We start from the raw sequence: 228,351 nt of genomic DNA, 5'->3' as shown, positions 1-228,351 counted from the left end.
GGCGTTTCCATGCCGTGCTGGTCGACCGCGAGCGCCATCTGCTGGATGCCTGCCGCTATGTCGACCTCAACCCGGTGCGCCTGCGCCTGGCGCGTGGCGCGGCGGATTGGGCTGGCTCGAGCTTCCGCGCCCTGGCCGCCATGGAAGCCGCGCCCGAATGGCTGGACGTCGATGGCCTGCACAGCCATCTGCTGGGGCGCCCGGCGACGACGCCGGCCCAGCATCGCCTGGCCGGCGAACGCTATGCCCGCCTGGTCGCCTCCGAGCCTGGCTTGCAGCTGTGGCCCGGGCGTCTGCGTGAACAGATCTTCCTCGGCGACGCCGACTTCGCCGCGCGCATGCGGGCCGCCGCCGTTGCGCCCCGTCGCGTGGCCCGCACGGGCTTTGGCGAGTGGCTGAAGCGCGCCGGCGGCATCCGTGAGCAGGCGCTGTGGCTGGCCCATGCCGAGGGCGGCGTCGCGATGACGGATCTGGCGGGCCAGCTCGGCCTGTCCGTATCGCGCATCAGCCGACTCATCGCTGCCGCCGAGCGAGCCGTCTGATGCTCAGACGCCGGGCATTGCTGCTGGCCGGCCTGCCGGTTCCCGCATGGGCGCAGGCCTATGCCGGCCCGCTGTTCGATGCTCATCTGCACTACAACGACGACGCCCAGGCGCTGCATCCACCGGCCGATGTACTGGGCCGCATGGCCCGCGCGGGCGTGCGCGGTGCGTTGGTCAACAGCCGGCCCAACGACGGCACGCTGCGTCTCGTCTCTGAGCCGGGGCCGCAATGGGTGCCCTTCATCCGCCTGTACCGCGACCGGGCCGACTACACCGGCTGGTTCGCCGACGACAGCATTCGGCTGATGGTGCTGGAACTGCTGAAGCGCGGCAGCCCGGCCGGGCCCTTCCGCGGCCTGGGTGAGTTCCATCTCTACGACAGCGCCAATGCCGATGGGCCGACCGCCATCGCACTGATGAAGCTGGCGCGCGAGCGCGGCCTGACCGTGCTGGCTCACGTGGACGATGTGGCGGTCGACAAGCTGCTTGGCCACGCGCCCGGCATGTCGCTGATCTGGGCCCACACTGGCATTTCCGGCGAGCCCTTGCCGCGCGTGAAGGAGCTGCTAGCCAAGCACGCGGGTCTGCGCGGCGAGCTGTCCTACCGGCCGGGCATCACGTTTGACGGCAAGCTTGGCGACGACTGGCGCGCACTGATGACACAGCACCCGGGGCGCTTCCTGATCGGCTCCGACACCTGGGTCCCCCAGCGTCTGCAGCACTACGAGGGCCTGTTCGCCGAGTACCGCGGCTGGCTCGGGCAGTTGCCGTCTGAGGTGGCTCAGCGCATCGCCTGGCGCAACGCGGCCGAGTTGTTCGCCCTCCAAGCTGCTTGAACGGCGCAAGGCCGCCATGACTTCTGACAGCCCCCGTCGTGGCAGCGGAGGGCGCTAAGCTGGCGGCCCTGCCAATCGGCATCACTTCGGGAGACGCCCATGCGCCGCTTCGTCCTGACCGCCTTGCTGCTGGCCAGCTCCGCCTGGGCCGCCGACATGAGCCCACCGCCGGAGATCAAGCCTGCCGCGGCCGATCCACTGGCCACGCCACGCCGCCTCATCGCGGCCAAGGACTGGGCAGGCGCCCTGGCCGCGTTGCGCACCGAGCCCCAGGCCGGCAATGCCGACTGGCACAACCTGATGGGCTATACGCTGCGCAAGCAGGCCACGCCGCAGTTCACCGAGGCCGAGGCCCAGTACCTGCAGGCACTGCGCATCGACCCCAACCACCGCGGCGCCAACGAATACCTGGGCGAGCTCTATGTGATGAAGGGCGAGCTGCCCAAGGCGCATGAGCGCCTGGCCGTGCTGGAGAAGCTCTGCCCGGCCGGTTGCGAGCAGCGCGAGCACCTGCAGCGTGCCATCGCGGCGGCCAAGTAACAGCTTGCAGCCCGCGCCAGAGCCAGGTGGCCACCCCCTAGGATGCGCGCCATGCTGAAGTTCCTTCTCCAACGCCCCTGGCTCGCCGCCCTCGTGGGCGTGCCGTTGGCGATCCTGCTGCTGGGTGCCATCGTGGCGGCGCTGATCTGGGCGCAGCTGCCGGCCCTTGATGCGCTGACCGACTACCAGCCCCACCAGCCGCTGCGCGTGCTCAGCGAGGACGGCCAGCTGCTGGGCGAGTTCGGCGCCGAGCGGCGGCGCTTCGTGCCGCTGAAGGACATCCCAAAAGCCCTGCAGGACGCGTTGCTGGCCGTCGAAGACAGCGACTTCTACGTGCACTCCGGCATCGACTACAGCGGCATCGGCCGCGCCATGCTGCACAACATCCTGCACCCGACGCGGCTGCAGGGCGCGTCCACCATCACGCAGCAGCTGGCCCGCAACATCTTCCTGAGCAACCGGCAGACCTTTGCGCGCAAGGCCCAGGAGGGACTGCTGGCCATCAAGATCGAGAGAAACCTGAGCAAGGATCAGATCCTCGAGATCTACATGAACCAGATCTCGCTGGGCAACAAGGCCTATGGCTTTGGCGCCGCGGCCGAGCGCTATTTCGGCAAGCCGCTGGACAAGCTCAACACCGGCGAGATTGCCGTGCTCGTCGGCCTGCCCAAGGACCCCAACCGCCTCAACCCGGTTCTCTACCCTGAGCGCACCAAGCGTCGCCAGGCTGTCGTGCTGGGACGCCTCGTGGCGGTGGGCCAGATCACGCAGGCCCAGGCCGACACCGCGCGCGAGAAGCCGCTGGACGTGCGCCGGCCCAAGCGCCTCTCCGGCGTCGCCGACCATGCCGCCGAGCAGGTGCGTGCCGAGATGGTGACGCGCTTTGGCGAGGAGGCCTACACGCGCGGCCTGACCGTCTACACGACGCTGCGCTATGCCGAGCAGGCGGCTGCGCAAGAGGCGCTGCGCCATGCGCTGTTCGAGCTGGAGCGCCGCCAGCCTTTCCGCGGCCCCGAGGCGACCGTCGAGCTGCCTGAAGGCGAAGACTTCGACGATGCCCTGGAGGCCGCCTTCGACGCCCACGCCGACCTCGGCGAGCTGCGCACCGCCGTGCTGCTCAAGGTCGACAAGAGCGCGGCCGAGCTGGTGATGGCCGACGGCGAGAAGATCAGCTTGAAGGGCCAGGCGCTGCGCCCGCTGCAGAGCCTCAAGCGCGGTGCCGTGCTGCGGGTGATGGAGTCCGGCAAGCAGTGGCAGCTCAGCCAGACACCGCAGGCCGAAGGCGCCGTCGTCACGCTGGACCCGGCCACCGGCGCCATCCGCGCCCTGGTGGGCGGCTTCGACTTCGCCCGCAACCAGTTCAACTCCGCCACCCAGGCCTGGCGCCAGCCGGGCTCGGCCTTCAAGCCCTTCATCTACTCGGCCATCATCGACCAGGGGGCCTGGGCCGGCACCCTGGTCAGCGACCAGCCCGTCGAGGTTGGCGACTGGTCACCGCGCAACTACGACGGCCAGTACGAGGAGGCGCTGACGCTGCGCCAGGGCCTGGCCCGCTCCAAGAACATGGTCACCATCCACCTGGTGCAGGCCCTGGGCCCGCAGCGCGCTCGCGCCTGGGCGGCGCGCTTCGGCCTGGACGAGGACAAGCAGCCGCTGAACCTGACCATCGCCCTGGGCACCGGCTCCGTGACGCCGCTGCAGATGGCCCAGGGTTACGCCGCCTTCGCCAACGCCGGCCAGCTGCCGACGGCCTGGCTCATCGACCGCGTGCAGGACGCGCAAGGCGCCGTGCTGTGGAAGGCCGAGCCGCCAAAGATGAGGACGGCTGTCAGCCCGCGCAATGCCTTCATGACCTCGCAACTGCTCGCCGCCGTCGCGCGCGAAGGCACGGGCGCGCGGGCCAGCAGCCTGCTCGGCCGCTGGGACCTCTATGGCAAGACCGGCACGACCAATGACGCCGTCGACGCCTGGTTCTGCGGTTTCCAGGCCACGCGGGCCGGTGCCGTCTGGATCGGCTATCCCCAGCCCAAGTCCCTGGGTGAGCGCGAAACCGGTGGTGGACTGGCCCTGCCGGTCTGGGTCGCGACCATGGCCGTGGCCTTGAAGGGCCAACCCAGCACCCAGCTGGCACCGCCGGACGAGGGCCTGGTGCAGCAGGACGGCAACTGGTTCTACTCGGAGTTCGCCGGCGACATGGCGATCGCGCGCATCGGCCTGCCACCGGCCCCGCCGCGCGTCGATGAGGCTGCGTCCGAGCCCGCGCCGTCGGCGCCGCCGATCAACCAGTAGCGACCAGCGGCCTCATTGCCCGGCCGGCGGCTCCCAGAGCTCGACCTTGTTGCCATCGGGGTCCATGACCCAGCCGAACTTGCCGTACTCCGAGTCCTGCGGTTCGCCGACGACGTTGCAGCCTTCCACGCGCAGGGCCGCGAGCAGGCCGTGCAGGTCGGCGACGCGGAAATTGATCATGAAAGCCGCGGTGCTCGGCGCAAAGTAGCCGGTGTCGGCCTTGAAGGGGCACCAGTTGGTGCCACCCGCGCCGCCCGGGTTGTCGGGCGTCGTCCAGGGGAAGGTGACGCCGCCCCAGGCCTCGACGGGCAGGCCGAGGTGCTTGCCGTACCACTCGGCCAGGGCCTTGGGGTCGGGCGATTTGAAGAAGATGCCGCCGATGCCGATCACGCGTTTCATGCGAGCTCCTGAAGTGGCACGATTTCAGCACGCGATGGGGTGCTTGCGCATCAGCCCTGATACGGCCCCTTGACCTCGCCCCAACCCCATTTGGGCATGGTCGCGTCGGCGTCCACCGTCACGCCAGGTTGTGAATTGAGAACAGCCAGACGCGAGCCCCATTCAAGGTAGCCCACCAGCGCGGAGCGGAACTCGGGGTCATCGGGCATGCCGAGCTGATCGGCCGTGTCCAGCAGCAGTGCGACCCAGGCGCGGCGCTGTTCCTGGCTCAGATGGCGGTCGAGATGCTGGCGCACCATGTGCGGATGGCCGCCATGCTCGGCCGAATAGGTGGCCGGCCCGCCCAGCACCTCGGCGAGGAAGGCGGCCACATGAGCCGGATGCTCGCCGTTCATGTGGGCAAAGACGGGCGCGAGCAATGCGTCGTCCTTGACCCGCTGATAGAAGCGCTCGGTCAGCCGTTGCAGCGCGGGCAGGCCGCCCAGCCAGTCGTAAAGGGTGGGGATCGCGGGATCGCTCATGGGGGTGAGGGCAGTGTGGATGCGCTGGACGTGGGGTTGGCCGTGACCTTCACAAGTCGGTGTTTGCCCGCGGTCAGCCACAGCGCAAACGCCAGCTCGCCCACCAGGACCGGCAGCATGACGGCCGGGAACAGCTGCCTGGCGAACGCCGGTGCCAGCAGCAGCGCGAAGCTGTTGAGCAGATAGGCCAGGCCCGCCAGCAGCAGCAACCAGCCCAGCAGTCTTGGCACCACGCTGCTGCGGGCGATCAAGGCGCCGCGGATGACGCAGGCGAAGCCGAAGAAGATCAAGCCGATGCCGAAGCCCTGGCTGTGCAGTTGCACGGCCAGCATCGCCAACGCCTCGCGCTGGCCCGGCGGGAAGGCGGCCACGGTGGCGGGCCCCGTCAGCAGGTCCAGTGCCGCGAGCAGTTGCACACGGTTGGCGACGAGCACGGCCGTCTGCACTAGGTTCAGGCCGGTCGCGGTCAATGCCAGCGGCTCGTTGATGGGCCGCAGCAGCCGCCACAGCATGACGATGACCGGCAGATCAAGCACCTGCATCAGCAGGTCTGCGCCCAGGCCCAGGCGCCACAACTGCGGGTGGGCGGCGATGCGCTCGGCCGTCGCGGCGGCATCGCCGGCAACGACGAGGCTGCCGCGCACGAAGGCTTCGCTCCACAGCCCGAGCGCAATGATGGCGAGGTAGCAAAGCCCGGAGATGCGCAGTTCGCGCGAGCTCACGCTGATCATGCCGGCCTCACGGCATGCCAGGCCCAGCGGGCCGTGCCGCGCACCAGCCAAGACAGGCCGGCGATGATGCCGCCGACCAGCGTTGGCAGCACGGCGCCAAACGTCCAGCTCATGCCGAGCGCGAAGCCGAACAAGCTTTCCGGGCGATGGGCCGGCAGCAGCACCGCAAGCAGCAGCAGGCCGAAGAAGATCGCCTCGGTCAGCGCCTGGAGCTGGAGGCTGAAGGCCAGCGACAGTGCTGCGCCGGTCAGCAGGGGCAGCGCGAAACCCAGCGCGATTGGCGCCCAGTCCTGCATCGTTGCCGGGCGGCGCGGCAATCGACCAGCCGCCCAGGCGGCCAGGGCCGGCAACAGCAGCAAGCCCCAGGCGTTGGACAGGCCCGGCAGATCGGGACGCTGCAGCAGATGGTGACTGACGATGCCGCCATGAAGGGCCTCCCAGCCAAGATGCAGGATTTCGGCGAGGCCGGCGAGGGCGGCGAGCGCCAGGCGCGGTGGGGTGATGTAACGCATCCGCCGGAGTGTGGCCGAGGAGATGCGTGGCGGCGGCACGGGCTGCGACCGGCGGCAGGGGCGGGGCGGTCAGCTGCAATGCCGGCCGACAGTCGGCAGGGTGATTAACGGAAGCAACGCCGGGTAACAGCTGTCGGGCTCACCCGGCTCTAGAGTCGAGGCCTTTACCACGACCGAAGTCCCAGCCCATGCGCCATCGCCTTTTGAGCGTTTCCGTTCCGACTCTGCTGGCCTTGCTGCTCGCGGGCTGTGCCGCGGTGCGCGACGGGCGTGAGGCACGCGGGCGGGACGGGCGTGACGCGCACATGGCTCAGGCGCCGTCGGTAGCGGGCGTGGCGGAGGAGAGCTTCGGCAAGCCGGCCTGGGGACGCAAGGGCGAGTTCTCGCTGAGCGGCCAGCGCGTGCGCTACGAGCGCGGCGCCGAGCGGCTGGCCTTGTTCGAGCCTTTGCCCGCCAGTCTGCGCACGCCGCTGAACTTCAGCTGGCAGGGGCCGGGGGGCGAAAGCTCGACTGTCTGCGAGGCCTGGACATCGGAGTCCAGCGCCAATGGCCGCCTGACGGACAGCAAGCCCTGGGTGCTGAGCTGCCGCTGGGGCAGCGCGCCAGCCGCCATGCTGCAGATCGGCGAAGGCCAGATGCGCCGCGGCAAGCTCAGCCGCGAAGGTGCCTACCGCCGCGGCGAGCTGACGGTGGGGCTGCGCTCAGTGCATCTCCACGAAGGCAGCGCGCAGCCGCAAACAGTGGCCACGGGCTACGAGATGCTGCACCAGGGCACCGTCGTCGGCAGCCTGGACCTGAGCGGCAGCCAGCCGCGGCTGCGCCGCCCCGACCCGGCCACGCCGCTGGGGCGGGCCGTCACGGAGGCGGCCCTGGCCCTTGCGCTCGCCTGGGAGCCGAGCTGACGGGGTCAACGCCTGGTGCGGCGCGTCATCGACAGCGCGAGAAAGCCGGCCAGCACCAGTGGCAGGCTTCCCGGCAAGGGYAGCTTCTGTTGGACGATGAAACCGTTGAACCACATGGTGTTGACGGAGTCGGTGAGCACGAAGTTGATGTCGGCCCCGAGGGTCTGGCCGGGGTTGAACGAGCCCAGGGCGAAGGCCGCGAGGCTGTCGCCGGCACCCACGCCGAACACCGGGTTCAGCGCCGCGAAGCTGATGTCGGTGTCGGTGAGCTTGATGAAGCGGTCCTCGTTGTCGGCCTCGGCCGTGAGATTGCCCTGGCGGAACAGGCCGCCGGCGTTGTCCCATTGCATTGCGTTTGCGTCGACCGGCTGGCCGTTGACCCATTGCGACGTCGCGATGAAGAACAGCGGGCCTGTCGCGAAGGCGTTGTTGTTGGTCCAGTCGAGCGGCGTGACCCAGCGTGACGTGCCATTGYCGAGATTGGTGATGAAGGGGCCGCCGGTCTGGTTGGTACCGATGGAACCGATCACCTCGTAGGGCGCGGCCAGCAGCAGCGTGGGGGCGAACAGCAGCGCAGCGAGCCAGAGCCGTGCGCGGTGGAGGAGGGAGATCATGGCAATCCTTTCCTGGAGGCGGGGCGAACGGACGTTGCGCCGCGGCCGGATCGGGGTCAATCCGTGCCGCGCCAGCTTCCACCCCTTTAAGGGGGAAGGCGGCTGCCGATTGGGGAAGTCAGCCGTCCATGCCTGGCAGCTTGCAGGCTGCCAGTCCTTCGTCAGGCGTCGCGCAGTGCGCAGGCACTACGCTCGGTCCTGACTCAGCTTCAGCGTCGGCACGCGGCGGCGCAGTGTCTGCGCCTTGACGATGCTGGAGCTGGTCTGGGCGCAATCGGCCAGCCTGTCCAGGGCCTGGTCGAGGTGTCCGATGTCGCGCAGCGCCAGGCGCAGCACGAAGCAGTCGTCGCCGGTGACCTTGTCGCACTCCAGCGCCTCGGGCATGTCCTCGATGCGCTGCTGCACCTGGGCCAGCGCACCGGGCATGGGTCGCACGCGCACGATGGCCTGCAGCGTGAAGCCCAGGGCCAGTGGGTCGATGTCGATGGTGAAGGCGCGGATCACGCCGCGTTCGCGCAGGCGCGCCAGCCGCTCCGAGGTGGCGGGCGGCGACAGCCCAATCGCCTCGGCCAGGTCCTTCAGCGGCGCACGGGCGTCGGCGGCCAGGGCGGCCAGCAGCAGGCGGTCGATGTCGTCGATCATGATTAGGTTCGAATGGATAAGTGCCGTCGTTGATTCTGCCGAAGCATCAGATTGCCGTCTTTAATGCATATATCGGCCGGGCTGACCTTGAAACAATGGCATTCCTCGTCATTGCAAGGAAGCACCGTGTCTCCCACCACCCGTGGCGCCCTCGAGATGGGCAGTGCGATGAGCCTGCTGGGCTCGATCGGTTACTTCGTGCTGCTGTCCGGCCTGGCGCCGCTGGACGTCGTGTTCTGGCGCTGCGGCTTCGGGTTGCTGACGTTGGCGCTGATCTGCACGGTGCTGGGTCTGTGGCGCCGGCCGAGCGCGCGGGAGCTCGGGCTGGCCGTGCTGGGGGGCGTGGCCATCGTGCTGAACTGGGTGCTGCTGTTCGGCGCCTACGGCCGGGCCTCGGTGGCCGTGGCCACGGCGGTCTACAACCTGCAGCCCTTTTTGCTGATGGGCCTGGGCGTGGTGTTCTTCGGCGAGCGGCTCAGCCTGGCGCGGCTGGCCTGGGTGGCCCTGGCCTTTGTGGGCATGGTGCTCATCGTGCAGGCACGGCCGAGCGCCGGCTATGTCGGCGGCAACTTCGGGCTGGGCGTGGCGATGGCCCTGGGTGCCGCGGCGCTGTGGGCGGTGGCGGCCGTTGTCGCCAAGCGCTTGAGCGGCATGTCCGCCCCGCTGATCGCTCTGATCCAGGTCGCCGTGGGCCTGCTGATGCTGGCGCCCTTTGCCGACTTCGGCCATTTGCCGCAGACGGCACTGGGCTGGATGCCGCTGGTGGTGCTGGGCGTCGTGCACACCGGGCTGATGTACGCGCTGATGTATGCCGGCGTGCAGCGCCTGCCGACGGCCCTGCAGGGCGGCCTGTCATTCCTCTACCCGGTGGTCGCCATCCTCGTGGACTGGCTGGCCCTGGGGCACGAACTGGCGCCGCTGCAGTGGCTGGGCGCGGCGGCCATCCTGCTGGGGGCCGCGGGATTGTTCGTTGGGCCTGTTAGCCCTGCGGCGATGGGTCGCGTTGTGGCCAGAAGGGCCGCAGGCACGACAGCAAACCGCAAGCTGGGTTGATACCCAGCGAGGATTTGCAACACAGCATGCGGCCCTTCTGGCCACAACCCTTCGGGAAGGCCCGCCGCAAGKGGCCACTCGTTGTTGCAGCCCTGGCCCGCACATGAGTGCGGGCTGCACGCTGCGTCTAGATTGGCCCCTTGCGGCGGGCCTTCGCGGCCCATCGCCGCAGGGCTAACAGGCCCTACTTCTCGGCCAGCGCCTTCAGGTTCGCCAGCCCCGCGTCGAAATCCGGCCCGACCATCTTGTCCATGAACAGGCCCATCCAGCGGTAGACCGGGTTGCTGCCCATGTCGCCGTCCATCGACCACGTCACCTGGGTGGCACCGCCGTTGGTCTCGAGGCGGAAATCGCCGGTCGAGGTGGTGCCGAAGTCGGGGAAATAGAGCTCATAGCCCAGGCGCTTGGGCGCCTCGGCCGTCGTGAAGGTCATGCGACCATCGCCCTGGCTCTTGCTCTTCCAGGCCCAGACGGCGCCGGCGCCCGAGGCGGGGCCGCTGTATTCGATGGCCATGGCCGGATCGCGCTGGTTCCAGGCGCTCCAGGCTTTCCAGCTGCGCGGATCGGCAACGAGGGCGTAGATCTTGTCCGGCGCGGCGTTGATCTTCACCGTACGCGAGAGCGTGTACTTCGGCGACAGCATCAGCCCGCCGCCCACGCACAACACCAGCAGCGCGACGATGGCGATCAGCAGGACCTTGAGCACTTTCATCGGGAGTCTCCCGGGGTGTTGACGTGGCCGCACTGTGGGCGCCCCGCACTGGTCACACAATCCGCACAACTCCTTCCTACAAGCTCATGACGAACTCCGCCGACCTCGCCTCCGTGTACGCCGAACAAGGCTATCTCGTCATCCCCGGCTTCAAGACGGCCGCCGACATCGCCGCGCTGCGCCAGCGCGCCCTTGACATCGTCGATGCCTTCGATCCCGGCGAGCAGCGCCCCGTCTTCACCACCGAAGAGCAGCAGCGCCATGTCGACGATTACTTTCTCGACAGCGGCGACCAGATGCGCTGCTTCTTCGAGGAGGAGGCCTTCGATGCCGAGGGCCGGCTGCGCGTCGACAAGGCCCTTGCCATCAACAAGATCGGTCATGCGATGCACGACCTCGACCCGGTCTTCAGCGCCTTTTCCAAAGGCCAGGCGCTGCGCGGCGTGGCGGCCGAGCTCGGGCTGAAGCAGCCGCAGGTCTGGCAGAGCATGTTCATCTTCAAGCAGCCCGGCATCGGCGGTGAGGTGCGCTGGCACCAGGATGCCAGCTTCTTCGAGAGCGACCCCATCACGGTGACCACCTTCTGGTTCGCGCTGGAGGATGCGACGCTGCACAACGGCTGCCTGTGGACCGAGCCCGGCGGCCACAAGGGCGAGCGCGGCGTGCTGCGCGAGCGCTTTGTGCGCGAGGGCCGCAAGGCCTGGATGGAGCAGATCGACGCGACGCCCTGGCCCGCGGCGGACTCCCGGCAAGCCATTCCGCTGGAGGTCGAGGCGGGCTCGCTGGTCGTCTTCCATGGCCTGTTGCCGCATTACTCGGCGGCCAACCGCTCCGATAAATCGCGCCATGCCTACACGCTGCATGTGACGGACGCGGCCAGCCGCTATTCACCGCGCAACTGGCTGCAGCGTGACGGCACGTTGCCGGTGCGGGGTTTTTAAGCCGCGCCCTCACAGCGGTCACAAGTACATACACCCCAAGCCCTTTGTCCTACAAGGCGAAGGAGCTTGCACCGGCATGGCGTGCCGCCAGGTCACCTCACAGTCGGCTCCATCGCAAACGTCGACAACGACGACCGGAGGCCGACATGAAATTCCCGAAATCGATGCACGCCGAGGGCTGGGCCAACCACCTGGAGGAGACCAAGCCCGAGCATCTGCCCGACGCGCTGAAGGCCGGTGGCTCCGCGCCTCTGCACGCCGCCAAGGTCCCCCCCGTCGGCGCGGCGCGATTCAAGCCGACCGGCGTTGGGGCCAAGGTGTCGGCGACGACGCCGCTTCATGCCGAAACGCCGCGTGTCGAGCCGGTTCACGCCCGACCCCAGCCCGCCACCGCATCGCTGCAGCGTGACCGGCAGATGAACTGGATGATCCCCGCCGGTGCCGGCGCCGCCCTCATCGCCGCTGTGGCCATCTGGGCCATGAACCGGCCGAGCGAGGCACCTGTCGCGCCGCCCGCCATCGTGGTTGGCAGCGCCGAGCCACAGACCGAAGTTGCCGCCGCCACCCCGGCGCCGGAGACACCGGCCGCGTCACAGGCAGAGGACAGCACGACGACCACCGTCGCTGCTGCGCCAGCGCCTGCTGAGCCTGCAGCGACCACTCGTCTGGGCCCGCCGGTGACGACGACCCGGCCGGCCGCTGACGCCCCCGCTGTGGTGGCTCAGGCGCCGGCGCCCGCGGCGCGACCCGACATGGTGTTGCGCGGCGCGCCGACCAGCCCGGCTGCAACCCTGCCGCCACCGACGACCGTGGCCGCCGCGCCAGCGAACGCCCAGCCGCTTAGCGTACCGCCTGGCTCGGCGCCCATCGTGATGCCGCCCACCGCGGCCGGCCCGGCCACGGCGACGACGCCCCAAACCATGCCGCCCGCTACGCCGCCACTGGCCTCGGCAACGCCTGCTGTGCCTGACACGGTCGCCGGCTCGATGGCGCCTGGCACGTCGCCTCAAGCCCAGGCTCAAGCGCAGCCGCAACCTCCGCAGCAGCTCCTGCCGACAGCCGAGGACAGCGGCATCACGGCCAAGGTGCGCATAGCTCTCTCCGCCGATTCAACGCTGGCCGCTGTGCCCATCGTTGTCAGCACCGACCATGGCGTCGTGAAGCTGGAAGGCCAGGCACCCGACACCCAGACCCGTGAGCGGGCCACTGTCGTCGCGTCCTCAACGGGTGGCGTGAAGGCCGTCGACAACCGCTTGACGGTGCCGCCGGCAGCGGTGGTGAGCCAGGCGCCGACAAGCCAGCAATAAGCGATCCGCGCCAATGACAAAGGCGCCCTTCGGGGCGCCTTTTGCGTTTGCGTTGTGGGGCTGGGTTCAGTGGCAGTGCTGGCTGCGGGCGGGCGCCAGTTCGGCATCAATCAGCGCTTCCTCGGTCAACTCGCGGGCGGCCTCGAGCTGCTGGCAGAGTTCGCTGATGCCGTCGTCCCGGCCGCCAGTGACTGCTGGCAGCGGCGCCGCGGCAATCTCGGTGGGCAGGTCAGCCAGGGCGCCGATGAGCTGGAACAGCAGTTCCAGGCTGGCTTCACCGTCCTGCGGCAGGTCGCGCGCGGCACCCAGGCTGCGGGCCAGATACCAGCAGGCTTCGGCCGCGTTGTCGCAGGCCTGGGCCTTGAGTTCAAGGGCGCGATTCCGAGCTTCAGCCTCATCGCGTTCACGATAGGCCTGGGCGATCTCATAGGCACCCAGATCCGCCGGGACGGCATCGTCAAGCGAGAGCGCGGCAAAGTCGAGTTCGTGGGCCATGGGTACTGCGGTGTTCGTGAGACAGGGCCATCCTAACGGCGGGCCGGCCCGGCAAGTGCCCCCTCACCTCGAGCGGCGTGAAGCAATCGCCGGAACTAAGTCACTATTCAACGCTTCTTCGTGGGACGGGTCCAGCCAGTCAATGCAACTTGTTTGCCGCGGGCGACAGCGAGGTCACCGGGAGTAACGTCCTTGGTGATGGTGGAACCACCGCCAATGGTGGCGCCATTGCCGATCTTGATGGGCGCCACCAGCACGCAGTTGGAGCCGACATGAACGTCATCGCCGATCGTTGTGCGGTGCTTGTTGGCGCCGTCGTAGTTGGCCGTGATCGAACCCGCGCCATAGTTGACACGCTCGCCCACGGTGGCGTCGCCCAGATAGGCCAGGTGGTTGGCCTTGGCGCCCTTGGCCAGCGTCGAGTTCTTGACCTCGACGAAGTTGCCGATGTGCACCTCGGCGCCCAGTTGTGCGCCGGGCCGCAGGCGGGCGAAGGGGCCGATCAGCGCACCCTCGCCAACGCTGGCGCCCGCTGCTTCACCGTCGATGTGGGTGAACTCGTGGATGCGTGCGCCGGCGGCGATGGTCACGTTGCGGATCACGCAGTTGGCGCCAACGCGCACGCCATCGCCCAGGCTCACCTCGCCCTCGAAGACGCAGTTCACGTCGATCTCGACGTCCTGGCCGTGCGTCAGCGTGCCGCGCAGGTCGAAGCGGGCCGGGTCGGCCAGGCGCACGCCGGCGCGCATCAGGCCTTCCGCCTGGCGGACCTGGAAGGCGCGTTCGAGCTGGGAGAGCTGCACGGGGTCGTTGACGCCCAGCACCTCGATCTCGCTGTGGGCCTTGATGCCCAGCACGGGCAGGCCCTCGGCGACGGCCATCGCGACGATGTCGGTCAGGTAGTACTCGCCCTGGGCATTGTTGTTGGTCAGCTGGCCGACCCAGCGCTTGAGCGCTGCAGTGGGCGCGGCCATCATGCCGCTGTAGCCCTCGTGGACGAGGCGCTGCTCAGGCGTGGCGTCCTTGTGCTCGACGATGGCGAGCACGCCGCCGTCATCGGGGTCGCGGATGATGCGGCCGTAGCCGGTGGGATCGGCGAGGTCGACCGTCAGCAGCACCAGGGCGTGGCCGGCGCAGGCGTCGATGAGAGCCTTGGCCGTGGTGGTTTCGATCAGGGGCACGTCGCCGTTCAGGATCAGCGTGGTGCCTTCACCCAACAGCGCCGGCACGACCTGCTGGATGGCGTGGCCGGTGCCGAGCTGGGGCATCTGGCGCACGAAGGAGATGCCGTCAGCCGAGACGGCCGCCTCGACCTGGTCGGCGCCATGCCCGGTGATGACGATGCGCGCGCTGGCGGCCAGGGGCTCGCAGCTCTTCAGCACATGAGCCAGCAATGAGCGGCCGGCGAGCTTGTGCAACACCTTGGGCGTTGCGGACTTCATGCGGGTGCCCTTGCCCGCCGCCATGATCACGATGTTGAGCGCCATGCCTGCCTTGCGACTACGTTTGAACGAAGCCGCGATTATGGGCAGGCGGGGCGCTGTTCCCTGCTGTCCTCGCCGCTAGCGGACGGCTTGCACGGAGACGCGATGCGATTTCGGGTTGACCTTGGGGAACTCGGCCATGGCCGCGTCGAACAGCGGCGTCAGCAGGGCGTCGCTGCCCATGGTCACGCCCTCGTTGCTGGCATGGGTCTCGAACAGGGCCTCGCCGCTGGCGCGGTCACGCATCAGCAGGGCCACGGCGCGGTCGTAGCGGCGATCGAAGAACGGATCGTGACGCCAGCCAAAGCCGCTCCAGCCTGGCACATAGCCATAGCGCGGCGAAATGAGGCGGCCGCGCCAGCGCCACCACAGCGGGTCATCCCAGGGCACGGGGTCGTAGGCGGTGACGCGGGCGCCCAGCGTGACGAGCACGTCAGCGCTCTTCGCATCGGCGGCAGGCCTGAAGCCGGCCTTTTCCAACGCGGCCTTGGCGGCGTCTTCCAGCGTGGCCTGGCGCTTGGCGGCTTCCTCGCTCTGCTGCTGCGAGGGCAGGCGGTCGAAGGCATAGCTGCCGGGCTTGCGGTCGGCCGGCCAATTGCCATAACTGGAGACGTCAGCGGAGACCGTGTACGGGCCGGCGCAGCCGGTGAAGGCAGCGACCGAGGCAGCGGCAAGGGTGGCGAGGATCAGGCGGCGGTTCATGACGGCACCTCCATCAACGAGATGCCGTCATTCTGACCCGCTCAGATTGCCCGCGTGTAAATCAGCGTTGCAGCGTGATGACTGAAGCCTGCGCGGGTGTCGCGCAGCTTTCATCGTCGTCGAAGGCGATGTCGCCGTCGGGCTCGGCCCGGCCCGTGGCCTTCATGGTCTCGAACGGGAAGAGCTTCTTGTCCATCATGTGCGAGGGCACGACGTTGCCCATGGCCGTGAAGATGTTGTCGATACGGCCGGGGTAGCGCTTTTCCCACTCGTTGATCATGGCCTTGACCTGCACGCGCTGCAGGTTGTCCTGGCTTCCGCACAGGTTGCACGGAATGATGGGGAACTCGCGGTGTTCGGCCCAGCGCACGAGGTCGGGCTCCTTCACATAGGCCAGCGGGCGGATGACGACGTTCTTGCCGTCGTCGCTGACCAGCTTGGCCGGCATGCCCTTCATGCGGCTGCCGAAGAACATGTTCAGGAACAGCGTCGTGACCATGTCGTCGCGGTGATGGCCCAGCGCGATCTTGGTGGCGCCCAGTTCGCCGGCCACGCGGTACAGGATGCCGCGGCGCAGGCGCGAGCACAGGCTGCACGTCGTCTTGCCCACGGGGATGAGCTTCTTGACGATGGAATAGGTGTCCTGGTTCTCGATGTGGAAGTCCACGCCGCGCGAACGCAGGTAGTTGGGCAGCACCTCCTCGGGGAAGCCGGGCTGCTTCTGGTCGAGGTTGACGGCGACGAGGCTGAACTTGATCGGCGCGCGCTGCTGCAGGTTGAGCAGGATGTCCAGCATGGCGTAGCTGTCCTTGCCGCCCGACAGGCAGACCATGACCTTGTCGCCGTCTTCGATCATGTTGAAGTCGGTGACGGCCTGGCCGACCTGGCGGTGCAGGCGCTTGGACAGCTTGTTGATCTCAAACGCGGCCTTCTTGTCGGCAGCGGCTTGTTCGGCGAAATCGAGGACGTCAGCGGTGCCCGGCCGCCCGAAACCGCTGACAGCCCCCTCGGGGGGCAGCTCGCCGTGCGAGCGTGGGGGCAAATCAAGTTCGGACATGTTGTTCACCATGCACCCAGTTCGGTGCTGATTGCGACTTCGCAGTCGGGAAAGATTTCGAGCTTGGTCAGTTTCAGGCGCACGCCGACGACGCCGGGCAGGCTCATCAGGCGGTTGCAGAGCTTGCCGAGCAGGGCCTCGACGAGGTCGGTGTGCTCGGCGGTGCATTCGTCGATGATGGCCGTGCGCACGCGGCGGTAGTCCAGCACATGGCCGATGTCCGCGTCGCGCGCGACGACAGGCATGGCACCGAGGTTGACCTCGGCATCAACCTGGATGGGCTGGGGCCCGGTGCGTTCGAAATCGAGCACGCCGAGGTTGGCGCGAAAACGCAGGCCCTGCAGATGGATGACCTGGCGGTTGTTATAGCGCTGCGGCGCGGCGGCGACCTGCGGGCGCAGCGCCAGTTCGATCTGCTTGGCCGCCTGCACGCCATCGGCCAGCGCCGTCTGCACGCAGGGATGCCAGCGACGGCTGGCGTCACCGGCGACGAAGGCGCGTTGGCGCGAGGCCTCGTCCAACAGCGCAAAGGCGGAAGGCTCGGGCTCGAAGCCCAGCAGTGCGGCGACAAAGTCGAAACGTTCGGCGCCGACGGTGACGCCGCGGTCGTCCGGCAGCAGGGCCTCGGGCAGTGGCGTGGCCAGTTGCACCGTGATGCGGGGGTGGGCGGTCGCCCGCTCGGCCAGGTGGATCTGGGCGCGCCAGCTGCCGCGCGACCAGACAGTCACCTCATGGCCGCGCTCGGCCAGGAAAAGGGCGTTCTCTGCGGCGTTGTCGCCAGCGCCCAGCAGCAGCACGCGCCCCGGCGGCAGGGCCTCGCGGCGGGCGGTCAATTGGGAGGCGTCCAGTACGCGCTCATGCGGCACGGCGAAGTAGCGCGCCGGGCGCAACAAGCGCAGGCCGGTGGCGACGAGCAGGGCGCGGGCCTGCACATGCTCGCCGGTGGCCAGTTGCAGGGTCCAGCCTGCGGGCGTGTGGCGGGCGGACTCGGCCCGGGTGCCCAGGCGCAGCGTCATGCCCGGCGTGGCCTGGGCCTGGGCGGCGTAGTGCTCGCCCAAAGCAGCCAGGCGGGCGGCGGGCTCGCCCAGCACCCAGTCCTGGGCGAAGTTCAGGCCGGCCAGCGCGGCGCACAGGCGGGATTCGCGCTCGACGAGCAGGGCCGTCATGCCCATCTGGCCCAGCCAGGACGCGGCGCTGCAGCCGGCGGGGCCGCCGCCGAGGATGGCGACGTCGATGGAGGTGGGGTTGGGCATGGGGTGGTTCGGGCAGAACCACGAATTATCCCAGTCGCGCCTTTTTCGTGTTCAGGCGTTTGAAGAGGCGCCACCCCAGCAGCGCGGCAAGGATCACGCCGTAGACGGCCGGCTCGGCGAAGTTGTGCTTGCCGGCGCGCATCCAGATGAAGTGCAGCAGCGCGATGACGGAGATGGCGTAGATCGTCTTGTGCACCGCCTGCCAGCGCTTGGCGCCGAGGGCCTTGATGGCCTTGTTGAAGCTCGTTGCCGCCAGCGGCGCCATCAGCAGCCAGGCGGTGAAGCCCATCAGGATGAAGGGCCGCTTGGCGATGTCGCGGGCGATGTCGGAGAAATCCAGCCCCATGTCCAGCCAGCCATAGGCCAGCAGGTGCAGTGAGGCGTAGCTGAAGGTGAACACGCCCAGCGTGCGCCGAAAGCGCACCAGTGCGGCCAGGCCCGTCAGCTCGCGCAACGGCGTGATGGCCAGCGTCAGCCACAGGCCGCGCAACGTCCAGTCGCCCAGGCCGCGGATGATGGCTTCGGCCGGGTTGGCACCGAGCCGGTTGGCTACGGCGCCGAAGACCAGCCACGCCAGCGGCGTAAGGCACAGCAGGAAAAGCGCCGGTTTGGCGCCGCGGCTGAGCAGCGCCGCCGTCAACGCACGCCGCATCAGAAATTGCGCTTCAGATCCATGCCCGCATAGAGCTGGCCCACTTGCGCTTCATAGCCGTTGAACATCAAGGACGGCCGCTTCTTGGCGAACAGGCCGTCTTCGCCAATGCGGCGCTCGCTGAGCTGGCTCCAGCGCGGATGGGCCACGGTGGGATTCACGTTGGAATAGAAGCCGTATTCCTGGGGTGCGCTCTCTTCCCAGCTGCTGCGCGGCTGCTTCTCGACGAAGCGGATCTTGACGATGCTCTTGGCCGATTTGAAGCCGTACTTCCAGGGCAGCACGATGCGCACCGGCGCGCCATTCTGGTTGGGCAGCACCTCGCCATACATGCCGAAGGTCAGCAGCGCCAGCGGGTGCATGGCTTCATCCATGCGCAGGCCTTCGAGGTAGGGCCAGTCCAGCACCGACGAGCGCAGCCCGGGCATCTGCGCGCGATCGGCCAGCGTCGTGAATTCGACGAACTTCGCCTTGCCGGTGGGCTCTGCTTTCTTGATGAGCTCTGACAGCGAGTAGCCCACCCACGGGATCACCATGCTCCAGCCTTCGACGCAGCGCAGCCGGTAGATGCGCTCTTCCATGGCGCTGAGCTTGAGCAGCGCGTCGAGGTCGTAGCGGCCGGGCTTGGCGCATTCGCCTTCGACGCTGACCGTCCATGGCCGGGGCTTGAGCGTGTGGGCGCGCTCGGCGGGGTCGGCCTTGTCGGTGCCGAATTCGTAGAAGTTGTTGTACGAGGTTGCATCGGCGTAGCTGGTGACTTTCTCCATCACCATCGCACCGGCCACGGCCGAGCGGGCGCCCGGCAGCTTGGGCAGCTTGCCGCCACCTGGCGCGGCCTGGGCCTGGGCCAGAGCCAGCGGTGACGCGGTTGCCAGGCCAAGGCCGGCCAGGGCCGTGCGGCGGTTCAGGTAGACCCGGCGGGGCGTGATCTCGCTGGACAGGGGCTCGTGAAGGGCGGTCGTTCGGATCAGCATGAGGGGCTCTCGGGTCTGTGGGCTGAGGCTGGGTCGGGCCAGGACGGGCGCAACTTACACCGACCGCGTTCTACTTGCTTGAGCGCATGGCGGCACGTGCAGACCTTGGGCCAGACAATTGCCGGTCTCGCCATCTAGCGCGCGGATCCCGTGGGTACGTCCACGGGAACCTCCAGGATGAACGACGCACCTTGCCCAGGGCCATCGCTATGGACGCTCAAGCTGCCGCCCATCTCCTGTGCGGCCAGAACGCAGCTGTGCAAACCAAAGCCATGCCCGTTCTTGCGCGTGGTGAAACCATGAGAGAAAACGCGGGTCAGATTCTCCGGCGCGATGCCTTCGCCGTTGTCCGTCACCGTGATGCGCAGCACAGGCCCTTCCATCAAAACAGCACCGAGCGTAATGAAGGCGCGTTTGTCCGCGGTCGCGCTCAACGCTTGTTTGGCGTTGCTGATCAAGTTCACCAGTACCTGCAACACGCGATGCCGATCCAGTAAGAGAGCGGGCAAGGTCGGGTAGTTTTTTACAACATCCACTTTGTGACGCGTCAGCGCAACCGTGTGCATGCGCAGCGCGTCGTCCAGCAGTTCGTCCACCTTGGCGGATTCGACAACACGCGGCGTGCCTGCATATGACTGCTGGGTTGCGATGACCTGTTTGATATGTTCCACGCTGCCGCACAGCGCGCCCAGTTCAGTCGTTATGGCTTCGTGCTCACCCTCGAGTGTTCGAGCCAGTTCACGCAAATAGGTGGGCAGCAGCTTGCCTTTGCTGTCCTGCGTCAGGAACTGCCCCAAATCCTCGGTATGCGCATCCATCAAAGCCACGGAGCGGGCGAGTCCCTTGAGCTTGGATGCCCGCAACTGGGCGCCAATCAAGTCGGCCGATACGTTGACGCTGTTGAGAACGTTGCCCACGTTGTGCAAAACGTTGGTTGCGATCTCTGCCATGCCGGCGAGGCGTGCCGCAGTCAGCAGTTGGGCCTGCACCTCTTCAATTTTTCGCTCGGCTTCCTTCAGTTCGGATATGTTTTTTGACGTTCCGAAGGTCCCGATCAGTTGACCATGCCGGTCTCTCCAGGGGCTTTTGGTGGTGAGATACCAAACAACGCGCCCATCGGGATGGACGGTTTTCTCGCTCTTTTCGACGATGGGTTTTCCGGTCCGGAGGATTTCTTCTTCATCATGGCTGAATTCACTCGCCCTGTCCTGGCCGTAAAGGTCTGCATCGGTTTTGCCGATCACATATTTTTCAAACTCATCCACGTTGGCCAAATGCGGCGGGAGTGCGTCTTCATCCGTGCCGGGATGTACTGCGCGGTAGCGGCTGATCGATAGTCGCAGCAGGTTATGCAGCTCTGAACGGCTTATTTTGACGAAGCGTGATTTCAAATCCTTGAAGAAGATGGAATCAGGCGAATTCTCCATCAGCGTGCTCAGCAAATCGTGGTGATATGCCAGCGCTGCTTCCGACTGCTTCAGCGCAGTAATGTCCTTGGAGATGCCGAAGGTGCCGATGATGACTCCTGCACTGTTGCGCAGCGGCATTTTGGTACTCAGCGTCCAGGACTCGGCGCGGCCATCCTTCCAGGTTTCCTTCTCCGCTTTGCCAATCATCGGTTGGCCTGTGCGCAGTATTTCCTGTTCATCCTCATAGGCGGGGCGCGCATGCTCTTCGGAAAAAAAATCGAAATCTGTCTTGCCTACCAATGCCGCCGGCGACGCGGCCCCGAATTGCAACGCCTGGGCTTTGCTGCATTTGAGAAAACGGGACTGCATATCTTTGAAATAAATATGATCGGGTGAGTTGTCCAGGAGTGTGCGCAGCAAATCTTGCTCATTGATCTGGGACGCATCCACTGGGCTCTCTGCCGCTGTCGTCTCTGCCGACGAGTTCACGCCTTGATGCGCCTCGGCAAACTGTTGCAAATGCCACTTCTCTGTCAGGGAATGTGACAGCTGGATGACTTCGACGCGGTCAAGAGGCATTTGAAGCGTCAGCCACCTGCTATTCGTTGCTCCCATGGCTTCGAATAACGAGTCAGAAGAAGAATCGAGCCGCTCCGCGCAAAGCACGATCTGAACGCTGGGATCAATTGCCCAAATTTGAGGGGCTATTTCGACCGCTGTCCATGCCTTCGTTTGAGAGGCGCCTATGAATACCAAGGTATAAGGTTGTGAGGCCAGCAGGGACTGCTGCATAAGGGCAAGGCTGTCGGGGGTGTCGCGGGCGCAGTCCAGTTCGAATTTCCCTTGCGCATGGGCATCTTCGACCAACATGTTGCGAAAGGCGCCGTGAGTGTCGGGATTGCTGTCCACGACGAGAATACGGCCCTTGTTTGGGGCAGGCCATGTTTTCATGATGGGTTGCCTTGCATGAAGTGGCTTCAGATATCGGACACTGGCACTTCGGCTTGCGTTTTTGTCTGTCGCACGGGCAGCGTGACGCGAAACGTGGTGCCTTGACCCACGACACTTTCCACGTCGATGCGGCCGTGGTGTTTCTGCACGATGCCGTAGGACACCGATAGCCCGAGCCCCGTGCCTTTGCCAACGGGCTTGGTGGTGAAGAAGGGCTCGAAAATATGCTTGAGCGTGTCGGGTGGTATGCCAGTGCCCGTGTCGGCCACCTCCATCCACACGTGCGCCCCTTCGGCTCCCGTTCGAATGGCGATGCGGCCACGTTTTTCACCAATGGCGTGAGTCGCATTGACCACAAGGTTCATCACCACCTGATTGATCTGTGAAGGCAGGCATTCAATATTGGGAATGGCGCCATATTCCTTGACCAGATCGGCCTTGTACTTGATYTCGCTGGCGACGATGTTCAGCGTCGAATCGATGCCCTGGTGCAGATCGGCTGATTCCCAGTCTTGCGACGAATCAATGCGGGAAAAGTCCTTCAGATCCTGGACGATCTGGCGCACCCGCACAATGCCTTGCTTGGATTCTCGTATGAGCACTGGAATGTCTTCTTTCAAGAAGTCCAACTCCACACGTTCACGCAGTGCGCGCAGATTTGCAATCACCTCGGGTGCCGTGATGCTGGTTTCTGCGTGTTCATAGGCGGCAATCAGCTCGAATAGTTTTCCGATATATCCATCCAAGGTGCCATGGTTGGAGAAGATATAGCCGATCGGATTGTTTATCTCATGCGCGACACCTGCCGCAAGCTGACCGATGGAGGCCAGCTTTTCTGATTGGATCAATTGCCCTTCCAGATGCTTGCGCTCCCTTATCTCGTTCTGTAAAAATTCGTTGACGGTGAGCAGTTCACTGGTGCGTTCCCGTACCGCGTCTTCCAAAAGGGTGCGGTGCGCCGCCGCATCCTGCATCATTTGCCATTTGGTGGTGAGCGCCGTGGCCAGTTGGAAGACCTCGATGGAATCAAAGGGTTTTTTGAGGATCAGCAGACGGTCGGACACGTCCAGGCGCGCCAAGATATCGGCCCACGAACCGTCGGCATATGCCGTGCAAATAACGACCTGCAAACGTGGGTCGCGCTGCCATAGATGTTCAATGGTTTGCACACCATCCCAGCCGGGCGGCATGCGCATATCCACGAAGGCCATGGCATAGGGCCTGTTTTCGTGGAGGGCGGCCTCTAATCTTGAAAGCCCCTCCTGCCCCTGATAGGCAGAATCGAGTTCAAAGGCGATTTGGGGGAGCGCGCTGTCCTCTTCGCCAAACAAAGCTGCTTCCACGGCGCTGAGTTGCGCGTGTTCCGGCGCTTGCGGCATGAGGATCTTTCGAAAATCCTCGTGGATTGCAGGCATGTCATCCACCAACAGGATGCGACGGTTTTGCGGGGTCTTCATCGCTGGCCCTCCGGATTGGGGACTGATTTTTCAGAATAATTAGAGCAGATTTCCGTAAGGGTATGTCGCGAATGAGATACTGGCTGTGCGCCCGTCTTATGGGAGTGGATTGAAATTTCTGACCGATTGGGCCCATTAGGACGCAGGGCTTCGCTCCTCCGCTCATTACTGGCTGCTGCATCCAGTGCGCAGTGCGCACTTGGCAGCGGCCCGAAGTGGCGGTCATGGTGGGCCCATGTGCGGCCCGGTGTTCGGAAGCGGGACTTGCCGGGTTGGGCTCACTTGAAGTCCCGACTCTCCGTCGGCAACCGGCCCAGCAGCGGGTTGAGGTTGGTGAAGCCCTGCGCCAGCAGGTGGCGCACATCGCCGTCGCCGCGCTGCCAGACGCCTTCCACGGCCAGCAGCCGTGCGCCGAGGATGGTGCTGCGGTGCTCTTCATAGACCTTGGGCCAGACGATGACCTGCACGTTGCCGGTCTCGTCCTCCAGCGTGACGAACAGGGTGCCCTTGGCCGTCTGCGGCTTCTGCCGCCCGGTGACGATGCCGCAGGCCTTGGCGCGGCGGCCGCTCTTGACGGCGTCGAGCTGCTGGGCGCTGAGCAGCCCTTGCTTGGACAGGCGTGGGCGCAGCAGGGCCAGCGGGTGGCGGCGTAGCGTCAGGCCCGTGGCGGCGTAGTCCCACAGCACCTCCTCGCCCTCGGCGGCGGCGGGCAGTTCGAGGTCGTCCTCGGGCAGCAGGCTGCCCTGCAGCAGCTCCGGCATGGCATGCAGGGCCGAGGCCTGCCAGACCTGCTGGCGGCGATGGCCGGCCAGCGACGTCAGTGCATCGGCGGCGGCGAGCTGTTGCATGTCTTGCTGCGTCAGGCGGGCTCGGAAGGCCAGGTCCTGCGGGTGGGCGAATTCGCCGTCGCGAGCGCGAGCCTGCTCGATGCGCTCGGCCGCCTCGTCGCCCAGGCCGCCGACGAGGCGCAGGCCCAGCCGCACGGCGGGTTGGTGCTCGCTCGGTCGGGGCTCCAGCGTGCTGTCCTTGTTGCTGTGGTTCACGTCGATGGCGCGCACCTCGACCTCATGCCGGCGCGCGTCCTGAATGAGCTGGCTGGGCGTGTAGAAGCCCAGCGGTTGCGAGTTCAGCAGCGCGCACAGGAAGGCTGCGGGCTCGTGGCATTTGAGCCAGGAGCTGACATAGGTCAGCAGCGCGAAGCTGGCGGCATGGGACTCGGGGAAGCCGTAGGAGGAGAAGCCCTTGATCTGGCTGAAGATGCGCTCGGCAAACGCGTCCTCATAACCTCGTTCTCGCATGCCCTTGACGACCTTGTCGTAGTACTTCTCCAGCACGCCGGGGCGCTTCCACGCGGCCATGGCACGGCGCAGCTGGTCAGCCTCCCCGGYGCTGAAGCCCGCGGCAATCATGGCCACCTGCATGACCTGCTCCTGGAAGATGGGCACACCACGGGTACGCCACAGGGCTTCCTTCAGCGCCTCGCTGGGGTACTCCACCTGGTCTGCCGGCAATGCGCGGTTCTTCAGATAGGGGTGCACCATGCCGCCCTCGATCGGCCCGGGGCGGACGATGGCGACTTCCACGACCAGGTCGTAGTAGTCGCGCGGCTTCAGCCGCGGCAGCATCGACATCTGGGCTCGCGATTCGATCTGGAACACACCGATGGTGTCGGCCTTGCAGATCATGTCGTAGGTGGCGGTGTCGTTGTCGGGGATGGTCAGGTCGATGGCCGTGCCGCGCATCGGGTTGACGAGATCGAAGCAACGCCGGATGGCGCTGAGCATGCCCAAGGCCAGCACGTCGACCTTCATCATCTTCAGCTCGTCGATGTCGTCCTTGTCCCACTCGATGACGCTGCGGTCCTTCATCGTCGCGTTCTCGATGGGAACGAGACGCTCGAGCGAGCCTTGCGTCAGCACGAAGCCGCCCACGTGCTGGGAGAGGTGGCGGGGCAGCCCGTTGAGCTGGCGGCCCAGAGTGATGAGTTGCTGAAGCCGGGGATCGTCGTCCGGCAAGCCAAGCTGCTGCAGCAGCTCGAGGCGGTGTTCTTCGGGCAGCACCTGGGTGGACCAGCCGCTGTGGTCATTGCTCATCACTTCGAGCTGCGCCTCGCTGAAGCCCAGCGCCTTGCCGACATCCCGGATCGCGCTTTTGGGCCGGTAGCAGATGACGACGGCCGTCAGTGCGGCACGGTCGCGGCCGTATTTCTTGTAGAGGTGCTGGATGACCTCCTCGCGGCGCTCATGCTCGAAGTCGACGTCGATGTCCGGCGGTTCGTTGCGCTCGCGGCTGATGAAGCGCTCGAACAGCAGCGTGCTGCGGTCGGGGTCCACCGATGTGACGTGCAGGCAGTAGCAGACCACGCTGTTGGCGGCCGAGCCGCGACCCTGGCAGAGGATGCCGATGCTGCGCGCGAAGTCGACCACATCGGCAACGGTCAGGAAGTAGTGTTCGTACGCCAGCTCCTCGATCAGTTCCAGTTCGTCCTCGATGCGGCGCTTGAATTTGTCGGGCACACCGCCCTTGGCTTCTGGCCAGCGCTTGTAAGCACCGGCATAGGTCAGATCGCGCAGGTGCTGGCGCGGCGTGCGACCGGCAGGCACGACCTCGCTGGGGTAGCGGTAGCTGATCTCGTTGAGGCTGAACGTGCAGCGAGCCGCCACCTGCGTCGTCTCTCGCATCAACGCTTGCGGATAGATCTGCGAGATCCGGTAGCGGCTGCGCAGATGGCGCTCGGCGTTGGGCTGCAGGTCGAAACCGCACTCGGCCACCGTGCGGCCCAGGCACGTGGCCGTCATCACGTCCTGCAGCGCCTTGCGCGAGCGCACGTGGAAGTGCACGTCACCGGCTGCAACCAGCGGCAGCGCCGTCTCCTCGGACAGCGCCTGCAGCCGCTGCAGCCACAGCGCATCGCTGGCCTCGCGCAGCAGCTCGACGGCGATCCAGGCGCGGCCGGCGAAATGGCGCAGCACCCAATGCGCCGCCGGCGCCAGCTCGGCATCTGGGGCCTCGCGCGGCAGCACGAGCAGGGCCAGGCAGTCGGACAGTTTCTCGGGTGAGATCTGGCGCCAGTGCAGCGTGTACTCGCCTTTGACCGGGCTGGCACGCCGCAGCCGGGTGATGAACTGGCTGAGATTGCCGTAGCCGTTGAGGTTCTGCGCCAGCAGCACGAGCTTGAAGCGCGGCGTGCCGGTGTCGTCGCGCACAAGGAACTCGCTGCCGATCAGCAACTGCATCAGCTGCGGTTGCGCAATGTCGTCTTCGGTCTGGCCCGCCTCGCGTGCAACCTCTTTCAGGGCGTGGTGCGCTGCCTCGCGCATCTCCCGCAATTGCTTGTGCGCGCGCACGACGCCCGCCAGCGAGCATTCGTCGGTGATGGCCAGCGCTTCGTAGCCCAGGTCGCAGGCACGCTCCACCAGTTCGGCCGGCTCGGACGCGCCACGCAGGAAGCTGAAGGCCGACAGGCAGTGCAGCTCGGCATACCGCGGCACGTCGGTGCGCGAGCCGGGCTGGGCCCGTTGCCACCCATCGGCGGCGCGGCGCAGGTCGGCTTCCGAGGCGATTCCCTGCTCGCGCAGCATCGCCAGCCGCTCGTCGCGGTCCGACATCGGCGGCGTCATGCGAAGACCCCATGCAGGAACCATCCCGATGTGGCCGTTGCCGCGTCCGGCAGGCGCTCGTGATAGACCCACAGCAACCCGCGCGCGGCGCTGCGGTAGACGAAGTAGTCGCGCGTCTGCAGGCCGCCGCGGCCCTCCCACCACCCGGCCTCGATGCGGTGCGGGCCGCTGATTCGCGCCAGCGGCCCGGCGTACAGCGGTTGTTCCTGCGCATCGCAGCGCAGTGGCTGTGGTGGCTCGACGAGCCAGGTCGGCTGCGGCCCTGGTGGAGAGCGCACAGCTACGGAAGGCGGTGCTGGCCAAGGTTGCCAGCGCTGCATTTCGGCCAGCCGATGGTCTTCGCGCAGCCGGCCTTCGCGCACATGGTCGGCGCCCAGGCGCACCGACAACCGCTCCAGCAGCGCATTCGTCGTCGTGCGCTCCTGCGGATCGGCGGGGCCGGGCAACAGGCTGCTGCTGCCTTCCTCCAGCGGCAGCACGGTATCGGCGCTGAGGCGGATTTCGCCGGCTGGCGCGGCCAGTGTCATGCGGCCCAGGTGTTCGGACAGCAGCCTTGTAAGCCGCCTCAGATCGCGCGTCGTGTCCGCCGTGGCCACGGTCAGCTCGCCGCTGTCGGCCACGTCGCGGGGGCGCATCGCGTCGTGCTGCCAGGCCAGTCGCAGCGCACGCACACCGGCATGGCGGGCGGCGAGGAAGGCGCAGAGCTGGCGCAGCAGGGTTTCAGCAAAGTGCAGCAGCACGGGCGCGTGCTCGACGCGGTAGGGCAGCTCCAGCCGGGCGTCGAAGCGATCGGGCAGGGTCAGCCAGCTGTGCATCTCGGGCAGGTCGCCATAGGCCTGGTCCAGCGCCGTCAGCAGCGCCGGGCCAAAGCGCTTGGCCAGTGCCGGGCGAGGCAGCCGGCGCAGCTCGCCCAGGCGCGTGCAGCCCAGGCGGGCCAGCATGGCGTGATGGGCTTGGGCGGCGCTCAGTGCCGATAACGGCAGCGCGTCCAGGCGCTCGCTCAGGCGGCCAGGATTGATGTCGCTGCAACGCGCCAGTGCCAAGGCGCCCAGCGCTGTCGGCGCCCAGGCCATGTCGCCCAGGGCCAAGCCGGCTTGTGTTGCCTGCGTCTGCAGCCGCTGCCGCAACGCCCGTGCGCCGCGGAACAGCCGCAGGCTGGCCGACACCTCGGCCACCACCGCTTCCTCCAGCCGCGCAACGCGCGGCGTGAAGCTCAGCGCCAGCCAGCCGAGGGCGTCAACATCGCCAATATGACCTGTTGACCCCCAGGGCAGGGCTGCGCCCTGCCCGCCCCCCGAGGGGGTCAAGGCAACTTGGGGCGGCCCGGCGTTGCCTTGGGCATCAGGCCTGCAGCACAGGGCGAGCCAGCGCATGAGGGCGCTCCATCGGAGGGCTGGCCGGAGCCGGCGCGGGCTCCGGCATGGGGGCAGGCAGGGGCTTGCGCTTGGCGGCAGTCAGCAGCGGTTCCACCGCGCCGGGCACGGCGGGCAGTTCAAGCCAGCCCTCGTGCGCGGGCCCGCGGCGCTTGAGCAGGTGCACGGCCAGGTCCCAGCCCTCGCCCGGCTGCACGATCAGGCGCAGCGGCGCGGCCGAGGACTGCTGCTGCACGCGCTCCGGCCGCATCAGGAAGGCCGGCGCATCGGAACTCAGCGCATTGACCTGCAGGCGCCGGATCTGCTCCGGCCGCGCCTCGGGCAGCCAGGCCAGCACGGCCACGCGCGACTTGATGGCCTGCTCGGCGGCCCAGAGCGCTTGAGCCGGCGTGCTGGCCTCCACCCAGATCAGTGCCGAGGGTGGCAGGCCCAGGGCCTGCAGGCCCGGCAGATGGGGCGTGTGGGGCGGGTTGATGAGCAGCAGCGAACGCAGCGCCGACGTGACCACGCGTCCGCGACGGCCGGGAGCGGCCGCCGGCAGGGCCTGGGCCGCCCACCAGCCGCTCAGCGCCGGCGCCAGCAGCCGCCACTCCAGCACGCCGGGCTGCGGCGTCAGCAGCTCGGTGACGGCTCGCAGCGGCCAGCCGCCGCCGGGCAGCTCGGCGTCCAGCGCCGCAAAGCCACTGGCCAGCGTCGGGTCGGCGGCGGTGCTCAGGCTGCTGCCGCGCCACAGCCGCCCCTGCAGCCGGGCGTCGTCCAGCGGCAGGGGGACGAGCGGGGGCCGCAAGGCAGCGCAAGGGACGCAGGAGGCGAGAGAAGCGGACAACATGGCCAGGAAACAGGCAGGTCGGGGGAAGAATCCGGAGCTTGAATGAGATCACAAGACTGTATGTGCATCCAGTATTTTTTGGCAATCGACCCCACCTTGGCGCTAGCATTTCACGGCGTTCCTGGAGAACCGCCATGCAACTCGCCCCGCTGATCTGCGTCCATGACGTGTCCGCCAGCAGCCGCTGGTATCAGCGCTTGCTGGAGTGCCACAGCGGCCACGGCGGCGACGAATACGAACGCCTGAACGCGCCCGACGGCCATTTGCTGCTGCAGTTGCACCGCTGGGAGGTCGATCACGATCATGGGCCTCTTGGCGACGTCGAGTTGCGCCCCTATGGCAACGGCGTGCTGCTGTGGTTCGAGCTGGCTGACTTCGACGCCGCCGTGGAGCGGGCGACAGCGCTGGATGTCGACGTCGTCAGGCCGAAGCGCTGGAGCCAGAACGGCAACTGGGAGTTCTGGCTGCGCGACCCCGATGGCTATGCCGTGGTGTTGACGAGCCCACTGCCCTGAGCGAATCAGGCGAAGCCGTCGCCATCGAAGTTGACCTCGTCCTCGTCACGGGCCAGCGTCGGGGTGCTGCCCTTGGGCCGCATCGCTTCCAGCTGTTCCCTCAGCTTGGCCACTTGGTCCAGCCAATAGTTGGGCGTGCCAAACCAGGGGAAGGCGAGAGGGAAGGCCGGGTCGCCCCAGCGGCGAGCCAGCCAGGCGCTGTGGTGGATCATGCGCATTGTTCGCAACGGTTCGATCAGGCGCAGTTCGCGATCATCGAATTCGGCGATCTGCTCGTAGCCATCGAGCACGGCGTTGAGCAGGCTGCGTGCAGCATCGGGCTCGCCGGGCAACAGCATCCACAGGTCCTGCACCACCGGGCCATTGACGGCGTCGTCGAGGTCGACGAAGTGCGGCCCGCGGTCAGGCGTCCAGAGGATGTTGCCGGGATGGCAGTCGCCATGCAGGCGTGTCAACTGCAAGTCGGGCAGGCTGTCAAAGGCGGCCTGGATGGCATCAATGCAGCGGCGTGCGGCCTCGTCCCAGGCGGGTGCGATCTCGGGCGGGATGGCGTCGTTGCCCATCAGCCAATCGCGTGCGGCCTGGGCGGGCGCGGCGCTGGCCCAGGCCAGGCGTTCGGCAAAGGGCTTTTGGCGGCCGACGCCGTGCAGGCGAGCCAGTAGCCGGCCGATCCAGCGCAGCACTTCGGGGTCTTCCAGCTCCGGCCCGCGCCCACCCTGGCGCGGCGTGACGGCCAGGCGCTGGCCCTGATAGTGGAAAAGGGTGGAACCGCCCTCCAGCGTCCACGGCGCCGCGACGGGCACCTCGGCGGCGGCGAGCTCGGTGGCGAAATCGTGTTCTTCCAGGATCTGCGCATCGCTCCAGCGCGCCGGGCGGTAGAACTTGGCGACAGCCGCGCCGCCGTCCTCCAGGTGCAGCATCAGCACGCGGTTCTCGAAGGAGTTGAGCTGCAGCAGCCGGCCGTCGGCACGCAGGCCGGCGGCGTCCAGGGCGTCGAGCATGAACTCCGGCGTCAGGTCGCCGAAACTGAGATCAGGGGTCGCGTCATGCATCCGGCGAGTGTCGCCGGTTGCAATCAACTCCGACGGGGACGCTGGGTGGCGTAGCGCGGCGCATCGACGACGACGCCGACGATGTCGTCCATCATGGCCTCCTCGTCGGCGTCATCGAGCACCGGCAGATTGCGCGGGTTGTAGCGCGCCGGGTCGAGGTTGCGTGAGGACAGACGGCGCTGTGGATGCGGCGCGGCGGGCTGGGCCGGCATGCGCGGATGGCGGTCGCGCTCTCGGTCCCCATAGCCGTCATTGCCGCCACTGAAGACGCCAGCGTCCTGCCACAGCGGCAGAGGCTGGGAGAACTGCCCCCAGTCGCTGCCGAATTCGTCCTCGCTGCTGCCCATGCGGCGGCGCGGCGGCGTCGATGTGGCTGCCGGTGCGGGGAGCGGGCCGCGTGAATTGCTGCTCTGGGGCACCAAAAGCTGCAGCTCGGCGACGCTGGGCAGCTGGTCCATCGCGCAGCGCAAATAACGCACGCGGCAGGCGGAGAGCACGGCATGCTTGATCTGCAGGCTGCGCGGCGTAACGCCGCGCTCGCCCTCGAGGTCGATGGCGGCCAGCACGCGACCATTGGGGCTGCAGACCGCGAAGGTCACATGCGAGGCGCCGAGCAGGTCGAACCAGTAGCGCACTTCCTTGGCCTCGGTCGGCTGGCAAAACCGCACCAGCGGCAGCTTGGACAGCACGACGTGGTGGGGCAGGGCCTCGCGCAGCAGCCGGAAGACACGGCGCTCGTCGGTCGTGAATACAGGCCGCGCCGTGAGTGACCACTCCGCCGGCAAGCCTTTATTGGCGTACGCAGGTCGGCGCAGCGCCCAGATCAGGCTGATGGCCAGACCCAGGACGCAAACAGCCAGCGCGGCGATCCAATAAATGGCGTACGGCATACCCTGAAGGGATTTCGGCGGATGACGCCGACCTTGTTTTCTCGCGGCGCAATGGTCGGGCAATGTAGCGCAACGTCCCTAAAAGGAATTACTCGCTAGTCCCGATTCCCCCGGGCCTGAGGGGGAGCATGCCTGGGAAAACGGCCGTTAGCCCGTCATTTATTCCTTGGCGGCGCGGCCGGGAGATTCGAAATGGGCTTTGACCTCGGCAACGCTGTCGACAAATCCACTCAGCACTTGAGCCTGGCGCTTGAACTGGAAATCCAGCTCGCCCAGATGCCGCTCCAGTGCCTGCTCGACCTGGGAGCTGAATGATTCGGGTGGCAGGCGCAGATAGGCCGCGGATTCGCTGCCGTCGCGCTCGACGATGGCGCCAGCCGCTGCCGCAATGCGCAGCATGGGACGGTTTTCGCTCAGTGCGTGGATGAACAGGGTGTCGATACCCCGGTTGCGGGCATGCAAGCCCGCGGCGTCGAAAAGCCGCCGTCCCAGGCCCCGGCCGCGCGACTGCGGCAGCACGGAGACGCCGAACTCGGCCATCGTGCGGCTGGGCTCATCCGGCATCGGTTGCCCATAGGCCAGATGGGCCAGGGCGATCAGGTGCAGGCGGCGGTTGAAGATGCCCAGCACCTCGTCGCGGGCAAAGTCGATGCTGAGGGCGTATTTGCGAATCTGCTCGTCCGAAGCCGGGTACCCGAAGCGCAAGTAACGGTCCTGCGGCTCCAGCGCCAGCAGGTGGTCAATGATGCGATGGCGGTGGCGGCGCGCGAGTGAGCGAATTGGCACCCAGGTGGAAAGGAGCTCCAATGCAGCCCGGGCCTTGGCCAGCGGGCCTGCCGGTTCGGCCGGTTCGGCCGGGGCGGCTGCCGGCGCAATCGGGTCGAGGCCGAAGGCCGACAGCTCATGGCCCTCGCCCGCCGCGGCTTCGGCGAGGGGAGGAGAGGCGGCGGACGGGGGCTTGGGCATGGCGGGCACTGCAAAGGTATGGCAAGGTTAACGCCTCGGTCCTTTTCAAACCATCGGCCGCACTGCTACACTCGTGGGCTTTTCCGTCAAAAGGCTGCGGGAAAGAGCCGTGTTGAGAGGCTGTGCATCAGACACAAGCACCGAGACCGGTCGAAGTTCAGCCATCTATTGCCGGTTTCAGCAGTTTGAAGCCGGCGCAGCGAAAGCAACTCATGAAGACCTTCAGCGCCAAGCCGGCCGAGGTGACGCACGAGTGGTTTGTGATTGACGCCACCGACAAGGTGCTCGGACGTGTTGCCAGCGAAGTGGCACTCCGTTTGCGCGGCAAGCACAAGGCCATTTACACGCCTCACGTGGATACCGGTGATTTCATCGTCATCGTCAATGCCGAAAAGCTCCGTGTCACGGGCAACAAGGCCACCGACAAGGTGTACTACCGTCACAGCGGCTTCCCCGGCGGCATCTACGCCACGAAGTTCAAGGACATGCAAGCCAAGCACCCCGGCCGCGCGCTGGAAAAGGCCGTCAAGGGCATGCTGCCCAAGGGCCCGCTCGGTTACGCCATGGTCAAGAAGCTGAAGGTCTACGCAGGCCCGACGCACCCGCATACCGCCCAGCAGCCCAAGGCTCTCGAGATCTAAGGAACGGCCATGATCGGAAACTGGAATTACGGTACGGGCCGTCGCAAGTCGTCGGTCGCTCGCGTCTTCATGAAGAAGGGCACGGGCCAGATCATCGTCAATGGCAAGGCCATCGACGCTTACTTTGGTCGTCAGACGTCCATCATGATCGCCAAGCAGCCCCTGCTGCTGACGAACAATGGTGAAGCCTTCGACATCAAGGTGAACGTGCACGGTGGTGGCGAATCGGGTCAAGCCGGCGCCCTGCGCCTGGGCATCACCCGCGCGCTGATCGACTACGACGCAGCCCTGAAGCCCGAACTGAGCCGCGCCGGCTTCGTCACGCGTGACGCGCGTGAAGTCGAGCGTAAGAAGGTCGGYCTGCACGGCGCCCGTCGCAGGAAGCAGTTCAGCAAGCGTTAATTTCTGCGCTTGGACACAAAAGGCCGCTTCGAGCGGCCTTTTGTTTTTGCGCGGACAATCCCCATATTCGTCTCTGGACAGATTCACAGGAGCCTCGCCATGAGCGCCGTGCTTGATACCCCCGTCACCGACATTCCCGTGCCCCTGGTGTTCACCGACAGCGCCGCCGACAAGGTGCGCGACTTGGTGGCCGAGGAAGGCAACCCGGACCTGAAGCTGCGCGTTTTCGTGCAGGGTGGTGGTTGCTCCGGCTTCCAGTACGGCTTCACCTTCGACGAGGCCGTCAACGACGACGACACGCAGATGCAGAAGAATGGCGTCACGCTGCTGATCGACTCGATGAGCCTGCAATACCTGATGGGTGCCGAGATCGACTACAAGGAAGACCTGCAGGGCGCCCAGTTCGTCATCAAGAACCCGAACGCCACGACGACCTGCGGCTGCGGCTCCTCCTTCTCGGTCTGAGCCTTCGCTCAACCCTCGCTGACAAGCCGCCTCCGGGCGGCTTTTTCATTGCCGACCCATGGCACCTCCCTTGCCGTCTCCCGACATGGATCAGGAACGCAAGCAGCGCATGCTGCTGTGGCTGGTGGCCCTCGGCTTCTTCATGCAGACGCTGGACGCCACCATCGTCAACACGGCGCTGCCGGCAATGGCGCGCAGCCTGGGCGAAAGCCCGCTGCGCATGCAGTCCGTCGTCGTCGCCTATTCGCTGACGATGGCCATGCTGATCCCGGCCACGGGCTGGGTGGCGGACCGCTTCGGCACGCGCCGCATCTACGTCGGCGCAATCGTCCTCTTCGTGATCGGCTCGGTGCTGTGCGCGTTGGCGCCCAGCCTGGACGCCCTGGTCGCCGCGCGTGTCGTGCAAGGCGCTGGTGGCGCGCTGCTGCTGCCGGTCGGACGCCTGGTCGTGCTGCGCACCTTCCCGCGCGAGCGCTTCCTGCAGGCGATGAGCTTCGTTGCCATTCCCGGCTTGGTCGGCCCGCTGATCGGCCCAACGCTGGGCGGCTGGCTGGTGCAGGCGGCGTCCTGGCACTGGATCTTTCTGATCAACCTGCCGGTCGGCCTCATCGGCGCCTTGGCCACGTTGCGCTACATGCCAGCACCTGCGCCGGTCGCGGTCGGGCGCTTTGATCTGACGGGCTATCTGCTGCTGGCCTTCGGCATGGCCGCGGTCTCGCTGGCGCTGGACGGCCTGTCGGGCCTGGGCTTGCGCCAGGCTTCGGTACTGATGTTGATGATCTTCGGGCTGGCCAGCCTGACGACCTACTGGCTGCATGCCCTGCGCCGGCCCGACCCGCTGTTTTCGCCCCGGCTGTTTCGCATCGGTGCGCTGCGCATCGGCCTGCTCGGCAATCTGTTCTCGCGCCTGGGCAGCTCCTGCATGCCCTTCCTGATCCCGCTGCTGCTGCAGGTGACCATGGGCTATTCGCCCGCCCAGGCCGGCATGATGATGTTGCCCGTGGCCCTGGCCAGCATGTCGATGAAGCGCGTGACGACACCGCTCATCCGGCGCCACGGCTACCGGCGTGTGCTGGTCGTCAACACCTTGCTGGTCGGGCTGACGATGGCGAGCTTCGGCTTCGCCACCCCTGGGCAGCCGCTGGTGGTGACTGTCGTGCAGCTGGCACTCTTTGGCGCCGTCAACTCGATGCAGTTCACCGCGATGAACACGCTGACGCTGAAGGATCTCGAGCCCGACAACGCGAGCAGCGGCAACAGCCTGCTGTCCATGGTGCAGATGCTGGCCATGGGCATGGGTGTGGCCGCGGCGGGCGCGGTGCTGGCGGCCTTCACAGCGCACTTCGGCATGGACGGTGTGCAGACGCTGCAGGCCTTTCGCGCCACCTTTGTCTGCATGGCCCTGATCACGATGGCCTCGGCTGGCATCTTCGGCCAGCTCGAATCGGGCGACAGCCACGTGGCGCTGGCGATCAAGCAGCAGGACCCGCCCGAACCGGGCTGAGCCCGCGCTGTCAGGCGGGGTAGAGCGCCCCCAGCAGGCGCGTGCCTGCTGCGCCTGTGACGGCGGGCAGATTGCCCGGCCGGCGCTGGACAAAGCACCGGGCCAGCCAGGCGAAGGCCGCCGCTTCGACCTGGTCGACCGGCAGGCCGTGCGCGGCGCTGGTCTGCACGACCACGCCGGGCAGCAGCGCCGCCAGGCGGCCCATCAGCACGCCGTTCAAGGCGCCACCGCCGCAGGCGGTCAAAGTACTAGCCTGCGGCATGGTGGTGTGCAGGGCGTCGGCCACGCAACGGGCGCTGAGCTCCAGCAGCGTCGCCTGCACATCTTCCGGCGCGAGACCCGGCGCCAGCTTCGCGTCCAGCCAACGCAGATGAAAAAGATCCCGCCCCGTGCTCTTGGGCGGCGGCAACGCGAACCAGGGTTCGGCCAGCAGCGCTTCAAGCAGTTCGGGCAGCACGCGGCCTGTCGCGGCCCAGGCGCCGTCGGCGTCATAGGCCAGGCTGCGGTGGCGGGCGATCCAGCCATCCATCAGGCAGTTGGCCGGGCCGCAGTCGAAGCCGCCGGTGCGGCCGTCGGCATGCAGCAGGCTGAGGTTGCTGATGCCGCCGAGATTGAGCACTGCCACGTCCGCCTGCGCTGCACCGAAGACGGCGCGGTGGAAGGCCGGCACCAGGGGTGCGCCCTGGCCGCCCGCGGCCACATCGCGGCTGCGCAGGTCGCAGATGACGTCAATGCCGGCCTGCTCGGCCAGCAGGGCGCCGTTCAGCAGTTGCGTCGTGTAGCCGTCGAAGCCGTCCGGGCGGTGGCGCACCGTCTGGCCATGAGCGCCCAGCGCCGCAATCTGCTTGCGTGGAACGCCCGTGGCTTCAAGCAACTGCGAGACGACGTCGGCATAGGCACGGGCTACCGCATTGGCAGCCAAGGCGGCGCGATGCAGCTCGTTACCGCCAGGTGCGTTCAGTGCCAACAACTCGTCGCGCAGCGCGTGGGAGAAGGGGGCATGCACATGGCCGGTGACGGCCAGCGCATCGGCGTCGAAGAGGACGCCATCAATGCCGTCGAGCGAGGTGCCCGACATCAGCCCGATGTAGAGCTGACGGAGCTCAGTCGGCGGCTGAGACGCCATCCATGGTCTCGGCCACGGCCAGTTGGGTCTTGACGCTGGCGACGGTCTGCAGGAACTGCGACTTGGCGTAGTTCGGCAGCGTGATCGCCTCGGAGGCGCGAGCGATGGTGCGTGGGTCCATGTGGCGGCCGCCGACGCGAAACTCGAAGTGCAGGTGCGGGCCGGTGGCCMWGCCGGTCGAGCCGACGGCACCGAGCTTCATGCCCTGTTCGATGCGCTGGCCCTTCTTGACGTCAATGCGGCTCAGGTGAGCGTAGACCGTGCTGCGGTCGCCGGCGTGGCGCACGTGCACGACATTGCCAAAGCCGTTCTGCCAGCCGGCCATTTCGACCGTGCCATCGCCCACCGACCGCACGGCCGTGCCGGTCGGCGCACCGTAGTCGACACCGTTGTGCTGGCGCCAAGTCTGCATGATGGGATGGAAGCGCATCGCGAAGCCGCTGGTGATGCGCGAGAACTCCATCGGGCTGGCCAGGAAGGCGCGACGCTTGCTCGTACCGTCAAAGCCGAAGAAGCTGCTCTTGCCGGTGGCGTTGTCCTTGAAATAGACGGCCGAATAGGTGCGGCCGTTGTTCGTGAACTCGCCAGCCAGCAGGCGGCCGACGCCGCCGTCCCACGGGACCGGCTCGCCGTCGGCGGTCAGCGTCTCGTAGACGATGCTGAAGCGGTCGCCCTTGCGCAGCTCGCGGTGGAAGTCGATGTCGCCCGAGAACATGTCGGCCATCTGCGAAGCGATGGCGTCGGGGATGTTGGCGTCGTCGGTAGCGGCGAACAGCGAGGTGCGGATGGTGCCGCTGCCCAAGGCCACCTGGGTCTGCAGCGGTGCCGTTTCGGTGCGGGCGGTGAAGCGGGCGCCGACGCGCTCGATCGTCAACCGGGTGAAATGACTTGCTTGCTGCTCGACCTTTTCGGCCGGGAAGCGCATAACGATCTTCTGCACCTGGCCGGAGGCGTCGGCTGTCAGGTGGACCATCTTGCCGGCGCGGCCCTGCAGCACGCGCCGGCCCAGCGGGTCGGTGCGCAGGAAGGCCGCGGCGGCCGGATCGAAGGCGCCGGCACGCTTGAGCAGGCTGTCAGGGGTATCGCTGGAGCGGGTGGCTTCGGCGCGGGTCAGGCCGACGGCGTGCGTGGCCAGCTCCTCGAGCTGACTCTCCACATCGGGCGTGGCCAGGGTCTCGACCAACGTGCGCTTGGGCAGCTCGGCGGCGTCAGGGGCCAGCGGCGCGATGCCGAAGGCGGTCACGGCGAAGCAACTCAGCAGGCCGACGACGGTGGCCGTCAGCGCACGCGGATGCCGGGCGGCAAAGGCCTCGGCATGCTGCAGGCTGGCTTGGACTTGCTTCAGGCGGTTCTTAACAGTCACTCTCGCTGTCACTCTCGGTATTCCCGGGGTTGTCGCTGGGGCAATCCCGGCCGAGCCGGTTCAGCGCTGAGGCCGCTCGTGGGCGGCCCTTAAAATCCCTGGATTGGTTGTGTTGAAACAACACCCCCAAACGAAGGGTGAATTCTAACGGCTTTGTCCTACCTGGCATGCCGGTTAACCCCGATGGATCAATAACTTAACGTTTCGCCCGGTTTGCTGCCGGGCGCCGATGCGCCATGTCCGACGCTCCGCAATTCCCCATCACCGATGCTGTCCTCGAAGCCCTGGCCGTCACGCGCCGCGGCGTGGACGAGCTGCTGCCGGAGGCCGAGTGGACGAAGAAGCTGGCCCGCTCCGCCGCCACGGGCGTGCCGCTGCGCATCAAGCTGGGCCTGGACCCGACGGCGCCCGACATCCACGTCGGTCACACAGTTGTCTTGAACAAGATGCGCCAATTGCAGGACCTGGGTCACCAAGTCATCTTCCTGATCGGCGACTTCACCTCGCTGATTGGCGATCCGTCCGGCCGCAACGCCACCCGCCCGCCGCTGACCAAGGAACAGATCCAGGCCAACGCCGAGACCTACTACGCCCAGGCCAGGCTGGTGCTGGACCCGGCGCGCACCGAGATTCGCTACAACTCCGAGTGGAGCGAGCCGCTGGGCGCGGCCGGCATGATCCAGCTGGCGAGCAAGTACACGGTCGCCCGCATGATGGAGCGCGACGACTTCACCAAGCGCTTCGCGGCCCAGACGCCGATCTCGGTGCACGAGTTCCTCTACCCGCTGATGCAGGGCTACGACTCGGTGGCGCTGAAGAGCGACCTGGAGCTGGGTGGCACCGACCAGAAGTTCAACCTGCTGATGGGCCGCCACCTGCAGCAGGAATACGGCCAGGAGCCGCAGTGCATCCTGACCATGCCGCTGCTGGAGGGCCTGGACGGCGTCGAGAAGATGTCCAAGTCAAAGAACAACTACATCGGCATCACGGAGGCGCCGAACACGATGTTCGCCAAGATTCTGTCGATCAGCGACGTACAGATGTGGAAGTGGTTCGAGCTGCTGTCCTTCAAGTCCCTGGCCGAGATCGCCGCGCTGAAGGCCGAGGTCGAGGATGGCCGCAACCCGAAGGACGCCAAGGTCATGCTGGCCAAGGAGATCACGGCGCGCTTCCACAGCGCGGCGGCGGCGGACGCGGCCGAAGCCGACTTCAACAATCGCGCCCGCGGTGGCATTCCTGACGAGATTCCTGAAGTTCAGTTGAGCGGCGCGCCCATGGGCATCGCCCAGGTGTTGAAGGGGGCCGGCCTTGTCGCATCGACAGGCGAAGGCCTGCGCATGGTCGAGCAGGGCGGCGTGCGCCGGGCCGGCGAAGTCATCGCCGACAAGGGGCTGAAGCTTGACGCCGGCGAGCATGTGCTGCAGGTGGGCAAGCGCAAGTTCGCGCGGGTCCTGCTGAGCTAGGGGGCGGGCGAGCCGCCCGTTCGCCGCCGCTCGCTGGCGATTCCCGACGCGTCCTGTCCGTTCGTCGCAAGCCGTTCGCCGGGCTGCGATGGCATCTGCACAGTCCGGGGCATCGCAACCCCAACGACTGCCGCAAATGAATGCCTCCCTCCCCGTCTGGCCCTTCGCCGTCCTGGCTGTCCTGGTGATCCTGGGCTATCGCCAATCGCGTGACCGTGTTGTCCGGCCCGGCACGCTGGCCAAGGTGGCTCTCGCCATGCTGGCGCTGTCGCTGTACGGCGTCACGGCGGCGTTCGGCGCGAGCCTCGTTCCGGTGCTGGCTTGGGCGCTGGCCTTTGCCGCGGTCGTCTTTCTCGGCGGCCCGCTGTTTGCACCGCGCGGCCTGGCAAGGGAAGGCGCCGCCGTGCGCATGCCCGGCAGCTGGGTGCCGCTGGGCCTGATGCTCGGCATCTTCATGACCAAGTTCGGCCTGGGCTTCGCCAACGGCATGGGCGCCCATGTGCTGCAGGAGCTCTGGTTCATCGCCGCGGTGAGCGCGATCCTGGGCCTGTTCAGCGGTGCCTTCGCGGCCCGGGCCACGGCGGTGCATCGCTTCGTCCGCGCCGCTTGATCTCTCAAGCCCATGAAAAAGGGAGGCCGCGGCCTCCCTTTGCTTTCACGGCTTGACCGGCCGCAGATACGGTCCCGGCTTCACCACCTGGACCGGCTGCTCGGCAATCCGGCGCTTCAGCTCGGCCAGCGCCGCATCCAGCTGCGCGTCCTGGCCCATCGCCGTCGCCCGCGGCGGGTTGTCGACCTCGATGTCCGGCGTCACGCCGATGCCCTCGATCAGGAAGCGGCCCTCGGCGTCGATCTGCCCCGTCTCGGCGGCCCGCATGATGCCGTTGTCGATCAGGCGGTTCTGGTCCGACAGCCACGCGCCCGCCCCCGAGCTGCGCTTGCCAATGACGGGGCCCAGCTTGAGGCGCTTGAAGCCCTCGGCGAAGGTCTCGCCGTCGCTGTAGGTGTCCTCGTTCATCAGCACCACCGTGTGGCCGCGGTACACGTTCTGCATATTGGCGTAGACCGGTGCGCCGCCTGGCGAGCGCGGTTGCCAGAAGGCCCAGGCGCGGCGCAGCAGCTTTTCCAGGATCCAGCTGTCGATGTTGCCGCCATTGTTGTAGCGCACGTCGATGATGAGGCCGTCGCGGTCGCTGGCGGCGTAGAACTCGCGCACGAAATCGGCGATGTCGGCCGCGCCCATCGCGCGCAGATGCACGTAGCCGATGCGGCCCTGGGCCGACTGCTCCACGGCGCGGGCGCGGCTGACGCGCCAGTCGTTGTAGCGCAGCTGGTTTTCGCGCGTCTGCGCCACCGGCGTGACGATGCGCTGCACCGTCTTGCCGCTGGCCTGTTTCACCTCCAGCAGCACCTGGCGGCCGGCCTGGCCGCGCAGCAGCTCCAGGATGTGCGGCGCGCTGGCGCTGGGGCGGCCATTGACGGTCGTGATGACGTCACCCACTTGCAGGTTGAGACCGGGCGCGGCCAGCGGCGGTGCCTCGGATGGCAACTCCTGCTCATGCGCATAGATCGCATCGATGCGCCAGCCCTCCGGTGCGCGTGAGAAGCGCCCACCGAGGCCCGCGAGGCCAGGCTCGTCGGGCGCGAGCCGCGTGTCGCCGGCGCCGATCTGGCTGTGYAGGGCGCCCAGTTCGCTGACCATCTGCGCCATCAGCTCGGCGAGCTCGAAGCGGTCGGTCACGCGATCCACCAGCGGCTCGTACTTGGCGCGCACGGCCACCCAGTCGACGCCGTGCATGGCCTTGTCGTAGAAGTGGTCGCGGTGCATGCGCCAGGCGTCGGCAAACATCTGCTTCCACTCGGCGCGCGGTTGCGTGGCGATCTGCCAGTCGGTCCAGCGCACTTGCAGCTTGGCGAGTTCAGCCGGCAGCTTGGGCGCCGCGTCGACGACGAGGATTTCCGGCGCCGCACCCGCGGGCTGGTTGCGCACCAGCATCAGCTTCTTGCCGTCGGCGCTGATGTCGTAGTTGCGCACGTCGCTGGCCAGGATCTCGGCCGAGCCGCCCTGGTTGTCGATGCCAACCGACTTGAGCTGGCTTTTTCCGTCCAGATCACGATCCAGGAACCACAGGCGCTTGCCATCCGCGCGCAGCGCGCGGTAGCTGCCGGCGGTCACGGGCAGCTCGTGGAGGCGCTCGGCCAGGCCTTCGAAAACGATGGCGGGCTTGCCCTTCTTCTCGGCGGCTGGCTTCTTGTCGTCCTTTGGATCAGGCTTGCGCTCGGTCGGCTCCTTGTCGGTGGCCTTCTTGTCCTCGGCGCGCTGCTCGTCGGCCTTCTTCTCGGTGACCGACTCCAGCTCGTCCTTGGCCGCGAACGGCGAGCGCAGGCCCGGCTGCAGGGCCAGCGCGTAGAGCTTGGCGCGAAAGCCGAAGAACGGCCCGGTGTTGCGGTCGCCCCATGTGCTGCCATTGCCCGTCGTCGCGAAGTTGCGGTTGGACGCGAAGTACAGCCATTGCCCGTCCGGGCTGAAGGTGGCGCTGTCGCTGTCGTAGCGGTCACTGGTCAGCGTGTGGGTGCGGCCATCGGCCGTGCTGTAGAGCTGCAGCTGGCTGCGGTCGGCATGGCGCAGCGACAGCGTCCAGGCCAGGGCCTGGCCATCGGGACTCCAGCCCTGCAGCTGCGGCGCGTCGCCAAGGGCGCTGCGAGCGATCTCGCGTGTTGTCTTGGCCTTCAGGTCGGTCAGCCAGATGCCGCCTTCCTTGTCGGTATGCGCCAGCCAGCGGCCGTCGGGCGAAGGGAGCAGGTCGCGGCGCTGCGTCGTTGCGCCGCTGGTGATGCGTTCGGGTTGACCCGTGCCATTGGCCGCGAAGCGCCAGATCTCGGTCTCGCCGCTGAAGTCGCAGACGGCAAAGACGCTCTTGCTGTCGCTGCTGAATTCACCCTTCTTGCAGCTGCCGTCGGCCGGCTGCGGCAGCTCAGCGCGGCGCAGCTGCTGCACGCCCTGCGTCGCGAGGTGACCGCGCGCGGCCAGCAGCACGCGCTCGCCATTGGGAGCGAAGGATGTGTCGGTCAGGAAGTCCTGCGGCTTCTTGATCCAGCGCTCGCGCTGCTGGTCGAAGTCGCCGCCCAGGCTGATGTCGAGCTTCTTCGCGCCCGCGCTCTGCGCGAGGTCGACGAGGTAGAGGTCCGCGCCCACCGCATAGACGACACGGCTGCCGTCGATGGATGCGTGGCGGATGTCCCAGCCCTTGTGCGTGGTGTGCTGGCGCATGTCACCGCCTTGGGCATTGACCGACCAGATGTTGACCGTGCCTTCGCGGTCCGACAGGAAGGCGACGCGCTCCGCGCCACTGACGCGGTAGGGCAGGGGACGGCGATCGTTGTTGCCCTCGGCGATCAGCGGTTTTGCTTCGGCCTTGTCCGTCAAGTCCAGCGCCCACAGCCGCGCGATGGCGCCGCCGCGGTACTGTCGGGCGTTGTCGCTGCGCAGGCCGCTGCGCGTGAAATAGAGCGTCTTGCCATCGGCGCTCAGCGCGGCGTCGCTGGCCTGGCCGACGGGCAGCTGGCGGCGCTGGCCAGTCTTCACGTCGATGGCGAAGAGCTGACTGCCGGGACGGGCGTCCAAGCCGGTGTAGAGGACTTCGCCGGCGGCCGTGAAGCCCCAGACGCGCATGCCGCCGCCTTCCCAGGTCAGGCGCTTCGGCGGGCCGCCGGCCACCGGCATCAGGTAGATCTCGGTGCCGCCGTCGTACTGCGCCGTGAAGGCCAGCCATTGCCCATCGGGCGACACGGCGGGCTGGGTCTCCTGGCCGCTGTGCGTGGTCAGCCGCTGGGCTTCGCCGCCCTGCGTGCCGACGCGCCAGAGGTCGCCCTCGGCGACGAGATAGACGGCATCGCCACCCAGTGTGGGCTGGCGATAGAAGCCGCTGGTGCCGGCCCAGGCGCTCGTGGCGCACAGGACCGCAGCGAGCGCGGCGAGACGGAAGCGGGGCATGGGGCTCTCCTGATGAGGGTCGCCATTGTGTTGTTAGGGGAATGGAGGGCGATTCGTCACATCGGGTGAATCCGTAGAGCCTCTGAGCGCGTAACAGCGCTCAGATGCCAAGACGGCATTGCCATACAGGATGCCCCCGATGAAAGCTCGTCTCACCCGCAGCGCCGTGGGCGCAGCGCTGCTCTGCCTGGCCGTTGGCGCCCAGGCTTCCAGCCACCGCGAAGCGCCCTTCATCACGACCGTGCCCAAGGTCGACGCGACGGACTTCTACATGTTCAACAGCTACGAGACCGGCCGYGCCGGCTACGTGACGCTGATCGCCAACTACCAGCCGCTGCAGGACGGCTATGGCGGCCCGAACTATTTCTCGATGGACCCCAACGCGCTCTACGAGATCCACGTCGACAACGTTGGCGATGCCAAGGGACACCTGACCTTCCAGTTCCGCTTCAAGAACACGCTGTCCAACAGCGGTGCCGGCACGTCTTTAAGCGTCGGCGGCAAGATGGTCGGCATCCCGTTGATCCAGTCGGGCGCGGTGGCCAACGTCAAGGACGCCAACCTGCAGGTCAACGAGAGCTACACGCTGACCGTGGTGCGCGGCGACCGCCGCAGCGGCACGGCCCAGGCGGTGGTCCATGCCACCAGCGGTGCGGCCAGCTTCGACAAGCCGGTCGACAACATCGGCAAGAAGACCATCGCCGACTATGCGAGCTATGCGGCCAAGCATGTCTACCCCATCACCATCCCCGGCTGCAGCACGCCGGCCAAGGTCTTCGTCGGCCAGCGCCAGGACCCGTTTGCCGTCAACCTCGGCACCATCTTCGACCTGGTCAACGCGCCGGTCTCCGTCATCACCGACCCGTCGCTGATCAATGCCGCGCCCAACACCATCGACGACAAGAACGTCACCACGCTGGCGCTGGAGGTGCACAAGGACTGCCTGAAATCCGCGACCGACGATGTCATCGGCGGCTGGACCACGGCCAGCCTGCGCCAGGGCCGCCTGCTCGATCCCAAGCCGGGCTCGGGCCATCAGGCCAGCGAGAAGGCCGGCGGCGCCTGGGTGCAGGTCTCGCGCCTGGGCATGCCCCTGGTGAATGAAGTCGTTATCGGCCTCAAGGACAAGGACAAGTTCAACTCCTCCAAGCCCAAGGACGACGGCCAGTTCGCCGACTACGTGACCAACCCGACGCTGCCAGCCTTGCTGGAGATCGCGCTGGCCCTGCCCAACACCGCGCCGACCAACTTCCCGCGCAACGACCTGGTCACCACCTTCCTGACCGGCATCAAGGGTGTCAACCAGCAGAAGACGGTCACGGCCTCCGAGATGCTGCGCCTCAATACGGCAATAGCTGCCGTGCCCTTCGCTCAACAAAACCGTTTGGGCATCGTCGGCAACATCCTCGCCGCAGGCAACGACAACGCCGGCTACCCGAACGGCCGCCGTCCCAAGGACGACGTCGTCGACATCTCGTTGGTGGCCGTCATGGGCGGCCTGTGCGTGGCCAACGGCGACACCGACAAGCTCGGCTTCGGCGCGGCCTGCAAGCCCAGCGTGGTGCCCCTGGGTGCCACGACTTTCAAGCTGCATGACGCGGTCGATCAGGCCGTCGTGCCCTTGCTGAGCGGCTTCCCCTACCTCAACACGCCTGTCTCGGGCACCAAGTGAAAGGGGCCGCCATGTTGACCCGCAAGACTGCCGCGGTCGCCGCCGGCGCCGTGCTCGTGCTGGCCGCCTGCGGCGGCAGTGACAGCGACACTGAAATCATCAGCCCGCCGCCCCCACCGCCGCCGGCCCCCACCGCGGTGCCCGACAGCGCCGTGGCCTCGTCCGCCGCCCTGGTGAGCTACCTGAAGGCGCAGAAGACCGATGACGAGACCACGGAGGCGCTGACGCTGCCGACGGTGGCGGTGTCGGTCAGCGAAACCGAAGAGCCCGTGAGCCTGTGAAGCACCTGCTCGCGCTGCTGCTGGCAATCCCGCTGGCGGTCTTGGCCGAACCTTTCGTCCCGAAGGACGACGCCGAGATCGTGCAGCGCCTGCCTTACCGCATCGACGCGGCCGAGCGCCAGCGCCGTGCGGCCTTGGCGCGCGACCCAGCACAGCTGCAGCTCGCCGTAGCCACTGCACGTGCGGCGCTGCAGCGCGCCCGCGTGCATGGCGACCCGCGCGAGCTCGGCGCGGCACAGGCCGCGCTGGCGCCGTGGTGGCGCCAGGCCGATGCACCCGCCGATGCCGTGCTGCTGCGCGCCCGCGTTCTGCAGGCGCGGCACGAGTTCGAGCCTGCCCTGGCCGAGCTGCACCGCCTGTTGGCGCGCGAAGATCTCGCGCCGGAGCATCGCGCCCAGGCCCTGCTCGACGCGGCCGCGTTGCATCAGCTGCGCGCCGAACTAACCGAGGCTCGCGCCTTGTGCGAACAGCTTCAACCCCTGGCCGCACTGCCGGCAACTGCCTGTCTGGCCGAGCTGGCCAGCCTGTCGGGACAGGGCCAAGCGGCGGCACAAACGCTGGCCCAGCTCAGCCCGGGCCGGTCCATCGCGCCCTGGCTTGCACTGATGCGTGCCGAGCTGGCGGAACGCCTCGGCAACGAAGCCACCGCGCCTGCCCTTTACCGTGCCGCGCTGGCCGGCGAGGACGAGGTCTACACGCGCGCCGCGCTGGCCGACTGGCTGCTGGCCCGGCAGCGCGCGGCCGAGGCCCTCGTGCTGGTCGAACGCAGCCCCGATGCCGAGGCCGATGCATTGCTGTTGCGCCAGGTCATCGCCTTGCGCCAGCTCGGCCGCGATGCGTCGGCGCCGACGGCCCTGATGCGCGAGCGCCTTGCCGCCGCCGACCGCCGCGAATCGGGCAAGCATGCGCGCGAGCAGGCCCGCTTTGCCCTCGATGTCGAGCAGCAGCCACGCGAAGCCCTGCGCCTGGCTCAGCTGAACTGGGCGATGCAACGCGAGCCTGTTGATGCGGTGCTGCTGCTGCGCGCTGCCCTCGCCGCTGGGCGCGATGGCGATGCGACGCGTGAGGAACTGGCGCGCGTGCTGCGCGGCAAGGGCTGGCAGGATGCACGCCTTGCCGCTCTTGATCGGCGTTTTGACCGGAGCTTCGCGCCGTGATCCGTTGTTTGTTGTGGCTGGCGCTGCTGCTGTGCGGTGTGGCCCAGGCCCACCAGGCCAGCGAGGCCTATCTCGTCTACCGCGTCGAAGGTGCGGCGGTCGAACAGCGCCTGGACATCGCCTTGCGCGACCTGGACCGCGACCTGGCGCTGGACGCCGATGGCGACGGCAACTTGAGCTGGGGCGAGGTGCGCCGGCGCTGGCCCGACATCGAAGCGCTGGCCATGGCCGGCCTGCGCTTCACCGCCGATGGCGCGGCCTGCACGCCGCAGGACCGTCCCAAGCCCCAGCTCGATCAGCACAGCGACGGCATGCACGCCGTGCTCATCAGCCACTGGCTCTGCCGCGCCGCCGTGCATGAGCTCGACATCGACTACAGCCTCTTTGCCAGCACCGACACCGCCCACCGTGGCCTGGCCCGCCTCGTCGGCGCGGCGGGCGAGCCGCTGGTGCTGACGCCCGGCGCCGGCCCACAACGTCTGGCGCTGGACAGCCGCGGCTTCGGTGGCTTCGTCGTCGAGGGCATGGCCCATATCGCCAGCGGGCTGGACCATGTGCTTTTCCTCGTCACGCTGCTGCTCGTCGCCGTCTGGCGGCGCGAGGGCAAGGGCTGGGCGCCCCGTGCCAGCGGCCGCGCCGCGCTGGCCGAGACGCTCAAGCTTGTCACCGCCTTCACTCTGGCCCACTCCATCACCCTGGCGCTGGCGGCCAGCGGCGCCATCGACCCGCCGACCACCGTCGTCGAATCGCTGATCGCGCTGACCGTGCTGCTCGCCGCGCTCGACAACCTGCGGCCCTTTGTGCCTGGGCCGCGCTGGAGCATGGTCGGCCTCTTCGGCCTCGTGCACGGCGTCGGCTTTGCCGGGCCGCTGAAGGACCTGGGCCTGCGCGGCAGCGAACTGGTGCTGCCGCTGCTGGGCTTCAACCTCGGCGTCGAGCTGGGACAGCTTGCCGTCGTCGCGCTGCTGCTGCCACTGGCCCTGATGCTGCGCTCGGCGACCATCTACCGGCGCTGGATCGTGCCCGGTGGATCCAGCGCTGTCGCCGCGCTGGCCCTGCTCTGGTGTGTCGAGCGCAGCTTCGGGCTCAGCCTGCTGCCTTGAGCGGCCGCAGGCGGCTGYGCAGCAACGCCAGGTCGAAGCGGTAGAACACCGCCTGTATGCCGCGGCCCGATGCGCAAGTCGACAGCGCATCGTCGCCTTCGTGCATCCCGTCAGCCGTATCCCGCGCACCCAGGCAAGCCAGCCCGGGCGGCAGCTGGGCCAACAGCATCTGGGCCATGATGAGGCTGTCGGCATCGCCGACGAGGGCTTGGAGCGGGATGTCGACACTGCCGGCGGCGTCGTCCAGGTGCGTGGTCAGTGCCTGCTCCAGCCGCGCGCTGACGCCCAGCATGGCAGGCTCGGTGGCAAAGGCCATCGCGTCGGTGTCCAGCAGTGCGCTGATCAGGACGGCCATACAGCCTCCTGGCGCAGGTCGCTGCGCAGCGGTGTGATGCGGTAGCTGTAGCCCGGGCGCATCAGCAACTGCGGGAAGGCGCAGCGGCTGAAGCCATCGCCCACGACGTCGCCGGAGCGGTCGTGCAGCATCTCCCAGTAGAAGCCGAAGACCTGTGGCGGCTGGCGCCGCAGACGCGGCAGGCCGCAAGCCGGGCGGCTCGCATGAGGAATCCACAGATTTGGCACGGCATGCTCCCCGGGGCACACACAAGCGGCCCCTACATGCACAGACGCGCAAATCCGCGCGATCCGGTCACGCCGGCATGCACAAGCTAGGGGGAGGAGGTCAGCCTGCGGCGATGCCGGCGGTCACGTGACCCGCGGGCACGTGGGCGGCCGCACTCGTGACATGGCCGACCTGATCGTCGAAGAAGAAGTCGGGCTCGAACTCGCGCAGGAATTCCCCCTTGGCCAGGCCGCCGAGAAACATGGCCTCGTCGACCTCGATCTGCCAGTCCATCAGCGTGCGGATGGCGCGCTCGTGAGCCGGTGCGCTGCGCGCAGTGACGAGGGCCGTGCGTACCTTCATGCCGTTGGCGTGTGAATGCTGCAGCCGGTGCAGCGCCTCCAGCATCGGCTTGAAGGGCCCGGCCTGTAGCGGCAGGTGGGCGCGCTGCAGTTCATGCTCGCGAAAGGCCGCCAGGCCATCGCGCTGGAACACCTGCTCCGCTTCGTCGGAGAACAGCACCGCGTCGCCGTCGAAGGCAATGCGCAATTCCTTGGGATGCGCTGCCGAGGCCCGCGCCGCCAGCGGCATCACGCGCGCTGCGGCCACGCCGGCGCCGAGGGCTTGGCGCACATCGGCCTCGTTGGTGGACAAAAAGAGCTGGGCCGACAGCGGCTTCAGGTAGCGCCACGGCGAGGCGCCACGCGTGAACACGCCGCGCTCGATGGGCAGGCCGTAGTGCTTGGCCGAGCGGAACACACGCATGCCCGAGATCGGGTCGTTGCGCGACAGCACGACGACCTCCACCTGGGGCGTACCGCCGGCGTTGAAGGCCAGCAGTTTCTCCACCAGCGAGAAGGCCACGCCGGGCGGCGCCGGTTCGTCCAGGCGCTGCTGCTGCAGGGCCATGTAGGCATGGTCGTCGCCGGCCTCGAAGACCTCGTTCTCGGCCTCGAAATCGAAGAGTGCGCGTGAGGAGATCGCGACGACGAGTTGACCGGAGAGAGTGGCTGGCATGGCGATCGATGATAGGGCTCGACGCCCCTGTCCCGTCTTCCTAGACTCGCCGCGTTTTCAACTCGAAAGACCAGCCCATGCGCGCTGCCGCCTTTGCCCTGCTGCCCATCCTCGCCGCCTGCGCCAGCGCGCCGAAGCCGCCCCAGGTACCCGCTGCGCTGCAGCCGCCGGCCGGCCAGGCGCTGCACCTGGAAGCGCTGGCCAGCGGCGTGCAGATCTACGAATGCCAGGCCAAGGCCGACGGCAGCGGCACGGCCTGGGTCTTCAAGGCCCCCGAGGCCACGTTGCGCGATCGCGCGGGCCAGTCGCTGGGCAAGCACTACGCCGGCCCGACCTGGGAGGGCCTGGATGGCAGCACGGTCGTCGGCGAGATCAAGGCCCGTGACCCGGGCCCGGACGCGAAAGCCATCCCCTGGCTGCTGCTCGCGGCCAAGAGCAACGGCGGCAGCGGCGTCTTCAGCACGACGAAGAGCATCCAGCGCGTCACGACGGTCGGTGGCGTCGCGCCCGCCGAGGCCTGCACGGCGGCCGGCCAGGTCGTGCGCGTCACCTACACGGCGACCTACTACTTCTACCGCTAGATCACGGCCAGCGCGGTGGCGAGGTCGCGCCGCAGGTCGTCCGTGGCCTCGATGCCTACGGACAGGCGCACCAGCGAGTCCGTGATGCCCAGCCGCGCCCGCGTCTCGGGCGGAATGGAGGCGTGGGTCATCAAGGCGGGCAGCGAGATCAGGCTCTCGACGCCACCCAGGCTCTCGGCCAGCGTGAACAGCTCTACGCGCTGCAGAAAGCGGCGCGCACCGGCCAGGTCGGCCTTCAGCGCGACGCTGATCATGCCGCCGCCGCCGCGCATCTGGCGCTTGGCCAGGGCGTGCTGCGGGTGGCTTTCCAGGCCGGGGTAGAGCACGCGCTCGACCTGGGGCTGCGCGGCCAGCCAGGTGGCCAATTCGGCGGCGCTGGCGTTGTGCCTCTCCATGCGCAATGCCAGCGTCTTGAGGCCACGCAGCGCGAGGAAGCTGTCGAAGGGCCCGGCCACCGAGCCGACGGCGTTGTGCAGGAACTCGAGCTTCTCGCGCAGCTCGGCCTGGCGCGGCTCTCCACCCACGACCGCAATGCCGCCGATGACGTCGCTGTGGCCGTTGAGGTATTTGGTCGCCGAGTGCACCACGAGGTCGAAGCCCAGTTCCAGCGGGCGCTGGGCCCAGGGGCTGGCGAAGGTGTTGTCCGCCACGGCCAGCGCGCCGTGCTCGCGGGCGACGCGGGCTATGGCTGCCAGGTCGCTCAGGCGCAGCAGCGGGTTGCTGGGCGTCTCGATCCAGATCAGCTTCGTGTCGGGCTGCAGCGCGGCGCGCACGGCCTCGGTGTCGCGGCTGTCCACATAGGTCACGCGCAGGCCGGCGCTGTGCTTGCGCACCCGCTCGAACAGGCGATAGCTGCCGCCGTAGAGGTCGTCACCGGCGACGATATGGGCGCCAGCGGGCAGGGTGTCGAGCACCGTGGCCATGGCCGCCAGCCCGGATGCGAAGGCATAGGCCTGGGCGCCGCCTTCGAGGTCGGCGACGGCGCGCTCCCAGGCCTGGCGGGTCGGGTTGTGGGTGCGGCCGTACTCATAGCCGGTGTGCTCGCCGGGGCCGTGCTGGCGGTAGGTGGAGCTGACCGAGATGGGCGGCATGACGGCGCCGGTCACGGCGTCCGGCTCCTGGCCGGCATGGATGACGCGGGTGTTGAAGTCGAGTTGATCGCTCATCGCGCGATCTCCTTGCGCAGATGGTTGATGAGGTCGAAGCGGGTGACGAGGCCGTGGAAGCCGGCGTCGTCCGCAATGACGGCCACGAGGCCGCGGCGCAACTGCTCGTTCAGTTCGGTGAGCGACGCGCTGGGCGCCAGCGTGATGACGTCGGTATTCATCGCGCTCTGCACCAGGGCGCCAAACGCGGCCGGGTCGGCATGTAGCCGGGCCAGCAGGTCGGACTCGTCCAGCAGCCCGACGAGGCGGTCGCCGTCGAGCACCGGCAATTGCGACACATCGGCCTGGCGCATGCGCGAGAAGGCGGTCTGCAGCGTGTCGTCCGGCCCGACCGACACGACGCCGCCGCTGGTCACCGGGCGCGAGATCAGGTCGCGCAGGTCGCCCAGGCGCGGGCGCGTCAGCAGGCCCTGGTCGAACATCCAATGGTCGTTGTAGACCTTGGACAGGTAGCGCGTGCCGGTGTCGCAGACGAAGGTGACGACGCGCTTCGGCGTAGTCTGCTCGCGGCAGTAGCGCAGCGCCGCCGCCAGCAGCGTGCCGGTTGACGAGCCGGCCAGGATGCCCTCGGCGCGGTAGAGCTCGCGCGCGGTGGCGAAGCTGTCGGTGTCGCTGATGCTGTAGGCCGTGCGTACCGGCCTGAGGTCGGCGATGGGCGGGATGAAGTCCTCGCCGATGCCTTCCACCGCCCACGAGCCGGCGTCACCGAATTTGCCGGTGTCGATGTAGTCCTTCAGGATGGAGCCGACCGGATCGGCCAGCACCATCTCGATGCCGGGGCGCACGCGCTGGAAGAAACGACCGAGGCCGGTGATGGTGCCGCCCGAGCCGACGCCGCAGACGATGGCGTCGACGTCGTGGCCCATCTGCTGCCAGATCTCGGGCGCCGTCGTCGTCTCGTGGGCCAGCGGGTTGGCGGGGTTGTTGAACTGGTCGGCATACCAGGCGCCGGGGATTTCGCGCACCAGGCGGGCGGCCACGTCCTGGTAGTAGGCCGGGTGGCCCTTGCCGACGTCGGAGCGTGTCAGGTGCACGCGGGCACCGAGAGCCTTGAGTTGCAGCACTTTCTCGGCGGACATCTTGTCGGGCACCACCAGCGCCACCTGGTAGCCCTTGGCACGCGCCACCAGGGCCAGGCCCAGGCCGGTATTGCCGGCGGTGGCTTCCACCACCGTGCCACCGGGTTTGAGCAAGCCCTCGCGCTCGGCCGTCTCGATCATGGCCAGGCCGATGCGGTCCTTGATGGAGCCGCCGGGGTTCTGGGATTCGAGCTTGAGGAAGAGCTGGCAGGGGCCGGTGTCCAGGCGCAGCACCGGCAACAGCGGCGTGTTGCCGATGAGGTCCAGCACGGCGGGCCGGGCCTCGAGCGGGAGTCGAGCGTTCATGACGAGTCGGGCCGCGGGTCGGGCGCGGCCAATTTGGGCTAGACCTCGCAGGATACGAAGGGAGGCTTCGCGCGCAATCCCGTTTTTCGCATGAGCTTGCGCGGTTTTCGACCGCGCCCCGCCGCACAAGCAAATGCGAAAAGCATCGTTCACGGCGGCTTATGTGATTCCTAGCATGCGACCACTTGTTCTCCAGGAATCCAGATGACTCTCTCCCGCCGCGTAATCACCCAGGCCTTGGTCGCTGCCGGCCTCTTTGCAGTGCAGGTCGCCCACGCCGACCAGCTCGACGACATCAAGAAGAAGGGCGAGCTCGTGGTCGGCGTGCTCGGCACCGACGAGCCCAACAGCTTCATCGACCCCAAGACGCGCGAAATCATTGGCTACGAGGTCGATCTGGCCCGCGCCATCGCCACCCGGCTGGGCGTCAAGCTGCAGATCAAGCAGCTCGCCGTCGCTGCGCGCATCCCCGAGCTACAGCAAGGCCATGTCGACCTGCTGGCTGCCTCCCTCACGCACAACAAGGAGCGCGAGGCCGTCATCGACTTCTCGCTGACCACCTTCGTCACCGGCCAGAAGGTCCTCGTCAAAGCCGACAGCGGTATCCAGAACGTAGCCGCGCTCGCCGGCAAGAAGGTCGTCACCATCAAAGGCGGCACGCAGGAGCCCAATATTCGCAAGGCCGTACCTCAGGTCGACGTCGTCACCTTCGACACCGGCCCGCAGGCCTTCCAGGCGCTGCAGCAGGGCAAGGGCGTGGCCTTTGTCAACGATGAGGTCTCGCTGCTGGATCAGCACGCCAAGCTCGGCGCGGCGTCGGCGCAGTACCGCATCCTGGAACAGAACATCAGCGTCGAGCCCCTGGCCATCGGCATTCGCAAGGGCGAGAAGCGCCTGAAGGCCGAGGTCGATGCGGCGCTGAGCGGCCTGGAGAAGGGTGGCGAAGCCGACAAGCTGTTCGTCAAGTGGTATGGCCCGGACACGCGTCTGAAGTTCCCCAAGCGCACCTTCAAGATCGACAGCGACAAGGTCGAAAGCTGATTCGTCGGTCTGTCTGATTGCAGCCGCCGCCTCACGAGGGCCGGCGGCTGCCTCGTTTCTGGTGAGCCCCCCAATGCCCGTCCTTTCCTTTGCCCCGCTGCTGCAGGGCGACTACCTCACCTGGCTGCTGCAAGGCCTGCGCCTGTCGCTGCTGCTGACCGGCCTGACGCTGCTGACCGCGCTGCCTTTGGCTGTCTTCATCGCGTTGCTGCGCCTGTCACCGTGGCGCGCGTTGCGCGTCATCGGAGAAGGCTATGTCGAGGCCGTGCGCTGCGTGCCGCTGCTGGTGCACATGCTGTTCTGGTACTTTGGCGCGCCGGAGCTGCTGCCCGCCGGCATCAAGGAAAAGGTCTACGCCGGCAATATCGAGGTCTTCAGCGCCTGGGCCGCGCTGACGCTGTACACGGCCGCCTACATGAGCGAGGACATCCGCTCCGGGGTGCGTGCCGTGCCCGGCGCCCAGCTGGATGCGGCCATGGCCCTGGGCTTCAGCTTCCTCGCCGGCATGCGCCTGGTCGTGCTGCCGCAGGCCCTGCGCATCACGCTGCCACCGCTGCTGTCACAGACGCTCAACCTCTGGAAGAACACCAGCATCGCCACCGTCATCGGCGCGGCCGAGCTGATGACGCAGGCCCAGCGCGTCGAGTCGGCGAGCTTTCGCGGCTTCGAGACCTTTGCCCTCGTCACGGTGGCCTATCTGTCGGTGTCACTGGTGCTGACGGGGCTGGCGCAATGGGCGCAGCACGTGGTGTCGCCTCAGGGGGCACGGCGATGAGTGAACTCGTCGATACCTACTGGCTCTACTTCCTCGTCGGCCAGTACCCGCACGGCCCGCTCGGTGGCCTGGCGTTGACGGTGATCCTGGCCACGCTGGGCCTGGTGCTCGCGCTGCCGCTGGGCGTGCTGCTGGGCCTGGCCCGCTTCAGCCCGAATCGCTGGCTGCGCCTGCCGGTGACCGGCTGGGTCTGGGGGGTGCGTGGCACGCCGCTGCTGATGGTGGTGTTCTGGGCCTATTTCTTCCTGCCCACGGTGACCGGCCACAAGACCGACCAGTTCAGCACCATGCTGGTCGCGCTGATCGTCTTTGACGCTGCTTACCTTGCCGAGATCGTGCATGCCGGCCTGCAGGCCTTGCCACGCGGCCAGCTGCAGGCGTCGATGTCACTGGGCATGACGCGCGGCCAGGCGCTGCGTTCGGTGCTGCTGCCCCAGGCCTTGCGCCACATGCTGCCCTCGCTGATCAACCAGTTCGTCGCAACCATCAAGGAGACGTCGCTGGGCACCATCATCGGCCTCTCCGAGCTGTCCTTCATCGCCAACCAGATCAACGCCCAGGTGCTGGTCAAGCCGGTGGAAATCTACCTGACGCTGGCGGGTTGCTACTTCGTCATGTGCTTCGGGTTGACGCGCATCGCCAAGCTCGCCGAACGACGCCTCGCGGCCGTGTAGTGCCTTACCCAGCGACCGTCGTGGAACCGGCTTTGCCGGGCCACCAGCGGTTGCCAAGGCCAGAGGCCTTGTCCTTCGCCAGGCACAAACAGTCCTCAGGACTGTTTGTGTCCGGGCTCAGCCCCCTTGAGGGGGCCGCAGCTTCGCTGCGGTAGGGGGTGGTCTATTTCACCCAGGTGTTCAGCTGGATGATAGGCAGCAGTACCGCCAGCACGATCAGCAGCACCACCGCGCCCATCGCCACGATGAGCAGCGGTTCGAGCAGCGTGGCAGCAGCCATCGAGCGGCGCTGCACCTCGACGCCCAACTGGCGCGCCGCGCGGCCCAGCATCTCGGGCAGTTGGCCGGTCTGCTCGCCCAGGCGGGCGAACATCGCCAGGATGCCAGGGAAGCGCTTCTTGCCGGCCAGGGCCGAGCCGAGCGGCGCGCCTTCGCGAACCTGCACGAGGGCGTCCAGCGCATCGGCCTGCATGGCGCGGTTGGACAGGGTCTCGGCCGCCGCCTGCAGCGCCTTCAGGATGGGCACGCCGGCACCGGCCAGCATGGCCAGCGTGCCGGCAAAGCGAGCGGCGTTGTAGCCGCGCGCCAGTCGCCCGACCAGGGGCAGGCCGAGGATGCCCGCGTCGAAGCGCAGCCGGAAGGCCGGCGCCTTCAACGCGAAGCGCAGCGCCACGCCGCCGGCGACGAGGACGGCGAGCATGGCCCAGCCCCAGCTGCGCACGAAGTCGCTGACGGCGAGCATCGCGACCGTCAACGCGGGCAGGGCGCGCTTGGAACTGGTGAACACGGTCGCGATCTGCGGCACCACGTAGGTGACGAGGAAGATGACGATCAGCACCGAGATGAAGGAGACGATAGCCGGGTAGGCCATGGCGCCGATGAGCTTGGCCTTCAGGTCCTGGCGCTCCTCGAGGTCGTCGGCGAGCTTCTCCAGCACCTGGCCCAGCGCGCCGCTCTGTTCGCCGGCAGCCACGACGCCGCGATAGACCTCGTCGAACTCACGAGGTGCCAGGCCCAGCGCCCGCGCGAAGGTCGAGCCGGCATTGACCTCGGCTTTCAGTTGCGAGATCAGCTCGCGCTGCTTGGTGTCTTCACTCTCATCGGCCAGGGCCGTCAGCGCACGCTCGATGGGCAGGCTGGAGCCGACCAGGCCGGCGAGCTGGCGCGTCCAGACGGCCAGTGCCGTCGTGCTGAAGACGCGGCGGGTGAAGCGGCTGCCTTCCTGGGTGCCGTGCTGCTGCACCATCTCGATCGACAGTGGCGTCAGGCCTTGTGCGCGCACCATGGCACGCGCCGCACGCGGGTTGTCGGCCTCGATCAGGCCGCTGCTCTGGCGGCCGGCATCGGTGAGGGCTTCGTATTTGTAGGCCGGCACGTTGGGTCAGCCTATTCGCGCGTCACGCGCAGCACTTCTTCGAGCGACGTCACACCGGCGTCGATCAACCTTTCACCGTCCTCGCGCATGGAGCGCAGGCCGTTGGCCTCGGCGGCGGCCTGCAGCTGGCTCTCCGGCGCTCGGTTGTGGATGAGGCTGCGCACGGCTTCGTCGGCCACCATCAGCTCATACACGCCTGTGCGGCCCTTGTAGCCCGTGTGGCCGCAGGCATCGCAACCGACGGGGTGCCAGCGGCCATGGTCGTCCTGGCGCTTGCAGACGGGGCACAGGCGCCGCACCAGGCGCTGGGCCAGCACGCCGAGCAGCGAGCTGCTCAGCAGGAAGGGCTCGACACCCATGTCGGTCAGGCGCGTGACGGCGCTGGGCGCGTCGTTCGTGTGCAGCGTGGCCAGCACCAAGTGGCCGGTCAGCGAGGCCTGGATGGCGATCTGCGCGGTCTCGTAGTCGCGGATTTCGCCGATCATGATGACGTCCGGGTCCTGGCGCAGGATGGCGCGCAGGGCCTTGGCGAAGGTCAGGTCGATCTTGCTGTTGACCTGGGTCTGGCCGATGCCGGGCAGCTCGTACTCGATCGGGTCCTCGACGGTCAGCACATTGGTCGTGCTGGTGTCGACGGTCTGCAGCGAGGCGTACAGCGAGGTCGTCTTGCCCGAGCCGGTCGGGCCGGTGACCAGCACGATGCCGTGGGGCTGCTGCACCAACTTCTTGAAGGCGGTCAGCACGTTGCCGTCCATGCCCAGGCCCTCGAGCGTGAACTTGGATTCGCTCTTGTCCAGCAGGCGCAGCACCGCGCGTTCGCCGTGCGCCGAGGGCAGGGTGGACACGCGCACGTCGATGGCGCGGCCGCCGATGCGCAGCGAGATGCGGCCGTCCTGCGGCAGGCGCTTCTCGGCGATGTCGAGCTCGGCCATGATCTTCAGCCGCGAGATCAGCGCGGCGTGCAGGCCACGGTTGGGCTGCACCACTTCGCGCAGCGTGCCGTCGACGCGAAAGCGCACCGACGAGGCGCGCTCATAGGGTTCGATGTGGATGTCGCTCGCGCCGTCCTTGGCCGCCTGGGTCAGCAGGGCGTTCAGCATGCGGATGATGGGCGCGTCGTTGGCCGCTTCGAGCAGGTCTTCCACGGCCGGCAGGTCCTGCATCATGCGCGACAGGTCCACCGCGCTCTCGACCTCGCCGACGACGACGGCTGCGCTCGATTCACTGCCGGCATAGGCGGCGTTGATGCGCTCGGCCAGCGACGTGACGGCTTCGGATTCGAGCCGGTCCACCGCGTACTGGCGCTGCACCTCGGACAGCGTGGCCCAGCCGACCTCGGGCGGTGCCCACAGCGTCAGCGTGCTGCCGTCGTCCTCCAGCAGCACGGTGTTGGCCTTGGCGAAGGCGTAGGGCAGGGGGTGGCGGGTGGCGGCCATGGATCGATCGCTTACTGTGGCGATTACTGCGGCGATTGCTGCTGCTGCGGCGGCTGCAGTGACGGCTGCGGCAGCGCCTTGTTCGGCGGCGAAGTCTTGGGCTCGGGCAGCACCGGCGCGCCGGTGTCGGGCAGAACCAGGCTCTTCTGCGGCTGACTGCTCTGCTGCACGCCGCGGATGCTTTCGTAGCGGTCCAGCGTCAGCTGGTTGGCGCTGTCGGCGTTGCGCATGACGACGGGGCGCAGGAAGACCATCAGGTTGGTCTTTACGCGCTTGCGGTTCTTGCTGCTGAAGAGGTTGCCGATCAGCGGGATCTTGGACAGCCCGGGCACGCCGTCGTCGCCGTCGGTGTACTCATCCTTCAGCAGGCCGCCGAGCACGATGATGTCGCCGTCATCGACGACGACGCTGGTCTCGATGGCGCTCTTGTCCAGCGTCGGGCCGGTGGTGCTGTTGGAGCCGGGCACCACGGAGGAGTTCTCCTGGTAGACCACCATGCGCACGGTGCCGCCTTCGCCGATCTGGCTCTTGATCTTCAGCGTCAGACCCACGTCCTTGCGGTCCACCGTCGTGAAGGGGTTGACGGTGCCGCCAGTCGACCCGCCGCTGCTGGCGTAGGAGCCGGTCACGAAGGGCACGTTCTGGCCGATGACGATGCGGGCCTCCTCGTTGTCCAGCGCCACGAGGTTGGGCGTGGACAGCACGTTGGCGCCGCTCTGGCTTTCGAAGAAATTGGCCACCGCGCCGAGCGTGTAGAAGTCGCCGACCTTTCTCAGGATGCCGATGTTCAGGCCGGTGGGCGCCGAGCCCGAGCCCAGGGCCGAGGCCACGCCGCTGCGACCGCCGGCGACAGCCACGGTGCCGTTGATGATGTTGGACAGGCCTGAGCCGAAGTTGGTGCCCGCGCCGGTGATGGTGTTGTCGCCCTTGCTGCCGAACAGGTTCTGCCACTGCACGCCGAACTGGGCCGCCTTGGTGTTGTCGATCTTGACGATCAGCGACTCGACGTAGATCTGGGCGCGGCGCGAATCGAGCTGCTCGATAACGGCGCGCACCTGCCGGTACAGCGGCTCGGCAGCCGTGATGATCAGTGAGTTGGTCGACGGGTCGGCCTGCACGAAGCCGCCGGTGGAAGGGCCGGCTGACTGCGTCAGCGGCGTCGTCGCGGCGGTCGAGCTCATGCCGCCGGTGTTGCTGTTGGCGGCGTTGCCGCCGGTCAGCGAGGGCGAGGCGCCAGTCAGCGAGCCGCTGCCACTGAGGCTGGACGTGCCGGAGGAACTGCCGCCACTGCTGCTGCTCGACGAGGCAGCGCCGAAAGCCGCACGCAGCACGGTGGCCAGCTTGGTGGCGTCGGCGTTCTTCAGGTAGACGACGCGGATGTTGTTGCCGCCGCCATCGCCGCTGGGCTGGTCGAGCTTGTCGACCATCGAACGCACCGCGGCCAGGCGCGCCGGGTTGCTGGCGCGCAGGATGAGGCCGTTGGAGCGCGGGTCGACGAGCACGTTGACGGCGCTGCTGCTCTGGCCGGGCACGGCCCCGCCGACGGCCGCACCGCCATCGGCCAGGCGCTGCACCAGCGGTGCCAGGTCGGCCGCGACGGCATTCTTCAGCGGCACGATCTCAATGTCGCTGGTGCCCGGCGTGTCCATCGCCGCGATGATCTTGGCGATGCGCTGCAGGTTGTCGGCGTAGTCGGTGATGATCAGGCTGTTATTGCCCGGGTTGGCATTGATGGTGTTGTTGGGGCTGATCAGCGGGCGCAGCACGGCGACGAGGTTGTTCGCGTTCTCGTGCTGGATGCGGAAGATCTGCGTCAGGATCTGGTCGCCACGCACTGCGCTGGTCTCGACGGCCACCGAGCCGGCCTGCAGCTTGGCGTCGGGCTCGGGCAGTACCTTCAAGAGGCCGGCCGTCTCGACGACGGTGAAGCCCAGGCCGCGCAGCGCTGCGAGGTAGTTGAGGTAAGCCTCGCGCACCGACACCGGCTGCTCGCTGTAGACCGTGATCGTGCCCTTGACGCGCGGGTCGATGATGATCTGGCGGTCCAGCATGACGCCGATGGCGCGGGTGACGGCCTCGATGTCGGCGTTGACGAAGTTCAGTGTGACCGGCGAGCTGGCGCGTACGGCGGGGCCTTTGCCCGAGCCTGGCCGGCCGCGCTGCACTGTGGCGCTGTCGGGCTGGGCGAACGCGCTGCCTGCGGACGTCAGCAGCACGGAGAGCGCGGTAGCCGAAGCGACGGCGGTGCGTTGGAAATTCATGATCATCCGATCGTCAGGACGGAGCGGGCCCCTTGGCGGCGCCCGATGATGTTCAGCAGATTGTTCAGTGCTTCCTCGCGGCCCGGCGCGGCGCCGGCCTCACCAGTGAAGCGGCTCTTGCCACCGCTGTTCAGTGTGCCGACGCCCGAAAGCTGCAGTGCGCCCTCCAGCGTGGACAGGCGCAGCGTGCTGACGCCGGGATTGGCCGTGTCGGCCGTCACGGTGAAACGGTAGCTGCCCAGTGGCGCAACCGTGGACACGCGCGAGGACAGGTTGAGCAGGTCCAGCTGCAGCTCGCCGAACTGGCGCCAGCGGCCCTGCACCGATTCGAGCCTCAGCTCGCGGGCCGACAGGCGCAGCGAGCCACCCAGCTGCAGCGTGTTCCACGGCGTGCCCAGGCCCGCCAGCAGGCCGGCGGGCAGGCGGGCCAGCCAGTCGGCCTGGTTGTCGACGCTGATCTCCATGCGGCCCAGGCCCGGCTTGACGCCCAGCAGCAGGTCGCCGTTGATGCAGCAGTCCTGGCGCGCCGCGAGCTGCAGGCCCAGGCCTTTGACGGCCATGCGCCAGTACAGCCGGCCGGGCAGGGCCGAGGCATCACGGCTGCCGGTGCCACCGGTCAGCACCAGCACGCCCGAGCCATTCCAGACGCTGCCGCGCGTGTCGACGATGAGCAGGTGGTCGTTGCTGGCCGAGGCCAGCGCGCGTGCCAGCCAGCTCGCCGGCGCAAAGACGATGAGCGCGGCGAGGATGCCGATCAGGGCGCCGCCCACGGCCCAGCGCCGGGGCGTGCGGTGGCGCACCGCACGGCCGCCATAGCTGCCGCTGCCCAGCACCGAGTCCGACATTTGCTGCGTCGTGTGGCCGCTGCGCTTCTTGAACAAGGCCATCAGGCGCCTCCCAGGCTCAGCACCAGCGTGCCGGCATAGCCCTTGGGGCCGCGCGTCAGCTGAGCTTCGACGGGCCGGGCCCGCGCTGCCGAGCGCACCTCGCCCAGCCAGCCCTGCAGCAGCTCGGGTGCGACGCCGGTGAGCGTGACGACGGCGCGGTCGCCCGTGAGGTTCAGGCGGGCTGCGGCGCCCAGGTGTTCGACGGAGGCCTTCAATGCGGCCTGGGCCTGGTCGGGCGGCACCGGCGGCGCCGCGCGCAGCGCCTGGGCCTCCTGGGCCTGGGCCTGCATCTGCTGCAGTTGCAGCTCCAGCCGGTCCAGTTCGGTGGGCGCTGTCTTCAGCGTTCGCAGGGCCGGCGCGAGCAGCACGCTCCAGGCCAGCAGCAGGCCGAGCAGCAGGCCGATGGCACCCACGGCTAAGCGTTCGCGTTCGCCCAGGGCTTGCCAGTGCGCGAGCGCCTGGGCCTTGGCCTGGCCGAGTTGGGCGGAGAGGCCGTCGCCGGCGCTGGAATTGAAGCGGGCCATCAGGGGCGTCCTTGCGCGTTGGTGCGGCTGATGGTCAGCTTGCCCTCGCTGGCGTCCAGCTGCCAGCCTTCGCTGCGCAGCTGATTGCGGAAATTGTCGATCTGGGGCTGGGCCCAGCCCTGTGCCGACACCGTGAGGCGGCCGGGCTCGAAGGCCAGCGCATCAGTCGGCGGGCGGTCGGCCGGCCAGGCCATGGCAGCGGCCGCGAGCAGGGCTTCGAGGTCCTGCTCGCCGACGCTGCCGGCGCTGGCGCGCAGCAGGTCGAGCTGCTTTTGCATCTGCACCGGCGCGTCGAGGATGGCACGCACCTGCGGGAAAGCGCCGGTCAGCGTTGTCGTGACCGCCTCGCGTCGCGCCGCCACCTCGCGATGCTGGTGCCAGGCCCACAGGTTGAGGCCCAGCAGCTGAACGATGGCCAGGCCGGCCAGGCCGTAGCGCACGGGCTGCCAGGGCTTGCGCATCAGCCCGCGGCTGAGAAGGCGCAGGGCGCGCACGCCACGGGCGCGGGGCGCGAGGTCGAACTGGCGGAAATCCCAGGCGTTGTCGACGACGGCCAGCCCCCGCTGCGTCGGCGTCTGCACGGTGACCGTCGTGCCCAGCCAGCGCTCGGCCACTGTCGCCACAGCTGGCGTGGCCGTCCACTGCGCGGCATGCACGAGGCCAGGCGGGAAGAGCTGGCGCGCCAGGCCGCCTTCCAGCGGCAGGGTGGCGACGCCGTCGACATGGCTCCAGCGCAGGGCGACGCCGGCGCCATTGGCTTCAAAGAAATGGCCGCGCGGCAATTCGTCGGGCCAGGACAGCGGTGCGACGCGATCGATGAAGATATGGGCCGCTTCGAGCTGGGCCAGATGCTCGGCCAGCCAGGGGCGCGACGTGACGGCGATCCAGGCCGTGTCGCCGCCCAGGGCGTCGGGCTCGACCGCAAAGTGCAGGGTGTCGGGCTCGTCGAGCAGGGCCTCCTCAAGCTTGCCGGCCAGGGCAGCGCGCATCTGGCGGCCGGCGCGCGGCAGTTCGACGCGGCGCCAGGCCACATCGGACTCGTTGACGACGGCGATGACGCTGTCCGCCGCCGGCAAGCCACCCGGCGCGGCACGGCCCTCGGCGGTGATCTGGCGGCCATCCGGCGTCAGTGCGTAGTCGTACTCGCGCACCGCGTTGGCGCGCGGCAGCTCGGCCGCGGCGGACGCGGCTTTGCCCAGGGCGCGCAGGCGCGTCCGTGGGGGCAGGAACAGCAGCAGGGTGCTCATTGGGAGATCAGGGGCGGCGCATTCTAGGAGGGGCGGCTGCCTTCCCGGCCCGGGCGCCAAGCCGCCGGTGAAAGTCTGTAGCCGGGTTCGAGTTCAAGGAATCACTGATCCAGCAGCTGGTTGATGCGCTCGCGGGCGAGGACGTCCATGCTCAGGTTGTTGCGAAAGATCAGCGAGCGCTGTTCGAGCTGACGCTCGTCAAGGCGCAGCCGGCCGGTGACGATGAAGTAGGACGAATCCACCGACGCCCGGTTGCCGCTGAGGTCGACAGCGGCGGGCAGGAAATTCTTGGCGTCGTCGACGTTCTGTAGCGGCTGGGCCTTGCGGCCCTGCACCAGGCGCTCGGCCGAGGCGAGGTCGACGCCTTCGAACAGCGCTGCGATGACTTCGCGCGGCGCGGTGTTCAAGTTGACCGGCGTGGGCTTGGGCAGCAGCACCACATAGGGCTGCAGGCGCTTGAGGGTGTCGGCGTCCAGGCCCAGCCAGGCGAGCTGGTCCAGGCCGGCCGGCTGCAGGGGGCCGGACTCGCTGATGGCCGCATCGCTCGCAGGCACGCCGGGCCCGCTGGCGGCGCTGGCCGGCGCCGGGAAAGCGCTCCGCAGGCCGGTGACGATGACGGCAGCCGCGCCGGGCGCCGCGTTGACCTGGCTGCACAGCCGCTCCAGCACGCGCTGCTCCAACTCCGGCACCTTTGCACCGCCAAGCAGTGCGCGCAGGTTGTAGCGGCTCTGCGCGTCCTCGATGGTGCCGGACAGGAAGGCCTCGGGGCCGTCGTCGTCGCTGGCCGCCGTTCGGTCGGCAGCCAGGAAGGTGGACAGCCGCGCCTCGGCCAGCGGCACGGCCCAGGGCTCGCCGAGGTGGTCGATCTTCTTCCGCTGCTGGCTGTTGCCTCGGGCGTCCTCTTTCAGGATCAGGCGGGCCCAGTCCAGCGCGCCCTGCAGGATCCAGGCGCTCTGCGCGCGGGCGCGGTCGGCGGCTTCGATCTGCACTGCGCGGTACTGCTGCCAGACCATGCCGGCGGCGAGGCTGGCAATCAGCGTGACGATGATCATGGCCGTCAGCAAGGCGGCGCCGCTCTGACGAGTCTTCATCGAACGGTCACCTCCAGCTCGCGCGTCAGCGTGCCAGTCAGGCCGCTGCCCTCGGCGAACTGCATGGCCACGCGCAGGCCGGCGGGCGGCTGGGTCGGCGTCTTGGGGTTGACGGGGCCGGCGTTGTCGTTGCCGTTGCCGCCGGTGGACTGGCAGTTGCTCCAGGCATTGCCCCAGTAGCAATAGAACTGCCAGCCGGCCACGCCGTCGAATGCGCGTAGGGCCGGGTTGCGCTGGTCCAGTTGCTGCAGGCCGCGCTGGCGCTGGTCTTCGAGGTCCTGCACGGTACGCTGCGCCGGGCTTTCCCATCGCCATAGGCTGCCTTCGCGCAGGGTCCAGACGACGACCTGCAAACCGGTCGGTGCCTGGCGGGTCAGCACGAGGTTGCCGCCGTCGAAAGCGATGGGTTGCACGGTGCTGTGGCTGTCCTGCAAGGCGTGCAGGTCGACCTCCCACTGCGCCAGCACGGTCTGCAGCCGGGCGGTCTGGGCCAGGTGGGCCTGGGCGATCTCGCGGCTTCTCACGAGGGCGTCGATGCCGCGCCAAGCCATGGCCGCCATCGTCGCCATGACGACCAGGGCGACGAGCACCTCGACGAGGGTGAAGCCGCGCACCTTCATCAGAACTTGCCCATGATGGTGCTCAGGCTGAGCACGGGGCGGCCCTGGTCGTCGGTGACGTCGGCGTCGACGCGGCGGAACAGTGGGTTGGGCGTCGGGCTGACCCTGAGCTTGCCGCCATAGCTGCGGCCGAGCTGCTCGCAGCTGAAGGGCGATTCGCCGATGTCGGGAAACTGCTGCGTCAAGCGCAATTCGGTCAACAGGTTCTCGGCACACCATTGGCCCGCGCTGACCTGGGCCAGGCGCTCGGCGTTGTTGGTCAGCGCCCCGGCAGCCTTGATGCCGGCGCCCAGCGCAATGGCGACGATGACCAGGGCGACGAGGACCTCGATCAACGTGAAGCCGCGCTGGTCATGCACGGGATTCATTGCGGCGTGACGATGTCGAAGGCGGCCAGGCCGTCGGTGGCCAGCACGAGTTGCTGGCTGCCGAGCTGCAGGCGCAGGCGCTGGGCGGGGATGACGGGTTCGGGGCCGAGCCTCAGGCCAGGGTTGGTGGCGGTCGCGTTCTCGATCAGCACGGCCACCGGCTCGCCGAGCCAGCGCGTCGGCAGCTGGATGGTGCGGGGCAGGCCTTCGAAGCGGAAGTCGTCACCGGTCTTGATGCCCTTGGGGATCCAGCGCACGTCCAGGCCCGACGCGCGGCTCTCGGCACGCGCCGTCTCCAGCAGTGCGGCCAGGCGCTGGGCTTCGCGCTGCAGCTGCAGCTCGGCGGGGTCGCGCAGCGCCAGCGTGATCGTGGCGCTGGTGATCGCGATCAGTGCGACGACGACCAGCAGCTCGATGAGCGTGAAGCCCCTGGACTTACTGCCAGGAACCGATGTCCGCGTCACGGCCCTCGCCGCCGGCGCGGCCGTCGGCGCCAAAGCTATAGATATCAACCTCGCCCTTCACGCCGGGATTGGCGTACTGGTAGGGGTGGCCCCAGGGGTCGTTGGGCAGCTTCTCCAGATAGGGCTTCCAGTTCGGCGGCGGGTTGCCGGCCGTGGGCTTGTGCACGAGGGCGTCCAGGCCCTGCTCCGAGCTCGGATAGCGCTGGTTGTCCAGCTTGTAGATCTTGAGCGCCTGCATCAGGTTGTTGACGTCGGTGCGGGCGGCGGTGACGCGAGCGTCTTCGGCGCGGTCCAGCACGTTGGGCACGACGAGGGCCGCGAGCACGCCGATGATGACGAGCACGACCAACAGTTCGATCAGCGTGAAGCCGCGGGCAACGGAGCCGGTGAGGGAGGAGCGACGCATGTCTGGGGGCGTGGAAGCGCTGAGCTGCGGTGAGCGGGCCATCATAATGGGCCATGCTTGCTCGAACGATGGCGTTTACGGTGTGGCTGCTGCTCGGCGGCTCGGTGGCTTACTGGAGCCTGCAACTGCTCGCACGGCCGCTGGCCATGCCGGCTTCGGTGCTGCCGGCCGGTGAGGGGCGTGGCGGCGCGGTCGACCTGAGCCGGCTGCTCGGCGTGACGGCGCCCGAGGCCGTGCCCGAGCCCGAGGTCGCGGTATCGACGCGGCTGCGCCTGCTGGGTGTTGTCGCGCCCAGGAACGCGAAGGCGGCCGAGGCCGGCGAGGGCGTCGCGCTGATCGAGGTGGACGGCGTGGCGCGCACGGTGCGCGTCGGCGCAGTGGTCGACGGCGAGTTGCGCCTGCTGCGCGTGGACGTGCGCAGCGCCAGCCTGGGCCGCATCGGCCAGGCGCCCAGCCAGGTCTTGCAGATCAGCCCGCCGGCCGCTGCGGCCACGGGCGCGCTGCCGCCGGCAGCGCCATCTCCGGTGGTACTGGGCGGCAATCCGAACGGCAGTCCGAGTGGCAATCCCAATAATGCCGCGCCCCATGCACAGGGCCTGCCGCTGCGCGGCAATGTGCCGCCGCCCGTGCCGGCCACCATGCCTTCGGTCTATGGCGCGGCGCCGGCAAATCAGGCCTCGCCACCGACGCGCGAGGAGCAGCAGCGCTGAGCCAGCTTAGCCGGCGCTAGGCGCCCAGCGTCGGGACGTGGGCGCTGGGGTCGGGGCGGGCCGCGACGCGGGCTTCGGCGACCTCGTGCAGATCGGTCAGCAGAGCGGCGGCGGCGCGGATCATCGGCCAGGCCAGGGCCGCGCCGGTGCCGTCGGCGCTGTCCATGCCCAGTTCAAGCAAGGCGGAGGCATGGAACAGGGCCAGCGCTTCATCCAGGCCGCGGTGCACATGGCTGCGGCAGAACACCGCGTAGTCGGTCACCGGCGCGCAGATCAGCGACGCGAGCTTGAGGGCCGCGCAGGCGGCGATGCCGTCCACGATGATGAGGCTGCGCTTGCTGGCCGCGACGAGCATGGCGCCAACCATGACGGCGATCTCGTGGCCACCGAAGGCCGCGATGATGTCCATGGGGTCCTTGGCGTCGCGATGGCGGGCCAGGGCGCCTTGCAGCACGTCGAGCAGATGGACGAGATCGTCCTGGCGCATGGTCGGGCCAGAGACGATGAAGTCGCGCACCGGTTGGTCGGACAGCCGCGCCAGCACCAGGGCGGCGCATTCGGGCGAGCCCTGGCCCATGGAGGCGCAGGCCAGCACATTGCCGGGCAGGTTGTCGGCGATCTCCATGCCGACGCGCACGCCGGCGTGGGCCTGCTCGACGCTCATCGCATGCGCGGTGCGCGCGTTGCGCGTGCCATGGGCGACCTTGCGCGCCAGCAGCCGGGCGTGAGGGGGCAGGTTCTCGGCGACGCCGCAGTCGACGACGGTCAGGTGCAGGCCCTGCAGCCGGGCAAAGACTGACACCGGCAACTGGGCATGCAGGGCCATCTGCACCTGGTCCCTGGTGGCGCGGCCCCATTGGGCGCCGACGCCGTCGACGACGATGCCGTGATCGGAAGCGAAAAGACCGAGCACCGGGTCGCGAAAGCGCGGCGTCAGGCTGTTCTGCACGAGCCCGAGGCGGACGGCCAGTGGTTCCAGTTCGCCGAGGCCGCCAGCGATGGCCGAGCGTCGATCGACGCGGTCACGCAGGGCTTTTTCCAGCTCGGGATTGGCGGTGGGGGAGATCAGCGACTGTTGGGCAACGGTCATGGCGCAGGCGTTGTCAGACCCCGCATTTCAACTCAACCGAGGAACAAGCGATAGACCGGATTGGAGGTTTCGTCTTCGAAGGGGTAGTTCAAGCCGTTGAGGAACTCTCGCAAAGCTGCCGCATCGCCCCTGGGAACCTGGATGCCGACCAGGATGCGGCCGTAGTCGGCGCCCTGGTTGCGGTAGTGGAAAAGGCTGATGTTCCAGTCGGGGTGCATGCTGGACAGGAAGCGCGTCAGCGCGCCCGGCCGTTCTGGAAAGACGAAGCGATAGAGGCGCTCGTCGCGTGCCAGTTCGCTGCGCCCACCCACCATGTGGCGGATGTGCTGCTTCGCGAGTTCGTCGTTGGTCAGGTCCAGCGTCTCGAAGCCGGCCTTGCTGAAGGTGCGGGCCAGCTTGGCAGCGTCGTCGGGCTTGGAGATGGCGATGCCGACGAAGATATGGGCGACGTCCGCGCCTGCGATGCGGTAGTTGAACTCGGTGACGCTGCGCGGTCCGAGCAGTTCGCAGAAGCGCTTGAAGCTGCCGCGCGCCTCGGGGATGGTGACGGCAAACAACGCCTCGCGGTGCTCGCCGACCTCGGCCCGCTCGGCGACGAAGCGCAGGCGGTCGAAGTTCATGTTGGCGCCGCAGGTGATGGCGACCAGCGTTTCGCCCTTGGCGCCAGTCGTCGCGGCGTATTGCTTGACGGCGGCGACGCTCATCGCCCCTGAGGGCTCAAGGATGGAACGCGTGTCCTCGAAGACATCCTTGATGGCCGCGCAGACGGCGTCGGTGTCGACGACGATGTAGTCGTCAACCAGCTCGCGGGCGATGCGGAAGGTTTCCTCGCCCACCAGCTTGACGGCGGTACCGTCGGCGAACAGGCCGACGTCACTGAGCGTCACGCGCTTGCCGGCCTTCACCGAGCGCAGCATGGCGTCAGAGTCGGTGGTCTGCACGCCGATGATCTTGATCTCCGGACGCAGCGCTTTGACGTAGGCAGCAACGCCGGAGATGAGGCCGCCGCCGCCGATGGCGACGAAGATCGCGTCGATGGGGCCGGGATGCTGGCGCAGCAGCTCCATGGCGATGGTGCCCTGGCCGGCGATGACGTCGGGGTCGTCAAAGGGGTGGACGAAGGTCAGGCCTTGCGCACTCTCCAGTTCCTTGGCGTGACCATAGGCGTCGGTGAAGCTCTCGCCGAACAGCACGACTTCGCCGCCGTGGCCGCGCACCGCCTCGACCTTGACCTGGGGCGTGGTCACCGGCATCACGATGACGGCGCGGCAGCCGAGCTTTTTCGCCGACAGCGCCACGCCCTGGGCGTGGTTGCCTGCCGAAGCACAGATGACGCCGGCCGCGCGTTGCTCGGCCGACAGATGCGCCATCTTGTTATAGGCGCCGCGCAGCTTGAAGCTGAAGACGTCCTGCTCGTCCTCGCGTTTGAGCCAGACCTTGTTGGACAGGCGCTTGGATAGCTTGGCGGCGGCGTGGAGATGGGTCTCGCGGGCGACTTCGTAGACCCGGGCGTTCAGGATTCGCTGCAGATAGCTGCTGCCGGGCGGCAGCATCGCGGGCACCTGAGATGACGTGCTGGACGGCGCCTTGGCGGGGGGCTGGCGTCGGCGCGAGGGAGAGGTCCCTGCGGCACCCTTCGCGCTGCGCGCTGTCCCGCCGGGCGGGAGTTGAGCCCCTACGGGCGGCCGGGCGGGGCTCATCGTCTCTCCATGATGTCTTGTTGCGGCGCCGCATGATAGGGGAGACCCTCATGGGGCGCCGCTTGCCTGCCTTCGGCGAAAAAAAACCCGAGCTTTTGCAAGCTCGGGTTGAATCCACCATGGAGGCGGTGGAGGAGACAATCGGTGCGAAAACGTTTTCGCTTGAGTGGCAGTTTAACGCCGAGTTATGCTGCGCTGCAATATTTTTCGTGAACGAATTGGAGCTTTGACTCTAGATGACCATGGAATGCACCGTCAGTTGGCTGGGTCCTGAGGGCCCGAGTGGCATGAGCTTCGTGGCCGAGACCGGCAGCGGTCATGTGCTGAGCATGGACGGCGCGCCGGACGGTGGCGGGCGCAACCTGGCGCCGCGGCCCATGGAAACCGTGCTGGCGGGCACGGGCGGCTGCACGGCCTATGACGTGGTGCTCATCCTCAAACGCGGCCGCCATGATGTGCGTGGCTGCAAGGTGACGCTGAAGGCCGAGCGCGCCACCAGCGATCCCAAGGTCTTCACAGCCATCCACTTTCACTTCATCGTCAGCGGCAAGGGGCTGAAGCCTGAGATCGTCGAGCGCGCAGTGGCGCTGTCGCACGAGAAATACTGTTCGGCGACAGCCATGCTGGCCAAGACCTCGGCCATCAGTACCTCTTTCGAGGTCACTGAAGTTTGAGCCAGGTCTGATCAGATGTGGTGAGCCACGGTCGTCATGACCTTGGCTGCCGCGCGCATCAGCTCCGCAATGGGCGCGGGCAATGGCCGCGCGCCGGCGGCAACGGCCGCGTCGGCATGCTCGGCTTCCTCGCGCCGCATTTGGTCGACGATGGCGCGGGATGGCGCGTCGGCCTCAGGCAGGCGTTGAAGATGCGAGGCCAAGTGGGCTTCGACCTGGCGCTCCGTTTCGACGACGAAGCCAAGGCTCCATTGATCGCCGGCCAGCCCAGCCAGGCTGCCCCAGGCGAAGGCACCGGCCCACCAGAGCGGCGCGAGGTGGCTGGTATGGCCATCCAGTTCGGCGATCCGGTCGGCCGTCCAGGCGAGGTGATCCAGTTCTTCCTGGGCGGCTTGTTCGAAGTGCCGCCGCAGCTGCTCGTTGCGGCTGAACAGCGCCTGTGACTGGTAAAGCGCCTGGGCGCAGATTTCACCGACGTGATTGACGCGCATCAGCGCTGCCGCGTGCTGCTGGTCTGCCGCAGCCAACTCGACCGGCGACTGGGCCGCCGACGGCGACTGGCGGGTGGCGCGGGTGGGCACGAACACGGTGCGAAGCCCGGCGTCGAGCGCGCTGATCAACCTGTCCCGAAAGTCCAGATCACGACGATGTGAATTGCTTGCTCGAGGTTGCATTCAGTTAAGCAATGTTTCGATGAAGAAATGGTGAATCTGGGGCGGCGTTGTGGATCGGCAACGACAACACATAATTTCATATCCGTGAATTCCCCAGCATCTCAAACCTGTAGTGGAATACGCGCACTTCCTCATAGGAGGTAAGTCGCTGTGGCCTGTTCGCTCGGCGACTCGGATGAATACCTAGGAGTATCGAATGAAGAAAGCTCTGATTGCCTTGGCCGTCCTCGGTCTGACCGGCGGCGCTGCCGTCGCGCAATCGTCCGTCACTCTGTTTGGCGTCATTGATGCCGACCTGAAGTACGTCAAGACCGGCGGTCTCACGGTGAAGAAGTTGGACTCCAGCGGTCTGAACACCAGCCGTTTCGGCGTGCGTGGCACCGAAGATCTGGGCGGCGGCCTGAAGGCTGGCTTCTGGCTGGAATCCCAAGTCGATACCGACACCGGTGTCGCTGGTGGCGGTAGCGCCTTCTGGGGTCGCCGCGCCACGGTCAGCCTGAGCGGCGACTTCGGTGAAGTGCGCCTCGGCCGCAACAAGACCGTCTCGCGCCTGCACGTCGAAGACTTCGACCCGACCGCATTCACCGGCCTGGGCAGCGTCAGCGTGCTGTACAGCAACCTGGGCAGCGGCAACGGCACGTCTTTCGGCCGTGCTGACAACCTCGCCTCGTATTCCCTGCCGGCCAATCTCGGCGGCTTCTACGGCGGTGTGGACATCTCGGCTGGTGAAGGCGTGGACACGAACAAGGGCCAGTCCGTTCGTCTGGGCTATAAGCAGGGTCCCCTGCACGTGTCGGGCGCCTATGCCAGCACGTCCAACGCGGGTGACAGCAGCAAGTTCAAGCTGGCCTCGGTCGGTGCGGCTTACGACTTCGGTGTGGTTCGCCCGTCGCTGTCGTACACGCAAACCAAGTACCTCGGCCGCGAGCAGAAGATCTGGACCGCGTCCGTCACGGCTCCGCTGGGTCAGGGTCAGCTGTGGGCTGGTTATACAAACGCCGAGGCCAATGGCGCCGCCGAGACGGCAGCTGCGGGCTACACCGCTATCGGCGATGCAAAGCTGTTCGCGGCTGGCTACATCTACAACCTGTCCAAGCGCACCGCCCTGTACACGACGTTCTCGCAACTGAAGAACAGCGGCGCTGCACGTTTCGCCGTCGGCGGCGCTCCTGCAGCGACCTCCAACGGCCTGAAGTCCACCGGCTACGACGTCGGCGTTCGTCACAGCTTCTGATGTCGAGCGGCCTCTCGGCCGCAGCGAAATCAGCCAAGCCGCCTTCGGGCGGCTTTTCTTTTGTCCCATGCGGGACAGGGGAATTGCTGTGGGAAATCAACAACAGAGCTCGCGTTATGGCAGGGCGCATCACTGAGAATCAAAAAGTTCACTTTTCTTCGCAGGAGACAACCTTGATGAAAAAAGCCACTCTGGCAGTTGCCGCTCTGGCCGCTTGCACCTCTTCCGCTTGGGCCCAGTCCACCGTGACCCTGTACGGCATCGTGGACGCTGCCGCGCGTTACACCACCAACGTCAATCCTGGAGCTGCACCAAAGCAGTTGATCCCTGGCGGCATGTCGCAAAGCCGTCTGGGCGTGAATGTCGTGGAAGACATGGGCGGCGGTCTCAAGGCTCTGGTGAACATGGAGCATCGCCTCAGTTCGGATACCGGCGCTGCCGCCTCTACTTCCGATTTCTGGCGTCAAGCCTGGGTTGGCCTGCAGTCCAGTGACCTGGGCCAGATCCGCCTCGGTCGTCAATACAACATCCTGTTCGACGTCTACACGTCGACCTTCGCATCCTTCCGCTACTCGCCGTATATCGAGGCGTACAAGCCCGAAATCGGCATGTCCATGGCCGCGCGTCAGGACAACATGGTCAAGTACCTGGCCCAGTTTGGCAGCTTCTATGCCGAAGTCCAGGTGAGCGCCGGTGAAGGTCAATCGGGCGCTGCCGCGGCTTTCCCGAACAAGACCGTCGGCGGCTTGGTTCGCTACAACGACGGTAAGTTCGGCGCGGGCGCCGCATATCTGCAGGCGACCGAGCAGACCGGCAAGAAGATCAAGGCGACCGTCCTCGGCGGCTCGTACACGAATGGCCCGCTCTACCTGCATGCGTCGTGGGGCGAGAACAAGTTCGAAAACCCCTTCACGCTGTTGAGCCTGAGCAGCCCCGCAGCTTTCGCGGCCTCGACCGCCGCCGGCGGCCCGGCCAATATCGCCCTGGCGACGCGTACAGCCTATACCGGCGGTATCTTGGGCGCGAACATCTTCAATGGCGATGCGGCTGACATCAAGAAGCGCACCATGATCATGTTCGGCGCGACCTATCAGTTGACGCCTCAGCTGAACATCGGCGCGAATGCCTGGCTGACCGAACAAACGCACTACGGCACGGTCCAGAACCTGGGCCCGTTCAGTGCGGCCTTTGCAGCGGCGCCTGGCGGTTTCTCGACGAACGCCAACACCAAGTCCAAGGCTAACTTCTTCGCCGTCGTCCTCGACTACGCGTTCTCCAAGCGCACCGACGCCTATCTGGAAATGGACTACACCAAGCTCAAGGGCGAGGTGCTGTTCCTGAACGGCGCTGGCAAGCGTGGCGGCGCGATGGTCGGTCTGCGTCACCGCTTCTGATGCCGATGCGGGGCTTCGGCCTCGCGAGGCGTCTCGACGGGCCGCGAAAGCGGCCCGTTTTCATTGGCGGTTCAGGCTCGCGGAGCTAGGGCTTTCCCGGGAAGCCCCGGCCCCCGCACTTCGCCATGATCCCGCCTTCGCGCCGCGCAAAGACGCGCTCGCTTCAAAGTCTTCATGCTGGTCTTCATCCTTCGCCGCCTTGTCCAGGCTCTCGTCGTCATGCTGACGGTCGCCTTCATCGCCTTCATGCTGTTTCAGTACGTGGGCGACCCGGTCACGAATCTGCTGGGCCAGGATGCGACCGAGGAGCAGCGCATCGCCTTGCGCAAGGATCTGGGCCTGGATCAGCCCTTTCCCGTGCAATTCGCGCGCTTCGCGGTCAACGCGGCCCAGGGCGAATTCGGCATCAGCCTGCGCCAGGGCCGCAAGGTTTCAAGCCTCATCGTCGAACGCTTCCCGGCGACGCTGGAGCTCGCTCTCGTCGCCGGCCTGATTGCGCTCGGCCTGGGCATTCCGCTGGGCGTCTATGCGGCGCTGCGCCGCGGCAAGGCAAGCGCGCAACTGCTGATGACGGGCACGCTGTTCGGTGTCAGCCTGCCCAATTTCGTCATCGGCATCGTGCTGATCTGGATCTTCGCGGTCGAACTCAAATGGCTGCCGAGCTTCGGCCGCGGCGAAGTCGTTGCCCTGGGAGCGTGGACCTCGGGCCTGCTGACGCGCGACGGCCTGCTGCACCTCGTCTTGCCGGCCTTCACGCTGTCGGCCTTCCAGCTGACGCTGATCATGCGGCTCGTGCGCGCCGAGATGCTGGAGGTGCTGCGCACCGACTACATCCGCTTTGCCCGCGCTCGCGGCCTGACGGACCGCAGCGTCTACTTCGGCCATGCACTGAAGAACACGCTGGTGCCCGTCATCACGATCACCGGCCTGCAACTCGGCTCATTGATTGCCTTTGCCATCATCACCGAGCAGGTCTTCCAGTGGCCCGGCATGGGCCTGCTCTTCATCCAGGCCGTGCAGTTCGCCGACATCCCCGTGATGGCCGCCTATCTCTGCCTGATCTCGCTGATCTTCGTCGTCATCAATCTGGGCGTTGACCTCCTCTATTTCGCCGTCGATCCGCGCCTGCGCGTTGAGGGCAAAGCACATTGACCATGGCAGTCGACGCCAATCCCAACTCCACCCCGTCGGCATCCGCGCTGCGCGGCTTCTTCGACGGCGACGTCTGGCATTCCTTTCGGAACTCGCCGGTCGCGATGCTGGCCGCCGCCATTGCGCTGGTCTGCCTTGTCTGCGCGCTGTTTGCGGAGCTTGTGGCGCCGCACAACCCTTTCGACCTGGCGACGCTGGAACTGATGGACTCGCTCAAGCCGCCGGCCTGGGTCGATGGCGGCGAAGCCAGGTACCGGCTCGGCACGGACGGCCAGGGCCGCGACATCCTGTCCGCGCTGATGTACGGCGCGCGCATCTCGCTGCTCGTCGGCATCGCCTCGGTGCTGCTGTCCATCCTGATCGGCGTCAGCCTGGGCCTGCTGGCGGGCTTCGTTGGCGGCCGCACGGACGCCTTCATCATGCGCATCTGCGATGTGATGCTGTCCTTCCCGTCCATCCTCGTCGCGCTGATGATCAGCGGCGTCGGCCGCAGCCTCTTCCCGCACGCGCCCGACATGCTGGCCTTCGTCGTCCTCGTGCTGGCGATTGCGCTGACGGGCTGGGTGCAGTACGCACGCACCGTGCGCGGCTCGACGCTGGTGGAGCGCAACAAGGAGTACGTGCAGGCCGCCCGCGTCATCGGCGTCGGCTCGCTGCGCATCATGCGCCGCCATGTGCTGCCCAATGTGCTCGGGCCGGTGCTGGTGTTGGCCACCATCCAGGTCGCCTCGGCCATCATCACCGAAGCGACCTTGTCCTTTCTCGGCGTCGGCGTGCCGGCGACCAGCCCGTCCCTGGGCACGCTGATCCGCAACGGCAATGACTACCTGTTCTCGGGCGAATGGTGGATCACCGCCTGGCCCAGCCTGACGCTGGTGCTGATCACGCTCAGCGTGAACCTGCTGGGCGACTGGCTGCGCGACGCGCTCAAMCCCCGTCTGCGATGACTGTCCCTTTGCTTGAAGTCAGCCACCTGCGGGTGGAGTTCCCGACCCGCCGCGGCACGTTGTTGGCGCTGGACGACATCTCTTTCTCGATCGCTCCCGGTGAGATCCTTGGCGTCGTCGGCGAATCCGGCGCCGGCAAGTCGCTGACCGGTGYGGCCATCATTGGCCTGCTGGACCCGCCGGGCCGCATCGCCGCCGGCGAGATCAGGCTCGCGGGCCGGCGCATCGACAACCTGCCTTACGAGCAGATGCGCCGTATCCGCGGCAAGGAGATCGGCGCTGTCTTCCAGGATCCGCTGACGTCGCTGAATCCGCTCTACACAGTTGGCCGGCAACTCACCGAGACGATCACGACCCACCTGGATTTGAGCGCCGCCCAGGCCCGGGCCCGCGCCGTCGAACTGCTGGCGTCCACCGGCATTCCGGCGCCCGAGGCTCGGGTCGATCACTTCCCGCACCAGTTTTCCGGCGGCATGCGCCAGCGTGTCGTCATCGCGCTGGCCCTGGCGGCCAACCCCAAGCTCATCGTCGCCGACGAGCCGACCACGGCGCTGGACGTCTCAATCCAGGCGCAGATCATTGCGCTGCTGAGGAAGGTCTGCCGCGAGCAGGGCGCGGCCGTCATGCTGGTCACCCACGACATGGGTGTCATCGCCGAAACCTGCGACCGCGTCGCCGTCATGTACGCCGGCCGCATCGCCGAGATCGGCCCGGTGGCCGACGTCATCCACCACCCGGCCCACCCCTATACCGTCGGGCTGATGGGGTCCATCCCGGCGATGGACGAGGATCGCGAACGCCTGCTGCAGATCGATGGCTCGATGCCGCGCCTCACTGCGATCCCGCCGGGATGCGCCTTCAACCCGCGCTGCCCTCGCGTTGTCGAGCGTTGCCGTGCCGAGCGGCCCGAACTGGTCCAGGTTGGCGCGACGACTGCGGCATGCTGGCGGCCTGTCGCCGTGGAGGTGCCGCGATGAGCACGCCCCTCGTCGAGGTACGGGACCTTGCCAAGATCTTTGACGTTTCACCCCCCTGGCTGAACCGCGTCGTCGAGCGCAAGCCCAGGGCTTTTGTGCATGCGGTGGACGGTGTCTCCTTCAGCATCGAGCGCGGCAAGACGCTGGCTCTCGTCGGCGAGAGTGGCTGCGGCAAGAGCACGGTCGCACGCCTGCTGGTTGGGCTGTACGCGACGACGCGCGGCGCGGTCAGCTTCGACGGCGAGGACATCGCCAAGACGCTGGCCGGTGCCGGCGCCCTGAAGCTGCGCCGGCGCATGCAGATGATCTTCCAGGATCCCTATGCGTCGTTGAACCCGCGCTGGAAGGTGCTGGATATCGTCGCCGAGCCACTGCGCGAGCACGGCCTGATCCCAAGCGACGCGGAGGCCAGGCAGCGCGTCGGTGAGCTGCTCAGCTCGGTCGGCTTGAATCCGGCCGATGCCGAGAAATTCCCGCACCAGTTCTCCGGCGGCCAGCGTCAGCGCATCTCCATCGCCCGTGCGCTCGCGACGCAACCCGAATTCCTTGTCTGCGATGAGCCGACGTCGGCGCTGGACGTGTCTGTGCAGGCTCAGGTCCTCAACATCATGAAGGATCTTCAGCGCGAACGCGGCCTGACCTACCTCTTCATCTCGCACAACCTGGCCGTCGTGCGCCATGTGGCCGACCAGGTCGGCGTCATGTATCTCGGCCGCCTCGTCGAAGTGGCCGACAAGGCCGAGCTGTTCGCGCGGCCGCGCCATCCCTACACGCGCATGCTGCTGGACGCGATCCCCGACATCCACATGAGCGGCCGCGCCCGCACGCCGGTGCAGGGCGAGGTGCCCAACCCGCTGAATCCGCCGAGCGGCTGCAGTTTCCACCCACGCTGCCCGCTGGCCAATGTGCGCTGCAAGACCGAGCGGCCGGCGCTGCTGGAGATCAAGGGCGTGCGCGTGGCCTGCCACGCGGTGGAAGAAGGCCGGGACTAGCGCGCAGGGCCAGACGCCGGAGCAGAGGCCGCGCCGGCCGGCTTGGGCAGCGTCAGCGGCCCCTTCTGCCCACAACCCATGAGGGCGGTAAGGGTGATCAGCAGGACACCTAAACTGGCGGCAGTCTTCTTCATCCGCCCAGTTTATGCCCCTGTCCGACGCCGATTACCACGCCAAGGCCCACGCCCTGCTCGCTCGCATCGAGGAGCAGATCGATGCCTGGCTCGAGGCCGACGTGGTGGACATCGACACCCATCGCACCGGTGGCCTGCTGGAGCTGAGCATGCCCGGAGGCAGCAAGATCGTGCTGAACACCCAGCCCCCGCTGCAGGAGATCTGGCTTGCGGCGCGCTCGGGCGGCTATCACTTCAAGTGGGACGGCTCGCAATGGGTGGACCGCGAAGACCAGGAATTCCTCGCGCGCCTGTCGCGCTGCGCAAGCGAGCAGGCAGGCCAGGCGCTGGCGTTCAGCACCTGAGCCGCTATCTCTTGAAGAGGTCCAGGATGGACTTCTTCTCGTCCTCGGTCGCCGCGCCAGGTACCGCCGCGGGTTCGCTGGACAGTTCACGCACGCCGTTGCCGGTTGTGTATTCCTCGTAGAACCACTCGCCATTGACGTTGACGATGCCTTCCGGCGGCGTGATTTCGTCGACGGGCTTGTTCTTCAGCGCAAAGCCCATGTACTCGATCCAGACCGGCAGGCTCAAGCCTCCGCCCGTCTCGCGGTCGCCGAGCTTGCGCGGCTGGTCATAGCCAATCCAGACGATGGCGACGAGATCCTTCTGGTAGCCGGCGAACCAGGCATCCATCGAATCATTGGTCGTGCCGGTCTTGCCATAGATGTCGGGACGCTTCAGCGTCGCCTGGGCGCGGGCTGCGGTGCCGCTGCGCGTGACCTCCTGCAGCAGGCTGCTCATCAGGAAGGCGTTGCGTGGCTCGATGGCGCGGGTGTCGTCGGTCAGCGTGACGGGCAGGGCTTCGTAGAGCAACCGGCCCTTGTTGTCGGTGATCCTGGCGATGAGCTGCGGGCTGACGCGATAGCCGCCGTTGGCGAACACCGCATAGCCCTGGGCCATCTGCATGGGCGTCACCGAGCCGGCGCCCAGGGCCATGGTCAGATAGGCGGGGTGCTTCTCGGCCTCGAAGCCGAAGCGCGTGATCCAGTCCTGCGCGTAGCGCACGCCGATGGAGTGCAGCACGCGAATGGAGACCATGTTCTTGGATTTGGCCAGCGCCGTGCGCAGCGGCATCGGGCCTTCGAACTTGCCGTCGTAGTTCTTGGGCTCCCAGGGCTGGCTGCCGGTCGTGCCGGCGTCGAAGAACAGCGGCGCATCGTTGACGATGGTGGCCGGCGTGAAGCCCTTCTCCAGCGCCGCCGAGTAGATGAAGGGCTTGAAGCTCGAACCCGGTTGACGCCAGGCCTGGGTCACATGGTTGAACTTGTTCTTGTTGTAGTCGAAGCCGCCGACCATGGCGTGCACCTGGCCGGTCTTCGGGTCCAGGGACACGAAGGCGCCCTCGACCTCGGGCAGTTGGGTGACGGTCCACTCGCCGCCGTCCTTCTGCTTGGCGCCCTTGACGACGCGGATGACGGCGCCTCGGCGGATGCGGGTCTTGGGATTGCCCTTGTCGGACAGGCCGGAGGTGGCAGGCTTGAGACCTTCGCCGATGATGGCGATCACGTCGCCGCTTTGCAGCACCGCCGTCACCTTCTTGGGATCGGCCTCCAGCACGACGGCGGCAAGCAGCTCGTCATTGGCAGGGTGGTCGGCCAGCACCAGCGCGATGCGCGCGTCCAGTTCCTTGGCGTCGCTCGGCAGATCGGCATAGGCCTCGGGGCCGCGGTAGACCTGGCGCTTCTCGTAGTCGAGGATGCCACGGCGCAGCGCGCGGTAGGCCGTGTTCTGCTCGGCGCTGTTCAGCGTCAGATAGACGTTCAGCCCCCGCGAATAGGCTTCGTCGCCATACTGGCTGAAGATCAGCTGGCGCGCCGCCTCGGCGACGAACTCGGCATGCGATACCGACTCCTGCACCGGGCGGATGCGCAGCTTCTCGGCCTTGGCTTCGTCCCGCTGCTCCTCGGTGATGTAGCCCGTCTCATACATCCGCTCGATGATGTATTGCTGACGGATGTTCGCGCGGCGCGGGTTGTTGATGGGGTTGTAGGCCGACGGCGCCTTGGGCAGGCCGGCCAGCATCGCAGCCTCGGCGATGCTGAGCTTGTCCAACGTCTTGCCGAAGTAGATCTCGCTGGCTGCCGCGAAGCCATGCGCGCGGTGGCCCAGGAAGATCTGGTTCATGTAGATCTCGAGGATCTTTTCCTTGGACAGCGCCGACTCGATCTTCAGCGCCAGCAGAATCTCGTAGATCTTGCGCGTGAAGGTCTTTTCCGTGGACAGGTAGAAGTTGCGCGCCACCTGCATCGTGATGGTTGACGCGCCCTGGCTGCGCGACTCGCCCACGTTGGCCAAGCCCGCGCGGATGATGCCCAGGTAGTCGACGCCGCCATGCTGATAGAAGCGTGCGTCCTCGATGGCCAGCACGGCCTCCTGCATGACCTTGGGAATCTCGCGGATTGGCAGGTAGTTGCGGCGCTCCTCGCCAAACTCGCCCAGCAGCACACCGTCAGTGGACAGCACGCGCATGGGCAGCTTGGGTCGATAGTCCGTCAGACCACTGATGTCGGGCAGGTTGGGATAGGCCAGGGCCAGACCCAAGGCCAGCAGCAGGCACACGGCCGCGATGCCGCCTGCCACGACGCCCAGAGCCCACAAGGCCCAGCGACCGAGGCGGGAGCTCAGGCCGGAGAGGGGACGGGAGGTGGGTGTGCCGGCGGGCGAAGGACTGGGTGCAGCAGAGCGGGGCTTGTCGATCATGAGCCGGCAGGGCGCACCCGCGGGCGCGTTGGGAGGAGGCGGCGGATTATAGGAAGCGCCGCCTCGGCATCCTTGTATACCCGCGCACGCATCAAACCGTGTGCCAAACGACCGCTTCACATGTGTTTTTCAGTAGCTTGCAAGTTGGTTGAATCGTGTATGTTTAGCAACGTGGCGTTACCAGCTCGCGCCGAATTTCCGTTCGGCGTCAACGGCTTTGCTGCTAGCATTCAAGTAACTTATTAATAGTCCGATACGTAACTCGCGTGTCGGGAACAAAGGGCATGGGAATACTTGACGCACTTTTGGGTCGCAAGCACCCCCCCCTGATTGGCCTGGATATCAGTTCATCCAGCGTCAAGCTGGTGGAGCTGAGCCAGACCAAGAGCGGTGAATTCGTGCTCGAGCGTTTTGCCAGCGAGCCCTTCGAGAAGGGCTGGATTGCTGACGGCCAGATCGAGAAGTTCGACGAGGTAGCCGACGCGGTCCGCCGTGTCGTTGCGCGCAGCGGCAGCAGGACCCGCGACGCCGCCCTGGCCATGCCGCAGTCGGCCGTCATCACCAAGAAGATCATGTTGCCCGCCGGCTTGCGCGAGGAAGAACTCGAATTGCAGGTCGAGGCCGAGGCCAACCAGTACATCCCGTTCTCGCTGGACGAGGTCAGCCTGGACTTCTGCGTCATCGGCCCCAGCCCCACGTCGGTGGGTGATGTCGAGGTGCTGATCGCCGCCTCGCGCAAGGATCGCGTGCAGGACCGCCAGGGCCTAGCTGAAGCGGCAGGCCTGCGTCCCGTGGTGCTGGACATTGAGTCCCACGCCTCGCGCATGGCCATGGGCCGCCTCATTGCCGCCTTGCCCAACGAAGGCAAAGACGCGCTCGTGGCGCTGTTCGAGATCGGCGCCGACACCACCAGCCTCAAGGTGCTGCGCGACGACGAGCTGCTCTACGACCGGGACCAGTCTTTTGGCGGATCCCAGCTGACACAGCTCATCTCAAGGCAGTACGGTTTCTCCTTCGAAGAGGCCGAGCAGAAGAAGCTCGCCAACGAACTGCCCGAGGATTACGAGAGCAGCGTGCTCAACCCCTTCGTCGACAGCCTGTCTCAGGAAATCGGTCGGGCGCTGCAGTATTTCTTCACCAGCACGCCGCATCACAAGGTGCACTACGTGATGCTGGCCGGCGGCACGGCCACTCTGCCCGGTCTGAAGGAGCGAGTGACGGACCTGACGGGCTTCGCCTGCATGGTGGTCAATCCCTTCGAGAACATGGCCATGGGCTCGGCCGTGCGCGAGCCCAAGCTGCGTCGTGAGGCGCCGTCCTATCTGACCGCCTGCGGCCTCGCGATGCGGAGGTTCTTCCAGTGATCCTGATCAACCTGCTGCCTTACCGCGAAGAGCGGCGCAAGCGGCGCAAGGCTGCCTTCTTCGCCGGCCTGGGCTTTGCTGGCCTGGTGGGCGCCGGCCTTATCGTGGCGGCCTATCTGATGCTGCAGTTCCTGACTGCGGAACAACAGTCGCACAACCAGTACATTCAGGGGCAGATCACGCTGCTCGAAGCCCAGATCAAGGACATCGCCGACCTGAAGGCCGAGATCGAGTCGTTGAAGGCGCGCCAGCGCGCCGTCGAGGACCTGCAGACCGATCGCAACACGCCGGTGCAACTGCTCAATGATCTGGCCCGGCTCGCGCCCGAAGGCATCTATCTGACGGCCATCAAGCAGGACGCTAAGCTCGTCACCATCAGCGGCATTGCCCAGACGAACGAGCGCGTGTCCGAGTTCCTGCGCAATGTGTCGCGCAGCTCGGAATGGCTGGAGAAGCCCGATCTCATCGAAGTCAAGCTGGCCAATGTCACGACCAACACGCGTGATCAGCGGCGCCTGCTGGACTTCTCGATGAAGGTCTCGATCAAGACCCCGCCGCGCGAGGCTGCGCCGGGTGCCGCAGCGCCGAAGAAGAGCTGATCGTCCATGGCCACCTCCACATCCAAGTTCGACCTGAACGCCTGGTTCGCCGATGTTGCGAGCCAGTTCCAGGGCCTCAATCCCAAGGAGCCCGGCCAGTGGCCGCTGCTGCCCAAGCTCGCAGCCTCGCTGGTCGTGATGCTGGCCGTTGCCATCGCCGGCTATGTCTTCGTGCTGTCCGACGTACAGGCGGGCCTGGAGGCAGAGCGCGACCGTGAACCGCAGCTGCGCCAGGACTATCACAACAAGCTGGGCCAGGCCGTCAACCTGCCCGAACTGCGCAAGCAGAAGAGCCAGGTCGAGGAATACGTGACCCAGCTTGAGAAGCAGTTGCCCGGCAAGGCGGAAATCGATTCCCTGCTGTCCGACATCAGCAGCGCCGGCGTCGGGCGCGGCCTGCAGTTTGAGCTGTTCCGGCCCGGCCAGGTGCTGATCAAGGACTACTACGCCGAGTTGCCGATCGCGGTCAAGGTGTCGGGCCGCTATCACGACATCGGCGCCTTCGCGGCCGACGTGTCGAATCTGTCGCGCATCGTCACCTTGCACAACCTCGCGGTCGTCGCGCCCAGCGGCCCGCGCGACGCGAACGGCCCCCTCAGCATGGAGGCCACGGCGCGCACCTATCGCTACCTGGACGCCACTGAAGTCGCCGAGCAGAAGAAGGCCGCGACCAAGACGGCGGGAGGCAAGAAATGAAGCGCCTGCTGATGCCCCTCGCCGTGCTGCTGCCGCTGGCCGGTTGCGGCAGCGACATGGATGAGCTGCGCCAATGGATGGAGCAGGAGCGCAAGGAAGCCAAGACCACCGTCACGCCGCTGCTGCCACCCAAGAAATTCCTGCCCCAGCCGTATGAGTCGGCGGCCGGCGTGGATCCCTACAGCCCGCAGAAGCTCAGCGTCGCGATCAAGCAGGAAGCCGCTCAGCCGAATTCCCTGCTGACGGCCGAGATCAGCCGTCGCAAGGAGCCGCTGGAAGCCTATCCGCTGGACGGCATGGCCATGGTGGGCAGCCTGACGCGCGACAACCGTCGCTATGCGCTGTTGCGCGTCGACAACCTGTTGTATCAAGTCAAGGCCGGGGACTACCTCGGCCAGAACTTCGGCCGCATCACCAAGATCAGCGAGACCGAGATCACGTTGCGAGAAGTCGTCCAGGACGCTGCGGGCGAGTGGATCGAGCGCACCAGTACCCTCCAGCTACAGGAGAAGGGACGATGAACAAGACACCGCAGGAGAATAAGTCGATGGGCCGTGGCTGGTTGGTGGGATTCGCACTCACGTTGCTGGCCGCGCCGGCGGCTTGGGCACAGACGCAGATACGCTCGATCAACACCAGCCAGCAGGCGGGTGTGGAGGTCGTGCGGATCGAACTGAGCGAGCCCTTGCCGGCCCTGCCGACCGGCTTCACGATCCAGGCGCCGCCGCGCATCGCCATCGATCTGCCGGGCGTCACGAACGGCATCGGTCGCAACCAGATCGAGATCAACCAGGGAAATCTGCGCTCGGCCAATGTGGCACAGGCGGGTGAACGCTCCCGCATCGTGCTGAACCTGCGTCATGCCTCGGGCTACACGGCCAAGCTAGAGGGCAGCGCCCTGGTCATCGTGCTCGACCCGACGCCTGCGCAACCTTTGCCCCAGGCCCAGGCTGCCGGCGAACCGGTCCATTTCGCACAAAGCCTGAACGCCGCACCCCAGCCGCTGCGCGACATCGACTTCCGTCGCGGCGCGGACGATGCGGGCCGTGTCATCGTCAACCTGCCCAGCAACCAGGTCGGCGTCGACATCCAGCAGCAGGGCCACAGCCTGGTGGTCGAGTTCCTGCGTTCCAGCCTGCCGGAGAACCTGCGTCGCAAGATCGACGTGGTCGATTTCGGCACCCCTGTGCAAACCATCACCACGAGCCAGATCGGTGATCGGGTGCGCATGCTGGTCGAACCCAAGGGCAACTGGGAACACAGCGCCTACCAGAGCGATAACCAGTTCGTCCTGGAGGTCAGGCCGCAGAAGATCGATCCGAACAAACTGACCCAGGGGCCCGGCTACGCGGGTGACAAGCTGTCGCTGAACTTCCAGAACATCGAAGTCCGGGCACTGCTGCAGGTCATTGCCGACTTCACCAACTTCAACGTCGTCACCAGCGACACCGTGACCGGCAGTGTCACGCTGCGCCTGAAGGACGTGCCCTGGGATCAGGCGCTGGACATCATCATGCAGGCCAAGGGCCTGGGCCTGAGGAAGTCCGGCAACGTGTTGTGGATCGCGCCCAAGGAAGAGCTCGCCACCAAGGAGAGGCTGGACCTTGAAGCCAAGGCCGCCATCGCTCAGCTCGAACCGCTGCGAACCCAGTCCTTCCAGCTGAACTATGTGAAGGCCGAGGACCTTGCCAAGGGCTTGACGGGTCAGAGCATCACGTCTGGCAGTGGCGGCTCCGGCGGCAGCAGTGGCAGTGGCAGTGGTACCCGCATCCTTTCGACGCGCGGCAGTGTCATCTTCGAGCCTCGCACCAACCAGCTCTTCGTCTCGGACGTCCCGAGCAAGCTCGAAGAGATCCAGGCCATGATCGCCAAGATCGACATCCCGGTGCGCCAGGTGTTGATCGAGGCGCGCATCGTCGAAGCCAACGACAAGTTCGGGCGCTCGCTGGGCGTCAAGCTCGGCGCCAACGACCTGCGCGGGCAGCAGGGGGGCATACCGGGCTATAGCGTCGGTGGCGGCAACTACGTAACCATTGGCGGCAACTACAACGGCATCGGCTCGCAGACCAACCAAGGGGTCACGGCCAATTACAACAACACCCAGTTCGTCAACCTGCCGGCGAACGTGTCTTCTGACGCATTCAGCGGTGGCACGGCGACCCAGGTCGCGCTGTCTCTGTTCAGTGCCACCGCCAACCGCTTCCTGAACCTTGAGTTGTCGGCGCTTGAATCTGACGGCAAGGGCAAGGTCGTGTCCAGCCCGCGCGTCATCACGGCCGACCAGGTCAAGGCCCTCATCGAGCAGGGCGAGGAGCTGCCCTATCAGGTGGCCACCGCGAGCGGCGCCACCTCGGTGCAGTTCCGCAAGGCCAACCTCAAGCTGGAGGTCACGCCGCAGATCACGCCTGAAGGCAGCGTCATCCTGAACGTGGACGTCAACAAGGACAGCCGCGGTACGTTGACGCCCCAGGGTTATGCGATCAATACCAAGCATGTTCAGACACAGGTGCTGGTCGAAAACGGCGGTACGGTCGTCATCGGCGGCATCTACACCCAGGACGAAGGCGAGACCGTCAACAAGGTACCGCTACTGGGCGATGTGCCTTTCCTGGGCAACCTGTTCAAGAACAAGACCCGAACGACCTCCAAGACCGAGCTGTTGATCTTCCTGACGCCCAAGGTCGTCAGTGAGCGGTCGACGGTGCGCTGAGGATTCACMGAATTGACGATGTGTCAGCTGCGCTGGCTACACACGGGAGTGAGCAGAGATGTTGAAGTTTGATGTTTGGAGCCGGACTGCGGTTCGCGCGTTGTTGGGTGGTGTGATCGCCGCCGCCCTCACGGCCTGTGGCGGTGGTGGTGGTAGCGCGGGCACGCCGGTCTTCGATCCCCCGGCATCCACCCCGTCGGGCGCGGCGAGCGCCGTGGCGGCCGACCTCGTCGTCGTGCTGAACAAGTCCACGTTGACGAACGCGGGGTCCGACTCCATCACGGCGACGGTGACGTCCATCGACACCAACCGCGCCGCGGTTGGTAACGTGCCGGTCACGGTTTCCGTCAATGCCAATGCAGTGGTATCGACAAGTAACGCGACAGCGACCAACGCCAGCGGCCAGCTGACGGCCACGATCACCCAGGGCTCGGACACATCAGTTCGCCCCGTGACCCTGACCGTGAGCTCGGGCACTATTACGCGAGCGGTGACCTTCAATGTCGTCCAGCAGTCTTCGACCAACAATCCTCAGGCCAATGACCTGACGCTGACGCTGAGCGCGAGCAATATCAATAACTCGGGCAGCGCAACGATCACCGCCACGGCTACGGCAGTGGACGGCAATAGAAACGCTTTGCTGGGCATTCCCGTGCAGCTGTCGGTGACAGACCCCAGCGCCTTCCTCATCGCGCCCTCCAGCACTACAAATGCCAGTGGACAGGTGACGGGTACGGTCAACATCGGTCAGGATCGCTCGAATCGCACCATCACAGTCGTTGCGACAAGCGGCAACTTGACGCGCACCGCTGCGTTCCAGGTCATTGGGGCAAACTTCTCGCAAGCCAGCCCGGTGCCGGCCGTTGCGACGGTGGGCGCTGCCGGTACCGTCCAGTACACGCTGTCTGACGTGAACAGCAATCCGATGCCGGGCGTGACTATCAATGTCAGCGGCAACGGCGTGACCAGTGCCACGGGGACGACGGACTTGAATGGCGCCTATACGTTCACTTACACCACACCCAACGCCCCGGGGACCAATCTGGCGATCAAGGCGGTAGCGGGCGGGCGCGAGTCTCTCGTGACGATTCCCATCGCGGGCGGCAGCACGACGGTGCCAGTGGCTGGCTCCACGCCTGTCGCGACGGCACTGAATCTGTCTGCCGATGTCGTCACAGTCAACACGTCCACCACCAACAACCAGGTGACCGTCAGTGCCATCTTCCGCGATGGCAGCAACGCGCCCATCTCCAACGTCCGCGTGTTGTTCGCAGCAGCGGGCGACAATGGGACCGGCAAGATCGGCTCTGGGACAAACTCCGTTCTGTCGGATGCTTCGGGTACCGCCTCGACGACCTATGCCCCTGGCGCCGTCAGCAGCCCGACGAACGGCGTGACTATTCAAGCCTGCTGGAAAGTCAGCGACTTCGCGCCCGGCGCCACGGCTGGCAGTTGCGTGGCTGCGGGCGGCCAGTTGCTGACCACGACGCTGACCATCGTGTCGAATCCGGTGTCGATCTCGATCGGCACGGACAACACGGTCGGTGAGGGTGGCGCCGGTCTGACCTATGTGAAAAAGTACGTCGTGCTCGTTGTGGATTCAGCTGGCAATCCCAAGGCCGATGTTCAGATCACGCCGTCGTTGGATCTTGGAAGCTATTCGAAGGGGCTTTGGGAATACAACACCGCGAAGAGGCGCTGGGAGCTGACACCTCAAGGTGACTACGCGGCCGTCATTGATGCCGGGGATTACGTCAAGGGCGCGCTCAACGCCATTTGTCCCAACGAGGATTTGAATCGGAACGGTGTCGTCGACGGCGGCGAGGACGTGAATGGCAACAAGCAGTTGGATCCCCGCAAGTCCGATGTCGCAATCACGCTGGTGGGCGCTACCAAGACGGATGCAAACGGCGTCGCTGTGCTTCAGCTCGAGTACCCGAAGAGTCTGGGTACCTGGGTCGACTACAAGATCACGGTCACTGCTGCGGGTGTTCTCAGCCCGCCTGCTTACTACCCGATTGGTGTGCCGGTGTCCCTGCCGTCCAAGTCGTACTCCGCACTTGTGGCTCAGGGTGTCGCTCAGGGCCAGACCTACGCGGCAAGCGTCGTTGACTACCTGTACACCTACACACAACTGCCGGTTTCTGCAGCAGACCTTACCAGCGAAACGCCGCCAGCGTTCGCGGTCAGCCCTTATGGCACCAGCAGCAGCTGCGCCAGCCCGAAGTGATGTGATTGCCCTCGTGGGCATGCCCGGCGGTGGCAAGTCCACCGTCGGCAAACAACTGGCACGCCAAATTGGCGTGCCTTTTGTCGATTCGGACCATGAAATCGAGCAGCGCATCGGCGGCAGCATCAAGCTGTTCTTCGAGCGCCATGGTGAGGACGCTTTTCGGGACCTTGAGACCGAGGTCATCGCCGAGCTGATCGCACGTCCCGGCGACCGCGTGCTGGCCACCGGCGGCGGCGCGGTGCTGAGAGAGCGCAATCGCGAACTGCTGCATGGCGGTACGACGGTGCTCTACCTTCGCGCCACGCCCGAGGACCTGTTCCGGCGTCTGCGCCATGACACGACGCGGCCGCTGCTACAGGTGCGCGACCCGCTGGCCAAGCTGCGCGAACTCCACCACCAGCGCGACCCGCTCTACCGCCGCTGCGCGCACTATGTGCTGGAAAGCGCGCGACCTTCGGTGCATGCCCTCGTCAACATGGCGCTGATGCAGCTGGAGCTGGCGGGCCTGCTGGACCCGACTCGCGTCGCGGCCACCGTGGGGGCCGAACCGCTTTGACGGCGCCTTGACGGGAGGCGGAGGGCCGCTTGCGAGGTGCCTCTTACACTTGGCTGCATGCCTGCCACCGATACCGTCCGCATTCAGCTCCCTGACGACCGCAACTACGAGATCCGCATCGGTTCAGGCCTGCTGGACGCGCCTGCCAGCTGGCAGCAACTGCCCAAGGCAGCGACGGCTGTCATTGTCAGCAACGAGACCGTGGCGCCGCTGTACGCCGCTCGCCTGCGTGAACGCCTGCTGGCGGTCTACGGTCGCGTCGATCTGGTCGTATTGTCGGATGGCGAGCAACACAAGGATTGGGACAGCCTGAACCGCATCTGCGACCACCTGCTCGGCCAGGCCCTGGACCGCAAGACCGTGTTGTTCGCGCTGGGCGGCGGCGTTATCGGTGACATGACCGGTTTCGCGGCGGCCATCTACATGCGCGGCGTGCCCTTCGTACAGGTGCCCACCACTTTGCTGGCTCAGGTCGACTCGTCGGTGGGCGGCAAGACGGCGATCAACCATCCGTTGGGCAAGAACATGCTCGGCGCCTTCTACCAGCCCGCGCGCGTCATCGCCGACCTGGACACCCTGGACAGCCTGCCGGACCGCGAATTGCGCGCTGGCCTGGCCGAGGTGATCAAGTACGGCCCGATCGCTGACGCCGGTTTCCTGTGCTGGATCGAGGACAACCTCGACGCGATGCTGGCGCGTGACAAGGCCGTGCTCGGCTATGCGGTGCGGCGCAGTTGCGAGATCAAGGCCGACGTGGTGGGCCAGGACGAGCGCGAGCAGGGCCTGCGCGCCATCCTGAACTTCGGCCACACCATCGGCCATGCCATCGAAGCGGGCCTCGGCTATGGTGCGTGGCTGCATGGCGAAGCCGTCGCCTGCGGCATGGTGCTGGCGGCCGACCTGTCGCAGCGCATGGGGCTGATGCCGGCCGGCTTCGTCGAGCGCCTGCGCAGCCTGATCGAGAGGGCGGGGCTGCCGGTGCAACCACCCAAGCTGGGCGCCGAACGCTATCTGTCGCTGATGCGCGTGGACAAGAAGGCCGAGGCGGGTGAGATCCGCTTCGTCCTCATCGAGGCGCTCGGCCGAGCCGGCCTGCACTCGGTGCCAGACGCACGCATCTTGGAAACACTGGCAGCGTACGGAGCGGCCTGAGATGTCGACGCCGCGTCCGGCCTACGCCGCTGACCCGGCGCGCAGCCGCGGCCGCCGCCTGCCCGAGCCAGCCGCACCCACGCGCAGCGAATTTCAGCGCGACCGCGACCGCATCATCCACAGCACGGCGTTTCGCCGCCTCGTCTACAAGACCCAGGTCTTCCTCAACCACGAGGGCGATCTGTTCCGCACGCGGCTGACACATTCTCTGGAAGTGGCCCAGCTCGGCCGGTCCATCGCACGCAGCCTGGGCCTGGACGAAGACCTGGTCGAGGCCGTGGCCCTGGCCCATGACCTCGGTCACACGCCGTTCGGCCATGCGGGCCAGGACGTGCTGGACGAGTGCATGCGCGCCCATGGCGGCTTCGAGCACAACCTGCAATCACTGCGTGTCGTCGATCAACTGGAGCAGCGCTATCCGGATTTCGACGGCCTCAACCTGTGCTTCGAGACGCGCGAGGGCATCCTCAAGCACTGCTCGCGACGGCATGCCGAACTCATCGAGGCCGTTGAACCTGACGGCATCGCGACCCGCTTCCTGCATGGCGGCCAGCCCAGCCTGGAGGCCCAGCTCTGCAATCTGGCCGACGAGGTGGCCTACAACGCGCACGACGTTGACGATGGCGTGCGCTCGGGCCTGATCGAGCTGGAGCAACTGCTGGATGTCGAGCTGGTGCGGGAGCATTGGCGGGCGTCGCTGGATGCGCATCCGGGCCTGGCCGGCAAGCGCCTGCTGTTCGAGACCATCCGCCGCATGCTGTCGGCTCAGGTCTACGACATCATCGACGCCACGCGTGCGGCGCTGGACGAAGCGGCACCCAGCGACGTCGATGCTGTGCGCCGGGCTGAAAAGCCCTTGCTGCGCTTCAGCCCGGAGATGCGCATCAAGAGCACGGCGCTCAAGCGCTTCCTCTTCGCCAACCTCTACCGCCACCCGCAGGTGCAATCCACGCGCAGCCGCGCCGAGCAGGTGCTGCGCGACCTCTTTGCGGCCTATTCGTCCGATGCGACGCAGATGCCGGCGGACTTCGCCGAGCGCGCCGATCGTGAACGAGCCTGTGCTGACTACATTGCCGGCATGACCGACCGGTTCGCCATTCGCGAGCATCAGCGGTTGACGGGCAAGACGCTTTTCTGACGTCACTCCACAAAATGGGGTCGGAGTTGATTATTCTGACTGCTCCTGCCGAGGCCGTTGTGCCGACAAGGATGCATTCATGGCCCGTCTACCTCGATTGATCCTGCCGGGTCAGCCTCACCACGTCATCCTGCGCGGCAACAACCGCCAGGCCATCTTCTTCAGCGATCACGACCGCCAGCAGATGCTGGTCACATTGACCGAGGTCGCGGCTCAGTATGGGGTGGCCGTCCATGCCTACGTGCTGATGGACAACCACCTTCACCTGCTGCTGACGCCGCCCGCTGCGGACGCTCTCAGTCGCATGATGCAAGCGCTCGGCCGCCGCTACGTGGCCTGGTTCAACACCCGTCATCAGCGCAGCGGCACGCTCTGGGAAGGTCGGTTCAGGGCGGGCTTGGTCGAGGGCGAACGGCATCTGCTGGCCTGCATCCGCTACATCGAATTGAATCCGGTGCGTGCAGGGCTGTGCCAGGACGCGGCGCAATGGCCCTGGTCCAGCGCCGCTCACCACCTCGGCCTGAACCGCAGCGCGCTGGTCACGGAGCATGAACTGTATTGGTCACTGGGCAACACACCCTTCGAGCGCGAGCATGCCTATCGCGAGTTGATGGACCAGGGTGTCACCCTGCAGGAGCAAGCGCAGTTCACTGAGGCCGTGTTGCGGGGGCGGCCAGTGGGCGGCGCAACATTCCTGAAGGCGCTGGGCGACACCCACCCGAAAGTCGCACTCAAACGGCCGCGCGGACGGCCGCGCAAAACGCCACTGGCATCGTCGGAAACCAAGCCAACCGGAGTGGCGTGACTATGGCCCCATTTATTTAACTTCACCACGTCGATGGGGAATTAATTGACTCTGACCCTAATTTAATCAAGTTGCCGCAAATGCTGCACTGCATTACGCTCCCGCCCTGTTGTGTTCCAGGAGGGCGCCATGAGCCACGCCGCGCAGATTCAAGCCGAGATCCAAGACCTAGCCGAGCACGGGCTCTACCGGCCGGGCAATGAGAAAGACGCCTGCGGCCTCGGGTTCGTGGCACACATCAAAGGCCACAAGGCGCACCACATCGTCCAGCAGGGCCTGAAGATCCTCGAGAACCTGGACCACCGCGGTGCAGTGGGTGCCGACAAGCTGATGGGCGACGGTGCCGGCATCCTGATCCAGATCCCGGACGAGTACTACCGCGCCGAGATGGCCAAGCAGGGCATCAACCTGCCGCCGCCCGGCGAGTACGGCGTCGGCATGATCTTCCTGCCCAAGGAAGCTGCCTCCCGCCTGGCCTGCGAACAGGAATTGGCCCGTGCCATCAAGGCCGAAGGCCAGGTGCTGATCGGCTGGCGCGACGTGCCGGTGGACCGTGACATGCCCATGTCGCCCACGGTGCGCGAGAAGGAGCCGGTGATCCGCCAGATCTTCATCGGCCGTGGCACTGACATCATCGTCCCCGACGCGCTGGAGCGGAAGCTCTACGTCATCCGCAAGACGGCCTCCAGCGCCATCCAGGCGCTCAAGCTCACGCACAGCCGCGAGTACTACGTGCCCAGCATGAGTTGCCGCACGGTCATCTACAAGGGCCTGCTGCTGGCCGACCAGGTCGGCAAGTACTACCTGGACCTGGCCGACCCGCGCGTCGTGTCCGCTATAGCCCTGGTGCACCAGCGCTTCTCCACCAACACCTTCCCCGAGTGGCCGCTGGCCCACCCCTACCGCATGGTCTGCCACAACGGCGAGATCAACACGGTCAAGGGCAACTTCAACTGGATGCGCGCCCGCGAAGGCGTCATGAAGTCGCCCGTGCTGGGCGACGACCTGAAGAAGCTCTATCCCATCAGCTTCGAGCACCAGTCCGACACGGCCACCTTCGACAACGCCATCGAGCTGCTGACGATGAGCGGCTACCCGCTCGCCCATGCCGCCATGATGATGATCCCGGAAGCGTGGGAGCAGCACGAGGGCATGGACGAACGCCGCCGTGCCTTCTACGAATACCACGCCGCCATGATGGAGCCGTGGGACGGCCCCGCCGCGATGGCCTTCACCGACGGCCGCCAGGTCTGTGCCGCGCTGGACAGAAACGGTCTGCGGCCTGCTCGTTATTGCATCACCGACGACGACCTCGTCGTCATGGCCTCCGAGTCCGGCGTGCTGCCCATCCCCGAGGCCAAGATCGTCAAGAAGTGGCGCCTGCAGCCCGGCAAGATGTTCCTCATCGACCTGGAGCAGGGCCGCATCGTCGACGACGAGGAACTGAAGAACCAGTTCGCCAACGCACGCCCCTACCGCCAGTGGATCGAGAACGTTCGCGTCAAGCTGGACGACATCGCCGTGCCCGACACGGCCCGCCCCGGCTTCACGACGACGTTGCTGGACCGCCAGCAGGCCTTCGGCACCACGCAGGAAGACATCAAGTTCCTGCTCGCCCCCATGGCCGCCAATGGCGAGGAGGGCATCGGCTCCATGGGCAACGACTCGCCGCTCGCGGTGCTGTCGGGCAAGAACAAGCCGCTCTACAACTACTTCAAGCAGCTCTTCGCCCAGGTCACGAACCCGCCGATCGACCCGATCCGCGAGAACATCGTGATGTCGCTGAACAGCTTCATCGGCCCCAAGCCGAACCTGCTGGACATCAACGCCATCAACCCGCCGATGCGCCTGGAAGTCAGCCAGCCCATCCTGGACTTCGACGACATGGCGCGCCTGCGCGGCATCGAGAAGCCCACCAACGGCAAGTTCAAGCCCAGTGAGCTGGACATCACCTACCCGCGTGACTGGGGCCGCGCCGGCGTGGAAGCGCAGCTCGCCTCGCTGTGCGCTTCGGCGGTTGACGCCATCAAGACCGGTCACAACATCCTCATCATCACGGACCGCCATCTGAGCCAGGACCGCATCGCGATTCCCGCGCTGCTGGCCCTGTCCGCCGTCCACCACCACCTGGTGCGTGAAGGCCTGCGCACGACGGCCGGCCTGGTCGTCGAGACCGGCACCGCCCGCGAGGTGCACCACTTCGCCGTGCTGGCCGGCTATGGCGCCGAAGCCGTCCACCCCTACCTCGCGCTGGAAACGCTCGAGGCCATGAAGGACGAGCTGCCGCCCAAGCTGACCGCCGAGCAGGCCCGCTACAACTACATCAAGGCCGTCGGCAAGGGTCTGTCCAAGATCATGTCCAAGATGGGCATCTCGACCTACATGTCCTACTGCGGCGCGCAGATCTTCGAGGCCATCGGCCTGAAGCCGGACTTCGTCGAGAAGTACTTCCGCGGCACCGCCACGCAGGTGGGCGGCATCGGCGTGTTCGAGGTGGCCGAGGAGGCCATCCGCATGCATGAGGCGGCCTTCAGCGACGACCCGCTGCTGGACAGCATGCTGGAGACCGGCGGCGAATACGCCTGGCGCACCCGTGGCGAAGAGCATATGTGGACGCCCGACGCCATCGCCAAGCTGCAGCACGCGGCGCGCTCGGGCAAGTTCGAGACCTACAAGGACTACGCTCAGCTCATCAACGATCAGAGCAAGCGCCACATGACGCTGCGCGGCCTGTTCGAGTTCAAGTTCGACCCGACCAAGGCCGTGCCGCTGGAAGAGGTCGAGTCGGCTGCCGACATCGTCAAGCGCTTCGCCACCGGTGCCATGTCGCTGGGCTCCATCTCCACCGAGGCCCACGCCACGCTGGCCGTGGCGATGAACCGCATCGGCGGCAAGAGCAACACGGGTGAGGGCGGCGAAGACCCGGCCCGCTACCGCAACGAGCTCAAGGGCATCAAGATCACCGCTGGTACCAAGATCAGTGACGTGATCGACGGCAAGGTCATCGCCGTCGACTACGAGCTGAAGGAAAACGACAGCCTGCGCTCCAAGATCAAGCAGGTGGCCTCGGGCCGCTTCGGCGTGACGACCGAGTACCTGGTCAGCGCCGACCAGATCCAGATCAAGATGGCCCAGGGCGCCAAGCCCGGCGAGGGCGGCCAGCTGCCCGGCGGCAAGGTGTCCGAGTACATCGGCATGCTGCGCCACTCGGTGCCGGGCGTGGGCCTCATCAGCCCGCCGCCCCACCACGACATCTATTCCATCGAGGACCTGGCCCAGCTCATCCACGACCTGAAGAACGTCAACCCCAAGGCGGACGTGTCGGTCAAGCTGGTGTCCGAAGTGGGCGTGGGCACGGTGGCCACGGGCGTGGCCAAGTGCAAGGCCGACCACATCGTCATCGCCGGCCATGACGGCGGCACGGGCGCGTCGCCATGGAGCTCCATCAAGCACTGCGGCACGCCGTGGGAGCTGGGCCTGGCCGAGGCGCAGCAGACCCTGGTGCTGAACCGCCTGCGCGGCCGCGTGCGCGTGCAGGCCGACGGCCAGATGAAGACCGGCCGCGACGTTGTCATCGGTGCGCTGCTGGGCGCCGACGAGTTCGGCTTCGCCACCGCACCGCTGGTGGCCGAGGGCTGCATCATGATGCGCAAGTGCCACCTGAACACCTGCCCTGTGGGTGTGGCCACGCAGGACCCGGTGCTGCGCAAGAAGTTCACCGGCCGCCCCGAGCACGTCGTCAACTACTTCTTCTTCGTTGCCGAGGAAGCGCGCCAGATCATGGCCCAGCTGGGCGTGCGCAAGTTCGACGAACTGATTGGTCGCAGTGATTGGCTGGACACCAAGAAGGCCGTCTCGCACTGGAAGGCCAAGGGCCTGGACTTCGCCCGCATCTTCCACCGCCCCAACGTCCCGGCCGACGTGGCCCGCATCCACAACGATGTGCAGGACCATGGCCTGGAGCGCGCACTGGACGTCAAGCTGATCGAGAAGTGCCTGCCCGCCTTCGAGAAGGGCGAGAAGGTGCAGTTCATGCAGGAGGTCAGCAACGTGCGCCGCTCGGTGGGTGCACGCCTGTCCGGCGAGCTGATCCGCCGCAAGCCCGAGGGCCTGCCCGACCACACCATCTTCATCCAGATGGAAGGCACCGGCGGCCAGAGCTTCGGCGCCTTCCTGGCGCATGGCATCACCTTCTACCTGATCGGTGACGCCAACGACTACACCGGCAAGGGCATGTCGGGCGGCCGCATCGTCGTGCGCCCCAGCATCGACTTCCGCGGCGACGCGACCAAGAACATCATCGTCGGCAACACCGCGCTGTATGGCGCGACGCGCGGCGAGGCCTTCTTCCGTGGCGTCGCCGGCGAGCGCTTCGCGGTGCGCCTGTCGGGCGCCACGGCCGTCGTCGAGGGCACGGGCGACCATGGCTGCGAGTACATGACCGGCGGCACCGTGGCTGTGCTCGGCAAGACCGGCCGCAACTTCGCAGCCGGCATGAGCGGCGGCATCGCCTACGTGTTTGATGAGGACGGCCACTTCGCCAAGCGCTGCAACACCAGCATGGTGTCGCTGGAGAAGCTCGCTACGGCGCAGGAGCAGGAAGCCAGCGTCGACAAGGCCATCTGGCACCGCACCAAGGGTGTCGACGGCGTGGACCGCGAGGCCCAGACCGACGAGGCCATCCTGAAGAAGCTGCTGGAAGACCACCACCGCTGGACCGGCAGCCAGCGCGCCCGCGACATCCTCGACCACTGGGCCGAGTCGCGCGGCAAGTTCATCAAGGTGTTCCCGAACGAATACCGCCGCGCGCTGGGCGAGATCAACGCCGCCAAGGAAGCCGCACAAACCATCGCTCAGGCCAAGGCGCCTGAAGCCGTCACCGCCAAGGCCTGAGGAGAGGGAGCATGGGAAAAGTCACCGGCTTCATGGAATACGAGCGTCTGGAAGAGGGCTACGAGCCCGCGCCCGCCCGCGTCAAGAACTACAAGGAATTCGTCATCGGCCTGAACGTCGAGCAGGCCAAGCAGCAGGGCGCGCGCTGCATGGACTGCGGCACGCCGTTCTGCAACAGCGGCTGCCCGGTCAACAACGTCATCCCGGACTTCAACGACCTGGTCTACAAGGGCCGGCCGGAGGACTGGAAGAACGCCATCGTCGTGCTGCACAGCACCAACAACTTCCCCGAGTTCACCGGCCGCATCTGCCCCGCGCCCTGCGAGGCGGCCTGCACGCTGAACGTCAATGACGACGCGGTGGGCATCAAGTCCATCGAGCACGCCATCATTGACCGCGCCTGGGCCGAGGGCTGGGTCACGGCCCAGCCGGCCAAGGTGCGGACCGGCAAGAAGGTGGCCGTCGTTGGCGCCGGCCCGGCCGGTCTCGCGGCGGCGCAGCAGCTGGCCCGCGTCGGCCATAGCGTCACCGTCTTCGAGAAGAACGACCGAGTCGGCGGCCTGCTGCGCTACGGCATCCCGGACTTCAAGATGGAGAAGTCCCACATCGACCGCCGCGTCGAGCAGATGAAGGCCGAGGGCGTCGAGTTCCGCACCGGCGTGATGGTCGCCGCCCTGCCCGAAGGCAGCAAGGTCACCAACTGGGCCAAGGAAACGATCAGCGCCGGCGAGCTGAAGAGCCAGTTCGACGCCATCGTGCTGACCGGCGGCGCCGAGCAGTCGCGCGACCTGCCCGTGCCGGGCCGGGAGCTGTCCGGCGTGCACTTCGCGATGGAATTCCTGCCGCAGCAGAACAAGATCAACGCCGGCGACAAGCTGAAGAACCAGTTGCGCGCCGACGGCAAGCACGTCATCGTCATCGGTGGCGGCGACACCGGCAGCGATTGCGTCGGAACGAGCAACCGCCACGGCGCCAAGAGCGTCACGCAGTTCGAGCTGTTGCCCCAGCCGCCCGAAGTGGAAGACCGCCCGCTGACCTGGCCCTACTGGCCGATCAAGCTGCGCACCTCGTCCAGCCATGAAGAAGGTTGCGAGCGCGAGTTCGCCATCGCCACCAAGGAATTCATCGGTGAGAAGGGCAAGCTGACCGGCGTCAAGACCGTGCGCCTGCAGTGGCAGGGCGGCAAGATGACGGAGGTCGAAGGCAGCGAGCAGATCCTCAAGGCCGACATGGCCTTCCTGGCGATGGGCTTCGTGTCGCCGGTCGCCACCATCCTTGAGGCCTTCGGTGTCGACAAGGATGCGCGCGGCAACGGCAAGGCCTCGACCGAAGGTGCCAGCGCCTACAAGACCAATGTCGACAAGGTCTTCGCCGCCGGCGACATGCGCCGCGGCCAGAGCCTGGTGGTGTGGGCCATCCGCGAAGGCCGCCAGGCCGCGCGTGCGGTGGATGAATACCTGATGGGTTCGACGACGCTGCCGCGCTGACAGCGCCCCTGGGCCCACATGCAACAAGGCCGCCCGAGGGCGGCCTTGTCTTGTGCGGCAAAGGTCAGTTATTGACCTGGATTTCGCGCCAGTTCAGGCGTTGCAAGCCGAGATTGGCCGGCTTGCGCGTGTCGACCTTTTCAACCGGCTGGCAGTTGTTGCCTGTGCAGTTGTCCTTGCCTGCGAGCAGCACGGACTTGCCGACACCGTTGATGTTGACGCTGTAGAAGGTCAAGTCGATGACGACGCCATCCGTCTTGCTGACGTAGCAGCTCGAGCCACCGCCAGTGAGGCCGCAGTAGCCCGAACCGAGGTCGATCGCATAAATGCGGCTGGTGCCGTTGGGTGCGCAGGCGTCGGTAGAGCTGGGGGATGTCGCCGCGAATGCGACGGTGCCATAGAACGAGGTCGGGTCGGACAGCACTCGCCAACCCGGCCCCCCGGCTGAGACACCGAGATCCACATACCAGCCGAGCTGGGTGGTCAGATTCAGCGTGATCTTGGCGTTCAGATCGGTCAGCTGCAGCATGTTGGACACCGTCAGCGGGAAGGTGATGCCCGCCGGCAGCGTCGAGGTTTGTCCCGTGATGGTGCCATCCACGTCAAAAGCCGCGTTCGAGCCATCGATGATCGCGAAGAAGCGTTGTGCCTGAGTGTTGTTCAGATCGGTGGCATCCAGCAGCCGACCAGTACCCACAGTGATGTAGCGGCGGTTGGTGCCGGGCTGCACGACGGGAAGGGGCTTGCTCGTGATGGGCAGGGCGCTGCCATTGGACCCCACCAACCGGGCAAACTTGACGGGGGCGGGATAGGCGGTGGTGCCGGTGACATCAACCCGCCAGACGTTGCCCATCAGATCGCCGCCGTAGATCGCGTCGGCGTAGCCGTCAGTCAGGTCCAGCACGAAGGCGTTGATGTGGGCCATGCCCGCCTGATTGCTTGCGGAGCAGGTGGCGCAATAGTTGTTGCCAGCCGAGGCCACGCTGGTGGTGGCAGCCACCTTTTGCAGCAACGCACCCGTGCGCGGGTCGATGAAGAAGAAGTAGGCGTGGCCATCGGCGTTGTTGTAGCCCGAGCCCACCACGACGGTCCAACCCCAGCGGCGCGTCTTGACGACCACCGGCTGACCGTAGACATAGCCCAGGTCGGCATCCGTGAACTCCCACAGCACCTTTTGAGCCGCGATCGCCTCGCTCGTGACCGAAGCGGGGTCGGTGACGTCGAGCGCGTACAGCGCCTTGCCACCCTTGCCCAGCCCGCCGACGAGAATGGTGCGCCAGTTGCTGGTGCCGACGACGCCGCCGGTGCGGCCGAGGTCGACGTCAATGGTCAACGGCGTGGCGTCCACCATGAAGTGGTGGAGGAAGGTCGGATTGCCGATGGACGCCAGGCCGTCGGTACTGCCGGTGCCGCTCGGGCCGCTGAACAGGGCGCTGGGAAAGTAGGCCCAGATCTCCTTGCCCGGCGTGCTCGGATTGGTGTTGGGGAAGGTGCTCGTGGTCAGGCTGCCGTCCACGGCGTGAACCATGCCATCGTTGGATGCGACGTAGACCATGGGCGGTCGAGCAGCGTAGGTGGTCTTGAAGGTGTCGTAGCCGGGGTTGTTGGCGGCGGAGTAGGGCGCTGCCGGTGCAGCGACGGGGCGGGCCTTCGCATTGACGATGTCGCCCAGCAGCTTGGCACGATCCCGGTAGGCGTGCGTCGAGCCGACCGCCGCGGACGACACCTCGTTGGTGCGATCACCGCGCAGGTAGTTCAGGTAGTTGGCTGAATCGTTGCCGGAGACATAGGACGTGTCGAGGGCCGTCAATTGGGTCGCGGAAATGCCACTGGTGCCACCACCGCTGCGGAAGGGCACGCCGGCGCTGCCGTTGTAAGTGACGATCTTTCGCGCGGTGTTCCAGCCCGTGCCGGCGGCCTGCGTGTCCAGCACGGTGGCGAAGGTCCACTGGCTTTGCAGGCTCGGTTCGCCCGTCGTCGCGTTGAAGGTGGTCAGGCTGGCTTCAAGCTCGCCCGTCCAGCTCTTCRCATCGAACTTGGTGGAGTAGGAGGCAACGCCGAGCGCCGAGACCTGGGGCAGGGCTGTCGAGAATGACGTCGAATAGGCAGAGAGCTGGGAAGCGATGCTGGAGAAGGTCTTGTTCAGGCCTGCCACCATCTGATCGGCCTGTGCGGCCGTGTAGTAGTTGTCGGGACGCGGCGAGCCGTCCGGCAGGGTGTCGGTGGTCGTGGTCCACCACGTCTTCGTCGACGCGTTGCTGGCGAACTGGGAGGCCGTCGCCGTGGCGTCCGTATAGTTGCTGGGCGGCTTGAATCCGCCGTATTTGGCAGCCAGGTAGAACTGGTTGTTGGACTTGAAGGCCTGGTATTCCAGGACGTCCAGCCAGTAGGTCTGGATGGTCTGGACGCCGCTCTTGTCGGTGCGGATGTCGTTGATGTTGGACCAGTAGGCCAGGCCGGCCATCAGCGCGCCGTTGTTGGTGCAGCAACCGCCGTAGCCCTGGACGGACGCAAGCGAATTGCCCAGGCCTTGCAGCACGCCGACCCGGTTGGTCCAGTCCGTGGCGTTGACGTCCGTATCGTTGCTGACTTCGGCTGGCTTGGACGGCTCGGACGAGCCTGTTGCCCCCGGCAGGTTGCGGTCTGCGTGGGCGTTGACGTCGCCGATGCCGAGAATGAAGTTGCGCTGGCAGGAATACAGAACGGGATCATCCCAGGTCGTGATGACCGGGAAGCCGTCGGCATAGGTCGATTTGGTTGCTGCATTGCCAGACATCGACGTCCACGCAGACACATTGCCCAGATTGCGGTAATAACGCTGCGCGGCGTAGTACAACTCGCCGACGGGGTCGTACATCTTGTAGGTGCTGGGCGTCGAGATTTCGCCGAACTTGTTGAGGTAGTTCATCACGCCGCTGTTGCTGATCGAGACGCCGAACTCGCTGTTCGTGGCGGCAGCATCTGTCGCATTGGGGTTCGTGACCATGACACCGGTCGTGGCATCCCATTCCGAGCCGTCTCCGTTGGCGATCGGGATTCCGCCTGGAACCGGCTTCATCGGGCCGATGAACTTCTGCTTTGCACGCAGCACGCCGCCATCCCGGCTGAGCGTGCTGTCGTTGAGATAGCCGAATGCGCTGTAGCGGATCTTGTCCGAGTACTTCTGCATCAGCCCCGTCGGCTTGTAGGAACTGGCACCGTACAGCGCGCAGTTCGCCTCAAGGCCGCCGGCAGCCCCGGAAGAATCACAGACCTTCACGCGGATGAAGACCTCGTAGAGTGTGCCATGCGCGTAGGCCGCGCCGGGGTTGTAGTGCGTGGCCGCATTGCCGTAGTTGGGGGACGGCATGCCGGAGGTCGCCGTCATGAAACGCATTTTGTTGCCGAGAGACCAGATCCGCGTGGCGATGCCGGTGGCGGTGGAAAACGGCGTGGCGCCGCCCACGATGGCGGTGGTGGAGACGCTGCTGTCAGGAAAGTTGCTGGTGCTGCCCTGGTTGCTGGCCCAGGCCTTTTCCAGCACGGTCAGCGTCGAGGTATCGAGGATGCGATAGCCGCCCGTCAACGCCCACCGGAACGGGTCAATGGTCTGCATCGACGCCCAGTTCAGGTAGTTGCCGCTCCACTTGCTCGAGCAGGTGCGATTGGTGGCTGCCCCGTCCGGGTAGAAATAGTTGTCCGTGTCGGTGCCATTCGTGTATCGATAGGCATAGCACTTGGCTGGGTCGAAGTAACCAATGTAGGTATTGGCCGATGAGTAGGTGCGCGAGGGATGGGCCACGCTGATGGCCGTCGGATACTCCACCGACAATGCCAGCGCGAGGTTGCCCGGCACGTTGACGGACGTGAACACCGGTTGGTCCGACAGCGCGACCTGGGCAGACGACGTCACGGCAAGTGTCGCGAGGCTGGCTGTCAGCGCCAGACCGCGCACGAAGACAACAAGGCGGACTGCATTCATGGAAAACCTCAAAGCGCCCTGAGCGGGCTCAGTTGGTGGTGAAGGTGGACTGGAAGAAGGACAGCGTGTTGCGCGGCCCCTTCACTCGCAGCGTGATGCGGTAGATGGGCTGTTCAGGAACTGCGGACGGGTTCGCGTTGTTGGCCGCGCCGCTGTTGGTCTGCGAGTTGATCCATTCACTGGAGCCACCCCCGAAGACCGTCTGGTTGGCCATCGTGCAGGTGCTGCTGCTGCAGCCGCCCGTGGCCGTGGCCATGCGGTCGATCACATAGCGGACCGTGACACTCATGTCCGCGACGGTGATGTCGTTGCTGGCGACCCCGACGGCAGCGAAGGTGGCGTCCGACAGCAAGGCGTTCGGAATGCCCTGGGCATTGGTGGCCAGCAGCGTGGCGCTGTAGTTGGCGCTTGTCAGATTGGTGTTGCGAGTCGTCACGACGGCCAGTGGTCCTGTTCGAACCGCGTCCATCGCAATTTGCAGGGCGCGCTCACCCTGATTCGTCAGGTCGCGCTTGAAGCCGATGTTGCCGACGGTGAACTGGCTGGAATTGATGGAGCGTGAGATGGCCACCGCGCCGATCAGCAAGATGACCAGCGTGATGAGGGCAAAGATCAGCACGATGCCGTGCTGGCTGTGCTTTGGCGACCGGAAGTGGGTGTGGATGCGCTTCATCACGGCGTCTCAGCGGGAGTAGCGGACATTGCGCAGCGGTACCGTGAACTCGACGACGCGGTAGCGCTGGTTCGCAGTACCCGTGGGTACGGTATAGGTGTAGGTGACGCCAGCGCCGAGGTCGCTGAACATCGTCAGCGTGGCTGGCGTCACATCGGATTTCTCGACCAGCTCGCTGCGCAGGATCAGGCCGACGCGGACGGCGTAGATGGACTGCAGATTTGTCTGTGCGACCGCGGTGCCTGACGTCAGCTCCGCGGCGGTGTAACCCGCAGCGTTCGGTGCAATCCACGCGGTGACCTGTTCCAGTCCTGCACGCACGGTATCGACGCCATACAGCACCCGCATGTCGACCACACCCTCGACCAGAGCCTCGGCGTTGCTTGAGCTCAACTTCAGCAGGTCGTAGGAAAACAGCGTTGCGTTGTCGCCAATGCCGAACAGCATGAATCGCGGTGGATTGCCGCTGACGTTGCCCAGCAGTGACACAAACGCATTGCCGTTCGAGAAGCCGGGCAGTGTCAAACCATTGATGGTGTTGGCGGCGTAGGCCCCTCCGAAGGTCAGCGTCTGGGCGGCGCTGCCGGCGAAGCCGTTGCTCACCTGCTGCACCATGCAACCCACGCCCGCCTGGGACAGCAACACCAGATCGCCTCCGCGGATGCCCAGTGTGTTGGCCAGCTTCAACTGCCCTGCGGCGGTGGACCTGGGCGAAACCGGCAGGGCCGACTCGCTCAACCCGGAGCTGCCCGTCGCCACAGCGATCACGTCAGATCCGTTGGCGCCGGCGCCAGCGTGAATGATCAACGGCGCCAGTACATAGGTTTGCGGCACAGTGGCGAAGGGCGCCGGAAACGCGGCCGTCGCGGGCAGCAACTGGGCGCTGTTCAGCGACACATTCAGGTCGCAGCCGTAGTTCGCCGACGAAGCTTGGCTGAAGCCTGCTCCGGCGCTGCGCAGCTCGCGATCCAGCAGATATGCCGCGTAAGCGGTGTTGCTCGTCAGGTCATTGCCCGACGTCACGCCGCGCCGCAGCGATTCCTGCCTGACCACCATCATCGAAATGGCCAGCGTCAGCACCAGGCCGATGGCAAGCGTCACCATCAATTCGATCAGGGAGAAACCGCGACAGGCGGTGGATGGTGCGCGCCTCATTGCGGAATCACCACGTCTGTGGTGTAGGTGTGCGTGTCGTTGGCGGCGCCGGTCGACTGCACCGGTACCCAGGTCACCGTGACGCGCGCGGTCGTCGCGTTCGTCGCAGTCACCGTGCCCACGCCGTTGGGGACGCCGCCGTTGGTAGGGTCAGAGGCGCGTGCCGCCCAGGCAGCGACCACCGCTGCGGGCACGTTGACGGAATTGAGGTTGAGCATCTGCGCCGCCATCTCACTGGCCAGCAATGCTGCGCGCTGCGAATCTTCGCTGCTGACGGAAACCTGCAGCGCGCGGGCCTGCAGCGTGATCAGTCCCAGCAGCCCGAAAGAGATGATCAGGATGCCGACAAGCATCTCGATCAGGGAGAAACCACGGCTGACACGGCGGGCGGGCGTCATCATGGGCATCCTTCCGGCGTTGTCGAAGCCTTGTCCCGGTCGCACATGCGAACGGATCCAGCCAGACTGACCGTCAACCGCAGCCGGCGGTTTTCTGCATTGGATGTTGCCGACGTGACGTCGTAGCTGGCTGCCGCCGCCGTGCAGTCGACGCCGACGCTGGCCGGATTGGTCACGGTGGCCTGGCGGCCATCGCCACCGAAGCACAGCGCCGTTTTGCTTGAGGTCAGGTTGACGCCGGATGACACGTCGGTCAGCACACCGCACTGCACGGCTTCGGCTGCATCGCCAGTCAGTAGGGCGTTGGGCACGGTGCGAGCCTGCCAATAGCTGCCTCCGGCAGCGGCCGTCGCCGCCGTATCGCAGGTCTTGCTGTTCGTCAGGAAGAACACGACCGTATGCGTGCGTCGCTGCGCCTCGCCCTGGGCCAGGCGCAAACCGGACTGCAGGGCGTCCGCGACTGTGCGCACCCGGGAATTGCGGATCCAGGTCATGAAATTGGGCATGGCCACAGCGGTCAAGATGGCCAGGACGCTGACGGCCACCAACAACTCAATGAGGCTGAAGCCTGAGCCACGACGTATCAGCACGGGTCGCCCTTCTTCATGATCCACTTGCTGGTGCAGGTGCTGCCCCAGCTGCTGGGCACAGCCGTCGTTGCTCGCACGTCCTGATGGTTGATCGTGAACGTGAAGCCGGAGGACGGGCCACTGCCCTCGGCCTGCAAGGTGAATCGAGTGGCATCCAGCGTGCCGGTGCAACTGACCAGGAAGTTGCCGAAGGTGCGTGCTGAGGCCGTGGCGTTATTGCAGGGCGAGACGAAGTTCCCGACATTCGCGTAGGTGCGGTTGTCCTGGTAGTAGCGCTCCATCTGCGCGCGCATCGTCGTCAGGCCGGAACTTGCATCGGACAGGCGGCTGCGCGTCACATAGTCCCTGTATTGCGGGATGGCAACCGCTGCAAGGATGCCGATGATGGTCACCGCGATCATCAATTCGATGAGCGTGAAGCCGTTTGCGGCGGTGGTACGGAGGCGTTGACGCATGGTGGGGCTTTGCATGGCGGGTGGAAGCTATTTTGGTAGCGAGGGACGCCGGAGCGATACCGCTTGTCGCGCAGCAACGAACGCTGGTCGCAGCCGCGCGCCGATTCGTGAACTGGCGCACGTTTGGCGCGGTCGCGCCAGTTGTTCAGAGGGTTGACGACGGCAGGCGGACGCAGCAACGCGATGTCCGGGCTCCGCTCTTTATCGGCACGCCAACAGGTCTGCCAAGGGTGAACCCCGTGGTTCTCGGTGTTTCCCCTATCATGGCGCCCTTTCTCCAGCCCCCGGCTTGCAGCCTGCCTGCGTGAATCCCTTGGCAACCGCACCTCTGATTGAACTGCGCAACGTCAGCGTCGGCTACGGCGACCGCGTGGTGCTGGACGGCGTCAACCTGAAGCTGGAGCGCGGCAAGGTGCTGGCGCTGATCGGCACTTCGGGTGGCGGCAAGACCACCGTGCTGCGCCTGCTTGGCCGCCAGCTCAGGCCCATGAGCGGCCAGGTGCTGTTCGACGGCCAGGACTTGGCGCCCCTGGACCTGGACGGCCTGTATGCCGTGCGCCGGCGCATGGGCATGCTGTTCCAGTTCGGCGCGCTGTTCACCGACCTCAGCGTCTTCGAGAACGTGGCCTTCCCGCTGCGCGAGCACACCGACCTGCCCGAGGCCATGATCCGCGACCTGGTGCTGATGAAACTCAATGCCGTCGGCCTGCGCGGTGCGCGCGACCTGCTGCCCAGCGAAGTCTCCGGCGGCATGGCCCGGCGCGTGGCCCTGGCCCGTGCGATCGCGCTGGATCCGGACCTGGTGCTGTATGACGAGCCCTTCGCCGGCCTGGACCCGATCTCGCTGGGCGTGGCTGCTCGGTTGATCCGTGATCTGAACGACGCCCTCGGCCTGACCAGCATCATCGTCTCGCATGACCTGCACGAGACCTTCGAGATCGCCGACGAGGTGGCGATGGTGGCCAATGGCCGCATCGTCGCCCAGGGCACGCCGGACGAGCTGCGCCACAGCGATGACCCGCTGGTGCGTCAGTTCGTGGGTGCCGAGCCTGACGGGCCGGTGCGCTTTCACCAGCCTGCCGTGCCGGTGGCCGAGGATTTCGGGGTGGCGTCATGATGGCGCTGGCCGCCAACCTGGGCTTGAGCGTGCGCATGCTGCTCGCCGATTTGGGTGCCGCCGCGCGGCTGTTCGGCGCGCTGCTCGCCTGTTCGCCCCGGGCGCTGATGCGTTTCGTGCTCGTGCGCGAGCAGCTCTTCTATCTGGGCAATCGCTCGCTGCTCATCATCGGCGTGTCGGGCCTGTTCGTTGGCTCCGTGCTGGCCCTGCAGGGCGACTACGCGCTGCAGCGCTACGGCTCCCGGGAAGCGGTGGGCCTGCTGACTGCGCTGAGCCTGGTGCGCGAGCTCGGCCCGGTGGTCACGGCGCTGCTGTTCGCGGGCCGCGCCGGGACGTCGCTGACCGCCGAGATCGGCCTGATGAAGGCCGGCGAGCAGCTCACCGCGATGGAGATGATGGCCGTGGACCCGGTGCAGCGTGTGCTGGCGCCGCGCTTCTGGGGTGGGCTGATCGCGATGCCCTTGCTGGCCGCGGTCTTCTCGGCGGTTGGCATCATGGGCGGCTGGCTGGTTGACGTGCCGCTGCTGGGCATCGACCCCGGTGCCTTCTGGTCGCAAATGCAAGGCGGCGTGGATGTGTTCAAGGACGTCGGCAACGGTGTCATCAAGAGCCTGGTGTTCGGCGTGACGGTCACCTTCGTCGCGCTGCTTCAGGGCTATGGTTGCCGGCCCACGCCCGAGGGCGTGTCGGCAGCGACCACGCGTACCGTCGTGCTGTCGTCGCTGGCCGTGCTGGCCCTGGACTTCACGCTGACCGCCATGATGTTTTCGATTTAGGGAGAAGGAAGGATGCAATCCTCTCGATATGACGCCTGGGTGGGCCTGTTCGTGCTGATCGGCGGCGCTGCGCTGCTGTTCCTCGCGCTCAAGGCTGGCAACCTGCTGAGCCTCAATTTCGATGCCACCTACCAGGTGTCGGCGCGTTTTGACAACATCGGCGGCCTGAAGCCTAACGCCGCGGTCAAGAGCGCCGGCGTCGTCGTCGGCCGTGTCGAGTCGATCAGCTTCGACGACAAGACCTTCCAGGCCAAGGTGCTGCTCAATATGTACAAGAACACGCAGTTCCCCAAGGACAGTTCGGCCAAGATCCTGACCTCGGGCCTGCTGGGCGAGCAGTACATCGGCCTGGAGCCGGGTGCGGATGAGAAGAACCTCGCCAGCGGCGACATCATCAGGCAGACGCAGAGCGCCGTGGTGCTGGAAAACCTCATTGGCCAGTTCATCAACAGCAAGGCGTCGGACATGGGCAGCGCCGCAGCGGCAGTACCTGCCTCGGGGAGCAAGCCGTGAACCGTATCGTCCGCATGCTGGCCCTGTTTGTCCTGGCCCTGAGCCTGGCGGGTTGCCAGACCGTCAAGGGTGTCGGCACGCGCATCGAGCGGGCTGTCGACAAGGTCATGGGCTCCAAGGGCCAGCGGCTGGATCCCTGGGAATCCTGGAACCGCAAGGTCTTCGCCTTCAATGAGAAGCTGGACGAGAACGTGCTCAAGCCCGTCGCGACCGCCTATACCGAGATCGTGCCTGCGCCCATCCGTACCGGCGTCGACAACTTCTTCGGCAACATCGGCGACGCTTGGTCGGCGATCAATCTGTTCCTGCAGGGTCGTTTCAAGGCCGGTGTGGAGCAGGGCATGCGCTTTGCCGTCAACTCGACGCTCGGCCTGGCTGGCGTGCTGGATATCGCCACCGAAGCGGGCCTGGAGAAGAACAGCCAGGACTTCGGCAAGACGCTGGGCAAATGGGGCATGGGCACGGGTGCCTATATCGTCTGGCCCTTGTTCGGCCCGTCCTCGGTGCGCGACTCGCTGGCCTTGCCGGTGGACTGGCAGGCCTCGCCGGGCGTGATCTTCGACGATGGCCGCAAGAAGGTCGCAATTACCGCGCTGAGCCTCGTCAACACGCGCTCCAATTTCCTGCGTGCCGGTGAAATGCTCGATGGCATTGCGTTGGACAAATACACCTTTTACCGCGACGCCTATCTGCAACGCCGCGGCAGCTTCGATGATGACGACGAGGTCGAGGTGCTCGTGCCGGGCAACGGCGCTTCGGCACCGGCCACCGCAGCTTCAGCGCCCGAGCCTGCGGCGTCCGAACCCGCGGCGAACGTGAAGAAGCCTGCCGAGCCTGCCTCTGCAGCGGCGCGGTGAATCCGCACGCGAACGGTTACGTCCCGAGAGCCAACCAAAATCCGGACTGGCGCGTTGAGCGCCCGTCCCGTTCAGAGAAAGCGAAACCATGACTGTGCTGAAATCCCTGCGCCGCCGCCTGCTCACCGTGGCCACCCTGGCGACCTTGAGCCTTGGCCTCGTGCATGGCGCCCATGCGGCCGATGGCGGCACGCCCGACCAGCTGATCCGCCAGCTGTCCCTGGAAACCATCGAGGCCGTCAAGGCCGACAAGGACATCCAGGCCGGCAATGTCAACAAGATCATCGCCCTGGTCGACGCCAAGGTGATGCCTCACGTCAACTTCCAGCGCATGACGGCATCGGCCGTCGGCCGCTTCTGGCGCCAGGCCACGCCGGAGCAGCAGACCAAGCTGCAGGCCGAGTTCAAGACCCTGCTGGTGCGCACCTATGCCGGCGCGCTGACGCAGGTGAAGGACCAGACCATCGGCCTGAAGCCGCTGCGCGCCCAGCCGACCGACACCGAGGTCGTCGTGAAGACCGAGATCCGTGGCAAGGGCGATGCCATCCAGCTCGACTATCGCCTGGAGAAGGCCGGTGCCGAGTGGAAGATCTATGACGTCAATGTGCTGGGCATCTGGCTGGCGGACCAGTACCGCAACAGCTTCGCCCAGGAGATCGGCGCCAACGGCATCGACGGCCTGATCAAGAGCCTGGCGGACAAGAACGCCAAGGCCGGCGCTCCCGCCGCGAAGGGCTGATCTTGAGCGGCCTGAAGCTGCCCGCACGGCTGCGCACGGACGGCGCCCGCGCCGCCTGGGCGCAGATGTCGCCCGCCCTGCGCGCCGAGGCCGCCCAGGTGCTGGCGGCGGCCGGCCGTGAGGTCAGGCTGTCGGCTGCCGAGTTGAAGGATTTCGATTCCGCGGCGCTGAGCGTATTGCTATCGGCCGGGCGCCAGTGCACCGAGCAGGGCGCAACGCTGAAGCTGGACAACGCGCCCGACAAGCTTCGCGAACTGGCTCGCGTCTACGGCGTGGCCGAACTGCTGTGGCCGCCTGCCGCGGCCGTCTGATCAGCCCGCGTAACGTTTCGCGCGCAGATTCTTCTTGATCTCCTGCAGCATGGGCCGCAGGTGCTGGCCCAGCTTCAGCGCCACGCCCGTGGTCAGGATGTCCACCGCGATCAGATGCAGCAAACGCGACACCATGGGGCTATAGCGGTCGAAGTCTTCGGGATGGTCCACCGCCAGCAGGATCTGGCTGGGGCCTAGCGCCAACTGCGCCAACGGCGAAGCGCTGGCCGTGATGATGATGATGGTCGCGCCCTTCTTGCGCGCGATGTCGGCCGCATCCAGCAGGTCGCGGCTGCGCCCCGAATTGCTGATGATGACGGCGCAATCGCCTGGCTGCAGCATGGTCGCACTCATGAGCTGCACATGGCCGTCGCTGGTCGCCGCCGTGTTCACGCCCAGGCGGAAGAACTTGTGCTGGGCGTCCTGGGCCACGATGCCGGAGTTGCCGACGCCGTAGAACTCGATGCGCCGGTTGTGGCGGGCCGAATCGGTCAGCGCGTCGATGGCGCGCTCGAAGGCATGGCTGGCTGCATCGTTGCGGTAATGCAGCAGGGCGGCAACGGCGTTGTCGACCACCTTGACGATGATGTCGCCCGTCTTGTCGTCCTCGTCCACGGCACGGTGCACGAAGGGCACACCTTCGTTGACGCTGCCGGCCAGCTTCAGCTTGAAGTCGGCCAGGCCGTCATAGCCGACGCTGCGGCAAAAGCGCACCACCGTCGGCTTGGACACATGCGACCGGTCGGCCAACTCGCTGACCGGCAGGCTGGCGAAGCTGCGGGCATCAAGCAGCAACAGCTTGGCAACCCGTTGCTCGGCCGGCGGCAGGGCCGGCAGGGCGGCCTTCACGCGCTCAAGAATGCTCATTGTTCTTCCGCCCAACTGAAACCATCACGCGCGACCAGTGCGCTTGCGGCGGCCGGGCCCCAGGAGCCTGCCGAATAGGGGCGCGGCCCGCTCGCGTCGGCCTCCCACGCGTCAAGGATGGGCTCGACCCAGCGCCAAGCCTGCTCTTGCTCATCGCTGCGCACGAAGAGGTTGAGGCGGCCGGCGATCGCATCCAGCAGCAGGCGCTCGTAGGCGCCGACGCGCTGTGTCGCGAAGGCCTTGTCGAAGTCCAGGTCCAACGACACCGGCGTCAACTGTTCGCCGTGGCCGGCGCCCTTCTGGGCCAGCAGTTGCAACTCCAGGCCGTCCTCGGGCTGCAGCTTAATGACCAGGCGGTTGGGCTGGCTTGCGCCGGGGAAGATCTTGTGCGGTACGGGGCGGAAGTTGACGACGATCTGTGCGTCGCGTTCGGCCAGGCGCTTGCCGGTGCGCAGGTAGAAGGGGACGCCGGCCCAGCGCCAGTTGTTGACCTCGGTGCGCAGCGCGACGAAGGTTTCGCAGGCACTGTCGGGCGGCACCTTGACCTCTTCCAGATAGCCGGGCACGGCCTTGCCTTCGATGCTGCCGGCGCGGTACTGGCCGCGCACGACGTCGCGGGCGACGCTATCGGGCGTGAAGGGCTTCAGCGAACGCAGCACCTTGAGCTTCTCGTCGCGGATGGCGTCGGCGTCGTTGCGCGCCGGCGGCTCCATCGCGATCATGGTCAGCAGTTGCAGCGCATGGTTCTGGATCATGTCGCGCAGCGCGCCGGTGCCGTCGTAGAAGGCGCCGCGTGTGCCCACACCCAGGCGCTCGGCCAGCGTGATCTGGATGTTGGCGATGCTCTCGCGGCGCCACAGCGGCTCGAACAGCGCGTTGCCGAAGCGCAGCGCCATCAGGTTCTGCACCGAGGGCTTGCCGAGGTAGTGGTCGATGCGGAAGGCCTGCGCTTCGGCGAAGACGCTGCGCACCGCGCGGTTGATCTCCTGGGCGCTGGCCAGGTCATGGCCCAGCGGCTTCTCCAGCACCACGCGCACCTTGTCGTGGTTCAGGCCCACGGCGCCGAGTTGCTGGCAGATGCCGGTGAACAGGTGCGGGCTGGTGGCGAGATAAAGGACGACGGTGTCGGCGTTGCGCGCGTCCAGCCATTCCTTGAGCCCGGCGTAGTGATCGGGCTGGGACAAGTCCATGCGGCGGTAATGGATCAGCGCCGCGAAGCGCTCGAACTCCTCGTCGTTGGGACGCTTGGCGCCATCCACTTCGCGGAAGCGCTCCTTCAGCCATTCGCGATAGCGCTCGTCCGTCTGGTCGTCACGTGCGACGGCGAGAATACGGCCGCCTTCGGGCAGCTTGCCGTGCCGGAAGGCCTGGAACAGCGCGGGCATCAGCTTGCGCCATGTCAGGTCGCCGGTACCGCCAAAGAACACGAGATCGAAAGACATCTGCGGGGTCTCCAGGCCAGCGTCTCCCATGGAGCGCTAACCGTTGTGTAACTAAGTTTCGTGAAATACTATGCAGCAGTTTCTTCGTCGGGTCAATCCGTTCGACCCGGATACAGGCAGCCCATGAACCAGCTCGACCAGCTCAAAACCCTCACCACCGTCGTTGCCGATACGGGCAACTTCCTGCAGCTCGCGCAGTTTGCACCGCGAGATGCAACGACCAACCCTTCACTGATCCTGAAGGCGGTGCAGTCGCCCGACTACGCGCCGTTGCTGAAGGAAGCAGTCGAGGCGCATCGCGGCAAGCCCTTGGACGAGATCGTCGACCAGGTGCTGGTGCGCTTCGGTCTCGAGATCCTCAAGGTCGTGCCAGGCCGTGTGTCCACCGAGGTCGATGCGCGCCTGTCCTTCGACAAGGCCGCGTCGCTCGCCCGCGCCCGCCGCATCATCGGCCTGTACGAAGCCGCCGGCATCTCGCGCGAGCGCGTGCTGATCAAGCTGGCCTCGACCTGGGAAGGCATCCAGGCCGCTGCCGAACTGGAGCGCGAAGGCATCCGCTGCAATCTGACGCTGCTGTTCGCCTTCGCCCAGGCCGTGGCCTGCGGTGAAGCCAAGGTCCAGCTGATCTCTCCCTTCGTCGGCCGCATCTACGACTGGTACAAGAAGTTCGCCGGCAGCAGTTGGGATGAGGCGGCGATGGCCGGCGTCAACGACCCCGGCGTGAAGTCGGTGAGCCAGATCTACGCCTACTTCAAGCAGCATGGCATCAAGACCGAGGTCATGGGCGCGAGCTTCCGCAACATCGGCCAGATCCAGGCGCTGGCCGGCTGCGACCTGCTGACCATCAGCCCCGATCTGCTCGCCCAACTTCAGGCCACCGACGCCAAGCTGGAGCGCGCGCTCGACCCGGCCAAGGCGGCGGCCGTACCCGCCATCCACCTGGACGAAGCCGCCTTCCGCTTCGCGCTGAATGAGGATGCGATGGCCACCGAGAAGCTGGCCGAGGGCATCCGCCAGTTCGCCGTCGATGCCGGCAAGCTCGACAAGCTCATCGAGGCCGCCTGACATGACGGCGCGCTGCGACCTGTCTCCCGTTTGGGCTGAACTGCAAGCCCACTACGCCGCGAGCGGTCGCGGCTTCGATATCCGTGAAGCTTTCAAGGCGGATGCAGACCGCTTCGGCGCGCTGTCGTTTGAAGCGCCCGAGGTGTTTGCCGATCTGTCCAAGAACCGCATCGACATGCCCACGCTGGCCCTGCTGCTGAAGCTGGCGGCCGACTGTGGCCTCGAAGCGCGGCGCGATGCGCTGCTGCGCGGCGACCCGGTCAACCACACCGAAGGCCGCGCGGTGCTTCACACGGCGCTGCGCGCGCCGGCAGGCAGCAAGGCACCGTTCAATGCCGAGGTGCAAGCATCTCTGGATGCGATGCTGGCCTTTGCCGAGCGCGTGCGCCGCGGCGAGCGGGGCGAGATCACTGACGTCGTGCACATCGGCATCGGCGGCAGCGACCTCGGCCCGGCCATGGTCGTGCAGGCGCTGCAGGCCTTTGGCCGTCGCGATCTCAAGCTGCATTTCGTCTCCAACGTCGACGGCCATGACCTGGCGCCCGTGCTGGCCGGCGTTGACGCAAAGCACACGCTGTTCGTCATTGCCTCCAAGACCTTCACGACGCAGGAGACGCTGGCCAATGCGCAAGCTGCCAAGGCCTGGTTCCTGGCCGCCGGTGGAACGGATGTGGCGCGCCACTTCGTCGCGACCAGCAGCAACACTGCCGCCGCTGCCGCCTTCGGTATCGACACCGCCTTTGGTTTCTGGGACTGGGTCGGCGGCCGTTACTCGCTGTGGTCGGTCATCGGCCTGCCCATTGCCATCGCCGTCGGCGCCGACAACTTCCGTGAACTGCTGGCCGGCGCGCATGCGATGGACGAACACTTCGCGTCCGCGCCGCTCGACCGAAATCTGCCGGTGCTGCTGGGCCTGGTCGACGTCTGGTACCGCAATTTCCATGGCTTCACCAGCCGCAGCGTCGCACCGTATCACCAGGGCCTGCGCCGCCTGCCCGCCTATCTGCAGCAGCTGGAGATGGAGAGCAACGGCAAGGGCGTGGACTTGGACGGCAACGCGCTGTCAATCGGGACGTCGCCCGTCGTCTGGGGCGAGGCTGGCACCAACGGCCAGCACGCCTACTTCCAGATGCTGCATCAGGGCACGGACGTCATCCCGGTGGAGTTCATCGCGGTGAAGCGCCCGAATCACGGCGTAAGCGGAGAACTGGCCGAGAAGCTGGCCGACCAGCACCGCAAGCTGCTGGCCAACTGCCTGGCGCAGAGCCAGGCATTGATGCAAGGCAAGACGGCCGCCGAGGCCCTCACCGAGAAGGCGCCGACCGCGTCGGCAACGCTGGACCGTGGCGTCTTGTCCCGGCACCGCAGCTTTCCTGGCAACCGCCCGAGTACGACCCTCGTGCTGGATGCGCTGACGCCGCGTTCGCTCGGCGCGCTGATCGCCCTGTACGAGCACCGCGTCTTCGTGACCGGCGCACTGTGGGGCATCAACAGCTTCGACCAGTGGGGCGTGGAACTGGGCAAGGCACTCTGCAACCAGTTGCTGCCGCGCCTGGACTCCGGCGACACGGCGGGCCTGGACGGCTCGACCGCCGGCCTGTTGAAGCGGCTGGTGGCCGCATGAAGATCGTCTTTGATTTTGGCGGCGTGGTGTTCCGCTGGCATCCGGCCAGCTTCCTCGCGCGCATCTGGCCGCACCGCATCGAGACGCTGGAGCAGGGGGCGGCCGCGGCTGTGGTCTTTTTTCAGAACTATGGTGGCGACTGGGGCCTGTTCGACCAGGGCCTGATCGGCGCCGACGAGGTGGTGCGCCGCATCTCGGCGCRCACCGGCTGGCCGCGGGGCGACGTCGCTGCGGTCGTGCGTGCAGTGCCGGACGAGCTGATGCTGATCCCCGCTACTGCCGTGCTGATCCGCGATCTGCGCGCCGCGGGGCACACGCTGCACTTCCTGTCCAACATGCCCGAGCCGTATGCGGACCATCTCAGCCGCAGCTTTCCACTGAATGAATGGTTCGAGTCGGGCCTGTTCTCGGGCCGTGTCAAGCAGATCAAGCCGAGCGCCGAGATGTTCGCGATGGCCGAGCGTCACTTCAATGCGCCGCCGCAGGACCTGCTTTTCCTGGACGACCACCCGGCCAATGTCGATGCGGCCCTGTCACGCGACTGGCAGGCCTTCCTGTTCACGGATGCCGCCAGCGCGCGGCGTGAGCTGGTGTCGCGGCGTCTGTTGAGCGCTTGAGCGCCTGATCAGTGCACCAGCGGCTCGCCGTCCGGCCCGTATTCATCCGGGTTCTGGGGCGGCGTGGCGGGCACGCGGAACGACTCGCTGGCCCAGGCGCCGAGGTCGATCTGCCGGCAGCGCTCGCTGCAGAAGGGCCGCCATTTGTTGCTGGGTGCGAACACGCTGTCGCCGCCACATTGAGGGCAGCGCACGATGCGCTCGCCTGCGGGGTTCGCCTTCATTGGCACAAGGCGAGTTCGAAGCCGCTGTCTTCCTGTGCCAGCTTGAGCCGGCCTTCCTCGTCCTGGCGCATCAGGCGGATGGAGATCATCAGCCGATGGCCGGAGATTTCGGGGATCAGCCCGAGGCTGGGGTCGATGCGCATGCGCAGCAGCTGGTAGACGCGGCCAGGCGGCAGGCTCTGCTGGAACTGCCCCGCGGTGGCCGCCACCTTGTGCGGGGCTCCAGAGTCGCGCAGCAGGCCGAGCAGCACCTGCAGGGCCTCAGCCAGCGGCATCAGCGTCTGGGCCCAGGTCATCAGATCCTTGCGTCGGCGCACCGGCAGCAACTGCTGCCAGTTGTAATAGGCCGGCAGGTCGAACTCGCAGGTGCCGCCGGGAATGCTGATGCGGCTGCGGATGCTCATCAGCCACTCGTTGCCCGTCAGCGTCGCGCCGGCCTTGCCGGCCAGCGCGTTCAAACGCTGGAAGGCGCCGTCGATGCGGGCGACGACTTCATCCAGGCGTGCTTCGTCAAGGCCGGGGCTGCCGCGGTAACCGATGAATTGCGCCTTGTGCTTCTCGAGTTCCTTGAGCAGATCGCTCTTGAGGTCGGCACGCGAAGCGACGTCCATGATCTCGAACAGCGTGACCAGGGCGAAATGATGGTCCAGCGCGGTCTCGCGCGACATCAGCGTGCCGAGGCGGTCGAACAGATGCTCGAGGCGAAGCATCGTGCGGATGCTTTCGTTGAACGGGTACTCGTACAGGACCAAAGGTGCCTCGGGTGGACTGCGATCAGGGCCGGGCGATTGTTTCACAGCCCCAGCGCTCGGCCAGGCTGAGAACCTCGTTTCTGAGCGCAACAAGCGGTAGGCGATCGTTGTGGAGCACAGCGTCGGCCGCCGCCCTGCGGGCTTCGCGGCTGGCCTGTGCTGCGATGGCGCCCGCAATGCGTTCGCGCGTCCAGCCCGGGCGCTGCAGCACCCGTTCGATCTGGGTTTCGATCGCGCAATCGACGACGAGCACGCGGGCGACGCGCGCCCGCCAGCGACCGGATTCGACCAGCAGAGGCACGTCGAAGACGACGAGGCGGGCCGTCGCGGTCTCAGCCTGCGCCTGTGCTTCAGCGGTGATCAGCGGATGCAGGATGGCCTCGAGCCGGCGCTTGGCCGTCGGGTCAGAGAAGACCAGGGCGCGCATTCGATCGCGGTCCAGGGCCCCATCGGTGCTGATGAAGTCCGCGCCGAACTGCACTGCAATGGCAGGCATGGCCGCACCGCTGGGCGCGGTCAGGGTGCGGGAGATGGCATCCGTATCGATGAGGGCGGCGCCGGCTTCGTGTAGAAAGCCTGCGACCGTGCTCTTGCCGCTGCCGATGCCGCCGGTCAGGCCGACCCTCATCAAGGGTTCATGTCCAGCCGAGCCAGCCCAGCACCGTCGGCTGGCCGGCAAACAGCACCACCAGGCCACCGCCGGCCAGGAAAGGGCCGAAGGGCACGTAGCGGCCCTCACGCAGGCCGGCATTCATCTTCATGATGATGCCGATGACGGCACCGATGGCTGAGGCGCCGAGGACGATGGGCAGCACCATCTGCCAGCCCAGCCAGGCGCCCAGCGCCGCGAGCAGCTTGAAGTCGCCATAGCCCATGCCCTCCTTCTTGGTGAGGAGCTTGAACACCCAGTACACCGACCACAGCGACAGGTAGCCGCTCAAGGCGCCGATCAGGGCCTTGTCCAGCGGAATCGTCCAGCCCATCAGGGCGGCGGCGAGCCCGGCCCAGAGCAGGGGCTGGTTGATCGCATCCGGCAGCAACGTGGTGTCCCAGTCGATCATCGCCAGCGCGATCAGAGCAGCGACGAAGCCGCACCAGAGCAGCGTGGTCGGCTGGGCGCCGAAGCGCCAGGACAGGGCGGCGAAGGCGGCGCCGGTGAGCGCTTCAATGATGGGATAGCGCTTGGAGATCGGCGCCTTGCACGTGGCGCATTTACCGCCCAGGCGAAGCCAGCCAATGACCGGCAGGTTTTCATGCCAGCGCAACTGATGGCCGCAATGCGGGCAGCGTGAACGCGGCGCGGCGATAGTGAATGGAGGCAGGGCTTCGATCTTGGTGCCGTAGACATCCACGGCCTTGGCCAGCTTTTCAGCCTCGGGCAAAGGCACGTCAGCGACGCGCGCCATGGCGGCCGCGTCAGTGAGCTGCGCGGCCGACTCATGCAGCCACTGGCGCTCCAACATCAGCGGCAGGCGGTAAATGACGACGTTGAGAAAACTGCCGATGCAAAGACCGAAGATGCCGAGGATCCAGGGTGACAGCAGCAGGCTGTAGTCCACCGCCATCAGACCACCTGGCCGAGCTTGAAGATCGGCAGGTACATCGACACGACGATGCCGCCAATCAGGCCGCCCAGGATGACGATGATGAAGGGCTCCATCAGGCTGGACAGCGCCTTGACCGCTTCATCCACCTCGTCCTCATAGAACTCCGCGGCCTTGGCCAGCATGTGGTCGAGGGAGCCGGATTCCTCGCCGATGGAAGACATCTGCAACACCATGGTCGGGAAGATGCCCGTCGTCTGCATCGACGTCGTCAGCGCGGCGCCGGTGGAAACGTCGCGTTGGATCTGTTCGGTCGCCTCAGCGAATACCGCATTCCCCGAGGCGCCGCCGACGGAATCGAGCGCCTCGACCAGCGGGACGCCTGCGGCAAACATCGTCGACAGGGTCCGCGTCCAACGCGCGACGGCGGACTTGTACATGAGGTCACCGAAGACGGGGACCTTCAACAGCAGGCGATCCATGCGCTTTTGCATCGGCACGGAGCGCTTCCAGGTCTGCAGGAAGAAATAGATGCCACCGCCAATGCTGCCGAAGATGGCCCACCAGTAGGAGACGAAGAACTTCGACATCGCAATGATCATCAGCGTCGGTGCTGGAAGGTCGGCGCCGAAGGACTTGAACACGTCCTCGAAAGCCGGCACCACAAAGATCATGATGACTGCGACCACGATGAAGGCGACCACCATCACCGCGACGGGGTAGGTCAGTGCCGACTTGATCTTGTTCTTGATGGCAACCGTCTTTTCCTGATAGACCGCCAGCCGGTCCAGCAGGGCCTCCAAGATACCGCCGGTTTCGCCCGCTTCGACGAGGTTGCAGTACAGGGCGTCGAAATATATCGGGTGCTTGCGGAAGGCCGATGACAGGCTCGTGCCGGTCTCCACATCCTGTCGGATGTCGTTCAGCAGCCGTGTGAGGCGCGGGTTGGTCGCGCCGCGGGCGACGATGTCAAAGGACTGCAGCAACGGCACGCCGGCGCGCATCATCGTCGCGAGCTGGCGCGTGAAGATCGCGATGTCCTTCTGCTTGACCGCGCTGCCACCGCTGGAGCGGCGCTTCTTGACCTTGTTGACCAGGATGCCCTGGCGGCGCAAGGTGGCGCTGACCATGGCCTCGCCGCCGGCCCGGAGTTCGCCTCTGACGATCTTGCCATTGCGATCCTTGCCCTCCCACTCGAAGACGAAGTCCTTGACGCCTTTTGCTGCGGCAGTGGCAGTAGCCATGCGCTCTCCTCGAGACTGATTATTCGTTGGTGGCGGACAGCACTTCTTCCAGTGTCGTGACGCCGACGCGCGCCTTCACGAGGCCGGACTGGCGCAGATCGCGCACCCCTTCCTTCTTGGCCTGCTCGGCGATGTCCATCGCCGTTCCCTCAGCCAGGATGATGCGCTGGATCGCCTCCGTGACGGGCATCACTTGGTAAAGCCCGACGCGGCCGCGGTAACCATTTGTGCAGCTGCTGCAGCCGACGGCGCGATAGAGCTTCCAGCTGCCGTCGAAATCTTCCTCAACGAAGCCGGCCTTGATCAGCGCTTCGCGTGGGTAGTCTGCCGGCTGTTTGCAGTTCTCGCACAGCCGGCGCACGAGGCGCTGAGCGGTGATGAGCAGCACGCTGGACGCGATATTGAACGGCGCCACACCCATGTTGAGCAGACGGGTCAACGTTTTGGGCGCGTCATTGGTRTGCAGCGTSGACAKSACCATGTGGCCSGTCTGMGCGGCCTTGATCGCGATMTCGGCGGTTTCCAGGTCRCGGATTTCGCCGACCATGATGATGTCYGGATCCTGGCGCAGGAAGGACTTCAGGGCCGTCGAGAAGTTCAGGCCCGCCTTGTCGTTGACGTTGACCTGGTTGATGCCGGGCAGGTTGATTTCGGCCGGGTCTTCCACGGTCGCGATGTTGACGCCAGGCTGGTTCAGGATGTTCAGACAGGTGTAGAGAGACACCGTCTTGCCGGAGCCCGTCGGGCCGGTCACAAGCACCATGCCGTAAGGGCGGTAGATGCAGGCGAGCAGGCGCTCCTTCTCGATCTTCTCGTAGCCCAGCGCTTCAATGCCCAGCTTCGCGGAGGACGAGTCCAGGATACGAATGACGATCTTTTCGCCGAACAGCGTAGGCAGGGTGCTGACGCGGAAATCGATGGACTTGCTGCCGAACTTCAGCTTCATGCGCCCGTCCTGGGGCACTCGCTTCTCGGAGATGTCCAGGCGCGAAATCACCTTGATGCGCGAGGCCAGCTTGTCCTTGATCGCGATGGGCGGTTGCGTGATCTCGCGCAACTCGCCGTCGACGCGAAAGCGCACGCGGTAGTGGAACTCGTAGGGCTCGAAGTGCAAATCCGAAGCGCGCAGATTGATCGCGTCGACCAGCATCTTCTGCAGGAAGCGGACGACGGGTGCGTCCTCGACGTCTGCCAGTTCGGCAGCCTCCTGCTGCGGCGTCGCATCCTCTTCGGCGATGTCGAAGTCGAAGTCGCCGCCAGCGATGCTCTCCAGCGATTCCGTCGCGCTGACGCCGCTGCTGGCCAGCATTTTGGCCAGCTTGTCATGCTCGACGATGACCCATTCCGGCTGCAGCTGGGTCGCGAACTTGATGCGTTCAATGACCTCGAGATCCGTGGGATCGGCGCCGCCGACGAAAAGGCGATTGCCGCGCCGCGACAGGGCCACGACCTGGTACTGCTGGGCCAGCTTGGCGTCGATGACGTTCTGCGGCATGCGCTGCGGGTCCATCGCCGACAGATCCAGCAGCGGCAAGGCCAGGGCACTGGACAAGGTGTGCGCCAGATCGACTGGCGAAACCAGGCCGCTTGCGATCACCGCGTTGACGAAACTGGCCTTCTTTTCCCTCGCCTGCTTGACGAGATCTTCGGCGGCCTTGGCCTGGAGCTTGCCGGCGTGCACCAGCATGCGCGCCACCCCCGACAGGGAAGACTGAAGCGGCTCGGCGAGCGTGGTTTCCACAGGCAGTTGCGTCAACGACGGAAAGAGCGAAGTCTGCCAATTGTGCCAGTCGGTAGCCGGGCGCGAGGCAAACGAATTCCAGGGATAACGTCAGGATTTCAGGGTTGCCGGTACTGTGGCCCGGTCGATTTGCGGACCCTCATCCCGAGGGCGAAGACTTGGTCGGGGTGAGAGGATTCGAACCTCCGGCCTCTACGTCCCGAACGTAGCGCTCTACCAGGCTAAGCTACACCCCGATGTCTTCTGCGCGAGCCGCCTATGAGTGGCGCTCAACCGACTGAATTGCGAATTCTAGCAGAGATTCTGTCCACCTATTTGGAGGCAGGTGGCTGAGACATTCGGCCGCGTGCCGCGCTTCGGTTCGCGCCGCTTCCCGGGTCGATTCGAGGGCGCCGGTTGAGCGCACGATGGCAACGATATCCTGCAGTTTTTCCTGCTCGCCCTCTTCGATGGCATGCCGAAGCAATGCGCGTTGCTCGCCCGTTGCTCGCTCCATCGCGATCAACAGCGGCAGTGTCGTCTTGCCCTCGCGCAGGTCGTCCCCGATGTTCTTGCCGAGCTCCAGGGCGTCTCCTTCGTAATCCAGCACATCGTCGATGAGCTGGAAGGCCGTTCCCAGCGCGCGCCCATAGGCGGCACAGGCTTCCTCGACCTCGGGCGGGGCGTTGGCCAGTACCGCGCCGAGGCGAGCGCTGGCTTCGAAAAGCTTGGCAGTCTTGAACCGGATCACGCGCAGATAGCTCTCCACCGTGATGTCCGGGTCGTGCATGTTCATCAGCTGCAGGACTTCGCCCTCGGCAATGACGTTGGTGGCCTCTGCCAGCACCTCCAGCACCCGCATGCGGTCGACCGACACCATCATCTGGAAGGCGCGCGAATAAAGGAAGTCGCCGACCAGCACGCTCGCAGCGTTGCCGAACAGGGCGTTGGCGGTCGGCTTGCCGCGACGCAGTGAGGACTCGTCAACGACGTCATCGTGCAGCAGCGTCGCCGTATGGATGAACTCGACGACGGCGGCCAACTCAAAGCGCGCCGGCTTGGCAAAACCGAGCGCGTTCGCAAACAGCAGCACGAGCTTGGGGCGCATGCGCTTGCCGCCGGCATGCACGATGTAGTGCGCGATCTGGTCGATCAGCGCCACATCGGAGGACAGGCGCTGCGCGATGACCGCGTCGACCTGGGCCATTTCGTCGGCCAGCAGGGCGAGTACCTCAGCAACTTGGGATGGGGGCGAGGCTGACTCGACGCGCACGTGGACTCTCAGGCAAGGAATGGGGTGATTATAGAAACGGCGTCCATGCGCTTGCGGGCATGGTCGGGCCGCACTGTTGTCGTGAGGCTTGCAGGAGGCCCAGCGCGTGGAGCATTGCCTTTCGATGAAGCGTCAGGGTATACTCGCGGGCTCTTTGCAAGCCGTGTGTCTTTGATGGGTGGCGGGCAATGGGGATCAAAACCGACAAAAAGGCCCGACGAGGGCGGCGGCGCGGGCTGAATGGCTGGCGTCAAGCTGCTGGAGCCGGGTGATTGCACCCCTGAGGTGCGGAAGGATGAATATGTACGCGGTCATCAAAACCGGCGGCAAGCAATACAAGGTTGCTGCCGGCGAAAAGATCAAGGTCGAGTTGCTCGACGTGGAAGTCGGCGCTGAGGTCACTATCGACCAAGTGCTGGCCATCGGCAGCGGCGACGGCCTGACGGTCGGCGCTCCGCTGGTCGCCGGCGCTACTGTCAGCGCCAAGGTTGTCAGCCATGGCAAGCACGACAAGGTTCGCATCTTCAAGATGCGCCGTCGCAAGCACTACAAGAAGAGCCAAGGCCATCGCCAAAACTTCACCGAGCTGGAAATCAGCGCGGTCAACGGCTGATTTCAGTCGTCTTTCGCTAATTTCTAGGAGCTAACTCATGGCACAGAAAAAAGGCGGCGGTTCCACACGGAATGGCCGCGACTCCAAGCCCAAGATGCTGGGCGTCAAGGCTTACGGCGGTGAACTGATCTCCGCAGGTTCGATCATCGTGCGTCAGCGCGGCACCAAGTTCCACGCTGGCGTCAACGTCGGCATGGGCAAGGACCACACGCTGTTCGCGTTGGTCGATGGCCACGTGTCCTTCGCCATCAAGGGCGAGAAGAACCGTCAGACCGTCGTCATCACGCCGCTGGCGGCTTGATGATTGCGTGATCCGGACGGGTCGCCCGCCCGGATACTTCCAAGCCCCGGCTCGCCGGGGCTTTTGTTTTTTAAGGTCCGGCTTGCCGGAGCCTTTGCTTGTTTGATCCGGCTTGCCGGGTTTGTTTTTTGGAAAGCCCGCCGCACTGAATCGCAGCGGGCGCGCCGCAACCCAGCCAGTACGATGGCTGCTCAGCCATGAAATTCGTCGACGAAGCCACCATTGACATCGCAGCCGGCAACGGCGGCGCGGGCTGCGCCAGCTTTCGTCGCGAGAAGTTCATTCCCTTCGGTGGGCCGGACGGCGGTGACGGCGGCAAGGGTGGCAGCGTGTGGGCCGAGGCGGACCGCAACCTGAACACGCTGATCGACTACCGCTACGCACGCCGCCACGAGGCACGCAACGGTGAGGCTGGTCGCGGTTCCGACTGCTTCGGCGCGGCGGCCGACGACATCGTGCTGCGTGTGCCGGTCGGCACCATCATCACGGACCTGGAAACCGAATCCGTCATCGGCGAGTTGATCGAGTCCGGCCAGCGCATTCTGCTCGCCAAGGGCGGCGACGGCGGCTTTGGCAACTTGCATTTCAAGACGTCGACCAACCGTGCGCCGCGCCAGAAAACGCCGGGTTGGCCGGGCGAGGCCAAGAAGCTGCGCCTGGAGCTGCGCGTGCTGGCCGACGTTGGCCTGCTGGGCCAGCCCAACGCCGGCAAGTCGACATTGATCACGGCGATCTCCAACGCCAAGCCCAAGATTGCGGACTATCCGTTCACGACGTTGCATCCCAACCTCGGTGTCGTGCGCGTCGCGCCCGAGAAGAGCTTCGTTGTCGCGGACATTCCAGGCCTCATCGAAGGCGCCTCCGAGGGCGCTGGCCTCGGTCACCAGTTCCTGCGCCATTTGCAACGCACGCGGCTGCTGCTGCATGTCGTCGACCTCGCGCCCTTTGATCCCGAGGTCGATCCGGTCAAGGAAGCCAAGGCTATCGTGGCCGAGCTGAAGAAATACGACCCTCAGCTGCATGCCAAGCCACGCTGGCTGGTGTTGAACAAGCTGGACATGGTTCCAGAGGAAGAGCGTGCCACGCGCGTGAAGGATTTCGTCAAGCGCTATCGCTGGAAGGGCCCGGTCTTCGAGATCTCGGCGCTGACACGCCAGGGCTGCCAGCCGCTGATCCATGCGATCTACGAACACGTCGCTGCCGAGCAGAACGTGCTGGTCGAGCCCGATATCCGTTTCGAGTCCAACAGCCCCGCCGAATGAGTTTGCTGTCCAGCGCACGCCGCATCGTCGTCAAAGTCGGTTCCAGCCTCGTCACTGACGAGGGCCGCGGCATTGATGCCGAGGCGATCGCGAACTGGAGCCGCCAGCTGGCGGCGTTGGCGAAAGAGGGCCGTGAGCTGATCATGGTGTCCAGCGGCGCCATCGCTGAGGGCATGAAGCGTCTCGGTTGGGCGACACGCCCCAAGGAACTGCACGAATTGCAGGCCGCTGCAGCCGTCGGTCAGATGGGCCTGGCGCAGATGTACGAGAGCCAGCTCAGTGCCCAGGGCATGGCCAGTGCTCAGGTGCTGCTGACGCACGCCGACCTGGCGGACCGGGAGCGCTATCTCAATGCGCGCTCGACGCTGCTGACGTTGTTGGCCCATCGCGTGCTGCCCGTCATCAACGAGAACGACACCGTCGTCAACGACGAGATCAAGTTTGGCGACAACGACACGCTGGGGGCGCTGGTCGCCAACCTGGTCGAGGCCGATGCGCTGGTGATCCTGACCGACCAGCGCGGCCTGTATTCAGCCGACCCACGCAAGGACCCAACCGCCCGCTTCATCGATACGGCACAGGCCGGCGATCCGGAGCTGGAGCGCATGGCTGGCGGCGCCGGCTCGAGCATCGGCCGCGGCGGCATGATCACGAAGATCCTCGCGGCCAAGCGCGCGGCTGGCAGCGGCGCCGGCACCGTCATCGCCTGGGGGCGCGAGCCCGATGTGCTGCTGCGCCTGGCGCGTGGCGAGGCCATCGGTACGGCCCTGCTGGCGGCCACGCCCAAGCTGGCGGCGCGCAAGCAGTGGATGGTCGACCACCTGCAACTGCGCGGCTCGGTCAAGGTGGATGCCGGCGCGGCGATCAAGCTGCGCGACGAGGGAAAGAGCCTGCTGCCCATCGGCGTCGTCGAGGTGCAGGGCGGCTTCCATCGCGGCGATGTCATCGCCGTGCAGACGGCCGAGGGCGTTGAACTCGCGCGTGGCCTGGCCAACTATTCAGCCTCGGAAGCCCGGCTGATTGCGCGCAAGCCCTCGTCGGAGTTCGAGGCGCTGCTCGGCTATGCGGCAGAGCCCGAACTTATCCATCGAGACAACTTGGTGCTCCGCTAGAAGCGCAGCCCCTCAGTTCGGCGGCTCGCCCTCCGGCGGCGTCGCCGTTGTTTCCAGTGGCGCGTCCAGCGGCATTGGCCCGCTGTTGCGCTCCCGGTGCGCGGGCCGCATGCCGGCACGCAGATAGCGGTTGTGATGGTTGATGCGCGGCAGGTAGCGCGCCAGTTCCGTCAGCGCCATCTCGTAAACACCGCGCTTGAACTCGATGACGGCCTCCAGCGGTACCCAGTACTCGTTCCAACGCCAGGCGTCGAACTCCGGGTGATCGGTGGCGCGCAGATTCATGTCGCAGTCGCGCCCCACCATCTGCAGCAGGAACCAGATCTGTTTCTGGCCCCTGTAATGGCCACGCGCATCTCGCCGAATGAAATGCTCGGGCACCTCATAGCGCAGCCAGTCGCGCGTTCTCGCGATGATGCGCACATGCTCTGGCGTGAGCCCCACTTCTTCGTGGAGCTCTCGGAACATCGCCTGCTCAGGCGTTTCACCGTGCTTGATGCCCCCTTGCGGGAACTGCCACGAGTGCGTCCGGATGCGTTTGCCCCAGAAGACCTCGTTGCGTTGGTTGAGCAGGATGATGCCGACGTTGGGGCGGAAGCCTTCACGGTCGAGCATAATCAACCTCAAATCTCTAGTTGGTTCGATTATTGCATCGGGCCACGATCGTCACAGCGCCCTCGCTAACCCGAAGATTTCTCCCTGTTTTGTCGTGACTTCGGCCGGGTTTTCACCCGGCCTTCGCATTTGCCAGGCGCTCTCCTGGCCTTTGATCCGGTCTGCCCATGAAAGCCTCCCAGTTCTTCGTCTCCACCCTCAAGGAAGCGCCCGCCGATGCCGAGGTCGTCAGCCACAGGCTGATGATGCGCGCCGGCATGATCAAGCGCCTGGGCGCCGGCATTTACAACTACATGCCGATGGGTCTTCGTGTCATCCGCAAGGTCGAGAAGATCATCCGCGAGGAGATGGACGCGGCGGGAGCCGTCGAATGCCTGATGCCTGTCATCCAGCCAGCCGAGCTGTGGCAGGAGACGGGCCGCTTCGACAAGATGGGCCCCGAGTTGTTGCGCGTGAAGGACCGCCATGGCCGCGACTTCATCGTGCAGCCGACCAGCGAGGAGGTCATCACCGACATTGCCCGCCAGGAGCTGCGCAGCTACCGCCAGCTGCCGAAGAATTTCTATCACATCCAGACCAAGTTCCGCGACGAACGCCGTCCGCGCTTCGGCCTGATGCGCGGCCGCGAGTTCACGATGAAGGACGCCTACTCCTTCGACCGTGACGTCGAGGCCGCCGGCCGCAGCTACGACAACATGTACGCGGCCTACGGCAAGATCTTCGACCGCTTCGGCCTGCAGTACCGCGCTGTCGCTGCAGACACCGGTGCCATCGGCGGCGACCGTTCGCATGAGTTCCAGGTCATCGCCGAGACCGGCGAAGACGCCATCGTCTATTGCCCGACCAGCGACTACGCCGCCAACATCGAGCTGGCGGAAGCCGTCGCCCTGCTGCCCGGCCGCGCCGACGCGCTGCAGACGCTCACCAAGACGCCCACGCCGGGCAAGGCTACGTGCGCCGAGGTGGCGCTGCTGCTCGGTCTGCCGCTCGCGCAGACGGTCAAGTCCCTGGTGCTGGCCACCGACGAGCTCGACAAGGACGGCAATATCGTCAAGACCCAGGTCTGGCTGCTGCTGGTGCGCGGCGACCACGACCTGAACGAGGTCAAGGCCGGCAAGGTCGAGGGATTGAAGGGCGGCTTCCGCTTCGCGACCAGCGGCGAGATCGACGCCCACTTCGGCTGCAAGCCCGGCTACCTTGGTCCCATCGGACTGAAGCAGCCGCTGAAGGTCGTCGCCGACCGCACGGTCGCCGTCATGAGCGACTTCGTCTGCGGCGCCAACGAGGCTGACTTCCACTTCACCGGCGCCAACTGGGGCCGCGATCTGCCCGAGCCCGACGTCGTTGCAGACATTCGCAACGTCGTTGCCGGCGACCCCTCGCCGGACGGCAAGGGCCTGCTCGCCATCCAGCGCGGCATCGAGGTCGGCCATGTCTTCTATCTCGGCACCAAATACTCGGCCGCGATGAACGCGAACTTCCTGGACGAGAACGRCAAACCCAAGCTGATGGAGATGGGCTGCTACGGCATCGGCGTGACCCGCATCCTGGGCGCCGCCATCGAGCAGAACCACGATGCGCGCGGCATCATCTGGCCGGACGCCATCGCACCCTTCACCGTCGTCATCTGCCCCATCGGCATGGACCGGAGCGAAGAGGTCAAGGCCGCCGCCCACAAGCTGTACGAGGAGCTCAAGGCGCTGGGCGTTGACGTGCTGCTGGACGACCGCGGTGAGCGCCCCGGCGCGATGTTCGCGGACTGGGAGCTCATCGGCGTGCCGCACCGCGTCGTGCTGGGCGACCGTGGCTTGAAGGAAGGCCAGGTCGAGTACCAGGGCCGTCGCGACGAGGCCGCGACCAAGCTCGCCGTGGGCGATGTGGTCGGCCACCTGAAGGGCCTGCTCAAGCTTTGAAGCGCCGGCTGCTGCTGTCCAGCCTGCTCGCCGCGCCGCTGGCGGCGCGGGCCGGCGCCCAGGTCGAGGAGCCACTGGCTGATTCGATGCGCTCGGCGCTGACCGCCTCCATCGCCCAGGCTGCCCCGCCGCGCCCGAAGTTCGAGGCCAGCCAGGTCGATGAGCGCATGGCCTATCTGCGCTGGCTGGGCGCGATGAGCGAGCGGCTGAAGAAGCGCAAAACCGAGACGCAGATCCGTATCGAGTTCCTCGAGACGGTCTGGTACGAGGCCAAGCGCGCGGGCCTGGAGCCCAGCCTGGTGCTTGGTCTCGTGCAGGTCGAGAGCGGCTTTCGCAAATACGCGATCAGCATCGCCGGTGCGCGCGGCTATATGCAGGTCATGCCCTTCTGGGCCAAGCTGATCGGCGACGGCGATGCCGCGCGCCTCTTTCACATGCAGAGCAATCTGCGTTTCGGCTGCGTCATCTTGCGCCACTACCTGGACCTGGAGAAGGGCGACCTCTTCCTGGCTCTGGGCCGTTACAACGGCAGCCGCGGCCGGCCCGAGTATCCGAACGCCGTATTTGCCGCGCGGCGGCAGTGGTTGCTGCCCGGCGAGAAATGACTCAGGGCTTTCCCGGCGTGGCTTGTGGCCGGGAGCGGTCAGGGCGTTAGGCTTTGAGGTTTCGTCCACAAGACAAGCCACCCATGCCCGCTGCCAAACGCTTCGCGCCTCTTCTCCTGACGACATTGCTGGCCACCAGCCTGAGCTGGGCTCAGCAGCCCTCGGACAACCCCCTCTTCGCGCCCAGCCCGCTGCCGCTGCAATATCCGCAGTTCGACAAGGTACGCGACGAGCATTTCGGCCCGGCCCTGGACAAGGGCATGGCTGAGCAACTGGCCGAAATCCAGGCCATCGCCGACAACCCTGCAGCGCCCACCTTCGACAACACCATCGTCGCGTGGGAGAAGAGTGGCCGGTTGCTGAGCCGCACCTCCACGCTGCTGTTCAGCCTGATCGGTGCGGACGCCAACCCCGCCCGCCAGCAGTTGCAGACCGACTACGCCGCCAAGCTCGCCGCCCATCGCGACGCGGTGCTGCTCAACCCCAGGCTGTTCGCCCGCATCGAGACCTTGTACGCGACGCGTGGCAAGGCAGCGCCCAACGCCGAAGGCAAGCGCCTCATCGAGCGCTACCGCCGCGACATGGTGCGCGCCGGTGCGCAGCTGAGCGACGAACAGAAGGTGCGCATGAAGGCCATCAACGCCGAGTTGGCGACGCTGGGCGCGCGTTTCAACAAGGCGGTGCTGGCCGAGGTCAATGATTCGGCTCTCATCGTTGACAGCGCCGAGGATCTTGCCGGGCTCACGCCGGCCCAGGTGGCCGCCGCGGCCGAAGCCGGCAAGAAGAAGGGTCTGGAAGGCAAGTACCTGTTGACGCTGCTGAACACCACCATCCAGCCGCTGGAGACCGAGCTGCAGAACCGTGCATTGCGCGAGCGCCTGCACCGCGCATCCGTCGCGCGCGGCAGCCGCGGCAATGCCAATGACACGACGGGCATCGTGTCCCGCGTGATGACGTTGCGCCAGGAGCGCGCGGCCCTGCTCGGCTATGCGACGCCCGCCGCCTATGTGCTGGAGGAGGAGACGGCCAAGTCCGCCGAAGCCGTCAATGCCATGCTCGGCAAGCTTGGGCCGGCGGCCGTGGCGTCGGCCAAACAGGAGGCTGCCGAGCTGCAAAAGCTCATTGATACCGACCAGGCCGTCAAGAAGCAACCCAGTTTCGCCCTGCAGCCCTGGGACTGGAGCTACTACTCCGAGAAGCTGCGTGCCGCCAAGTACGGCTTCGACGAAAGCCAGCTCAAGCCCTATCTGGAGCTCACCAGCGTGCTGGAGCGCGGCGTGTTCTTCGCGGCCAACCAGCTCTACGGCATCAGCTTCAAGCGCCGCACCGATCTGCCGGTCTACCGCGACGACGTGCGCACCTACGACGTCTTCGACACCAACGGCAAGCAGCTCGCCATCTTCATCGCCGACCTCTACGCCCGACCCAGCAAACGCGGCGGTGCATGGATGAACGCCTACGTCAGCCAGAACGCGCTGGAGGGCACGCAGCCGGTCGTTGCCAACCATCTCAACATCCCCAAGCCACCGGCCGGTGAGCCGACGCTGCTGACCTGGGATGAGGTCAACACCTTGTTCCACGAGTTCGGCCACGCGCTGCATGGCATGTTCAACAAGGGCCAATACCCGGGCCTGGGCCGCGTGCCGCGCGACTTCGTTGAATATCCCTCGCAGGTCAACGAGGTCTGGGCCGACTGGCCCAGCGTGCTGGCCAGCTATGCCAAGCACTACCAGACTGGCGAGGCCATGCCGCGTGAACTGCTCGACAAGGTGGCGCGTGCCAAGCGCTTCAACCAGGGCTACACGACACTGTCTTATCTGAGCGCCGCCATCGTCGACCAGCGCCTGCACCAGCTCAAGGCCGGCGAAGTGCCCGCAGCCGACGGCATCATGGCCTTCGAGGCCAAGGTGCTGAAGGACGAAGGCATTGACTTCGGCCCCGTGCCGCCGCGCTACCGCCTGCCTTACTTCAGCCACATCATGGGCGGCTACTCGGCCGGTTACTACGCCTACATCTGGAGCGAGGTGCTGGACGCAGACACCGTCGAATGGCTGAAGGCCAACGGTGGCCTCAAGCGCGCCAACGGTGATGCGCTGCGCGCCAAGCTGCTGTCGCGCGGTGGCAGCGAGGATGCGATGGTGCTGTTCCGCCACCTCGTGGGCCACGAGCCCGACATCAAGCCGCTGCTGGAGCGGCGTGGGTTGGTGGTGCAGAAGCCCTGAGCGGGCCAGGGGAACGCTGAATCGGTCCCGTGATGCAGCGCGCCCTGGTTTGGGATGGACTGCAAGGCGCAAACCACAGCCATAGCGGGCTATGGCGAGGATTTGAAACGCCGCAGGSCGCCCAAAGCAGGGATGCGCTGCGCGCGAGTGACTGGTTTAGCGTTTCCCTAGAGCCCGGCCCAGGACTTGGGCTGCGCTGCCGCGACGCCGGCCAGCTCCAGCACCCGCTCGGCGGTCTCGTTGACCATCTCCTCGATCGTCTTGGGGCGGTGATAGAAGGCCGGCAGCGGCGGGAAGCAGATGCCGCCCATTTCGGTCACCGCGACCATATTGCGCAAATGGGCCAGGTTGAGCGGTGTCTCGCGCACCATCAGGATCAACCGGCGGCGCTCCTTCAAGGTGACGTCGGCGGCGCGGGTCAGCAGGTTGTCGCCAAGCCCGTGAGCAATCGCCGCGAGCGACTTCATCGAACAGGGCGCCACGATCATGGCGGCGGTCGCGAAGCTGCCGCTGGCGATGCAGGCGCCGATGTCTCCTGGCGCGTAGGCATGGTCCGCCTCGGCTTCCAGCGCAGAGCGGTCCAGGCCGAGTTCGTGATGGACGTTGAGGATGCCGGCGGGCGAGGCGATCAGGTGGGTCTCGACGCCCAGCTCGCGCGAGCGGCGCAGCAGGCGCAGCGCATAGGCCGCCCCGGTTGCGCCCGTCAGCCCGACGACGAGCCTTTGGGTCATCAGGCGGCCGTCAATGCCTGCTGCAGCTCACCCGACTCGTACATCTCCATCATGATGTCCGAGCCGCCGAGGAATTCGCCGTTGACGTAGAGCTGGGGGATGGTGGGCCAGTTGGCGTAGTCCTTGATGCCCTGGCGCACTTCCTCGTCCTCGAGCACGTTGAAGGTCTTGAGATCGGTCACGCCGGCGGCCTTCAGGATCTGGATGGCGCGGCCGGAGAAACCGCACATCGGAAACTGGGCGGTGCCCTTCATGAAGAGCACGACGCGATTGGACTTGACCAGGTCGTCGATGCGTTGCTGAACGTCACTCATTGCTGTTCTCGTCAAAAGGCAAAACGGCAATTATCCGGGACGCGCCCGGTTGAGCGTCAGTAGCTGTACGCCAAGCCCAATTGCAGCAAGGGCTTGAAGCGCAAATCGCGCATGGCGTCCTCGAAGCCCTGGGCGCTGCTGCGGCCCAGGCGCAGGCTGCTGCCATAGGAGCCTGACATCAGGCCGAAGTCGGCGCTGAAGGCCAGGCCGCTCTTGTGCACGCGGCCGGTGTAGCCGATGCCGACATAGGAGAGATTGGCGTTGTCCAGCGAATAACCGTCAGGGCCGTTCAGCGACAGGCTGCGCCGCCCCGCGGAGACCGGGCCGCTGCCCAGGGCCAGGCCGCCACTGCTTTGCGACATGGACAGCGGTCCGAGCAACAGGCCGCCGGTGGCACGAAGGCCGCCGCGCAGGCTGGAGAAGCCTGAGCTGGTGAGGTAGTAGTCGCCAAGCAGGTTGGCGCTGAGCACACGGGATCCGCCGAGATGGGGCTGCTGCGCCTCGCTGCCGCTGTCGATGCTGTTCAGCTGCAATCGCGCCTGCCAGCGCGGATTGGCGTTGTCGTCGGCCTGGGCCGAGACGGCATGGATAGCACAAAGGACAGAGAGGCTCAGTACTGCAGCGCTGGCGAGGCGGGCCATGATCGTCTCCTGCGCGGTGCATCGAGTGGCACCGGGATTTGATACTACGCCGGCCAGTCAGTTACGGGAATGAAGAACTGGCAGCAATACATCACACATTTCGGGGAGCTTTCAGCTGGTTGCACGCCAGCAGCCGCCACTGGCCCGCGGCCGACCGCCCAGGTCGCGCCTCAGCGTGGCCTGGGCAAACCCCCGTGCTGCCAGCCGGGCGGCGACCGCTTCGGCCTGGTCCCAGCCGTGTTCCATCAGCAGCCAGCCGCCATCGTTGATGTGTTGCGGTGCAGCATCAATCAGGGTTTGCAGGTCGGCCAGTCCGTCACCTCCGGGCGTCAGGGCTGCGATGGGCTCATGGCGCAGGGCTGGCAGATGCGGGTCGTCGCCGGCGATATAGGGCGGGTTGCTGACGACGAGGTCGAAGCGCCGGTCGGCCAGCGGCGTGAACCAGTTGCCGTGCCGCCAGTCAACGGCCAGACCCAGGCGTTCACCATTGGCGCGAGCAACAGCCAAGGCGTCGGCGCTGAAGTCAACGGCCGTGACCTGGGCGTGCGGGCAGGCGGCCTTGATGGCCAGCGCGATGGCGCCACTGCCGGTGCCGAGGTCGGCGACGCTGGGTTGGCCCGGCAGGGCGGCGAGCAGTTCCAGCGCCCAGTCGACCAGGGTTTCGGTGTCCGGCCGAGGGATTAGCGTGGCCGGCGTGACCTGCAGCATCAGGCCGTGGAAGGGCTGCCAGCCGGTCAGGTGGGCCAGCGGTTCACCGGCGGCCAGCCTTTGCAGCGCGGCTTCGGCGCCGGGTGCGAGTGCGTCGCCGTGGGTGACAAGCCAGGCGCGGCCCTGGCCGGTCAGGTGGCCGAGCAGCGTCTGCACATCGCCGCGCTCGACACCGAGCTGGCGGGCGAGGGCGAGCGCCTCATCGACTGTCACGCCCGGCCTTCTTCGAGCTGAGCCAACTGCTCGGCCGCCTGCGCCGCCTGCAGGCCCTGGATGACGTCGCCGAGGTCGCCGTCCATGATCTGGCCCAGCTTGTAGAGGGTCAGGTTGATGCGGTGGTCGGTCAGGCGGCCCTGGGGGAAGTTGTAGGTGCGGATGCGGTCGCTGCGGTCGCCGCTGCCGATCAGCCCCTTGCGCGTGGCGGCCTCCTTGGCGGCGCGCTCGCTGCGTTCCTTCTCCTGGATGCGTGCCTGCAGCACCTGCAGCGCCTTGGCCTTGTTGCTGTGCTGGCTGCGGCCGTCCTGGCATTCGGCCACGATGCCGGTGGGCAGATGGACGACGCGTACAGCGGAATCGGTCTTGTTGATGTGCTGGCCACCGGCGCCGCTGGCACGGAAAGTGTCGATGCGCAGGTCGGCCGGGTTCAGCGTGATGACCTCGGCCTCGTCGGGCTCGGGCATCACGGCGATCGTGCAGGCGCTGGTGTGAATGCGGCCCTGGGTTTCGGTCGCCGGCACGCGCTGCACGCGGTGGCCGCCGGATTCGAACTTGAGACGACCGTAGACGGCATCGCCCTCGACGCGCACGACCAGTTCCTTGTAGCCGCCGAGGTCGGAGATGTTCTCGGACAGGATTTCGGTGCGCCAGCCCTGGCCTTCGGCGAAGCGCAGATACATGCGCGCCAGGTCGCCGGCGAACAGGGCCGCCTCGTCGCCACCGGCGCCGGCGCGGATTTCGAGGAAGGCGTTGCGCTCGTCGTCCGGATCCTTGGGGATCAGCGCGAGTTGCAACTCTGCGTCGAGCGACGTCAGTGCTGTCTCGTTGGACGCAATTTCCTCGCGGGCCATCTCCGCCATCTCAGCGTCCGCCAGCATGTCGCGTGCCGCGGCGAGATCGGCCTCGTGTTGCAGATAGCGCCGGTAGCGCTCGACCAGGCCAGACACCTCGGCCTGCTCCTTGGTCAGCGCGCGGTAGCGCTTCATGTCCGAGGCGACGCTGCCGTCGGCAAGGATGGTGTCGAGCTCGGCGAGGCGGAAGCCGAGGCGGTCGAACTGCTGGCGCAGGGAGTCTTTCATGGGCACGGAACGGGAATGCAGTCAGGGGCGGCGCAAGCGATGCACCGAGCGGCGGCTTGAGAGCGCCGCTAAGACTGCTTGCCGCGCAGGAAGAGGCGCGACACCGTCTGGGCCAACTGCAGGCGTTGCTCGCCGTCGCTGGCATGCAGTTCGGCCAGCGTGCCGTGAAGCAGCTTCTGCGTGATGCCCTTGGACAGCGCATCCAGCACCTCGTCCACGTCCGCGCCCTTGGCCAGCAGCTTGCGGGCGCGGGCGATCTCCAGCGCCCGCCAGTCGTCGGCCTGGGCATGCAGAGCCTGGATCAGAGGCACGGTGTGGCGCTGGTCCAGCCAGTGCATGAAGCTCTGCACGCCGGTCTCGACGATGGCCTCGGCCTGGGCCACGGCGGCCTGGCGTTTCTCGCCGGCGGTCTGCACCTGGGCGGCGAGCTCGTCGACCGTATAGAGATAGACGTCGTCCAGCTGGGCGACCTCGGGCTCGATGTCGCGCGGCACGGCCAGGTCGACCATGAACATCGGGCGGTGCTTGCGTTTCTTCAACGCCCGCTCGACGGCGCCCAGGCCGATCAGCGGCAGGCTGGAGGCCGTGCAGGAGACGACGATGTCGAACTCGTGCAGGCGCTCAGGCAGGTCGGCCAGGCGCATGGCCTCGGCGCCGAAATGGGTGGCGAGCTTCTCGCCGCGTTCCAGCGTGCGATTGGCCACGGCCATCTGGCGCGGCGTCTTGGCCGCGAAGTGAGTCGCGGTCAGCTCGATCATCTCGCCGGCGCCGACGAAGAGGACCCGTGTCTTGGCCAGGTCCTCAAAGAGCTGGCCGGCCAGCCGCACGGCAGCAGCGGCCATGCTGATGGAGTGGGCGCCGATCTCGGTGGAGCTGCGCACCTCCTTGGCCACCGAGAAGCTGCGCTGGAAGAGCTGGTGCAGCGTCGTGCCCAGGGCGCCGGCGTTCTCGGCTTCACGCACGGCCTGCTTCATCTGGCCCAGGATCTGTGGCTCGCCCAGCACCATGGAGTCCAGGCCAGCCGCGACGCGGAAAGCATGGCGAGCGGCATCGCTTCCCTGCATCACATAGGCATGCTCGCGCAAGGCGCCGGCCTGCACGCCGCCGGCATCGGCCAGCCAGGCGATGGCGGGTTGCACCAGGGCTGACGGTGCGGCCACATAGACCTCGGTGCGGTTGCAGGTCGACAGGATGGCCGCCTCGGGCGTGCCGGACAGCTTCTGGCGCAGGCCGGTCAGTGAAGGGGCGAGCTGCTCGAGCGTGAATGCAAACCGCCCGCGCAGATCGAGCGGGGCGGTGTTGTGGTTCAGGCCGAGAGCAAAGACGGACATGGGCGTGAATTGTAGGATTCGCGGCTTTTCCGCATCTGACATCGGTCAAGCCCGAATGAGCCCACTTGACGCCTTTTGGCACATCGCGAATCTCTTTGCCCCAGCCTGGGGGCTGGCGGCGCTACTGGCGTTGGCGATCAAGGGCCTGTGGCGGCGGGTGGCGAAGCCTCTGGGCTGGCAAAGGTTGTGGGCCTGGGGAGCGGCGGGCGGCACGGCGGCCACCATCGCCACATTGATCCTGCTGGGCCGCGATGGCCGCATGGCGGGCTATGCCTTGCTGGTGCTTGGCGTGGCCTTGCCGCAGTGGTGGCTGCTGAGTTTCAAGCGCTAAGCACGTCTTCCGTCGTCACGACCTCGCCGCGCAAAGAGTGCGCAAAGGCCGTCGTGATGCGTACATCGACCAACTGGTTCATCAGCCGCGGCGAGCCGGGGAAGTTGACGATGCGGTTGCACTCGGTGCGGCCCATCAGCTCCGAGACGTCCTTGCGCGCATTGCCGGTGACAAGCACCTTCTCGACCTTGCCCACCATGCCTTGCGAGATGGTGATGGCATGCGCCTCGATGGCCGCTTGCAGCTCCTGCAGGCGCTTGACCTTGACCTCGTAGGGTGTCGTGTCCTCCAGCGCCGCGGCCGGCGTGCCGGGGCGGGGGCTGAAGATGAAGCTGAACGAGGCGTCGAAGCCGACGTCGTGCACCAGCTTCATCAGCTTGGCGTGGTCTTCGTCCGTCTCGCCGGGGAAGCCGACGATGAAGTCGCTGGCCAGGCGCAGGTCCGGGCGGATGGCGCGCAGCTTGCGCACGATGCTCTTGAACTCCAGCGCCGTGTAGCCGCGCTTCATCGCCATCAGGATGCGGTCGCTGCCATGCTGGACGGGCAGGTGCAGGTGGTTCACGAGTTGCGGGATCTTGCCGTAGGCCTCGATGAGGCGGGGGCTGAACTCGTTAGGGTGGCTGGTCGTGAAGCGCAGGCGGCGGATGCCGGGGATCTCGGCGGCGTATTCCAGCAGCAGGGCCAGGTCGGCGAACTCAGGCGTATCGCCCATCTTGCCGCGGTAGGCGTTGACGTTCTGCCCCAGCAGGTTGATCTCCATGACGCCCTGGTCAGCCAGGCCGGCGATCTCGGTCAGCACGTCGTCAAACGGGCGCGAGACCTCCTCGCCGCGGGTGTAGGGCACCACGCAGTAGCTGCAGTACTTGGAGCAGCCTTCCATGATGGAGACGAAGGCCGAGGCACCCTCGACCTTGGCCGGCGGCAGGTGGTCGAACTTCTCGATCTCGGGGAAGGAGATGTCCACCTGCGGGCGGCGCTGTTCGCGGCGGGCATCCAGCATGGCGGGCAGGCGGTGCAGGGTCTGCGGGCCGAACACSATGTCSACGTAGGGTGCACGCTCGATGATGGCCGCGCCTTCCTGCGAGGCGACGCAGCCGCCGACGCCGATCATGACGCCCTTGGCCTTCAGGTGCTTCACGCGGCCGAGGTCGCTGAAGACCTTCTCCTGCGCTTTTTCACGCACCGAGCAGGTGTTGAAGAGGATGAGGTCGGCCTGCTCGACATCGGTCGTCGGTTCGTAGCCTTGGGCGGCGCCCAGCACGTCGGCCATCTTGTCCGAGTCGTACTCGTTCATCTGGCAGCCGAAGGTCTTGATGAAGACCTTTTTTGTCACGACCTCGCTCATGGCTTGCTCCAGGTCTGGTTGCCCGGGTTGAACTGCCAGGTTGCCGACTCGGCCGGCGTCGTCGGCCAGGGTTTGTTGGCGATCTCGGCCGGGTTCAGCAGCCAGACGTCCATGATCAAGCCGCTGCTCTCGACCGTGTAGTGCACGATGAACTTCTGGCCGGTGATGGCGCCTGGCTGCACCAGCAGATTGGTGTCGCCTTTGATGCGGCTGCCGGGTGCGAGGCGCGCGTACTTGCCGTTCAACAGCACGTCAGGGTGCTGGGTGACGACGAGTTCGCCACGCAGGGTCTGAGGCGTGAAGAAGCGGTGCGTCTGGGCCTGGGCGGCCAGACAGCTGACGGCCAGCGCCAGCGGGAGTGCACAGCGGTACATGGTATGTGTCCAGTGGCTGCGGTGGAAATGAAAACGACCCGGGAGTGTCCCGAGCCGTCGGGCTCGGCATGACGAGCCAAGCGCCCGCCATTGTAGCGACGGGACCGGTTGAGCTTGGTGGCGGCTCATGCGCGGCAGTCCCCGGCATGGAAAGGATTCGGCAAATTTTTCAAGCTGGCCGCGTCGGCATCCCTTCGGTGCAAAGACGGGCAGGAAATCCTTGCCGCTGCCTTGACGCGGGAACGGTCTTTGCCGATTGAAATATTGGCAGGTCTTCCGTCCACCGCGCCCAGAGCGCATACACGGCTTGAACATGAAAGATTTACCCACCCTCCATGCCGCCGATGAGAGCTCGACCGCGGGAGTTCACGCCCGAGCCTGGCTGCAGGACGACGTGGAGGAAGGTATCCGGCGCGGAGCGGCGTACGCGGGCGACTGGCGATACAACCGACTGTTGGCAGCGTTGCTGCCGGAGCACCGCCAGAGGTGGCTGGCGCAAGCGGAATGGGTCTACCTGCGCCCCGGCCAGATGCTTCACGAAGCGTCTGCCTTCATCCAGTGGGTGTACTTTCCGATCACCGCGCTGGCGTCGCTCTCGGTGCCTGATCGCGCGGGCGCCTGCGCCGAAGTGGCGACCGTTGGCCGCGAAGGTGTCGTGGGTCTGCCGCTGATCGATGGCAACTACACGCGCAGCCGCGCCGTGGTGCACATGCCGGGCAAGGCGCTGCGCCTGCGTGCCTCTGCCGTGGCCGAGGAGTTCGCGCGCCACGCCACGGTACGCCGGCTGCTGCTGGCCTATTCGCAGGCCCTGGTCGCCGAGATCATGCAGACCGCCTTATGCAGCCGGCATCATGGCCTGGAGCAGCAGCTCGCGCGCCTCATCCTGCTGCGGATGGACCGCCAGCAGTCCGATGAGCTGACCATGACCCAGGAGTCCATGGCCGGCATGCTGGGTGTGCGGCGCGAGAGCGTCACGCTGGCCGCGGCTCGGCTGCAGCAGGGGGGCTATATCCGCTATGCACGGGGCCATATCACGGTACTGAATCGCAGCGGACTAGAGACGCGCACCTGCGACTGCTATCACACCATCCACCGCGAGTTTGAGCGCTTGCTGCGGCCCCGCCCGGTCTACTGACGCCGGGGCCGGCCCCGGCGTCCCTTGCGTCAGCCCTGCTTGCGCTGGCGACGGTAGCCGAGGAAGCCTGCGGCAGCAAGACCGCCCAACAGCATGGCGGTGCTGCTCGGCTCGGGCACCGGCGCAAAGTTCAGCGATCCGCCGCCCTGGCGAATGCGGAAGCCGCCCGCGAACGGCTCGACCTGTGACGGCGTGTTGGAGAAGGCCGTCAGCGCGACCGAATAGAAGGGATCGGGTGAGAAGAACGTCGGCTGGTTCAGCGCCACCGTCAGCATGGCGTTGGCCGAGGGGCTGAAGGTGCCGCCGCCAGTCGGCACCGTCAGCACGCTGCCCGAGATCAAGGTGCCGCTGGCCAGTGCCATTTCACCGCTGGCTGTTTCGGTGGGCGTGTTGCCGCTGAAGCCGAAGGTCGCTGTGCCGTTGTAGCCGTACAGCGTGTAGGTCAAGGTCGTGAAGTTGCCGAAATTGAACGTCGTGGTCGGATCGTTCGTCGTCGTCGTGCCGGTACCGGTGAAGGCGAGATACAGCCCGTAGTCGGTGTTCAAGCCGGTGGGTGTGAGGGCGTTGCCGCCGAGCTGGAAGCCGGTGACGGGCAGATAGCCGGTCTCGGTGAAGTTGCCCAGTGCGTCGATGGTGACGGTGGAATAGTCCGAGATCAGGATGTTGTCGGCCGTGAGCGACGCGCCGTTCAGCCCGACCGCGGCGGGGTCGAGGGTGAACGAAGGCAGGGCCGCGGAAGCGGCGGCACAGACCGTCATCAGCGCGATGGCGACCGAGGCGCCGTGCAGGATTGGAAACCGCGACTTGCTGGGGTTGAGCATCATGCGAACTCCTTGCTGGACCGCCCACACCATGCGGGCGTGCGGCAGTACAGCAGTCGCATGGAGCGGCGTCTGCGCGCGCACTCACACATGTCCCCCCAACACCACCCCCAATACCTTGAGCCAACGACTCAACGACTTCGGGCATGAAGGAAACCCCCCCATCAGCGCGCTTGCATCCCGGCTGTTAGCTCCTCTAGCGAAGGAACCAAGCCGTTCCGCGGCCATGCTTGAGGCATTGATCTGGTCCCACGCGCCAAGCAGGAGCGGACCTCCTTCGTTGGCCGTCGGGGCCATGCTGCACTGTCTGCAACGACGGCGGCACTTGAGCCTCAACCGCCAAGCGTCACGCTTTTTCGAGAAGGTAGGCGACGGATGCGGGGGGCAGTTTCTCCACGAACGTCGTTCGGTGATAAGGCGTCCGCCATGACAACAAGTTGCATACCAATTGGTCGAGTTTCACAGTGAAATAATTGTTGTAAGCATCAACACCAATTTTTGTTGCAATTATTGGGATGGGCCGGAAATCATAAAAAGACCGGCGCGCGACCTTGAAACCAGCCTCGTCAATTATCTTATCAAATATGTCGATTGGAATTCCCCGCTCGTTAGCAGTGAGGCCGGCCCTCGGCTTCCTCCAGTCGCCCATTGAAACAATTGGCTCTCGAATACAGAAAGAGCCGCCGACAGATAGGCATCGGTAAATCTCCTTCATTACGTGCGAAACATTGGGCACGTGGTGCATTACTCCGAAGCACGTAATTAAGTCGAAACGGTTGCTCTCAAAGGGAAAATCCCCAGATACGTTCGGCTTTACATAGGTTGTAGGTGTTTGGCCAATCGTCGAGTCCATAGCGAACGCGTCGGATGGCTCAAGAATCATTATGCTTTGCAAGCGGTCAGCTATCGGAATCAATTCGTCGCCGTAGGCACTACCAATGCCGAGCGCTTCTTTGAATCTCTTCCCTCTGAGAAATTTGTAGAACAGCTCATTATTTAATGCGTGATACTCATAACGATAGTTCGATTTGTCCTTTGCGCCAAGATTTGCATACCCATCTTCCTCGCTTTTGAACCAATCCATTATCTGCGGAGGCGTCAAATCATCTCCGTAGAGTCTTTTGCCAGAAATATATAGCTCAAATTTTCCGTCATCCATCAAGCTTCTCCTAACTGCCATAGCGAAGAATTACCATTGGCATAGTGACATTGGCATAGTGACATTGACATGATTTCAGCCAAGAGTTCGCCTCACACTTATCAAAAGACGCCTCGCGGGTGAATTGAAGCACCTCTAGCACACCGACATTGCTGCCGCCATGGCTTACAACTAACTAGCTCTTTGCTCGCCGCGATCGGTGGTATTGATGCTCCCCACATCATTCGCTACGACATCTGAATGCGCCTAACCGGAATTGTGCTCAGGCATATTCGTCCACCCGTCGTTTCCAAGGTTGCCCTCTGACGACCCAGTGCCAGGATTTCCGGCCACAGTGCAGCGCCATGCCTTAGGCAGTCCTACCGCCGAAGCCAGCTGGATAACACGGTCACCGACCGCCCAAAGTCCAGAACCGGTCGGAGCTGCGGTGCCGTACTGACTGATTACCCCGCCTGTTCCCGGATCGTGTTCCACTACTCAGCCCAACTCATTCGTTTCGTCAGCGACTGTCCCAAGATTTCCCGAGGCAGCCCTGTGAAGGTGATCGGCTGGAGATTACGACGGATCGGCCTGCGTTTCTCCATGAGCGTTATTAGTTACATAGCCGCTGCGCATCGACCTGTGCTGGTCTAATTTCCACGGACACCTCGATAGGTGGAATTCACCTGGACGAGGGACATGAGCAAGAGACAACGAAGGTACTTCGACGCGGCATTCAAGCTGCAGGTCGTGCAGATGATTCGCGAGCATGGCCTGGGCGTGAGCGAGGTCTGCCGCGACATGAAGCTGGGCGAGCCTCGCCATGAGGCGGTGGCAAGATCAGGCCCAGCTCGATGAAGAGGCGACCGGCCGGCCTGGCATCGGCAAGCCGCTCRCCGCAGAGCAGCAGCGCATCCGTCAGCTTGAAGCCGAGAACAAGCAGCTGCGAGGCGACGTCGACATCCTAAAAAAGCATCGGCCTTCTTCGCCCGGGAACTGCGCTGAGTCACCGACTCGTCGAGCAGTTGAGCAAGAAGGCCATCACTGTGGGCCGCCGCACGCAACTCAAGGCAGGGTTCGCCGCCAGCGGCCGGGTGTACGGCAGCCGCTGGCTGTGTGCGGCGCTGCGCGCCAAGGGTCCGCGGCTGGGGCGACACGGTGCGTCGGCTGATGCGCGAGCACCGGCTGCACGCGCTGTGGAGGCGCAAGTTCATTCACACCACCGTCAGTGGCCATGTGTTGCCCGTCTCCGACAACGTGCTGGCGAGGCGCTTTGATCCCAGCGGCCCCAACCAGGCCTGGGTGAGCGGCATCACCTACATCCGCACGCGCAGCGGCTGGCTGTACCTGGCGGTAGTGCTGGACCTGTACGCGCGCAAAGTCGTGGGTGGGCGATGGCACCGAGCATGCACGCCGAGTTGGTCTGCGCGGCGTTGCAACTGGCCATCGCGCAACGTCACCCGGCGCCAGGGCTGATCGTGCATTCGGACCGGGGCAGTCAGTACGCCAGTGCGCTGCATCAGGGGCTTCTGGCTCGCTACGGCCTGGTCGGCACATGAGCCGCAAGGGCAACTGCTGGGACAACGCGGTGATGGAGCGCTTCTTCCTGAGCCTCAAGACCGAGCGCGTCTGGCAACGCGCCTGCGCCAACCACTCCGAGGCCATGACCGACATCGCCGACTACACCGTGGACTTCTACAACAGCGTGCGCCCGCACTCAAACTGGGCAACCTGCTACCCAATGCCTTCGAGCAGCAATCGGCAGTCAAACAACCTATCGCTGTGTCCGAGAAAACTTGATCAGCACAATACGCCGCCCCGACGACGTACGTACGGGGAAGTGGGGCCGTCCCGTACGTGCGGGCAGAGGCGCGCTCCGTAGGCGCCTTGGGGGTAAGAAGCGCGTAAGAAGCGCTATAGGCCGCCACTGAAGCTTAGAAAGCAGAAAAGCCACCGCTAGGGTGGCTTTCGTGTCTAAGTGCTTTCGCGCTTGGACTATTTTTGGTGGCGCTTCAGGGACTCGAACCCCGGACCTGTGGATTATGATTCCATCGCTCTAACCAACTGAGCTAAAGCGCCTGAGCCGGCTATTCTAAGCGAAGTTTTTGGAGGCTGGCAAGCTGTCGCGAAAGATCACAGCGTGGGCTCGCGCAGGTAGGCTTGCAGCGGCTTGCCCGGCAGGCGCTTCAGGCCCTCGACGACCCGGGTGGCGTTGAACACGGCGCCGGCGTCATTGGTGTGGGTGCGGGCGTCGGCGAAATAGGCGTCGACGCGCTCGGCACCGATGACGCGATAGGCCTCGGTCACCAGCATCGTCAGGTCGATGAACTGGGCGCCGTTCTCGCGTGCCACCTGCTCGCCCCAGGCGGTGTAGTTCTCGAAGTCGCGCGGCTGGCCCGTCTGCCAGCGGTCCTTGTGCGGGATGGGCGACAGCACGACGACATGGGCTCCCTTGGCCTTCGCATCGTTGATGTAGCGGGCCAGGTACCAGCCGAAGCTCTGCACCATCTCCTTGCTGCCGTCAGGCCGCGTGTCCTCGACCGCCTCCGGGCCGATGCCGAGCACCGAGCCGCGGTTCTTGCCAGCCGGGTCGCCGATGCGGGCGCCGTCGTTGTGGCCGAACTGGATCAGCAGCGTGTCGCCCGCCTTAAGTTGCTCCAGCACCGAGGCCCAGCGCCCTTCGGTGAAGAAGGTGCGGCTGCTGCGGCCGCCGATGGCGTTGTTGACGATGTTGATGCGCTGGGTGTCGAAGAAGGGTGCGAGTCGCTCACCCCAGCCATAGGCGCCGTTCTGGCCGCCGCTGCGCACGGTGGAGTCGCCAATCAGCACGAGGCTGGGCAGCTTGGGATCGCGAGGCGCTTCGACCTTGACCTTGCGCGCGTCGACGACGGGCCGGTCGTCTGAGCCGTCGGGCGCGAAGCGACGGGTGTAGAAGGCGTCCGGCAGCACCTTGTTCTGGATCAGCCCGGCGATGACGAGCTGCGCGTTGACCGCCGCGCCGAGCCAGTTGGTGTGTACGGTCTCCTGCGGCGTGTCGGCAGGGAAGAGCTTCTCGACCGTGGCCTTGCCGAGCGCCTCATAGCGCAACGCGCCCCATTCGTTGAGGTCGATGAAGGTCACGCCCTCCTGCCTGGCCACCTCGGCGGCCCAAGCCGCGAAATTACCGCCGGCGCGCGTCACCTTCACACCATCAGCCTCCCAGCGCTTGCGGATCACGGGCGAGCAGACGACGGGTGTGGCGCCGGCCGCGCGGATCTCGGCGATGTAGCCGCGCAGATAGGCGCCGTAGGTGTAGACCGTCTCCGGCTTGCCAGTCAGCTGGTTGTCGATGTCTTCCTTCTCCGACCCCGTGCCGCGCAACACGCCGCGGGCGCGGCTGTTGTCGTTGACGGGGCTGGCGTCGTTGTGGCCGAACTGCATGACCACCCAGTCGCCTCGCTTGATGAAGGGCTTGGTGCGGTCCCAATGGCCGCTGCTGCGGTAGGTGCGGCTGGAGAGGCCGCCCACAGCGCGGTTGACGACGTTGATCTTGTTCGCGTCGAAGTAGGCGGCGATCGGGTTGCCCCAGCCCCACTGACCTTCGGCTCCCTTGCCCTGGCCGTCGTCCTGGCCATTGCGCACCGTCGAGTCGCCGATGAGGATCAGCGACGGCAGTTCGGGCTTGGCTGGCTCGGGCAGCTTGACCTGGGCGCGGGCGGGGTCGGTGCTGGCGGTGAAGGTCTGGGCCTGTGTCAGGGGCAAGGCGAACAGTGAGAGCAAGGCGATGAGCGTGCGGATCATGGCGCGCATGCTAGGAGCAGGCCGGGCCAGGACGGCGCAAGTTCTTGAGCGATTGAGGCCCAGCAACATCGCGCAACAGAGCGAGTCCTAGAGTCGCGCCACTTCTACCGGGCACCCATCATGTCGCTTCGCAAGACCTCCCTGCTGCTGTGCCTGCTGTTGGCCACGGCGTCCACCTGGGCACAGATCGGCCAGCGCTTCCCGTCCGAGAAGCGCGTCGTTCCTGACCCCGTCACCGGCACGCCGCTGACCTTCCTGACCACGCTGCCGCGCGGCGACTCGAAGATCTACCCTAGCCATCCGCAGTGGACGGCCGACGGCCAGTGGCTGGTGTTCCGCTCCAACCGCGTCAAGGGCGAAGCCATCGCCGTCAACGAGGCCAGCGGCGAGATGGTGCAGGTGACCGAAGGCGGCTATGACGGCATGCTCAACCTTGCGCAGTCGGGCGGCAACAAGCTCTATTTCTTGCGGCCCGACAGGAAGGGCGCCCCCAAGGCCATGCAGGCCATCGAGGTGGACTTGGACCGCGTCTTCGCCGACAGCCGCGCCGGCATGATCAAGCCGGCCAGCAGCTACCAGCGCGTCATCGGTACGCTGCCGGCTGAACTGGAGGCGTTCGGCGACAACGCGCTCGACGCCGACGGCCAGTGGTTTTACTTCCGCATCCAGGGCAAGGCCTACGCCGGCGCGCGGCTGCCCGCCGGTACCAAGATCGAGCCACCTTTCGGCCCGCGCGGCATGGGCGCCGGCCCGCATGCCATCGGCAAGATCAACGTGCAGACGGGCGAGATCCGCCACGTCGTCTCGGTGCCCTTCCAGATCGGCCACATCCAGAGCAACAGCTGGAACCCGGGCGAGCTGGTGTTCAGCTGGGAGACGGGCGGCAAGTCGCCGCAGCGGACCTGGACGGTCAAGGGCGACGGCACGGGCCTGCGGCCGCTCTACCCGGAAGCGCCGTATGAATGGGTCACGCACGAGGCCTTCATCGGCAAGGACGAGGTGGCGCTGGCCATCATGGGCCACCGCGCTATTCCCGGCGTCGTTGATCCGAGCCGGCCGGCCGCCACCGACGTGGGCGGCGCCAACCCCGGTCAGGACGCCGCCTGGGGCGATGCCGGCACGCGCGAGAAGCCGACGGGCCTGGCCATCGTCAACCTGCGCACGCGGGAGATGACGATTGCGGGCCAGACACCCTCGGGCAGCGGCTTGTGGCATGTCCACGGCTCGTCAGACGGGCGCTTTGCGGTTGGCGACGACTTCAGCCGCAGCCTCTACCTGATCGACCGCAAGACGCGCGAAATGATCCTGCTGACCACCGGCCACAAGACGACGGCGCGCGACCACCCGCACCCGACCTTCAGCCCGGACGGCAAGAAGATCCAGATCCAGTCCGCCATGCTCGCCGCGGACGGACGCGAGATGAATATCTGCACCGTGCCGGTACCCCAGGCTTGGGTCGAGCGCAAGCCGTGAGCTTGTACGCTGACGGTTCGACGCCAATATTCAAATATTGATATTCGATTCGTTCGAATGAAACCGTCGCGGGCGGGTTTGTTGATATTGAAAATCGGGCGCCATATTGCCTAACGCTCAAATTGCCGGCACGCGGCTGGCGCATGGCCGCATCACTGGCCATTGGGCCGTTGCGCGCTCAGCCGCTGGGCCGGGTTAATCAGGAATTTGAGCGAATCTGCGCCTTTCAAGGGTTTTTGCGGAGTCAAAGCAATCACGGTCGTGATTCTTTGCCGGCGTGTGAACACAGCGCAAAACCGGCCCCTAGACTGTCTTCGGGGCATTAAAGAGAGCCTTTTCGAGTTCTCCCCGGTTGATATTTTCGGAGACAGACAAAATGCTGAAGAAGATTCACGGTGGTTCGCCGGTTTCGCGTTGGACGCCGCTGGCCCTGGCTATCTCGGCGGCCCTGGCCGGCCAGGCGCACGCCCAGCAGCCCGCCGCGCCGGCTGATGCCGCTTCGGCACCTGCGGCCGCCGACAAGGCCAAGGCCCAGCAACTCGACACGGTCACCGTCACCGGCATCCGCCGCTCCATCCAGAGCGCCATCGACCGCAAGCGCAACGCCTCCACCGTCAGCGACAGCATCGTTGCGGAAGACATCGACCAGTTCCCGGACAAGAACGTCGGTGAGGCGCTGTCGCGCATCACCGGCGTGCAGCTGTCGCGCTCGTTCGGCGAAGGCTCGCAGGTCTCCATCCGCGGCGTTGAGCCCAACCTGAACCGCGTCGAGATCAACGGCATGTCGGTGCTGGGCACCGCCGGCACCGCGGGCCGGGGCGCCGAGCTGCGCGAGCTGGCGTCGGAGCTGATCGCCTCCATCGACGTCATCAAGGGCTCCACCGCCGACCTGACCGAAGGCGGCATCGGCGGCACGGTGCGCATCACGACGCGCAAGCCGCTGGACTTCACCAAGCGCACCATCGCCGGCACGCTGTCGGCCGAGCAGGGCAGCCTGCGCGGCGGCACGCAGCCACGCGGCACGCTGCTGCTGGCCGACAAGTTCCTGGACGGCAAGCTGGGCCTGATGGCCAACCTCGTTTACGACAAGATCTACACGCGCGGTGACTTCTCCCGCAACACGTCCTGGGCCTTCCTGCGCGACTGGGACTTCTCGGCCGACAAGACCCTCACCAGCCTGAACGCCAACGCCGCGGCAGTCACCACTTCGGCCGGCTGCAACAGCCTGGCCGCCGCCGACCAGGCGCCCTGCCGGAGCCAGTGGTTCGACTACTCGCCGCGCATCTCGCGCTACGGCATCTGGACCCGCGACCACGAGCGCAGCTCCGCCGAACTGACCGCTCAATACCAGTTCACCAAGGAACTGGACGCCTACGTGAGCTACCAGGCCAACACGCAGGCGCAGCGGCTCAACGACATGAACTACGGCACCGACTTCTCGGCGGTGACGCGGCTGAACTCGGCGGGCAATGCGCCCGTCTACTCGGCCACCGGCGTTCCGTCGGGAGGCACCTGCGTGGCCGCGCCGGCGGCCGCCACGCCGGCCGGCATGACGGTGGAGAACCACCACGTCACGCAGTTCACGGTGGGCAACTGCCTGAACGTGGCCGGCCAGGGTGGCCAGGGCGCGTTCAGCACGTCGGCACGCGATTTCGCGTTGGACGTCAAGTCCAAGTACACCTCCGCGGGCTTCAAGTTCAAGAACGACAAGTGGCGCGTCGAAGGCCTGCTGGGTGACTCCAAGTCGGACTACAAGAGCGAGAGCAACAACATCGTGCTGACGCAGAACGCGCCCGGCCTGGTCGTCAAGCTCGACGCCAACCACCTGCCGCAGTTCACCTTCCCGACGGCCTACAGCCCCGACAACGCGTCGTCCTATGTCCAGGCCCAGCTGCAGTACCGCCCCTCGGCCACGAAGAACACTGAGCGCCAGGGCAAGCTGGACTTCCAGTACAACTTCGACCACAACTTTTTCCAAAGCCTGTGGTTCGGCGGTCAGATGCGCGAATCCACCTCGCGCCAGTACAACGGCGGCGGCTACCTGGTGCAGAACAACGGCAGCCTCGCCGCCACCAACGAGGCGGTGGACATCAACGCCCGCACGGCCAACGTCAACCAGACCCTCATCTGGGACCCGCTCTACACCGGCGCGGCACAACGCCCGAACGACGCGCAGACCTTCATCAACAGCGGCTTCAAGACGTCTTATGTGACCGGCGCGCGCATGCAGGAGGTCGTCAACACGATCCGCACGAAGTCGCCCGGCACCTTCATGGGCGGCTATGGCGACGTCTCTGGCGTTCCCACCAACTGGACGGCCCCGAGCTACGCGGCCACGGTGGCATCGAACATCTTCGATACCAGCGATTTCTCCCACAAGTACCTGTACGAGACGCCCGGCAGCGACGGCAAAACCTATCCGCAGATCCCGGCCTTCGACATCACCGAGAAGATCAAGTCGGGCTATGCCCGGCTGGATTGGGGTACCGAGATTTTCGGCCTGCCGCTGGACGGCAATGTCGGCGTTCGCTACACCCGCACCGACGTTACATCGACCGGCTTGCAGGTGGATCGCACCTGCGATCCGGCCGCTGTGTCGACCTGCTCAGTCCTTGTGAACAGCAACAAGGTGGTGTCGCTCAGCAACAGCTATAACGACGTGCTGCCCAGCCTGAACGCCACGCTGCAGTTGCTTAACGGCAAGCTGTTGGTGCGCGGCGGTGCGGCCAAGGTGATGGCGCGTCCGGCGATCGACCTGCTGGCGCCCAACGTCACCTGCACGACCGGCAGTGGTAGCCCCGCGCGCCCTGGCGGCGACGGCACCGACGACTGCACGGCCGGCAACCCCGACCTCAAGCCCTACCGCGCCACCAAGTACGACCTGAGCCTGGAGTACTACCCCAGCCGCGACACGCAGGTCAGCCTGGCCACCTTCCGCACCGAGATCGGCACCTATGTGCGTACCGGCGTCTACCGGCCGAGCGTGAACTTCTACGGCGACGGTCGGCTGTTCGACGTGACCCAGGCCGTCAACGGCGAGGGTGCCAAGACGCAGGGCATCGAGCTGGCGGGCCGCACGGCCTTGTCCTTCCTGCCGGGCTGGCTGGGCAACTTCGGCGTGGATGCCAACTACACGCGCATGGCGTTCAGCTACGCCAAGGGCAACGAACTCATCAGCCCGCTGGACAACTCGGTTCTGCCTTACCCAGGCATGTCGAAGAATTCCTACAACCTGGGCCTGTGGTACGACGACGGCAACTTCAACGCGCGCCTGGCCTACGCTTATCGCGACAAGTACTACACCGGCGGCAACGACGTGTCGGGCAATCCCAACTTCAGCGACAAGACCGGCTACCTGGACGCCAAGATCCAGTGGAAGGCGACGAAGAACTTCACGCTGGCTCTGGAAGCCAAGAACCTGACCAACCAGGCCGAGCTGACCTATGCCGGCGACCTGGGCCGGCCCAACGAGCTGGCCTGGTCGGGCCGCCGCTACTACGTCACACTGGGCTACAAGCTCTGACCTGAATTGGACTCCCGGGCCGGCATGGCCTCTGTGTTGCGCTGATCGCGCACCGGCCCCCGCCTCCGCTGGGGCCGCTTTTTTTGACCGCCACCATGAGTCTTCTGCGCCATCTCCTCGTCTGCTGCCTGTTGTTGGCCGGCGCAGCTCAAGCACAGCCCAGGCAGATGGAGAGGCTTGATCGCGGCGTCGTTGCGTTGACGACTTCGTCCGGCGTGTTCGTCAGCTGGCGCCTGTTGGGCACCGAGCCGGCCGGCGTGCGTTTCAACGTCTACCGCGACGGCCAGCGCGTCACCCACGAGCCTCAGGCGCTGACCAACCTGGTCGATGCACAAGGCCGCAGCGACAGCCTCTATACCGTGCGCGCCGTTGTGGGCGGCCAGGAGCAGCCTGCGTCCGCCGCCACCGCGCCGTGGAGCCAGCCCTATCTGCGCGTGCCGCTGCAAAAGCCCGAAGGCGGCGTGACGCCCGACGGCTTGGCCTACCGCTACGAGGCCAACGACGGCGCAGCGGCCGACCTCGACGGCGACGGCCAATACGAACTCGTCGTGAAATGGCAGCCTACCAACGCGCATGACAACTCGCACAAGGGCCACACAGGCCACACGCTGCTGGACGCCTACAAGCTCGACGGCACGCGGCTGTGGCGCATCGACCTCGGGCCCAACATCCGCGCCGGCGCCCACTACACCAGCTTCCTCGCCTACGACTTCGATGGTGACGGCAAGGCCGAGCTCATGATGAAGACGGCCGATGGCACGGTGGATGGTGCGGGCAAGGTGATTGGCGACGCCAAGGCCGATTACCGCAACGAGGCGGGCTATGTGCTGGCCGGCCCCGAGTTCCTGACCGTGTTCAACGGCTTGACCGGCGCTGCCATGGCCACTGCGGACTACACACCGCCACGCGGTGACGTGGCCGCCTGGGGCGATGCCTACGGCAATCGCGTCGACCGCTTTCTGGCCGGCGTGGCCTACCTGGATGGCCAGCGCCCCAGCGCGGTGTTCTCGCGCGGCTACTACACCCGCGCCGTGCTGGCCGCCTGGGACTGGCGCGATGGCAAGCTGACTCAGCGGTGGGTGTTCGACAGCGACGCGGATGCTGCGAGCACGCCCGCTGCGGGCCAGGGCGCGCATTGGTTCTCGGTGGCCGACGTCAACGGCGACGGCCTGGACGACATCATCTACGGCGCTGCCACCATCTCCGGCACCGGCAAGCTGCTCTACAGCACCGGCCTGTGCCACGGCGACGCGCTGCACGTCAGCGCCTTCGACCCGGCGCGCGAGGGCCAGCAAGTTTTCATGGTTCACGAGACTCCGCGCTGCTACGGCGAGCATGGGCTGGAGATGCACGACGCCGCCACCGGCAAGCTGCTGTGGAGCATGTCCGGCAAGAACACCGACGTAGGCCGCGGTGTCTGCTTCGACATCGACCCGGCCTACCCCGGCGCCGAATGCTGGGGCTCTGTCGGCGGCCTGATGAGCGCTGGCGGCAAGCTCATCAGCGAGCAGCACCCCAACCGCTACAACTTCGCCATCTGGTGGGACGGCGACCTGCTGCGCGAGTCACTGGACCACGTCGCCATCGACAAGTGGAACCCTGCCAGCTTCAAGTTCGAGAACGTGCTGAACGGCAAGAAGTTTGGTGCGGCGTCCAACAACGGCACCAAGGGCAACCCGGTGTTGTCGGCCGACCTGTTCGGCGACTGGCGCGAGGAAGTCGTCTGGCGCAACGAGGACAGCACGGCCCTGCTGGTCTTCTCGACGGCCGTGCCGACTGAGTACCGCCTCGTCACGCTGATGCACGACCCGCAATACCGCGTGCAGGTGGCCGCGCAGAACGCCGGCTACAACCAGCCGCCGCACACCAGCTTCCACCTCGGCCACGGGATGAAGCCGCCGCGCTACCTGCCCATCACCACGCCATGAGGCTGGTCGCGCTGTTGCTTGTTGGGCTGGCCGGCTGCGTCAGCATGGAACCTGCGCCGCGGCCGCTCTACCGCGACCCGGTGCTGGACGGTGCGGCCGACGTGTCGCTCGTCTTCAACCGCGGCCTGAAGCGCTGGGAGATGTTCTACACCAACCGCCGCGCGACGCTGCGGCTGGACGACCCCAAGGACGTGACCTGGGTGCACGCCACGCCCATCGGCATCGCGACCACGGACGACGGCAACCACTGGCGCGCATCGGGCGAGGCCAAGTTCCCGGCCGAGTGCACCGGCGTCACGCTGTGGGCGCCCGAGATCCAGGACTTCGACGGCACCTACCACCTGTGGTTGACCATCGTGCCCGGCGTGCACAAGAGCTGGACGGGCGAGCGGCGCATCGAGCACCTGACCAGCACCGACCTGCGCAGCTGGACCTGCGCCGGCCGCGTGGAGCTGGGCTCGCCCAAGGTCATCGACGCGTCCGTCATCCGCGCGCCGCAGGGCGGCTGGCGCATGTGGTTCAAGGACGAGCAGGCCGGCAGCAAACTCACGGTGGCTGACAGCCCCGACATGAAGACGTGGACCGTGCGCGGCCCGGTCAGCCCGCTGCCCGGCGAAGGGCCGACGGTGTTCCAGTTCGCCGGCAAATGGTGGCTGGTGGCCGACCTGTGGAAGGGCCTGCTGGTGCTGCGCTCCGACGACACCGAGCACTGGCAGGAGCAGCCCACGCGACTGCTGGCCGGCATCGGCGAGCACCCCACCGACCGCGCCAAGGGCCAGCACCCGGGCGTCACCGTTGTCGACGGCCGGGCTTACCTCTTCTACTTCACGCACCAGAGCGGCGAGCCCCAGGCCAAAACGGACGACCGCTGGCACCAGCGCACCGTCATCCAGGTCGCGGAGATGAAGCTGCAGGACGGCTGGCTGACCGTGGACCGCAACGCGCCGCCGCCGGACCTGCGTTCCGCATTCAAGGCGCGGTGAAAGGCCATTCATGAACACAGCCACCGAGGCACAGAGGCACGGAGGCAGACGCACTTTCTCTGTGCCTCTGTGGCTCTGTGGCTGTGTCCTGTTCTTTGCGGGAACTGTCCATGCGGCGCTGGACGTCTCGACTCATGCCACGCCTACCAGCCTGCCGCTGGATGGCGCCGTCATCGTTGGCAGCGCGAACGCTGATCCGCTGGAAGCATTCGTTGCGCAAGACCTGGCGGAAGACTTCAAGCGCCTCGGCTTGCGGACTGGCAACAAGGGCGCCGTGCAGATCTGGGTCGGCACGGCCGGCCGGCATGCGCAGATTGACGCCGCCGGCCTCGACCTCAGCAAGCTCAAGAGTTGCTGGGAATGTTTCCAGATTGCGCTGCTGCGCGACCCCGCGCCCGGCGTGAAGCAGGCACTCGTCATCGCCGGCGCCGACCGCCGCGGCACCGCCTACGGCGTCTACACGCTGAGCCAGGCGCTGGGCGTGTCGCCCTGGCATTGGTGGGCGGACGTCGCGCCGCTCAAGCGCGGGCCATTGCATGTCGGCCTGACTGAGCCACTGCACGACGGTCCCGCCGTGAAATACCGCGGCCTCTTCATCAACGACGAGGACTGGGGCCTCTTCCCCTGGGCCTCTCGCACCTTCGAGCCCGAGGCCCGCACGATTGGCCCGCGCACCTACGAGCAGGTCTTCCGCCTGCTGCTGCGCCTGAAGGCCAACACGCTGTGGCCGGCCATGCACCAAGTCTCGGGCGCCTTCAACGCCGATCCGCGCAATGCCGAGCTCGCGCAGCGCTATGGCATCGTCATGGGCTCATCCCACGCGGAGCCGATGCTGCGCAACAACGTCGCCGAGTGGAAGGCGCCGGCCGAGCAGTACAACTACGCAACTCATCCCGAACAGGTGCGCGACTACTGGGCCGAGCGGCTGAAGACGAATGGCCGCTTCGACAACCTCTACACGCTGGGCATGCGCGGCATCCACGACTCTGGTATGCAGGGCGGCGGCACGGTGGCCGAGAAGCAGGCGCTGCTGAACCGCTTGCTGGCCGACCAACGAGAGCTGCTGGCAAAGCACGTAGGCGACCCGGTGACGCTGCCCCAGGTCTTCGTGCCCTACAAGGAAGTGCTGCCTTTGCTGCCCGGGCTGGCCCTGCCCGACGACGTGACGCTGGTCTGGCCCGACGACAACTTCGGCTACATCCGCCAGTTCCCCGACGCGGAGCAGACCAAGCGCTCAGGCGGCTCGGGCGTGTACTACCACCTAAGTTATCTCGGCGCGCCGCTGTCCTATCTGTGGCTGTCCACCACGCCGCCCGCACTCGTCGCCGAAGAAATGGGCCGCGCCTTCGATGCCGGCGCGCAGCGGCTGTGGATCGCCAACGCCGGCGACATCAAGCCGCACGAGGTCAACCTCAGCCACTGGTTCGACCTGGCCTGGAACCCGGCCGCCGTGCGGGCGCAGGGCCAGCAGGCCTACCTTCGTGAGCTGGCGCAGCGGCTCTTCGGCGTTGCTGGCATCGCCGCCGAGATCGCCGCGATTTGGGACGGCTACTACCGCCTCAACTTCGAGCGCCGCCCCGAGCATCTGCAATATCACCTGCCCGGTGAACGCGTGAAGCGCAGTGGCCTGGCGCCCGCCGTCATCGACGAGCGCCTGGATCGCTTCGCCCAGCTGCTTGCCCGCCTGGACGCCGTGCGCCCTCGGATCGCCGCCGCGCAGCGCGACGGTTTCTTCCAACTGGTCGAATACCCGCTGCGCGCTTCGGCCCTGGCCAACGAGCGCTTCTTCGCGTTGGAGCGCTACGCGGCGACGATGGAGCGCGATCCCGCTGGTGCCCGCCGCTTCGCCGCCCAGGCCGTGCGCGCCGATCAGCGCCTCAAGGCCTTGACCGCGCGCTACAACGCGGGCCGCTGGGCCGGCATCCTGGCCGAGGAGCCGGCTGATGGCCTGTGGACCAGCTACCGCCAGCAGGCGCCGCTGCTGCCGGCGGCGGGACTCGGTGGCAGCGCGCCAGWCGCGCTACGGGACCTGGCGCGCGCATCGGCCGATCTCGCCCCGTTGCCGCTCGTCGAGCCCATCGCGCCGCTGCTGCGCGTCACCGCCGCCGAAGGCTGGCGCCTTGTGCTCGGCCTGGGCCGCGGCGATGGCGTGCTCGTCGCCCAACAGCCCGGCGCGCTGTTGACGCTGCAGGCGCCGGCGAGCGACGCGGCCTGCCTGCGCGTCCACTTGCTGCCGACCTATCCGCTCGCCACCGGGGAGCCCTGGCAGGCCGATGTACTTTTCGACGGCCAGATCCACGCGCTGCGCTGGCCGCGTGGCCTACAAGACGTCGCCTGGGGGCAGGGCGTGCTGGCCAACCGCATCACCGCCACGCTGACACTGCCCGAGCGCGCCGCAGGCCCCTTGCATTTGCAGCTCAAGGCCGGCCAGCGCGACCTGATGTTTGACGGCGCCGACCTGGAACCCGGCGCCTGCCGTCCCTGACCGCAAGCCAGACTTCGACACCTTCAGTTGCAGCACCAAGGAATTGACCTATGCGCGAGCGGCTCCCTTCATCGACACCTGCCCTGCTGACCTCATGAAACGCCTTCTGCTCGCCCTTGCCGCCCTGCTCGCCGCCTCGGCCTGCCAAGCCCAGAACCCGCTGGCCCTCGGCAAGGACCTGCGCACCGCCGAYCCCTCCGGCCATGTCTGGCCCGACGGCCGCCTGTGGCTCTACACCTCGCACGACGAGGAATGCCAGGCCGACTTCCACATGAAGGACTGGACCGCCTTCTCGTCCACCGACCTCGTCAACTGGACGAACCACGGCGCGGTGCTGTCGGTCAAGGACCTGAAGTGGGCTGACGACTACGCCTGGGCGCCCGACGCGGCCTACAAGAACGGCAGGTACTACCTCGTCTTCCCCGCCGGCACCGGCGTCAAGGACCGCCAGAACCCGAAGAACAGCACCAAGTGGATGGGCATCGGCATCGCCGAGAGCGACTCGCCCGCCGGCCCCTTCAAGGACATGATCGGCGCGCCGCTGTGGCGCAAGCCTTACGCCAATGATCCGGTGCTGTTCGTCGACGACGACGGCCGCGCCTACCTCTACAGCCGCACATCAGGCGTCAACTACCTGGTGGCGGAGATGGCTGACGACATGCGCAGCATCAAGGGCGAACTGCAGAAGATGGACATGGGCGGCTACGAGCCGCCGATGGAAGGCCCGTGGGTGTTCAAGCGCAACGGCCTGTACTACTTCACCATGCCCGAGCACAACCGCATCCTGACCTACTACACGGGCACCTCGCCCAAAGGCCCGTGGACCTACCGCGGCGTCATCATGGACGCCGAGGGCGGCAACAACCACCACTCCATCGTCCAGTACAAAGGCCAGTGGCTGCTGTTCTATCACCGCTGGCTGGACGTCTCCGGTGCGGCCTGTGCAAAGAAGCAGCGGCACGTGGCGGCGGAGTACCTGCACTTCAATGACGACGGCACGATCCGCAAAGTGGAGCGCACGGAGCAAGGCGTGGGCGACTTCCCGCAGCGCGCCGCGAAGCGCTGAGGGGGAGCGATGAACACTGATGAATCGATCAACGCGCTGGCGCGGCAGGCCCGCGCGCATTGGGAGGCCGGGCGCCTCGACGCGGCCGAGGCCTGCTTTGTCCGAGCCATCGCCGCAGCCGGCGGACAGGCGGGTGTCGCCGACCTGCACGGCCAGCTGGCGGCCGTGATGGACGGTGCCGGCCGTCTGGCCGATGCCGTCGCCCAATCCGAACTGGCGCTGGCGGCAGAACTGGTGCTGGGGCAGGGGGACTCGCAGCCCAGCGTGAAGGTGGCGCGCTACTTTTTGGCGGACCGGCTGCTGCGCCTGGCGGAGACCGGGCGGGCGCTGAAGGTGCTGGCGCCGTCGCTGGCCGCCCTGCCCGATGACTGGCTGCTGAACACCGCGCAGGCCGAGGCGCTGCTGGCCGTCGGCCGCGCCGACGAGGCCAGGGCCGCGGCGCGGCGTGCGCTGGCGAATGCCAGCTCGGACGCCAAGCGTGCCCAGTTGGCCGAACGCCTGCAGGCGGTACTGCGGGATTGATGGCCCGCTCGCTACCGCCGCTGCAGACGGGTCATCCAGAGCAGCAGTACCTTTAGCCAGCGGCTCGTCCGGTGTCTCTTGTGCCTCGCTCGGCCAGGGTGCGCCACACCGTCATGGTGCGAGCCGTGCGGCTTGGCGGCTTGGGGACTCGCCCGGGCGTCAGCAGGTCCATGGCCTGGATGGCGCGAACCAGGAAGGGCAGGGCGAAGAGCAGCGGCATGGCCAGTAGGCGGAGCGCCTGGGGCGTACCCGCCTGGAACTGGTGCAACTGGTGGACGGAGAACGGCAGCGTGAGCGCGTGCTGCGCGAGTTGCATCGTGACCGACTTGTGCCAATCGGCGTCGACGCCACTCATGGCACAGCGCTGGCGGCGGCTCAGATGAAAGTCCGGCGGGTCGCTGCGCCGCAGTCGCAGGCGCAATTCCGCTTGTGGCACAGCCGGCAGCGAAGCCATGTATTCGTGCGCTTCCAGCGCCAGCTGGAGCCGCGCCGCGTCGGCCAGGATGCCGCTGATGGCCGGGTCCGTCGAAGCGATGCCGCCCAGGATCTTCAGGCGGCGCGTGGCGTCATGCAGTTCCCAGAGCCGGATGCGGAAGCTGCGTTCCGAGTCCGGCACTTGATGACCCGCGATGTACTCAAAGGCGTCATGGGCCTCGATGACGCAGCGCGCCAGGGCGCTCATGGACGGCAGATCCCACAGATCGAGAGGCGGCTGCTGGGTGGGGTCAGGCGCCAGCCGGCGCAAGGCGATGCCGTGGGACAGCAGCTTGGCGAAGATCTGTTCGCCATAGCTGACATGCACAGCCGAGAGGGGCTGGCCGGTCAGGGCCGCGGAAACCGCCTTGCCATGTTCGAGCACGGCGTCGAACTCGCGCAGCTTGGAACGGTAGTCAGCCCAGGTATTGATCTCTTGCAGCATGCTTGCTTTATTGCCCCGACAAGCGCGCAAGGTTAGGCGAAGTTTGGGTTGCCCAGTTTCTCGCCCATCCAGCGGGCTGCCAGCGCTGGCCATTGATCCTGCGTGCCGGCCAGTTCCCGCAGCGCGAAGCCGTGTTTGGCCTGCGGGAAGACATGGGCCTCGACGTCGAGCCGGTGTTGCTGGGCCGCGGCGATCAGGTTGAGTGCATGGGCGACGGGCACGACGGGGTCGTGCAGCGCATAGGCCAGGAACGCCGGGCAGCGCGGCAGGCCATGGGGCTCGCTCGCGATGCCGATGGGCCAGGCGTCGTAGAAGGCCTGCTTCTCGGGCGGCGGAAAGTCGGGTTTGCCGGGCGGGAACTTGTGGTCACGGTGGTTGGCGTTGAGGGGAGCGTAGGCGATGACGGCGCCCGCCGATTCCCGCTGGCAGGCCATGACGCCGGCCAGATGGCCGCCGGAGGAGAGGCCCACGTGCAGCAGCGGCAGCGGCGGCAGCGTGGCGAGGTGATCCAGCGCGAGCAGACCGTCCTGCAGCGCGATGTCGAAGGGCTGGCCGTCCTGACCGGGCAGGCGATGCACCAGCACATGGGCGTCCAGCCCCAGCGTGTTCAGCCACTGCGCGATCTCGACGCCTTCCTTGTCGTGCATCAGCTGCAGGTAGCCGCCGCCGGCGTAGACGAGGGCACGGCCGCGCGCCGGTGAGGGCGACGGATAGGCGTGCAGCTCGGCCCGCGTCGGGCGGCGGCAGATGCGGTCGGGCGATTCGCCGTCAAAGACATTCGGCGCGCCGGCTGACAGGGCAATGAGGTTCATCGTTTCTCGGGCAGCGGCAGGCCGAAGTCCGGCATGCCGTCGGCCGTGAAGGCGAGCGGCTGCACGCGGGTGGCGCGGCCGGTGTCCTTCAGCGGGTCGCCGACGATGTCGCGGTAGCTGCGGGCATGGAAGACGTTCAGCACGGTGCCATCCGGCTCGGTGACGAAGCTGTTGTGGCCGGGGCCGTAAATGCCGTTCTCCGGGCTGCTGACGAACACCGGGCCGGGCGACTTGCGCCAGTTCTTCGCGTCCAACAGGTCGGCGTTCTCGTCGGCCCACAGCAGGCCCAGGCAGTACTCGGCGCCGGTGCCGGCGGCCGAGTAGGTCATGAAGACGCGGCCGCCGTGGATGAGCACAGCCGGCGCCTCGTTGACGAAGTGGCGCACCTTCTCCCAGGCGTAGTCGGGCTGGCTCAGCCGCACCTGCGGGCCTTGCAGTTCGGTCGGGCTCTTCATGCTTGAGATGAAGATGTCGGTGCTGTGGTTCTTCTTCGCCGGGTCGGTCTGGGCCCAGGCCATGTAGCGCCGGCCGCGGTGCTCGAAGACGGTGGCGTCCAGCGTGAAGGTCTCCCATTGCGTCCTGATCTGGCCGCGCTCGGTCCACTCGCCCTGCATGGGGTCGGGCGACGCGTTCTCGAGCACCCACAGGCGGATCTTCCACGGCTCCTTTGCTTCACCGGCGCTGAAGTAGATGAACCAGCGGTTGTCGATGAAGTGCAGCTCGGGCGCCCAGATGTGGTGGCTCATCGGGCCCTGCTCGTGCCGGCGCCAGATCACTTTCGGCTCGGCAGTGGCGAGGCCAGCGATGCTGCGCGCGCGGCGCAGCTCCAGCCGGTCGTATTCGGGCACCGTGGCCATCAGGTAGACCCAATCGCCGCGGCGCAGGATCTGCGGGTCGGCGCGCTGGGCGACCAACGGGTTGGGCCAGGATGTGGGCTGGGCGCCGGCGGGCAGGGCCGTGGCGAGCAGTGCAGTGGTCAGCAGCTGGCGGCGGGTGAGGTTTGCAGCAGACATGGTTCAGGGCAGGCGGTAGAACTCGGCCTCGACGATGGACAGCACGCCGCGGCCGAGGCGGCTGGCGCCGGTGTCGACGATTTTCTGGTTGGCGACTTCGGTATTCGCCGTTTCGGTGCCGCCTTCGGCCTCACCGGCCAGCTCGATGCCGACCGTCTGGCCGCGCTGGTGCTTGAGCGGCAGCGTCACATAGCCCAGGCTGCGCTCGGTCAGGCCGCGCCAGACCTCAGTGCCGTCGACACTGACGCGCAGCGGGTAGCGCCGCTCGCGCCAGCCGCCGAGCTTGAGCGTGATCTCGGTCAGAGTGGCCGGCTCGGCCAGCTTGAAGAGGATGGCGCCCTTGCCGGACTCGCTGGTCCACGAGGTCGACTCGTCGTCGTCGATGGCTTGAGCGGGCGTGCCGCTGTCGGCTTGAACCGAGGCGACGGCAACGGCGACGCGGCTCGTCGTGAAAGAAGGCGTTGCCGGTGTCGGTCCTCGTGTGGATTGCGGCGCCAGGCCGTCTGCGGGGAGGCGCGTGCTCAAGCCGCCGTTGACCTGAATCGGCTGAGAACGCAGTTCCAGTGTGGCCGGCGCCAGCCCTTGCGCCTCGGCGCGCAGCCGGATGACACCGGCCTCCGTCGTGCTGCGGAGCAGTACGCGGTTGACGCCGCCCTCCACCGGCAGATCGCGCGCCAACACGAAGTTGTCCGGCCCCTGCGCAATGCCGCCGCGCCATTCGGCGGGGCCGGTGAGCGTGAACTTCACCGTGTCCAGCGCAATGGGGTTGCGTCTGCCAGCGGCGTCGATGACCTCGACCTGCACCAGCGCCAGGTCGGCACCATCGGCCTGCAGGCCTTGCGGGTGGGTCTGAGCGGTCAGCTTCAGCGCGGCGGGCGGGCCGGCGGTGATGCGAACGTCCTCGCAGACCTTGTTGCCCTCCTTGTCGAGACCCACGGCGCGCAGTTCGCCGGGCTCAAACTTGACGTCGTCGAAGCGGAAGATGAAGGGCTCGCTGGCCTCGGCGGCGCCGACGGGTTTGCCGTTCAGTGTCAGCACGACGCGAGCGGCACTGGAGATGACGGTGACGGTCTTGACCGTGCCGGCGGGGTAGTTCCAGTGGCCCGGCAGATGGGCGCGGGGTTTCTCCACGTCCACCCAGCCGTCCCACATCACCTGGTGGGCGAAGAAGCCGTCCTTCGGGATGCGCATCGCATCCACCTCGCCGCTGCGGCGATAGTTCTCGGCGCCGCGGTGGTGGGTGTTGCTGTCGCTGAAGATGATGTTGACGCCGCCCGACGACACGCGCGTGCCGGTGCCCGGGCGCTCGCGCCAGAAGTCCACCCAGCGGCGCACGTCTTCCAGTGCGTGGGAATCCTGGTTGCGGTTGTAGGCCGCAGCGCTCTGGCCCTTGTGCTCGGGGCCGTCGCCGTCGCGGTGAAAAGGCGGCGAGAGCTCGTCCCAGAACTTGCGGGCGCCCTCGTCGCGCGAGTACTCCATGGCCCACATCGGCCGCCGCGCGCTCTTGTTGACGTAGAGCATCTCGCCGCCGTACTCGGCCACGTCCTGCAGGGCTTGGGACAGCATCTCGCGGCTGCCTGAAGCGCGGCCGCCGTGCGGGTCGAAGCGATCGCGCAGCGCGGCCATCTCGCGCATGTGCTCGGCGCTGACGCCGCGGTTGCCCGACTCGTACATGAGGATGCTGGGGCTGTTGCGGAGATAGATGATGGCGTCACGCATGGCCTCCAGGCGCTGCTCCCAGCGCCGGCCGGTCACGTCGGCCTCGGAGTCGCCCGCGGGCATGGCCTGCATCAGGCCTACGCGGTCCAGCGATTCGACGTCCTGCTTCCACGGCGCGGTGTGCATCCAGCGCACGAAGTTGGCATTGCTGGCCAGCATCTGGCCGTTGCTGTAGTCGCTGAGCCAGGGTGGTACCGACAGGCCGATGGCCGGCCACTCGTTGCTCGTGCGCTGGGCATAGCCCTTGAGCTGGATGAAACGGCCGTTGAGCCTGACCATGCCTTGCGTGAACTCGGTCTGGCGAAAGCCCGTGCGCGTGACGACACGGTCAACGGGCTTGCCATCGGTGCTCAGCGTCGTCTCCACGTCGTAGAGGGCGCCGTGGCCCCAGCTCCAGAACTGCAGGCCGGTCACGAGCGCCTTGGCGCTGACGGTGACGGTGGCGCCGGCGGGAATGGTTTGGGTGGGCGCCTTGAACGTCGCGATGACGCGACCGCCCGGCTCGCGCAGCGTCACCTCATAGCCAAAGCGGCGCGGCCGGGCGTGCTCGTTGCATACCTGGGCTTCAGCAGTGATGGTGGCGCGGGCCGCCTTCTGGTCGAAATCCTTGGCATAGATGTAGACGCCGGTCGTGCCGAGGTTGGAGAGCAGTGGCAGCGTCTGGTAGAGCCTGTCGGTGAGGTGCAGCCGCAGGTTCTTGGGCAGGCCACCGTAGTTGGCGTTGAAGTTGCGGTCAGCCCACTGATAGCGCTGGTTGGTCGCCTGCTCGCGGTAGTCCCAGCGGTTGTCGGTGCGCACGGCGATGAGGTTTTCGCCGGGTTTCACGGCCTGGCTGAGGTCGAAGCCGAAGGCGGTGACGCCGTTCTCATGCAGGCCGATGCGCTGGCCGTTGACCCAGACCTCGGCGGCCTGGCGGGCGCCTTCGAACTCGATGAAGACCTTGCGGGTGGCGACGTCGGCGGGCAGCGTGAAGCGCTTGCGATACCAGGCGATGCCGGTGCTGTGGTCGACGATGTCCTTGGCGAAGGCGTCGTCCTCGTTCCAGGCGCGGGGCAGGGTGACGGGCTTCCAGCGGGCGTCGTCGAAGCTGGGCACCTCGGCGCCTGAGGCGTCGCCGACGTGCAGCCGCCAGCCGGGGTTGAAGTTGTAGACCTCGCGCGCGGCTTGGGCCGACAGTGCCGCCGCTGCCAAGGCGAGGGCGGCCAGCCATCGCTTCATTTCGCCTGCGCCTTGTAATGCTCGGCCAGCACGTCGTACGCCAGCTTGCGCTGCCCGGTCTCGGAAATCAGGCCCTTGCGGTTCCAGCCGTTCTGGTAGACCGGGTGCTCGCGGCGCGGCGAGCGGAAGTCCTTCAACACCCAGGGTGACAGGCCGCGCAGCGTCGGCACCTTGGCGGCCATCGCCAGCGTGGCGCGGTAGTAGTCGGCCTGGTAGTCCTCGGAGAACTTGGGCCTTAGCTTCTCATCGCGAAAGCCCGCAAAGGCGTCGGCGCCGAACTCGGAGAACAGCAGCGGCTTGTCCGCAGGCACATCCCAGCGCAGCCGGCGCACCGTGTCCAGCGTGTCGTCGCCATACCAGCCGGCATAGGTGTTGACGGCGATGACGTCGAGTTGCGGCAGCAGCGGGTCGGCGATGTGGATGGTGTCGCCCTTGCGCTCGACGAGCAGGGCGGCGCTGACGAGGCGGCTCGGGTCGAGCGCGCGCACAGTCTCGGCCAGCGCGGTGTGAAAGCGCGTGCGGTTCTCGGCCACTGGCGTCTCGTTGCCGATGCTCCACAGGATCAGCGCCGCGCGGTTGCGGTCGCGGAAGATGGTCTCGGCCTGCATGCGGCGGCCCTTGTCGAGCACGGCGGGCGTGTCCCAGTCGATGCTCCAGTAGACGGGGATCTCGCTCCAGACCAAGAGGCCGATCTCGTCAGCTACGCGCAGCATGGTCTCGTTGTGCGGGTAGTGGGACAGGCGCACATAGTTGCCATGCAGGCCGGTCTTCACCTCGCCGAGCAGGCGGCGCGCGGCGGCTTCGTCGATGCGGCGAGCCGGGTTGGGGCCTATCTCCTCCTCGTGGATGGAGATGCCGCGCAAGGTGATCGGCTGGCCATTGAGCAGGATGTCGCTGCCGCGCACGGCGATGGTCCTGAAGCCGATGCGGTCGCGGACCTTGTCGCCGTTGGCCTCGAACTCGACGTCATAAAGCATGGGTGACTCGGGCGACCAGCGCTTGAGCGCAGCCGGTGCGGCGGTGTCGAAGCGGGCCTCGCCGTTGGCATCGGTGCGGGCCTGCAGCGTGAGGTTCAACGCGGCGATGCGCAGGCTCACGGCCTGATTGGCCGGCTGCGGGCCGTTGAGCTGCAGGCTGCCGACGATGCGGCCGGCGTCGGTCAGGCGCAGCGTGGCATCGTCGATAAAGGTCGCCGGCGTCTGGAAAAGCTTGACCGGCCGCGTGATGCCGCCATACAGATCCCAGTCGGTGATCTCGGCCGGAATGGTCTGGGCGTCATGCTTGGAATCGACGCCGACGACGAGGCGGTTGCCCGTCTCGCGCAGGGCTTGCGTGACCTCGACGACAAAGGGCGTGAAACCGCCTTCGTGCTTGCCGACCTCCTGGCCGTTCAGGAAGACGGTGGTTCGGTAGTTGACGGCCTCGAAGCGCAGGAAGCTGCGCCGGCCCGGTTTGGTGGGCACATCGAAGCGGCGCTGGAACCACATCAAGCCGTCGAAGTAGCGCAGTTCGGGAACCGCCGAGTTCCAGGCGCCGGGGAGCTCCATCGTCGGCGCGCGGTCGAGGTCGTATTCGAAGAAGCCCGCGCCGCCCTTGGCTTCGGCCGCGGCCACGTCAACGTCACGAAAGCGCTGCATGCGCGGCTTGGCGGGCCAGCCGTTGATGTCGGTGAATCCCGTCCGGTAGAGGTCCTTGGAATAGGTCCAGCGGCCCGACAGATCCTGGTCGGCGGCGCGGGCCGTCAGCAGCAGGGATGGGCGCAGCGAGTCGGCGGCGAGCGTCGGTAGGGCGAGGGCCCAGGCCAGGGCGAGGGTGATCCAGGTGCGCATGAAGACCCGCCTTCAGTTGAAGTGGAAGAGGGGCTGCAGCGGCCACTGGCGCGGCTTGTTGTCGGGCTCGACCTCCATCAGGTCGGCCATGTGGTCCCACCAGCGGCGCATGACGGGCTGCTGGGGCAGGGCGTCGAAGGCGGTGCCTGGCTTGCGCTTGAGCACGGCAAAGAGGGACAGCGTGGCTTCGTCCAGGAAGATCCAGTAGTCATGGATGCCGGCTTCGCGCAGGGCCGCGGCCAGGTCGGGCCAGAGCTCGTCGTGGCGGCGCTTGTACTCCGGCACGACGCCGGGCTTGAGCTGCATCTTGAAGGCCAGGGTCTCGTCGCTCATCGCTTGTCTCCTTCTTATTGAACGTCCTGCTCCGCCATCGGCAGGGCCGACACGTCGCGGCGGCGCAGGGCGGGATCATGTCTCCAGCAGGCGCTGCTCAGGCCATCGAGTTCGATGTCTGTGCCAACGGCGATGGGCTCTCCAAGCGACATGCGACTGTCCGCAAAGCGCCAGTCCACTGCGTCCAGCACATGGCCGCCGCGTTGGGCCTCGACATCCAGCCCCGTGAAATGGAAGCCCCGCAGCGGCGCTTCGGCGTAAGCGTCGACCTCGAACGCAACCGCCGCGCCGCGCGCCTTGAGGCGTTCGATGCGCACACCGTCCACCCGGACGCGACCCCGGTCAGCGGGCACTGGCGTGGCGAGGTTGAGCCAGTGGGCGGGTGCGCCGGCGCGCTCGGCGGCAGGGATGTTGGCGCAGCTGAAGGCGGGGTTCCAGTTCATCGTCACGCGCAGGGCGGTGGGCACGTCATGCAGGGCAAGGTCACTGACCGTGATGTCCTCGACGAAGCCGCCGCGGCTGGGCGCGGACTTGAACAGCAGGCCCACGGGCACCGGCGCATGCACTTCGATGCGCCGCGCTGTGACGCGCCGGAAGCCGCCCGAGGTCTCGCTGCCGAAGGTCAGGCCCGCCGCGCCTTCGCGGACGATGCAGTCGCTGATGCTGATGTCTTCGCAGGGCCGTGCGACGCGCAGGCCATCGGCATCGCGGCCGGCCTTCAGCACCAGGGCGTCATCGTTGACGGCGATGTCGGCGCGGCGGATGGTGACGCGGCGCGAGGAGTCGATGTCGATGCCGTCGGTCGATGGGCCGCGTGCGTCGCCGTCGTTGTTGCGGATGGTGATGGCGTCGACGCTGACATCCTCCGAATAGCAGAGGTGCAGCGTCCAGAAGCCCGAACGGCGCAGCAGCAAGCCGTCGCCAATGTGGATGCGGGCCGCCTCGAAGACCTGGATCAGGCGAGGGCGCTGGGCGTCGTAGTCCGACGCCCAGCGCAGGCCGCGCGGCTCGTAGAGCGCGCGCAAGGCCCAGTAGCTGTCCCAGAAGACCTGGCCATTGCCGTCGATGCAGCCTTCGCCGACGAGGCCGACGTCATGCTCGCCGTAGATGTTGACCAGCGCCGCCGGCCAGCGCATCTCGATGCCTGAAACGCGAGTGGCCAGCAGTGGGTAGTCGGCCAGGTTGCGCGAGCCCAGCAGCGTGGCGCCGCGGTCCAGGCGCAGCGTCATGCCGCTTTTCAGGAAGAGGGCGCCGGTGAGGTAGACGCCCGGCGTCAGCCGCAGCGTCGTGCGCTGCAGCGCTGCGGCGTCAATGGCCGCCTGCAGCGCCTGCGTGTCGAGCGCGATGCCGTCGCCGCGTGCGCCAAAGGCCTTGGCATCCACCTCAGACGATGCCGCTGCCCGAGGTGCCCGCTTTCGGCGGGCGCTTCACGGCGACCTTTTCGCGGTAGCCCGTTGCACGGTAGGTGGCCACCGGGTCGATCGCGCCGCCGGCACGCAGGCGGGCCATGGCGAGGATGGGGCTGACGTCGGTGCGGAAGGCCTTCTTCAGCGACTGTGCGGATTGCAGTGCGTCGTTGGCTTCCTGGAAGTTCGCCAGCGCCTTGCGGTCCACCAGCGCGGCCTGCACGAAGGCGCGCTGCACTTCGACGGCGCTGCTCATCAGGCTTTCGATGGGGTCGGTCACGTTGTGCGACTGGTCCAGCATGTAGGCGGGCTTGAAGGCTGCGCCGTCGCGGGCGGCCGCGTCGGCCAGTTCGTTGAAGACAAGGAAGAGCTGGAAGGGGTCGATGGAACCCGAATCCAGGTCGTCGTCGCCGTACTTGCTGTCGTTGAAGTGGAAGCCGCCCAGCTTGCCGAACTGCGCCAGGCGCGCCACGATCATCTCGATGTTGGTGTTGGGCGCGTGGTGGCCCAGGTCCACCAGGCACTTGGCCTTGTCGCCCAATTCTTTAGCCGCGGCGAAGCTGGTGCCCCAGTCGGCGATGACGGTGCAGTAGAAGGCCGGCTCGAACAGCTTGTGCTCGATGTACATCAGCCAGTCGTCCGGCAGCGCGGCGTAGATGCCCTTGGCGCTGTCCAGGTAGCGCTCCAGCGAGCCGCGCAGGTTGTGCTGGCCGGGGAAGTTGGCGCCGTCGCCCACCCACACGGTCAGCCCCTTGGAGCCCAGCGTCTTGCCCAGTTCGATGCAGTCGATGTTGTGGGCCACGGCCTGCTCGCGGGCGGCCTGGCTTTGCGCAGTCAGGCTGCCGTACTTGTAGCTGTGGGCCTGGCCGGCCTGGTCCTGGAAGGTGTTGGAGTTCACCGCGTCAAAGCTCAGGCCCAAGCTGTCGGCCTGCTGGCGCAGGGCCTTGGGGTCGCTCGGCCTGTCCCAGGGGAAGTGCAGCGACACGGTGGGCGTGGCGCGCGTCAGCTGGTGGATGACGGCGCAGTCCTCCAGCTTCTCGGTCACGTCACGCGGCTCGCCCTTGCCGGGGAAGCGCGCGAAGCGCGTGCCACCGGTGCCCACGCCCCAGCTGGGCAAGGCGACAGCGAAGGTCTGGGCGGTGGCGGTCAAAGCCTCGATGTCGACGCCGCGGCGGGACAGCATGCCGCCCAGCGCGTCGTAGTCGGCCTGCAGCGTGGTGCGCTGGCTGGCGTTGTGCTGCTCGACCTGGGCCGTGTCGATGATGTTGGTTGTCATGGTTGTCTCCTGGCCGCCGTGTCAACGAGTAAATGCGGCGGCGTTGCCCGCGTCAACGTTGAGGACGTTACCCGTGCTCTTGCCCGACTTGTCGCTTGCCATGAAGTACACCGCCTCGGCGATGTCCTCGGGCAGCACGCTGAGCTTGAGCATGCTGCGCTGGCGGTAGAACTCTTCGATGTTGTCGGTCTCGATCTTGTTGGACGCGGCGCGCTCTTCCTTCCACTTGCCGTCCCAGATGCGCGAGCCGCGGATGACGGCGTCGGGGTTGACGACGTTGACGCGCACGCCGATGGGCGCGCCTTCCAGCGCCACGCAGCGGGCCAGGTGGATCTCGGCCGCCTTGGCCGTGCAATAGGCCGAGGCGCCGGCGGACGCGACGAGGCCGTTCTTGCTGGCCACGAACACCATGCTGCCGCCGATCTTCTGCTGCTTCATCAGGCGGAAGGCACCGCGGCTGACCAGGAAGTAGCCGGTGACGAGGATGTTCTGGTTGCGGTTCCAGATCTCCAGCGTGGTGTCTTCCAGCGGCGCGGCAGAGGCGATGCCGGCGTTGGAAACGAGGATGTCCAGGCCGCCAAAGCGCAGCGCCGTGGCTGACAGCAGCGCTTCCACTTCGGACTCGGACGTGATGTCACCGCGCACGGCGGCCACGTTGTCCTTGCCGCCAGCCTTCAGCAGGTTCTGGCGGGCTTCTTCCAGCGCCTCGGCGTCGATGTCGGTCAGCATCACGCAGGCGCCTTCCTGCAGCAGCTGGCGGGCCACCGCCTGGCCGATGCCACCGGCGCCGCCGGTCACCAGGGCCACGCGGCCGGCCAGGCTCTTGGGCTTGGGCATGCGCTGCAGCTTGGCTTCTTCAAGCAGCCAGTACTCGATATCAAAGGCTTCCTGTTCGGGCAGGCCGACGTATTTGTCGACGCCGTTCGCACCGCGCATCACGTTGATGGCGTTGATGTAGAACTCGCCGGCGATGCGGGCCGTGGCCTTGTCCTTGGCGAAGGACAGCATGCCCACGCCGGGGATCAGGTAGATGATGGGGTTGGCATCGCGCACGGCCGGGCTGTTGGCGCGCTTGCAGCGCTCGTAATAGGCCACGTAGTCGGCGCGGTAGTCTTCCAGCGCCTTGTCCAGGCCGGCCAGCAGCGCGTCGACGTCGGGCTGGGTCGGGTCGAAGTCCAGCACCAGCGGGCGGATCTTGGTGCGCAGGAAGTGGTCGGGGCAGGACGTGCCCAGAGCGGCCAGCGCGGCCAGGTCCTTGCTGCCGACGAACTCCAGCACCGCGGCGCTGTCGTTGAAGTCGCCCAGCTTGCGTTCGCTGGCGCTGATGCGGCCGCGCAGCGCGGGCATCAGCTTGGCGGCGAGGGCTGCGCGCTCTTCGGCGGGCAGGGTGATCGTCTTGACGCCGCCGAACACCGGCTGCTTGATGTTCTCGGCCAGCCACTGCTCGGCCAGGCGGATCATCTCCAGCGTGATCTCGTAGCAGCTCTTGGCCGTGTCGCCCCAGGTGAACAGGCCGTGGCCTTCCAGGATGATGCCCTTCAGGTTCGGCTGCGACGTGGCCAGCGCCTCGAGCTTGAGCCCCAGGTCGTAGCCGGGGCGCTGCCAGGGCAGCCAGCCCAGCTGGCCGCCGAAGATCACTTCGGTCAGGCGGCGGCTGTCGGCACAGGCGGCGATGGCGATGATCGCGTCCGGGTGCATGTGGTCGACATGCGCTTTCGGGATATAGGCGTGCAAAGGCGTATCGATACTCGCCGCTCGCGGATTCAGATTGAAGGTGCAGTGCGGCAGGTAATCCACCATCTCGTCTTCATGTGCCAGGCCGCGATAACGTTTTTTTAGCGCCTGCAGCTTGTCCATATAGAGCGTGGAGAAACCATCCAGCTTGATGCTGCCCAGATCGCCGCCCGAACCCTTGACCCACAGCACCTCGACATCCGCGCCGGTCAGGTGGTCGCGCATCAGAACCTTGGCCGAGGTATTGCCGCCGCCGAAATTCGTCACGCGCAAATCGGAGCCCAACAGATTGGAGCGGTAGAGCAGCAGTTCGGGTTCGCTCAACCTGGCTGCCACGGCATCGTCCCACTTGGAGACGATGGGAGCCGTATCTGAGAATTTGGCGGGAGTTTGGGAATTTGCAGTCATCAGCTTGCCTGTATTCAGTCCGTCATTCATCTCCGTGAGCGCAGCCTGCGACCCGGAGCCCGCCATTCGCGGGATTAGCGGAGCGCAGTGTGGGCCGAAACAGCGCGCCACGGTCGGCGCCGGCGCAGGAAATCAAAAGGATGAGCGAATGCATCGGCCGCGGCACCTCCGCTCACGAAACGCTCATGGCCGTGAGCGTTTGCTGATTGACCTTGTCACGCGGCTGACGTAATCTGCACTTGGAACAGCGTTTCACCCAGGCTTTGATCGCTTCTGAGCGTGAGTGAAGAGGGCTGTTGCAGCCGGCGCCTACGCTCACCGGCTGCGATCAAGGAACCGGCCTCAGCCGGGCCGCCAAGCCAAGCGACGCCTGCCCTCCAGAGGCTGGGCGCCATAAATACGAGACAACGGTCGCCGCCGATTCTCCGGGGCGCCCGATAAAGGTGATCCACATGATCAATCACAAGCGTCACAAGCGTCTGCTCAAACTGCTGGACGAACGCGAGCACGCCAGCGTTCAGCAATTGATGGACTGGTTGTCGGCCTCGGCCGCGACGGTGCGGCGGGATATTTCCTGGCTGGCCGCAAAAAACCAGTTGACCCGCACTCGAGGCGGCGCGCAAAGGTTGGAGCAGAAGAAAAAGTCATACACGCTGTCCAGCGAGACTTTTCAAAACAATGCCCAGCAACATACCGCCGCCAAGCGCGCCATCGCGCGTTATGCCACCTCGATGTGCAATGACGGAGAAACCATCATCATCAATGGCGGTACCACCACCTTCATGATGGCGGAGTTTCTCGTCGAGAAGCGGCTGAAGATTCTCACCAACTCCTTCCTGATGGCCGAGCGCCTGCTCGTCACCAGCGACAACGAGATCATCCTGCCCGGCGGCAAGGTTTACCGCGAGCAGAACGTCATCCTGAGCCCGTTCGAGAACGACGTCGCCCAGCACCACTACGCAGCCAAGATGTTCATGGGCGTCTACGGGCTGTCCATCCTGGGCCTGATGGAGGCCGACCCGCTGCTGATCCAGGCGGAGAAGCGCCTCATCAGCCAGGCGGAGGAGCTGATCGTGCTGGTGGACAGCTCCAAGTTCCAGCGCAAGGCGGGCCTGGTGCTGTGCGGCTTGAACCGCGTGTCCACCGTCATTACCGACACCGGCGCGTCCGACAGTGCCGTGCAACTGCTGGAGCACTACGGCGTGCGCGTCATCACCGTGGAGCCCGAAGCCGTGGACCCTCGCGTGGTGGAGGCTTCGGCGCTGAGCTCGCATGACTATGCGGCCGTGCTGGAGTCTGGCTCCTACCACCGGCATGCGGGGCTGGTGTCTTGAGCCCTGCGGCCGGCGATCTCGTTTCAGGCACCGTCGTCCTCGACATCGGCAAGACCAACGCCAAGCTGACCCTCATCGACGCGGCTGGCAAGACGCTGGCCGAAGCGCGCACGCCCAATACCGTGCGGCGAGACGGGCCCTATCCGCACCACGACACCGAGAGGCTGTGGGGCTGGCTGCTGGGTCAACTGCGCGAGTTGTCGACGCTGGCCCAGATCCGAGCCATCGTGCCGGTCACGCATGGGGCGACAGCGGCGTTGATCGACGATGCGGGCCTGGTGCTGCCGGTGCCTGACTATGAGCATGTGCCGGGCGACGCCGTCGATGCCGCTCGCTATGACACGCTGCGGCCGCCGTTCGACGAGAGCGGTTCGCCGCGGCTGCCGGCCGGCCTCAACCTCGGCCGCCAACTGGACTGGCTGCAGGCGAGATTCCCCGCGGAGTTCGCTCGCACCCGGCATGTGCTGATGTACCCGCAGTACTGGGCCTGGCGGCTGTGCGGGGTGGCTGCGAGCGAGGTCACTTCCTTGGGTTGCCATACCGACCTGTGGCGTCCCCGGGTGGGCCGCTGGTCCAGCCTGGTCGAGCGCCTGGGCTGGGAGAAGCTGTTCCCGCCGCGCCGCGATGCCTGGTCGCGCTTGGGCAAGCTGCGGCCCGAGCTGGCCGCGGACACCGGCCTGCCCGGCGACTGCGAGATCGTCTGCGGCATCCACGACAGCAATGCCTCGCTGCTGCGCCATCTGCTGACCCTGCAGCAGAGCGGCCCCTGCACGGTGCTGTCCACCGGCACCTGGGTCATCGCGGCGGCCCTGGGCTCGGCAACCAGGCCTCTCGTCGAGGCCCACGACATGCTGGCCAACTGCGATGTCTTTGGCGACGCAGTGCCCTGTATCCGTTTCATGGGTGGGCGCGAATTCGGTGCCATTGCCGGTGCGCAACCGGCCAGTTTCGGTCTGGACGAACTGCAGCGACTCATTGCACAGCGCACCCTGGCCTTGCCCTGCTTTGCCGAAACCGGCGGGCCGTTCGCGGGCCAGCCCGGTCGTGTCACCGGCCCAGCACCCCAGACGCCCGCCGAACAGGCCGCGCTGGCCACGCTCTACGTCGTGCTGATGGCCGACCATTGCCTGGCCGCCCTGGGCACCACCGGCCGTGTCGTCGTCGAAGGCGCATTCACGGCCAACCGCTGGTTCGGCCCGCTGCTGGCCGGCCTGGCCGAAGGCCGCGACGTGACCGTGTCGGACGACAGCAGTGGCACGACCTGCGGCGCCTGGCTGCTGGACGCCTGGGGCAGCGCGCCCGAGGCGGCAGCCGCGTCGGTGGCCGCATTGAACCCGCCGGGATGGCGGGCCTACCGCGACGCCTGGCGCACAAGCACCGGCGCGCACTGATCTGCAAGCCACGAAGAAGAAGGGCCGGCCTCCCGCGAGGCCGGCCCTTTGACTTGGGGTCGCGGTGGCGTCAGCCGCGTCGGCGGCGCCTGATGCCGGCCACACCCAGCCCGGCCAGCGAGGCCAGGGCCAGCGAGCCCGGCTCGGGAAGAGTGAAGGCGCGCACGCTGTCGATGGCCGGCACGCTGTAGCCGCTCGTGTCGGTCGCGCTGTCGAAGGCATAGACCCGCACTTCGTCAAAGCCGACGGCGTCACTCAGCCCGAGTACGCCGCCAATGCCCGCCGCGCCCAGGGACACGCGGCCATTGCCGGTCTGCACGCCGTCCAGCCAGGTCTGCCACATCAGGTAGATGTTGGCGTAGCCCGAATCGACGGCGAACTCGATGCCGTTGAGGTCGCGTGCCGTGCTGCGGATGGACAGGTAGGCGTTCATGCCTGCGGTGGCGAAGTAGTTGCCCGCGAAGGATTGGCTGTAGGTCTCGCCGGCGCCCAGGTCCACGCAGTTGCCACCGGCATAGCCGCAGCCGCCGTTGTCATTGGCAAAGCCCGTGTGGCTGAACAGCAGGCCGCCTTCTGACCAGGGGCTGTCGAGGTTGATGTTGGCCTCGAAGTCGGCAGCGGAGGTCAGGTGCGCTGCGCTCGGCGTGGCGCTGCCGGCGCCGGTGGTCTGCACGACGGCGGCGCTGACGTGGGCTGCCAGCAAGGCAGAGGCGAGGAGGGTGATGGTTTTCATGGGAAGAGCGTTCATTGCGCGGCAATCAGATCGATGGCATCGAAGGACAGCGCCGGGCTCAGGAAGGCGGCACCGGCGGTGCCGCTGACGGTGTTGATGGTCAGCACGTTGGTGCCGACGACCAGCTGCGCGGCGGGGATGTCGAAGCTGTAGGTGCGGTTGAAGCCGCGGTAGGTGCCCACGGTGAGGTTGCGCGACACCTTGGGCGGTGCGGCGGGAATGGCCGACGTCCAGCTGTTGACCGTGACCTGTGGGCGGGCGCCGGCGAAGTCGGCCGTGGTGCCGATGCGCAGCCGCAGCGGTGCCGCGTTCTGGCCGCGCTTGAGCGTGAAGCGCACCTGCAGGCCGTTGTTGACGTCCTTCCATTGATAGGCGGGCCATTGCGTTGCGGCATTGGATTGGCCGATGACGAAGGGACTGACATTCCACGACGCCATGCGCACGTCGGACGGGTGCATGAAGGTCAGCTTGTCGCCGTTGATGAACTCCTGCGGCGTGCCGTCCCAGTGGCCGATGCGCCACAGCGCCGGCGTGGCCTCGGGGTCGGCCGTGATGGCCACCGGGTTCAGCGCGTACGTGGCATTTGCGGTCACCGTCACCAAGCCGGTCTGCACGGCCAGCTCGCCCTTGAAGACCGTCATCGTGTAGACGCCCGGCAGCATGCCCGTGGCCGTGAAGTGGCCGTCGACGGGGTCGGCGTCGGCCCAGTACTGTGCCTGCGCGTTGGCGAAGCCCACCGTGTAGGGCAGGCCGGCGATGCGGCCCGTCAGGCCGGCGCCGCTGACCGAGCCTCGGCCCACCGGAGGCACGTAGCCCAGCAGGCCCACGTTGCCGTACCAGCTGGTGTCGGGGCGGGCCGTGGGGGCCGTGCCGTCGTTGAAGATCATCGTGTAGGTGTTCAGTACACCCATGCGGAAGGCTTCCGTCTGGGCCTCGCCGTAATTGACGATGTAGGTCAGCTCGTTGGTCGTGTCGGTGATCTGCTGCAGCAAGCTGCGGTAGAAGGGACCGCCGGAGCCGCCTTCGTTGTTGTCGCGCCAGAACCAGATGCCTACGCCAGGGCCGGAGCCGCCGACGAACTCCCAGTCCTTCAGCCGGCGGTTGGCGTAGTGCTTGGAGCGCGACTGGCCGTATCGCGCATCGGTGGCCGGGAAGCCGAACACGTCGCTGGCCTCGATGGCGCCGCTGGTGCCGCGCAGGTCCTCGGCCCAGAAGCTCTCGCCGTTGTAGGTGCGTAGGCCGCCGGCCGCGTTGACCGGGCCGCCGTTGGGCAGCTTGGCGATGGGGATGCGGGCGATGAAGCGCACCAGGCCGTGTACGTCCGGCTCTTCGGTGAAGTGCGTGCCCATGTGGATGTTGGACTCGCCCTTCTTCACCAGGTAGTAGTGCGTCAGCACGCCGCCCTTGGTGCTGGTGCTGGTGAGGGTGACGCGGATGTAGTCGCTCGCGTTGACCACGCCGCCGTTGCTGCTGGAAGCCGGCGTCACCGTGCCGTTGGCGCTGACGGCCTCCACCTTCAGGCCCACGGCGCTGACGCCGTTGTAGAGCCAGTCGGCCCCGGAGTTGAGCTGCGTGCCGCGGGCGGGGTCGGCGTACTCCACGCCCTTGTAGACCATGCTGGACAAGTCGCCGATGGCCGTGGTGCTGCTGCTGTCCCAGCCACGCACCTTGAACACCAGGCCGCCATCGGTGTCGATGACGTACTGCGGTCGCGCCGCGTTGTTGTTGTCGTGGACGGTGGTAATGCTGAAGGCGGCCATCGCGGCCGGCGCCGCCGCGGCGAGCAGGCCTGCGGCCAGCCAGCGCACCCAGGGCGGGCGCGTGCTTGTGGTGTTCATGGAGTCTCCTGGTTTCGTGTCGTTGTTCACGGTCTGTGGACTTGGCCGCAAACCGGAGCGGAATGTAGGCAGCGCCTGACTCCGCGTGTACTCAACCAGATGAGCGTTTGAACAGCGCCGCTCGTGCGCCCGCGACTCTTCGCTCAGATGAGCGCTACCACCGCGTTTGCCATAGCTGCGCGGTATAGCGCGCGCTTGCGGATCACTTGATCAGCGCCTGATACGTCAGCGTGCGCACGCGCAGATGCAGCGTCGAATTCCCCGCGGGCCGCAGCTGCGTCATGAAGAGGATGACGAGGCGCTCCTTCGGGTCCACCGTGTACTGCGGGAAATAGGCGCTGCCCCAGCCAAAGGCGCCTTCGCTGCCCAGTTCCTTGAAGCCGCCGCGTTTCACGTTGACCCAGAAGCCCAGCCCGAAGCCATCGGCATCGCCGCCGGATTTGGAACCGAGATGGTCGGCCGTCATCAGCGCCACGGTGTGGGGCGCGAGGATGCGCACGCCATCCAGCTCGCCCTTGTTCAGCAGCATCTGCAGGAAGCGCGTGTAGTCGCCCGCGGTGCTCAGCATGCCGGCGCCGCCGGACAGCAGCTTGCGCGGGCCGTTGACGAAGTCGCTCTTCGCAGACGTTTCCATCAGCTTGAGCTGACCGCCTTCCAGCCCGTAGACATTGGCGAGGCGTTCGACCTTGTCAGCGGGCAGGAAGAAGCTCGTGTCCGGCATGCGCAGCGGGTCGGTGATGCGCTCCTTGATGAAGCGGTCCAGCGGCTGGCCGGAAACGACCTCGACGAGGCGGCCCAACACGTCGGTGGCGTAGCCGTAGATGAATTGCTCACCCGGTTGGCTCTGCAGCGGCAGCGCGGCGAAGCGGGCGGTCCACTGTGCCAACGTCTCGTCGTTGCCGACGAGGTACCAGTCCTTCATGCCAGCAGCGCTGTAGGCCGCCTGGGCCGGGCCGCTGCCATAGCTCATGCCGGCCGTGTGCGTCAACAGATCGTGGATGGTCAACGCGCGGCGCGGCTTCTCGGTGCCGCCTTGGGCCAAGGCGACCTGCAGGTTGGCGAAGGCCGGCAGGTAGCGCGCCACCGGGTCCTTCAGCAGGAAGCGGCCTTCCTCGTAAAGGATCATGGCCGCCACGGTCGTCAGAGCCTTGGTCATGGAGGCGATGCGGAAGATCGTGTCCGTGCGCATCGGCCTGGCGTTCTCGATGTCGCGCTGGCCATAGGCCTTGAACACGACCGGCTTGCCGTCGCGCAGCACGGCCATCACCCCGCCGGCGAGCTGCTTGTTCCTGATCTGCTCGTCGATGGCTGCGTCGAGCCGCTGCAGGCGTTCCGGCGAGAAGCCTTGTGCGGTGACCGCGGCGGCCTTGGGCGGTGCGGCCGAGATCGCCGGGGCGTGGATCAGCGCAGCGCAGGCCAGCGCCAGGGCGGCAAGGGTGATTCTCATTCGGCTCAATCGCCCAGGGGGCGTTGCTGGGTGAAGCCCGGGCTCGCTGCAACGTGGAACTGCTCCGGCGGCAGCGGCCTGGCGGGGTCAATGGCGCCAAGATCATCGCGCAGCTGTGCGGCCACCGGCACACGGGCTTCCCGCAAACCCAGGGCCACCAAACGCGCCAACTGCATGGCGCCGTAGTTGTTGTGGTGGGTGTTGTCGAGCTTGCCGTTGTTCATCGGATGGGCGGCCTGGGAGCGCTCGGGGCCGAGGGCCGCGTAGAACTGCTGGCTCATCGCGTTGAGGTCGATGAAGGCCAGCTTCATGTCCTGCGCGACCGCGCGCGCCGCGTCGGCGTACTCGGTCAGGCTGGGCCTGAGCTTTCCCTCGGGGTCGAAGTTGCGCCTCTCCATCGACGACACGACGACCGGCACGCCGCCTCGCGCCAGGATGCGCTCGGCATGGGTGCGCAGCTCGGCCTTGTAGGTCTGGGCGTTGCCGCTGCCGTCCTTCTGCTGCTTCTGGTCGTTGTGGCCGAACTGCAGCAGCACCGTGTCGCCGGGTTGCAGCTGCGACAGGATCTTGTCGATGCGCCGCCGCGCCAGCGAGTCGCGGAAGGTCTCTCCCGACTGCGCATGGTTGGCCACGGCCACGGTGGGCTTGAACAGGGCCGTCAGCATCTGGCCCCAGCTGCTGTAGGGCTCGCGGGCCTGGTCGGCCACCGTGGAGTCGCCCAGCAGGAAGACGGTGGGCACCTTGACGGGCTCAATGACGAGACTGCGCAGCGCCGGCTGGCTGCCGTTGATCTCCAGCGTCAGGCGCTGGTCCCAGGCCCAGATCTCATCCTTGCTTTCGCGCGGTTCCTTGAGCTTGACGACGCCTGCTTCCACACCCGGCACGGCGGCGATGCGGGCCGTTCGCACGTTGACGATGAAGCTGCGCGTTTCAGTTGCACCGGCAGCCACCCCCACGCTGTCCAGCATCAGCCGACGCAGCTCGGCTTTGATGGTCGTGTTGCTGGCGGCGGCGGCGCCGAGCGTCGCGGTGACGCGGTAGTTGCCTTCCGCGGGCACGTCCACCGTGAAGAAGCTCGGCTGGCCGGCGGCATTGAGCGGGGCGCCGGGCTCGAAGCCACGACCCAATTCGCGGGAGTAGGTGGTCTCGTTGCTGAGGTCGAACAGCTGCGGCTTGGGGGCTTGAGGCTGCGAAACACAGCCACAGAGGCACAGAGGCACAGAGAGGAGCAAGGACAAGAGAAGCTTTGTTCCTCTGTGTCTCTGTGCCTCTGTGGCAAAAATCATTGCAGCCATGTCAGTCCGTCAGCTGGTCGCCGATGAGAGCCAGGTTCTGGATGGCGGCCAGCCCCCATTGCGCTGTGTCGTTGGTGCTGATCCACGGCGCTTCGTCGACCGGGTTCAAAGCCAGCGGCCCAGCGATGCGCGTCGTCTTCAGCGTCTTGTGGCCGCGCGGGTCGTCGGCCCAGAACTCGCGCCAGGCGCGCTGGGCCAGCGCCTTGTCCTGCTTCTGTTTTGCCACATAGGCGGACAGGCGCGAATGCCCCACGCTCAGCACAGTGCCGCCGCCGTGCGGTGCGCCCAGCGCCTTGACCTGCTGGTCGCGCGGCGCGTTGTAGAGCTCGCAATACTGCAGCCAGGCCTGCTTGAACTCGGGCTCATCGATCAGCTCCACCAGCTCGGCCATCATCTCCACGGCACCGAAGACGGCGCTCAGGTGGCTGGCGCTGAGCTTGTCGCCGCTGACGTTGTGGAAGGCGCCTTCGTTCGGCCCCGTGGGCTCATAGCCGCCACTGCCGGTGAAAAAGCCGTGCGGCATGGCCGCGATGCCCTTCATGCCGCGCAGCAGCTTGTTGCGCCAGCGCACGTCGCCGGTGCGCTCCCACTCGGTCAGCACATTCGCGACGACCGATCCCCAATCCGTGCCAAAGCCGATGCGCGCCGGCCAGGGGCCTTTGTCGACGCGGCCGGCTATCTTGCGCACGGGGTCGACCTCGTCCATCTTGCTGTCGGCGCTGAGCACCTCGCGCATGACGTCGCCGATGCGCTCGTCCGCCGTCAGGTAGTAGTAGAAGCGCCGATAGGCCGACGTGGAGATGCGCGCCTGCTTGGCGCTGCAGCCCCAGTGCTGCACGTTGTGGCGCGTGCCCAGGCCCTGGAAGCGGCCGGCGTGATAGATGTCGACCTCGCTGGTGTGGCGCACCATGGCCTCGGCGAAGCGGAAGATGTCGGCGCGGCCACTGCGCAGCCAGGCGTACCAGAGCCACAGGTCGGGTGACAGCTCCGAGTTGTCCCAGGCGAAGCCGCCGACGTCGTAGCGCCACTCGTGGCGGTCACTGTCGTAGGTGTGGCGGATGTCGCCGTAATCCCAGAAACCGTACCAATGGCGCTGCTCGACCTCCTTCTTGTAGAAGTCGAACAGGAAGTCCAGCTTGTCCTCGATCTTCTGGCGCGCCGGCGTGCTGCGGTCGGGCAGGCTCCACAGCTTGCCGAACACGCCGGCCGCCAGATAACGCTGCGGTGATGCGGCGAGCTGCGGCGGTGCCTGCACTGCGGCGGCCATCTGCACCAGGCGTTCGCGCGTGGGCGTGGCGGCCAGCGCCCACAGCGTGATCTCGCTGCTGCGTGCGATGCCCACCGGCGTGCCGAAGCCTTTCTCGTAGTCCTCGTAGGTCATCTCCAGGCCTTCGAGCTCCTGCTCGTGGGTCTCCTGCCCCAGGCCATCGTGATAGAAGCGCAGGTCCATGGCCGGCGCCTCGGGCGAGTGCATCCACAGCGTCACTTGCGCGGCGTCGGTGTGGGCATTGCGGATGTCCAATTGCGTCGGGTGGCGCTGCCAGAAGTCGCGCAGGCCAAAGGCCACGCCGCCGGTGGCGCCGCCGATATAGCCGCTGCCTGGCGCCCGCTTGCCGAAGGCGGCGGGAATCCAGCCATGGCCGGCCTTGGTGCGCTTCTTGATCTGGAAGCCGTCGGCGCTGAGCTGACTTAAGGAGTAGTCGCCCCAGGCGGGGATGCGATGTTGCAGCTGGCGCACCTGCGTGCCCCATTGCGCTACCGGCGGCGTGGCGCGGCCGGCCAGCTGGGCCTCACGCACGACAGCACCCGGGTCGCGGCGCAGCCCGGTCAGGTTGCGCACGCCCTCGGCCCACAGGCCACCGGATTCGCCGGCAAAGCGCACATGACGGTCGTAGAGGGCGTCGCGCAGCGGCACGTCGAAGCGCAGGCCGATACCGCGCAGGAAGTCCTTCTGATCGTCGCCATCGAAGACGAAGGTGTGCATGACGCGCAGCGATTCGGCGCCGGCGTAGAAATACAAGCGCACCGAGAAGGGCAGCCATTCGCGGCCGGCGGCGCTGCGGTGTTGGCCGTCGACCTTGATGACGGCGCGCACCGGGCCGGTCTGCTCGACGGTCAGTTTTGCGATGCGGCTCTGGAAGGCGGTCTGCGTGACGGCGCCCTGCTCGGCATCGGGCTTGTCGTCGGTCTGGGCGATGAGGGTGCAGGAACCCAGCACCTCGCGGCCGTCGCGCTCGATGCCCTGGATGAGCTTGGCGCCCTGGCGTGGCAGCCTGCAGCGGATGACGCCGGTGTCGACCTCGATGAAGTCAGCCTCCTCGCGCACCTTCACGGTGGCACCTGCGGCGGCAGCACCCTTGCCCGGGCGGATGCTGGGCTGGGCACCGGCATCGACGCCGGCTGGCAGCGCATGCGCCGTCCACTTCAGCGAGCCATCGGGCCACCAGGCCAGCGGCCAGGTCTGCAAGGCCAGTGGCTTGCCCTGCGCGTCCAGCGCGTGGAAGGCCTGATCCTTCCTGTGCTGGCCGCGCGGCCAGGGCAGACCCAACGTGGCGCCGAGCGCCAGCGCGGGGGCGGTGCCATCCAGCCAGCGCAAGCCGAGCAGGTCGTCCGACGTGGCGACGGTCGGTGCGGGCGCCGATGCAGCACCGGCGGTGGTGGCCAAGCCGGTCAGACCCAGAGGCAGGGACGCGGTCTTGAAGAAGTTGCGGCGGCTGAAGTCGGTCATGGGCGGGCTTGCAGAGGTTGCAGCGAGGAGTCGGCGGCGTGGCCGCTGCCGCGGCCCCACAGGCGGTCGTAAGGCCAGCCGGTCAGGTCTTCGACGATGCGGCGGCTGTCATCGGTCTCGGCTTCGGTCGCACCGCTGCGCAGGCGCTCGACCTCGTTGACGAGGACGGCATGCGTGCTGGCATTGAGGCGGAAGGTCCAGGAGGCGATCAGGCCGAACAGCATCATCAAGAGGGGCCCGCCCACCATCAGCCCGGTGATGGTCTGGATGGCCTCGGGGCTTTGCACGATGACCTCGCCGGGGCGGCTCTTGGGCGAGATGTAGCCGCCCAGGTCGATGATCCAGCCGCTGGCGATGATGGCCGCGCTCTGGGCCATCTTGCGCACCAACGTCATCACGCCGGCAAAGATGCCCTCGCGGCGTTGGCCGGTGACGGCCTCGTCGATGTCGGGCAGGTAGTTGTAGACCGACCAGGGCACGAAGTTCAGCGTGCCGCGGCCCAGGCCCGCGAGGACGATGGGCGCGAAGATCCAGAACACCAGGCTGAAGCTGCCGCTTGCCGGGTTCAGCGCGGTGAAGAGGTTGGTGCCCAGCGCCTTGAAGCCGGCGTCGAAGCCCTCGGGTCGCACCAGGAAGAAGCCCAGGTACAGCAACAGCGCTGCGCCGAACAGCGAGATAGCGAGGCGGTAGGCCAGCACGGGCCCGGTGCGGATGACGATCTGGATGGCCACCATCACCGAGATGAGCTGGGCCACGTACATGACCGTCATCAGCTGCGAGATGACGAGGGTCGCGCCCATCAGCACCGTCGCCACGAAGATGGGGAAGGCGGTGTTGAAGATGTCCTGCGACAGGTAGCCGCCCAGGTAGATGGACAGGTGCTGGCGGAAGGCGCGGATCTTCAGCGTCGAGAACAGGTCGCCGAACATCTTGACCGGCAGGGCCAGTGCGGCCTTCAGCGTCACGCCGCCATAGGTCTGCGACATGACCGCTTGTTCGCGCGTGCCGTAGGGGCGCTCCCAGGTCGTCAACACGACGATCGTCACGACGACCGAGAAGATGCAGCCAAAGATGGCTGCCATCCAGAAGAAGGTGTCGGGCGAGTCCTTGCCGCCGAACTGACTGATCAGCAGCGTGGGCAGGTAGGAGGCCAGGATGGCCGAGCTCTGCGCGACGATCATGCGGGCGCCGGCGAACTTGGCCTTGCGCTTGTAGTCCTTGGTCATCTCGGCCGCCAGCGTCTCCCAGGGGATGAGAAACATCGTGTACAGCAGCTCGAAGAAGATGAAAGCAAGCAGGTAGTAGGTGAACGTGTGCCCGGTGCGGAAGATCAGCGCGAAGCTGGGCAGCAGCGGGATGGTGATCAGCAGGAAGAGCTTGCGCCGGCCAATCTTGCGGCCCACCCAGGTGTGGCGCAGGTTGTCGGAGACGTAGCCGATGAGGGGGCAGGTGATGGCTTCGAGCAGTCTCGGGAGGCCGAGGATCAGTCCCGCGTCGACGGCGCTGAGGCCGCAGAAGGTGGTGAAGAAATAGAACAGCCAGCCGGTGATGACGGCCTGGGCGCCGGCGCCCAGCATGTCGCCGCTGCCCCAACCCCAGTAGTTGATCCAGGTGGGTTCTTTGGCGGCTGGGTGGAGGTTTCGGGTTGTCATGTCTGTGCTCTTTGAGCGCTTGTCTCAGCTGCTCTTGTTTTCTGCTGCGAGTGGTGCGGGGATTTCGCCCCCGCAGGCGAGTCACTTTCTGGGCCGCCAGAAAGTAACCAAACAGCTCCCCCCTGACCGCCCCGCCCTACGCTTCGCTGCGGGTCCCCTGCGGTACTCAGCCCCGAAGCCCCGCGCCGAACTCGCGTCGCTACGCTCTGCTCAAACAGGCGTCGCGAGTCAGTTCTTGAGGTTCGCTGCGCGAACGGGCTTCGGGTCTTCCGTTCCTCGGCGGGGCTAAAAGGGGGCAGACAGAAATACATCCACCACCCGGATTTCGGGTTTGGCTGTTGGGGCTGTTCGGAGCCTCCCCTTCTAAACCGCCGAGAAGCGCAGAAGCCCGAGGCGCGTGCGAAGCACGCTTCGACAACTGACTTAGCGCAGTTGTCTGAACGCAGCGTAGCGAAGTGAGTTCTGCGCGAGCCYCGGGCTTCGAGCATCGCAGGGGACCCCGCAGGGGCGGTTTCGCAGGGGAGAGCTTTTTGCCTACTTTTTGGCGGCGCAAAAAGTAGGTCGGCCGCCGGGACGAACCCCCGGCTGGGCCTAGCCATAAACCCAAAGCAGCGCATAGCAATCGAATCAGATGAAGCGAACCAACAACTCGCCCATCGCCAACAAAGCCATCGCCTGCCCAAACGGCATCGACGTCAGCGGGATGTCCTTGTATTCCTGCAGCGTGTTGAACACCGGCGTGCCAAAGCTCACCTGAGTCAGCTCGCCCGCGTCGTTGATCTTGCTGCGCACGGCCAGCGCCGCCTTCAGCCCGACGGCTTCATAGGACTGGGGCAGGTAGCCCTTGCGGACCGCCTTCAGGATGCCGTAGGCGAAGCCGGCCGACGCGGCGGCTTCGTCGTAGGACGTCGGGTCGTCCAGCAGCGTGGGCCACAGGCCCGATGGTGACTGGAACTGGGCCAGGGCCTTGACCTGCGCTTCGAGCGTCGTGATCAGGAACTGGCGGAAGGCGTCGCCCTCGGGCAGGTTCAACAGCTCGATGAACTCTGGGATGACGATCGTGACCCACGAATTGCCACGCGCCCACAGCGCATTCGCAAAGTTGTGCCGCCCCTCGAAGGTCCAGCCGTGGAACCACAGCCCCGTCTTGCGGTCGGCCAGGTATTTGATGTGGATGAGGAACTGGCGCTTGGCCTCCTCGACGTAGTGCGGCCGGTTCAGCAGCAGGCCGAACTTGGCCAGCGGCAGCACCGACATCATCAGCGTGTCGTCCCACAGCTGCTGGTGGTTCACGCTGTTGTAGACGATGTGCTGGAAGCCGCCTTCTTCGGTGCGCGGCAGCTCGTTGTAGACCCACTCGGCCCAGCGATCGATGTAGGGCAGGAAGCGACGCTCGCCGGTGCGGTCGAACAGGTAGGCCAGCGTCAGGAAGGGCGCCACCGTGTTGATATTGCGGCTGGGCATGCCCTCCGCAAAGCGGGCCTCGAACCAGCTCGTCATGATGTTCCAGGCCTTGGGGTCGCCGGTCAGCTCCCAGACCTTGTAGACGCCATAGAGACCCACGCCGTGCGTCCACTCGAAGCCGTTCCAGCCCTTGGTGTCCAGCACCCGGCCGTCGTCCAGGCGCAGCAGGAACTTGCCGTCCTTGTCCTCGATGTTGACCAGGTTGTGGATCAGGCGATCGATGGCGCCGCGGATGTCGTCGCGGTCCGCGCCGAGGCCGGCCGTGTGGTGGGCCAGCAGCGGGTGGATGCGCGAGGAGTCGACGGGCTTGAGGATCTGGTTGGGCATGGTCTTGTCTCGATGTGAATTCAACGCTGCAGGTTGCGCGGTTGGGGCACCGGCTCCAACGGTACGCCGCCGCGAGCGACGGCCAGCGGCACCAGGCGCACGGCCTCCAGTGCGTTGGCCGGCTGGCCGTCGGTGGTGACGGCCAATGTCAGCGTGTTCTCGCCGTTCGGGTTCAGGATGCCCGGCGGCAGCACGAAGACGCGCTGTGGGCCGATGTGGGCGATGAACTGGCCCATATTCCAGCCGTTGACGAAGATCAGCGCGCGGTTCTCGACCTCGGAGCGCGGCTTGCTGGTGTCGCCAAAGGCCAGGCCCAGTTGCACGTCGTGGCCGGCCGGCAGGTCCAGCTTGAAGCTCGTCCGCAGCCATTCCGTGCCTGGCGCTGAAGGCGCCGCGCCTGGCCTGGTCGCTTCCCATCCGGGCTGCGGCTTCGTCGCGTCGACCGGCAGATGCCAACCCATGCGCTCGCCGTGCAGGCCACCGTTGTTCATGGGACCGCGTACGAGGTCGGCAATGTCCTCGCCACCCTTGTTGCCCTGGATCTTCCAGGCGATGGGCGTGCCGAAGCGCTGGCCGCCCTTGGCTGCGAGCGAGGCGGAGATCAGGCCGCGCGCCTCCTTGTGCACGTCATCGGCGAACAGGTCCCAGTTGTGCGAGTTGTTGCGCACGACGACGGCCAGCACATGCTCGCCTGCGGGCAGGTCCTTGAGCAACTGCTTGAAGGTGTCGGTCGTCTCGGGGAAGGGGCGGCCGGTGTCGTGCTCCTGCTGGCCGATGAACTTGCCGTCCAGCCAGACCTGGATCATGCCGGCGCCACCGCCGCCGAAGAAGAGTTCCAGCTGCAGCGGCTTGGTGTCGCTCGTTGCGAAGCGGCCGCGGTACCAGACGTCGCCGTGGTGGAAGCCGTAGTCGCTCATGGCCAGCACGGGCTGGCCCTTGTCGGGCGCGGTGTAGACATTGGCGGCCGAGGCGCCCGCGTCGGCCTTGCGCCAGGCGCTGTCGTCGAAGCCGGGAGTGGCTTCGAGGGAGTCGAAGCGGCGCGTCCAGGCCAGCTGGGTCAGGTCGGGCAGCAGAACAGCGTCCGGGCCGGGCAGGGCGGTGCGGGCGGCGAGGCTGAAGTCTTGTGCCGAAGTGGCGATGGGTTGGCCGTTGAAGCTCAAGCCGGTGATGTCATCGGGCACCCAGGCGCGCAGCGCGCTGGGCGCGGTCGTGTCGCCGCTCAGCTTCAATGTCTTGCCCTCTACGGTTGCCGTGCGGACGAGGGCCGGGCTGCGCACCAGCACCGCTTGCAGGCGCCAGAACTCCTGGCCCGTCTTTTCGTCAGCGATCAGCAGCAGCAAGGGGGTACGCCCGGCGCCGCTGATCAGTACTTCGATGAGGCCGGTGTGCTGGTAGTTCAGCCGCAGGTCGCCGCGCTTGGCATCCCAGTTCACCTGGGTCTGGCCGCGCAGCAGCTTCACGGTCGGCCTGGCGGCATAGCGCAGCACGGTCTCGCCGTCGTCGCCGTTGCGGCCGTAGAACAGCGCCACATCACGGGCGCCTTGCTGCAACTGCGCCTGCAGCTCGCTCGTGCTGTAGACCAGGTGCTGGTGTTCCAGTGCGTAGCTGGCCAGCAGCATCTTGGCGTCCTGGCCGGTCAGCGTCAGCTTGCCGGCCTGCGGCACCTGGTAGCTGCCGTCACGCGTTTGCAGCTTGAAGCTGAACGCCTCAGTTCCTGTCAGCGCGTTGTGCTGAGCCAGCAGCACATGGCTGCCCAGCGCCTGATTGACGTTGTGATACAGCCTGACCTTGGCATTGCTCGAGTCCAGGACCTCGCCCTTGTCCATCTGCGTCAGCACCGGTGTGGCCGCCTGCACGAAGCCGCCCATCTGCTTGAGCACCAGCGCCTTGTCGCGCATGACGCGGGCCTCGCTGATGGGCGAGCCGTAGTCGTAGCTCGTGTAGACGATGGGCCCCGGCTGCCAGCCCCAGCTGGTGCCACCATAGGCCATGTAGATGGAATGGATGGCCAGCGCGTTGATGAGGCTGCTGCCGTAGAACACGCGCTGGTAGCCCGGTCCCTGGCGCTGGGCGGTGCACTCGTAGGTGCCGTTAGAGCCCCAGTAGTCGAACCAGCCTGCGCCGATCTCGGCGACGAAGCCCGGCGTGTTGGGGGAGGCCAGCGAGCCGACCTTGGGGAAGTTCTTGCCGTAGATGCCCCAGTCCGGCGCCGGTGCCGGCGTGCCGGGTTGGGCGTCCACACCGCAGACGCCGCCGGGATAGCCGTCAAAAGCGTAGAGGTCGGTCGGGCCGGGGTTGGCGAACGGCGCGGTCGAGTTCTTGGGCGTCCAGTCCGGCAGCCGTGAGGCGGCGTTGTGGAACAGCGGCACGGTGATGCCGTCGGCGCGCGCCTTGTCCGCCAGGTGCTGCATGTGGCGGATGTTCTTGGGGTTCACCGCGAACAGCTCGTTTTCCAACTGATAGGCGATGACGGTGCCGCCGCCGTTGGTGATCTGGTGGCGGGCCAGGATGGCGTTGATCTGCGTCATCCATTCATCCGCTGCGGCCTGGTACTCGGCCGCGTCGGTGCGGGCCTCGGCGCGCTGGCGCAGCAGCCAACCCGGGAAGCCGCCGGCCGTCAGCTCGGCGTTCACATAAGGCCCCATGCGGGCGATGACGTAGAGGCCTTCCTCCTCCGCCATCTGGATGGCGCGCTCGATGTTGCGCACGCCGGTGAAGTCGTAGTGGCCCGGCTTGGCCGAGTGGTAGCCCCAGCTGAAGTAGAGCGACACGGCGTTGAGGCCCGACGCCTTCATCTTCTGCAGTACGTCGCGCCACAGGCTGGGCGAGGGCAGGCGGAAGGGGTGGAACTCGCCAGCGAAGATCATCTCCCGCTTGCCGTCGATGATCAGCGAGTGGCGGTCCCAGGCGATGGCCTTGGGCTTGGCCTTGGGTGCCGTTGCACGCTCCAGTTGCGCGGTCTCTTCGGAGATGACCGTGAAGTGGCGCACGGTGCCCGACACGCCGCCCAGCTCCTTCTTGGCCGTCCAGGTCTGCAGGCCGTCGAAGCTGTCGGAGTACCAGTACCGCTTGGTCGTGTAGTCGTCGAAGTAGATGCGCCAGCCGCCCTTGATGGGTACCAGCGCCTGGCCTTCCGACGGGCCGCCCCAGCCGGCCCAGTCGCCGGTCTTCTGGAAGGTCCACGGTCCGTCCAGCGACGGCGCGGTGGCCAGTTCGATGAACTTGGTCGTCTCGTTCTTCGTGAAGGCGACGTAGCGGCCCTCGTGCTGGATGACGAAGGTGTCGATGTAGTTCTTCTCCAGCCCCTGCATGAGCACGGGGTTGGAGAACTTCGTGAAGCTGGCGTCAAGCGCCTTCACGGTATAGGCACCGAACGGACCTTGCGTGCCGGTCTTGGACAGGCTCATGACCAGCTTCAAGCTGCCGTCGCTGTCGCGGAACCATTCAGGCGCCCAGACATTCCTTACTTTTTGATCATTGCCCGGCAGCGTCACCGGCACGTCGGCAACGTGTGTCCAGTTCTTCAGGTCGGCCGACTTGGCGATGCCGAAGGTCGAGCCGTTCCAGTTGGTTGTGTAGGCGATGTAGTACAGCCCGTCCGCCGCGCGGATGATGGACGGGTCGCGCAGCAGCTCCCTGGCCGGCGTGTAGACCTCCGAGCCCAGCGAGGTGAAGTTGACGCCGTCGTTGGAACTGAACAGGCTCAGCGTGTTTTGCGACGTGGCCATGAAGGCCGACATCAGATAGGTTCGCTCGCTTTTTGCCACCGGGGACGTCGCTTGCGCCGGCGTGCTGACGGCGGTGGGCCCCTGCTGGCCCGGCAGATCCTGCGCCTGGATCGCCCCGCACAGCAACAGCGCGGCCCACCAGCTGGCGGAGCGGGGCGACGGGGCAAACGGCAAGGCAGCGTGCATAGCGGACCGGGAGTGCGGGGAGCCTGATTCAGTGTCACCCGGTTCGCCGCCGCCAAAAAATCAAGCGCGTGCGAGAAAGGGGCCTTCGTCTGGGCCGGCGAGAATGCCCCCCATGTTCAGTTTCTTCAAGAAGACGGCGCCGGCGCCGGTGCCCGACGAGGCGCCCACCCTGCTGCCCGAGGGCTGGGTCACCAAGCCCGCCAGCCCGCCACCTCCGCCCGCCGCTCCCGAGCCAGTTGCACCACCGGTCGCCGCGCCCCAAGCACCCGTTCCCGCCGCGCCGGCTCCCGCGCTGCCCGTCGCCCTGCCGCCGAGGGCGCCCGAACCCGCCGCTGCGCCGCGCCAGAGCTGGATGGAGCGGCTGCGTGCCGGCCTGCGCAAGACGGGCGGCAGCATCGCCGGCGTCTTCACCGGCACCCAGATCGACGACCAGCTTTACGAGGAGCTGGAAGAAGCCCTGTTGATGGCCGATGCCGGCGTCAAGGCCACGCAGTTCCTGCTCGATGACCTGAAGCGTCGCGTGAAGGACGCCCGGGCCAGCGACCCGCAGGCCGTGCGTGGTCTGCTGATCGACGCGCTCACCGAGTTGCTGTCGCCGCTGGAAAGGGGCCTGGAAGTCGGCCGTCACACGCCCACTGTCATGATGGTCGTGGGCGTCAATGGCGCCGGCAAGACGACCAGCATCGGCAAGCTGACCCGCCATCTTGCCGAAGCCGACCAGAAGGTGCTGCTGGCGGCTGCCGACACCTTCCGCGCCGCGGCGCGCGAGCAGTTGGGTGTGTGGGCCGACCGCGCCAAGGTCGAGATCGTCAGCCAGGAGGGCGGCGACCCCGCTGCCGTGTCCTTCGACGCCGTCAATGCCGGACGCGCTCGTGGTGCCGATGTCGTCATCGCCGACACCGCCGGCCGCCTGCCGACGCAGCTCCACCTGATGGAAGAGCTGAAGAAGATCAAGCGCGTCATCAACAAGGCCCAGGAAGGTGCGCCTCATGAGGTGCTGCTGGTGGTGGACGGCAACACCGGCCAGAACGCGCTGAACCAGGTCAAGGCCTTTGACGAAACGCTGGGCCTCACCGGGCTCATCGTCACCAAGCTCGACGGCACCGCCAAGGGTGGCGTGCTGGCGGCAATAGCGCGCGAGCGGCCTGTGCCGGTCTATTTCATCGGCGTGGGCGAAAAGCTGGAAGACCTCGAGACCTTCAGCGCGCGCGAGTTCGCACGGGCGCTGCTGGAGTAAGCCGCTCGAAGTCCGTGCGGATCCAGGCCTCGAACGCGTCGACGGCCGGCGCGCCGACGCGGGCCGCACCACGCAGCAACCGGTAGCCATAGGCCGAAGCCAGCGGCGCGCAGTTGGCGAGCACCAGGCGGCCCTGGGCCAGGTCCTCGGCCGCGAGCGCGAACGGCACAAGGCCCACGCCCAGCCCGGCCACCGCAGCCTGCACCAGCAGCCCGCCATGGCTGTAGCTGCGTGAGAAATCGAGATGCCGCCGCGCGGCCAGCCCCTCGCGCGACAGCAGGCGCTGCCAGGCCTGCAGCCCCCCTTCCTCGTGCAGCAGCGGCTGGCGCAGCAGCTCGGCCAGTGGCGCGGGCTTGGGCGTGAGGGCAGGGCTGTAGACGACGACCTGCTGCTCGGCATACAGCGGCGGCTCCCCCATCTTGTCGAGAGCCTGGTAGCGCAGCGCGATGTCGCAGCCCCCACCGTCGAGGTCGGCGAGTTGGTCGCTGGCCTGCACGCGCACGTCGACCGCCGGATGGGTCGCGGTGAACGCATGCAGCCGCGGAACCAGGAACTTCATCGTCAGCGAATGCGTGCTGGATACACGCACGGTGTGCGGGTCCTGCGTCTCGCGCAGCGCCAGCACCTGCTCGCGCAGTTCGCCCACCATGCGCGTGACGCTCGCGGCCAGCGCGCGCCCGGCCGGCGTGATGGCGACATGGCGCGGGTGGCGCACGAACAGGGCCAGGCCCAGGGACTGCTCCAGCAGCTTGATCTGCTGGCTCAACGCTGCCGGCGTCTTGTGCAGCTCGACTGCCGCCGCGCGAAAGCCATCGTGGCGGGCGGCCGCTTCGAAGTCGAGCAGGCCGGACAGGCTGGAAAAAGGCTTGGGCATGGCGCGAGGGCAAGTTTTCCTGATCCTCAGGATAGCCAAATCTCGGTTTCGCTTCTCGCCCCGCAAGGGAAGACTGCTGGCCATCACTCCACGGACGAGTCATGAGTCAAAAAATCCTGGTCATCGGCGGAACCCGATTTTTCGGCATTCCTCTTGTTGAGGCACTGCTCGCTGCTGGCAACCGCGTGACGATCGCGACGCGAGGCCGCACGCCCGATCCCTTCGGCGTGCGCGTGCGCCGCGTCGCGGTGGACCGTGGCGACGCGACGGCGATGCAGGCTGCATTCAGCGATGCGCGCTTTGACGTCGTCTACGACCAGATGTGCTACGGCCCGGATGAAGCCGCACTCGCCGCACGCCTGTTCACCGGCAAGGTCGGCCGCTACCTGATGACGTCGACGCTCGAGGTCTATGACGCGCGGCATGGCCAGCTGGCGCGCGCCTATCGAGAGGAGGATCTCGACCTGGCGCGGTCCGTGGACAGGCCGCCGACGGCCTATGGCGACGGCAAGCGTCGCGCCGAGGTCCAGCTGCTGGGGGCTCGGGAGCTGCCGGTCGCGACGCTTCGGCTGGCCCACGTGCTGGGCGGCGCGGAGGATTTCACCGGCCGGCTGCGCGGCTATGTCGAGCGGGTCCTCCGTGGCGAACCGCTGCTGCATGCGGCGGTGCCGGGCGCGACCTCCTTCATCGATGTGCCTGGCGTGGTGGCGCTGTTGGTCTGGGCTGGCCGCCAGGACTTTCTCGGCCCGCTCAACGTCGCGAGCCGCGGCACGCTGACGGCGCCACAACTGCATGCGCGTATCGCGACAAGATTGGGGCGTGAAGCCCTGACGACGCCGAAAGCTGGTGCCGGTGCGAGCCCTTTCGACTACGCCGCGCTTCACGCGCTGGACACCGGTCGCGCGACGGCGCTGGGCTGGCTGTTTGATCCCCTGGACGACTGGCTGGATGCCCTCATCGACACGCACGCAGCAGCGCTGGCTGGTGAAGGGGTGGGCGCATGAACGGCGTCCAACACCTTGGCGCCTTCCTGCTGGCAGCCTTGCTCGTCATCGTCGTGCCGGGGCCGGCGACGCTCTATGTGCTGGGCCAGGTGCGCATGGCGGTGCCTCGCGCCATGCTGGCCGTTGGCGGCCTGGTGGCCGGCGATCTGTTGCTGATCATGGCGGCTGGCTTGGGGCTGGGCAGCCTCCTGCAGCAATGGCCGGCGGCGTTGGTGGCGTTGCGGATGGTCGGCGCGCTGTACGTCGCATGGCTTGGGCTGACCATGCTGCGCAGCGCTGCGGCGCCTGCCACCATGGAGGAGAAATCCAGCGGGAAGGCCAGCGGCGCTTTCGGTCCGGCCCTGCTGCTGACGCTGCTCAACCCCAAGCCCATCCTGTTCTTCGGCGCCTTCTTTCCGCTCTTCCTGACGATTGACAACACCGACTGGCTGGGCGGCTTCATGCGCCTGGGCCTGCTGTTCGAGCTGATCAACATCGGCTGGTTCGCGCTGCTGATCGCAGGTGCGGCCCTGCTGCGCCGTCGTGCCCGCATGCCCACCGGGCCCTGGCTGAACCGCCTTGGCGCGCTGGGCTTGCTGGGCTGTGCGGCCCTGGTGATGCTCGGCTAATGCGCGTGTGGCGTATCGGCGTAGTAGCCGGATGCGCGCGGCTTGGGGAACAGCGTGTCACGCAGCCGGTCGCTGGACTCGTTCTGCCATTCCCGGTTCCACGGCGTGACCGCCAGCTCGGTGGCGCCCAGCACGCGCAACAGGCGATCCCGTTTCCTGGAATGGCGAGGCTCGTCGGCAACGGGCAGCAGGACGACGGAGCGCGCATAGCCGTGTTCATCGCACAGCGCGAAGTCGACGGTCAGCAAACCCGTGCGCGACAGCCACTCGCGGTAGGAGTACTGCTTGGGCACCCGCACCAGCTTGTGCAGCGGCACATGGGCCAGCAGGAATCCCTTGGGGTGTTCCAGTGCCAGGGCTTGAGCGATGCATTTGTGGGCATGGCGCTCCGCGCTCACCAGCACCCGCGCGGCGGTGGGCGGCCATTGCATCACGGTATCGCTGGCATCCTTGCGAGGCGCTCTGCCTTGCCCGGTGAGGTTGCTCAGCCAGGCGCCGACGGCTCTTGGGAGGTGAAGGTTCAGCATGCGCGCGACGCTAGCGGCCGCGCCGGTTCTTGACCATGCTCCGTTGTCCCTCGACCTTGGGACCAAGTGTGTGGACTTGTGTCCCCGCTGACCGGAGGCTGTCGGCGGGCGGATTGGCCGAACGCTCGAGCGCGCACGCCTGCGGGTTTACATCCCCGGCAAGCCCTTCATACCGCCCATGCGCTTCATCATCTTCATCAGGCCGCCGCCCTTCATCTTCTTCATCATCTGCTGCATCTGGTCGAACTGATTCAGCAGGCGATTGACGTCCTGGATCTGCACGCCGGCGCCGGTGGCGATGCGGCGCTTGCGGCTGGCCTTGCTCTTGCCATCCATCAAGAGGGCCGGGTGTGAGCGCTCCTTGGCGCTCATGGAACGCAGGATGCCTTCCATGCGCTTCATGTCGCGCTCGGCGCGGTCCATGTCGGCCTGGCCGGGCTGCTTGTTGCCCATCATGTTCTGCGGCAGCTTGTCCATCAGGCCGCCCAGGCCGCCCATCTTCTTCATCTGCGCGATCTGCTGCAGGAAGTCATTCAGGTCGAAGCCGCTGCCGCTCTTGAGCTTGTCGGCCATTGCCTGGGCGCTGGCCATGTCGACGTTGGCCGTGACCTGCTCGACGAGGGCCACGATGTCGCCCATGCCCAGCACGCGGCCGGCGTGGCGGTCGGCGTCGAAGACTTCCAACCCGTCGATCTTCTCGGACACGCCGGCGAACTTGATCGGCGCGCCGGTGATCTGGCGCACCGACAGCGCCGCACCACCGCGGGAGTCGCCGTCGAGCTTGGTCAGCACAACGCCGGTCAGCGGCAGGGCGTCCTTGAAGGCCTTGGCGGTGTTGATCGCATCCTGGCCCTGCATGGCGTCGACGACGAACAGCGTCTCGACCGGGTTCAGCACCGCATGCAGGTCCTTGATCTCGGCCATCAGCGCTTCATCGATGGCCAGGCGGCCGGCGGTGTCCACCAGCAGCACGTCGATGTAGTGGCGCTTGGCGTAGTCCAGCGCGGCCAGCGCGATGTCACGAGGCTTTTGCTCGGGCGTGGACTCGAACCATTCGGCGCCGGCCTGCCTGGTCACCGTCTTCAACTGCTCGATGGCTGCCGGGCGGTAGACGTCGGCGGAGACCGTCAGCACCTTCTTCTTGCGCTTCTCGATCAGGTGCTTGGCGAGCTTGGCCGTCGTCGTCGTCTTGCCGGCGCCCTGCAGGCCGGCCATCAGGATGACGGCGGGCGGCTGGGCGGCGAGGTTGATGTCGGCCACGCCTTCGCCCATGGTCGCGGCGAGTTCCTTGTGCACGACCGAGACCAGCACCTGGCCGGGGTTCAGTGAGCCGACGACCTCCTGGCCCAGAGCCTTCTCCTTCACGCGGGCAATGAAGTCGCGCACCACCGGCAGGGCCACGTCGGCCTCCAGCAGGGCCATGCGCACCTCGCGGAGCATGTCCTGCACATTGCTCTCGGTGATGCGGGCCTGCCCGCGCATCGTCTTGACGAGGCGACTCAGGCGGTCGGTGAGGTTGGATGCCATGGTGGGGAGGTGGGCTAGGAGGCTGTCGGGCTTTGGGCGGGGTGCACGTTGGATCTGCAAGGGGGCTGAGGCTAGGCGCGACGACGCTGCGGGCTCGTGCCCGCGAGGAGGAGCAACAACGCATCAGCCCCCTTGCAGACCCAACCCGAAGGGCCGAGGCGATTTGCGGGGCCATGCGTCGTTGCCGACTCGTTGCTGGGCCCCACCCAACGCCTCGTCGACGCCTAGCCTGGCCTCGCAACTCGCCTCGGCGCGCACCCCGCCCAAAGCCCGACAGCCTCCTGGACCGCCAGAACGGCGGCAGGCCAAAAGTACACTGCAGCCATGAGTTTATCGCCCGCCCTTCTTGCCGATGCTGGAGACGCCGCAGCCGGCGCCCAAAGCCTCGGCCCCGGGCCGGCATTGGCCGTCGCCAGCGCGCTGGCGCTGCTGGGATATGTCTGGGTTGGCCTGCTGCGCGCGCGCGCCGGCGACGATGCCTCCGTGCGGCGGCCGCTGCGGTCCGTGCCGCCCATGGCCCTGGCCTGGACGGCCCAGTTCGCCGCCCTCTATATAGATATCAGTGGCTACGGCCTGGCCGAGCCGGGCGCGCGCTTCGGTTTCGCACCGGCGCTGTCGATGACGACCTGGCTGGTGCTGACGGTCTATCTGGTTGAAAGCCGCTTCCTGCCCCTGCACAGCGTGCGGCGCGTGCTGGCCTGGCTGGCGGCGGCGGCCGTGCTGCTGGCTTGGGGCTTCCCCGGTGAGAGCCGGCCGCTGGCCGCGTCGCCCTGGGCGCCGTTGCACTGGGTGCTGGGCCTGGCGTCCTACGGCCTGTTCGGCGTGGCGGTGCTGCATGCGGCGCTGATGAACCGCGCCGAGGCGCAGCTGCGCCGCAAGCAGTCGACACCGGCCGGGCTGCCGCTGCTGCGGCTTGAGCGCCTGACCTTCCAGTTCGTGGCCGCCGGCGTCGGCGTGCTGTCCCTGGCCATCCTGCTTGGATGGTGGTTCACACCGCATTGGCGTTGGGACCATAAGAACCTGCTGGCCGTGCTGGGCTGGCTGGTGCTGACCGGCCTGCTGGTCGGGCGGCGCATCTACGGCTGGCGCGGCCGGCGTGCGACGCGCTGGCTCTACGCCGGCGCGGCCTTGCTGCTGTTGTCCTATGCCGGCTCGCGCTTCGTGCTGGAGGTCATCCTGCAGCGCGGTGTCAACGGAGGCGGCGCATGAAATACCTGCTGCTGCTGGCCCTGCTGGCGGGCCTGTTCTTTGTGCTGGGCATCAAGCGCGGCCGGCCGCGCGAACCCGAGGCGCGCAAGCCCCAGCCGCCGGCGCCGCCGCAAGCCATGCTGCGCTGCGCCGAATGCGGCATGCATCTGCCCGTCGATGAGGCGCTGCCGGGCAAGGGTGGCGTGTTCTGCAGCTCGGCGCATCGCACCAGCTTCGAGGCCCGCGAGGGGCAGGCCTGACGGTGGCCGGCGCCGGCAGCTGGTTCGTCGAGCAGCCGCCGGCGGAGCCGCCGGCCGAGGCCAGCGCTTCGTTCGAGCGTCTTTACCGCGCCTTCCTGTCGGCGCGTGCAGCCCTGGGCCTGGCCCTGGTGATGGCCCAACTGATCTCGGTCGTTCTCGGCACGACACCGGCGCGCTCGACGCTGGCACTGAGCCTGTCCTATGCCGTGGCGGCCCTGGCCCTGTGGCTGGCGCCGCAGCTGCGGCGGGGCGCCTCGGCGCGCAGCCTGGCGCGCATCAGCAGCCCCCATTGGTGGAGCGCCATCGGCGTGGACCTGATCCTGTTCGGCGTGCTGCATGCGCTGGACCCGAGTGGGGTGAACTACGGCGCCCTCTTCGTCATGCCGGTGCTGATGGCGGCCGTGCTGAGCCCGCGCATGCTGGCGCTGGCTACAGCGGCGATGGCAACGCTGGGCCTGCTCGGTGCGGCCGCCTGGTCGCTGCTGGCCGGCCTGGACGTGGGCCTGAAGACGACGCAGGCCGGCCTGGTGGGCAGCGGCCTGTTCGCCGTGAGCCTGCTCGCCGGTGAGCTCAGCGCGCGGCTCGCTCGCGAGGAGAAGGCCGCACGGGGCAGCCTGGCGCTCGCCCGCCAGCAGGAGTTGCTGAACCGCCTGGTCATCGATGAGATGCAGGAGGGCGTGCTCGTCGTCGACCGGCGTGGCCGCATCCGCGCGATGAACCCGGCGGCGCGCAGCCTGTTGGGCGCCGCCAGCGGAGAGCTGAGCTGGCAGTTGCGCGGGCGGGCCGACTGGCAGCCTCTGGTGCTCGCATTGGAGCGAGCCTATGGCGGCAACGCCGGTGATGGAGGAGCGGAAGTCGACGTGGCGCTGGCGCTGGACAGCGGCGCCGCGCGCAGCCTGCGCCTGCGCCTGCGCTTCACACGCCAGCGCGAGGGCAGCGAGGAGCTGTGCGTGCTGTTCGTCGAGGACAACCGCGAGCTGCTGGCGCGTACCCGCCAGGAGAAACTGGCCGCCATGGGCCGGGTGTCGGCCGGCATCGCTCACGAGATTCGCAACCCGCTGGCGGCCATCGCCCAGGCCAATGCCTTGCTGGCCGAGGACGTCGCCGGCGGGCGCGCCGAGCAGCTGACCAGGATGGTCGCCTCCAATGTGCAAAGGCTCAAGCGCCTGGTCGACGACGTCAGCGAGCTGGCGCCCGGCATGCAGCCCGACACGCAGCCGCTGGACGTCAGCGCGCTGGTGCAGGAGACCTGCGAGGACTGGGTGCAGGTCAACGGCGTCGAGCCGGGTGCCCAGAGCCGCTTCCGGCTGCACATCGGCGCGCCTGGGCTGATGGGGCTGTTCGACGCGGAGCATCTGCGCCGCGTCCTGGTCAATCTGCTCGACAACGCGCATCGCCATGCCGAGCCTGGCGCGGGCGCGATCCAAGCGGAGCTGGACCGCCACGGCGATGCGCTGGACCTCGTCGTGCGCAGCGCGGGCGCGCCGGTGCCGCATGAGATCGAGCGCCATCTGTTCGAGCCTTTCTTCTCGACACGCAGCCGCGGTTCGGGCCTGGGCCTCTACATTTGCCGTGAACTGTGTGAGCGTCACGGCGCCCGCATCGACTATCGCCGCGCCACTGACGCGGCGGCCAACGAGTTCTGCGTTCGACTGCGCACGCCCTCATCTGCATCCTCTGCATGACTACTGCCACGCTCCCGCGCCTGCTGGTCGTCGACGACGAGCCCGATCTGCGCACGCTCTACGAGCTGACGCTGCTGCGTGAAGGCTATGAGATCGACAGTGCGGGCACGGTGGCAGAGGCGCTGGCGCATCTGCAGGCCCAGACCTACAGCGCCGTCATCACCGACATGAAGCTGCCCGACGGCTCGGGCCTGGCGTTGCTGCGCTGGCTGGAGCAGGCCGGCCGACCCGAGAAGGCCATCGTCATCACGGCGTTCGGCTCGGCCGAGAACGCGGTGGAAGCCTTGAAGGCCGGCGCCTACGACTACCTGACCAAGCCGGTGGACCTGCGCCAGTTCCGCCTCGTCGTCGGTTCGGCACTGGGCCGCGTGGCGCCCGATCCCAGCCCGGCGGCGCAAGAAAAAAGCGTGGCAATGCCGGCGTCGGCGCTGCGCCTGGTGGGTGAATCACCGGCCATCCGCGCGGTTCGCTCGCTGATCGACAAGGTGGCGCGCAGCATGGCGCCGGTGCTGGTGCAGGGTGAATCCGGGACCGGCAAGGAGCTGGTGGCGCGGGCCATCCACGACCACGGCGTGCGCGCCGAGCAGGGTTTCATCGCCGTCAACTGCGGCGCCATTCCCGAGAACTTGCTGGAGGCCGAGTTCTTCGGCTACCGCAAGGGCGCGTTCACCGGTGCCAACGAGGACCGCGAGGGCTTCTTCCAGGCGGCGGATGGCGGCACGCTCTTCCTCGATGAGATCGGCGACCTGCCCCTGGCGATGCAAAGCAAGCTGCTGCGCGTCATCCAGGAGCGTTCGGTGCGGCCGGTCGGCGCCACCGCCGAGACGCCGATCAATGTGCGCATCCTCAGCGCGACGCACAAGGATCTGTCCGCCGAGGTGGCGGCGGGGCGCTTCCGCCAGGACTTGTTCTACCGCCTCAACGTCATCCAGATCCGCGTGCCGCCGCTGCGCGAGCGCCTGGAGGACCTGGGCCTGATCAGCACCCGGGTGCTGACCCGCATCGCCCAGGACGCTGGCGTGTCACCAGCGCCACGACTGACGGTGGGTGCGCTGCAGACGCTGTCGCGCTATGCCTTTCCCGGCAATGTGCGCGAGCTCGAGAACCTGCTGCACCGCGCGCTGGCGCTGGCGGGCGGTGAGTGGATCGACGCCGACGATCTTGGCCTGCCCGACACGCTGCTGGACGAGGACCGCAGCGAGTCGCAGTTCGCCGCGCTGGACACCCCCCTTGGGGCGGCACCAGTGGCCGAGGGCGTGTCCCTGCCCGAGGAATTGCCGTCGGACCTGGCGCGCTATCTCGACGAGGTCGAGCGCGCCATTCTGCTGCGAGCGCTGGAGCTGCACCGCTTCAACCGCACGGCCGCGGCAGCCAGCCTCGGGCTGTCGCTGCGCCAGATCCGCTACCGCATGGCGCGGCTTGCGATCTCGGCTGGTGACAGCTGAAAGAAAAACCTTCTCGGGATTTGCCCTGCTTGAATCTGCGGCGAGGCTATAGAGCGCTTGCTCGGACGCAGCGCTGGCGCGGCCTTGCGGCCCGCTTCGGCCCGCCAGCCCAGTGTTGATGCGGGTTGCCGGTTGCAAGCCCCGATCTGATCGGCCAAAGGCGCGCGCGGGGCATTTGTCCAGAGAAATCGCGGCCAGGGTTTGACACTAGCGGTAGTGCTTGAGGACGGCGGGGGCCATAGATATAGTGTTCCTTCGTGATATCCTGCTGAGCCAGTCGACCCCATGACCATCCCCTCGGATTCGCTGTTTGCAGTGGCTTGGCCACGGCAGCAAAGCGCCCGGGGACCAAGCCGAAACGCCGGCCTGGCAATGGAGCGGCAGGGACGAAATACCCCACTGAAGCACCGCACGATGCGCTGGCCCGACCTTCGGGTTGATGCCGCGCATTTGCCCGTCATTTCTCGATAAAGGATCCCCTCATGCTGCATGAAGCCGCCACGGGCCAGGCCACCTCCGCCTCGCTGTCGTCGCAGTCCCCGGTCGCGTTTGGATCCGACGCCACCGCCCCCAGCGCCCCTGCGTTGTCCGGCTATCAGGCCTACCAGATCATTCGCCGCAATGGCGCCGTGGTCTCGTTCGAGCCGAGCAAGATCGCCGTTGCGCTGATGAAGGCTTTCCTGGCCGTGCATGGCACCAGCGGCGCAGCCTCGGCCAGCGTGCGTGAGACGGTGGAGCAGCTGACCCAGAACGTCGTGCGCGCCCTGCTGCGCTCGCGTCCGAGTGGCGGTACCTTCCATATTGAAGATGTGCAGGACCAGGTCGAGCTGGGCCTGATGCGCAGCAGCAACCATGAAGTCGCCCGCGCCTACGTGCTGTATCGCGAGCGCCGCACGCAGGAGCGCGCCGCGCAGGGCGAGGCCACGCGCGCCGCCGAGCCGGTGGTGATGGTGGTGGACCGCGGCGAGCGCCGCCCGCTGGACCTGGGTGCGCTGAAGTCGCTGATCGCGTCGGCCTGCGAGAACCTCGGCGCCGACGTCAAGCCAGATCCGGTGCTGGCCGAGACCCAGCGCAATCTGTACGACGGCGTCGCCATCGACGAGGTCTACAAGGCCGCCATCCTGGCCGCGCGCACGCTGATCGAGAAGGACCCGGGCTACAGCCGCGCCACCGCGCGCCTGCTGCTGCACACGATCCGCCGCGAGATCCTCGGTGGCGAGGTGCTGCAGGGTGAGATGACCCAGCGCTACGCCGAGTACTTCCCCGGCTATATCAAGAAGGGCGTGAAGGCCGAACTGCTGGACGAGAAGCTGCAGCAGTACGACCTGGTCAAGCTGGGTGCGGCGCTCAAGCCCGAGCGCGACCTGCAGTTCGACTACCTCGGCCTGCAGACCCTGTACGACCGCTACTTCCTGCACATCGAAGAGCAGCGCATCGAGCTGCCTCAGGCCTTCTTCATGCGCGTGGCCATGGGCCTGGCCCTGGGCGAGATCGACCGCGAAGCCCGCGCCATCGAGTTCTATGAAGTGCTGTCGAGCTTCGACTTCATGTCCAGCACGCCGACGCTGTTCAACGCCGGCACGCGCCGCTCGCAGCTGTCGAGCTGCTACCTGACCACCGTCAGCGACGACCTCGACGGCATCTACGAGGCGCTGAAGGAGAACGCGCTGCTGAGCAAGTTCGCCGGCGGCCTGGGCAATGACTGGACCCCGGTGCGCGCGCTGGGCTCGCACATCAAGGGCACCAACGGCAAGAGCCAGGGCGTCGTGCCCTTCCTGAAGGTGGTCAACGACACGGCGGTCGCCGTGAACCAGGGCGGCAAGCGCAAGGGCGCCGTCTGCGCCTATCTGGAAACCTGGCACCTCGACATCGAGGAGTTCCTGGACCTGCGCAAGAACACCGGCGACGACCGCCGCCGCACGCACGACATGAACACGGCGAACTGGATTCCCGACCTGTTCATGCGCCGTGTGCTCGAAGGCGGTGACTGGACGCTGTTCAGCCCCAGCACCTGCCCGGACCTGCACGACCTGTTCGGCAAGCCTTTCGAAGTGGCCTACACGGCCTACGAGGCCAAGGCCGACCGCGGCGAGATCAAGCTCTTCAAGCGCATGCCGGCCAAGGACCTGTGGCGCAAGATGCTGTCGATGCTGTTCGAGACGGGCCACCCCTGGATCACGTTCAAGGACGCCTGCAATGTGCGCAGCCCGCAGCAGCACGTCGGCGTGGTGCACTCCAGCAACCTGTGCACCGAGATCACGCTGAACACCAACGACAGCGAGATCGCCGTCTGCAACCTCGGCTCCGTCAACCTGGCCCAGCACATCAAGGATGGCCAGATCGACCAGGCCAAGCTGAAGAAGACGACGCGCACCGCGATGCGCATGCTCGACAACGTCATCGACATCAACTACTACGCCGTCAAGAAGGCGCGCGACTCCAACCTGCGCCACCGCCCGGTCGGCCTGGGAATCATGGGCTTCCAGGACGCGCTGTACCAACTGCGCACTCCCTACGCCTCGCAGGCTGCCGTCGACTTCGCCGATCGCTCGATGGAGGCCGTCTGCTATCACGCCTACTGGGCCTCGACCGAACTGGCCGAGGAACGCGGCCGCTACTCCACCTACAAGGGCTCGCTGTGGGATCGCGGCATCCTGCCGATCGACTCGCTGGACCTGCTGGCCGAGGCCCGCGGCGGCTACGTCGACGTCGACCGCTCGACCACGATGGACTGGGACGCCCTGCGCGGCCGCATCGCCAGCTTCGGCATGCGCAACAGCAACTGCGTGGCGATCGCGCCGACGGCGACCATCTCCAACATCATCGGCGTGGACGCCTCCATCGAGCCGTGCTTCGGCAACCTGTCGGTCAAGTCCAACCTGTCGGGCGAATTCACCATCATCAACGAATCGCTGGTGCGCGACCTGAAGGCGCTGGGCCTGTGGGACGACGTGATGGTCATGGACCTCAAGCACTTCGACGGCTCGCTGCGTCGCATCGACCGCGTGCCGGAGGAGATCAAGGCGCTCTACGCGACGGCCTTTGAAGTCGACACCGTGTGGCTGATCGAGGCCGGTGCTCGCCGCCAGAAGTGGATCGACCAGGCGCAGAGCCTGAACATCTACATGGCCGGCGCGTCGGGCAAGAAGCTCGACGAGACCTACAAGCTCGCTTGGCAGCGCGGCCTGAAGACGACCTACTACTTGCGCACGACCAGCGCGACGCAGGCCGAGAAGAGCACGGTGACGCGCTCGGGCCAGCTCAACGCGGTGTCCAACAGCACCGCAGCGATGGCCGCCGCACCGGTCGCGCCGGTTGCCGTCGTAGAGCCCGAACTGCCGGCGACGGACATGAAGTTCTGCTCGATCGACAATCCCGATTGCGAGGCTTGCCAATGAACGCCGACTTGGCCCGGGATTGCGGCGCAGCGAAGCGCAGCCACAATCCGGATTGCGAGGCCTGTCAGTAAATTCGGAGCGAGGCCTTCACTTGTCTATACAAGTGAAGGCCTCGGTTTCGATGCCCTCGCGCAACAAACTTTGCGCGAACGATGCAAATAGCTGTAGCTAGTTCTTGTTGATTTGCACAAGCACTGCCGATAATTCGAAGTGATAGGAAGCACACCATGCTGGATTGGGACGAAGACCTGAAGTCCACTGACACACACACCGCGAAGCCTGTCGCGGCACTGCCTTCGGCGCCCCTGATGCCTGAAGTTGCTCTCGCTTCCTCTCCCGCTCCCAAGTTGTCCGGCGAACCAACCACCGCGCGTCGCGTGAAGGCTGCCGACAAGCGCATCATCAACGGCCAGACCGACGTCAACCAGCTGGTGCCCTTCAAGTACAAATGGGCCTGGGAGAAGTACCTCGCCACCTGCGCCAACCACTGGATGCCGCAGGAAGTGAACATGAGCCGCGACATCGCGCTCTGGAAAGATCCCAACGGCCTGACCGAAGACGAGCGCCGCATCATCAAGCGCAACCTCGGTTTCTTCGTCACCGCTGACTCGCTGGCCGCGAACAACATCGTGCTGGGCACCTACCGCCACATCACGGCACCCGAGGCTCGCCAGTTCCTGCTGCGCCAGGCGTTCGAAGAAGCGATCCACACGCACGCCTACCAGTACATCGTGGAGTCGTTGGGTCTGGACGAGAGCGAGATCTTCAACGCCTACAACGAAGTCCAGTCCATCCGCGACAAGGACGAGTTCCTGATCCCCTTCATCGGCGCGATCATGGACCCGCACTTTCACACCGGCACGCCCGAGACCGACCAGACGCTGCTGAAGAGCCTGATCGTTTTCGCCTGCCTGATGGAAGGCCTGTTCTTCTACGTCGGCTTCACGCAGATCCTGGCGATGGGCCGCCAGAACAAGATGACGGGTGCAGCCGAGCAGTACCAGTACATCCTGCGCGACGAGTCAATGCACTGCAACTTCGGCATCGACCTGATCAACCAGATCAAGCTTGAGAACCCGCACCTCTGGACGGCCGAATTCAAGGCCGAGATCAAGGCGCTGTTCCTGAAGGCCGTCGAACTTGAATACCGCTACGCCGAGGACACCATGCCGCGCGGCGTGCTGGGCCTCAACGCATCGATGTTCAAGGGCTATCTGCGCTTCATCGCCAACCGCCGTGCGGTGCAGATCGGCCTCGAAGCCCTGTTCCCTAACGAAGAAAATCCCTTCCCCTGGATGAGCGAGATGATCGACTTGAAGAAGGAACGCAACTTCTTCGAGACGCGCGTCATCGAGTACCAATCAGGCGGGGCACTGAGCTGGGACTGAAGTCCCAGCCATCACAAGATCAAGACCTGGCCAATGCAGTCACCGAGCGAAACCCGCATCAACACGCTAGACGTGGCGGGGCTGCATGGCGATCCCATTCACCGTATCGAGGCGCTCCTCCTGGGCGACTCTCGGGCGGTGAATAACCGTATCCGCACGGACCGGTCCGTGCGGGACGGTGACTTTTCCACTTGATCAAGGAGAAAACCATGGCAACTGCAAAGACCCCGGCTAAGGCCGCAGCGAAGAAGGCCGCTCCGGCCAAGAAGGCTGCACCCGCCAAGAAGGCCGCTCCGGCCAAGAAGGCCGCTCCGGCCAAGAAGGCCGCTCCGGCCAAGAAGGCCGYTCCGGCCAAGAAGGCCGCTCCGGCCAAGAAGGCCGCTCCGGCCAAGAAGGCTGCGCCCGCCAAGAAGGCCGCTCCGGCCAAGAAGGCTGCGCCCGCCAAGAAGGCCGCTCCGGCCAAGAAGGCCGCTCCGGCCAAGAAGGCTGCGCCCGCCAAGAAGGCCGCTCCGGCCAAGAAGGCTGCACCCGCCAAGAAGGCCGCTCCGGCCAAGAAGGCTGCGCCCGCCAAGAAGGCCGCTCCGGCCAAGAAGGCTGCACCCGCCAAGAAGGCCGCTCCGGCCAAGAAGGCTGCTGCGCCCAAGAAGGCCGCTGCCAAGCCCGCCGCGAAGCCTGCTGCCAAGAAGGCCGCAGCTCCGAAGAAGGCTGCCGCCAAGCCTGCCCCGGCTGCCAAGCCTGCCGCTGCTGCAACCGCTCCTGCGGCCAAGACGGCTCTGAGCCCGCAAGCTGCCTGGCCCTTCCCGACCGGCAACAAGCCCTAACCAGGCGATCCGCTGACTCGCCGCCGGGTGGTTCGTCCACCCGGATCCCGGCGAAGCAGGCAACCCGGCCCCGAAATTTTCGGGGCCGGGTTTTTTATGTGCGCTCAGCATGAGCGCACTCTTGCGGGTGCAAGTCCCGCCGTAAGTTGATCGCGACGAACGAAGCGAAGCGCAACTGCATGAGGGCGACCGAGTGTGGGGAGGAAGCGTGGAGCGAAGCTGCGTGCCGATGAACAAGAACCGGATAGAAGGCGCTGCCGAGCAGGGCGGGCGGGCATGAAACCGCGAAGCTCTCGTGATCAAGGCGAAGCGGCGTAGATCCGGCGGTTGTGCGGTGAAGGAGTGCGTTTCTTACCTGAGGAAGCCTCGCCTCATGCCTGAAAGGGCGACGGCCATGCCGGAGCGAGGTGGCAGCAGAGGTCGTAGTAGCCGAGTAGCGGGGCCGCCGAGGCCACCAGCGAGAGGCGAAGGACCAAACGAGAGCAAGTGACCGAGGACCTGGGAATGTCAAAGGCCATGCGTCAGATGCCGGAGCCATCCGGGCGGGCGGGGGTAGCGCGCGGTGAAGCCGGGCGTGAACCTGCCAGCGACGAAGCCCACGACCCGCCCCAGGAACACCAGGGCACAGGGTCAGCAATGCAAGAGGCGGGGGCTGGCACCCTGTTGGAGGCGGCGCTGACGAGAGAGAACCTGCAAGCGGCCTGGAAGCGGGTCAAGGCCAACAAGGGCGGGGCGGGCGTGGACGGGCTCGACATCGAGCAGACGCAATGCCTGCTGCAAACGAAGTGGCCGCAGATCCGCCAAGAGCTGCTGGCGGGCAGGTACCGGCCATCGCCGGTACGGCGGGTGATGACTCCCAAACCGGACGGAAGCGAGCGCGAGCTCGGCATCCCGACGGTGACGGACCGGCTGATCCAGCAGGCATTGCTGCAAGTGCTGCAACCGCTGATCGACCCCACCTTCAGCGACCACAGCCACGGGTTCCGGCCGGGCCGAAGTGCGCACGACGCGGTCAAAGCCGCGCGGGCGTACGTCCAGTCGGGCAAGCGCGTGGTGGTGGACGTGGACCTGGCGAAATTCTTCGACCGGGTGAACCACGACATTCTTGTTGACCGGCTCAAGAAGCGCATCCCGGACACGGCCGTCCTGCGGCTCATCCGTGCGTATCTGAACGCCGGGATCATGGATGGCGGGGTGGCGGTGGAGCGCCAACAGGGCACGCCGCAAGGTGGGCCGCTGAGCCCGCTGCTGGCCAACGTGCTGCTCGACGAAGTAGACAAGGCGTTGGAGGCGCGGGGCTACTGCTTCGCGCGTTATGCCGACGACGCCAACGTCTATGTGGGCAGCAGACGGGCCGGCGAGCGGGTGATGGCGTGGCTCAGGGAGCTGTATGGCAAGCTGAAGCTTCAGATCAATGAAGCCAAGAGTGCCGTGTGCAGTGCCCTCGGGCGCAAGTTCCTGGGCTACGAGCTGTGGGTGGCCAAGGGGCGGGAAGTGAAGTGCAAGGTGGCCGGCAAGGCACTGGCGAACCTCAAGGCCCGGATCCGGCAACTCACGGGACGCTCTGGCGGACGGAGCATGGAGCAAGTGGTGCAGGGGCTCAGGCCCTACCTGCTGGGCTGGAAGGCGTACTTCGGCATGGCGCAAACACCCAAGGTCTGGCGTGAGCTAGACGAGTGGCTGCGACACCGACTCAGAGCCTTGCAGCTCAAACAGTGGAAGCGCGGCACGACCATGTACCGGGAGCTACTGACACTGGGAGCCACGCCTGCTGTTGCTCGACGTGTGGCGGCCAACAGCCGCTGCTGGTGGCGCAACAGCGCAAGGGCGCTCAACAACGTGCTCACCATCACCTGGTTCGACCGATGGCGCCTGCCCCGCCTCTCCTGACCTCAAACTCTCGAACCGCCTGGTGCGGACCCGCATGCCAGGTGGTGTGGCAGGGGTGCTTCCTATGATGGGAGCCCCCTATGCCGATTGGGGAACCGATCCGCTGCTTTCCGTCACGAAGGCTGGTGATGGCAGGCGCGCCTGCGCCGACGTTCAACTGTGGAGGTGCCTGATCTTGGACAAGTCGCTCCCTGAAACGACCGCTGTGCGCGAGGTGCTGGAGTCGATCAAGAGCACCGAGGTCGTCGTCGATGAAATAGTTGCGCCCGGTGCCGTGTCCTTGAAGATCGAGGCACGTGGTGGCGGCCGGGTCGTGGCCGCGGAAGCCAACGTGCCACTGCGGCTCACGGTCACGGTGATGGGAGCAAGCGGGCCGATGGAGGCGGTCGCCACCGATGTCGTCCTGTCCTCTGACGGCAAGCTGTCCGGCGACGTGACGCTGCCGGCCAGCGCCTTTGCTCGCGGCATCGCCGATGCCCAGGTGCAGTTCACCGAGGCGGCCCAGGGCGTCACGCTCACCGCTCGAAGTGGCGACCTGATGGCTGTCACCGCCCGGTTTGTCGTGATGCCCGCGCTGGTGCCGTTCACCGGCCGCGGGCCCTTGGTGGCGAACAGAAACGAGATTCAGGGCAAGACCAGGAAGGCTCGTGCCGTGCTGCTTGAGCCGCCGCGCAACCCGGGGTCCGAGGCGCTGGCCATGCTGCGTGCCAGGCGGCCGATCGCGGGCCTGAATTCGGCTGGCCCCAACTCGAAAAAGGCAGAAGAAGAACTCGGGGCAGGGCGGTCTGGCGATGCGGGAACGAACTGCCTGTGCTGCACGATGGGTGCGATCACGGGGCAGACGACGACGGCGCTGGTGCACGCAATGATCCGCGACAAGCTCGGCCCCGACATCCGGGCGGGGCTGGATGAATCGTGGAAGACCCAGGACAAGGAGCTTGTGGACGCCGAAGTGCAGCGGCGACTTGAAACGTTGATCGCCGATTACGGGACCATGCAGGACGAAAAGATCTGGTGGCGGCTGGAGAGCCTGAAGAACTTCATGACCAAGGCCTCGGACAAGGTGCCGGGCGAGGACGTCTCGGGGGATGCACAACTGCGCGGTACGCGCGGTCTGATGGTTTCTGAGGCCAAGCGCCGCAACGCGGAGGCTGGCACCGATGGCATCCGCTACAAGGTCGTCCAGGACGGGGTGGCCGACACCGACCCGTTGAAGAGCAAGACGTATGCGCTGGATGGCGAGATGCAGGCGCAGATGGGCAAGTATCCCGACGGTACCCAGTTCCAGGTGTTCGTCTATGGGTCGATGCATCACTGGCTGTTCGCGGAAAAATACAATGGGAAGGTGGTGATGGAGGACTATCAGAAGTCCAAACCACCGGTCGGCACCAAGGCCTCAGCCAGCGGACCGACGGGCTACACGGGTGACGACGTGCCGCATCATCCGGTCGCGCAGGAGCAGTCAGGCGTTTTCACGCAGGGCTACTTCCTTGCCATCTGCCCGGAGTCGTTCGACGCCAGCCAGGCCTGGGCCGGCAACAGGGACTGGCCGCAGCTCACGATGTGAGGATCACGGCTCGTGAATCACACCCGCGTGCCGCCGGCAAGCAGCCTCAACGTCGCCTCATCCCGCTCCCCGTTGTAGAGCTTCTCCAGCGTCCGTCCAAACAGGTGGTCCGGCTCGCCCGCGACCGCCTCGAACAAGGTCAGGCAGGATTTGAACTTCATCGTGTCCACGTCGCCCAGGATGCGCTCGGCCGAATTGCCCTCGTGAGCCAGCATGGCTTGCACACAATCACGCAGCCGCGCGCCCAGCACCGGATGGGCGAGATAGGCCTCGGCTTCCGCGCGGCCTGCGATGCCGTATTCATGCGCCATGGCGCTGCGCCCCAGCCCGCGCAACTGCGGCAGCACGAACCAGATCCAGTGACCGGTCTTGCGGCCGGCCTTGAGCTCGGCCAGCGCCTGCTCGTACCGCCCCTGCTGAGCCTGAACGAAGCGGTCGAGTGTGCTCATGGCATGCCGTTGTGGGCTCGCAGCGCCTCGACGGCTTCATCGGGCAGCCAAAGCAGCGTGTTCAGATAGTCGTCCAGGCAGTCCACCAGTGCCGCACGCGGCCCCTCTCGCCAGGCAGCCGAGCCATAGAAGGCGTCCTGCTGCGCGACCAGTTGTTCCCGGCTGTCGAACGCGCGGATCAGGAAGAAGCTCTCGTGCTCATGGTCCGAGCGCCCAAAGGCCACGATGTCCATGCCGCTGGCGCGCACCAGCGGCAGCGCAGCCTGTACCGCAGGGACGAAGCGCTCGGCGCAGCCGGGTTTGAGCTTGTAGGTGCGGACCTCGATCAGTTTCATGGTCATGAGTTGGAGTGGATGCGCACTGCATGCTAGGCCTTCGCGAATGCCGAAGCAGGGCCCCCTGAGCTATCCTGCCGCCCATGATTCCCGAGCCCACCGAGGACGACGAGCCCAGCCTCGCCGTCCGCCCCCGCCGCAAAGGCATCTACGCTCTGCCCAACGCGATCACGCTGGGCGCGCTGTTCAGCGCCTTCTATGCCATCGTCATGGCCATGAACGGCCGCTTCGAGGTGGCCTGTGTTGCCATCTTTGCCGCTGCCATCCTCGATAGTCTTGATGGCCGCGTCGCACGCATGACCAATACCCAGTCAGCCTTCGGCGAGCAGATGGACAGCCTGTCCGACATGGTGGCCTTCGGTGCCGCGCCGGCGTTGATCGTCTACATGTGGGCGCTCAAGGACATGGGCAAGCCGGGCTGGATTCCGGCCTTCGTCTATATCGCCGGCGCTGCACTGCGGCTGGCACGCTTCAACGTCAACATCGGCGTGGTGGACAAGCGCTATTTCCAGGGGCTGCCAAGCCCCGCGGCAGCGGCGATCGTGATGGGCCTGATCTGGGCCGTCGTGGATCGGAAGGAGTACACCGGTGTCCAGCCCGGGGGTTGGGTCGCCTGGGTGGCTTACGGCATCACCTTGTTCGCCGGGCTTTCGATGGTGACGAACGCTCCGTTCTACAGCTTCAAAGTCTTCGACCGGCGGCGCAGCGTGCCCTTCATCGTGTTGGTTGTGATCATGCTTGGCATCGGCCTTGCCGCACTCGATCCATCGCGCGTTCTCTTCGGTGTCTTCTGCGTCTATGGCCTGTCGGGGTATGTCATCTATGGCTGGCGCAAGTCCAAGGGCAAGCCCGTCAGCGTCATCTCCACCAGCACCGACGAGCCGGATGAACGTGGCTTGCATCAATAGCCATTCATGCTAGATTCCCGACCCATGAGCCGCGCCACGCGAATTAGCCTGCTACTAGCCCTAGAGGAACCACGGGTTCGCTAGTCAGTCGCGCACGTACGCTCACACCTGACCCCAACGGCCCGTATGCAACCGCAGCGGGCCGTTCGTGTTTTCAAAGGCTGCTGGTTGCGCCACCCACCCTCGGATGGAACACCCATGTTGAAGCAACCGCAGCAAAAGTACCGCTCCTTCGCCCCGATCGCATTGCCGGACCGCCGCTGGCCCGATGCCGTGCTGACCCGCGCGCCGATCTGGCTGAGCACCGACCTGCGTGACGGCAACCAGGCGCTGATCGAGCCGATGGACATTGCCCGCAAGCTGCGCATGTTCCAGCAGCTCGTGAAGATCGGCTTCAAGGAGATCGAGGTCGGCTTCCCGTCGGCGTCGCAGACCGAGTTCGACTTCATCCGCCTGCTCATCGACGGCGGACACATCCCCGACGACGTGACCATCCAGGTGCTGACGCAGGCGCGTGCCCACCTGATCGAGCGCACTTTTGAGTCGCTGGATGGCGTAAGGCGCGTCATCGTCCACGTCTACAACGCGGTCGCACCCATCATGCGCCGTGTCGTGCTCGGCACGGACGAGGACGGCATCGTCGAGCTCGCGGCCTCGCACGCCCGCCAGATCAAGGAGCTGGCCGCCGCACGGCCAGGCGTGGACTGGCGCTTCGAGTATTCGCCCGAAATGTTTTCTGGCACCGAGCTGGCCTTCAGCAAGCGTGTCGTCGATGCGGTGACGGCGGTCTGGCAGCCGACGCCCGAGCGCAAGTGCATCATCAACCTGCCGTCCACCGTCGAGCACAGCACGCCCAATATCTTCGCGGACATGATCGAGTGGATGCACCGCAACCTGGCGCGCCGCGAATCCATCGTGCTGTCCGTGCACCCGCACAACGACCGCGGTACCGGCACGGCGGCTGGTGAGTTCGCGCTGATGGCGGGCGCTGACCGCGTCGAGGGCTGCCTGTTCGGCAACGGCGAGCGCACCGGCAACGTCGACCTCGTCAACATCGCGCTCAACCTTTACACCCAGGGCGTGGACCCGCAGCTCGATTTCTCCGACATCGACGAGGTACGCCGCTGCGTCGAGCATTGCACGCAGATCCCTGTGCATCCGCGCCACCCTTACGTGGGCGACCTCGTCTACACCTCCTTCTCGGGCTCCCACCAGGACGCCATCAAGAAAGCCTTCGCAGCCCGCCGGGAGGGGGAGATTTGGGACATGCCCTATCTCCCCGTCGACCCCAAGGACCTGGGCCGCAGCTATGACGCCGTCATCCGCGTGAACAGCCAGTCAGGCAAGGGCGGCATCGCCTATCTGCTGGAAGCGGAATACGGCCTGGAGCTGCCGCGGCGCCTGCAGATCGAGTTCAGCCAGGTCGTACAACGCGTCATGGACGACGCCGGCAAGGAACTGACGGCCGCAGACATCTATGCCATCTTTGAACGCGAGTACGGCATCGGTGACGCTGGCGCCTCCATCGTGCAGCCGCAGATGACCGAAGTAGCGGGCGGCGCGATGCGCCTGTCGGCCGAAATCGTGTTGGGTGGCTGGATGGGCCATGTGCAGGGAGAGGGCAACGGTCCCATCGATGCCTTCGTCAACGCGCTGTCGACACGCCTGGGCCAAGAGGTGCGTGTGCTGGACTACCACGAGCATTCGATCGGCAGCGGCGCCGATGCGCGCGCGGTGGCCTATCTGGAGCTTCGCGTGGGCGACGTGACTCGCCACGGCGTCGGCATTGATGGCAGCATCGTGCGTGCGTCCATGCAGGCCATCCTGTCCGGCCTGTCTCGCGCACCGGTGGCCGTGCCCCAGATTCGAGAGGAAAACGTGCGATGACCGACAAACTGATCATCTTCGACACCACGCTGCGCGATGGTGAGCAATCGCCCGGCGCGTCCATGACGCGCGAGGAGAAGCTGCGCATCGCCCGCCAGTTGGAGCGCATGAAGGTCGATATCATCGAGGCCGGTTTCGCGGCATCGAGCAATGGTGACTTCGAGGCGGTCAAGGCCATTGCCGCGGCGGTCAAGGACAGCACGGTCTGTTCACTGGCCCGCGCCAACGACCGTGACATCTCACGAGCGGCCGAAGCGCTGGCACCTGCTCACCGGGCTCGCATCCACACCTTCATCGCCACCAGCGAACTCCACATGGAGAAGAAGCTGCGCATGACCCGCGAGCAGGTGCTGGAGCAGGCCATGCTGGCGGTGCGCTTCGCGCGCAACCTGTGCGGCGACATCGAGTTCTCGCCCGAGGACGGCTACCGCTCCGACATCGACTTTCTCGCCCGAGTCTGCGAGGCCGTCATCAAGGAAGGCGCCGGCACCATCAACATCCCCGACACGGTGGGCTATGCCATTCCCGAGCTGTATGGCGACTTTCTGCGCCGTCTGCGCGAGAAGGTGCCCAACTCCGACCAGGCCATCTGGAGCGTGCACTGCCACAACGACCTGGGCATGGCGGTCGCCAATTCCCTGGCCGGCGTGAAGATTGGCGGCGCTCGCCAGGTGGAATGCACCATCAACGGCCTGGGCGAGCGCGCCGGCAACTGTTCGCTCGAAGAGGTCGTCATGGCCGTCAAGACGCGGCGCGACTATTTCGGCCTGGATGTCGGCCTCGACACGTCGCAGATCGTGCCGGCCTCCAGGCTGGTATCGCAGACGACCGGCTTCGTCGTGCAGCCCAACAAGGCCGTCGTCGGCGCCAACGCCTTCGCGCACGCCTCAGGCATCCACCAGGACGGCGTGCTGAAGGCGCGCGACACCTATGAAATCATGCGCGCCGAGGATGTGGGCTGGGCGGCCAACAAGATCGTGCTGGGCAAGCTGTCTGGCCGCAATGCCTTCAAGGCGCGGCTGCAGGAGCTTGGCATCCAGTTGGAGAGTGAAGCCGAGGTCAATGCGGCCTTCCAGCGTTTCAAGGATCTGGCCGACCGCAAGAACGAGATCTTCGATGAGGACATCGTTGCCCTCGTGATGGACGAGTCGGTCATCAACGACGCCGAGCACTACCGCCTGCTGTCGCTCGCCCAACGCAGCGAGACCGGGGAGCGCCCGCACGCAGCCATCGTCTTCGCCGTGGGGCTCCAGGAGCATCGCGCGGAAAGCGACGGCAACGGTCCGGTCGACGCGACGCTGCGCGCCATCGAGTCGGTCGTGCAGTCGGGGGCAGAGATGCTGCTGTATTCCGTCAACGCGATCACGGGTGGCAGCACGGAGTCACAGGGTGAGGTGACGGTGCGGCTGCAGCATGCCGGTCGGGTGGTGAACGGGGTCGGCGCCGACCCCGACATCATCGTGGCCTCAGCCAAGGCCTACTTGAGCGCACTGAACAAGCTGCAGAGCAAGGCCGAGCGCGTGGCAGCGCAAGGCTAGGGTCGCCGGGAGGCGCTGTAACCGGCGTGATCCTCATCACGCCCATCGCAATCGTTACCACGCGGCGTGGAATCTGGCGCGTAAACGCCTTGGTGCTCTAGGCCCAGATCGCCCGCTGCGCCCCCAAAATCTCGGTCAGAGGTCACCCGCGAGCAGCGTGCGGGCGGTCGGCGAGGGTGGTTCTGGGGCTGATCCCGATACCGCGACCTTGTCAGCCAAGGCCTACTTGCATGCGTTTGGAGCTCGTTGCGAAGCGAAAGAGCCGGTGGCAAGCCCTGAGGTGACGGCCCGTCAATACGGGACAAGAGTTCACTTGAGGTATTTCACTTAAGTTCTTATCTTGTCGGTACTTTTGGCGTCACGTACACTGCCGCCTGCGTTGGGGACCTCCGTTGAAGACATTTGCCGCCGCTTTCCTGAGCCTCACCTTCCTGGCCGCGCTGCCTGGCGCCGCCACGGCAGCCGCCGACACGACCCAATCCAGGGCCATCCGCACTCCCGTCAAAACCGCCGCCGTGCCCACGCGCAAGGTGCGCTCGGTCGTGCTGCGCAGGGCGGTCGCGCCCGTTATCTCGGCTGTGCCCACCTTCGGGCAGGTTGCCGGCCTGCACCAGGTGGATGACCCGCTGGCCCTGAAGTCCAGCGTGGCCTATGTGCTGGACCAGGACACCAACGAGGTGCTGTTCTCCAAGAATCCCCAGGCCGTGCTGCCCATCGCCTCCATCACCAAGCTGATGACGGCGTTGGTGGTGGTCGAGGCCGGGCTGTCGCTGGACGAGAAGATTTCGGTCACCGATGACGACATCGACACCGAGAAGTTCACCCGCTCCCGCCTGGCCGTCGGCACGACGCTGACGCGCGGCGACATGCTGCACCTGGCCCTGATGGCCAGCGAGAACCGCGCCGCCCATGCGCTGGGCCGCAACTACCCCGGTGGCCTGGACGCCTTCGTCGCCGCGATGAACGCCAAGGCCGAGAGCCTGGGCATGGCCGACACCCACTATGTCGAGCCCACCGGCCTGTCGAGCCGCAACCAGAGCAGCGCCGCTGACCTGGCCAAGCTCGTCAATGTGACCAGCCAAGTGCCGCTGCTGCGCGACCTGTCCACCTCCCGCGAAGCGCGCGTGGCCCTGGGCAAGCGCCTGGTGCAGTTCCACAGCACCAACGGCCTGCTGTCCAACCCGCTGTGGGACATCGGCCTGCAGAAGACCGGTTTCATCAACGAGGCCGGCAAATGCCTGGTCATGCAGGCCAGCATGGCCGGCCGCAAGCTGATCATGGTGTTCCTGGATTCCAGCGGCAAGGCGTCGCGGATCGCCGATGCCGAGCGCATGCGCAAGTGGCTGGCCAGCCAGGGCGAGACGGCGACCGCCTCTGCCAAGCTCTGAGCGGTTGAATCCAATGAAAACACGGCGCCGAGGCGCCGTGTTTTGCTTTGGCTTCAGACGCGGTGGCCCAGCGCCGACGAGATCTGAGAGGCCGTTTCCTTCAGCCGGACGACCCAACTCTCTTCCAGCCGGTCGGCCGGTGCTGAGATCGACAAGCCGGCCACCAGCTTGGCTTGGTCGTCATAGATGCCGGCCGCCATGCACCGCACGCCCAGCTCCAGTTCCTCATCGTCGCGGGCAATACCGCGCTGGCGCACCATGGCCAGCTCGCGCTCGAGTGAGCTGATGTCGGTCAAGCTGTTGCGCGTGTGACCCGACAGGCCGGTGCGCGTTGCGTAGGCGCGCACGCGCGGGCTGTCGTCGCTGGCCAAGAAGAGCTTGCCCACTGAGGTGAGGTGCAAGGGCGCGCGGCCGCCCACGGCGCGCACGACCTGCATGCCCGAGYGTTCGGAGTAGGTGCGTTCGATGTAGACAATCTCGTCGCCCTGGCGTACCGACAGGTTGACCGGCTGGTGGGTGAACTTGTGCAGCTCGCGCATGGCCGGCAGGGCGGCGTCGCGCACATCCAGCCGCGCCTTCACGAGGTTGCCCATTTCCAGCATGCGCATGCCGAGTCGATAACTACCGGCTTCGGGGCGATCCACGTATCGACCGAGGGTCAGGTCATTGAGAATCCGGTGCGCCGTGGAGGGGTGCAGCCCGGTGGCCTCGGACAAGGCCTTCAGCGACACCGGGTCCTGGTGGCTCGCCAGCACGTCCAGCAGCGAGAACATGCGCTCCAGCACCTGGATCGCCGGGGTCTGCTGGGCCTCTTTGGATTTCATGGCTTCATTGTGGGGGAGATTGCCAGTGTTTTGTATGGCGAAAGCGGGCTTCAGGAGGTGGCAAGTGGGCCTTGCCCTGGCGATAGCCAGCATGGGCGCAGCCCAGGCCGCGGAGCCGGCTTCTGCTGCGCCGGCCCCTGGCGAGTCACGGTGGGCCCGCGCGCCGCGGTTGTACGGCCGCATCACGGCCAATGAGTTGGGCCTCGTCATCAACACGGCCGACCCCTATTCCGTCACCGTGGGTGAGTACTACGCCAGGCGCCGCGGCATCCCGGCCGAGCAGATCCTGCGGGTGCAACTGCCGCTGCGCAACAGCCTGACGCGCGAGGAGTTCACGGCGCTCGACCAGGCCATCCGCAGCCAGATGCCCGAGCATGTCAACGGCCTGGCCCTGGCCTGGGTGCAGCCCTATGCCGTGGACTGCAATTCACTGACAAGCGCTCTTGGCGTCGGGTTGCAGCCCAATGTCTGCGCTCAGTCCTGCGCCGCCACGCGCATCAGCCCCTATACGGGTTACTTCGGCGCCAAGCCGTGGCTGGTCATCGGCGTGCGGCCGACGATGCAGCTGGCGGCCCGCTCGGTGCCGGCGGCCATGGCCATGATCGAGCGCGGCATCGCGTCGGACCATTTGTTGGCCGGCGGAGCGCCGGAGTCGGCCATGGCCTATCTTGCGGCGACACCGGATGCGGCGCGAAATGTGCGTGAGCGCCTGTTTCCGCCGGCCGGTGCCGTGCCTGGTGTGGCCGGCCTCGAGGTGGCTCGCGTGAAGAGCGATGCCTTGCCAGCGATGCGCCGCATCCTGGTCTATGAAACGGGCCTGATCCGCGTGCCCAAGCCACTGGGCGGGGAATGGCTGCCGGGCGCACTGGCCGACCATCTGACGTCTGCGGGCGGCCTGCTCGACAAACCGCCGGCTGATGAGGGGCAGATGAACATCCTCGACTGGATAGACGCCGGCGCGACGGCCAGCTACGGCACCGTCAGCGAGCCCTGCAACCACCTGCAGAAGTTCCCGCACCCGCAGATGCTGATCCAGGCCTATGCCCAAGGGGTGAGCGCGCTGGAAGCCTATTGGCACAGCGTGGCGTGGACGGCTCAGGGCGTGTTTGTCGGCGAGCCGCTGGCGGCGCCTTTCGCCGCCATTCCAGCCTCCGCGCCGACGCCCTGAGCGGCCGCCAGGCCTGCGCGCACGGCGCCTTCGAGCGTGGCGGGGTAGGGGCCGGCGATGTAGTCGCCGGCGGCCCACAAGCCCGGTGCGATGCGGGCCGATGCGCGCACCAGACCTGGCGTGCAGGCAAAGGTCGCCCGCTTCTCTGTCAGCACCTTGTCGATGACGGGTGGCGTGGCCCAGCTCAATTCCCGCCGCGCCTGCGCGAGCACGGCCTCTGCGCAGCCACCTCGTTCAACCCAGGCTGCAGCGCCGCTGACGACAAAGGCAAAGCGCCCGGGCGCGCCGCCAAGGGCGCCATGGTCGAAGACAAACTGGGCTGGCGTGTCTGGCCCCTCACGCAGCGCCAGCATGGGTGCGGGCAGGGCGCTGCCGGGGCTGCTCAGGTAGACGGTGATGATGGGCTCAAAGCCCAGTGCGCCAGCAGTCGCCGACCAGGCGGGTGCGATGTCAGCGGTCAGCCGAGCTGCCTCGACGCTGGTGCAGGCCAGCACGACTCCGTCGAAGGCTTCGCCATCGACACGCCAGCAGGGCTCGATCTTCTGTACCCGTGAGGCCAGACGCAGCCGCTCGCCCAGCCAAGCCGTCGCCGGCCCGGCAAGCAGTTCGGACAACGGTCGCCGTGGCAGGAGCAAGTCCGCACTGCCGGCGCCACTGAAGAGGGCGTCCTTCAGCACACGCAAGAAGACCTGGGCGCTGGCCTGGGGCGCCGGCGTGTTCAGCGCGGCCACGCACAGCGGTTCGATCAGGTCGCGCTTCACTTCCACGGCCAAGCCGGCGCACAGCTCGGCGACGCTCAGTCGCGTATCGCAACGGAAGCCCCGCGCCAGCCAGCCGCCCGCCGCGGTGAGCAGGCCCAGMCGCGCCGACAGCGGCCAGCCATGCTGCGCCAGCACGCCGCGCGCGAAGGCGATCAGTGGCGGGCCCGGCGGCAGTTGCAGGCCAGGCTCGCCCGGGTAAGGCAGGGCCAGCGGCAGGCGCTTCAGCACGGCGTTGGGGTCGACGCCCAGGCGGCGCATCAGCGCCAGGCTTTCGCGGTAGGCGCCGATGAGGATGTGCTGGCCGTTGTCGTACGGTGGCCCGCCCGCCACGCTGCGCGCGCGGCCGCCGAGCTGAGGCGCCATCTCGAAGACGGTGGTGTCGTGGCCGGCATCGGCCAGCGCCACAGCCGCCGCAATGCCGGCCCAGCCGCCACCGACGATGGCGACGCGGTTCACCGCCCGCGCCAGTTGGTTTTCATCGCGATCCAGAGCTTGCGCAGCGGCGTCAGCGCGATGCGCTGGTGCAGCACCTGGAAGTTCTCTCGCTCGATCTCCACGAGCAGGGCGCGGTAGATGTTGGCCATCATCAGCCCAGGCTTCTGCGCGGCCCGGTCGACCTCGGGCAGCAGCGCCAGCGCCTCGTCGTAGAGCTGATGGGCGCGCTCGGCTTGGAACTTCATCAGCGCCGTGAAGCGGTCCGAATAGCCCCAGGGCTTGCTGCGCAGCAGGATCTCGCTGGCCTTGACGCCGAACTGCTGCAGCTCGTTCACCGGCAGGTAGATGCGGCCGCGCCGGGCATCGTCGCCGACGTCGCGGATGATGTTGGTCAGCTGCATCGCCAGGCCCAGCTTGTGGGCGTAGTCGACGGTCTGCGGCTGCGTCCGGCCGAAGATGCCGCTGGCGACTTCGCCGACGACGCCGGCCACCAGATGGCAGTAGCGCTGCAGTCCCGGAAAGTCGAGATAGCGCGTTTGCTGCAGGTCCATTTCGCAGCCTTCGATGACGGCGTTGAGATGCTCCAGCCGGATGTCATGGCTGGCCGTGTGCGGCATCAGCGCCTTCATGACCGGGTGGCTGGGCTGCCCGGCAAAGGCGCTGGCCACCTCCTTGCGCCACCAGGCCAGCTTGGTCGCCGCGACACCGGCGTCCTGCGTCTCATCGACGACATCGTCCACCTCGCGGCAGAACGCATAGAAGGCCGTGATCGCCGCCCGCCGCGGTGGCGGCAGGAACAGGAAGGCGTAATAGAAGCTCGAGCCGCTCGCGGCGGCTTTCTCTTGGACGTATTGTTCGGGGCTCATGGTGCGGCCCGCATTGTCAGGGCGCGCCACAGCAGCCGCGGCAAGTCCAGAACCCCCAGGGCAGGGCGGTGCACGAGGCTGTCGTGATGACGCGCCTCAATCTTGTCGAGGATGCGCAGGCCGCCCTGGACGACCAGGCGCAGTTCCCAGCCCGCGCGGCCGGGCAGCGCAAGGGCCAGCGGTGCACCCTCGAGCATCAGCGCGCGGGCCCAGGCGCAGAGGTCGGCGATCAAGGCGCGAGCGGCAGGGCTGTCACGGCAGGCGAGCACATCCTCGGCGCTGATGCCATGGCGGCTGAGGTCGGCCTGCGGCACATAGAGCCGGCCATTGGGTCCATCACGACTGAAGTCCTGCCAGAAGTTGATCAATTGCAGGGCGGAACAGATCGCGTCAGAGCGGCGCAGCGACACGGCGTTGTTCACGCCATACAGGCCCAGCAGCAGCCGCCCCACCGGGTTGGCTGAGCGGCGGCAGTAGTCGAGCAACTGCTCGCGGTCGGCGTAACGCGGCGGTGTCAGGTCCTGCTCGAAGGCGTCGAGCAGGTCATGCAGCAGGGGCGGCTGCAGCCGGTGCATTTCTCGCGCCAGCGGTGCGTAGACGTGGGGCCAGCGCGACGACGGTGCCTGGCCGGCCACCACGGCGTCCAGGTCGGCCCGATAGTCGCGCAACGCCTGAGCGCGCTCAGCCGTGGAAGCGTCGCCCTCGTCGGCCAGATCGTCCGCCGTGCGTGCAAAGTGATAGATCGCGACGACTGCCGGCCGCAGCGCGGGCGGGCACAGCACGGAGGCAACAGGAAAGTTCTCGTAGTGGTCGACGCTGCTCAAGCTTTTTCTCAAGTTCCGCTTGCAAAGCCCGGATATGTCAACGAGGTTTGACAGTTGTCACAGGGTCTGAATACATTACTGACCCGCCGGTCATTAAATTTTAGGCCGGCCGTTCCATCTGCCGAGGTCTGCATGCCCCATCTTCTGCGTCTCGCTCCGCCCCTGCTGTCGGCAGCGCTGCTTTTTGCACTGTTGTCAGGTTGTGGCAAGCAGCCCGCCGCTCCCGAGCCGGAACGCGCGGTGCGCACACAACTCGTCAGCGCGGGCGCGGCCAGTGCCAGTCATGAGTATGCGGCCGAGGTGAAGGCGCGAGTCGAATCACGCCTGTCTTTCCGTGTCAGCGGCAAGCTGCTGAGCCGGGCGGTGAATCTGGGCGACACGGTCAAGCCGGGCCAGGTGCTGGCCCGCATCGATGCCCAGGACCTCAGGCTGGCTGAGGCTGCCGCGAGTGCTGCCGTCATGGCCGCTCGCACCAACCGCGATCAGGCCGGCGCCGACTACAAGCGCTTCGTCGACCTGCAGCGCCAGGGCTTCATCAGCGCCGCCGAACTGGAGCGACGCGACTCCGCCTTCAAGGCGGCCCAGGCCCAGCTGGAACAGGCCAAAGCCCAGTCAGATGTGCAGGGCAACCAGTCCGGCTACGCCCAGCTGACGGCCGATGGCGCCGGCGTCGTGACCGGCGTCAACGCCGAGCCCGGCCAGGTGCTTGCGGCCGGCACGCCGGTCGTGAGCGTGGCGCTGGATGGCCCGCGTGACCTCGTCTTTTCAGTGCCCGAGGATCAGGTCGCCCGCGTGAAAGCCGCCGCCGGTGTGGCCGGTGCGCTGAAGGTGCGCCTCTGGGGCGCCGACAAGACCTACCCGCTGACGCTGCGCGAGGTGTCTGCCGCGGCCGATCCGGTCACGCGCACCTTCCTCATCAAGGCCGATGCCGGCAAGCTGGACGTCAGGCTGGGCCAGTCCGCCACCGTCGTGCTGGAGCTGCCGCAGATGGCCGGCGTCATCAAGCTGCCCCTCGCGGCCGTGCTGCAGCAAAGCGGCAAAAGCTCGGTGTGGGTGCTGGATGGCGCGTCGATGACGGTCAAACCGGTGGCGGTGCAGATCGGGGGCGCCGAAGGCAATGATGTTGTCATCGCCGGCGGGTTGACGGCTGGCCAGGAGGTCGTCGTCGCGGGTGTGCATGTGCTGAACCCGGGCCAGAAGGTCAAGCGCTATGTGCCGCCGCGCACCGTGAATGCGCCGGCAGCCCCTGCGGCCTCACGCTGAGCCGGGGCGCACATGAATTCCCCGATCACCAAGGAACTCCGCGTCGGCGGCTTCAATGTCTCGCGCTGGGCGCTGGAGCATCCGGCCCTGACGCGCTACTTGATGGTGGTGCTGATGATGATGGGCTTCGTCGCCTACTTCCAGCTCGGCCAGGACGAGGACCCGCCGTTCACCTTCCGCGCCATGGTCATCCAGGCCTTCTGGCCGGGCGCCACGGCCCAGCAGATGGCCGACCAGGTGACCGACAAGATCGAGAAGACGCTGCAGGAGGTGAACCACGCGGACAAGATCCGCTCGTACACCAAGCCCGGCGAGTCGCTGACGGTCTTCCAGGTCAAGGACAACACGCCGCCCAAGGAGGTCGCCGACCTCTGGTACCAGACGCGCAAGAAGATCGGCGACATGCGCAGCTCGCTGCCCGCGGGTGTGCTGGGCCCCGTGTTCAATGACGAGTTCGGCGACGTTTACGGCTCCATCTATGCGCTGTCGGCCGACGGCTTCAGCCGCGAGGAGCTGCGTGAGCACGCCGACCGCGTGCGCCAGGCCCTGCTGCAGGTCAAGGACGTGGCCAAAGTCGAGATCTTTGGCGTGCAGCCCGAGAAGGTCTTCATCGAGATTTCGCAGAAGCGCCTGGCCCAGCTGGGCCTGGATTTCAGCCAGGTCATCAACCAGATCGGCACGCAGAACGCCGTCGAGGGTGCAGGGGTGCTGAACGCCGGCAGCGCCAACTTCCAGGTGCGGGTGCAGGGTCAGTTCACGACGGCCCAGGCCCTGGCCGAGGTGCCCATCCGTGCCATCAACCCGCAGACGGGCGTGGCCAGCCAGATGCGCCTGGGCGACATCGCCACCATCAAGCGCGAGTACGTCGACCCGCCAGCCACCAAGGTGCGCCACCAGGGCAAGGAAGTGCTGGCCCTGGGCGTGTCCATGGCCAAGGGAGGCGACATCATCGCGATGGGCAAGGCGCTGAACATCGCGCTCAAGGGCATCGAGCGCGAACTGCCGGCCGGCATCCAGCTCGAGCAGGTGCAGGACCAGCCCAAGGCCGTCACCACCTCGGTGGGCGAATTCGTGCATGTGCTCATCGAGGCTGTCGTCATCGTGCTGGCGGTCAGCTTCATTTCGCTGGGCCTGCACACCAAACCGCTGCGCATCGACATCTGGCCCGGCCTGGTCGTTGGCATCACCATCCCGCTGGTGCTGGCCATCACCTTCACGACGATGTTCTATTGGGGCGTCGGCCTGCACAAGATCTCGCTCGGGTCGCTGATCATCGCGTTAGGCCTGCTGGTGGACGACGCCATCATTGCCGTCGAGATGATGGTGCGCAAGCTCGAAGAGGGCTACGACAAGATGCATGCCGCCACTTTCGCCTACGACGTCACCGCCATGCCCATGCTGACGGGCACGCTGATCACGGCGGTGGGCTTCCTGCCCATCGGTTTGGCCAAGTCGACGGTGGGTGAGTACACCTTCGCGATCTTTGCGGTGACGGCCGCGTCGCTGATCATCTCCTGGGTCGTCTCGGTCTATTTTGTGCCTTACCTCGGCGCCTTGCTGTTGAAGAGCAAGCCGGCGGCGGACGGCGAGGTGCACGAGCTCTTCGACACGCCCTTCTACAACCGCTTCCGCGGCGTGGTGCGCTGGTGCGTGGAGAACCGCTGGAAGACCATCGCCATCACGCTGCTCGTGTTCGCGCTCGGGATCTTCGGCATGGGCAAGGTGCAGCAGCAGTTCTTCCCCGATTCGAGCCGCCCCGAGGTGCTCGTCGACCTCTGGCTGCCCGAGGGTTCGACCATCCAGGAGACGGAGCTTCTCGCGAAGCGCTTCGAGGCGCGCATGCTCAAGGAGCCGGGCATCGCCAGCGTGACGAGCTGGATCGGCTCCGGTGTGCCGCGTTTCTACCTGCCGCTGGACCAGATCTTCCCGCAGGCCAACGTCACGCAGTCCATCCTGCTGCCCAAGGACCTGACGGCGCGCGAGGAGTTGCGCAAGCGCCTGCCGGCCGTGCTGGCCGAGGAGTTCCCGGAGGCGCGCGGCCGCGTCAAGCTGCTGCCCAATGGCCCGCCGGTGCCCTACCCGGTGCAGTTCCGCGTCACCGGTGCCGACCCCAAGATCGTGCGCGACTGGGCCGACAAGGCCAAGGACATCCTGCGCACCAGCCCGAACATGCGCGGCGTCAATGACAACTGGAACGAGAACGTCAAGATGCTGCGCCTCAAGGTCGACCAGGACAAAGCGAGGGCGCTGGGCGTCACGAGCCAGAGCCTGGCGCAGTCGGCGCGCACCCTGCTGTCGGGCAGCGTCATCGGCCAGTACCGTGAAGCGGACAAGCTGGTCGACATCGTGCTGCGCCAACCGCTGGACGAGCGCGCCGTCATCACCGACATCGCCAACGCCTATGTGCCGACCAGCACCGGCCGCTCCATTCCGCTGACGCAGATCGCCAAGGTCGAGTTCGACTGGGAGCCTGGCGTCATGTGGCGCGAGGGCCGTCTCTACGCCGTCACGGTGCAGGGCGACGTCGCCGAGGGCCTGCAGGGCGCAACGGTGACCAAGGAGGTCTGGCCCCAGCTCGACGAACTGCAGAAGAAGATGCCGGTCGGCTACGGCATCCAGATCGCGGGTGCCGTGGAGGAAAGCAGCAAGGGCACAGGCTCGATCGGCGCGGGCGTGCCGATCGCGCTCTTCATCATGCTGACGCTGCTGATGCTCCAGCTGCACAGCTTCGTCCGCGCGGCACTGGCATTCCTGACGGGCTTCTTCGGTATCGCCGGCGTTGCGTTCGCGCTGTTGGTGCTGAACCGACCGTTTGGCTTTGTCGCCTTGCTGGGCGTGATCGCACTGTTCGGGATGATCATCAGAAATTCCGTGATCCTCATCGACCAGATCGAGCAGGACCGTGCCCGAGGTGTGCCGGATTGGTCGGCCGTCGTGGAGTCGGCTGTGCGGCGTTTCCGTCCTATCGTGCTGACGGCCGCCGCGGCGGTGCTGGCCATGATTCCGTTGTCGCGCAGCGTCTTCTGGGGGCCGATGGCCGTGGCCATCATGGGCGGGCTCATCGTCGCAACTGCGTTGACACTGCTCGCGCTGCCGGCGATGTATTCCGTGGTCTTTCGCGTCATGCGCCCTGAGGAGCACAGCCGGCTGCACAGCCGCTTCGTTGACAGCGAAATTCCTGGCCAGGCCTGACGAGGCGCAAGCCTTTTCGTCAGGGTTTTGCCGCCCCGTGGACCGGGGCGGCGGGCAAGCCACGCAGGATCGCTACAATCGCCGGTTTGCCGAATCGCCTACGGGGTTGCTCTTGAGCAACCCAATCAGAACCAACCCGTTGCGCGGGTGGCGAAATTGGTAGACGCACCAGGTTTAGGTCCTGACGCCTTCACGGGCGTGCCGGTTCGAGTCCGGCCCCGCGCACCACTGTCAACAACCGTTCTCCCGAGTCCATCATGGCCGTCACCGTCGAAACCCTGGAAAAGCTGGAACGTCGCATCACCTTGCACGTCGCGGCCGCTGAGATCAACAGCGAAGTCGAAGCCCGCCTGAAAAAGCTGGCCCGCACCGTCAAGGCCGACGGCTTCCGTCCCGGCAAGGTGCCGATGAACGTCGTCGCCCAGCGCTATGGCTACTCGGTGCAGTACGAAGTCGTCAACGACAAGCTCGGCGCCGCCTTCAACAACGCCGCCAACGAGGCCCAGCTGCGCGTCGCTGGCGCGCCGCGCATCGAGCAGAAGAACGAAGCGCCTGAAGGCCAGATGGCCTTTGACGCGACCTTCGAGATCTACCCTGAAGTCAAGATCGGTGATCTGGCGGCTGCGGAAGTCGAACGCGTCACCAGCGACGTGACCGATGAAGCCATCGACAAGACCATCGAGATCCTGCGCAAGCAGCGCCGCAGCTTCGCCCAGCGCCCGGCGGCCGACGTGGCCCAGGTCGGGGACCGCGTCACCATCGACTTCGAAGGCAAGATCGACGGCGAGCCCTTCGCCGGCGGCAAGGCCGAGGGTTTTCAGTTCCTGATCGGCGAAGGCCAGATGCTGGAGCAGTTCGACGCCGCCGTGCGCGGCATGAAGTCGGGCGAGAGCAAGACCTTCCCGCTGCAGTTCCCCGAGGACTATCACGGCAAGGACGTGGCGGGCAAGGAAGCTGACTTCCTCGTCACGGTCAAGAAGATCGAAGCCCAGCACCTGCCTGAAGTGAACGAGGCATTCGCCAAGTCCCTGGGCATCAAGGACGCGACGGTTGAAGGCCTGCGTGCCGACATCAAGAAGAACCTCGAGCGCGAAGTGAAGTTCCGCGTGCTGGCGCGCAACAAGGGTGCCGTCATGGACGCCTTGGTCGCGGCCTCCGAGCTGGAAGTGCCGAATGCCCTGGTGCAGGGCGAAGCGGCGCGCATGGTCGAGCAGGCCCGTGAAGACCTGAAAAAGCGCGGCGTCAAGGATGCCGACAAGGCCGAGATCCCCACCGACATCTTCAAGCCGCAGGCCGAGCGCCGCGTGCGCCTGGGCCTGGTGGTTTCCGAGTTGGTGCGCGCCAACAACCTGCATGCCAAGCCTGCCCAACTGCAAGCCCACATCGAAGAGCTGTCGCAAAGCTACGAGAAGCCCGCCGAAGTCATGCGCTGGTACCTGGGCGACCGCGAGCGCATGGCCGAGGTCGAGGCYGTCGTCGTCGAGAACAATGTCACCGACTTCGTCCTTTCCACCGCCAAGGTGACCGACAAGGCTCTGCCTTTTGACGAGCTGATGGCCACCGGCAACTGAAGAGTCCTGGCCTCACGAAGGCGCCGTGCCGCAAGGCCGGCGCCTTTTTACTTGCATCGCCATAATCTGCCCCCATAACGGCTGTTACCGGTTTAGTTTTCAAGGATCTGAATGAGCGCTCTCGAAACCAGCAATCTGGGCCTCGTGCCCATGGTCATCGAAACGTCGGGTCGCGGCGAGCGCGCCTACGACATCTACTCGCGCCTGCTGCGCGAGCGCATCGTCTTCCTGGTAGGGCCCGTCAACGACGCGGTCGCCAACATCGTCGTGGCCCAATTGCTGTTCCTGGAAAGCGAAAACCCCGACAAGGAGATCTCGCTCTACATCAACAGCCCGGGCGGTAGCGTGTCGGCCGGCATGTCCATCTACGACACGATGAACTTCATCAAGCCGGAGGTGTCGACGCTGTGCATGGGCATGGCGGCCAGCATGGGCGCCTTCCTGCTTGCGGCCGGCGCCAAGGGCAAGCGCTTCTCCCTGCCCAATGCCAAAGTGATGATTCACCAGCCGCTGGGCGGCGCTCAGGGGCAGGCTACGGATATTGAAATCCATGCGCGTGAAATCTTGAAGACTCGCGACACCTTGAATCGCATCCTGGCCGAGCGCACCGGCCAGACCCTGGAGAAAATCCAGTCGGACACCGAGCGCGACTATTTCATGTCCGCTGCCGAGGCTCAGAACTACGGCCTGATCGACCAGGTGCTGGAACACCGGCCCTGAGTTGTGAGAGGCCGTAACTGGCCCCCGGATTCGCGGTGAAATCGGGGCCCTTATCCCTACGAGGGCCCCGAGATCGTTTGGACTATCATCATTTCAGGCACCCGCCTGTCCACTGGCATCCCCGAGCAGACCCATGGCCGACAAAAAAGGCACCTCCAGCGAAAAAGTTTTGTACTGCTCGTTCTGTGGCAAGAGCCAGCATGAAGTCAAGAAGCTGATCGCCGGTCCGTCGGTCTTCATCTGCGACGAATGCATCGAGCTGTGCAACGACATCGTCCGTGACGAGATCCCGGCGCCGGCCCCCGCTGCCCGTGCTGGCAAGTCCGACCTGCCCGTGCCGAGCGAGATCAAGTCCAGCCTCGACCAGTACGTCATCGGCCAGGACGTCGCCAAGCGCACCCTCGCCGTGGCCGTCTACAACCATTACAAGCGCCTGCGCCACATGGCGTCGACCAAGGATTCGGTCGAGCTGTCCAAGAGCAACATCCTGCTGATCGGCCCCACGGGCTCCGGCAAGACGCTGTTGGCGCAGACGTTGGCGCGCCTCCTGAACGTGCCCTTCGTGATCGCCGATGCGACGACGCTGACCGAGGCCGGTTACGTCGGCGAGGACGTCGAGAACATCATCCAGAAGCTGTTGCAGAACTGCAATTACGACGTCGAGCGGGCGCAGCGCGGCATCGTCTACATCGACGAGATCGACAAGATCTCGCGCAAGGCCGATAACCCTTCCATCACGCGGGACGTCTCCGGCGAAGGCGTGCAGCAGGCGCTGCTCAAGCTCGTCGAAGGCACGATGGCTTCGGTGCCGCCGCAAGGTGGCCGCAAGCACCCGAACCAGGACTTCCTGCAGATCGACACGACCAACATCCTGTTCATCTGCGGCGGTGCTTTCGACGGCCTGGAGAAGGTCATCCAGAACCGCAGTGAGAAGTCCGGCATCGGCTTCGGCGCGACGGTGAAGAGCAAGAGCGAACGCCGTGTTTCTGAGGTGTTCCGCGAGTGCGAGCCCGAGGACATCATCAAGTTCGGCCTCATCCCCGAACTGGTCGGCCGCCTACCCGTGGTCGCCACACTTGGCGAGCTGACCGAAGACGCCCTGGTGCAGATCCTGACCGAGCCCAAGAACGCGCTGCTCAAGCAATACCAGCAGCTGTTCCAGATGGACGGTGTCGAACTCGAAATCCGCAAGCCGGCGCTTGTTGCCATTGCTCGCAAGGCCCTTGCGCGCAAGACCGGCGCCCGCGGCCTGCGTTCCATCATGGAGCAGTCGCTGATCGACACCATGTTTGACCTGCCCGCGCTCGATGGCGTCGAAAAGGTTGTGCTCGACGAGCACAACATCGAGGACACGTCGGCACGTCCCTTGCTGGTCTACCGCGAGCAAAAGGCCAGCGCCTGAGCCCCTACTAAGCCCTCAACTTGCAATCGCCCCCTCAGGCCGCACATCGACCTGAGAAAGAGAGGTCTTCATGTCCGGACATCCCATCCTCCCCGCCGACCCCATCACGCTGCCGCTGCTGCCGCTGCGCGAYGTCGTCGTCTTCCCGCACATGGTCATCCCGCTGTTCGTGGGCCGGCCCAAGTCCATCAAGGCGCTGGAAGCCGCGATGGAAGCGGGCCGCCAGATCATGCTCGTGGCCCAGAAGGCTGCTGGCAAGGACGAGCCCAAGCCCGAAGACATGTTCGAGGTCGGCTGCGTCTCCAGCATCCTGCAGATGCTGAAGCTGCCTGACGGCACCGTGAAGGTGCTGGTCGAAGGCCTGCAGCGCGCCACGACCCTGTCCATCACCGAGCCAGGCGAGCACTTCGTCGCCGAAGTCACGCCCATCCCGCCCGAGACCGAGCATGCGCCTGAAGTCGAGGCCCTGCGCCGCGCCGTCACGCAGCAGTTCGACCAGTACGTCAAGCTCAACAAGAAGATCCCGCCCGAGATCCTCACGTCCATCGGCGGCATCGATGATCCGGGTCGTCTGGCCGACACCATCGCCGCCCACCTGCCGCTCAAGCTCGACGCCAAACAGGCCGTGCTGGACCTGGCCGAAGTGGCCAAGCGCCTGGAGAAGCTGCTCGACCTGCTCGAGCACGAGGTCGACATCCTGCAGGTCGAAAAGCGCATCCGCGGCCGCGTCAAGCGCCAGATGGAGAAGAGCCAGCGCGAGTACTACCTSAACGAGCAGGTCAAGGCCATCCAGAAGGAACTGGGCGACGGCGAAGAAGGCGCCGACATGGAGGAGCTCGAGAAGAAGATCCTCGCGGCCCGCATGCCCAAGGAAGCGCGCAAGAAGGCCGACGCCGAGCTGAAGAAGCTCAAGCTGATGTCGCCCATGTCCGCCGAAGCGACGGTGGTGCGCAACTACATCGACACGCTGGTCAACCTGCCTTGGAGCAAGAAGACCAAAATCAAGCACGACCTCAAGAACGCCGAGGACGTGCTCAACGAAGACCACTACGGCCTCGAGAAGGTCAAGGACCGCATCCTTGAATATCTCGCGGTGCAGCAGCGCGTCGAGAAGGTCAAGGCGCCCATCTTGTGCCTGGTCGGCCCTCCGGGCGTCGGCAAGACCTCGCTCGGCCAGAGCGTGGCACGCGCCACCGGCCGCAAGTTCATCCGCATGGCGCTGGGCGGCGTGCGCGATGAAGCCGAGATCCGCGGCCACCGTCGCACCTACATCGGCTCCATGCCGGGCAAGGTGCTGCAGTCGCTGACCAAGGTTGGCACGCGCAATCCGCTGTTCCTGCTCGACGAGATCGACAAGCTGGGCATGGACTTCCGCGGCGATCCGTCCTCGGCGCTGCTGGAAGTCCTGGACCCGGAGCAGAACCACACCTTCGGCGACCACTACATCGAGGTCGATTTCGACCTGTCGGATGTGATGTTCGTGGCCACGTCCAACTCGATGAACATCCCGCCGGCCCTGCTGGACCGCATGGAAGTCATCCGCCTGTCGGGTTACACCGAGGACGAGAAGGTCAACATCGCGCAGACCTACCTGCTGCCCAAGCAACGCAAGAACAACGGCGTGCTGGACGAGGAGTTGGATGTCACCGAGTCCGCCGTGCGCGGGATCATCCGCTACTACACGCGTGAAGCCGGTGTGCGTTCGCTTGAACGCGAGATGTCCAAGATCTGCCGCAAGGTGGTCAAGGGCATCCAGCTCAAGACCTACGAAGGCAAGGTCACCGTCACCGAGGACAACCTCAACGACTTCCTCGGTGTGCGCAAGTACGACTTCGGTCGTGCCGAGAAGAAGAACCAGGTCGGCCAGGTGGTCGGTCTCGCGTGGACCGAAGTGGGCGGCGATCTGCTGACCATCGAAGCCACCGCGATGCCCGGCAAGGGCAACATCATCCGCACCGGTTCGCTGGGTGACGTGATGAAGGAGTCCGTCGAGGCTGCTCGCACGGTGGTGCGTTCGCGCGCCCGTCGCCTGGGCATCAAGGACGAGGTCTTCGAGAAGCGCGACGTGCACGTCCACGTGCCCGACGGCGCAACGCCCAAGGACGGCCCGAGCGCGGGTGCCGCGATGACCACTGCCTTCGTGTCTGCACTGACCGGCATCCCGGTGCGTGCCGATGTCGCGATGACYGGCGARATCACATTGCGCGGCGAAGTCACCGCCATCGGTGGCCTGAAAGAAAAGCTGCTCGCCGCTCACCGTGGTGGTATCAAGACCGTGATGATTCCGGAAGACAACGTCAAGGACCTGCAGGACATCCCCGAAAACGTGAAGAACCAGCTCGAGATCGTGCCGGTCCGATGGATCGAACGCGTACTCGAAGTCGCCCTGGAAGCCATGCCAACGCCGTTGCCCGACGAAGAGGTGGCCGTTGCGGCCGCCAAGCCGGAAGAGGCCGCGGCCAAGAGCACGGTGGTGCCGCACTGAGTGCGACTGGCTTGTCATCCGACCAAAAATTGGATTACAATGCCAGCTTCGCTAGATAGGCAGCTGCATAGCTGACTGACTAGAGAAATGAAGGAAACAAAGCGGGATTAGCTCAGTTGGTAGAGCGATACCTTGCCAAGGTATAGGTCGAGAGTTCGAGCCTCTTATCCCGCTCCAAGATTTTCCGAAAGGGAAGCCCAGGCTTCCCTTTTCCGTCAGAGTCGCACCAAACGACTCTGGCTTGGGTTTACGGCGGCGCGATAGCAAAGCGGTTATGCCCCGGATTGCAAATCCGGTTAGTCCGGTTCGACTCCGGAT

At 66.5% G+C, this 228,351-nt stretch carries 194 protein-coding genes, 4 tRNA genes and 2 pseudogenes (1 of these 200 only partly in view); 98 read left to right on the top strand and 102 right to left on the bottom strand.

Annotated features, from left to right (window positions below):
- From ACXJKJ_RS03730 to ACXJKJ_RS03715, 4 genes are all read left to right on the top strand, one after another.
- On the top strand, window positions 1–542 hold the 3' portion of the coding sequence (locus ACXJKJ_RS03730; RefSeq protein ID WP_457324633.1) for a transposase. It extends 304 nt beyond the left edge of the window; the window shows 542 of its 846 coding nt (coding positions 305–846); the start codon falls outside the window, past its left edge; its stop codon occupies window positions 540–542.
- A complete protein-coding gene (locus ACXJKJ_RS03725; protein WP_457389139.1) occupies window positions 542–1,378 on the top strand; it encodes an amidohydrolase in 837 nt (278 codons plus the stop codon). Before ACXJKJ_RS03730 ends, ACXJKJ_RS03725 begins: the two co-directional genes overlap by 1 nt.
- Before the next feature lie 99 nt (window positions 1,379–1,477).
- Window positions 1,478–1,918 (top strand): tetratricopeptide repeat protein, encoded by a 441-nt coding sequence (locus tag ACXJKJ_RS03720; protein WP_457324631.1) that lies wholly within the window; start codon window positions 1,478–1,480, stop codon window positions 1,916–1,918.
- A 51-nt stretch (window positions 1,919–1,969) separates the two neighbouring features.
- Window positions 1,970–4,207, top strand: a complete 2,238-nt coding sequence (locus tag ACXJKJ_RS03715) for a penicillin-binding protein 1A (protein WP_457389138.1) — start codon at window positions 1,970–1,972, stop codon at window positions 4,205–4,207.
- Between the two features lie 12 nt (window positions 4,208–4,219).
- On the opposite strand, the gene ACXJKJ_RS03710 is transcribed toward ACXJKJ_RS03715, so the two are convergent.
- Genes ACXJKJ_RS03710 through ACXJKJ_RS03695 form a run of 4 tightly spaced genes read right to left on the bottom strand, consistent with a single transcriptional unit; the run spans window position 4,220 to window position 6,370 of the window.
- Window positions 4,220–4,606: a VOC family protein gene (locus tag ACXJKJ_RS03710; protein ID WP_056203078.1), complete on the bottom strand. Its 387-nt coding sequence runs from the start codon at window positions 4,604–4,606 to the stop codon at window positions 4,220–4,222.
- Between the two features lie 50 nt (window positions 4,607–4,656).
- Window positions 4,657–5,127: a group II truncated hemoglobin gene (locus ACXJKJ_RS03705; RefSeq protein WP_056203082.1), complete on the bottom strand. Its 471-nt coding sequence runs from the start codon at window positions 5,125–5,127 to the stop codon at window positions 4,657–4,659.
- The gene (locus ACXJKJ_RS03700) at window positions 5,124–5,858 is read right to left on the bottom strand and encodes a DUF4386 domain-containing protein (protein ID WP_457389137.1); all 735 of its coding nucleotides are present in this window, start codon (window positions 5,856–5,858) and stop codon (window positions 5,124–5,126) included. Before ACXJKJ_RS03700 ends, ACXJKJ_RS03705 begins: the two co-directional genes overlap by 4 nt.
- The gene (locus ACXJKJ_RS03695) at window positions 5,855–6,370 is read right to left on the bottom strand and encodes a hypothetical protein (RefSeq protein ID WP_457350121.1); all 516 of its coding nucleotides are present in this window, start codon (window positions 6,368–6,370) and stop codon (window positions 5,855–5,857) included. Before ACXJKJ_RS03695 ends, ACXJKJ_RS03700 begins: the two co-directional genes overlap by 4 nt.
- A gap of 188 nt (window positions 6,371–6,558) precedes the next feature.
- Here ACXJKJ_RS03695 and ACXJKJ_RS03690 point away from each other — a divergent pair, with 188 nt between their 5' ends.
- The gene (locus ACXJKJ_RS03690; protein WP_457389136.1) at window positions 6,559–7,272 is read left to right on the top strand and encodes a hypothetical protein; all 714 of its coding nucleotides are present in this window, start codon (window positions 6,559–6,561) and stop codon (window positions 7,270–7,272) included.
- A 5-nt stretch (window positions 7,273–7,277) separates the two neighbouring features.
- Here the strand turns inward: ACXJKJ_RS03690 and ACXJKJ_RS03685 are convergent, their stop codons facing one another.
- Together ACXJKJ_RS03685 and ACXJKJ_RS03680 are read right to left on the bottom strand one after the other, a co-directional pair.
- Window positions 7,278–7,886: a hypothetical protein gene (locus ACXJKJ_RS03685; RefSeq protein ID WP_457389135.1), complete on the bottom strand. Its 609-nt coding sequence runs from the start codon at window positions 7,884–7,886 to the stop codon at window positions 7,278–7,280.
- A 186-nt stretch (window positions 7,887–8,072) separates the two neighbouring features.
- The gene (locus ACXJKJ_RS03680) at window positions 8,073–8,528 is read right to left on the bottom strand and encodes an Lrp/AsnC family transcriptional regulator (RefSeq protein WP_457389134.1); all 456 of its coding nucleotides are present in this window, start codon (window positions 8,526–8,528) and stop codon (window positions 8,073–8,075) included.
- Window positions 8,529–8,684: 156 nt separating this feature from the next.
- Here ACXJKJ_RS03680 and ACXJKJ_RS03675 point away from each other — a divergent pair, with 156 nt between their 5' ends.
- Window positions 8,685–9,581 (top strand): DMT family transporter, encoded by an 897-nt coding sequence (locus ACXJKJ_RS03675; protein WP_457389216.1) that lies wholly within the window; start codon window positions 8,685–8,687, stop codon window positions 9,579–9,581.
- Window positions 9,582–9,765: 184 nt separating this feature from the next.
- Here the strand turns inward: ACXJKJ_RS03675 and ACXJKJ_RS03670 are convergent, their stop codons facing one another.
- Window positions 9,766–10,293 carry an SRPBCC family protein gene (locus ACXJKJ_RS03670; protein ID WP_457389133.1) on the bottom strand — a complete coding sequence of 176 codons (528 nt, stop codon included), beginning with the start codon at window positions 10,291–10,293 and terminating at the stop codon, window positions 9,766–9,768.
- An 86-nt stretch (window positions 10,294–10,379) separates the two neighbouring features.
- On the opposite strand from ACXJKJ_RS03670, the gene ACXJKJ_RS03665 reads away from it, so the two are divergent.
- Both ACXJKJ_RS03665 and ACXJKJ_RS03660 read left to right on the top strand, forming a co-directional pair.
- Window positions 10,380–11,234, top strand: a complete 855-nt coding sequence (locus tag ACXJKJ_RS03665; protein ID WP_457389132.1) for a phytanoyl-CoA dioxygenase family protein — start codon at window positions 10,380–10,382, stop codon at window positions 11,232–11,234.
- A 146-nt stretch (window positions 11,235–11,380) separates the two neighbouring features.
- The gene (locus ACXJKJ_RS03660; protein ID WP_457389131.1) at window positions 11,381–12,541 is read left to right on the top strand and encodes a BON domain-containing protein; all 1,161 of its coding nucleotides are present in this window, start codon (window positions 11,381–11,383) and stop codon (window positions 12,539–12,541) included.
- A gap of 66 nt (window positions 12,542–12,607) precedes the next feature.
- Here the strand turns inward: ACXJKJ_RS03660 and ACXJKJ_RS03655 are convergent, their stop codons facing one another.
- The 13 genes and pseudogenes from ACXJKJ_RS03655 to ACXJKJ_RS03595 form a co-directional block, all read right to left on the bottom strand.
- Window positions 12,608–13,036 (bottom strand): hypothetical protein, encoded by a 429-nt coding sequence (locus ACXJKJ_RS03655; RefSeq protein WP_457350110.1) that lies wholly within the window; start codon window positions 13,034–13,036, stop codon window positions 12,608–12,610.
- A gap of 107 nt (window positions 13,037–13,143) precedes the next feature.
- A complete protein-coding gene (gene glmU / locus ACXJKJ_RS03650; protein WP_457323499.1) occupies window positions 13,144–14,523 on the bottom strand; it encodes a bifunctional UDP-N-acetylglucosamine diphosphorylase/glucosamine-1-phosphate N-acetyltransferase GlmU in 1,380 nt (459 codons plus the stop codon).
- Between the two features lie 75 nt (window positions 14,524–14,598).
- Window positions 14,599–15,222, bottom strand: a complete 624-nt coding sequence (locus ACXJKJ_RS03645) for a DUF4136 domain-containing protein (RefSeq protein ID WP_056203113.1) — start codon at window positions 15,220–15,222, stop codon at window positions 14,599–14,601.
- Window positions 15,223–15,283: 61 nt separating this feature from the next.
- Window positions 15,284–16,279 (bottom strand): tRNA 2-thiocytidine(32) synthetase TtcA, encoded by a 996-nt coding sequence (gene ttcA / locus ACXJKJ_RS03640; protein ID WP_457389130.1) that lies wholly within the window; start codon window positions 16,277–16,279, stop codon window positions 15,284–15,286.
- A 5-nt stretch (window positions 16,280–16,284) separates the two neighbouring features.
- A complete protein-coding gene (locus ACXJKJ_RS03635; RefSeq protein WP_056203616.1) occupies window positions 16,285–16,680 on the bottom strand; it encodes a dihydroneopterin aldolase in 396 nt (131 codons plus the stop codon).
- Between the two features lie 312 nt (window positions 16,681–16,992).
- A pseudogene (locus ACXJKJ_RS03630) lies at window positions 16,993–17,532 on the bottom strand (FAD-dependent oxidoreductase); the annotation flags it as partial.
- Window positions 17,533–17,557: 25 nt separating this feature from the next.
- Window positions 17,558–18,184, bottom strand: a complete 627-nt coding sequence (locus ACXJKJ_RS03625) for a sulfite oxidase heme-binding subunit YedZ (RefSeq protein WP_457389129.1) — start codon at window positions 18,182–18,184, stop codon at window positions 17,558–17,560.
- Window positions 18,184–19,158: a protein-methionine-sulfoxide reductase catalytic subunit MsrP gene (gene msrP / locus ACXJKJ_RS03620; RefSeq protein WP_457350104.1), complete on the bottom strand. Its 975-nt coding sequence runs from the start codon at window positions 19,156–19,158 to the stop codon at window positions 18,184–18,186. The genes ACXJKJ_RS03625 and msrP overlap by 1 nt, the downstream gene beginning before the upstream one ends.
- A 134-nt stretch (window positions 19,159–19,292) precedes the next feature.
- Window positions 19,293–21,518 carry a PAS domain-containing protein gene (locus ACXJKJ_RS03615; RefSeq protein ID WP_457389128.1) on the bottom strand — a complete coding sequence of 742 codons (2,226 nt, stop codon included), beginning with the start codon at window positions 21,516–21,518 and terminating at the stop codon, window positions 19,293–19,295.
- Window positions 21,519–21,544: 26 nt separating this feature from the next.
- Entirely contained in the window at window positions 21,545–22,975 is a 1,431-nt protein-coding gene (locus ACXJKJ_RS03610; protein ID WP_457389127.1) for an ATP-binding protein, read from the bottom strand.
- Between the two features lie 278 nt (window positions 22,976–23,253).
- Window positions 23,254–26,595, bottom strand: coding sequence for an error-prone DNA polymerase (locus ACXJKJ_RS03605; protein ID WP_457389126.1), 3,342 nt, complete (start codon window positions 26,593–26,595; stop codon window positions 23,254–23,256).
- Window positions 26,592–27,968 carry a Y-family DNA polymerase gene (locus ACXJKJ_RS03600; protein WP_457389125.1) on the bottom strand — a complete coding sequence of 459 codons (1,377 nt, stop codon included), beginning with the start codon at window positions 27,966–27,968 and terminating at the stop codon, window positions 26,592–26,594. The genes ACXJKJ_RS03605 and ACXJKJ_RS03600 overlap by 4 nt, the downstream gene beginning before the upstream one ends.
- Entirely contained in the window at window positions 27,937–28,755 is an 819-nt protein-coding gene (locus ACXJKJ_RS03595) for a translesion DNA synthesis-associated protein ImuA (RefSeq protein ID WP_457321753.1), read from the bottom strand. Before ACXJKJ_RS03595 ends, ACXJKJ_RS03600 begins: the two co-directional genes overlap by 32 nt.
- Window positions 28,756–28,931: 176 nt before the next feature.
- On the opposite strand from ACXJKJ_RS03595, the gene ACXJKJ_RS03590 reads away from it, so the two are divergent.
- Entirely contained in the window at window positions 28,932–29,312 is a 381-nt protein-coding gene (locus ACXJKJ_RS03590) for a VOC family protein (protein WP_056203148.1), read from the top strand.
- Between the two features lie 5 nt (window positions 29,313–29,317).
- Here ACXJKJ_RS03590 and ACXJKJ_RS03585 read toward each other — a convergent pair whose 3' ends face one another.
- From ACXJKJ_RS03585 to ACXJKJ_RS03575, 3 genes are all read right to left on the bottom strand, one after another.
- Window positions 29,318–30,364 (bottom strand): serine/threonine protein kinase, encoded by a 1,047-nt coding sequence (locus tag ACXJKJ_RS03585; protein ID WP_056203151.1) that lies wholly within the window; start codon window positions 30,362–30,364, stop codon window positions 29,318–29,320.
- Between the two features lie 23 nt (window positions 30,365–30,387).
- A complete protein-coding gene (locus ACXJKJ_RS03580) occupies window positions 30,388–31,254 on the bottom strand; it encodes a DUF2726 domain-containing protein (RefSeq protein ID WP_056203154.1) in 867 nt (288 codons plus the stop codon).
- A gap of 159 nt (window positions 31,255–31,413) precedes the next feature.
- Window positions 31,414–32,220 carry an N-acetyltransferase family protein gene (locus ACXJKJ_RS03575; RefSeq protein WP_457389124.1) on the bottom strand — a complete coding sequence of 269 codons (807 nt, stop codon included), beginning with the start codon at window positions 32,218–32,220 and terminating at the stop codon, window positions 31,414–31,416.
- Window positions 32,221–32,432: 212 nt separating this feature from the next.
- On the opposite strand from ACXJKJ_RS03575, the gene rplM reads away from it, so the two are divergent.
- From rplM to mdtD, 4 genes are all read left to right on the top strand, one after another.
- On the top strand, window positions 32,433–32,861 hold the full coding sequence (rplM, locus tag ACXJKJ_RS03570; RefSeq protein WP_056203159.1) for a 50S ribosomal protein L13: 429 nt from the start codon (window positions 32,433–32,435) through the stop codon (window positions 32,859–32,861).
- Window positions 32,862–32,870: 9 nt separating this feature from the next.
- The gene (rpsI, locus tag ACXJKJ_RS03565; RefSeq protein WP_056203161.1) at window positions 32,871–33,263 is read left to right on the top strand and encodes a 30S ribosomal protein S9; all 393 of its coding nucleotides are present in this window, start codon (window positions 32,871–32,873) and stop codon (window positions 33,261–33,263) included.
- A 99-nt stretch (window positions 33,264–33,362) separates the two neighbouring features.
- Complete coding sequence (erpA, locus tag ACXJKJ_RS03560; protein WP_056203164.1) at window positions 33,363–33,728, top strand: iron-sulfur cluster insertion protein ErpA; 366 nt, start codon at window positions 33,363–33,365, stop codon at window positions 33,726–33,728.
- 58 nt (window positions 33,729–33,786) lie between these two features.
- Complete coding sequence (gene mdtD, locus ACXJKJ_RS03555; protein ID WP_056203167.1) at window positions 33,787–35,232, top strand: multidrug transporter subunit MdtD; 1,446 nt, start codon at window positions 33,787–33,789, stop codon at window positions 35,230–35,232.
- A gap of 10 nt (window positions 35,233–35,242) precedes the next feature.
- Here mdtD and ACXJKJ_RS03550 read toward each other — a convergent pair whose 3' ends face one another.
- Window positions 35,243–36,358: an anhydro-N-acetylmuramic acid kinase gene (locus ACXJKJ_RS03550; RefSeq protein WP_457389123.1), complete on the bottom strand. Its 1,116-nt coding sequence runs from the start codon at window positions 36,356–36,358 to the stop codon at window positions 35,243–35,245.
- Complete coding sequence (locus ACXJKJ_RS03545) at window positions 36,336–37,721, bottom strand: peptidoglycan DD-metalloendopeptidase family protein (RefSeq protein WP_457389122.1); 1,386 nt, start codon at window positions 37,719–37,721, stop codon at window positions 36,336–36,338. The genes ACXJKJ_RS03550 and ACXJKJ_RS03545 overlap by 23 nt, the downstream gene beginning before the upstream one ends.
- 236 nt (window positions 37,722–37,957) lie before the next feature.
- Between ACXJKJ_RS03545 and tyrS the strand changes: the two genes are divergently transcribed.
- Entirely contained in the window at window positions 37,958–39,184 is a 1,227-nt protein-coding gene (gene tyrS, locus ACXJKJ_RS03540) for a tyrosine--tRNA ligase (RefSeq protein WP_457389121.1), read from the top strand.
- Between the two features lie 88 nt (window positions 39,185–39,272).
- The gene (locus tag ACXJKJ_RS03535) at window positions 39,273–39,794 is read left to right on the top strand and encodes a DUF6622 family protein (protein WP_457389120.1); all 522 of its coding nucleotides are present in this window, start codon (window positions 39,273–39,275) and stop codon (window positions 39,792–39,794) included.
- 45 nt (window positions 39,795–39,839) lie between these two features.
- On the opposite strand, the gene ACXJKJ_RS03530 is transcribed toward ACXJKJ_RS03535, so the two are convergent.
- On the bottom strand, window positions 39,840–43,178 hold the full coding sequence (locus tag ACXJKJ_RS03530; RefSeq protein ID WP_457389119.1) for a S41 family peptidase: 3,339 nt from the start codon (window positions 43,176–43,178) through the stop codon (window positions 39,840–39,842).
- Window positions 43,179–43,317: 139 nt separating this feature from the next.
- Between ACXJKJ_RS03530 and ACXJKJ_RS03525 the strand changes: the two genes are divergently transcribed.
- Genes ACXJKJ_RS03525 through ACXJKJ_RS03510 form a run of 4 tightly spaced genes read left to right on the top strand, consistent with a single transcriptional unit; the run spans window position 43,318 to window position 47,391 of the window.
- Complete coding sequence (locus ACXJKJ_RS03525) at window positions 43,318–44,850, top strand: DUF4331 domain-containing protein (protein ID WP_457389118.1); 1,533 nt, start codon at window positions 43,318–43,320, stop codon at window positions 44,848–44,850.
- Between the two features lie 11 nt (window positions 44,851–44,861).
- Window positions 44,862–45,131: a hypothetical protein gene (locus ACXJKJ_RS03520; RefSeq protein ID WP_056203186.1), complete on the top strand. Its 270-nt coding sequence runs from the start codon at window positions 44,862–44,864 to the stop codon at window positions 45,129–45,131.
- Window positions 45,128–46,288, top strand: a complete 1,161-nt coding sequence (locus ACXJKJ_RS03515) for a hypothetical protein (protein ID WP_457389117.1) — start codon at window positions 45,128–45,130, stop codon at window positions 46,286–46,288. The genes ACXJKJ_RS03520 and ACXJKJ_RS03515 overlap by 4 nt, the downstream gene beginning before the upstream one ends.
- The gene (locus ACXJKJ_RS03510) at window positions 46,285–47,391 is read left to right on the top strand and encodes a HupE/UreJ family protein (protein ID WP_457389116.1); all 1,107 of its coding nucleotides are present in this window, start codon (window positions 46,285–46,287) and stop codon (window positions 47,389–47,391) included. Before ACXJKJ_RS03515 ends, ACXJKJ_RS03510 begins: the two co-directional genes overlap by 4 nt.
- On the opposite strand, the gene ACXJKJ_RS03505 is transcribed toward ACXJKJ_RS03510, so the two are convergent.
- From ACXJKJ_RS03505 to ACXJKJ_RS03495, 3 genes are all read right to left on the bottom strand, one after another.
- Window positions 47,375–47,746, bottom strand: coding sequence for a hypothetical protein (locus tag ACXJKJ_RS03505; protein WP_457389115.1), 372 nt, complete (start codon window positions 47,744–47,746; stop codon window positions 47,375–47,377). The genes ACXJKJ_RS03510 and ACXJKJ_RS03505 overlap by 17 nt on opposite strands.
- Entirely contained in the window at window positions 47,734–47,973 is a 240-nt protein-coding gene (locus ACXJKJ_RS03500; protein ID WP_157282021.1) for a hypothetical protein, read from the bottom strand. The genes ACXJKJ_RS03505 and ACXJKJ_RS03500 overlap by 13 nt, the downstream gene beginning before the upstream one ends.
- Before the next feature lie 100 nt (window positions 47,974–48,073).
- Complete coding sequence (locus ACXJKJ_RS03495) at window positions 48,074–48,970, bottom strand: 5'-nucleotidase (RefSeq protein ID WP_457325153.1); 897 nt, start codon at window positions 48,968–48,970, stop codon at window positions 48,074–48,076.
- Between the two features lie 77 nt (window positions 48,971–49,047).
- Between ACXJKJ_RS03495 and ACXJKJ_RS03490 the strand changes: the two genes are divergently transcribed.
- Window positions 49,048–49,551 (top strand): DUF3455 domain-containing protein, encoded by a 504-nt coding sequence (locus ACXJKJ_RS03490; RefSeq protein WP_457389114.1) that lies wholly within the window; start codon window positions 49,048–49,050, stop codon window positions 49,549–49,551.
- Here ACXJKJ_RS03490 and ACXJKJ_RS03485 read toward each other — a convergent pair.
- Together ACXJKJ_RS03485 and ACXJKJ_RS03480 are read right to left on the bottom strand one after the other, a co-directional pair.
- The gene (locus ACXJKJ_RS03485) at window positions 49,548–50,717 is read right to left on the bottom strand and encodes a trans-sulfuration enzyme family protein (protein WP_457350069.1); all 1,170 of its coding nucleotides are present in this window, start codon (window positions 50,715–50,717) and stop codon (window positions 49,548–49,550) included. The genes ACXJKJ_RS03490 and ACXJKJ_RS03485 overlap by 4 nt on opposite strands.
- Window positions 50,714–52,102 carry a pyridoxal-phosphate dependent enzyme gene (locus ACXJKJ_RS03480; RefSeq protein WP_056203203.1) on the bottom strand — a complete coding sequence of 463 codons (1,389 nt, stop codon included), beginning with the start codon at window positions 52,100–52,102 and terminating at the stop codon, window positions 50,714–50,716. The genes ACXJKJ_RS03485 and ACXJKJ_RS03480 overlap by 4 nt, the downstream gene beginning before the upstream one ends.
- A gap of 204 nt (window positions 52,103–52,306) precedes the next feature.
- Here ACXJKJ_RS03480 and ACXJKJ_RS03475 point away from each other — a divergent pair, with 204 nt between their 5' ends.
- From ACXJKJ_RS03475 to ACXJKJ_RS03465, 3 genes are all read left to right on the top strand, one after another.
- The gene (locus tag ACXJKJ_RS03475) at window positions 52,307–53,143 is read left to right on the top strand and encodes an ABC transporter substrate-binding protein (RefSeq protein WP_457350067.1); all 837 of its coding nucleotides are present in this window, start codon (window positions 52,307–52,309) and stop codon (window positions 53,141–53,143) included.
- Window positions 53,144–53,216: 73 nt separating this feature from the next.
- Window positions 53,217–53,918 carry an amino acid ABC transporter permease gene (locus tag ACXJKJ_RS03470; protein WP_457389113.1) on the top strand — a complete coding sequence of 234 codons (702 nt, stop codon included), beginning with the start codon at window positions 53,217–53,219 and terminating at the stop codon, window positions 53,916–53,918.
- Window positions 53,915–54,592, top strand: coding sequence for an amino acid ABC transporter permease (locus ACXJKJ_RS03465; protein ID WP_457389112.1), 678 nt, complete (start codon window positions 53,915–53,917; stop codon window positions 54,590–54,592). Before ACXJKJ_RS03470 ends, ACXJKJ_RS03465 begins: the two co-directional genes overlap by 4 nt.
- A gap of 163 nt (window positions 54,593–54,755) precedes the next feature.
- Here ACXJKJ_RS03465 and gspF read toward each other — a convergent pair whose 3' ends face one another.
- From gspF to gspG, 11 genes are all read right to left on the bottom strand, one after another.
- Window positions 54,756–55,967, bottom strand: coding sequence for a type II secretion system inner membrane protein GspF (gspF, locus tag ACXJKJ_RS03460; protein ID WP_457322903.1), 1,212 nt, complete (start codon window positions 55,965–55,967; stop codon window positions 54,756–54,758).
- A gap of 11 nt (window positions 55,968–55,978) precedes the next feature.
- On the bottom strand, window positions 55,979–57,403 hold the full coding sequence (gspE, locus tag ACXJKJ_RS03455) for a type II secretion system ATPase GspE (RefSeq protein ID WP_457389111.1): 1,425 nt from the start codon (window positions 57,401–57,403) through the stop codon (window positions 55,979–55,981).
- A 23-nt stretch (window positions 57,404–57,426) separates the two neighbouring features.
- A complete protein-coding gene (gene gspD / locus ACXJKJ_RS03450) occupies window positions 57,427–59,664 on the bottom strand; it encodes a type II secretion system secretin GspD (protein ID WP_457389110.1) in 2,238 nt (745 codons plus the stop codon).
- Window positions 59,665–59,666: 2 nt separating this feature from the next.
- Window positions 59,667–60,551, bottom strand: a complete 885-nt coding sequence (gene gspN, locus ACXJKJ_RS03445; protein ID WP_457322906.1) for a type II secretion system protein N — start codon at window positions 60,549–60,551, stop codon at window positions 59,667–59,669.
- Entirely contained in the window at window positions 60,551–61,075 is a 525-nt protein-coding gene (gene gspM / locus ACXJKJ_RS03440) for a type II secretion system protein GspM (RefSeq protein WP_056203222.1), read from the bottom strand. The genes gspN and gspM overlap by 1 nt, the downstream gene beginning before the upstream one ends.
- Complete coding sequence (gene gspL / locus ACXJKJ_RS03435; RefSeq protein WP_056203225.1) at window positions 61,075–62,322, bottom strand: type II secretion system protein GspL; 1,248 nt, start codon at window positions 62,320–62,322, stop codon at window positions 61,075–61,077. Before gspL ends, gspM begins: the two co-directional genes overlap by 1 nt.
- Before the next feature lie 101 nt (window positions 62,323–62,423).
- Complete coding sequence (gene gspK / locus ACXJKJ_RS03430) at window positions 62,424–63,413, bottom strand: type II secretion system minor pseudopilin GspK (protein ID WP_457389109.1); 990 nt, start codon at window positions 63,411–63,413, stop codon at window positions 62,424–62,426.
- Entirely contained in the window at window positions 63,410–64,033 is a 624-nt protein-coding gene (locus ACXJKJ_RS03425; RefSeq protein ID WP_056203230.1) for a PulJ/GspJ family protein, read from the bottom strand. Before ACXJKJ_RS03425 ends, gspK begins: the two co-directional genes overlap by 4 nt.
- Window positions 64,033–64,401 carry a type II secretion system minor pseudopilin GspI gene (gene gspI / locus ACXJKJ_RS03420; RefSeq protein ID WP_056203235.1) on the bottom strand — a complete coding sequence of 123 codons (369 nt, stop codon included), beginning with the start codon at window positions 64,399–64,401 and terminating at the stop codon, window positions 64,033–64,035. The genes ACXJKJ_RS03425 and gspI overlap by 1 nt, the downstream gene beginning before the upstream one ends.
- Window positions 64,398–64,865: a pilus assembly FimT family protein gene (locus ACXJKJ_RS03415; protein ID WP_457350054.1), complete on the bottom strand. Its 468-nt coding sequence runs from the start codon at window positions 64,863–64,865 to the stop codon at window positions 64,398–64,400. The genes gspI and ACXJKJ_RS03415 overlap by 4 nt, the downstream gene beginning before the upstream one ends.
- The gene (gene gspG, locus ACXJKJ_RS03410) at window positions 64,837–65,271 is read right to left on the bottom strand and encodes a type II secretion system major pseudopilin GspG (RefSeq protein WP_056203245.1); all 435 of its coding nucleotides are present in this window, start codon (window positions 65,269–65,271) and stop codon (window positions 64,837–64,839) included. Before gspG ends, ACXJKJ_RS03415 begins: the two co-directional genes overlap by 29 nt.
- 53 nt (window positions 65,272–65,324) lie before the next feature.
- On the opposite strand from gspG, the gene ACXJKJ_RS03405 reads away from it, so the two are divergent.
- The gene (locus ACXJKJ_RS03405; RefSeq protein WP_457389108.1) at window positions 65,325–65,981 is read left to right on the top strand and encodes a hypothetical protein; all 657 of its coding nucleotides are present in this window, start codon (window positions 65,325–65,327) and stop codon (window positions 65,979–65,981) included.
- Window positions 65,982–65,997: 16 nt separating this feature from the next.
- Here the strand turns inward: ACXJKJ_RS03405 and ACXJKJ_RS03400 are convergent, their stop codons facing one another.
- A complete protein-coding gene (locus ACXJKJ_RS03400; protein WP_056203250.1) occupies window positions 65,998–67,071 on the bottom strand; it encodes a nicotinate-nucleotide--dimethylbenzimidazole phosphoribosyltransferase in 1,074 nt (357 codons plus the stop codon).
- 32 nt (window positions 67,072–67,103) lie between these two features.
- Entirely contained in the window at window positions 67,104–68,624 is a 1,521-nt protein-coding gene (gene ilvA / locus ACXJKJ_RS03395; RefSeq protein WP_457389107.1) for a threonine ammonia-lyase, biosynthetic, read from the bottom strand.
- Between the two features lie 197 nt (window positions 68,625–68,821).
- Between ilvA and ACXJKJ_RS03390 the strand changes: the two genes are divergently transcribed.
- Together ACXJKJ_RS03390 and ACXJKJ_RS03385 are read left to right on the top strand one after the other, a co-directional pair.
- Entirely contained in the window at window positions 68,822–69,001 is a 180-nt protein-coding gene (locus ACXJKJ_RS03390) for a hypothetical protein (protein WP_457389106.1), read from the top strand.
- Between the two features lie 12 nt (window positions 69,002–69,013).
- Window positions 69,014–69,445, top strand: a complete 432-nt coding sequence (locus ACXJKJ_RS03385; protein ID WP_056203625.1) for an OsmC family protein — start codon at window positions 69,014–69,016, stop codon at window positions 69,443–69,445.
- Between the two features lie 11 nt (window positions 69,446–69,456).
- Here ACXJKJ_RS03385 and coq7 read toward each other — a convergent pair whose 3' ends face one another.
- The gene (gene coq7 / locus ACXJKJ_RS03380; RefSeq protein ID WP_457389105.1) at window positions 69,457–70,119 is read right to left on the bottom strand and encodes a 2-polyprenyl-3-methyl-6-methoxy-1,4-benzoquinone monooxygenase; all 663 of its coding nucleotides are present in this window, start codon (window positions 70,117–70,119) and stop codon (window positions 69,457–69,459) included.
- Window positions 70,120–70,315: 196 nt separating this feature from the next.
- Here coq7 and ACXJKJ_RS03375 point away from each other — a divergent pair, with 196 nt between their 5' ends.
- From ACXJKJ_RS03375 to ACXJKJ_RS03350, 6 genes are all read left to right on the top strand, one after another.
- Complete coding sequence (locus ACXJKJ_RS03375; protein WP_457389104.1) at window positions 70,316–71,353, top strand: porin; 1,038 nt, start codon at window positions 70,316–70,318, stop codon at window positions 71,351–71,353.
- A gap of 176 nt (window positions 71,354–71,529) precedes the next feature.
- On the top strand, window positions 71,530–72,747 hold the full coding sequence (locus ACXJKJ_RS03370; RefSeq protein ID WP_457350408.1) for a porin: 1,218 nt from the start codon (window positions 71,530–71,532) through the stop codon (window positions 72,745–72,747).
- Window positions 72,748–72,921: 174 nt separating this feature from the next.
- A complete protein-coding gene (locus ACXJKJ_RS03365) occupies window positions 72,922–73,899 on the top strand; it encodes an ABC transporter permease (protein WP_056203270.1) in 978 nt (325 codons plus the stop codon).
- A 2-nt stretch (window positions 73,900–73,901) separates the two neighbouring features.
- On the top strand, window positions 73,902–74,846 hold the full coding sequence (locus ACXJKJ_RS03360; protein WP_457389103.1) for an ABC transporter permease: 945 nt from the start codon (window positions 73,902–73,904) through the stop codon (window positions 74,844–74,846).
- A complete protein-coding gene (locus ACXJKJ_RS03355) occupies window positions 74,843–75,823 on the top strand; it encodes an ABC transporter ATP-binding protein (RefSeq protein WP_457389102.1) in 981 nt (326 codons plus the stop codon). The genes ACXJKJ_RS03360 and ACXJKJ_RS03355 overlap by 4 nt, the downstream gene beginning before the upstream one ends.
- Entirely contained in the window at window positions 75,820–76,815 is a 996-nt protein-coding gene (locus tag ACXJKJ_RS03350; RefSeq protein WP_457389101.1) for an ABC transporter ATP-binding protein, read from the top strand. Before ACXJKJ_RS03355 ends, ACXJKJ_RS03350 begins: the two co-directional genes overlap by 4 nt.
- Here the strand turns inward: ACXJKJ_RS03350 and lptM are convergent.
- Window positions 76,812–76,949, bottom strand: a complete 138-nt coding sequence (lptM, locus tag ACXJKJ_RS03345) for an LPS translocon maturation chaperone LptM (protein ID WP_082532972.1) — start codon at window positions 76,947–76,949, stop codon at window positions 76,812–76,814. The two genes, ACXJKJ_RS03350 and lptM, sit on opposite strands and share 4 nt — an antisense overlap.
- An 11-nt stretch (window positions 76,950–76,960) precedes the next feature.
- On the opposite strand from lptM, the gene cyaY reads away from it, so the two are divergent.
- On the top strand, window positions 76,961–77,293 hold the full coding sequence (gene cyaY / locus ACXJKJ_RS03340; RefSeq protein ID WP_082532973.1) for an iron donor protein CyaY: 333 nt from the start codon (window positions 76,961–76,963) through the stop codon (window positions 77,291–77,293).
- Window positions 77,294–77,297: 4 nt separating this feature from the next.
- On the opposite strand, the gene ACXJKJ_RS03335 is transcribed toward cyaY, so the two are convergent.
- Window positions 77,298–79,691 (bottom strand): penicillin-binding protein 1A, encoded by a 2,394-nt coding sequence (locus tag ACXJKJ_RS03335; protein WP_082532974.1) that lies wholly within the window; start codon window positions 79,689–79,691, stop codon window positions 77,298–77,300.
- Between the two features lie 284 nt (window positions 79,692–79,975).
- On the opposite strand from ACXJKJ_RS03335, the gene ACXJKJ_RS03330 reads away from it, so the two are divergent.
- The 12 genes from ACXJKJ_RS03330 to ACXJKJ_RS03275 all read left to right on the top strand — a co-directional run bounded on the left by ACXJKJ_RS03330 (window position 79,976) and on the right by ACXJKJ_RS03275 (window position 97,324).
- Window positions 79,976–81,055, top strand: coding sequence for a pilus assembly protein PilM (locus ACXJKJ_RS03330; protein WP_056203284.1), 1,080 nt, complete (start codon window positions 79,976–79,978; stop codon window positions 81,053–81,055).
- Window positions 81,052–81,654 (top strand): PilN domain-containing protein, encoded by a 603-nt coding sequence (locus tag ACXJKJ_RS03325; protein WP_457389100.1) that lies wholly within the window; start codon window positions 81,052–81,054, stop codon window positions 81,652–81,654. Before ACXJKJ_RS03330 ends, ACXJKJ_RS03325 begins: the two co-directional genes overlap by 4 nt.
- Before the next feature lie 6 nt (window positions 81,655–81,660).
- Window positions 81,661–82,350: a type 4a pilus biogenesis protein PilO gene (locus tag ACXJKJ_RS03320; protein ID WP_457389099.1), complete on the top strand. Its 690-nt coding sequence runs from the start codon at window positions 81,661–81,663 to the stop codon at window positions 82,348–82,350.
- A complete protein-coding gene (locus tag ACXJKJ_RS03315) occupies window positions 82,347–82,871 on the top strand; it encodes a pilus assembly protein PilP (RefSeq protein WP_057296912.1) in 525 nt (174 codons plus the stop codon). Before ACXJKJ_RS03320 ends, ACXJKJ_RS03315 begins: the two co-directional genes overlap by 4 nt.
- Window positions 82,868–85,060, top strand: a complete 2,193-nt coding sequence (gene pilQ, locus ACXJKJ_RS03310) for a type IV pilus secretin PilQ (protein ID WP_457389098.1) — start codon at window positions 82,868–82,870, stop codon at window positions 85,058–85,060. Before ACXJKJ_RS03315 ends, pilQ begins: the two co-directional genes overlap by 4 nt.
- 58 nt (window positions 85,061–85,118) lie before the next feature.
- Window positions 85,119–87,290, top strand: coding sequence for a beta strand repeat-containing protein (locus ACXJKJ_RS03305; protein WP_457389097.1), 2,172 nt, complete (start codon window positions 85,119–85,121; stop codon window positions 87,288–87,290).
- On the top strand, window positions 87,256–87,849 hold the full coding sequence (locus ACXJKJ_RS03300) for a shikimate kinase (protein WP_457389096.1): 594 nt from the start codon (window positions 87,256–87,258) through the stop codon (window positions 87,847–87,849). The genes ACXJKJ_RS03305 and ACXJKJ_RS03300 overlap by 35 nt, the downstream gene beginning before the upstream one ends.
- 57 nt (window positions 87,850–87,906) lie before the next feature.
- Complete coding sequence (aroB, locus tag ACXJKJ_RS03295; protein WP_457389095.1) at window positions 87,907–89,001, top strand: 3-dehydroquinate synthase; 1,095 nt, start codon at window positions 87,907–87,909, stop codon at window positions 88,999–89,001.
- A gap of 1 nt (window position 89,002) precedes the next feature.
- On the top strand, window positions 89,003–90,139 hold the full coding sequence (locus ACXJKJ_RS03290) for a deoxyguanosinetriphosphate triphosphohydrolase (RefSeq protein ID WP_457389094.1): 1,137 nt from the start codon (window positions 89,003–89,005) through the stop codon (window positions 90,137–90,139).
- A gap of 79 nt (window positions 90,140–90,218) precedes the next feature.
- Window positions 90,219–90,944 carry an REP-associated tyrosine transposase gene (locus tag ACXJKJ_RS03285; RefSeq protein WP_056203306.1) on the top strand — a complete coding sequence of 242 codons (726 nt, stop codon included), beginning with the start codon at window positions 90,219–90,221 and terminating at the stop codon, window positions 90,942–90,944.
- A 129-nt stretch (window positions 90,945–91,073) separates the two neighbouring features.
- Complete coding sequence (locus ACXJKJ_RS03280; RefSeq protein WP_056203634.1) at window positions 91,074–95,837, top strand: glutamate synthase-related protein; 4,764 nt, start codon at window positions 91,074–91,076, stop codon at window positions 95,835–95,837.
- A gap of 11 nt (window positions 95,838–95,848) precedes the next feature.
- On the top strand, window positions 95,849–97,324 hold the full coding sequence (locus ACXJKJ_RS03275; RefSeq protein ID WP_056203317.1) for a glutamate synthase subunit beta: 1,476 nt from the start codon (window positions 95,849–95,851) through the stop codon (window positions 97,322–97,324).
- Window positions 97,325–97,388: 64 nt separating this feature from the next.
- Here ACXJKJ_RS03275 and ACXJKJ_RS03270 read toward each other — a convergent pair whose 3' ends face one another.
- From ACXJKJ_RS03270 to ACXJKJ_RS03245, 6 genes are read right to left on the bottom strand one after another with little or no spacing between them, the layout of a single operon-like run.
- Complete coding sequence (locus ACXJKJ_RS03270) at window positions 97,389–101,285, bottom strand: pilus assembly protein (RefSeq protein ID WP_457389093.1); 3,897 nt, start codon at window positions 101,283–101,285, stop codon at window positions 97,389–97,391.
- Window positions 101,286–101,313: 28 nt separating this feature from the next.
- Window positions 101,314–101,958 (bottom strand): pilus assembly PilX family protein, encoded by a 645-nt coding sequence (locus ACXJKJ_RS03265; RefSeq protein WP_457389092.1) that lies wholly within the window; start codon window positions 101,956–101,958, stop codon window positions 101,314–101,316.
- A gap of 9 nt (window positions 101,959–101,967) precedes the next feature.
- Window positions 101,968–103,113, bottom strand: a complete 1,146-nt coding sequence (locus ACXJKJ_RS03260) for a PilW family protein (protein WP_457389091.1) — start codon at window positions 103,111–103,113, stop codon at window positions 101,968–101,970.
- Entirely contained in the window at window positions 103,110–103,514 is a 405-nt protein-coding gene (locus tag ACXJKJ_RS03255; RefSeq protein ID WP_457389090.1) for a type IV pilus modification PilV family protein, read from the bottom strand. Before ACXJKJ_RS03255 ends, ACXJKJ_RS03260 begins: the two co-directional genes overlap by 4 nt.
- Window positions 103,511–104,101 carry a pilus assembly FimT family protein gene (locus tag ACXJKJ_RS03250; RefSeq protein WP_457389089.1) on the bottom strand — a complete coding sequence of 197 codons (591 nt, stop codon included), beginning with the start codon at window positions 104,099–104,101 and terminating at the stop codon, window positions 103,511–103,513. Before ACXJKJ_RS03250 ends, ACXJKJ_RS03255 begins: the two co-directional genes overlap by 4 nt.
- On the bottom strand, window positions 104,095–104,556 hold the full coding sequence (locus tag ACXJKJ_RS03245) for a type IV pilin protein (RefSeq protein ID WP_457389088.1): 462 nt from the start codon (window positions 104,554–104,556) through the stop codon (window positions 104,095–104,097). The genes ACXJKJ_RS03250 and ACXJKJ_RS03245 overlap by 7 nt, the downstream gene beginning before the upstream one ends.
- A gap of 313 nt (window positions 104,557–104,869) precedes the next feature.
- Here ACXJKJ_RS03245 and ACXJKJ_RS03240 point away from each other — a divergent pair, with 313 nt between their 5' ends.
- The 6 genes from ACXJKJ_RS03240 (at window position 104,870) to ACXJKJ_RS03215 (ending at window position 108,869) form a co-directional block, all read left to right on the top strand.
- Window positions 104,870–105,673 (top strand): ABC transporter ATP-binding protein, encoded by an 804-nt coding sequence (locus ACXJKJ_RS03240; RefSeq protein ID WP_457324266.1) that lies wholly within the window; start codon window positions 104,870–104,872, stop codon window positions 105,671–105,673.
- Window positions 105,670–106,449 carry a lipid asymmetry maintenance ABC transporter permease subunit MlaE gene (gene mlaE, locus ACXJKJ_RS03235; RefSeq protein WP_457389087.1) on the top strand — a complete coding sequence of 260 codons (780 nt, stop codon included), beginning with the start codon at window positions 105,670–105,672 and terminating at the stop codon, window positions 106,447–106,449. Before ACXJKJ_RS03240 ends, mlaE begins: the two co-directional genes overlap by 4 nt.
- Window positions 106,450–106,461: 12 nt before the next feature.
- Complete coding sequence (mlaD, locus tag ACXJKJ_RS03230; protein ID WP_457350026.1) at window positions 106,462–106,962, top strand: outer membrane lipid asymmetry maintenance protein MlaD; 501 nt, start codon at window positions 106,462–106,464, stop codon at window positions 106,960–106,962.
- Window positions 106,959–107,819 carry an MlaA family lipoprotein gene (locus ACXJKJ_RS03225; RefSeq protein WP_457389086.1) on the top strand — a complete coding sequence of 287 codons (861 nt, stop codon included), beginning with the start codon at window positions 106,959–106,961 and terminating at the stop codon, window positions 107,817–107,819. The genes mlaD and ACXJKJ_RS03225 overlap by 4 nt, the downstream gene beginning before the upstream one ends.
- A gap of 88 nt (window positions 107,820–107,907) precedes the next feature.
- Window positions 107,908–108,558 (top strand): MlaC/ttg2D family ABC transporter substrate-binding protein, encoded by a 651-nt coding sequence (locus tag ACXJKJ_RS03220; RefSeq protein ID WP_056203349.1) that lies wholly within the window; start codon window positions 107,908–107,910, stop codon window positions 108,556–108,558.
- A gap of 2 nt (window positions 108,559–108,560) precedes the next feature.
- Window positions 108,561–108,869 (top strand): STAS domain-containing protein, encoded by a 309-nt coding sequence (locus ACXJKJ_RS03215; protein ID WP_056203352.1) that lies wholly within the window; start codon window positions 108,561–108,563, stop codon window positions 108,867–108,869.
- On the opposite strand, the gene ACXJKJ_RS03210 is transcribed toward ACXJKJ_RS03215, so the two are convergent.
- Together ACXJKJ_RS03210 and zwf are read right to left on the bottom strand one after the other, a co-directional pair.
- On the bottom strand, window positions 108,870–109,730 hold the full coding sequence (locus ACXJKJ_RS03210) for a MurR/RpiR family transcriptional regulator (RefSeq protein WP_056203638.1): 861 nt from the start codon (window positions 109,728–109,730) through the stop codon (window positions 108,870–108,872).
- A gap of 2 nt (window positions 109,731–109,732) precedes the next feature.
- Complete coding sequence (gene zwf, locus ACXJKJ_RS03205; protein WP_457325867.1) at window positions 109,733–111,178, bottom strand: glucose-6-phosphate dehydrogenase; 1,446 nt, start codon at window positions 111,176–111,178, stop codon at window positions 109,733–109,735.
- A gap of 123 nt (window positions 111,179–111,301) precedes the next feature.
- Here zwf and tal point away from each other — a divergent pair, with 123 nt between their 5' ends.
- Genes tal through ACXJKJ_RS03190 form a run of 3 tightly spaced genes read left to right on the top strand, consistent with a single transcriptional unit; the run spans window position 111,302 to window position 114,484 of the window.
- Window positions 111,302–112,243, top strand: coding sequence for a transaldolase (tal, locus tag ACXJKJ_RS03200; protein ID WP_457389085.1), 942 nt, complete (start codon window positions 111,302–111,304; stop codon window positions 112,241–112,243).
- Window position 112,244: 1 nt separating this feature from the next.
- Window positions 112,245–113,867: a glucose-6-phosphate isomerase gene (gene pgi / locus ACXJKJ_RS03195; RefSeq protein WP_457389084.1), complete on the top strand. Its 1,623-nt coding sequence runs from the start codon at window positions 112,245–112,247 to the stop codon at window positions 113,865–113,867.
- Entirely contained in the window at window positions 113,864–114,484 is a 621-nt protein-coding gene (locus ACXJKJ_RS03190) for an HAD family hydrolase (protein WP_457389083.1), read from the top strand. The genes pgi and ACXJKJ_RS03190 overlap by 4 nt, the downstream gene beginning before the upstream one ends.
- Before the next feature lie 8 nt (window positions 114,485–114,492).
- Here the strand turns inward: ACXJKJ_RS03190 and ACXJKJ_RS03185 are convergent, their stop codons facing one another.
- From ACXJKJ_RS03185 to ACXJKJ_RS03150, 8 genes are all read right to left on the bottom strand, one after another.
- Window positions 114,493–114,708: a DNA gyrase inhibitor YacG gene (locus ACXJKJ_RS03185; RefSeq protein WP_457389082.1), complete on the bottom strand. Its 216-nt coding sequence runs from the start codon at window positions 114,706–114,708 to the stop codon at window positions 114,493–114,495.
- On the bottom strand, window positions 114,705–115,460 hold the full coding sequence (gene zapD, locus ACXJKJ_RS03180) for a cell division protein ZapD (protein ID WP_056203365.1): 756 nt from the start codon (window positions 115,458–115,460) through the stop codon (window positions 114,705–114,707). The genes ACXJKJ_RS03185 and zapD overlap by 4 nt, the downstream gene beginning before the upstream one ends.
- Before the next feature lie 22 nt (window positions 115,461–115,482).
- Window positions 115,483–116,091 carry a dephospho-CoA kinase gene (coaE, locus tag ACXJKJ_RS03175; protein ID WP_157282070.1) on the bottom strand — a complete coding sequence of 203 codons (609 nt, stop codon included), beginning with the start codon at window positions 116,089–116,091 and terminating at the stop codon, window positions 115,483–115,485.
- A 4-nt stretch (window positions 116,092–116,095) separates the two neighbouring features.
- On the bottom strand, window positions 116,096–117,025 hold the full coding sequence (locus ACXJKJ_RS03170) for a prepilin peptidase (protein ID WP_056203370.1): 930 nt from the start codon (window positions 117,023–117,025) through the stop codon (window positions 116,096–116,098).
- Window positions 117,025–118,248 carry a type II secretion system F family protein gene (locus ACXJKJ_RS03165; protein ID WP_056203372.1) on the bottom strand — a complete coding sequence of 408 codons (1,224 nt, stop codon included), beginning with the start codon at window positions 118,246–118,248 and terminating at the stop codon, window positions 117,025–117,027. Before ACXJKJ_RS03165 ends, ACXJKJ_RS03170 begins: the two co-directional genes overlap by 1 nt.
- A 19-nt stretch (window positions 118,249–118,267) precedes the next feature.
- Complete coding sequence (gene pilB, locus ACXJKJ_RS03160) at window positions 118,268–119,935, bottom strand: type IV-A pilus assembly ATPase PilB (RefSeq protein ID WP_457389215.1); 1,668 nt, start codon at window positions 119,933–119,935, stop codon at window positions 118,268–118,270.
- A 213-nt stretch (window positions 119,936–120,148) separates the two neighbouring features.
- Window positions 120,149–120,225 (bottom strand) — tRNA-Pro (locus tag ACXJKJ_RS03155).
- 20 nt (window positions 120,226–120,245) lie between these two features.
- Window positions 120,246–121,175: a polyprenyl synthetase family protein gene (locus tag ACXJKJ_RS03150; RefSeq protein WP_056203374.1), complete on the bottom strand. Its 930-nt coding sequence runs from the start codon at window positions 121,173–121,175 to the stop codon at window positions 120,246–120,248.
- Window positions 121,176–121,542: 367 nt separating this feature from the next.
- Here ACXJKJ_RS03150 and rplU point away from each other — a divergent pair, with 367 nt between their 5' ends.
- The 4 genes from rplU (at window position 121,543) to proB (ending at window position 124,529) form a co-directional block, all read left to right on the top strand.
- Entirely contained in the window at window positions 121,543–121,854 is a 312-nt protein-coding gene (gene rplU / locus ACXJKJ_RS03145; protein ID WP_056203376.1) for a 50S ribosomal protein L21, read from the top strand.
- Between the two features lie 37 nt (window positions 121,855–121,891).
- Complete coding sequence (rpmA, locus tag ACXJKJ_RS03140; protein ID WP_056203384.1) at window positions 121,892–122,155, top strand: 50S ribosomal protein L27; 264 nt, start codon at window positions 121,892–121,894, stop codon at window positions 122,153–122,155.
- Window positions 122,156–122,352: 197 nt separating this feature from the next.
- Window positions 122,353–123,417: an Obg family GTPase CgtA gene (gene cgtA, locus ACXJKJ_RS03135; protein WP_056203387.1), complete on the top strand. Its 1,065-nt coding sequence runs from the start codon at window positions 122,353–122,355 to the stop codon at window positions 123,415–123,417.
- Complete coding sequence (gene proB, locus ACXJKJ_RS03130) at window positions 123,414–124,529, top strand: glutamate 5-kinase (protein ID WP_056203390.1); 1,116 nt, start codon at window positions 123,414–123,416, stop codon at window positions 124,527–124,529. The genes cgtA and proB overlap by 4 nt, the downstream gene beginning before the upstream one ends.
- Window positions 124,530–124,541: 12 nt before the next feature.
- On the opposite strand, the gene ACXJKJ_RS03125 is transcribed toward proB, so the two are convergent.
- A complete protein-coding gene (locus ACXJKJ_RS03125) occupies window positions 124,542–125,144 on the bottom strand; it encodes an RNA pyrophosphohydrolase (RefSeq protein ID WP_457389214.1) in 603 nt (200 codons plus the stop codon).
- Between the two features lie 167 nt (window positions 125,145–125,311).
- Between ACXJKJ_RS03125 and ACXJKJ_RS03120 the strand changes: the two genes are divergently transcribed.
- The 3 genes from ACXJKJ_RS03120 (at window position 125,312) to ACXJKJ_RS03110 (ending at window position 129,884) form a co-directional block, all read left to right on the top strand.
- Window positions 125,312–127,057, top strand: coding sequence for a proline--tRNA ligase (locus ACXJKJ_RS03120; protein ID WP_457389081.1), 1,746 nt, complete (start codon window positions 125,312–125,314; stop codon window positions 127,055–127,057).
- A complete protein-coding gene (locus tag ACXJKJ_RS03115; protein ID WP_457350017.1) occupies window positions 127,054–127,662 on the top strand; it encodes a lytic transglycosylase domain-containing protein in 609 nt (202 codons plus the stop codon). Before ACXJKJ_RS03120 ends, ACXJKJ_RS03115 begins: the two co-directional genes overlap by 4 nt.
- A gap of 83 nt (window positions 127,663–127,745) precedes the next feature.
- Window positions 127,746–129,884: a M3 family metallopeptidase gene (locus ACXJKJ_RS03110; RefSeq protein WP_457389080.1), complete on the top strand. Its 2,139-nt coding sequence runs from the start codon at window positions 127,746–127,748 to the stop codon at window positions 129,882–129,884.
- Between the two features lie 167 nt (window positions 129,885–130,051).
- Here ACXJKJ_RS03110 and ACXJKJ_RS03105 read toward each other — a convergent pair whose 3' ends face one another.
- The 6 genes from ACXJKJ_RS03105 to hemA all read right to left on the bottom strand — a co-directional run bounded on the left by ACXJKJ_RS03105 (window position 130,052) and on the right by hemA (window position 134,904).
- Entirely contained in the window at window positions 130,052–130,615 is a 564-nt protein-coding gene (locus ACXJKJ_RS03105) for a UbiX family flavin prenyltransferase (protein WP_457389079.1), read from the bottom strand.
- Window positions 130,615–130,929, bottom strand: coding sequence for a Grx4 family monothiol glutaredoxin (grxD, locus tag ACXJKJ_RS03100; protein WP_056203405.1), 315 nt, complete (start codon window positions 130,927–130,929; stop codon window positions 130,615–130,617). The genes ACXJKJ_RS03105 and grxD overlap by 1 nt, the downstream gene beginning before the upstream one ends.
- Before the next feature lie 56 nt (window positions 130,930–130,985).
- Window positions 130,986–131,570 (bottom strand): hypothetical protein, encoded by a 585-nt coding sequence (locus ACXJKJ_RS03095; protein WP_056203407.1) that lies wholly within the window; start codon window positions 131,568–131,570, stop codon window positions 130,986–130,988.
- Between the two features lie 111 nt (window positions 131,571–131,681).
- The gene (gene prmC, locus ACXJKJ_RS03090; protein WP_457389078.1) at window positions 131,682–132,491 is read right to left on the bottom strand and encodes a peptide chain release factor N(5)-glutamine methyltransferase; all 810 of its coding nucleotides are present in this window, start codon (window positions 132,489–132,491) and stop codon (window positions 131,682–131,684) included.
- Window positions 132,488–133,573, bottom strand: coding sequence for a peptide chain release factor 1 (gene prfA, locus ACXJKJ_RS03085; protein WP_457323378.1), 1,086 nt, complete (start codon window positions 133,571–133,573; stop codon window positions 132,488–132,490). Before prfA ends, prmC begins: the two co-directional genes overlap by 4 nt.
- A gap of 68 nt (window positions 133,574–133,641) precedes the next feature.
- Window positions 133,642–134,904, bottom strand: coding sequence for a glutamyl-tRNA reductase (gene hemA, locus ACXJKJ_RS03080; protein WP_056203417.1), 1,263 nt, complete (start codon window positions 134,902–134,904; stop codon window positions 133,642–133,644).
- A gap of 55 nt (window positions 134,905–134,959) precedes the next feature.
- Between hemA and ACXJKJ_RS03075 the strand changes: the two genes are divergently transcribed.
- On the top strand, window positions 134,960–135,235 hold the full coding sequence (locus ACXJKJ_RS03075; RefSeq protein WP_457389077.1) for a hypothetical protein: 276 nt from the start codon (window positions 134,960–134,962) through the stop codon (window positions 135,233–135,235).
- Here the strand turns inward: ACXJKJ_RS03075 and miaB are convergent.
- Window positions 135,225–136,580 carry a tRNA (N6-isopentenyl adenosine(37)-C2)-methylthiotransferase MiaB gene (gene miaB, locus ACXJKJ_RS03070; RefSeq protein ID WP_457389076.1) on the bottom strand — a complete coding sequence of 452 codons (1,356 nt, stop codon included), beginning with the start codon at window positions 136,578–136,580 and terminating at the stop codon, window positions 135,225–135,227. The genes ACXJKJ_RS03075 and miaB overlap by 11 nt on opposite strands.
- The gene (locus tag ACXJKJ_RS03065) at window positions 136,577–136,954 is read right to left on the bottom strand and encodes a hypothetical protein (protein WP_457389075.1); all 378 of its coding nucleotides are present in this window, start codon (window positions 136,952–136,954) and stop codon (window positions 136,577–136,579) included. Before ACXJKJ_RS03065 ends, miaB begins: the two co-directional genes overlap by 4 nt.
- 313 nt (window positions 136,955–137,267) lie before the next feature.
- Here ACXJKJ_RS03065 and ACXJKJ_RS03060 point away from each other — a divergent pair, with 313 nt between their 5' ends.
- Window positions 137,268–138,089 (top strand): Crp/Fnr family transcriptional regulator, encoded by an 822-nt coding sequence (locus ACXJKJ_RS03060; RefSeq protein ID WP_200955330.1) that lies wholly within the window; start codon window positions 137,268–137,270, stop codon window positions 138,087–138,089.
- 29 nt (window positions 138,090–138,118) lie between these two features.
- Here the strand turns inward: ACXJKJ_RS03060 and pepA are convergent, their stop codons facing one another.
- Together pepA and ACXJKJ_RS03050 are read right to left on the bottom strand one after the other, a co-directional pair.
- Window positions 138,119–138,913 carry a flocculation-associated PEP-CTERM protein PepA gene (gene pepA, locus ACXJKJ_RS03055; RefSeq protein ID WP_457389074.1) on the bottom strand — a complete coding sequence of 265 codons (795 nt, stop codon included), beginning with the start codon at window positions 138,911–138,913 and terminating at the stop codon, window positions 138,119–138,121.
- Window positions 138,914–139,256: 343 nt separating this feature from the next.
- On the bottom strand, window positions 139,257–140,069 hold the full coding sequence (locus ACXJKJ_RS03050) for a class I SAM-dependent methyltransferase (RefSeq protein WP_457389073.1): 813 nt from the start codon (window positions 140,067–140,069) through the stop codon (window positions 139,257–139,259).
- A 678-nt stretch (window positions 140,070–140,747) separates the two neighbouring features.
- On the opposite strand from ACXJKJ_RS03050, the pseudogene ACXJKJ_RS03045 reads away from it, so the two are divergent.
- Window positions 140,748–141,848 (top strand): annotated as a pseudogene (locus ACXJKJ_RS03045) (IS3 family transposase).
- Between the two features lie 202 nt (window positions 141,849–142,050).
- Here ACXJKJ_RS03045 and ACXJKJ_RS03040 read toward each other — a convergent pair.
- Together ACXJKJ_RS03040 and ACXJKJ_RS03035 are read right to left on the bottom strand one after the other, a co-directional pair.
- A tRNA-Met gene (locus tag ACXJKJ_RS03040) sits at window positions 142,051–142,127 on the bottom strand.
- Between the two features lie 54 nt (window positions 142,128–142,181).
- Complete coding sequence (locus tag ACXJKJ_RS03035) at window positions 142,182–143,828, bottom strand: rhamnogalacturonan acetylesterase (RefSeq protein ID WP_457389072.1); 1,647 nt, start codon at window positions 143,826–143,828, stop codon at window positions 142,182–142,184.
- A gap of 120 nt (window positions 143,829–143,948) precedes the next feature.
- Between ACXJKJ_RS03035 and ACXJKJ_RS03030 the strand changes: the two genes are divergently transcribed.
- The 7 genes from ACXJKJ_RS03030 (at window position 143,949) to ACXJKJ_RS03000 (ending at window position 155,808) form a co-directional block, all read left to right on the top strand.
- Window positions 143,949–145,301, top strand: coding sequence for a hypothetical protein (locus ACXJKJ_RS03030; protein WP_457389071.1), 1,353 nt, complete (start codon window positions 143,949–143,951; stop codon window positions 145,299–145,301).
- A gap of 376 nt (window positions 145,302–145,677) precedes the next feature.
- Complete coding sequence (locus ACXJKJ_RS03025; protein ID WP_457389070.1) at window positions 145,678–148,824, top strand: TonB-dependent receptor; 3,147 nt, start codon at window positions 145,678–145,680, stop codon at window positions 148,822–148,824.
- 95 nt (window positions 148,825–148,919) lie between these two features.
- Window positions 148,920–150,752: a rhamnogalacturonan lyase gene (locus tag ACXJKJ_RS03020; protein WP_457389069.1), complete on the top strand. Its 1,833-nt coding sequence runs from the start codon at window positions 148,920–148,922 to the stop codon at window positions 150,750–150,752.
- Window positions 150,749–151,735 carry a hypothetical protein gene (locus tag ACXJKJ_RS03015; protein ID WP_457389068.1) on the top strand — a complete coding sequence of 329 codons (987 nt, stop codon included), beginning with the start codon at window positions 150,749–150,751 and terminating at the stop codon, window positions 151,733–151,735. The genes ACXJKJ_RS03020 and ACXJKJ_RS03015 overlap by 4 nt, the downstream gene beginning before the upstream one ends.
- Before the next feature lie 61 nt (window positions 151,736–151,796).
- The gene (locus ACXJKJ_RS03010) at window positions 151,797–154,220 is read left to right on the top strand and encodes a glycosyl hydrolase 115 family protein (protein WP_457389067.1); all 2,424 of its coding nucleotides are present in this window, start codon (window positions 151,797–151,799) and stop codon (window positions 154,218–154,220) included.
- Window positions 154,221–154,314: 94 nt separating this feature from the next.
- Window positions 154,315–155,286, top strand: coding sequence for a family 43 glycosylhydrolase (locus ACXJKJ_RS03005; protein ID WP_457389066.1), 972 nt, complete (start codon window positions 154,315–154,317; stop codon window positions 155,284–155,286).
- A gap of 9 nt (window positions 155,287–155,295) precedes the next feature.
- Window positions 155,296–155,808, top strand: coding sequence for a hypothetical protein (locus ACXJKJ_RS03000; protein WP_457389065.1), 513 nt, complete (start codon window positions 155,296–155,298; stop codon window positions 155,806–155,808).
- A 52-nt stretch (window positions 155,809–155,860) separates the two neighbouring features.
- Here ACXJKJ_RS03000 and ACXJKJ_RS02995 read toward each other — a convergent pair whose 3' ends face one another.
- The 9 genes from ACXJKJ_RS02995 to ACXJKJ_RS02955 are packed head-to-tail and all read right to left on the bottom strand — an operon-like array spanning window position 155,861 to window position 168,475.
- Entirely contained in the window at window positions 155,861–156,727 is an 867-nt protein-coding gene (locus ACXJKJ_RS02995) for a hypothetical protein (protein WP_457389064.1), read from the bottom strand.
- Between the two features lie 32 nt (window positions 156,728–156,759).
- On the bottom strand, window positions 156,760–157,539 hold the full coding sequence (locus ACXJKJ_RS02990) for an alpha/beta hydrolase (RefSeq protein WP_457389063.1): 780 nt from the start codon (window positions 157,537–157,539) through the stop codon (window positions 156,760–156,762).
- Window positions 157,536–158,552 carry a glycoside hydrolase family 43 protein gene (locus ACXJKJ_RS02985; protein WP_457389062.1) on the bottom strand — a complete coding sequence of 339 codons (1,017 nt, stop codon included), beginning with the start codon at window positions 158,550–158,552 and terminating at the stop codon, window positions 157,536–157,538. Before ACXJKJ_RS02985 ends, ACXJKJ_RS02990 begins: the two co-directional genes overlap by 4 nt.
- Before the next feature lie 3 nt (window positions 158,553–158,555).
- Complete coding sequence (locus ACXJKJ_RS02980; protein WP_457389061.1) at window positions 158,556–161,489, bottom strand: glycoside hydrolase family 2 protein; 2,934 nt, start codon at window positions 161,487–161,489, stop codon at window positions 158,556–158,558.
- Window positions 161,486–163,318 (bottom strand): glycoside hydrolase family 2 protein, encoded by a 1,833-nt coding sequence (locus ACXJKJ_RS02975; protein ID WP_457389060.1) that lies wholly within the window; start codon window positions 163,316–163,318, stop codon window positions 161,486–161,488. The genes ACXJKJ_RS02980 and ACXJKJ_RS02975 overlap by 4 nt, the downstream gene beginning before the upstream one ends.
- A 12-nt stretch (window positions 163,319–163,330) precedes the next feature.
- Window positions 163,331–163,651, bottom strand: coding sequence for an L-rhamnose mutarotase (locus tag ACXJKJ_RS02970; protein ID WP_457389059.1), 321 nt, complete (start codon window positions 163,649–163,651; stop codon window positions 163,331–163,333).
- A 14-nt stretch (window positions 163,652–163,665) separates the two neighbouring features.
- Complete coding sequence (locus ACXJKJ_RS02965; RefSeq protein ID WP_457389058.1) at window positions 163,666–165,033, bottom strand: glycoside hydrolase family 28 protein; 1,368 nt, start codon at window positions 165,031–165,033, stop codon at window positions 163,666–163,668.
- A 1-nt stretch (window position 165,034) separates the two neighbouring features.
- Entirely contained in the window at window positions 165,035–166,333 is a 1,299-nt protein-coding gene (rhaI, locus tag ACXJKJ_RS02960; RefSeq protein ID WP_457389057.1) for an L-rhamnose catabolism isomerase, read from the bottom strand.
- Between the two features lie 21 nt (window positions 166,334–166,354).
- Entirely contained in the window at window positions 166,355–168,475 is a 2,121-nt protein-coding gene (locus ACXJKJ_RS02955; protein WP_457389056.1) for a bifunctional rhamnulose-1-phosphate aldolase/short-chain dehydrogenase, read from the bottom strand.
- 452 nt (window positions 168,476–168,927) lie between these two features.
- Between ACXJKJ_RS02955 and ACXJKJ_RS02950 the strand changes: the two genes are divergently transcribed.
- On the top strand, window positions 168,928–169,809 hold the full coding sequence (locus ACXJKJ_RS02950) for a DeoR/GlpR family DNA-binding transcription regulator (RefSeq protein ID WP_457389055.1): 882 nt from the start codon (window positions 168,928–168,930) through the stop codon (window positions 169,807–169,809).
- A complete protein-coding gene (locus ACXJKJ_RS02945; RefSeq protein ID WP_457389054.1) occupies window positions 169,806–171,200 on the top strand; it encodes an FGGY-family carbohydrate kinase in 1,395 nt (464 codons plus the stop codon). Before ACXJKJ_RS02950 ends, ACXJKJ_RS02945 begins: the two co-directional genes overlap by 4 nt.
- A gap of 70 nt (window positions 171,201–171,270) precedes the next feature.
- On the opposite strand, the gene ACXJKJ_RS02940 is transcribed toward ACXJKJ_RS02945, so the two are convergent.
- The 8 genes from ACXJKJ_RS02940 to ACXJKJ_RS02905 form a co-directional block, all read right to left on the bottom strand.
- Complete coding sequence (locus ACXJKJ_RS02940; protein WP_457389053.1) at window positions 171,271–171,933, bottom strand: PEP-CTERM sorting domain-containing protein; 663 nt, start codon at window positions 171,931–171,933, stop codon at window positions 171,271–171,273.
- A gap of 11 nt (window positions 171,934–171,944) precedes the next feature.
- The gene (locus ACXJKJ_RS02935) at window positions 171,945–173,771 is read right to left on the bottom strand and encodes a rhamnogalacturonan lyase B N-terminal domain-containing protein (RefSeq protein ID WP_457389052.1); all 1,827 of its coding nucleotides are present in this window, start codon (window positions 173,769–173,771) and stop codon (window positions 171,945–171,947) included.
- A 202-nt stretch (window positions 173,772–173,973) separates the two neighbouring features.
- Window positions 173,974–175,218 (bottom strand): serine hydrolase domain-containing protein, encoded by a 1,245-nt coding sequence (locus ACXJKJ_RS02930; protein ID WP_457389051.1) that lies wholly within the window; start codon window positions 175,216–175,218, stop codon window positions 173,974–173,976.
- 5 nt (window positions 175,219–175,223) lie between these two features.
- Window positions 175,224–176,438, bottom strand: coding sequence for a rhamnogalacturonan acetylesterase (locus ACXJKJ_RS02925; RefSeq protein WP_457389050.1), 1,215 nt, complete (start codon window positions 176,436–176,438; stop codon window positions 175,224–175,226).
- A gap of 76 nt (window positions 176,439–176,514) precedes the next feature.
- Window positions 176,515–179,241, bottom strand: coding sequence for an exo-rhamnogalacturonan lyase family protein (locus ACXJKJ_RS02920; RefSeq protein WP_457389049.1), 2,727 nt, complete (start codon window positions 179,239–179,241; stop codon window positions 176,515–176,517).
- Window positions 179,238–180,893, bottom strand: coding sequence for an MFS transporter (locus ACXJKJ_RS02915; RefSeq protein WP_457389048.1), 1,656 nt, complete (start codon window positions 180,891–180,893; stop codon window positions 179,238–179,240). Before ACXJKJ_RS02915 ends, ACXJKJ_RS02920 begins: the two co-directional genes overlap by 4 nt.
- 627 nt (window positions 180,894–181,520) lie before the next feature.
- Window positions 181,521–182,684, bottom strand: coding sequence for a beta-galactosidase BglB (bglB, locus tag ACXJKJ_RS02910; RefSeq protein ID WP_457389047.1), 1,164 nt, complete (start codon window positions 182,682–182,684; stop codon window positions 181,521–181,523).
- Between the two features lie 20 nt (window positions 182,685–182,704).
- Window positions 182,705–186,598 (bottom strand): beta-galactosidase, encoded by a 3,894-nt coding sequence (locus tag ACXJKJ_RS02905; protein WP_457389046.1) that lies wholly within the window; start codon window positions 186,596–186,598, stop codon window positions 182,705–182,707.
- A gap of 112 nt (window positions 186,599–186,710) precedes the next feature.
- On the opposite strand from ACXJKJ_RS02905, the gene ftsY reads away from it, so the two are divergent.
- Window positions 186,711–187,835, top strand: a complete 1,125-nt coding sequence (gene ftsY / locus ACXJKJ_RS02900; protein WP_457389045.1) for a signal recognition particle-docking protein FtsY — start codon at window positions 186,711–186,713, stop codon at window positions 187,833–187,835.
- On the opposite strand, the gene ACXJKJ_RS02895 is transcribed toward ftsY, so the two are convergent.
- On the bottom strand, window positions 187,798–188,709 hold the full coding sequence (locus ACXJKJ_RS02895; protein WP_457389044.1) for a LysR substrate-binding domain-containing protein: 912 nt from the start codon (window positions 188,707–188,709) through the stop codon (window positions 187,798–187,800). The genes ftsY and ACXJKJ_RS02895 overlap by 38 nt on opposite strands.
- A 101-nt stretch (window positions 188,710–188,810) precedes the next feature.
- On the opposite strand from ACXJKJ_RS02895, the gene ACXJKJ_RS02890 reads away from it, so the two are divergent.
- Window positions 188,811–189,713 (top strand): NAD-dependent epimerase/dehydratase family protein, encoded by a 903-nt coding sequence (locus ACXJKJ_RS02890; RefSeq protein ID WP_457389043.1) that lies wholly within the window; start codon window positions 188,811–188,813, stop codon window positions 189,711–189,713.
- On the top strand, window positions 189,710–190,321 hold the full coding sequence (locus ACXJKJ_RS02885) for a LysE family translocator (protein WP_457389042.1): 612 nt from the start codon (window positions 189,710–189,712) through the stop codon (window positions 190,319–190,321). Before ACXJKJ_RS02890 ends, ACXJKJ_RS02885 begins: the two co-directional genes overlap by 4 nt.
- Here ACXJKJ_RS02885 and ACXJKJ_RS02880 read toward each other — a convergent pair.
- Window positions 190,318–190,752: a hypothetical protein gene (locus tag ACXJKJ_RS02880; protein ID WP_457389041.1), complete on the bottom strand. Its 435-nt coding sequence runs from the start codon at window positions 190,750–190,752 to the stop codon at window positions 190,318–190,320. The two genes, ACXJKJ_RS02885 and ACXJKJ_RS02880, sit on opposite strands and share 4 nt — an antisense overlap.
- Window positions 190,753–190,995: 243 nt before the next feature.
- Window positions 190,996–192,375, bottom strand: a complete 1,380-nt coding sequence (gene ffh, locus ACXJKJ_RS02875; protein ID WP_457349941.1) for a signal recognition particle protein — start codon at window positions 192,373–192,375, stop codon at window positions 190,996–190,998.
- A 324-nt stretch (window positions 192,376–192,699) separates the two neighbouring features.
- On the opposite strand from ffh, the gene ACXJKJ_RS02870 reads away from it, so the two are divergent.
- The 9 genes from ACXJKJ_RS02870 to ACXJKJ_RS02830 all read left to right on the top strand — a co-directional run bounded on the left by ACXJKJ_RS02870 (window position 192,700) and on the right by ACXJKJ_RS02830 (window position 206,017).
- Window positions 192,700–193,584 (top strand): cytochrome C assembly family protein, encoded by an 885-nt coding sequence (locus tag ACXJKJ_RS02870; RefSeq protein WP_056203530.1) that lies wholly within the window; start codon window positions 192,700–192,702, stop codon window positions 193,582–193,584.
- Window positions 193,581–193,823 carry a PP0621 family protein gene (locus ACXJKJ_RS02865; protein ID WP_056203534.1) on the top strand — a complete coding sequence of 81 codons (243 nt, stop codon included), beginning with the start codon at window positions 193,581–193,583 and terminating at the stop codon, window positions 193,821–193,823. Before ACXJKJ_RS02870 ends, ACXJKJ_RS02865 begins: the two co-directional genes overlap by 4 nt.
- 2 nt (window positions 193,824–193,825) lie before the next feature.
- Window positions 193,826–195,508, top strand: coding sequence for a sensor histidine kinase (locus ACXJKJ_RS02860; RefSeq protein WP_457389040.1), 1,683 nt, complete (start codon window positions 193,826–193,828; stop codon window positions 195,506–195,508).
- Window positions 195,505–196,953 (top strand): sigma-54-dependent transcriptional regulator, encoded by a 1,449-nt coding sequence (locus ACXJKJ_RS02855; RefSeq protein WP_457389039.1) that lies wholly within the window; start codon window positions 195,505–195,507, stop codon window positions 196,951–196,953. The genes ACXJKJ_RS02860 and ACXJKJ_RS02855 overlap by 4 nt, the downstream gene beginning before the upstream one ends.
- Window positions 196,954–197,435: 482 nt before the next feature.
- A complete protein-coding gene (locus ACXJKJ_RS02850) occupies window positions 197,436–200,351 on the top strand; it encodes a ribonucleoside-diphosphate reductase subunit alpha (RefSeq protein ID WP_056203543.1) in 2,916 nt (971 codons plus the stop codon).
- Window positions 200,352–200,578: 227 nt separating this feature from the next.
- The gene (locus ACXJKJ_RS02845; RefSeq protein ID WP_457389038.1) at window positions 200,579–201,739 is read left to right on the top strand and encodes a ribonucleotide-diphosphate reductase subunit beta; all 1,161 of its coding nucleotides are present in this window, start codon (window positions 200,579–200,581) and stop codon (window positions 201,737–201,739) included.
- 209 nt (window positions 201,740–201,948) lie between these two features.
- The gene (locus ACXJKJ_RS02840; protein ID WP_457389037.1) at window positions 201,949–202,560 is read left to right on the top strand and encodes a histone; all 612 of its coding nucleotides are present in this window, start codon (window positions 201,949–201,951) and stop codon (window positions 202,558–202,560) included.
- Window positions 202,561–203,058: 498 nt separating this feature from the next.
- Window positions 203,059–204,450, top strand: a complete 1,392-nt coding sequence (gene ltrA / locus ACXJKJ_RS02835) for a group II intron reverse transcriptase/maturase (RefSeq protein ID WP_457389213.1) — start codon at window positions 203,059–203,061, stop codon at window positions 204,448–204,450.
- 175 nt (window positions 204,451–204,625) lie between these two features.
- Complete coding sequence (locus ACXJKJ_RS02830) at window positions 204,626–206,017, top strand: hypothetical protein (RefSeq protein ID WP_457389036.1); 1,392 nt, start codon at window positions 204,626–204,628, stop codon at window positions 206,015–206,017.
- A 17-nt stretch (window positions 206,018–206,034) separates the two neighbouring features.
- On the opposite strand, the gene ACXJKJ_RS02825 is transcribed toward ACXJKJ_RS02830, so the two are convergent.
- Both ACXJKJ_RS02825 and ACXJKJ_RS02820 read right to left on the bottom strand, forming a co-directional pair.
- A complete protein-coding gene (locus ACXJKJ_RS02825) occupies window positions 206,035–206,466 on the bottom strand; it encodes a DUF1810 domain-containing protein (protein ID WP_457389034.1) in 432 nt (143 codons plus the stop codon).
- Window positions 206,463–206,807, bottom strand: coding sequence for an NIPSNAP family protein (locus ACXJKJ_RS02820; protein ID WP_457324615.1), 345 nt, complete (start codon window positions 206,805–206,807; stop codon window positions 206,463–206,465). Before ACXJKJ_RS02820 ends, ACXJKJ_RS02825 begins: the two co-directional genes overlap by 4 nt.
- 77 nt (window positions 206,808–206,884) lie before the next feature.
- On the opposite strand from ACXJKJ_RS02820, the gene pssA reads away from it, so the two are divergent.
- The 4 genes from pssA to pbpG all read left to right on the top strand — a co-directional run bounded on the left by pssA (window position 206,885) and on the right by pbpG (window position 212,522).
- A complete protein-coding gene (gene pssA / locus ACXJKJ_RS02815) occupies window positions 206,885–207,709 on the top strand; it encodes a CDP-diacylglycerol--serine O-phosphatidyltransferase (protein ID WP_056198267.1) in 825 nt (274 codons plus the stop codon).
- 198 nt (window positions 207,710–207,907) lie between these two features.
- Window positions 207,908–209,596 carry a 2-isopropylmalate synthase gene (gene leuA, locus ACXJKJ_RS02810; RefSeq protein WP_457389032.1) on the top strand — a complete coding sequence of 563 codons (1,689 nt, stop codon included), beginning with the start codon at window positions 207,908–207,910 and terminating at the stop codon, window positions 209,594–209,596.
- The gene (locus ACXJKJ_RS02805; RefSeq protein WP_056198264.1) at window positions 209,593–211,134 is read left to right on the top strand and encodes a 2-isopropylmalate synthase; all 1,542 of its coding nucleotides are present in this window, start codon (window positions 209,593–209,595) and stop codon (window positions 211,132–211,134) included. The genes leuA and ACXJKJ_RS02805 overlap by 4 nt, the downstream gene beginning before the upstream one ends.
- Window positions 211,135–211,526: 392 nt before the next feature.
- Complete coding sequence (gene pbpG, locus ACXJKJ_RS02800) at window positions 211,527–212,522, top strand: D-alanyl-D-alanine endopeptidase (protein WP_457349619.1); 996 nt, start codon at window positions 211,527–211,529, stop codon at window positions 212,520–212,522.
- A 53-nt stretch (window positions 212,523–212,575) separates the two neighbouring features.
- Here pbpG and ACXJKJ_RS02795 read toward each other — a convergent pair whose 3' ends face one another.
- Complete coding sequence (locus tag ACXJKJ_RS02795; RefSeq protein ID WP_457389030.1) at window positions 212,576–213,346, bottom strand: IclR family transcriptional regulator; 771 nt, start codon at window positions 213,344–213,346, stop codon at window positions 212,576–212,578.
- 64 nt (window positions 213,347–213,410) lie between these two features.
- On the opposite strand from ACXJKJ_RS02795, the gene ACXJKJ_RS02790 reads away from it, so the two are divergent.
- Complete coding sequence (locus ACXJKJ_RS02790; protein WP_457389029.1) at window positions 213,411–214,514, top strand: TIGR03790 family protein; 1,104 nt, start codon at window positions 213,411–213,413, stop codon at window positions 214,512–214,514.
- Here ACXJKJ_RS02790 and hpnE read toward each other — a convergent pair.
- From hpnE to hpnC, 3 genes are read right to left on the bottom strand one after another with little or no spacing between them, the layout of a single operon-like run.
- Complete coding sequence (hpnE, locus tag ACXJKJ_RS02785) at window positions 214,442–215,731, bottom strand: hydroxysqualene dehydroxylase HpnE (RefSeq protein ID WP_457389027.1); 1,290 nt, start codon at window positions 215,729–215,731, stop codon at window positions 214,442–214,444. The two genes, ACXJKJ_RS02790 and hpnE, sit on opposite strands and share 73 nt — an antisense overlap.
- A complete protein-coding gene (hpnD, locus tag ACXJKJ_RS02780) occupies window positions 215,728–216,576 on the bottom strand; it encodes a presqualene diphosphate synthase HpnD (protein WP_457349625.1) in 849 nt (282 codons plus the stop codon). The genes hpnE and hpnD overlap by 4 nt, the downstream gene beginning before the upstream one ends.
- The gene (gene hpnC, locus ACXJKJ_RS02775; protein WP_457389025.1) at window positions 216,573–217,400 is read right to left on the bottom strand and encodes a squalene synthase HpnC; all 828 of its coding nucleotides are present in this window, start codon (window positions 217,398–217,400) and stop codon (window positions 216,573–216,575) included. The genes hpnD and hpnC overlap by 4 nt, the downstream gene beginning before the upstream one ends.
- Before the next feature lie 132 nt (window positions 217,401–217,532).
- On the opposite strand from hpnC, the gene ACXJKJ_RS02770 reads away from it, so the two are divergent.
- The 8 genes from ACXJKJ_RS02770 (at window position 217,533) to ACXJKJ_RS02735 (ending at window position 228,210) form a co-directional block, all read left to right on the top strand.
- The gene (locus ACXJKJ_RS02770) at window positions 217,533–218,663 is read left to right on the top strand and encodes an efflux RND transporter periplasmic adaptor subunit (RefSeq protein WP_056198252.1); all 1,131 of its coding nucleotides are present in this window, start codon (window positions 217,533–217,535) and stop codon (window positions 218,661–218,663) included.
- Between the two features lie 12 nt (window positions 218,664–218,675).
- Complete coding sequence (locus ACXJKJ_RS02765; RefSeq protein ID WP_457389023.1) at window positions 218,676–221,855, top strand: efflux RND transporter permease subunit; 3,180 nt, start codon at window positions 218,676–218,678, stop codon at window positions 221,853–221,855.
- A 141-nt stretch (window positions 221,856–221,996) separates the two neighbouring features.
- A tRNA-Leu gene (locus ACXJKJ_RS02760) sits at window positions 221,997–222,083 on the top strand.
- A gap of 29 nt (window positions 222,084–222,112) precedes the next feature.
- Window positions 222,113–223,426: a trigger factor gene (gene tig, locus ACXJKJ_RS02755; RefSeq protein ID WP_056198245.1), complete on the top strand. Its 1,314-nt coding sequence runs from the start codon at window positions 222,113–222,115 to the stop codon at window positions 223,424–223,426.
- A 111-nt stretch (window positions 223,427–223,537) separates the two neighbouring features.
- On the top strand, window positions 223,538–224,146 hold the full coding sequence (gene clpP, locus ACXJKJ_RS02750) for an ATP-dependent Clp endopeptidase proteolytic subunit ClpP (protein WP_056198242.1): 609 nt from the start codon (window positions 223,538–223,540) through the stop codon (window positions 224,144–224,146).
- A 133-nt stretch (window positions 224,147–224,279) separates the two neighbouring features.
- Window positions 224,280–225,548: an ATP-dependent Clp protease ATP-binding subunit ClpX gene (gene clpX / locus ACXJKJ_RS02745; protein ID WP_056198240.1), complete on the top strand. Its 1,269-nt coding sequence runs from the start codon at window positions 224,280–224,282 to the stop codon at window positions 225,546–225,548.
- A 70-nt stretch (window positions 225,549–225,618) separates the two neighbouring features.
- Window positions 225,619–228,033 carry an endopeptidase La gene (gene lon, locus ACXJKJ_RS02740; protein ID WP_056198238.1) on the top strand — a complete coding sequence of 805 codons (2,415 nt, stop codon included), beginning with the start codon at window positions 225,619–225,621 and terminating at the stop codon, window positions 228,031–228,033.
- Between the two features lie 101 nt (window positions 228,034–228,134).
- A tRNA-Gly gene (locus ACXJKJ_RS02735) sits at window positions 228,135–228,210 on the top strand.
- Window positions 228,211–228,351: the final 141 nt, after the last annotated feature.

This window comes from Roseateles sp. P5_E1 (assembly GCF_054049335.1).
Note: the sequence above shows the minus strand (reverse complement) of the source record. Positions and strands in the feature narration are given on the sequence as shown.

Coding starts and splice junctions, on each gene's coding strand:
- ACXJKJ_RS03725 (WP_457389139.1), top strand. CDS start 542: ATGCTCAGACGCCGGGCATTGCTGCTGGCCGGCCTGCCGGTTCCCGCA.
- ACXJKJ_RS03720 (WP_457324631.1), top strand. CDS start 1,478: ATGCGCCGCTTCGTCCTGACCGCCTTGCTGCTGGCCAGCTCCGCCTGG.
- ACXJKJ_RS03715 (WP_457389138.1), top strand. CDS start 1,970: ATGCTGAAGTTCCTTCTCCAACGCCCCTGGCTCGCCGCCCTCGTGGGC.
- ACXJKJ_RS03710 (WP_056203078.1), bottom strand. CDS start 4,606: ATGAAACGCGTGATCGGCATCGGCGGCATCTTCTTCAAATCGCCCGAC.
- ACXJKJ_RS03705 (WP_056203082.1), bottom strand. CDS start 5,127: ATGAGCGATCCCGCGATCCCCACCCTTTACGACTGGCTGGGCGGCCTG.
- ACXJKJ_RS03700 (WP_457389137.1), bottom strand. CDS start 5,858: ATGATCAGCGTGAGCTCGCGCGAACTGCGCATCTCCGGGCTTTGCTAC.
- ACXJKJ_RS03695 (WP_457350121.1), bottom strand. CDS start 6,370: ATGCGTTACATCACCCCACCGCGCCTGGCGCTCGCCGCCCTCGCCGGC.
- ACXJKJ_RS03690 (WP_457389136.1), top strand. CDS start 6,559: ATGCGCCATCGCCTTTTGAGCGTTTCCGTTCCGACTCTGCTGGCCTTG.
- ACXJKJ_RS03680 (WP_457389134.1), bottom strand. CDS start 8,528: ATGATCGACGACATCGACCGCCTGCTGCTGGCCGCCCTGGCCGCCGAC.
- ACXJKJ_RS03675 (WP_457389216.1), top strand. CDS start 8,685: ATGGGCAGTGCGATGAGCCTGCTGGGCTCGATCGGTTACTTCGTGCTG.
- ACXJKJ_RS03670 (WP_457389133.1), bottom strand. CDS start 10,293: ATGAAAGTGCTCAAGGTCCTGCTGATCGCCATCGTCGCGCTGCTGGTG.
- ACXJKJ_RS03665 (WP_457389132.1), top strand. CDS start 10,380: ATGACGAACTCCGCCGACCTCGCCTCCGTGTACGCCGAACAAGGCTAT.
- ACXJKJ_RS03660 (WP_457389131.1), top strand. CDS start 11,381: ATGAAATTCCCGAAATCGATGCACGCCGAGGGCTGGGCCAACCACCTG.
- ACXJKJ_RS03655 (WP_457350110.1), bottom strand. CDS start 13,036: ATGGCCCACGAACTCGACTTTGCCGCGCTCTCGCTTGACGATGCCGTC.
- glmU (WP_457323499.1), bottom strand. CDS start 14,523: ATGGCGCTCAACATCGTGATCATGGCGGCGGGCAAGGGCACCCGCATG.
- ACXJKJ_RS03645 (WP_056203113.1), bottom strand. CDS start 15,222: ATGAACCGCCGCCTGATCCTCGCCACCCTTGCCGCTGCCTCGGTCGCT.
- ttcA (WP_457389130.1), bottom strand. CDS start 16,279: ATGTCCGAACTTGATTTGCCCCCACGCTCGCACGGCGAGCTGCCCCCC.
- ACXJKJ_RS03625 (WP_457389129.1), bottom strand. CDS start 18,184: ATGCGGCGTGCGTTGACGGCGGCGCTGCTCAGCCGCGGCGCCAAACCG.
- msrP (WP_457350104.1), bottom strand. CDS start 19,158: ATGCTGATCCGAACGACCGCCCTTCACGAGCCCCTGTCCAGCGAGATC.
- ACXJKJ_RS03615 (WP_457389128.1), bottom strand. CDS start 21,518: ATGAAAACATGGCCTGCCCCAAACAAGGGCCGTATTCTCGTCGTGGAC.
- ACXJKJ_RS03600 (WP_457389125.1), bottom strand. CDS start 27,968: ATGCGCTGGCTCGCCCTGTGCTGCAGGCCTGATGCCCAAGGCAACGCC.
- ACXJKJ_RS03590 (WP_056203148.1), top strand. CDS start 28,932: ATGCAACTCGCCCCGCTGATCTGCGTCCATGACGTGTCCGCCAGCAGC.
- ACXJKJ_RS03585 (WP_056203151.1), bottom strand. CDS start 30,364: ATGCATGACGCGACCCCTGATCTCAGTTTCGGCGACCTGACGCCGGAG.
- ACXJKJ_RS03580 (WP_056203154.1), bottom strand. CDS start 31,254: ATGCCGTACGCCATTTATTGGATCGCCGCGCTGGCTGTTTGCGTCCTG.
- ACXJKJ_RS03575 (WP_457389124.1), bottom strand. CDS start 32,220: ATGCCCAAGCCCCCGTCCGCCGCCTCTCCTCCCCTCGCCGAAGCCGCG.
- rplM (WP_056203159.1), top strand. CDS start 32,433: ATGAAGACCTTCAGCGCCAAGCCGGCCGAGGTGACGCACGAGTGGTTT.
- erpA (WP_056203164.1), top strand. CDS start 33,363: ATGAGCGCCGTGCTTGATACCCCCGTCACCGACATTCCCGTGCCCCTG.
- mdtD (WP_056203167.1), top strand. CDS start 33,787: ATGGCACCTCCCTTGCCGTCTCCCGACATGGATCAGGAACGCAAGCAG.
- ACXJKJ_RS03550 (WP_457389123.1), bottom strand. CDS start 36,358: ATGGCGTCTCAGCCGCCGACTGAGCTCCGTCAGCTCTACATCGGGCTG.
- tyrS (WP_457389121.1), top strand. CDS start 37,958: ATGTCCGACGCTCCGCAATTCCCCATCACCGATGCTGTCCTCGAAGCC.
- ACXJKJ_RS03535 (WP_457389120.1), top strand. CDS start 39,273: ATGGCATCTGCACAGTCCGGGGCATCGCAACCCCAACGACTGCCGCAA.
- ACXJKJ_RS03520 (WP_056203186.1), top strand. CDS start 44,862: ATGTTGACCCGCAAGACTGCCGCGGTCGCCGCCGGCGCCGTGCTCGTG.
- ACXJKJ_RS03495 (WP_457325153.1), bottom strand. CDS start 48,970: ATGCCAGCCACTCTCTCCGGTCAACTCGTCGTCGCGATCTCCTCACGC.
- ACXJKJ_RS03490 (WP_457389114.1), top strand. CDS start 49,048: ATGCGCGCTGCCGCCTTTGCCCTGCTGCCCATCCTCGCCGCCTGCGCC.
- ACXJKJ_RS03485 (WP_457350069.1), bottom strand. CDS start 50,717: ATGAGCGATCAACTCGACTTCAACACCCGCGTCATCCATGCCGGCCAG.
- ACXJKJ_RS03480 (WP_056203203.1), bottom strand. CDS start 52,102: ATGAACGCTCGACTCCCGCTCGAGGCCCGGCCCGCCGTGCTGGACCTC.
- ACXJKJ_RS03475 (WP_457350067.1), top strand. CDS start 52,307: ATGACTCTCTCCCGCCGCGTAATCACCCAGGCCTTGGTCGCTGCCGGC.
- ACXJKJ_RS03470 (WP_457389113.1), top strand. CDS start 53,217: ATGCCCGTCCTTTCCTTTGCCCCGCTGCTGCAGGGCGACTACCTCACC.
- ACXJKJ_RS03465 (WP_457389112.1), top strand. CDS start 53,915: ATGAGTGAACTCGTCGATACCTACTGGCTCTACTTCCTCGTCGGCCAG.
- gspE (WP_457389111.1), bottom strand. CDS start 57,403: ATGGCCGCCACCCGCCACCCCCTGCCCTACGCCTTCGCCAAGGCCAAC.
- gspD (WP_457389110.1), bottom strand. CDS start 59,664: ATGAATTTCCAACGCACCGCCGTCGCTTCGGCTACCGCGCTCTCCGTG.
- gspN (WP_457322906.1), bottom strand. CDS start 60,551: ATGGCCTTGTTCAAGAAGCGCAGCGGCCACACGACGCAGCAAATGTCG.
- gspM (WP_056203222.1), bottom strand. CDS start 61,075: ATGGCCCGCTTCAATTCCAGCGCCGGCGACGGCCTCTCCGCCCAACTC.
- gspL (WP_056203225.1), bottom strand. CDS start 62,322: ATGAGCACCCTGCTGCTGTTCCTGCCCCCACGGACGCGCCTGCGCGCC.
- gspK (WP_457389109.1), bottom strand. CDS start 63,413: ATGAAGACTCGTCAGAGCGGCGCCGCCTTGCTGACGGCCATGATCATC.
- ACXJKJ_RS03425 (WP_056203230.1), bottom strand. CDS start 64,033: ATGAAGGTGCGCGGCTTCACCCTCGTCGAGGTGCTCGTCGCCCTGGTC.
- gspI (WP_056203235.1), bottom strand. CDS start 64,401: ATGAATCCCGTGCATGACCAGCGCGGCTTCACGTTGATCGAGGTCCTC.
- gspG (WP_056203245.1), bottom strand. CDS start 65,271: ATGCGTCGCTCCTCCCTCACCGGCTCCGTTGCCCGCGGCTTCACGCTG.
- ACXJKJ_RS03405 (WP_457389108.1), top strand. CDS start 65,325: ATGCTTGCTCGAACGATGGCGTTTACGGTGTGGCTGCTGCTCGGCGGC.
- ACXJKJ_RS03400 (WP_056203250.1), bottom strand. CDS start 67,071: ATGACCGTTGCCCAACAGTCGCTGATCTCCCCCACCGCCAATCCCGAG.
- ilvA (WP_457389107.1), bottom strand. CDS start 68,624: ATGCTGCCGCCCGGCAGCAGCTATCTGCAGCGAATCCTGAACGCCCGG.
- ACXJKJ_RS03390 (WP_457389106.1), top strand. CDS start 68,822: ATGGGGCGCCGCTTGCCTGCCTTCGGCGAAAAAAAACCCGAGCTTTTG.
- ACXJKJ_RS03385 (WP_056203625.1), top strand. CDS start 69,014: ATGGAATGCACCGTCAGTTGGCTGGGTCCTGAGGGCCCGAGTGGCATG.
- coq7 (WP_457389105.1), bottom strand. CDS start 70,119: ATGCAACCTCGAGCAAGCAATTCACATCGTCGTGATCTGGACTTTCGG.
- ACXJKJ_RS03375 (WP_457389104.1), top strand. CDS start 70,316: ATGAAGAAAGCTCTGATTGCCTTGGCCGTCCTCGGTCTGACCGGCGGC.
- ACXJKJ_RS03370 (WP_457350408.1), top strand. CDS start 71,530: ATGAAAAAAGCCACTCTGGCAGTTGCCGCTCTGGCCGCTTGCACCTCT.
- ACXJKJ_RS03365 (WP_056203270.1), top strand. CDS start 72,922: ATGCTGGTCTTCATCCTTCGCCGCCTTGTCCAGGCTCTCGTCGTCATG.
- ACXJKJ_RS03350 (WP_457389101.1), top strand. CDS start 75,820: ATGAGCACGCCCCTCGTCGAGGTACGGGACCTTGCCAAGATCTTTGAC.
- lptM (WP_082532972.1), bottom strand. CDS start 76,949: ATGAAGAAGACTGCCGCCAGTTTAGGTGTCCTGCTGATCACCCTTACC.
- cyaY (WP_082532973.1), top strand. CDS start 76,961: ATGCCCCTGTCCGACGCCGATTACCACGCCAAGGCCCACGCCCTGCTC.
- ACXJKJ_RS03335 (WP_082532974.1), bottom strand. CDS start 79,691: ATGATCGACAAGCCCCGCTCTGCTGCACCCAGTCCTTCGCCCGCCGGC.
- ACXJKJ_RS03330 (WP_056203284.1), top strand. CDS start 79,976: ATGGGAATACTTGACGCACTTTTGGGTCGCAAGCACCCCCCCCTGATT.
- ACXJKJ_RS03320 (WP_457389099.1), top strand. CDS start 81,661: ATGGCCACCTCCACATCCAAGTTCGACCTGAACGCCTGGTTCGCCGAT.
- ACXJKJ_RS03315 (WP_057296912.1), top strand. CDS start 82,347: ATGAAGCGCCTGCTGATGCCCCTCGCCGTGCTGCTGCCGCTGGCCGGT.
- pilQ (WP_457389098.1), top strand. CDS start 82,868: ATGAACAAGACACCGCAGGAGAATAAGTCGATGGGCCGTGGCTGGTTG.
- ACXJKJ_RS03305 (WP_457389097.1), top strand. CDS start 85,119: ATGTTGAAGTTTGATGTTTGGAGCCGGACTGCGGTTCGCGCGTTGTTG.
- ACXJKJ_RS03300 (WP_457389096.1), top strand. CDS start 87,256: ATGGCACCAGCAGCAGCTGCGCCAGCCCGAAGTGATGTGATTGCCCTC.
- aroB (WP_457389095.1), top strand. CDS start 87,907: ATGCCTGCCACCGATACCGTCCGCATTCAGCTCCCTGACGACCGCAAC.
- ACXJKJ_RS03290 (WP_457389094.1), top strand. CDS start 89,003: ATGTCGACGCCGCGTCCGGCCTACGCCGCTGACCCGGCGCGCAGCCGC.
- ACXJKJ_RS03285 (WP_056203306.1), top strand. CDS start 90,219: ATGGCCCGTCTACCTCGATTGATCCTGCCGGGTCAGCCTCACCACGTC.
- ACXJKJ_RS03280 (WP_056203634.1), top strand. CDS start 91,074: ATGAGCCACGCCGCGCAGATTCAAGCCGAGATCCAAGACCTAGCCGAG.
- ACXJKJ_RS03275 (WP_056203317.1), top strand. CDS start 95,849: ATGGGAAAAGTCACCGGCTTCATGGAATACGAGCGTCTGGAAGAGGGC.
- ACXJKJ_RS03265 (WP_457389092.1), bottom strand. CDS start 101,958: ATGAAGCGCATCCACACCCACTTCCGGTCGCCAAAGCACAGCCAGCAC.
- ACXJKJ_RS03260 (WP_457389091.1), bottom strand. CDS start 103,113: ATGAGGCGCGCACCATCCACCGCCTGTCGCGGTTTCTCCCTGATCGAA.
- ACXJKJ_RS03255 (WP_457389090.1), bottom strand. CDS start 103,514: ATGATGACGCCCGCCCGCCGTGTCAGCCGTGGTTTCTCCCTGATCGAG.
- ACXJKJ_RS03245 (WP_457389088.1), bottom strand. CDS start 104,556: ATGCGTCAACGCCTCCGTACCACCGCCGCAAACGGCTTCACGCTCATC.
- mlaE (WP_457389087.1), top strand. CDS start 105,670: ATGATGGCGCTGGCCGCCAACCTGGGCTTGAGCGTGCGCATGCTGCTC.
- mlaD (WP_457350026.1), top strand. CDS start 106,462: ATGCAATCCTCTCGATATGACGCCTGGGTGGGCCTGTTCGTGCTGATC.
- ACXJKJ_RS03220 (WP_056203349.1), top strand. CDS start 107,908: ATGACTGTGCTGAAATCCCTGCGCCGCCGCCTGCTCACCGTGGCCACC.
- zwf (WP_457325867.1), bottom strand. CDS start 111,178: ATGTCTTTCGATCTCGTGTTCTTTGGCGGTACCGGCGACCTGACATGG.
- tal (WP_457389085.1), top strand. CDS start 111,302: ATGAACCAGCTCGACCAGCTCAAAACCCTCACCACCGTCGTTGCCGAT.
- pgi (WP_457389084.1), top strand. CDS start 112,245: ATGACGGCGCGCTGCGACCTGTCTCCCGTTTGGGCTGAACTGCAAGCC.
- ACXJKJ_RS03185 (WP_457389082.1), bottom strand. CDS start 114,708: ATGAAGGCGAACCCCGCAGGCGAGCGCATCGTGCGCTGCCCTCAATGT.
- ACXJKJ_RS03170 (WP_056203370.1), bottom strand. CDS start 117,025: ATGGCGGTGGACTACAGCCTGCTGCTGTCACCCTGGATCCTCGGCATC.
- ACXJKJ_RS03165 (WP_056203372.1), bottom strand. CDS start 118,248: ATGGCTACTGCCACTGCCGCAGCAAAAGGCGTCAAGGACTTCGTCTTC.
- ACXJKJ_RS03150 (WP_056203374.1), bottom strand. CDS start 121,175: ATGGCCCAGGTCGACGCGGTCATCGCGCAGCGCCTGTCCTCCGATGTG.
- rplU (WP_056203376.1), top strand. CDS start 121,543: ATGTACGCGGTCATCAAAACCGGCGGCAAGCAATACAAGGTTGCTGCC.
- rpmA (WP_056203384.1), top strand. CDS start 121,892: ATGGCACAGAAAAAAGGCGGCGGTTCCACACGGAATGGCCGCGACTCC.
- cgtA (WP_056203387.1), top strand. CDS start 122,353: ATGAAATTCGTCGACGAAGCCACCATTGACATCGCAGCCGGCAACGGC.
- proB (WP_056203390.1), top strand. CDS start 123,414: ATGAGTTTGCTGTCCAGCGCACGCCGCATCGTCGTCAAAGTCGGTTCC.
- ACXJKJ_RS03125 (WP_457389214.1), bottom strand. CDS start 125,144: ATGCTCGACCGTGAAGGCTTCCGCCCCAACGTCGGCATCATCCTGCTC.
- ACXJKJ_RS03110 (WP_457389080.1), top strand. CDS start 127,746: ATGCCCGCTGCCAAACGCTTCGCGCCTCTTCTCCTGACGACATTGCTG.
- ACXJKJ_RS03105 (WP_457389079.1), bottom strand. CDS start 130,615: ATGACCCAAAGGCTCGTCGTCGGGCTGACGGGCGCAACCGGGGCGGCC.
- grxD (WP_056203405.1), bottom strand. CDS start 130,929: ATGAGTGACGTTCAGCAACGCATCGACGACCTGGTCAAGTCCAATCGC.
- ACXJKJ_RS03095 (WP_056203407.1), bottom strand. CDS start 131,570: ATGGCCCGCCTCGCCAGCGCTGCAGTACTGAGCCTCTCTGTCCTTTGT.
- prfA (WP_457323378.1), bottom strand. CDS start 133,573: ATGAAAGACTCCCTGCGCCAGCAGTTCGACCGCCTCGGCTTCCGCCTC.
- hemA (WP_056203417.1), bottom strand. CDS start 134,904: ATGTCCGTCTTTGCTCTCGGCCTGAACCACAACACCGCCCCGCTCGAT.
- ACXJKJ_RS03075 (WP_457389077.1), top strand. CDS start 134,960: ATGAGCCCACTTGACGCCTTTTGGCACATCGCGAATCTCTTTGCCCCA.
- ACXJKJ_RS03065 (WP_457389075.1), bottom strand. CDS start 136,954: ATGTACCGCTGTGCACTCCCGCTGGCGCTGGCCGTCAGCTGTCTGGCC.
- ACXJKJ_RS03060 (WP_200955330.1), top strand. CDS start 137,268: ATGAAAGATTTACCCACCCTCCATGCCGCCGATGAGAGCTCGACCGCG.
- pepA (WP_457389074.1), bottom strand. CDS start 138,913: ATGATGCTCAACCCCAGCAAGTCGCGGTTTCCAATCCTGCACGGCGCC.
- ACXJKJ_RS03050 (WP_457389073.1), bottom strand. CDS start 140,069: ATGGATGACGGAAAATTTGAGCTATATATTTCTGGCAAAAGACTCTAC.
- ACXJKJ_RS03035 (WP_457389072.1), bottom strand. CDS start 143,828: ATGATCCGCACGCTCATCGCCTTGCTCTCACTGTTCGCCTTGCCCCTG.
- ACXJKJ_RS03030 (WP_457389071.1), top strand. CDS start 143,949: ATGTCGCTTCGCAAGACCTCCCTGCTGCTGTGCCTGCTGTTGGCCACG.
- ACXJKJ_RS03025 (WP_457389070.1), top strand. CDS start 145,678: ATGCTGAAGAAGATTCACGGTGGTTCGCCGGTTTCGCGTTGGACGCCG.
- ACXJKJ_RS03020 (WP_457389069.1), top strand. CDS start 148,920: ATGAGTCTTCTGCGCCATCTCCTCGTCTGCTGCCTGTTGTTGGCCGGC.
- ACXJKJ_RS03015 (WP_457389068.1), top strand. CDS start 150,749: ATGAGGCTGGTCGCGCTGTTGCTTGTTGGGCTGGCCGGCTGCGTCAGC.
- ACXJKJ_RS03000 (WP_457389065.1), top strand. CDS start 155,296: ATGAACACTGATGAATCGATCAACGCGCTGGCGCGGCAGGCCCGCGCG.
- ACXJKJ_RS02995 (WP_457389064.1), bottom strand. CDS start 156,727: ATGCTGCAAGAGATCAATACCTGGGCTGACTACCGTTCCAAGCTGCGC.
- ACXJKJ_RS02990 (WP_457389063.1), bottom strand. CDS start 157,539: ATGAACCTCATTGCCCTGTCAGCCGGCGCGCCGAATGTCTTTGACGGC.
- ACXJKJ_RS02985 (WP_457389062.1), bottom strand. CDS start 158,552: ATGTCTGCTGCAAACCTCACCCGCCGCCAGCTGCTGACCACTGCACTG.
- ACXJKJ_RS02980 (WP_457389061.1), bottom strand. CDS start 161,489: ATGAAGCGATGGCTGGCCGCCCTCGCCTTGGCAGCGGCGGCACTGTCG.
- ACXJKJ_RS02975 (WP_457389060.1), bottom strand. CDS start 163,318: ATGCGCACCTGGATCACCCTCGCCCTGGCCTGGGCCCTCGCCCTACCG.
- ACXJKJ_RS02970 (WP_457389059.1), bottom strand. CDS start 163,651: ATGAGCGACGAGACCCTGGCCTTCAAGATGCAGCTCAAGCCCGGCGTC.
- rhaI (WP_457389057.1), bottom strand. CDS start 166,333: ATGACAACCAACATCATCGACACGGCCCAGGTCGAGCAGCACAACGCC.
- ACXJKJ_RS02955 (WP_457389056.1), bottom strand. CDS start 168,475: ATGACTGCAAATTCCCAAACTCCCGCCAAATTCTCAGATACGGCTCCC.
- ACXJKJ_RS02950 (WP_457389055.1), top strand. CDS start 168,928: ATGATCAATCACAAGCGTCACAAGCGTCTGCTCAAACTGCTGGACGAA.
- ACXJKJ_RS02940 (WP_457389053.1), bottom strand. CDS start 171,933: ATGAAAACCATCACCCTCCTCGCCTCTGCCTTGCTGGCAGCCCACGTC.
- ACXJKJ_RS02935 (WP_457389052.1), bottom strand. CDS start 173,771: ATGAACACCACAAGCACGCGCCCGCCCTGGGTGCGCTGGCTGGCCGCA.
- ACXJKJ_RS02930 (WP_457389051.1), bottom strand. CDS start 175,218: ATGAGAATCACCCTTGCCGCCCTGGCGCTGGCCTGCGCTGCGCTGATC.
- ACXJKJ_RS02920 (WP_457389049.1), bottom strand. CDS start 179,241: ATGACCGACTTCAGCCGCCGCAACTTCTTCAAGACCGCGTCCCTGCCT.
- ACXJKJ_RS02915 (WP_457389048.1), bottom strand. CDS start 180,893: ATGACAACCCGAAACCTCCACCCAGCCGCCAAAGAACCCACCTGGATC.
- bglB (WP_457389047.1), bottom strand. CDS start 182,684: ATGCCCAACCAGATCCTCAAGCCCGTCGACTCCTCGCGCATCCACCCG.
- ACXJKJ_RS02905 (WP_457389046.1), bottom strand. CDS start 186,598: ATGCACGCTGCCTTGCCGTTTGCCCCGTCGCCCCGCTCCGCCAGCTGG.
- ftsY (WP_457389045.1), top strand. CDS start 186,711: ATGTTCAGTTTCTTCAAGAAGACGGCGCCGGCGCCGGTGCCCGACGAG.
- ACXJKJ_RS02895 (WP_457389044.1), bottom strand. CDS start 188,709: ATGCCCAAGCCTTTTTCCAGCCTGTCCGGCCTGCTCGACTTCGAAGCG.
- ACXJKJ_RS02890 (WP_457389043.1), top strand. CDS start 188,811: ATGAGTCAAAAAATCCTGGTCATCGGCGGAACCCGATTTTTCGGCATT.
- ACXJKJ_RS02885 (WP_457389042.1), top strand. CDS start 189,710: ATGAACGGCGTCCAACACCTTGGCGCCTTCCTGCTGGCAGCCTTGCTC.
- ACXJKJ_RS02880 (WP_457389041.1), bottom strand. CDS start 190,752: ATGCAATGGCCGCCCACCGCCGCGCGGGTGCTGGTGAGCGCGGAGCGC.
- ffh (WP_457349941.1), bottom strand. CDS start 192,375: ATGGCATCCAACCTCACCGACCGCCTGAGTCGCCTCGTCAAGACGATG.
- ACXJKJ_RS02870 (WP_056203530.1), top strand. CDS start 192,700: ATGAGTTTATCGCCCGCCCTTCTTGCCGATGCTGGAGACGCCGCAGCC.
- ACXJKJ_RS02865 (WP_056203534.1), top strand. CDS start 193,581: ATGAAATACCTGCTGCTGCTGGCCCTGCTGGCGGGCCTGTTCTTTGTG.
- ACXJKJ_RS02855 (WP_457389039.1), top strand. CDS start 195,505: ATGACTACTGCCACGCTCCCGCGCCTGCTGGTCGTCGACGACGAGCCC.
- ACXJKJ_RS02850 (WP_056203543.1), top strand. CDS start 197,436: ATGCTGCATGAAGCCGCCACGGGCCAGGCCACCTCCGCCTCGCTGTCG.
- ACXJKJ_RS02845 (WP_457389038.1), top strand. CDS start 200,579: ATGCTGGATTGGGACGAAGACCTGAAGTCCACTGACACACACACCGCG.
- ACXJKJ_RS02825 (WP_457389034.1), bottom strand. CDS start 206,466: ATGAGCACACTCGACCGCTTCGTTCAGGCTCAGCAGGGGCGGTACGAG.
- ACXJKJ_RS02820 (WP_457324615.1), bottom strand. CDS start 206,807: ATGACCATGAAACTGATCGAGGTCCGCACCTACAAGCTCAAACCCGGC.
- pssA (WP_056198267.1), top strand. CDS start 206,885: ATGATTCCCGAGCCCACCGAGGACGACGAGCCCAGCCTCGCCGTCCGC.
- leuA (WP_457389032.1), top strand. CDS start 207,908: ATGTTGAAGCAACCGCAGCAAAAGTACCGCTCCTTCGCCCCGATCGCA.
- ACXJKJ_RS02805 (WP_056198264.1), top strand. CDS start 209,593: ATGACCGACAAACTGATCATCTTCGACACCACGCTGCGCGATGGTGAG.
- hpnD (WP_457349625.1), bottom strand. CDS start 216,576: ATGAGCCCCGAACAATACGTCCAAGAGAAAGCCGCCGCGAGCGGCTCG.
- ACXJKJ_RS02770 (WP_056198252.1), top strand. CDS start 217,533: ATGCCCCATCTTCTGCGTCTCGCTCCGCCCCTGCTGTCGGCAGCGCTG.
- ACXJKJ_RS02765 (WP_457389023.1), top strand. CDS start 218,676: ATGAATTCCCCGATCACCAAGGAACTCCGCGTCGGCGGCTTCAATGTC.
- clpP (WP_056198242.1), top strand. CDS start 223,538: ATGAGCGCTCTCGAAACCAGCAATCTGGGCCTCGTGCCCATGGTCATC.
- clpX (WP_056198240.1), top strand. CDS start 224,280: ATGGCCGACAAAAAAGGCACCTCCAGCGAAAAAGTTTTGTACTGCTCG.